Consider the following 230,686-nt stretch of genomic DNA (forward strand, 5'->3'; position numbering starts at 1 on the left):
CGACCAGGTGCCCGGCGGCAGTGGCCCCTTCGGCATAGTGCCGACCAACCCCGTACCCGTGGCCGGCATCGTATCGTCAGCGTTGTACCTGCGCCGTCTGCGCCTGCCCGATGGCCGCCCGGTAGAGTGGCGGCGCACCGGCTCCCGCACTGCGGCAGGCATCGATAATCCCGTGGACTGCTACCGGGTCACGGACGCCAATAATCAGTTGGTAGCGGAAGTGTTCATTTCGCCTTACCATCAGCGGATCTCCGGCCGCGCGCCGGCAGGCCTCGTGCTCAGCCCGCTCCGGCCGGAAAGCTGGTTTGAGTAGTGAAGGCTGCTGCCGGAGCTGCTCAGCGGCGCAGCAGCGGCTCTAGCTCGTGCAGGCAGTAGTAGGTATACAGGGCCAGCGGCGTGGTTTCCTCCAGCAGCACGGGGTCGAAGTCGCCGCAACAGTCGTAACGCTCATCCACCAGGGCCCAGCCTGTGGCGTAGTCCACCTCCACGCAGCCGTTGGCACAGAGCCAGGCCAGCTGCAGCAGCTCGGCGGCGGCCTCCCGGCCGGCCTCATCCAGCACAACGTACTGACCCAGGTGCTCGTAGCAAGCAGCGCGCACCGCCGGGAGAGCTCATCCTCGTCGTAGGGCACGTAGTCAGCGAAGTCCAGGTCGTCAACCATAAACAGTCCCCGGATGCCGGCCTGTTTCAGCACCGCATCCAGCGCCCGCTCGTGGTAGTCAGCCTCCTGCCATGCGTCCGGAGCAGCCGGCTGAACCGGTTGGACGGGGCTGTCGCTCTCTTTCTGTAGGCTTGCCAGCACCTGCTGGCAGCGGGCCTGCCACCGGAGCAGCTGCTCCGTATCGGGGGGCAGCAGCTCCGACTGCTGGTTGCGCCAGCTGAAACCGCCAGCCTCACCGGTACCGCACAGCACCAGCTGGTCAGCGTCCGCCTCAGGGTCTTCCCAGCTCCAGGTGCCGTTGGAGTGCAGCGCCAACTGGCGGGAGCGGACGGGCAGCAACAGGGATTCCCGGCCCGGACTGTTGAGTTCCCATAGGTCCGCCAGTGCCTGCTCAGCCCACCAGTCGGTGGGGTGGTAGGGAATGTCCTGGTGCAGCCGCAAGCCCGGAAAGTCGCGCTGCAGGTCGCGCGGGCCCCGCTGCGAGCCCTGGGAGGCGTAAGCCAGCTGCTGACCCATATCCAGCATTCGGTAGCCGGCAAAGCAGGCTGGTACGCACACCGGCAGCACTATACGGCCGTCGGGAGCCAGGATGCCGTAGCGACGCTCCTGGCGAAACCCGTAGAATCCGTGGCCTAAGGGCCAGACAGCGTCGTACTCGGGAGCCAGCAACTCCTGGCCGTTGCAGAGCAGGCCGAACCGGCCGTGTTGGGAAAACACAGTGAACTGAGCTGAAATCATCGGAGAAAGGAAAAAGGAGTGGAGAAGAAGGTAGAGCAAAAGCAGCGCGCCTGGCCAGGTTCCGCGGTGCTGTGGTGCTGTCCTAATATAGCCGGGGCCGGAGGGTTTTGTTACCACCTAGCAACGGGCATATACCAATATATTACCGGGCTCAGGAATTGTTACCCGTTCATGGTCTACTAAGGTAAGCCCGAGACCCCGGATTTGTTACCCAGGATGTGCTCTATGCTAAGGTAAGGTCACCAGGCCGTTATTGTTACCCTTCGCCCGACCTGGTCTTACCTGTTCTCCGCGTGAGTTGCTGATACAAAGGTTATTGCTGGCGTTATGCCTGCCATTGCCGATATTTGACCTTGATAGACTTTCTATTCCCGTATCGTTATGAGTTCCTATGTTAGACAGTGGATTCGGCAGCCTTCCGGGCAAATCGCGATCGAGTGGCTGTGTGGCGACTGCGGTGATTTTCGTCCGTTCAAGGTGCATGACGTGGACACGCGCGGTAGCTGGCTCAGCGTGGGTTGTATGACCTGCACGCACTGCGGTGCGCTCGATATGCTCTCCAAGGTTGGGCTGGCCAAGCCGCCTTCCGGATACGCGCTGTATAAAGTAGAGTGGCGGGCGACATGCTTTTGCCCGGCCACAGTCCTCGATGAGCCGGCGTATCTGCGGCGCACTGACGTGAAATTCCCACCCCGGGCCGTGCACGTAGTGGCCGCATCCCGAAGTCAGGCCCACCGGGAGGCTTGGGCTCACCGGCTCGACGATCTGAGCGGCTTCGAGTGCCTGATCGATGGGAAGCCATATTTGCCCGAAGCCTGAAACTGGCTCTTCCCCGGTATTCATCCTGCTGCCTGATGCTGCCCACCTTCCGCCCCCTCTTGCTCACTTTCCTGCTGGCCTTGTTGCCGCTGCTGCTGGGCTTTGCCGTTAACTCTGCCGCCCCGCACCCGCCCACGGCGGCCCGGGTAGCCGGCCGCTGCACTCGCTACTGCCACGACCACGCTTGCCCGCACGCCTTGCCAGCCAACAGCCCGGCCTACTTCCGGCTGCGCCCACTCTACGGGCTTACTATCCGGGTGCTGTCAGCCGGCGGGGGCGGCCCGATGTACGTGCTGGCCAACCTGCTCGTGTTCCTGGTGGGCATCCCGCTGCTGTTGCTGCACCTGACCTACGCCGTACTGCGCGACGCCCGCGCCATCCGCCGCCAGCAGCAAACTACGCGCTCATGATCGGTTCCATCTTTTCCCTGCTGCTGCGTCTGGGCCGGCTGGCCTACTGGTACTGCGTCGACTTCATGGTGAACCTGGCGGGTCTTACCGGCACGAGCTACCCCGAGGCCAATACCTGGATTCTACTGCTCCTGATTCCGGGGCTGCTGACTTTCCTGCTAGCCGTGCGACTCTGGCAGCGCCGCCGGCTAAGGCTGTGGAAGCCGGCCGCCGAATAGCCGAACAGTCGTGCGGCGAAAGGCTACCAAGGCCAATCCGGCAAACCGTGACCGTGATTTACTTTTTACTTTACTTCTGATAAGGTTTACTTATCGGAACTAAACAGTATCTTCGTTCATCTTCCCACAAAGTCCGGCCACTTGCCTGCCGTAGCTCCAAGTAGACGCCTATGAAATCCGTTGCGCTCACCGTTCCGTCCGCTCCCTTGTCGGCACTCTCCGAGCAGACGGCCCGTTACGTCGAAGCTGGGTTGCAGGGCGCCCCCAATACGGCCCGGGCCTACGCCTCCGATCTGCGCCATTTCGCCCACTGGTGCAACGCCAACCAAGTGGAGCCGCTGCCCGCAACCGTTAGCACGCTGGCCGGCTACGTGACGTATCTGGCCGACGCCGGAAAAAAGATGGCCACGATCCAGCGTCATCTGGCCGCCATCAAGAAAGCGCACGTGCTCCGGAACCTGGATGCGCCTACCGGGGAAAAGCAATTTAAAATACTGCTCGATGGCATTAGCCGCGTGCACGGCGTGCGGCAAAAGCAAGCGCCGGCCTTTTCACTGGTGCAGCTTAAGCGCCTAGTGCGCGAAATTGACGTTACGACCGCTAGCGGCCTGCGCGACCGCGCCATCCTGCTACTGGGCTTTACCGGGGCCTTCCGCCGCTCGGAGCTGACGGCACTGAATATTGAAAATCTTGAGTTCTCTGAGGAAGGGCTCGTTATTCGACTCGAGCGCAGCAAAACCAACCAGCTAGGCCAGCACGAGGAAAAGGCAGTCTTCTACTCCCCCGAAGCCAAGGTTTGCCCCATCCGCTCACTGCAAGCCTGGCTGCGAGTGCTTGAGCGTGAAACCGGCCCGCTTTTCGTTCGGCTACGGATGGGCCAGCGCTTGACGCAAGACCGGCTCTCGGACAAAACCATTAACGCGGTGGTGCAGCGCTACCTGGGTGACAAGTATTCTGCCCACTCTTTGCGCGCGTCTTTCGTTACAGTCGCTAAGCTAGCGGGCGCCGATGATTCGGAGATCATGAATCAAACCAAGCACAAGACGAGTGCGATGATTCGTCGCTACACTCGTATAGATGATGTTAGGCAGCACAATGCTGCGCAGAAGCTTGGTTTATAAACTATTCGTGAGCTCACAATTTATAGATAGATAATTATGAATAAAACAATCATTAGCATAGCTATACAAACCACTATAAAACTAATTTTCTTTATTATTTTGCTTACTTTGTTGGAATAGGTTTTCAATCGAGGACTTAACTCGTGGACTTTTTAGCATGATTGCTACTGTTTCCAAAAAGTCAATTTTATTCACCCCCTTGGCTTCGCGACCATCTATAACGCAATAAATATCAACTGGAAATCGACCTTCTGATTCACCTTCAACTACATTTAGAATCTTTCTTCTAAAATTTCCCAATTTAGGAGCAACAACATAGAGAGTATATATAGCCACAATTTTTACCGGATCACCCTCTTTATATGAGTCAATAGCATCTACATCCATTTTTAATTCCCCACCAGTTGCTTTTAGCAACTGATCTGATTGCGATATTAGTAGATTGTATGCAGACTCATCTGCTGACTTAGAGAAGTCAAAGTTTTTCCAAATGTTTTCCTGATTCATGTTCATTAGAATTTTAATTTTAAAATCACAGGCAGATGATCAGAGTAAACCTCTCTATCTGGTCGATTAAAAACTTTTGTGATATCCTCTCCACCTATATTTTTTATGATCTTCAAAAATGGATCATCAAGATACGATTTTAATCTAGGTCGCATTATTATTTGATCGTATATATTCCATTCATGTGAAATATGTCCAGGAGTCCGATAGTAGTATGTGCCATATTGTCTATTGATATCACCAAAGAAGCTCCACATTGGGTTATAGAAAAATTCATAGAAAGTCCCATCTATATCTCTCCCTTTCGGAGTTTTAATAGCATACTCCAAATCCGATAAAGCATTCAAACCATTTGCAGCAACTAATCCATTTTCAAATGGATTCATATTAAAATCGCCTATTAAAATAGTATTTTTACATTTAGTTTGTTCCTCAACAACAAGTATGTCTCTAGCGAAATTTACACATTCAAGGGCCAAACTAGCTTCAGACCAAGAGGTTTTTGAATGAAAATGAACAGCAAATAAGTTTAACTCGATAAGAGAATCTATAGTTAGCTTATGCGCGGTCCATCGAGTTGATTTATATAAATGACTTTTATCTTCAAATGAAGTATTTGAATATCTAGAAATAACGGTTAGTTTATCTTTAGAGCACTTAATTATTGAATAACTATCCCTTACTATCGTATTTAGCTTAGTTATAAATGAAAGATTGATATCATCTCTAGTTTCAGCAAGACAAATAATATCTAATTGACGTTCTATGGTAAGCATAACCATATAGTCACTAAGATCTTTTAAAAAGATCTTATTATTCTTTTTTTTAGGCTTAGATTCTATATTCCAAAAACCAATATTCATATTATCATAAATTAAATTACAAATAACGCAATGATGTTCACAAAACAAATTACTATATAAGAATCTGTGCTTGAAACCTTGAATATTAACTAAGCAGACAACTCATAACTTTCTCGAGAGAGAGTTATGAGTTGTACATGCATCAGTAAATATAACGACAATAGAATCATTTAAAAATTTATTCAACGTCAAGACTTAGTCCAAGCTGACGGGCAGACTCCTTTATCACCTTGTACTCAGGGCTGTTTTCGGTCAATGGATTTGATGCGGTGGAGCGGCCTTTGATTATAATCTCTATCTCCACGTTGTTCTTGGCCAACGGAAGAATAAAGCTGGTAAAAAGCTGATTGTAGTTCTCCAAAGGCACTTTCCCGGAAACAGTTACCGACCGATAGACCGAACTACCATTCGGCGACGGATTAGGGTCAGGCTGCTGTCCTGGTGTGGGAGGAACTCCGCCTGGCTGATATCCCGGATCAGGGGTTGGTCCTGACTGAAGAGTGGGCGTATCCGCCGGCTTTAACGATTTATCGACGAGCCAATAAGTTTGATCGGTCACGTCAAACATTGGAACTAACTCCCCTAAGTAGATCTTCGAAAATGTGATGCCATCCCCAGCGGCAATGGCAAGCTGTCCCTGCTGACAGTAACGCAGTAGACTGTCCTGCACTGCAGCTACCTTAGTAATCATAGGCTTGTCATCAAAGCGCAAAAAGGCTTCGTAGACCTCTCGGGTTCTTAAGGGCTGTTCGGGAGTCGGAAGCAAGTTGTGGCGGCCGAGTGTCTGATAGCCTACGCTGTCGAGAAGCCACTCTTCCTCCTTTAACAGAGCTGGCAAATTCTGGTTGAGCTGGTTATCTAGAGCAGAACTGAATTCTTTAAAGGACAAATGCTCCGCTCCGCCTTTGATTGAATATTTAACAACGACGGAGTATGCTTTGACTAGCGAGGATTCAATCTCACGAGCACAGTCATCAGAGCGACGTTTAAGCTCTTCTTTCTGCTCTTTTTCGAGTTGGCTACTATATTCTGAAATAGTATTTTGACATGCCAAGTAATCCCGCACATCAGCGCGGAGTTTGGTGGCACCCATGGTATTGCAAAGCAAGAACAGTAGAGTATTGCGGAATATTCGCTCACTGTTGCCTCGCTTGGTAGCCATGGCTTGAATGTGCTTCACGGTATCCTTATCAGGACTACCTCCAGTAGCAACTGAATAGTCTGGGTGGAGCACTATCAAAGTAGGACGCTGCTGTTCAGGCACATCGTCAAGGGGATTAGGTAGTAGGTTGAAAACCTGAACCAACCTCCTCTTCTCCTCTATGCGACGCAGAATATCAGCATTGACGGCCGGGTCTTTGATCTCATTCTTAGCCTGATTGATCAGGATGTTAATGTTGGGCTTGGTATGGAACCAGTAGCGCCTAGAACTACCACTTTGGGTGTAGTAAAGGTAATGGGCATGTTCTTCGAGCTCATCAAGAGCACTGTTAACCGTGTTTGGATTATAGGCAGCTGGTTTTAAGACATTGAGCTTAATTTCAGGAATGCTCAACCCCTTATTCGAATTGTCACGACCAAAGGAGTTTAGCAGCACTGTGGCGGCAATGCCTTGGGTGAGTTCCCACTGGCGGTATTCGGGGCGAGCCTGGTCAATTTTAAAGGCATTTGACGAGGAGCCAGCTACGTCGGCGGTAATGACTGCGTCGTAACCGCTGCCGTAGAGTTCCTTAATTTTACCAGTAATCGGATCAAGGTTTTGTAGCCGTGCGTCGGAGGTGTGGATGATTAAGTTTTGGCCAGGCAGTGACTGGTGGCGCTTCCACAAGTCGCTGAGAATGGCGGCCAGTAGGCGCAAAGCACCGCGGGTGCGCTGGAAGTTGTGGTGACTGGCCCAACGTAGGCGGAATACATCAATTAGTTCGGGGTGGAACGGGTAGGCCTTGTGCATGAGTGCACGGTACTCCGATGAGTTAGCGTGGCGGGGTAAGTCAGCGGCGGACTGCTGGTAGAGCGACTCGTATTGATCAAGGGCAGCTTGGTGTAGGGAGGTGCTACCTAGTTCATCAAACAGGCGTCTACGGATAACCTCAAAAATTTCTTCGTCGGCAACGGGTTGGGTATCGGAGCCAACGCGGCTGACCCGCTTCTGCAGAGACTCTAATATCTGCTGAGCTTGAGGCGTATTGCCAACTTCTTGGGGGCTAACGGGCAGGGTGATGACAGCAACGCAGTGGTTAGTACCAGCAACTGCTTCGGTTAATTCCTGTACGAAGCTGATAGTTTGGTCGGAGAGAGTACTCCCCCCCACTATACGGGCTGAAGCCTTAACGCAATAATCAGCCAACTCATCAATTAGAATTAGCGAGGGCCCTTTGCTCCGGTAAGCCAACGCTAGCACTTGCGTGAATAGGCCTGCCGGAGCAATAAGCTGTTCGTCATTGGGTCGAACAAGCTCATAGCCATCACGACCAGCCAGCTGATAAGCAAGTTCCCCCCAGATGGTTTGAAGATGGATGCCGTCTTCAGGGTTGCGGCCTCTGGCAGGGTCGTTGGTAGCGTTAGTAAAAACTGCAATACTAGCCTGTTGGAAGTTAGGAGTTCCAGTTGCGGCCACCAGTTCGGCAGTATCGGCGGAGGTAGCAGCTCTACTGCCTAGGCGGCAAAGGTGTAGCAGGGAAATCAGGGTATGCGTTTTACCGCCTCCAAAGCCGGTTTGAAGAGACATGACGCGGTTCTCGGCATCAGCGGCACCATTAAGGCCTTGTATTACACGTCGGGCGACAGATTTGAGCCCCTGAGTGAAGTAGGTTTTGGAGAAGAACAGGCCCGAGTTAGTATACATGGCCCGGCCGGTACCTAGTGCTACTTCAGTGAGGTTGGCCGCGAAGACACTCTCGTCCAGACGGCCTTCTCGGATATCAAGATGGGGCGTGACGACGTGAAACCAAGCCCGAGGTCCACTAGGAGCGGCGACAACGGGAGTAGCTACGGCAGCAGTAGCTGGTGTTAGGGTTTGGAGCTTCTGCAATTCTACCTCCAGCTCGCTCATGCCTAGCTGCTTGGCAATAGCCTTCATATGAATCCAAGCCTTGGATGCATCGTCTTCGTCAATAGGCTGGAAATGGGCAATCTTGTGGCGAACATCGGTGATTTCGCCGAGCCAAGTGGGCAGTTTATTGACAGTGCGCTGAAAATCGTTACGAAGTATTTCCTTTAGTTGAAGGGAAAACGACGGCAGGTACTGAAAATCAAGCAGGTTCTCAGGTAAGGTACCTGCGCGCTGTCCGTCATTCCAGGATTTGCGCTGCCCTTCGGATAAACCTCGAACAAAGTCACCTGGCCACGTCTCGCCGTAGTGCCGCTGGAGCACCGATACGGCATAAGGGCGGAAACCGTCGATGAACAGACCAAGGCTTTTATACAGGTTGTCCTGCTGAAATTGGGAGATGGGCATAACCTAAATTAGAGTGCGAGTTGACCTTGGACAGTGACGGGGCGCTGCTGCTGGAGTAGGATAGCTTCGCGCAGCACGCTTTCCTTGTCGGCGAGTAGGCCGAGAGCTTGAGTCTGGTCGTCTGAGCCAGCAGGCAATACCTCGACTAGTGCCGTGAGCACACGCCAGAAAGGCTGCTCGGCAGTGGAGGCCACGCGTAACACGTATTGGAGTAGCTGCTGACGGTTACCTGCCTTATAAAGCGCTAAGGCTCGATGGACTTCATCAATGAGAATGCTGTTTTTGGTTTCACCCAGATTGCGTGCAATAGCCATTCGCTCAGCGAAGCCAGCAAGGGTGAGCTTCTTGCCCTTCATGAGGAACAGATGTTTGGCTTCAAGCTCAGACACGTTTATGGTGAGGCCCACGCGGCTGAACTTGGCTGCGTCGTCAAAATCAGCTTCGCCAAAGCCGTAGAGCTGTAGCCAGGCTATGTAGAATTTGGTAAAATCATCACCATTAAAGCCTTTGAGCAAAGCAAGAAAGGCACTCTCACGTGCTAATTGCAGCAGTTCTGCAACCGATACTTCACTTCCGTCGGCTTTCTCCACGCGTTCATACTTGCCAAAAACACTAACAGCTTGACCGAAACATGCTGTCAACAAATCAGCTCCTCTGAAACCCATTCGGTACAGCTCTTCTACTTCATGCTGCACAGTGGTTTCAATTTCGCGCTTCACCTCTTTGAAATTACCATAGCCCGACCGAACAACTGGGCGACAGGAAACAGTCACTGAGGAGGACAAGAAAGCCTTATCTGTCTTTAAGGCACTTGTCATCTCCGTATCATTCGCCCAACTGCCAGTAATGTTCATGTTAGCCCCTAGGATGGAATTACAAAGGGTAGTCCATGCCTCAGTACTCTGATGGGCAAACATTATACTGACCACATCAGACGTTTGCTTTTCTATAGCGTCAAAAATCTGCTTTAGCTTTTCCGCAAAATGCAAATCAGCTGCCTTTGCGCTATTACCATGATGGTATTTCAAAGCAGTACATTCATCGACTTTAGGAGTCTGAGGGAAAGCAAAATTTAAGGGAAAGATATCCCCTAAAGTTCGTTTGAGCCAGACGTAGAAAAAGTCTGATAAGTCAGCATAAGCAATAACATCGTAGTAGGGAGGGTCTGTAACTACAGCTGTTAAGTACTTAGCAGGGAACTGGGAAGCGTCACCGCTTGAAGCGTTATTGCAAATGGTTGGGAATGGCGATTTGCTTTCACTCTCAATGTACCGAGTTATCCAATCCAGTTGGTTGAGGGCGCTTCCTGTACTGTCACAAAAAGGGTTAGACTCAGGGTAATCAAAAACCATAGCGAAGGCCTGTCTACCCATTGGCCTTTCTAACTTCTCGCCCCCTGTATGCCAAATGCCAAACGCTGTATTAACGATTGCAATTCTATCAATAAGAATCGCAAGGTATGTTGCCAAAGCCTTGCCATAATCATCCTCACCTGCTTTAACTTCTGATTTAATTTCATTTAACGATTTCAGAAGGTTCTCCAGCATGAACAACTGCCGCTTAGAGAATACTTGGCCGTACTCTAAGTAGCCCCAAGGGCATATGTCGAATTGCTTTGTATTGCCTTTGGCTAGCTTTTCAGTAATTACCAATGACGAGGTCGGAACACTACTTGCAGCCGTAATATCTGCTTTAGTAGGTAGACGGTAAGACTTACCATCTCCATTACTTTCGATAACAGCAAGCAATCGTTCCTTGATACTTCCGTTCAAGAACTGGTTTTTTAACTCCTTATTTGAAGTTGTATTGCCACAGCAAGGACATTTCAGGTTCTTTCTATTTAGAACCCAAGCTTCCACATTGCATTGACCTTGCTTTATTTCAAATGAAATATCAGTACCGTCGACAATAGGGTTTAGATAGATTTGTTTGCTGTTATTCTTGCCTACGATATTACATAAGTAAAAGCTTCTCAGAAGCGGTATCTCAGCACGACAAGATGGGTTAACGCAATCAGCTGTCCGCGCCCAATAATACACAACTGGCTTTTGGCCCTTATCATTGACAGGGTAATATAGCCCACACTTGTTTTCTGTGAGCTTTATTAGTTTTCTCGCATAGAAGCTAACATCAAAAGCAAGTCGGTTAGGCAACGCAACTATCTCCTTATGTTGACCAAGGAAGTTATTATCAGCTTCATACCTGCGCAACTCTTCAATTCCGTATTTTTCAACAAACTCTTCACGGCTAAATGAAATAGGTTTGCCAAAACGCTGGGGAAACTCTAGGCTACCGCGCTGAATAACATGGGCCACCGGATTGATATCATTACCAAAGGACCGGCACCCTAAACGGGCTGCTTCCAAAGGTATAGCACCTCCCCCAGCGAATGGATCAAATACGCGAGGCATTCTATCAAGGAAATCCTCGATTGCCTTGTTCAACACCGCTTCTTTACGCGTCACATCTTCGGCTTCCAAGTGCCTGTCAACTGTACTATACAGGGACTTTTCAGCATCTACAATAGCCTGATTAGCAGCATCAAATTCCTTTAAAAGCTCTTTTGCATTAAGTTCATTGGATGCGTTATTAGCAACCCATATCAATTTGCGGGCACGTGTAATAATTGCGTCATCATTTTTACTCTCCCAACGTATGAGACTGTTCGGATTTAAAAGTTTTTTAGGAACTGTACTGCGGCCTTTTTCCTGATTCTGAATAAAATCATCAGAGAACTTGCCTATAAACATAAGCAACCTGTTGCGAGCAGTATCCGGCAGTGAATCAGCCGCCGAGGTATAAGGAATATCATCGTAAGGCTTGTATGGATCGATTGAGATACCCGAAGCTGGGCTCAGCAATAACTCCACTGCTTCCCGAAAAGCAGCAGGGCAGTTAGGATCATCTGGATCAGGAACAAGCGACGCAAATACTGATGCGCGACAAACAGGGAGTGGTCTTCTGGCCCACCACAAATGCAAATTAGAAATGTGTCCATGCCTGATGTAGTTGTCGCGCACACTTTCGGCGGACACCTCCTTAATGGGCATAGCTACCTCAATGAGCTTTTTATAGGCTGAAGCGGTGTTGGTCATATTATTCGTACCTCGGAGACTTCTTTCGAGAAGCCAGCAGCCGTTTTAGGCAAACAAGGTTTTAGGAGCTGAAAGTGTAGATTAAGCGAAAGTGGAGAGCCCGTTAGACCGGCGTTGAAGCTGGCATTGCCTGCAGATGCGTCTGCCAGACTTTCATGGGCAAGAAGTACTGGATGCCCTTGAACTTCTGCTCAAAGTTCAGGGTATTGGCGGGATTTTGAATGCGGAACAGCTCCGGCGAGCTTTTGCAGTTCACCACGATGTACAACCAGGCCGAATCACCCAGCTGGGCCAGCCGGTTCCGCTCATTTTCGGTGAGCATCACGCTGCCATCCGGACCGCTGCGGCCTTTAACTTCCAGGTAGCGCTTAAGCCCGTGGGGACCTACGCTGCGGATGTCATAGCCTTCGTTGTTGGCCGAAACATCGTGGGGCGTCCAGCCCTGGCTTTCCTCGTAGGCCATCACCGTCGCCATTGCAATGGCTTCGGCTTCGTCGTCTCGGCTCATGCCGTAGTGGCCGGTGTATTCCACTTGCGACAACGGAACAACCCAGGCGCAGCCCAGTACCTTTGGTGGCTTCGGAGCCAACTGCTGCATCTGGTGCAGCTCTCGGAGGCGCTTCTGCTTGCGCTCGGACAGCTCTCGGATGCGCTGTTGCTTGGCATCGAGCTTGTCCTGTCCCCGCGTGTCGCCGAAGAGCATCTTCTGCTGCAGCTCCTGAATTTGCCCCGTCAAGTCGAGGATTACCTGGGTAAATGCCGTTTCGAGGTATTCCCGGCGCTTATCGGCATCGGCCTGGACGCGCTCCTGCGTTTCCTGCAGCTGGGGCATTGTAATTTGCTCAAAGCTCCATTGCACGACCGAGTCCTCGCTGATGGAGGCCGGCGGCGCGATGGTTTTAGCAAACTGCGTCGGGGGGTGCAGGTCCAGGAACTTAGCCGGGGAGGTAATCTGAAAATCGCCGCCAGGCTTCTGGTGCACGAGTAGCAGCCGCTCGTCGGCAATACTGTCGCCCCGCCGGTGCGGCCGGTTATCGGTCAGCTGCGACTTGACAAAAAAGGCGAGGTACTCTTCACTGTCCTCGGGGGATATGAGCACCGTGCCCTTCAGCATGTCGCCGCGGTATTCGTTACGCACCACACTGACCAGGCTGTCAAAAATGGGGTTACCGGGGTTGATATAGTGAATCTTGCCCAGGATTTTGCCCACGTCGCCCAGGTTCTGGTAATCCAAAAACACCTGCTTGTCGAAGCAAAACTGCAGCTGCTGCACCGTGCTTACTACCAGATTATACTCCTGCTTCAGGCACAGCGCCAGCGACTCCGGAATGGTGACCACCCGGAAAATATGCGGCCGAATCTCCTGATAACTGCCTCCCAGTTGCTGCAGGGCCCGCTCGAAGAACAAGCGCACGTAGATGGGCTGCAGGCGCTTCTCGTCGGACTCCTCCTTTAGCTGGCGGGCCCGGGTGTAGTTGACGGTGCTGTGCGCGAGCCGGTCGCGCTGCTCCTGAATCTTCTCCTTAAAGCGCGTTTTGAGTGTATCCGTGTCCTGGGCCAGCAGATCATCCAGTGCCGTATGCTTGCCGTGCAGCACCGAGTCAATGATGGCGTCAAGGTTCACGTTCTCCAGCACGTCCTGAATCACGTCGTACACCCGGTCATCGCCCATGCTCTCACGAATCGTGTCGAGCTTGGTGAGCAAACGCTCCAGCACCTGACCCTCGCGGGTGTTGCCGGCCACCATGTTAAAGACCAGCACGTCCTGCTTCTGGCCGTAGCGGTGGATGCGGCCCATGCGCTGCTCCAGCCGGTTCGGATTCCACGGAATGTCCCAGTTGATGAGCAAACGGCAGAACTGCAGGTTGATGCCTTCGCCGGCGGCATCGGTACACATCAGAATCTGGGTCTCCGGCTTGGCGAAGTCCCACTGGGCCTGGCGCCGCTCGTCGACGGATTTGCCCCCGTGGATGGTGGCCACCTGGTAGCCGTTGTTTTTCAGTCGCCCCTCTAGGTAGTTGAGCGTATCCTTGTGTTCAGTGAAGATGACGAGCTTCTCGCCACCGATTACATTCTGGCTCTTAAGTAGTTCTTTCAGCTTCTGGAACTTGCGCTCCTCCTGGTTGCTTTCGTAGAGATCATTGGCCAAGTTGTAGAGTCGCTTCACTTCCTTGGCCTCGTCCTGCAGTTCCTGCAGGCTCTTGGCCGTAGTGAATAGCTTGAATTTGCGCGGATCAGCCAGAATGGTTTCCAACGCTTCCCGCTCGTCGTCCTCCAGCTCGTCGTAGTCCGTGATGTCGTCCACGTCGATGCCTTCCAGCTTGTGGCGCTGCTGCCAGAGCGTAGGATTCTTGGCTATATCGTCCACGACGCCTTGTAGGGCGTTCATGCGGTGCGACAGCGTCCGCCGGATGGCGTAAATCGAGCTGACCAGACGGCGCTGCATCACGGTTAAGGCCAATGACACATGGATGTTGCGGGCTTGGGCCGCGTCTTCCTTGTGGCGGGTCAAGTAAGCTGTTACTTCATCGTAGAGGTGCTTCTCTTCCGGCGTGAGGTCATACGCAACAGTCCGAGTGAAGCGATCCTTGAACAAGGCATGCCCATTCCAGTCCTTCATGTCCTCCTTGAGGCGACGAATGAAGAACTTATTCAGCCCGCCTTTCTCATACTCCTTAACCCGAGAAGATGCCGTCTCTTCGGTGGCAAAAATATCCTCGTCCAGCAGCTGCAGCAGCTTTTTGAACGTATCCTTGCGGCCCCGGTGGGGCGTTGCCGTGAGCAGCAGCAGGTGCTCGGTTTGCTCGGCAAGCTTGGCCGCCGCTTCGTAGCGCTTGGAGCGGTACACCCGGGTAGCGTACTCGTAAGCCGAGAGCTTGTGGGCTTCGTCAATGACAACCATGTCCCAGTGGGTGTTACCCACCACATTAAGCACGTCCTCGCGGGAGATGAAGTCAATGGACGCCACAACGCGCTGGGCAGTGCTGAAGATATTTGGGTCGGCTGTGAACAGGCTGCGGTTGACCAGGGTGAAGGGGATGTTGAACTTCACCGCCATCTCGTCCTCCTGCCACTGCTTGGTCAACCCGCCGGGGGTAATAATCAGAATACGCTCAACCAATCCGCGGGACATCAACTCCTTAAGCAGCAGGCCAGTCATGATGGTTTTGCCCGCCCCCGTGTCGTCAGCCAGCAGGAAGCGAATCTTAGGCATGGGCAGCAGAAACTTGTAGACCGCCTCCACTTGGTGAGGCAAGGGGTCCACAATGCTGCAGTTCACCGCGAAAAGCGGATCAAAAAGGTGGGCGGAGTGAATCCGTTCGGCTTCCGCGAAGAGTGCAAACCGCACGGGGTCGCCACCAAAATCAAACGAGCCTTCGTCCGCGATTACTTCCAGCGCTTCAAACTCAGCCTGGGTAATTACGCGCGTATTCGCTAGTTGGCTGTTGACACCGGTGTACGACAAGGAGACCATACCACCCATGGGCAACACCTTGTTGATAATAACCGATTCACTGTGAATAAGATTGGCAACAATCTGCCCTTGCTGGATAGCCATAGGTAAGGAAAAAGGCTCCTAATATAGCTTAAAAAAAGCCTTATAGGTGCAGTTTACAGGATGGTTTGACATTTCGAGATAGGCCAAAGTACCGGCTCGGTAAATATACCCAGCCGGTACTTTGGTCTCAAGAATTCAGCTGGCACCAGGCGCACTCCGGCTTCCCACACCCCTGCGTGAACTCCCGGTTGCGAATGGCTCCGTGCACCGCTTCAATCTGCGCCAGCACCGCGGCTTCGTCCGCCGGCGTCACGCGCACGTACTCGCGCTTGTGCTCCGCCGGCTGGCCAAGCTCCGGTACCGGCTCCACGTACTCAAAAGCCACGGAGGCCGGCGTGAAGCGCCGTTCAGTGTCGTGCTGGAGCAGCAGGTAATAGAAGACGGCCTGGCGCCAGTAATCCCCACCCCGAGCTTTTTCATCGGCCCGCCAGTCCGCCAGCGTGCCCGCCGCAAATCGCGCGGGCAGCCGTTTGGGCTCATATTTCTTCCACTTGCTGGTTTTGTAATCCAACACGTCATGGCCGCGCCCATCGGGGCGAACGTCAATGCGATCGAGCTTGCCCGTAAGCTGAATACCGCTGCCGGGTAGCGTAGCCCGGTGCACCGTATGCTCCACCACCGAACTCGTGGCCCACGCCGCCGCGTGGCGGGCGTGGTAGGCTTGCACCAGCGCCAGGCCATGCTCACGGGAGCGCTCGTAGGTGGCCTCCGGCAACTCGTGGCGCACGCGACGGAAGTGGTCTTCAAAACAGTCTGCCATTGCCTGAGCCGAAGGGAAGCCCGGGCTGCCGACGGCCTGGGCCTGCCGAAAGCAGTGCTCCAGCGCGTAGTGGATGCTGTTGCCAAAGAACAGGTACTCCGAGCGGGGCGAAGGGACCCGCAGCACGTGCTCGTAGTAGAAGCTCACCGGGCAGCGTAAGTAGGCGTTCAGGTGAGTGCTGCTCAAAGCGTAATCGCGCAGCAGCTCATCCAGCAAGGCTGCGTCCGGGAGCGTAGCCGCGCCGACGGGCGGGGGCAACAACTGCTGCTGGGCTGCCTGCAGCTCTTCCGGCGTGAGCTTAATGGCCGTGCGCGTTAAGCCGGCAGCCTGCACCAGCTCGTGCAGAAACTGGCATTCCGCCAGGGGCTTGCCATCTTCGGCTTGACCGCTGGTGCACAGCACTAGGTGCTCCTGGGCGCGGGTGATGCCCACAAAAAACAGGCGCCGGGCCTCCTCTACGGCGGTTTCGCTGGCCAGGCGCAAGGAAAGCGTGTCGGGTATTTTATACGTGGCCCCCGTGAAATTTTTCACCCAGACTTGCTGCTGGCAGCCAATCAGCCAGACCCGCTCGAACTCCAATCCCTTAGCCCCGTGGGCCGTGAGCAGCTGCACACCGGCATTGGCCGAGCCACTCAACTGTTCCAACACCAGGCCTTCGCGCATGCTGGCCAGCATATCCCAGACGAGCAAAAACTGGGCGAGCCGCTGGCGGGGATTACGCCGCTCTTCGGTCCGCACGAACTGCAATAGCGTGTGCATCACGTCAAGCAAGTGGCGGGGTTGGGCATGCACGGCCAGTTGATAAGGCTGCAGCTTCTCCAGGCAGATGCGTTCAACCAGCACGGCCACCGGCAGGCTAGCGGCCGCCGAAATCCAGCGCTCCAGCTGCTGCACGGCCTGGGTCAGGTACAATTGAGTTTCCGCTCCCAGCTGGAGCTGCGCGGCCAGCTCGGGGCTGTCCACGACCCGGAGCAGCCATTCGCGCCAGCTCAGGGCCAGCTCACCGCCCAGGTTGCGGTTGTGCTGTCTCAGGCCGGCGGCCAGACGCACGCACGCAATGGGCGCAAGCTTAAAGCAATCCAGGTGCAGCAGCGAGAACAGTTGGCCCTCCCCCGCGTGGGGTCGCTCAGTTTCGGCGGCGACGTAGGCCAGAATCAACCGCAAGGCATGCGCCACGGGCTCTTCCGTGAGCACATTCACCCGGCGCTTGCGGGCAAAAGGCACGCCCCGGGCGGCGAGTAGGCGGGCCAGGCAATCCACCTGGCCGTGGTCTCGGCTGATGACCGCGCACTGGTGCAGGGGGAAACCCGCTTGCTGCAGGGCCTGCAGTTCCGCCGCGATGTGCGCTGCTTCGTGCAGGGGGGTGGTGTAGCGCCGCAGCTGGGGCTGAACATCACTGGCGGCAAACTGCGCATGGCGCGGCATCAACTCCTTGGTCAGGCCGGGAATCTGCCTTACCAGTCGCTCCTGGTTGTAAGCGATGAGAGTGGAGGCCAGCTGCAGAATGGGCGCGGAGGAGCGGTAGTTTTCCTCCAGTACGACTACCGCCGCGTCCGGGTAGCGCCGCGTAAAGTCGAGCACGTTGGCCACGCTCGCTCCCTGAAAGCGAAAGATGCTCTGGTCGTCGTCGCCCACGGCGAAGAGGTTGGGATTTGGCCAGTACGCCGCCAGGTGGTGCAAGATACGATTTTGCGCCCCGTTCGTATCCTGGTACTCGTCCACCAGAATGTGTTGGTAGCGCTCCTGGTAGCGCTGCAGTAAGCCCGGCTGCTCAGCAAACGCCTGCAGGGTCCAGCCCAGCATGTCGTCGTAGTCGTACCGGCTGCGGGCCTTCAAGGCCGCGCAGAAGGGGTCAAACAGCTCCGCGGCACTTGAGAGCACTCCCATCCGGTCAATTTCTTCCGCTACCAGCTCTGGCTTCATGTCGCCCGCGGCAATGCCCCGGGTCGCATTGGCCTGCTGGTACTGAAAGGCCGGCCGATTGGGAATGTCTTCGATGTAGGCCGCGATAGCTGCCTGGACCTCCGCCGGGCTCCAGCCCTCGTGCTTCATGGCCGAGAACAGCTGGCGCAGGCGCGGCACCTCGTAGTAGGCCGCCGCCCCAACCCGCCGCAGCCGGTGGCCGGCCGGCAGACCGTCCACCAGTGCCCGCAGGATTTCATCAGTTTCCAGCTCCGATACCGGCGCCAGGTCGTGGTAGCCGAAGTAGTCGGCGTTGTCCTGGATAAGCTGGTGACTGAAGCTGTGAAAGGTGTGAATGGCTACGTGGTTGGCCTCCGGGCCGATAAAGCGCAGCAGACGCTCCCGCATGTTGTGGGCCGCCGCCTCAGTATAGGTCAGGCACAAGATTTCCCGCGGCTGCACCTGCAGGTCAGGGTGCTGCAACAGCCAGCCCACCCGGGCGGCGAGCAACTGCGTTTTGCCGGTGCCGGGGCCAGCGACGACCAGTACGGGGCCATCCGGATGTTCGACGGCGGTACGCTGGGCTTCGTTCAGGCGGGCCAGTTCAGCGGCAAACGCCTTGGTAGTGTAAATGGAGCGGGGAGCGGGGGTAGCACTAAACATATTGAAAAAGGAATTGGTGAAAAGCCTAACCAGTGCTGATGAGCAGGAGCGCTGCAGTAGCTGCTGGGTACCGTTACCCTTTTCGATAATCACGCCATCCAATACCTGCATCCTATTTCAAACGACTAAAAATATTGCAACGCATTTATTTTCAATATTTTACCAACAAAATCATTTCACTATTAGGGTGTTTAACCAGAATACGCTCTTAAATTTTTACCGCAATTTATGCGGTAACACCTCCAAAGATGCGGTACTCATTGAGCCTTAAACCAGCAATACTCGCTTTATTTGCAGTAGGCGACTAGTGCATGCAGCCAAGATGTCGCGCCCGCTTTTTGCACTTCTGTTATCCAGTCACTCGACTTCCTTAACTCAGCTGCTAGCTCTTATAAGGTCGTTTTTCTGCTTTTTGATCCCCTCGCTGTATCCCCCATGAAGCATTACTTCATTTCCTGGCTCGCGCGCAACAATGACTTTGTCGACCAGCAGGGCCAGCGGCAACTCAACCCCCAAGGTCCCACCCTACAGTTTCACGAGCACTTCTTTACGCGCGGCCATTACTCAGCTCACTTGCTGCTCTACTCCTCTGCGGATCAGAAAAAGGATGCACTGCAATTAGCGGACGAAATCGTCGCCCGCTTCGGGCATAAAGTGACGCCGACGCTGCTGGAGCTATCCGACGTTATCGACGTGAATGCCATCCGCAGCCGGGTGGAGACCTGGCTGCAGCAATTTGCTGAGCATGAACTGACGCTCTACTTCTCGCCCGGCACCTCGGCCATGCAGCTGGCCTGGTACCTGGTACACCAGCAAGGGGTGTTGCGCACCCACCTAGTGCAGACCCGGGCCGGCAAGTTCAGCGCCAACGGCAAGCCCGAAATCCTGACCATTGAGGTAGAGCGCACGGCCACGCCTGTGACCGCGATTCTGCGCCAGCAGCAGCTTCAGCTCACAAGCGCGGTCCCAGAAACCCAGGCCACCGATTACTTCATTGGGGAAGCCCTGCAGCCCGTGTACAATCGGGCGCGGAAGGTGGCTCAAACCGACAAGGTCACCGTGCTCATCCGGGGCGAAAGTGGTACTGGCAAGGAGCACTTAGCCCGGTATGTGCACCAGCAGTCGGGGCGGGCGGGCAAGCCTTTTCTGCCCATCAACTGTTCCGCCCTGACGGACTCGACGCTGGAGTCGCGTTTGTTTGGCTATTGCAAAGGCGCTTTCACCGGCGCGGAGAAAAACACCAAGGGCCTGTTTGAAGAAGCGCACGGCGGCACCCTATTCCTGGACGAGATTGGCGACATCTCCCCGCCCTGCAGCTGACTCTACTGCGGGTGCTGCAATCCGGCGAAATTCAGCCCTTGGGCGGCACGCCGCGCACCGTTGACGTGAGAGTCATTGCGGCTACCAATGCGGCGCTGGAGGAGCGCTGCCGCGCCGGCCACTTCCGCTGGGATTTATTCTACCGCCTGGCCGTGGCGGAATTGGAACTACCGGCGCTGCGTGACCGGCCGCGCCCTGATCGCGAGCAGCTGCTGGCCTGGCTAGTAGCTTTCAAAAGCCGACAATTGCAGCATGAGCCACTGCGCCTGGCCGCCGGCGCGCGGCGCCAGCTCCTGGATTACTCTTTTCCGGGGAATGTGCGGGAACTGGAAAGCGTCGTGGAACACCTGCTGGTTTTCAGTGAGCCCGGCGCTACCGTCGAGCTTGAGGACTTACCGACCCGAATTCGCACGACAACTGCCCAGGGCGACTCCAGCAGCCTGTTACTGGAAGACGTTATCGGGCAACATATCTGCAAGGTGCTCACGCACTGCGGAGGCATTAAAAGTCGCGCCGCTCTGCTGCTAGGAGTAGAAGAACGTAAGGTGCGCAAATACCAGCTGCTGATGGAGGGCACCCCACCTTCTTCCCGTCCAAACGAAAAGGCCCGCCGCTCCACCAAATCGTAATTCCCAGAGCCACTTTGGCGATGCCAACGCGTCAGGATACTTCTAACTTCAAAGGCCCCCCATTACAGCCCCCAAGCGATTTGTCGGCCACGCTCACCCCGCTGATGGGTTAGTTGGCACCAGGTGGTCTTATCTCTACTCCAGGTATATACTTCCAAGCCCCCTAACGGAAAGGCGTGCCATTGCTACTGTGCTGCGCAAGGAGCGCTTAACTTAGAGCTTATTTTCTAGCTCCTGACTGGTCTGGTCGGGAGCCACCCGTTTCTTCGGCGATGCTTTCGCTGCCTTATCTCGCGTTTCTTTCATGAGTTACTATTATGAGAGCGAATATGCCGTCTACCGGCACCTACTGAATCGCACTCAGGTTTCCCCCAACGATGTCTTTCATCTGTCCCGCACCAAGTTGCTAAAAGATGATAGCAGCCCGACGCATTTAACGGAGGGGCAGATGGAGTTTACTTTCTGGGACTTTAATTACCAGGATTCTCCCAGAACGCGCATTTTCTATCGGGTCAAAGTGCGCTCCGATGGCTCTTATAGCCTGTCGCTTAACTGCATCTTTGGCCTCATTGCCGATTCCACCAAAGCCAACCCAGCAACGGGTCTAGCAACCCAGATTAATAAACAGCTCCTGTACCCCTGGCACCGGGCTCATCCCGAATCAGGGGGGATTTACTTGTCTTATCAACCAGCGGAGCATATAGACAACGCCGTTGATTTACTGCACGCTATCACGCAGTTGCTTGACGAGAGCATTCCCTTGATTGACGCAGCAATTGCGCAGATGCGCCAATCATTTCCTAGCAAGCCGGCGCCCCGTCTTCCGCAGGCTCCCTTTGCCAGATACCAAGTCAATTCCGAGGCCTTGTATGACCGCATACTAGGAACTGCAACCAAGAGATCCCTTCCTCGCAAGCGACTGATCACCAATCGGTGGAGCGTAAAAGTGGATCTTGCCCGGCAAGATTGGAATACCTTTCGAGACCAACAATACATCACCATTCCAGTGCCTGACTCACTGGGTGATTTGCGCACCTATTCTTCCCGAACGGCACTGTATCAGGCCTTGGATGAAAGTAACCGGGATGAAGTACTCAATACCCTGGACGCCTTTCGCCAAGTTAAACCCGGGGATATCGTGGTTGCTTTCACCAATGCGCAGGTAAGCTTGGGCATTGGAATTGTAACTGGACGGTACACGTACACGCCAAACGCGGCGCAACACAAACACACGTACGCTGTTTTCTGGGCCTTAACCGAATCCCTCACGCTGGCGCCCCAGCCGTTTACGGACACGGAAAGCTTCGTGCGGACTACTCGCTGGGACGAGATTGAGCAAAGCAGCAAAGCGCAAGTGCCCCAGCTTACGCCAATACTGCATGCGGTGGCGGCCAATACCTTCTTCCAGCAATTTCCGCAGCTGGCTCAAGGTACCCCCGCATCCGCCCCTGCATTACCGGCTTCCTCACCTCCGGTTACGGTGATTGTACCGGCCCCGGCGCCCACGCCTGAGCCTCAAGAAGCGCCGCGGCCGCGAACCGACATCTGGTACTGGTGGCTGGCGATGTACGCGACGCAGCGGCGCCTTGCTGATTTCAGCGTCGGTCAGCTCTACCATCTTCCAACGCACACCCCAGCTGGCAGAAAACGCCGTGACTACGAACTGCTACGACAGTTACAACCGGGTGATCAGGTGCTGGCCTGTGAGGCCTTACCCAGTCAACGACTTAAAGCGGAGCTGCAAGTCACGCAGCAACTTCACGAGGACGATGGGGGCATGGAAGTTATCACGCTACGCGTAGTGCGCTTTTTTCCCCGGGAAGTCCTGTTTGCGGAGCTGCAAGAAGTACCGGAGCTAGCCGAGCATCACCTCTGGCAGTCAGGGCATGAAATGCTCCTCTCCCTGACCAGGTCGCAGTACCAGGCCCTGCAACTGGCCGCATTAGACACGGATAACTTGGACGTCAAGCGCTACCAGATGGGCAAAGCCCTCCAGGAGCTTTTGATGAGCGCTCCTACCCTGGAACAGCTGCTGGCTGCCCTAAAGCGCAAAAAGAATATCATCATCCAGGGCCCCCCGGGCGTGGGCAAAACATTCGTGGCCCGGCGTTTAGCCTGGCTGCAAATGGGCAGTCAGGATAATGAGCGGGTACAAATGGTGCAGTTTCACCAGAGCTACAGCTATGAAGATTTTATTCGGGGTTGGCGCCCCCAGGCTGATGGCAACGGCGGCTTTGAGCTGGCTAATGGTGTATTCGTCGACTTTGTGCGGCGAGCCCAGCATGATCCTACCCGCGACTACTTCTTTATCATTGACGAGATAAACCGCGGTAACCTCAGCAAAATCTTTGGAGAGCTGCTGCTGCTGCTGGAGCCCGATAAGCGCGGACCCGAGTATGCCGTGCCGCTAACGTATCGGCGGGCAGGAGAGGACCCTTTCTTTCTACCCAGTAACCTGCACGTGATCGGCACGATGAACACGGCGGATCGTTCGCTGGCCATGGTAGACTACGCCTTGCGTCGGCGTTTTAATTTCCTGGAGCTGAAGCCTGTGCTGGATGATAAGTTAGTAGCCCATCTGGAATCGCTGCGTATTCCGGCTGAGTTTAGCCAGCGAGTGCTGCAGCGTGTTCAACGGCTTAACCAAACAATCCTGACGGATAAAAATCTCGGTAGTGGCTTTCTCATTGGTCACAGTTACTTCTGCACGCCAGCCTTGGGCTCTCCGGGCGATTGGTGGCGCGACATCGTCGAGCACGAGCTACGCCCTACCCTGCGGGAGTACTGGTTTGAAGACGAGCGTCGAGCGGAAAATGAGGCCGACGCCCTGCTGCAAGAATGAGCATACCGGTTAAGAACATTTACCATCTGCTTACCTACGCCTGGCACCACCTAGCGGAGGCCGAGCACGTCAGCCTGACTGCCGAAGAGGCGGATTTGCCCCTGCTACACTTGCTTGCGCGCGTACTGCAGCGCGGAGTTACGCACGTGGTCAAACGCGGCTTGGCCCGCGACTACGTGTTTCAGGAACAAGTCACGGCCCGATTACGGGGCAAGCTCTTGCTTGGTGAATCGGTGCGCCAGCGGACGTTGCAGCAGGCACAAGCCGTTTGTGCTTTCGACGAGCTCAGCGTGGATATTTTGCCCAATCAGCTGATTAAGGCCACCCTGCATCGCCTGCTTACCGTGGATCAACTTCCCTCCGCTATTCACACTGGCCTGCGCAGTCTGTACCTGCGCTTTGCGGAGGTCTCCTTGGTGCCAATTCGCGATGAACGGGTCTTTGAACAGGTGCGTCTGCATCGCCATACCGCCTACTACGGGTTTCTGCTCAGTATTTGTCACTTCATCTACGCGCAAGCGCTGGCCACCCAGGAGAGCGGGGAGCGACTATTTCAGGACTTTCACCGCAATGAGCGGCAAATGAGCCAGTTGTTTGAGGGCTTCGTGCGCGGCTTTTATCGTCACCACTTTCCGCACTACGCCGTTAGTGGACGCCGGCTGAAGTGGCAGCTAGAAGCCGAAAGTGACCACGCACAGCGTCTACTTCCTACCATGCTTACGGATCTTGTTTTGGAGGGTGCGAACCGCACCATTCTCATTGATTGTAAGTATTACCAGGAGGCGTTAGTGCAGCACCATAACCAGCAACGGCTGATCTCGGCCCACCTTTATCAACTCTTTGCCTACCAGCATCATTTGCAACACGAGCAGGTCGACAAGCCCGTTGAGAGCATGCTGCTTTATCCCGTGGTAGATCAAAGCTTACGTGTCAGCTACCGTCAGCCCGGTACGCAAAGCCGCGTCCACGTTGTTACCGTCAATCTAAACCAGTCGTGGCCCGCGGTAGAAGCCGAGCTACTTACGCTCTTAAACGACCAGTCGGAATCTATTTAACCAAGGGCGAGAAAAGTGAAAATGTCCGCCTATGATATGCAGTGCAGGCCAGCTGGTGATCCGCCCGTCACTGGCCCTTATTCTCCACCGTGCTCCGACAACTTGTTGTAAGTAACGGTAACCCGCAATCGAGCGCGCAATTCTTCAATCGACAGGCCGGCTTTCGTGCGGTGGAGCATAGCGTGGCAGTTTGGGCAGACGGGTCGTAAGTCTGTGATGGGATCAATGCTATACGCCTGCCCGATATGGGCTAATTGATTGAGGTGGTGAACGTGAATAAACTCCTTTCCCAGCGAGCCATACGCCTTTTCAAAATTGAATTGGCACACGGCGCAAGCATAGCCGTACTGCTGTAAGCATACTTTTCGCGCGTAAGGGTTACGCTCGTATCTGGTCAAAGTAATCTGGCTAGGGGAACCCTCCATGAAGGAGTTAGCCGGCTGAGGACCTTGGGCAAAGAATCCCGCCGGACTGCGTTTGGTTGTAGAAAGGAAATCATACCAGACGGCTTCCAGTTCATCAACTACGTTCGGCTTGATGGCTACTCCCGACGACTGCGGTGTCCACCGTTGCGCCGCTAAGTTGCCCGTGGAAAGAATATCCAGCCCCAGAATCGCTTCGGTCGCCGGATCAAATAAGCAATCCAGTTCCGCTTCAACAAACAACGTCTGCTGCTGGGGGTCTTTCCAGTGAGCCGCGTAAAATGGCGCTTTCGTAATGAAGCCCGAAGCGACCAGCCCTTTGGGGTAGCTACCGAGCTTAACCAGAAACATCCGATCCCCAGGGGCAATGACTTTAGTGTTGCCGCAACTCCACCTAATAGTTGCTTTTCCTTCTTCGGCCAGCTGCGTCGCCGCCTCTTGGTACGTTGACCAAGGAAATAGCTTCTGGTTCCAGGCAAACAGGTACGTTTTCAAATGCTGCTACCTAGTTATGTTATTATACATACGGGCCAGATAATCCCGCACGCTGGTATGGTTGCGCTCACGAATCATTTGCATTGCAAAGTTCTCATGACTGGGCAGTGCCTCCGTTGAGTTTAATAGCACCGTACACCGATGCTCTTCCATATTTCTGATGTTAGCCAGCGTATTGTAAATGGAATAGTGCATCCCATATATCTCCTGATTATAGGCCTTTATTTTGACGTACGTGCGGATCTGATCGATCGACTTAATACTCTTTACATCATCACCAAACCCTTTGACGTCCACCCTTAGCTGCTTAAAATCGGCTATTAGCGTTGGTATATCATGGCCATACCGGAGAAAGTAATAGTAGTTTAGCATTTCCTCGACTTGGAAGGCCGCAAAGGTGCAAAAACGCCGAAAAGCCTGCTCCTCGTGGAAGTCAGGCAGAAATTCTACTCGTCGTAAGGCGCCCTCCATGCGCATGTTATCGGCCAGCAGCTGGCGCCGAACGCGCGGGTCTTCTATTTTCTCGTACAGCAGGGATGCCGGCTGTTCTTCCACCCCCGCAAGCTGAGCTAGCTGCTCTCCCATCCGCCCGCTCAGTTGCTCAAAATACTCTTTAATTTGGGTTCCTAGCGCCTGCAGATCCGTGGTGGATGGGTCACTTGTTGCAGCCAGCATCTCTTTCTGTTGATCGGGCGCGGTAACCATCGGTTGGCGTTTTACTTTAATTGCCGTCAGCCGATTTTGCAGCTCCGTTACCAGCTGCGATGTTCCTACGGGCAGCTTAAATTGATTGATGTGGTCTTGAATTGATTTGATCTCGTCATCACTCATAAAAACTCTTCTGTTCTGCGCAGAAGCTCCAGCAGCACCGATGTTTGCTTATACTCTTCGTTGACTAATAATGCCATGCGGTGAGCAAATTGAAGATACATCGGGTCCTCTTTTCCTCTCACCATTCCCAAGTAAGCGATTTTCCCGGCCACCACGTGCTCTAACTTGGGTATGCGCCCCTGGTGGCGGCCGTAGGCTTTACTTTCCCCGTAGCCTTCGCGAAGCTTTGTCGTAGCTGCTTCGTAGCCATAAGTAGCCCAGTTATGGAGCATGGCCCTGAGCTGACGGACGTACTCGCGCGGCGCATTTGGCTTGTCATTCACAATCACCCCCGTCACTTCCTGCCGCATCGCTGGCGTCTGCAGCCGCTGCTTTTTCTGGTTTTGCTTGTACCCCTCCCTGGCCAGGATAGCGTTCAGGGTGGTGTGAAACTTCTTACTAAAGACGTGACGATCGCTGGAGAAGGTCAGATCATCCGCGTACCGGGTATAGTGACAGCGAAACTGCTTAGCCAGTTGGCCCAGCCGGCGATCCAGTCGTTGACACACAACATTTGTCAAGAGGGGGGAAGTAGGCGCTCCCTGCGGTAAAGCTCCTTGGTCACAACATAAGTTAGCTACTAGATGAGCGCCATCCTTGCTCAGTCCAAAAGGGGGCAGCTGCAACACGGCAACTACCCGTCCGAAGTGAGTACTGGCAAAGAAGTCCTGCAAGTCCAGGTTTAATACGAAGCGACGGCCGGTATGGGGCGTGGCATTGGTTAGGACGCTGCGGCCCGCAACGAAACCATGGGCCGCGTCATCTACCCAGCCAAAAACGGTCGTCAGGCACAGCAGCAGCAGGCGTTGCACCCGTAGCAAACCGTCTTTGGGGGCTTTGATTTCGCGCTTCTCCCCCTTTGCCCGCTTCGCAATCTGAAAGGTGCGGTAGCGCCTCCCTTCCTGCTTGTAGGCGTAATAATTAAGCGCTTTGGCACTAATCGGTTTCGTGATCGCGGAGGGATGTTGCTTGCTATGCCAGGGCATAGCGGCGTTCAAAACCCACGCGAGCGTCTTCGCGTCCCGAACTTGCCGGAAGGGTTCGACAAGATCAGCGAGTGCGTTTATCTGCCAGGTAGCTTGCGGGAGTTCATCCGGAGAAGTGATCAGCTGGCTTACATCCTGCAGGAAGAAATCATCTAGCTCGGGGAAGAGATCATCTATCATAGAATAATCCGGCTCTAACGCAATGTCGGCTTCATCAAACGCCGCTAAATAATCTTCCAGTGCTTCAGCCTGCGGCCTCTCATCTGTTGACTGCTCCGCATTAGCGGGTTCACTGTTTGGTAGTGCTTCTTTGCTTGTCTCACTCTTCTGCAGCCCGGATACTTCTCGCTTAGAGCCAGGTACAGAACTATCATCAGCAGGTGTGGATGCCATTATGTAAATAGATAAAGCGTTAAGAAAGTGCCTGCTGGATGTTTTCCAGTCTTATATCTTGCTGTTTCAAGTCAAGACATGATCTCACTGTGTTCAGCAGATGAGCAGACTTACAGCCATGATTTTCTCATTTCCTTGATCTAAGCAGCCAGTTAGACGCCGTTAGATGGGGGGTGAGTAGGTTGATCATCGCTGCCGTTGGCTTAACTGGCTCGTTACCGAACCAGTCAACTACGAGCACGGCGCAACGCCGCACGAGGTCAAAAGTCTTTCCGCAGGCACTTTCAAAACGCTACTACATGCCGAAGCTCGACATATATTCTCTAGTTTATCACCGCAAGTAATGCAGCGGAAACGGTTTTCTTATCATGTTTAACAGGTCATCTTACATGCCCTGTTAAAATCAATTAGAATTCATTTCTACTTACCTCATTCCTTTCGCTCTCCAGATCAGGATAAAGCTCCCGGATCAGCTCTAGCTTGTTTGCAGCTCTGGCCTCGGCTATTAGCTCTGCCCGCAGCTCATCGTGCAAGAAGGCGGCATTTTGCTCCTGCCTTGCTTGCCGGATAGCTAATTTCATCTCTTCGCGTAAGGATAATTCGACTGTTCCCGTGCCTTTGCAGCGAAAGCACACGCCTTTTTGCACATAAGAGTATTTGGAAATGGTGCCTTTGCCATTACACCGGGGGCAGTTACCGGGGGGATTTACCATGTTTTGATGCAAAGTGAGTTGAAAAGATTAAAAAAACTGGCAGCTAACTGATTATACTTAAAAGCTGTGTTCGGACGGGTGTACGGGATCAGTTACGCTTTTTTGCAATCGCGCTAGCAAGGAAGCTAAAGCGGCACTACCTTCCAAAGTAGGGGGCTCACCCGTGTATTTCATCGCATGCCGGCACCGGATCATTTCCTGTACTGCAGCAGTCGAGTCCAAAAATGCACAAACCCGAGCCAGAACTTGGTGTGGCTGCCTGTTGCTCAGCTCATATCCCCGCTTCCCGAGCCATAGATTCACATAGCGAAACAATAAATCGTAGTTCTGCAGGTAGGTTCGGTTCGGCAGGCGCTCGAGCCGCTCCTTGCTGCTTTGCTCCCGCTCTTGCGAGTGCCTCGTGGGGCCGGGCAATAAATGACCTGATTGCACTAGCTGATGCAGGAAAGGGAAACACATCGCAAAAAAGATGACCGTTATCGAATCGGTTTTAAGAACACTACAGAGCTAGCAAGCGGGTGCTTTCCCAATTTTGGTACAGCTGCAGGATGCGCAGCCGAGTTTTGCCCGCTGGAATCTGCACCTCGACTTCCGCGCCGGGCAGCAGCTCGTACAGCGCTGCTCCGATGGGGGAAGTGTAGCTGATCAGGTTGCGCCCCAAATCAGATTCGCCGTGGCCCCCAATCTCGTAAATCACTTCCCGCGGCACCCGGTCCCGAGCCCCTTGCATGGCTAAGCGCACGATGGAGCCAATCTGAATCTGTTCGGTGTTGCGGTCCGTTCGCAGCCACAGGGTTGAGGTAGCCAGCAGTTTCTCGAGGTTTTTCAGCTCCGTGATAGCCCGCTCCTCCAGCTGAATGAGCTGGTTGTAGCCCGGATTATCGTGCCAGCCGTCGCCGCTGGCGCTGTAGGCGATGTTCTTTTCAGCTTGGATATTGCGGATTTTCAGGCCTTGGGCCGTGATTTTGGATTCGAGCGCCTGCTTGCCGGCCTCGGTGATGTAGTACTTCATGGTGTGGAATTCAGGTTGAGTTCGGTATGGAAAAGAGCGTCAGGAGTCAGCCGGCGCATCAAGGCCCACCATTGCTGCAGCAGGGCCGCCGGCGGCTGATTACCATCCAGCACGTGCCACTGGGTATGCTGCAGGCGGGGCACGGGAAAGGCCGCGATTTCCTCGTATGCGGCCCGTGTCGCCCGTAAGCGCGGCAAGGTTTCGTCATGCAGTCCGTAGCAACGCCCCCGTGCCCGGGCCCTTTCCCAGGCCAGTTCCGGTTCGACGTCCAGCAACACGACGTGGTCCGGCGCCGGCACCCGGGCCTCCAGCCGGTCTACCCGACGAATGCACTCGTGCGGGCTGCCCCATTTGCGCCACCGCGTGGCGTAGCTAGTTACCACGCTGCGGTCACCCAGCACCAGCGGCTGCTGCCAGCAAGCGGTTGCCGCCGCGTAACGGGCCCGGTGCGCGTACAGCCATTCGTTCCAGGCATCTAGGCGGCGTAGACACGGTAGCTGCGCGCTTAAGCGCTCCGGCCAGCTGCTCTCCGCCGGTACGGGCCGCGTGGGCTCCACCAGCGCGAACTCAATTTGGCGCGTAGTCAGTAGCTGCTGCGTTGCGGTGAGCAGGCTGGATTTACCGCTGCCCTTTAACCCTTCTAAACAGATATACATGGCTGTACTTGTTAGGCGGCAAGGGCGGGCTGGTAGCAAGTCTGCCCCAACAATCCAATTAGCTCCTGCCGGATGGCCGACAAGCTGAAGGGCATGTTGATCTTGTCGGCCTCCGGAATGGAATGCTCGGCGTAGAGCTTGCATTCCTCCAGTACTGGCGTAGCCGTCAGCATGAGCGTGCGGGTGGCGCCTTCACCCGGATCCGTCACCTGGTGCAAGGTGCTCGCCGGCATGTAGTAGATATCGCCCTCCTGCAGCGTGTGCGTCCGTTGCGGGCGCAGCCGCACTCGGCCGTTTTCGCGCACGCCGTAGACGCTACCTTCCCTGGCCGGCGTGTAGGTGCAATCCAGTCGCACTTCTGGTCCTTGGGCGTCTTCCTCCCAGATCACGGTCTGAAAGCGGCCCGCCAGCAAGGCCGAAGCAAAGTTCCAGCGGTGATCGTGAATGTTCTCGTGGTGGCGCTCGCTGCGCGCCTCCCACAAGTGCAGGCGCAATTTGAAGGCCGCGTTTTGCAACAGCACCAGCTTACGAAAGCCATTGTGGTGGTAGTAAGAGTGCTCCTGCACCCGGGTCAGGGCCGGACCATCGCACAACAGCTGCGAGAGCAGCAGCCGCAGCGAATCCGGGCGGCTTAACTCGGCGATGATGCTACCCAGCGTCTGGCAGTCGCCTTGCCCTGCACGCTGGTGCTGGAGAAGTTCGCCCACGGTTTGCTCTAGCGCGCTGATGCCCTGCGTAAGCGCGCAGTGGATGCGCTGCTGCACGCTGGCACTGAAGTCGCGGCTGGAACAGATATGCAGCGTTGAGGGAGCGGTCGCGGTGGAGTGGTACAGGTGCATAGCAGACAGTTTCTAGTGGAAGAGCGAGGCAAAGGTGAGCGCGCTGATTGCAGCCTATTTGCGGTGGCCGCGCCGCTGAAAAATATTTTTTCAGGACGGCGACCAGGCAGCTATTTGGCGCGATAGCGTGCGGCAGAAGCCCTTTTTGCGTATCGTTGCGACAAACTTCCCCTCCCCTATTGCAGCCTATCTGCAGTGAGCAAAAAACTTTATCTTTTTTATGCCGGTCTCCAAAAATGCCCCCCTGCGCTATCGCCTAATCGACGAATGCCTGTGCCGGGATAAGGTGCGTTGGACCCGGGCCCGACTGCTAGAGGAGGTGACGGAAAAGTTTTTAGAGATCACGGGCCAGCCCCTGAGCCAGCGGCAGCTGGACATGGATCTGCAAGCCATGAAGCTGGGGGGCTCCTCCGGCCTGGATGCGCCCATTGAGTTTGATCGCAAAGCGGGAGTATATCGCTACACGGAACCGGGATACTCCATCCACCAGAGTCCGCTGCTGGTAGACGACGCCGACGTATTGCGCCAGGCACTTTCCGTGCTGCAGCAGTTCCAGGGCCTAGGTCTGAGTCAGGAGCTGGATGCGCTCGTGAGCCGCGTGGAAAAACAAGTCAACCTGCACGGCCGGCCGGCCGGTCCCGTTGCGTTGCACTTCGAACAGGTAGCGGACTACACCGGCGCTGACAAGCTGCGGCCCCTCTACGAGGCCATTCGCACGCGCCGCGTCCTGCAAATAGCCTACCAGCCGTTCGGAGCCGCGGGCGCCTCCCCGGTAACAGTCCACCCCTACCTGCTCAAGGAATTCAACCATCGGTGGTTTTTGCTGGCCTACAATCAGGATCAGCAGTGCCTGTCTAACTATGCGTTGGATCGAATTACTCAGGTTGAAGGTACCGCCGGCACTTACTGGCCTGACCATTGTCCGGATGCACCTACTTACTTCCAGCACGTTATCGGCCCTTCCGTGGCGGCCAACAAGCCAGTGGAAGAGATTCGACTTTGTTTTACTAAGGTTCGGGCGCCGTACGTCCTCACCAAGCCCTTGCACGGCAGCCAGCGATCCACTCCCTTAGCCGACGGATCCGTGGAAGTTAGGCTGCAGTTGATTCCCAACCGTGAGCTGGTTTCGCTATTACTCAGTTTTGGCAGCGATGTAACGGTGCTCGCCCCAGCTGCGCTTCGCAAGCAAATGATCGAAGTGCATCAAGGGGCGCTGGCCAGGTACGTCTCCGTAAACGAGTCTCTTCCGGCGGAAAACATCTGACTACCTAAGCCCTCTGGCCCGCTGTAATCCGTGCAGTGCTATCCTTTTACATTCCGCTACATGTCATTAGCGCAGACTCCATTATCCAATACTACCCGCTGGGCCGTGTGGACCATAGTGCTGGGAGCTCTTCTATCCTTGGTGCTTCCTTGGGCGTTGACCCACTTCCACTCCGGCATCAGCTTCGCTGAAACCGGCCCAATCGGGGATACCATCGGTGGCATTACTGGGCCCGTGCTCAACTTCACCGGCCTGCTGGTAGTGTATTTTTCCCTGCGGGAACAGTTTCTGTCCAATCAGATTCAAATCCAGCATTTTGCGGAGGAGCAACAGCGCAGCGCCAATGAAAACACGATTAGTACGGCTTTCAAGATTATCGACGACCTAAGAACGGAAGCCCAACGCATCAAAGATCGATTGCCGCTGCAGGGTGAAGGGCCGGCGGACCTGACTCAGCATCTTGATTTACCGGAGTTTATAAAACCCAATTACTTACCTGAGCCTACGCTCATACAAGCTCGGTACTCATTAGAGGATATCGTAACCACCGAGGGCTACGCGTTTCAACGGCTGGTCTATGATTATTTCCAACGAGTTGACAGCGAAACCAAAGTACTCCGCGCCACGCTGAGTATGCTCTTGTACCTGCTAGTCAACAGCCCGCTGCCGCTAGCCCAGCGCATGCACCTCTACCGAATTGTGTTGGCCTTCTACGAACCCTTAGTTATTGACCTGTTGGGGGGGCTAGAGGTGTTTAGCCAGGCCCGCCAGCCCATACAGGAGCTAGTCAATGGGGTTACCACCCTGCAGGGCGATCTAAGCAACGCGAACGAAGCTTTCCTGGACCTGTCAATCCATGATCCAGACGGTAAGTGGTAAATTCTGCTTCGCTGATTACAGTACCTTTGTCTTCTGCCGCAATTAGCCGGGGCCCTTTACATGATTATTCAACATCCACTCAACGACTTTCTTTACAGCCTTTTTCCGGACGCCCAGGTTTTCGGCCAAAACCCGGAGCTGCTCGTTGAGCACCTCACCGACTTCTACACCTTTGGTCCCTACCGCCCCACCGTTACCATCAAGGGGGCCATGGTGGAAGTAAAGATTGACACCAAAGCCATTACTAGCCAGAAAGCGGAATACGACAAGGTTCTCCGCCTCTGCGAGGCTGGCCAGTTCCGTCAGGCATTGCCGCGCCTACGGCAGCTCATCAGTCAGAACCCGACCGTCTCCGAGTACCACCGCGTGCTGGGCCAGGTACTCTCCGAGCTGGGCCAGCCCGACGAGGCGCTGAACGCGTTGATTGACGCCTTGCGCTGGGATCCGCGCAACGGCTACGCCCTGATCATGGCCGGCAACATCTACGCCCGCCAAAAGCAGGACCTCAAGTCGGCCAAGACCTTCTACGACCAGGCTTTGGCTCTTAACCCCCGTGATTTCATTGCCATCAACAATATTGGCGGTAATCTCATGCAGATGGGCCGGGCCCAGGAAGCGGAGCGCTACTTTGAAATTGCCCACGAGATCGAGCCCGACTACCCCAACACGCTCTACGCCCTGGCCATGGTGCGCCAGCAGCGCCGTGATTACGAGGGAGCGTTCGACTTTGCCACCCGCGCCCTGCGCAACGCCCGCCCCGGCGACCCCATCCTGCGGGCTAGCTTGGCCCTGGCCACCGAGACGGCCACCAAGTACCTGCACAGCACCAACACCTTCGCCATCGCCAACGAATACCAGGAAGTCGTTCAGAACCGGGCGGGACTGGAGATCCGCGTCGACGAGGACCCGCTCATTCCCACGGCCGCCAAGCTCGAAATTGCCGAAAACTACGGCCGCCGCTACCACCAAGTGCTCTTCAAGCCCAACTACCCAGCCGTCGAGCACCTGATCATGCACGAAATCGTCCACCTCGACTTCGTGCTCCAGGCCCGCGAGAGCGGCGGCAACCTACTGTTCACGACCTCAAGCCGGGGCAAAGAGAAGTTCATCCGGGCTGCCGAGCCCCAGCTCAAGAAGCTGCAAAAGGCCGGCTTCAAGGAGCAGAACATTACCGGCTTCATCGACGGGCTGTTCGAGGGCATGATGCGCCAAATCTACAACCAGCCCATCGACCTGTTCATCGAGGATTTTCTCTACCAAGAATACCCCGAAGCCCGGCCCCTCCAGTTCCTGTCCCTGCTGAAGCTGCTGCAGGAATCGATCGAGGCCATCCGCAACAAACAGGCCGCCGAGTACTCGCCCCCGGCCGTGCACAAGGCCAGCACCGTCCTCAACCTGGTCATGGCCCTGCAGTTTCGCGACTTGTTCGGCTACAACGCCGTGCCCGACTTTAAGGCCCCCGCGCTGCAGGTAAAAGAGGCCGAGCGCCTCTGGGCCGAGTATCTGGAGTACCGCACCGACCGCCAGCCCGGCGAGGAGTATGAGCTGCTTCAGCACTGGGGCGAAGACCTCGGTATGGGCGCCTACTTCGAGCTGCAGGACGAGCAAACCCTGCGTCAGCAGCAGGCCGCTGGCCAGTCCAGCGCCCGCCCCGAGGCGGCTCCCGTTTCGGTGCCCACCGAAGAGCCCGCCGGCCAGGCGTCGCCCGAAGACCTGCTGGCCCGCATCGAGCGCGACCCGCTGGGGCTCGATGAGCCTGAGCCCGCTGACGCCCACCAGGGCCGTATGTCCTTCGCCGACAGCCCCGCCGGCGGCATGGCCGTCATGTTCTACTGCCTGGACTGGCTCCAGCACTTCGACGGTAAGTCACGCCAGCAGGTGCAGGATATCACCTTCGAGATTGCCATGCTGGGCCGTTCCGGCCTGGACCCCAAGGACTCCACCCAGAAGTATAACCTGGCCTCGGTACCTGGCAAAAAGTATTCAGCTCTACACTTGCTCACGGGCATGTATACTGGCTTCCAGCAGCTGGATCCGAGCCTGGACACGGGATTAGACTTTGGTAAGGAACTCGAAATGGCCCGGGCCATGCACAAGGGCAAGGATGAGTAACCCGATCGACGAGTTGCTGGAGCAATTGCGCGAGTTTCGTGATGAGCGGGACTGGGCGCAGTTTCACAACGCCAAGGACCTGGCACTGGCCCTGAGCATCGAGGCCGCCGAGCTCAACGAACAGTTCCTCTGGAAGACGGCCGAGCAGGCCAGCCCCGACAAAGTCCGGGAAGAGCTTGCCGACGTGCTGCTCTACGCTTTTCAACTGGCCGATAAATACGGTTGGGACATCGCCGAGCTGATGCGCGAGAAGCTGGCCCGCAATGCAGAGAAGTATCCATCCCATAAAGCCAAGGGAAGGGCTACTAAGTACGACGAACTGTAGAAGAGCTTTATAAGTAGAAGGTTATCAATTATCTGTATACGGTGTTAAGGAAAAAGCTTTGAACTAATCTCATGAAAAGGTTGGCTTGGTAGTACCGTGAACGAATAAGTCTCGTCTAGCCTGCTGTTTGATTGCTTCCAACTTAGCAACGACTAGATACTTGTGGTGATCCTCATGATTGTACGCTAACCTAAACTTCTGCTTCACCTCCTCGACCAGAGTTGGTAGGCGCGCTTCATCAGCAGCACGATAATCCCGATTATAGTCATCCTCCATCGAATAACACGAATAAAAACCGTGGTCGCTGTAAGACACTTCACTATAACGAGGCATAATATTGTCGATGTAAGCGTCCTCTGTCTTTGCTGCTCCTACTCCTACCGAAGCGCTAAAACTATCATCGTCACCAGGCTTCTTCCGTCGGGATGTGTAGATACATCCAGTAATACTACCAATTACTGTATCTAAGTCAAATGAACGTACTTGTTGCTCTACTTCCGAATTGACTTGCTGCGTGATGCCATCGTCAAAGTGTGCGGTGAGTATTTCATCAATAAGCACTGGCAGTGTTTGGAACAGCATTTTGCGCTGCGCTTCTGGCAGTGATTGGAAACTCTGTTTTAGGAATTCCTTTTCCTCATTCAAGGTTGCCACACTAACAGCGGTATACTTCCCTACATGTTTGCGAGAAGGTTCGTAGGAACAGACAACCCAGTCCCCTTCTTTAAGCCTTAGCTGTTTAGAAACAGACTGATGTATAAAGACATCTATACCTTCACAGGTAATGAACCCGAACCCTTTATCTTCAGCAAAGAACTTAACCTTCCCTATTTGCTTCATTGACCACTTGTGATATTGGCTGCCTAATGTAATGGCGCTAAGCGCGTAGATTATCCAAGAAAGCCACTACTTCATGTGGAGTATTGAAAGTGAATTCTGGACGCGCTGCTGCCAGGGCTGCAGGGTCGTTGCTACCCCATAGGCACGCTGCACTATGTACACCTGCTGCATTGGAGGCAGTAATGTCCGTAGCCATGTCACCAAACGAGTAAACTTGGTCGGGTGGGGGGTTGCCTAGACGCTGTAAGGCCAGCTGAATTGGAGCCGGGTGGGGTTTGCGTAAGGCCGTATCATGAAAGCATACCGTCACAGGGACAGGCCATTTGTGATGCTGAATAACACGACTGCAGTACGTGCCAGGCGATGATGTAACAATGGCGACTTTCGTGTCGGACTGGCGAATGTGCGCGAAGATTTCTTCAATGCCGTCATACACTTCCATCTGGGGGATTAATGGATATACATTCCCCCACTGCCGGTTTTTGCGATGTACTTCTGCGATACTTGAATCAAGTAGGGTTTGGTCGAGGTCAAAAATCAGATACATCTTAAAAAATCTTGAACTGGGTGCCTGGTGCCGGATGATACTCGTACTCGCCCCCAGCGCGAGCTGCAGGGAGCTGTGAGGGATTTGAACTTGCAGATACTTTAGTAGACGTAGTGTCGTTGCCAACTGCCGGTATTGCATTGGATTCCTCGTAACGACCATGCATTAGGAGGTTTCTAAATCGACTGATTTCTTCGCTACTGCCTAATGGGAATGCTTTCTTTTCTTCGATAAGCATGTTGTTACCCTGCGCCTTGTTGTGGTTGCGGTATTGGGCCGGGTGTGAGAGGCACGCTAAATAACGGTCTTGCTGCTGAGAAAACTTAACCGTGTGCATGGTACCGCCTTTGATATCAGTTTCAATAACGATAACTGCATCGCTGAGACCACTTTGCAAACGGTCACGATCGACAAAAAAGACGGGTTGGGGTTTCGTCCCGACCTCGTATTCAGAAATTAAACACCCATTAGTTTCAAGGATCTCTTGGGCTAATCTCCTGTTTTCTTTGGGATAAATGTAATCTACTCCACTTGCGAGCACAGCCACGGTTTGTCCACCGGCGTCTAAACAGGCCCGGTGAGCAATGGTATCACACCCAGTGGCCAGGCCACTGATAACCGTAAAGTTTTGCTCAGCAAACAGCTGAGCTAGCCGGTAGCCAGCTTTGTTGCCAAAAGCACTGGGCTCCCTGGTTCCAATGATGGCAACTGAATGCTCCGCGTTTAGCGACTGTACATTGCCTTTGGCGTAGACCAATAAAGGCCTATCCGGCATATTACGGTACCGGCTTGGATAATGCTTGTCATCCACTGAGAGCACTTCCACGCCATACTGGTCGCACTTACTCAGCACTGTTAATGCCTTCTCGTGGGCTATGTGTAAGTCCTCAAGAGTAGGGATTGGAATACTTGGCTTTTGCTTGCGAGCAGCGTGAAAACAGTCTAACAGTTCTGCAATACGATAAGGATTATCAGGGCAACTGGCTAGGATTGACTCCGCTGTTTTACGGCCGATTCTAGGCGTTTTAAGTAGGGTTAAGATATATTCAGTTTTCATGGCGTAGGATTCTCATTGGGTTTGAGCCAGAGCATATGCCTGCACAGACGCAGCCCCTGCATTCAGGAGTAGGGTGCGGCAAGCTATGAGCGAGTTATGAGTGGTGGTCACATCATCTAGTAGTAATACCGCTCGTCCCTCGATTAGTTCAGGTTGCTGTACTTGAATGGAGTCTAAGTGCTTTTGTACGCTGCGGTTGCCGCCAGTGGCCAGCTTTTCAACTTTAACCACACGCCGCAAACAGTCCACCGCGTCAATTCGCGTTGTATTATTCACCAGAGCTTTAGCTAGGATTTTCATGCCTGAAGTGGTCTTGGCTGGATCGTGTGAAGGAACCACCGCAATAGCAATGTCAGTCCGGAAAAGCGGAGCTAGTTGGTCTAGGAAATGAATCAGACCCTCTGAATTCTGGTTTTTCAAGCTTAATATAAGGCTGCTAAACTTATCAAACGCTGGATTGCTCCCACCGCGGTATGGGTGATAAACGCCTAAAGCAATGATGTCAGAGGGTGGGTTTGGGGGGGTAATAAAGACCATGGATTGAGAAGGTAAAAGTGTTTCGTAGGTAGTGTGCTGTTAATTGGGTTAACAAGATATGTACTTACAGTCTTTCGTGAGATGCATTTTTTTATTGGTGTGGTCAGATAGTGTGAAAGCTAGGAGCATTTCTACAATCAATAAAGCCTAGACCCATTCGGTAATGGTTAACAAGGAGATTCTTTGCCTAACTTAAACGCCCATTCTCTTGCATTACAGTTGACGTGATATTTACTATTGATACTTTCTGCGACCGCGTAGAGTCCGACATGAATGGGTTGATTGACGAGCTCATGTATACTACGGGCCGCGACACGCCTGCCGAACGGCAAGCCTGGCAAAAGTCCTTACCTCGCATGTCCGTGGTGCTGGCTCAAGCCCAACAGCTCAATCAAAAAATTAAAGGCGCCCACCTGTATTTGGGTAGCGTTACGCTGGAATACAAGCTGCCCGCGGCTTCGGCCTGGTGCGACGTCGTGCTGCTCGGGCGCAATGCCCAGGGCCAGGCACAAGTCGTCATCGTCGAGCTCAAGGACTGGGACACCAAGGATGACGAGCCGGGCGCCAGTGAGGCCCTGATTCGCCACCACGGCCAGGATCGCCTGCACCCCTCCGATCAGGTGCGCGGCTATACCCTCTACTGCCAGCGCTTCCACTCGGCCGTGCACGCCTACCAGGCCCAGGTAAATGGCTGCGTGTACTTCACGACCACCACTAGCGTGGCGGCCTACACCCAGCCGCCCCACACCACCCTGACCAGCACCTACCCAGTATTCAGTGCCGGCAAGGACGTGGGCACGCTCGCTGGCCACCTGGCGGGCCTGCTGCAGGCAGCCGACGAGCAGTTTGCCCTCGACTTCGAGCGCGGCACCTACAAGCAGGACCGCAACATGCTGCGGCAGGTCGCCAGCTCTTTGCGCAATACATCTTCCCGGCCCTTTGAGCTGCTGGACAAGCAGCGCCTGGGCTACGAGTTGGCCCTTCAAACCATCGAGCAGGCCAGCCAGCAGCCGGAGCAGAAGCACGTGGTGCTGGTGCTGGGTCCGCCCGGTTCGGGCAAGTCGGCCCTGGCCACCAACCTGTGGGTGGAGGCCGCCCTGCGCCACAACGCGCGCGGCAACGTGGCCTTTGTGACCACCTCTAGCTCGCAGAAAACGAACATGAAGCACGTGTTCGACGCCGCCAGCAACATCACCGGGGCCCAGTACCACGTGCTGCCCGCCAACCAGTTCAACCCCGGCCTCTACGGTAAGCTAGTTAAGCAGCTGCAAGGGGAAGGCTACACGATGAAGCCGGCTTCGTGGCGGCAGAATCTGGAAGTGCTCGCGCAACAGATCGGGGACTTCAAGACACCCGATAACATGAACTTCCTCTCGGTGGTCGACGAAGCGCACGCCCTCATCAACCCCGAGGGGCACGACATCGGCTTCTCCGCCGGCTGGTGTTTGCAAGCCGGCCCCCAGGCCTGGCACATCATGCGCTGCTCCCAAGTCAGCGTGTTCCTGCTGGATGCCAAGCAGAGCTACCGCGACAACGAAACCACCACCCCAGCCGACCTGGAGCGCTTTGCCCAAGACTTCGGGGCGCAGGTGCACACCGTGGATTTAAGTGGGGCCCAGTACCGCTGCGGCGGCTCCACCGAGTACGTGGCGTGGATGGAAGGCTTGTTCGGTATTCACGACGAACCGACTACCCTGGACTGGCGCAAGACACCCACCAGGCCGGATGCACCCTTCGGACTGCAGTTGATCGATACCCCCCATGAACTAGATCAGGTACTAACTGCTCATCACCAGCAGGGCCATTTGGTGCGGCTACTATCTAGCTACTCAGTGGAGTGGAAAACCAAAAAGGCCGCGGATGTGCATACCCTGTCGAAATTCAGCCAAGACTTTCGCTTACTATACAGGGATAAAACGGGAAAAGGTCACCTCTGGACCCGCCCGTGGAACTACGCCCCCGCCGAAGACTATACGCTGTACGTGCAGGCCCCAGAAGGCTCCAAAATGCACGAAAACCCGCTCGCGGAAGTGGGCTGCCCGTACGTGGTACGGGGCTTTGATTTCGACTACATCGGCCTGCTTTGGCTAAAAGACCTAGTGTGGCGACAGGATCGCTGGATGGTTGATCCGGAGCACGTGCACGAAACGGCATTTGCCAGCACCAAGTCCAAGAAAGCGTTGAAGCAAGCCGATGGCCTAGACAAGTTGCTACTGGCCGTGCTCAAAGGCTACCGCATTCTACTGACCCGCGCCACCAAGGGCGTCTACCTGTACGTGCAGGACGAGCCCACCCGCGCTCACCTGCAGCAGCTACTCTCCGATGCAGACCACTGAGCTACTAACTTATCTGGAGCGGGAAAAGGCGTTGGTGGAGGCTGATATTCGGCAAATCGACGCCCTGGGCCTTCCCGAGCGGGTGCAGCGCGGCCTGGCCGTCGTGAACCTGCGGGTGCTGCGCCAGGAGGGCGTGGAGGTATTGCTGGCCTGCGAGGAAAACCTCACGCGCTGGAAGCCCGGCGACTGGGTGGAAATCAGCCTAGACGGGCACTGGAGTACGGCCACCATTGCCGAAAACGGCTTCAGCGAGATCCTGGTGCTACTGCACACCTACTTCGACGTGCGGCCGGATACGCAGATCGTGCTGCAGTCCAACAAGAGCCAGCTGCTGGATCCCATCATTCAGGCGGTGCGCCGGCTGGAACCGGGCGCGCCCGGCGCGGCTTTTTTGGATCTGCTCTGGGGCGTTCGTAAGATCAACCCCCAGCAGTTCGGGGGCTTGGAGCTCAGTGAGGCGCAACTGGCGGCCGTGGCCGGCCAGCTCAACGAGTCGCAGCGAGGGGTAGTACGTCGGGGCGTGCGCCGGCCCTCCCTGCTGGCCGTGCAGGGTCCGCCCGGCACGGGTAAAACCCACGTGCTGGCACTCACGGCCCAACAGCTGGCCCGCAAAAAGCAGCGCATCGTAGTGCTGGCCCACACCCACCAGGCCGTCAACAACTGCCTGAACGCCATCCGCGCCCTGGATTCGCAGCTGAGTGTATTCAAAATTGGCGAAGTGCTCAAAGCCGAAGGCCTGGACGAGTCCATTCCCAGCTTGCCGTACGCCGAGTTTCAGCGGCTCTACAAGCAAAAGAAGCGCCCGGAGTTCTGCGTGATTGGCATGTCCTACTACGCCGCCCTGGTGCATCTGGGGCTGCGGGCGACGGGCTTTGCGCCCACGGTCGTGCTCGTGGACGAGGCCGGCCAGATTCCGCTTACCTACGGGCTGGCAGTGGGCTCACTCGGGGCGGGCTCGGTCCTGCTCTTCGGGGATGACGCCCAGATGCCGCCCATCTACCACCCCGACCTAGTCAGCGACCCACTGTCCCGCTCCCTGTTTGAGCAGGTCCGGCAGCTGCAGCCCGAAGCGGTAGTAGCCCTCGACACCACCTATCGGCTGAATGCGCCGCTGAGCAGCCTTATCGGGACGCTCTACTACCGGAACGCCGACACGCCGACCTCCTTTCTTAAATCGGCGCCCGCCGCCCAGGGCCACCGGCTGCGTTTGGCGCTGCCAGCGACAACTCCCGCCCCCATCGTTCGGGTACTCCGCCCGGATGCCTCCCTGGTCTGGGTAAACAATGCCACCGAGGAAGCTTGTGCGCAGGAAAACCTACCCGAAGCGCAGGCCGTTGCGGAATTAGTGGCCACCAGCCTGGCGGCCGGACTGCCGGCCCGGGAGATCGCGGTGGTGGCGCCCTTCCGCCGGCAGGTCCTGGCTATCCGGCAAGCGTTGCGCCTACGCCTGGACACTGTACCCAAAGAGCTCATTGTCGATACCGTCGAGCGGGTGCAGGGAGCCAGTGTAGAGCTGATTCTGGTTTCCTTCGCCGCCAACAGCCCCGAGTACCTGCGCCTGGTCCGCCGCTTTCTGCTGCTGCCCAACCGCCTGAACGTGGCTTTGAGCCGGGCCCGCGCCAAATCAGTCTTTTTCGTCAGCGATGCGCTGCTGGAGCTGCCGCCCGCCGACGCGCTGCGCAGCCAGCTGGCCTACCTACGGGAGTCGAGCGATGAGTACCTGCCCCTTTCTGAATTACACAACCTACCCGATCCTACCTAATGCGACTGTACGCCGGCAGCTCCGCCGATTTTATCACGGCCACCGCCCACCAGGCTATCGTGGGCCTGCTCAAGCAGGCCTACTTTGAGCAGTACCGCGACCAGGCCCGAGAAGGTGAGATCCTGTCCTGGCAGAACAGCCTGCAGGCCGTCAGTGAGGTATTCCAGCAGGCCGGCCTGCTAGACCACGGCGTGCTGCTAGAATACCAGCTGCCCCTGACCTCCAAGCGACTGGATTGCCTGATCTGCGGCACGGACAGCCGCCAGGAGCCGCGGGCCGTTATCATTGAGCTCAAACAGTGGTCGCGCACGGAGCCGTCGGCGGGCCAGCACGAGGTGGTTACCTGGCTGGACGGCGCCAAAAAGGATGTGCTGCACCCCTCGGCGCAGGTGGGCCAGTACCGCAGCTACCTGCGCGAAGTGCACACGGCCTTCAACGGCGAGTCCGACCGCATCAAGCTGCACGCCTGCTCCTACCTGCACAACTACCACTTCGGAGCCGCTGACGCGGTGCTGGCGCCTAAGTTTGATCGCCTGCTGGAATCTTTCCCGGTGTTTGGCCAGCAGCAGCGCGCCGAGCTGGGCAACTTTTTGCAGCGGCGCTTGGGCGGTGGGCAGGGCCTGGAGCCCCTGCGGCGCATTGAGCAGGGACGCTACGCACCCAGCAAGAAGCTGCTGGATCACGTGGTCAGCCTCATCGATACGGACGCGACCTACGTGCTCCTGGATGAGCAGATGCTCGTCTACGACCAGGTGTTTGCCGCCGTGCTGGCCGCGCGCGAGTCGGGCCAGAAAACGGCCATCCTGGTCAAGGGTGGCCCCGGTACGGGCAAGTCGGTCGTGGCCCTCAACCTGCTGGCCGATCTGATGAGTCAGGGCTACAAAGCCCATTATGCTACCGGTTCTAAGGCCTTTACTGAGACGCTGCGCGACAAATTCGGCTGGCGGGGTCGCTCCTTCTTCACCTACTTTAATGCCTACGCCACCGCCCCGGAGAACGCGCTGGACGTACTGCTCTGCGACGAGGCCCACCGCATCCGCTCCACCAGCGTGGACCGGTATACGGCGACGGATAAGCGCAGCGGGCTGAGCCAAGTGCAGGAGCTGCTGCGCGCGACCCTGGTCACGGTGTTTTTTCTCGACGACTTCCAGCGGGTGCGCCCCGGCGAGATCGGCTCCTACGCCATGCTGCGCCAGCAAGCCGAGCAAGCGGGGGCCGTGGTGAAGGAGCACGAGTTGGAGGCTCAGTTTCGCTGCAGTGGCTCCTCGGGCTTTATCAACTGGCTCGATAACACGTTGGGCATCAAGCGGACCGCCAACGTACTCTGGGGCACGGGTGAGGGCTATGATTTCCGGATCCTGCCCACGCCCATGGCGGTGGAGGAGTTGCTGCAGGTGCAGCTGCAGCAGGGACACACGGCGCGCATGGTCGCTGGCTTCTGCTGGCCTTGGTCCGAGCCAACTGATGAAGGCTACCTGGTGGAGGATGTGGTAATTGAGCAGCCGGGCATCAGCTACCGACGACCGTGGAATGCCAAGTCAACCAAGAAGCGCCTGGCTCCCGGAATTCCCAAATCCTCACTTTGGGCCACCGAGCCGGGCGGCTTTGAGCAGGTGGGGTGCGTCTTTACCGCTCAGGGCTTCGAGTTTGACTACGTGGGCGTCATCGTGGGCCGTGACCTGACCTACCGGTTTGCCCAGCAGTCCTGGGTAGCCAACAGCCAGGCGACGCACGACAGCTCGCTGAAACAGAGCCGGCTCACCGATCAGGAGCGGGTGGAGTTCTTCCGCAATACCTACAAGGTATTGATGACCCGCGGTATGAAAGGATGCTACGTGTACTTTGAAGATGAAGAGACGAGCCAGTTCTTTCGCAGCCGCATGGAGTCTTGAGCGAGGTTTTCGGAGTTCGACTTTCTAGGACCATTCGCCGCAGTCAACGCGCAGATACTACTCGCTGCGTTCTTGCGCCAGGTCTTGTCCGTTTACCCACCGGAACACTGTCCTGAACGCGAATTGCAATGCCGCTTACGGTGGACTACATCCGACCTATTGCGCTATCCTTTTTTCATATTTTGTTTATAGATTTTCTTGACCTAAACGTGTATTCTATCCAGCACTCGGGTAGTGGGGGCTTTAGGGCAGCCCTTATGCATGGCAAGAGTTGGGGCACGCTTTTGCGCATTTGCAGCTCCCCCGTACCCCTCAAGCCATCGATACTTTATTGGCGGACTTGTACACAAATCTGGTCGGGGAAGCTCCCGTGGCCGGGCGCTGTCCCAACATTAGCCGCTACGCCGGTGGGGAGGAATGAGCAGCGGCATTATCCGTTGCGTGACCTGGACACCACAGCAATTCGGCAGCTGCTAATTTGGTTACAGCATACGCGCTCACTCTCGCAGCCAGCTGCACTCTCTCATAAGCTTTGCCTGTATGCTTGACATTAAAATTAAACGGGATCGATGCTGAGGTTTATCTCCGCTAACCATAGCTGACAAAAATTCCCTATGGCTGCCTATTATGAGCCCAGGGTGCAATAGCTTTGCAAGGATAGCCTCGATGCAATGGGCTTTGTTCGATCCCATTTGAGTGATACGTGAATTTAGGGTTTTACATACGCACAATCAATTTTGCACAGAGCAGCTAAGTGGCTTTTAGGCGTTCTATGCCTGTTCAGCTCAAGACTAGTAACGGCACAGAGTGTCTGTGCTCTCAACTCGCAGGAGACTGACATAACGGACTGCCTGCAGGGCTATACGCACTACGAGAATAATATCAACGCCAATATGGTCGTGCAGCATATGCTCGCCCGGGTAAAGGCGCCTACCCGTCAGTTCGTAGTGAAGACCTGTTACGGCTTGAACAATGCTATTGCTTTAAAGCAAGCGGGCGTGCCTTACGTCTTACTCGATGTTGAGTGGATTGAAAGCATGAAAGTTGGTAGCAGTGACTGGCTTCATCTCTTAGTAATTGCTCATGAAGTAGGGCATCATTTATTGGGCCACACCAACGGCCCTGCCCGACAGCCAGCAGAGCAGCGTGAGGTCGAGTTAGCAGCCGATCGATTTGCTGGCTATGTGCTGGGCACCTACGGGCTGGCCAGTGCGCAAGTAGAAGCAGTTTTACGCGACTTTCCGGACGATAAGGATCCTAATTCTACCCATCCTAAAAAGGTCCAACGCATCAAAGCCGTTTGCTCCGGGGTAGAGTCTTCCAAAAATGATGAAGGAAATCAGCTTTTAGAGAATCTAACAAAAGACGTTAAGCTGAATTTGACCAGCGTGCCTTACCTCGTTTCAATGGCACGCAGTAAGTTTGATCGCTTTCTTGTCACCCATGACAAGCGAGAGCTAGATCAAGCCGTTAGCTTTTATCAACAAGCCATCCGATTTTCATCTGACTCTATGCTGGCGTACGAGTTGGGAGCTATGTTCCTGGCCGACGGATACGGAGACAGATATGCTCAGGCAATTGAGTACGCATATTCGCTCACCAAAGACATTGCCTACGTATTAGAGCTTGCCAACTACTATAGCTCGTCGAGAAATCCTACGGCTGCCAGCATCATGCATAAGTACCAGCATAGGCTGATGCAGCCGGAGTTGGTTGGGTCACTGGATGATCAAAGCGCGCTTGCTTTCGCTAAGTATCATTTAGCTCGGCTGGAGGCAGTTCCCAATGAAGAAGCAATATGGCTGCCGCCACTCAAGCAAACACTAGAAGCTATCCTGACTCGAGCAACTTCCCTTCCCCGAACGGACACGCGTGCCCGGTTAATTGCTGAGACCCAAAACACACTCGGACTGTTGGCCTTGCGGGTAAATGACTTTCAACGCGCCAAACAGCACTTCTTATCGGCTTCCGAGTACTTCGAGCAGCCGATCGTACCCACTGATTTTCATGAGCTTCTCTACAGCAATAGAACCCTTAACTACTTGACTTCGCTCACCAATTTAACTCTGGTCAGCATTCGCCTGACCAGCTGGGATGAAGGGCTGACTTACGTGAATAAGCTTGATAATGCTTATGCAAGCTATCAGACAACTACCGCCAAAACAGGCCAATTGGCATTCAATTATTCACAAATCGCCTACTTCAAAGGACGTGTATACCAAGGTCTTAAAAACTATGCGCAGGCCATTAAGCACTATAACGAAGCTATCCAATCGTCGCCGGATGCCTACCTCTACTTTTACCGAGGCACTTGTCAGCTTAGCCTTGGTAGCGAGGTGGAGGCCTATGCTGATTTCAACAAAGCCTGTTCAATGGATGGTCACACAGCCTGTGACCGAGTTAAAATACTGTGCCGCTAACCGATGAAAAAAATTGTACTGCTGCTTTGTCTGCTGCTGGCTTGCGGTCAAACACATGCCCAGAGCTCCTCGTCATCTGATAAAGCTTTGATTGAGGAGTTTGAAGTGTTTTGTCCGATATATATTCTGGAAAACTACTGCAATCCTAAGGGCTTCCTAGCCATTCGTAATCAGCTGTTGGCAGATGAGCGCGCATCAAACCTCAGATACCTTCCAGATCCAGTCTCAGGAGTTTCTGGGGATAGTATTCTCTGGTTTAATTACAACAAGATGTATATCGGCCTAGAATTTAATCCTCGGGTTAAGCACTTGACCAACTTCTATGTTTTCTCGTCCTCCAAGATCGAGATCACAAGCTTTGGAATGCTATACGCTTTCTTAATGGGCTACATACCCGAGAAATCGGCGAACGCTGATGTAGATCGCTACTATGCTGAGCAAAGCAGCATGAACGCTGTCATAGTCAATCTTAAGCCAGAGAACTTAGGCAAGCCGCCATTTCAGTATCGTGCAATTTGCTTTGTTATGCAAGGCCTCAATTTTTGCCAGTAAGTTTCTTCCTGGTTCAATCAATATGCCTTCTTCGTCCCTACTCAACCGATTCAGTGTTGTCCGCAAACGAAGCTATGCGCGCCACCTCGACCTGTTTCTTACCGCGAGTTTCTTACGGAGCACGGATGGCTGTTTGGAGCACATTAGCCAAGACGAATATCGTCACTTTCTGCCGACTGCTGGGTCAGGAACCGCTTACGTACGATCCTATCAGGTGCGCACCCTCAGCCAGCCGCTTGCTAACGGTCAATCCGTGCAGAGCCTGGACACGGCCATCCGGCAATGGCGAGCGTAACACGCTCAATCAGCGAAGTCCATTCCACCGGCAAGAAGTTCTAGGGCTTCAGGCCCGCTTGAAGGCCCGCCTCTAACCAACGGTGCTGCGTGGATCGCACCCGGTCCTTTTTGCGGCGCTTGAGCTCAGCAAATAGGAGGTCTACTCCGTTCCAGCCGACCACATCCCAGCAGCCGGCATAGCTATTTGCATTCGCCGCAGCTATGCTCCCCAACGTATCAATGACCCACGGCTGGGTGATTGGATCGTGCTGTTGCATTCCCACCTGCTCATCCGCCCACGCTGTGCAGTGGTGTGGCTTCACGGCCGGGGCTCCGTACGTTTACACCCACTGGGCCTCCCAGCCGGATAGCCGCAGCAACTCGTAGACGCACAGTTCCGCGAAGAGGAGCCAGCCGGCAAAGTCGATAAGCGCCTTGCCGCCAAACGTGCTAGCTACCGGTGCTCCAGCCCAGCGGCGCAAGGCCAGCTCAACTTTAGGAACTGCTAGTGGTCCGCTGGACAAGGTAAAGTTCTCCTGTGATGTCGGTCGCAACAGGCTGGGATAGTTCATCTGGACTTTAAACGATAGTAAAAGGTCATTTCAAGCACGTAAACCCATGCCAAAGTACTATGATCAGCGGGAGATAGCATCTCTGCCCAGCCGGGACCTGTTGCGGGATTTGCTGCGCGCCCCGCTGGCCCTAGTGGGCTTGAAGGGGCACCCGCAACCGTATGACTCGTTGCTGGCCGCGCTCCTAACTTGGGAAAATCCCGATCAACCTCCTACTATTGCGCTGCTGCAGCAGCGAGCCCACCTCAAGCCGGCTCGCTTCCGGCCAACCCTGGAACTGCTGTATCAGGCTTTTCTGGATGCTTTAGCGGCCGAGAAAACGGTTATCCGCTGCCCAGAAGTCACGCACTGCTTTATCATCCCGGGTCAGCACCAGAACCAGCTGGTCTGGTGTCAGCTGGCCCGCGTTCCACAGGTGGGCGAGAATGTGGAACTTGATTTTCTCTGGGCTGTCACCGGGCGCGACACCTACTTCGTGGAGAACATTACCTCCGAATACCAGGAAGGAAAGATTACCGTGTACCTGCAGCTGGCCGCCGGCCGATACGATCCCTACTACCAGCTACTGCTAGCCCGGGCCCGCTTCGAGAACAAGCTCACCCACTCCCTGGAGCGGCAGTTGGACGAGGAGTCGCTGCGTGCCTGGTTGCATTCCGCCTACGGAGTAACCAAAGCGTCCGCGCCAGTTCCGGATGTAGCGGCCCGCCGTTCTCGCAAGAATAGATAATTATCCGGCTGATCCTCGTAATCCGCGCTCATGCCGCGATGTAAACCGATTGTACTGAAAATCAGGCTAGGGCTGGCCAGAAGACCTTTGAGCCTACGATATAATTTCTATGCTGACGAAAATTGGACGAAAAAGCGCCCTAACTTGGCTCTCTTTGGCACTACGCGCATTTCTACCCGGTCAATCTTATTATGCAGCTTGCAAAAGTCTATCAGTACTATAAAATCAGCCCCAAGCAGCTGGAAGATATTCTGGGCAAGCACGGAATAAAAGCGCAGCTAAAGTTTGTCAAGACGGCTCCGCCGGCCTGGCTAACCCTATTGAGTGATGAGCTCGGCATTTCCCATCCGGATACTAGTACCCTACCGGATAATGCCATCGTGACGGAGCTGACCTCAAATGAGTCTCCCGCTCCTTCCAGCAAGCTCACGATCAACTTGGAGCTGCTTGCCGAGACGCAAAGCCTGTTAAGTCCCACACCGGCGGCCGGCGAAAAAGAGGTCACCCAGACCGCCCACACCACCCAGGCCACCCAACCACTTAAAGCAGCAAGTCAGAATCGTGGTACTAAACCGAAGAATGCCGCGGCCAAGCAACCGGCGGATGATGAGCTGTATCTGGGGCAGGTAGTTGACGTGATCGAAGAGCGGGGCTTTGGTTTTCTGCGAAGAAACGGAGCGAGCGAAAAGCTGTTTTGGCATTTCTCCGCCTTCGGCACCCTGCCCACGGAAAAGGAGTGGGTGCTGTATGCGGAAGGCCCCAGCCGAAAGAAGCCGGGCACCCTGGAAGTTCGTTGGGCGCGTCCCCTCAGCCATAACCTGGCGTTGCTGCACCGGGTGCAGCAGCACGTGGACGTGGATACTCTTCTCACGCTGCTACGCGTGCTGCCCGAAGAGGCCCGGGCCGAAACTGTGCTGGAGCTGCTAAGCCGCATTCGCCCGGTCACGGATATTGAATCGTGGGATCCGGCCATCCAGGCACTGACCGAAATCGGCCAGCAGCTGCCGGCCTTACTTGCCCAGGCGGTGCAAACGATTCTGCATCGAGCGACGCCAGTATATGCCTGGCAACTCTGGCTGTACTACCAGTCGCCCTTGGCTAACCACCTGGCCGTAGCAACTCCCTTAGCTGACCTGCTGGCCGCGTCCGAAGCCGCTGCAACGTGGTGGACCAGTACGTCGCACCACACCCTGGTCGGGCTATGCTTGGCCTGTCTGCCCCAGCAGGACGGGGAAAAGCTGGCCGCCGACCTGGCCAAGCTTAAGGATCTCCTGTCCAACACGCACCCTGAGATATACAACGAAGTCATCGCCCAGTGGCTGCAACGAGCCGGTACCACCACCGACGTGGAGGTATTCCATCAGCGTCGCCGCATGGCTCGCACGGCCACGGGGGAGACTGCCTCGGAGCTCGAGCAACAGCTTTTTGCGGCGCTTCCCGCCTCCGCGCATTTGGCCGTGTGGTTGGAAGAGCAACAATATTGTCCGTTTCCGCGGGCGGCCGCCCTTGCGCAGTTCAACGTGCTGCCGCCACCGGCTCAGGATATGGTAGCGGCCCAACTCACGGACGAAGAGCTGCTGACGGTAAGTCAGTGGCTAACGCCGGCCAACAGCCCGCTGCTGCTCAATAGAGTACGGGCCGGTCGGGACGAGCAACTGCTCACGGCTTTCTCCGCGTTGGGCCTTGATCTGGAGAGCGACCGGGAAGTCATCCACGAAATTGCCTGGGGCCGGCCGGGTGCGTGGCACACGGGCCGGGGAGATGCCGCCGTGGAAGAACAAGTGCAGCAGCTGCGCACCCGAGTGGCCGACAGCGCTCCGTACCTGCTCGTCGGCCATAACCTTGCTGATTTCGACGCCCCCGTACTGGCGGAGCACGACGTGGAGCTGCAAGCAGACTACCTGTGGGACACGCTCATCGTCGAGCTGGCGCTGAACGTGGACTGGCAGGTGCTGGCTCTGCGCACTGCTCACCAGGCGCAAGCGGACGCGGAAATTGCCCTGAAGCTTTTCCTAACCCAGGTAAGACGGGTGCTGTTGCTTTCCCCAGCAGAATGGGAGGAGCTATCCCCCCTATTCAGCGCGGTAGTAATGAGTACCCTGACTCAGTTGCGGCAACTGCCGCAGGAAGCGTGGCAATCCCCGGCTGATTTGCGGGAGGAAGCGGCGAGCTACTTGCGACCACAGCCACAGCCCTCCACGCGACAGCGGTTGCTGCAGGAGCAGTTACAACAAAATCCCTCCCCCCGCACACTCGTGCTGGCTCCCACCGCGCTTTGGCACGAGGTGCGAACCGAGCCCAGCATGCACTTTTGGGAGTCAGACGCCACACCAGCTTCTTATCGGCCGGTGATGCAGGAGTTAGTCACCGCACAGCTGGTGCACCACCCCGCTGAGCGCGTTATTGCGGAACGCTTCTTCCGGCATTGTCGGCAAGCCCAGATCCCCCCCCGGCCGGCTAATATGGCGCCGGCCCTCCGGCACCGCCTGCAGGCAATCGTGGACTTTAACCAGTGTTATCACGCCCCGGCAACACCGTTGTGGCAGGATGGCCTGCGAATCTGCCTGAGTGCCGAACAGCTGCTGGCGCACCTGCCCGAGCTACAGAGTCAGTCAGACCTGGCAGTGATCGTCCTGGAGCCTGACCTTATCACGCTGGGCCGCAAGCGATTGTTGCGGGAGCTGGCCACCGCCGATGTGCTGGCCAGCCCGGCCACCCGGCCGGCATGGATTAAATTTTCCGGGGGCCAGAGCTTCGTAGCCCTGCGCCCTGATCAGGCGGCGGAGCTTGGGGCGCAGGTCCCTGATGCCTACACCAATCTGTGGCTGGAAAAGCACCTGTACGGCCAGTTTCGTATCTGGGGCAGCTTTGACTGGGAAGCGCTCCTTTCTTCCCTGGCCCCGTCGCGCAGGCACGTAGTGAGCGGAGCGGAGCGCTTATTTGCTCGTCAGCAGGTAACGTGGCTGGGGCTGGCCCAGCTGCCGCTGCAGCGACGGCTAGGCATTACGCCCTTCAACCCGGAAACCATCTACCGTTCTCGCTATTGGCTACTCCAAGCCATTCTGGTGAAGGAAGTCCTGGAGCGCAGCAGCTTCTCCCCCCTGATCTTGCTGCTGCAACGGGCCGAGGAAGTAGAGCCCTTGGAGGCGTATTTCCGCGGGCAAGGATTTTTTATCCCGCGGCGGGAAGCCGCGCTGGGTCGTCGCCTGGAGCTGCTGCACCAGTACGGCTCGGGCCGGCGGCTCCTGATTGTGCCGGTCAACCAGGCAGCAGCCGTGGTGGAAGCTAATTACCTGGGACCGGTTCAGCTTGTACTAGAAAGCTTCAACCTACTTGAAAACTATTTTCTGGCCCGGGGGTCCCAATTGTTCGACCGAGCACGGCTGCAATCCCGGGACGTGGAGACAAGCGAATCCGCTGGCTCTTCGGAGCACAGTTCCGCAGGAAGCAGTTCCGCAGAAAGCAGCGGCGTGGAGGATGTACTCGAGCGGGACCTGTTTTTCCTGTTGAAGCTGCAGCAGCCCCTAGTGCAGCAGCTGCGCTCCCAGCTCCTGGACAACCACGCGGACAACCACCTCTGGCTGCTGGACCCTCGCCTCGGTGACTTTCCCGCCCTGGAGCAGTCCTGGCAGATGCAGAAGTACTTCACGGACGCTCCCTGGGCCACCGAGGAGGAATACCTCGCTGCCGCGCAGACGATCGACCAGGTACTGCTGAGTGCTCGGCCGGAACAGGAGTTTTCGCTGGATCTGGAAGCTGCCAAAACCTTGTTGAGTAACGTCTTTTTAAATGGTCATTCCTGGTATGATCATCAGCAGCCCTATCTCAATAAAATCCTGCCCGCCCAGACGGACTTACTGGTCTCCCTGCCCACGGGCGGGGGCAAGTCCCTGCTGTTCCAGGCCCCGGCCCTGTACCGCAGCGCCTTTACCAACCGGTTGACCATTGTTGTCACGCCCCTTAAGGCCTTGATGGAAGACCAGGTAAATGCTTTGTGGAAGCTTGGCTTTTACAGCAGCGTAGAGTACATCAACCAGGATAAGCGGGATGAGCTGCCGCAGATTTATCGCCGGCTGGCGGGCGGGGAGATTTCCCTGTTGTTTATCACTCCGGAGCGCTTCCGCAGCGGAGCGTTCACCAAAGCCTTCCTGCAGCGCTTTAACAACGATCAAGGCTTGGAGTACGCCGTGTACGATGAAGCCCATTGCATTTCGCAATGGGGGCACGAGTTCCGGCCTGACTACCTGTATTCCGGGAAGGCTGTTCAGCGCTTCCGGGAAGCAAGCCCCCGCCGATTTCCGGTGCTCTTGTTTTCGGCCACCGTCTCAGAAAAAATCTATCAGGAGTTTACGCAGCTATTTGTATGATAGAGCGCCCAGGAGAATTAGCCTACAATCCGGTGCGGGAGCACATCCGCATGAGCTTTGAGCGGGTCAAGGAAGAAGCTCAGCAGGCGGAAACCGTCGTGCGGAACTTGCAGGAGCAGTCCTTCGATCCAAGCGTGAGCCGGGTACTTATTTTCGTGCGGACCCGGCGCCGGGCCGAAGAAGCAGTTCAGCAGCTTAGCGAACTAGCCGCCGCCGCAAAGCTGCCCTGGGCCGAACAGATTGACTATTTCCACGCCGGGCTGGATGGCTTCGATCGGGAGCGTAAGTATGCTGCCTATCAGACGGGTGAAACGGTGGTGTTGGTGGCAACCAAGGCCTTCGGTATGGGCATGGATATCCGCAACATCCATTACGTCTATCACCTGGGTCCCTCTTCCGCCTTTGAGGACTTCCTGCAGGAGGTAGGCCGGGCGGGCCGTAACCGGGCGGCGCTAGAGGCAGCCGGATTCTCCGAAGCTCATCCGATTCAGGCCGTTTGCGTCATGGCCAGCCGGGATTTTCAGGTGCTGCGCGACCTGCAGCACAAATCCGCCCTGAGCTGGGAGTACGTGCTCAAGTCGCAACAGCTGATTCACCAGTATGCGCAGAAGTACCGGGAGCTGACTACCCTGGTGCACGAGCCCTTGGCGCTGCCGCTGGATTTGTGGCAGCGGGATGCCGGGGAAAAAGAAGAAGACGATGTTCGGTTCCGCCTAGCGCTACACTGGCTGGAACTGCTGGGCCGGATTCGTCTTGGCCTCTATACCCCGTCGTTTCTACCACTGCTTTTGCTGGAGAAGCCCAACTACCTGAAAATAAAAGATGAATCGGAGCGGGCGCAGATGCGGCAATTTATTGCCCAGCTGCATGCCTCGACGTACCGGGAAGCCACCGCGGTGAGTATGCCCATGGAAGAGCTCAAAGCGTTATCGGGTAAAAGCCGGCATTCCGAGCTGTTCCGGTTTTTGTTTCTGGCCCAGAAAATCAAGGCCATATCCATTGACCGGAAACTGCATTTGGAGCTGACGCAGCTGCGGGAAGCGGAGCTCAAAGCTTGGCAGGAATCCCGCTGGAACCAGCGGGATTTGCCACTGGTCGAGGCAGTATTTCTGCTGGCGGAGCGTCTGTTGGCCCCCATCGCCCCGCAAACGCAGCGCCGCTTGGACGGCAATGAGCTGGACCGGCTAGTGGCAGAAGTAGCGACTGAGCATCTTCAGCCGAAGCACGTCTACTGGACCCCACTCAAAAAAGGCAAACCGGTTGACAAGAAGACAACCGCCCTGGATCTGGCCGCGGACTGGCAGGAAAAGCGGGCTAAGTTCGCCCTGAAGCTAGTGCGGCTGCTGCCCAATACCCGGCTGCAATCCGTCATGAACGGGCGTGAGCGCAGCGAACCGGGCGTGACGCAGCTGATTTATAACGGTAATCGCCACGACTCCTTCTGGCGTAAACCCCTGGCCGACTTAAAAAAACACCTCCTGGCACTGTTGCAATACGTGACCGCTCAGGCGCTCACGGGAGAGCACACCTTCAATTACGCCGACCTGGTGGTGGCCCTAGAGCTGGAAGAAGCGGGGGTAGAGTATTTGGACAACCTACTGTTTCTGGCGCGGGCGCTGGGCTACCTTAAAGGAAGCGGCAGCTTTATTCCCATGGGTATTGAGTTGTACCTGCTGGATCAAGCCGTCCCGGACTATGAAGATCAGTCCTCGCGGGACTATCAGATCCATCAGCAGTTTTTGGAAGGAGCGGAACTGAAGAAGCTCCGGCTGCTGGCTTTGGAATGCCTGGCCGCAATGCCCCACCAGAAACAGGACGCCTTTATCAAGCAGTACTTTGCCTGTGAGGGTAGTGCCGACCTGGTAGGGTTGCTGGCAGATCACCTCGGCGCTGACCATGCCATGCTCCGAGCCTTTCGGCAGGAGGCACTCAAGGAGGCAGAAGAAAAGCTTAGCGCGGAGCAGCGGCAGGTCTATGATGCCCCACTCAGCGATAACCTGCAAGTTATTGCTGGGCCCGGCAGCGGCAAGACCCACACCCTGACGCTACGCGTCGCTCGCCTGATCCAGAAGAATAATATCCCGCCGGATCAGATCTTGGTCCTGGCCTACAACCGGGCCGTGGTGGTTGAGCTCAAAGACCGGTTGAGCACGCTGTTTCGGGCGTTGGGGTACGGGCAGCTGATTAAGCGCTTGCACGTGTACACTTTCCATGGATTGTGCCGCCGTTGCCTGCAGGGGGAGTTGGAGGGAGTCGAGTTCAAGCAGTGGGTACCCCAGTTGGCCCAGGCACTGGCTCACAATCCGCGCCTGATCCGCCAGCAGCTAGGGCCGATTGAATACGTGTTCGTGGACGAGTTTCAGGACATCACGGGCGAGCGCCTGGCCATGCTTAAAACCATTGCTCCCGCTGACTCGGCCAAGCTCTGCGTTATTGGCGATCCCAACCAAAGCATTTATGGGTACGAGCGCGTAGCGGAAGGCGGAGAGGTGGACCCGTATCCTTATTACGCGGAATTTGAGGAGCTGTACCATCCCCAAAAGCATTACTTAAGTAATAACTACCGCTCCTATCCCGGCATCCTGCAGGCGGCGGCCCGGCTGCTGGCCAATAACCCGGACCGGTTTTCAATTCCGCCCCTGCAGCCCATTCGAAAGCCCACGCGTGAGACGACCTATTGCGAGCTGCTGTCCTTCCGGGAAACCAAAGCCGACTGGAAGAAGAAACTCGACGAGTTACTATTGGAACCCGAGTATGAGCCGGGTAAGCGCTACCAACAGGTGGCCATCATGCTGCGCTCCAACGATGAAGTGTTCCGCGCTTTCAACGAGCTGCAGTCCCGAACGCTTCCGCCCGATGTGGCCCTGCGCATCCAAGGCGCGTCCAGTTCACCGGTTACCTCGCGCGAGTTCCAGCACTTGCTACTACCCTACCAGCAAAACCCGCAAGCGCCCCTGAGCCCAAACTACCTGCAGGAGTTTGCCCGCGCTAAACAAGACACGTTGCAAAGCTTTGCCGGCGCGTGGGACGAGTACCTGATTCATTTGGTGCATTGCTTGGTGCGGGAGTTTCGGGTGGAGCAGGAAGATGACGCTACCAACCAAGATCTGTTGGACTTCATTGATGGTATGGCCCGAAGCGATGATGGCCATTTTATGAAGCTCTACGAGAAGCACATGCCGGAGCTGGTGCCGGGCTACTCGCGGCGGGAAGTAGTGCTCACGACCATGCACAAGGTGAAAGGCTTGGAGTTTGACGCTGTCCTCATTCCCCCATCCTTTCACGATTTCGCCACCAATTTGGACGGTAGTCCAGTACCTAACCTGCGCCAAGTGGTGGAGGAAGAGCGGCGGCTGCTGTACGTGGCCTATACCCGGGCCCGGTACCGCCTAGCCGTCATTCAATACGACCGGGAAGCGGCCGTGCTGGAAGGACGGGCCTACCAACTGGCCAATAAAGAGCAACGCTTGGGCCGGATTGTCAAGCCCGGCCTGGACAAGCTCTTTATCTCCTGGGGTGCTCGGGAAGATCGAACGTATGAGTTCATTCGTCACAAGATCAAGATTGGCGACCCCGTCAAGCTGGTCAAGATTCAGAAGGCCTACGCCGGAAAATCCTGGGCGGAATGGCAGCTATGGTGCAACGGTTGGCAAGTTGGACAATTACGAACGGGGGCATTCAAGCAGGAGCCGCGGGTAGACGAGCTGCTGGGGCTGGCGGTCGCCGGCGTTAGCTATTACACCTACCAGGATTCGCAACAGTATGATGAGAAACACAACACCGATTACACGCTGAAGAATTGGCGGCAGAATGCCGCTACCCGAGGGCATATCTATCTGGTTGACTTCGCGGGTTACTACAAGGAGTAAAGCAAAGCGGAATTACCTGGCGACCTGCTACTTTACCCTCTAGTAACTCTGCTTTACCATGCCTAAATTCTATCAGGCGGTAGAAACGCCTCCGATGAAGTCGGAAGAGATGATGCGTGACTTGCTAGCAGTACCCAAGGTGCTGCGCCGTCTTGCTGAGCAACAGACGGAGTGGCAGCCCCTGGCGGAAATACTGCTCAGTCTTGAGGGTGACGCAAAGATTCCCACGGGCAAAAAATTACAGCAAGACCTTGGCCTTTCCCCTGCCAAGTACCGCCGCTGGCTGGACGCATTCTATTCAGCCTACCTGCACCTGCTGGAAAGCGATGCGGATACCATAGTCTTGCAACAGGTAGAACATCAACTCATTTTGACTGGTCGGCGGGCCTCGCAGACCCTCAGCTGCCGCCTGCCCATCACACCTCGAATCGGGGAACAGCTGCAGCTGGACTTTCTGCGAGCCGTGACTGGAGAGTCTATGTTCTATGTGGAGAACATCATTCATGATTTCAGTGACGGCCGCTACTTAGTGCTCGTTTACCTTAAGCCCGGGTATTATAATGCGTATCAGCATTCCCTTAAAGCGCGCGCCCGTTTTGATGATACCATTGGTTTGGACGTCTTTTTTCATGCGCCGGACTATTTGCTGGACGACTTGTTACGCGAGCGCTATCCACCGCCTTCTGAGTCGTCCAAGGCAGAGGAGGCGCTTGACAAGGCAGAAGCTCGCTACGGGATAAGTTCCTTATTTGGAAGAAGGAGAAGGCGGTGAAACAGGGACCACTTCCTGGACTAAGGGTAAGAAGACTTACAGTCGTAAAAGTGCCGCTAGACTACCCGCTGATTCGTGTTATTCCTTCCTAACAAGGCTGACTTGTTGAGAGACTTTTCTCCAATATTTCAACTAATGTAACTAACAGTCAAGCAGTACAGATTATTAGAAAGCGCAGGCAATCGCTATTAAATTGAAAATATTAGTTTGCACTATTCTCTTACTATCTATATCAGTCAAACTTATCTGTATGATAGCCGTCTTTGCATCCTTCCTCATCTTGGTTGGAGTCGTGAGACTATTCCGCTATAAAGGCTTAAGCAATGATGCGGTCCCGACCCTTGGCGCATTTTTCGGTATTACACTTATTGCTTTCTGGTCCGCATATTTTCTCCTCCGCAAATGGAAGCCGGCCAAACTATGAGAAGTTTCTTTTTCGCCCCGCTGGCTTTGCTACTGCTTACTTCCGGCCTGCTCCGTGGTCAGACGCCTTATCAAAGCAGCCGATACCGATACGGTGTGGAACTGCCAGCCGGCTTTACTAAGGTAGGAGCAACCTTCCAGACCGTTGATATCAAGGCGGTAGACAAGCTGGGTAATTCCGTGCTGGTCAACATCAAGGTCTTACCGGCGGGTAGCACGCCGGCCTCTTTAGCCCGCGAGATGAATAGTATGTCCAACGAGGACATTGAACAGTCCTTTGCTGAGTCCTCCGGTACTGCGCGCCTGCTTAAACGCGGCGTAAGCACAACGCTGCCGGGTACGCCCTACTATATTCACTATATCGGCACAGGCTTGTACGACAACGTCGCCCTGTATCATATGATGTACGTCTACGTGAGTCATGACCGCTTGTATTTACTGCATGCTAGTTGTCCGCCCAAAGACATTGACTTACTAGGGTCGAAGTTCATGCGATTCTTTAAGTCGTTCCGCTACTTGGGCTGATGCAGCATTCCAGCACTTACTGCTCAGATGTCCAAGCGTAGGATTAGCAGCTGTCGCTCCGCGTCAATAACGGGTTTGACTAAACTTCTCAATACTAGCCCTCCTCTGTGCTCTTCTACTTCGCAGCCTGATTTATTGTAAGCCTCAGGTTACCGCCGTGCTCGACGACTACAACGGCTGTTTTCTCAACGGCTGCCCTTCCATTTAACCCCTACCTCTTCCATTATGAGCATTGGAGATACCCACCGGGATTTGTTACGCTCAATGCGTTCCCTTGATCGAGGAATGATTGATCTGGGCTTTGGCAAACCGTGTTTGGTGTGCAAAGAGTTGTATATGCCCAGAACCAGTGAAATGTGGCCCGAGTATTTTGGCTTTTGTTCCACTACCTGCATCAACATTTACCGTCGCAACCAAGGTCTACCCGACTTCGACCCGTACGCTACTAGTCGCTCCTCCACAAGTGCGCCGCTGCCCGAGGAGCAGGACGAGGATCCGGACTTTGAGGCAGCTTGGCAAGAAGAGCACCCTGCTCAGGCCCCAGCGCCCTTGCCGGCGGCTCCCAGTGCTTACGTGGAGCCAGCCCCAACGGTACCTCCAGCTAAATACCAGGCCACTAAAATTGCGCTGGTGCTTGTCACTGCTCTAGCCGGGTATTTACTGTTTACCAAGCTAACCGGCGAAAAGACGGAGGCCAGCGCTAGTAGCGAGGCTTACGTGACGGAAATGGCCGCCCCAATTACCAGCACTGAACTGCCATCTCAACCAGTAAACGAAACGTTCGAAGTAAGTAGCCGGCGTGCGTTTTTTTACACCACGCCCCAGAGTACAACCCCTCGGAGCGAGTACTTGGTGAAAGGCGATCAGCTCTTGGCAACCCAGGCAGCGGGTGATTTCGTGTTCACGCAGTTCACAAACCCCAGCGGTCAGACCACCGCCGGCTGGTTACGTCGCAGCGATCTGCGTCCCTCGGAACAGCCGTCGCCTGGGGTGCAGGCCGAGGGTGATGATTCAGTGCCAATGGCCGAAACTGCAGTTACTACCGAGGAGACCACCCCGGACGAAACTCAGGCTCAGCCATCCGTTTTGCGCGGTAACGTCGGTCAGGCGCCGGCGACTTTCAGTCTCCGCTGGCAAAGTGATGGAACAGTACAAGGATCTTACTTTTATACCAATCACCCGGACCAAGTCTACAGCCTGACGGGTCGTGAAACCGCCGAGGGTGAGCTTGAGTTGACCGAGTATACTGGGGAGCAAGAAAGCGCCACCTGCCACCTCACGCTTGCCGATGACTGCTATTCCGGCACCATGGACAATACCGACGGTCGTACGCTGCCAATGAAGCTATGCAAATAGCCTTCTGCTGCTAATAGTGCCTGCTTCTTGGCCGCTAAAGCCTCCGCTTTTGAAAACGCAGTTTCGATTTATTGCGGCTTTGTTAGTGCCTGCGGGGAAGTGCCGGGCCTATTGCTTCAGCACTTCCCCGCAGGCATTTCTTTGATTATAACATAATTAGAAATACTACTCTGGCATTACGCTGCATCCCTACTTCAGTGAAGAATAATTCTATTTGGGTATTTGCCAAACTGCATGTAAGTTTGGTTGGCGCAGCTTGATTTACCGCGCGATTCATCCCAACGCTTAGTATATTGACCACTTCTATTCTACGCACGAACGGTGCCTTATTCGTTTCTGGGGTATTGTTCCTAGCCTCGAGTTGCGGGGACCTCGCGCCGAGCCAACCGACAGCCACCACTGAGCAAAAACCGCGGGCCACGAAGGCCGTTACGGCCGACAAGATTCGCCACGTAAATGTGCTGGTTGACCTCTCCGGAGGGATGGCCGGATTCGTGCATCCCAACGCTCCCGGTGAGTCGGGTAGCGATTTCCAGCAAACCATTACGGCTCTGCTCTCGGACGTGCAGGCCCAAACGCCTTCCGCTTACTACTTCGTTGAGCAGGCCAAAACAGCGGGTGGCAATGTACTGCGCCAAACCACCTATGCTGACCTGAGTAAGGTGGTAAGCCAGGGGGCGCCGCAATATGCCGCCGGCACCGAGATGCCGGAGATGTTGCGCCAGGCCGTCAAGATGCAGGCCGCCGCGCCGGGCACCGTGAATATCATCGTGTCGGATTTCATTTACGGTCCGCAGGACCAGCAACAGGTTTGGCGCGTGCGCACTGACGTCAAGGAGGCGCTAACCTCGTCGGCTCCCCTGGCCTTATCGGTATACGCTGGTACCTCTGAATTTCGCGGTAACTTCTACCCGGGAACCCGCCACAAAGCGCAGGCGCTGCGCGGCAGCAAGATCCCCTACTACGTGTGGGTTTTGGGTGAGCCAGCGCTAGTAGCGCAGGCTAACGCGCAGCTACTAGCCTCGTTGGCCGACCGGCCGCAAGTTCACTTTAATCACGCCGCCCAGACTCCACCGCACGGGGTGCTCACCAATTACGAGGCGCAGGGCAGCTGGTTTGTGGAACCCAACACAAGCCCCGGCACACCTGGTGTGGTCTTCTCGGACCTATCCAAGCAGGAGCCAGCTCGCTTCGTGGTTGGCTTGGATTTGCACGCGCTGCCTAAAGCCGTCCGCGAGCAATTCACGGCCACCGCTCTCGAGCTGGACCCCGCCACCACCAATGCCCAACTGCAGCGCACCTGGGAAGCAGGCGAGGCAGGCGCACCGAAGCTGCCGGCGGCGGCCAGCCGCCAGGGCTACACGCACTTTGCGCAAGTTAGCGTCTCCAAAGTACCCAGCAGCGAGGCTGCCGCCATCATCACCCTGCGGCTGCCTAACACTGGCACCGCTCTCCCTGGCTGGGTGGCTGCCTATTCGACCCTTAACGACGATAATATTGCGCAGCAGGGTGGCAAAACCTTCCGGTTAACGGAGGTGCTACAAGGTGCTCAAGATGCCTTCACCCGAAAAACTAATGCCACCGCGCCCGTGTGGCAGGCGCCAGTCGCACTGCGTTTGGACTAGAGTCCGTACGCGCAACAATGCGTCGTGTTCTATTTTTCCCCTTTCTTCCTATGTTTCAAAAGTTCTTCACCTCGCTTTACGAAGCCATTCTGGGTAGTGCTACGCCCGCTTCGCTTATTCCAACTTACCGCCAAGGTGTTTTTCCGAGTGTAGGTCTATTTACCGCGTTTGTGGCTGGTCTGGGCCTTGCCCTGCTGTTCTATCTAGTATTGAATCGGCTGCTGGTCACCTCTTTCTTTAAAACCAAACACTGGCTGCTCGTCATGGGACTAGCCGCCGTAGCGTCCAGTGTGTTTGCCTACACGCAAGCTAAATCGGTCGTATTTCAGGCCATGAGCGAGCAAGACTTAATTCTCAGCAGCTTGGATCAGGCCGCTTACAATCGTTACGGCTGGGGCTTCGTGTTTGTCAATGCCCTAGTAGGCGCTTTTTTCTTTGTGTTGTGGTCGTTCGCCATTAAATGGGCGTCCGTGAGCGCGCGCACAACGCCTGTACGCTGGCTTAGCTAATACGCCCGTTTGCTGTTGACTACTTCCTGTGGTTAAGCCCCTGGCTGGGGCTTAACTGCTATTCTATCGCCTACTCAGTTTGTAGATGGCTACTCTGTACTTATTTGGAATTGGCGGCTCCGGCTCGCGCATTATTCGTTCCTTGACCATGCTGCTGGCGGCCGGCGTCAAGCTCGGCCACGGGTTTAACAAGGTGGTCCCGTTCGTGATCGATCCGGACGCGGCTAATGCCGACAAACGGCGCACGATCCGTCTGCTGGAAACCTACCAGGCAATTCGGCGCGAAATCGCCGAGAAAAGCACGGAACAAAAAGGCCCAGGCGAAGGGCAGTTCTTCGGCACCGAAATCGTCACGTTGGGCGTGAATGCCGATGGTCAGCCCAACCCGGCCATCAACAACTCCTACGAATTTGCCTTCACGGACATGGAGTTGCAGCTGCGCGACTGGCTTGGGCAGAATACGCTCCCCGCCGAGAGCCGGGCCTTGGTGGATCTGTTGTTTGACCCGGCTAGCTTGTCGGAGTCGTTAGAAGTCGGCTTCAAAGGCAGTCCAAACGTGGGCAGCATTGTGCTGAATCAGCTCAAGAACGCCCCGGAGCTGCAGCACTTTGCCGCCCGTTTTCAGCCCGGTGACCGCATCTTCTTTGCCACGTCCATTTTCGGGGGCACGGGAGCTGCCGGTTTCCCTATTCTGCTCAAGAACATGCGCACGAGTCCCAGCGTGTTCGCCGGGGCCGGCGAACGCTTGACCCAGGCCAAGATCGGTGCACTGACGCTCCTGCCTTACTTTAAGCTAGAGCCCAGCGAGGAAAGTGCCATTGACTCGTCCTTGTTCAACACCAAGACGAAAGCGGCCCTCTCCTACTACGAGCAAGGCCTAAAGAGTCCCAATGGACAGCACCAGCTCAACGCGTTGTACTACCTGGGCGACCGCAGCACTCACCTCACCCGCAACAGTGAGGGCGGAGCTACGCAGCGCAACGACGCCCACTTCGTCGAGCTCATTGGCGCCCTGGCCGTTGTCAATTTTACCCAGCTCACCGAGGAGGAACTGCAACGCAACGACAACTTCTTTGAATTCAGTGCCGAGGACGAGGCTCAGATGACCTTTAGCTCGTTGGATGCCTCCCAGACCCTTTCGCAGGTTGGCGGTCCGCTGGCCCGGTTTCAGTTTCTGTCCATGTGGTTGGCCCATCACTTTGAGGATACCCAATCGGCCGATTACGCCAAGTTCACGGGTGCATCCCGGGCGTGGAACCAGAGCGTCTTCTTTAAAGAGCTGCGGCGCTTTTTGTACGATTTTGACCTGGATCGACCCGGTAACGTGGGTGAACGCCCGCAGGATGGCGGCTTTGTTGCCTGGCTGCGGGAGCTGGCCCGCAACAGCCGCAGCTTCTCGCCCTTCAACATCGACCAGAATGACTTTGATAAGTTCATCACCGGCCACGAACTGAAGAAGGGTTTTCTCAACACGGATCAAATCGGGCGCAAGCACGTGCGGGCCAAACTAGACGCGGCCATCCGCCAGCAAGTGGCTGACAACGACGGGCCGCGCGTGTTCCTGAAAGCATTTCATGACACTTCCCAGGAGTTGCTAAGCAAAGAACATAGCCGGGCCCTGCCCTGGCTTAACTAACGGCCTCGTCCAGCCTCATCCCCTTCTTGATCTTCACGTGGCGGCCTGCGCTCCTCCCTTTCTTACTGTATGCCTAGAACTATATTAACTGTCGTTAACCGTCAACGCGACGAATTTACTGGCTGGCGCCGCACGGGTGAAATCAACTCTGTCCAGTTGGAAAATGGTCTGCCGGAAGATATCCAAGGTGCTCCTAAGCGCTCCTCCACGGCCATTCCGACGCCTTTTGGCCGACTACACTTGCTGGAAGCTGCTTTCCGATTCGTCAAGAACAATCCGGAGGGCAATACGCACTCGCACGCGCTAGTTTCCCAGTGCTGGGACCTGTTACAGCTGCTGTTCTTCAGCCGCCCCACTGATGCCTACCGCATTGACTTCACTTCGTGGCGCCGGGACGAACAGCTCACCGCGCTCACCGATAAGGGACTCAATGCCCGCTCCCGTCTGTTGGGGGATACCCTGGGATTATTTCTGCAAGACAGTCAGTTTGCGGATCTGCGAACGATTTACCTTATCTGGGCCGTCAATACGGCCACCAACGAGCGCTTGCTGCTGGGGGCTACCTCCCCGCTGACGCTCGTGTTCGTGCAGCCAGACGTAGCGAAGCTGCGCACCCTGCAAGTGCAGCGGCGCAGCTCAGGAGGCAACCAGGGCTTCTACTTTGACGCGGAGATTATCTCGCTTAGCCGCCGCCCGCAAGCTTTTCAGGAATACATTTATTGGCTCTTTATCCGCAACGCGTCCCTGCGTACCCGTTGCAAAGCCATGTACGACTCGCTGAACCAGCAGGTCTACAACGATCTGGAAAACGACACGGACAAACTCAATCACCTGGAAAACCAGTTCAAGGAACTGGAAGACACGGCGGCCTCCCGGGTCGAAGCCGTAACCGGCGTGTTCCTGCAGCGGCTCGCGGATCAGCGCGATACCAGTGACTGGTTTTTGGTGGCGAATCCCTCCCTGCCGCAGACGGGGCGCCCCCCGCTCGTGCTCAAGCCAGGGCACGATGAGTTGCGCACCACCAACTACTTTAACGGTACATCGGCGGACGACCGCACCAAAATTGCCTGGGGTTACGCCCAGGATAATCTGGAGGAGCGCGTACTGGAGACGATTGGTACAAAGTATCCATTCCTGACAGTTAACGACTTCCTGGAAGAGTATTTGGTTGAATTGCCGTACGAGGCTGACACCGAGCGCTTCTACTACGGCAAGGTGCAGTGGGCCGGCGGCGCAACGCCCGAGCAGCACCCGTTCCGGTTCTTGTTACCACTTCGCAAGCGCTGGTTTACGTACTTTTTGCCCGCGGACCTCGATCAGTACCTGAGCTTTACTATCTACCCTACCCGGGTAGTAGTGACCCTCTCGATTCCCGTGGGCCGCAACCCGCGGCAGCGCGACCGGCTCACGACCTACACCCGCGAGTATACCGTCCGCTCCGCCAGCGCCCCAAGATTGCGCGATCTGCAGCCGGCCATTGCCGTGGGTCCGGGCGAGAAAGAGGATAAAGGGGGTAAAGTATATGCCGAGCTAGGCGCGGCCCTGTTTCCCTTCCTGCGTTTCACCGGCGAGGACGACCGCAGCCTGAATAACCTGTATTTTGTGCAGGTGGCGGATAATGCCCCGCACGAGCCGGCTCGCTTATCCTTCTATAACGGTACTACGCCCGTGGAAGACCGGGGCGCGGCGCTAGCGGAGCCCAGCGAGGAGCCCGGATACTGGCGTCAGCTGCGGACGCGCCGCGTGGAACCGTCCAATTCCACTACGTCTTCCGATCCGGCCAAGCAAACCGAGGCTCTGCCCACGACGGTGTATTACCAGATCGAAAACACCGCTTTCGATTATATTCAGTTGGAGCACGCCCCGGTGCGCCCCGAGGCCCCGGCCGCCACCTCACTGCTCGTGCCCCGGTGGCAGGGGTACGCCAAGGCAGATGGAACACCTACGACCCTGGGCGGTGGGCGTGAATTTACGTTCGGTGTGGATTTCGGTACGACCAGCACGCACGTAGCCTACGTCACCGACCAGGACCGTGTACCAGTGCCGTTGCGGGTGGAGGAAACCGACCGGCAGAGCGTCACGCTCAGCAAATCCCTGCGCGAGATAACGCCCGAGGGCGAAGAAGCTTCTACCAAGACTGCCGTTGCCGCTTTCTTGGCCGCGCTGCAAACCGTGCTGCACCGGGAGTTTGTTCCGGGGCTGATTAATTCCAAAGGAGCCATCGCCTCCTTTCCGCTGCGGACGGTCAGCTGCGAAGCTCCGTCCTTCCTGGACGGGGGCGATTGGATGCTATTTGGTGACATCAACGTCGGTTTCTACCACGCCTATGACCAGGAAACCGACCAAAACCAGGCTATCCGCACCTATAAGACGAATCTTAAATGGGAGACTAGCGGGGCAAGTTCGCTGGGCAACAAACGGCTGCGCGCCTTTTTCCGCGAGCTACTAATGCTAATTAAGCATGAGGTGGCCTTGAACCGTGGTGACGTGCACAAAACGCGCTTGGTATGGTCGCGGCCGCTGAGCTTAATGGACGAAGCCGCCTTCAACGGGATCTGGCTAGAAGAATTTAGCCGCGTATTCGCCTCGAGCCCTTATGAAGCGGCAACCCGGATACGCTCGTTGAGCGAGTCCTGGGCACCGTTCGAGTACCTCAGCTCAGAGTACGCGAATCTACCCGGTGATGATAAGCGCATCGTGCCCTCGGACACCAAAAACGTGGTAACCGTTGATATTGGCGGCGGCACCACCGACATCCTGCTGCTGGAGGGCACGGCGCCCGGTAAGAGTCCGGTAACGAAGGCTGCGCTTTCCTTCCAGTTTGCCGGCGACGTGCTGTGGGGCGACAAAACCACGGGGGCCGGGCAGCTCGAAAATGGCTTCCTGCGCTATTACATGAAGCAGGTATTGGGGCAGCGATTTGGTCGGCAGGAAGCCACTAAGGCGGCCTGGGCTGTCATTGAGTCGGCGGCTTCGCGCTCGAATACGACCTCGCCCGTCCCGTCCACGGAAATCATCAGCTTGCTGTTCACGTACGATAAGCTGAAGTTTACCGAAACCATCGCCGGCGCCCACAACCTGCGCATCGTGCTGCTGCTGCACTACGCGGCTATTATCTACTATATCGGCCAGGCCTGCAAGGTCTATAACCTAGCCCTACCGCGTTACCTGGCCTTTAGCGGTAAGGGTAGCTTATACCTGCGCATGCTTGACCCAGATGTTCGCCTGCAGCAGCTCACCCAGCTCACGCGGCGCATCCTGGAATTCTCCTCGGGCGCCAAGATGCCGGAAACTAGCAACCCGTACGAATTGCTCAAGCTGGCTCCCGAACCAAAGGAAATCACGGCCTACGGGGCGGCCTTGTGGATGGCGGAGAACAAGCCTGACCCTGCCGATCAGCAGGAAGGCGGGTACTTTGCTGGCTATCGTCCGCAGGACGGCAAAGAGCTGCCCAAGCGTACCCTGCTCAGTGAGGCGACAAGCCTGCGCCAGGGCGTGCTCGATAACGTGCACACGTTCCTGCAGTTTATGCTGCGTAACGAAGAGGTTACGGATATCATCGAAAAGATGCGAATCCAGTACGACCCCGTCGTGGTGTATGATTTTATGCACCAGCGTCTGGAGGACAGTTTCGATGCGGGCATTGAACGCCTGGCGAAGGATTTGGCTGGCAAAAGTGAGAATCAACGCAAACTCACGCAGCCCCTGTTCTTTCTCCCCATCCGAGATGCGCTGACGCAGCTCTGCACCAATTTAACCAAGTAAGAGCTGGTGCGGAAGAGCGCCTTGAACTGACTTTGTTGTGAAAACGCACTACGACCTACTCGGGGTAGCTCGCTCAGCCACCCGGGAGCAAATTCATGAAGCGTACCAGCAGATCGCGGCTTCGCAGGCGAATCCATTGGCATTTCGCTTGCCCGATGAGGTGGAAGAAGCGTACGACGTGCTGCTAGATCCAACTCGGCGAGCGCAATACGACGCCTCGCTGGAACCCACTCCCGCCCCACCGCGGCCAGCTCCACCACGCCCGGCCCCCGTTTCCCGCCCGGCTCCCCCGCCCGCCCGGCCAGTCCCTCCGCCCACTCCTCGTCCAGCCGCGCCGCGGGCTACCGCGCCCGCCGCCGTACCGCCCCCCGCAAAAACAACCCCAACTGCCCGGCCGGCAGCCACCAGCAAGCCAGCGGCTGTAGCGAGCCGACCGGCAGCCCCCGTCACCGCGCGGCCGGCGGCGCCGAAAGCGCCCGTGCGGCCGCCGCAATCCCCCCCCGGCTCAGCATTCCGACTCGGTTACTTTGTCGCCCGATTCAAGCGCCCGCTGAAATGGCTGGCGGTACTGGGCGTGCTATGGTGGGGCGGTAGCTACGTGTTCGGGGCAATGGCTGCTTGGATAGCCCTGCATTCCCGGCCCACCCTCTACTCCGTGCGCGTCACTTCTAAAACCGGGCTAAACATGCGTGAAGAGCCGGCTACTTCGGCGGAGGTAGCGGCCAAGATTCCCTACTTTGAGACCATTAAGGTTATAACTGACAGTACCGTACAAACGGATGCTGGTCCAATGGAGCGCTGGTACGAAGTAAACTACGATGGCTCCTTCGGTTGGGTCTCAGCCAAGCATGTAAAGAAGCTGTAGGCACTCGACCCATTACTCTAGGGTTTCTTCCAGCAGTTGCTCGGGCTTGAGCAGGATCAGGTGAAATTGAGCATCCATGGTAGCCCGGATACTGGTGCGCGTGCGTTGGTAGCGGCGCCCGTGCACCAAGTACGCCCGACTCACCTCGACGTACTGCAGGTGGCGGGACCCATCGCGTACTGGCTCAGAAACTCGCAGCGAACCCGGTTCAACTTGCAAAACGGCATCGCGGCGTTCCGAGAAATGTCCTTCCTGCAAGTAAACGTGGATGGCGGCGGGCGTGGTGTTGGTTAAATTCTTGTACCGCTGCACCTGCGACGCGAAATGGTTCTCGGCCGCGAAAGGCGGGGCCTGCAGGTCGGCGTACAAGGCGGCCAGTACCTGCCGCACTTTCTGCTTAGCGGGTGAATCGCCGGGCTCCGGAGCCGCGACTACTACTGCAGAAAGTTGCAGTGGCTGCGGCCCATCCCCGCCGGGTCGCGCCGCGGGGCTAGCAGCTGCGTTAGCCGCCCTAGACGCTACTACCGGCCGGCGCACTGTTTCTACCCGTGCCCGACTAGGGACCGGACGCGATGGCAAACTGGTTGCAACGGTATCTTGCTGCGCCGCGGGCTGCGTGGCCAGCACCTGTGCTGCACTGTCCTGAACTACTGGGGCAGCCGACAGAGTGTCTTCCACGATAGACACGGGCGTACGCTGGCGCACTGGTTCGGCTGCTGTCGCTGATGCGGTCGTGGATGGACGCGTACCGACTGCTACGACTGCCATCGCAGCCGGCTGGCTGGTGAATACACTTTTAACCATTCGGTATCCACCCCACGCTACTCCCAGAATCAAAACTAGGCCCAGACCCAGCAGCACAAATCCCATTCGGATGTTCGGCTCTGGCTGCGCAGCAATAGGTTGCTCAGTTACTGTCTTAGATGGTCGTTGGGCCGCCTGCGATGGAGAATCAGCAGATTGGGAATACGCCGGCGATGCGGTTAGTGTCGGAATGACAGCAGCAGCAGCAGGTAAAACAGACGGAGCGACCGTCGGCTCAGAACTACCGGCTGGGGAATCAATCTGACTGTATACGGGGTTAGCTTCAGCCGCGGCAAGTGGCAGCAACTGACTGAGGTAGTGCGCAAGCGCACCAGGGGTCATAAGTACCTGGCGAATACCGGTCGTAGCCGCAGGCGAGATAACTTGTGCAAACTCTAGCTGCGCTAAAATCCGTCGAGCGCGGGGATCGCCAACGCGTAACTGCTGCCGAAGCAGCGTGGGGGACGCCTTGCCTGCAGCTACGACGAGCTGCACAGCTTCGCCGTACAATGGATCTCGTGTGGGGGGGACAACAAATCCGGTTGGCGGCCTTTCCTCGTTCGCACGAGCCTGCCGGGACTCTGTCGTTGCTACCGGGTGGAAGTACGCCAATAACTCGCGCACCGAGAAATCATCCGCTGTAGCATCTGGTGCATCCCGGTTCTTCCTAGCGGCGTGAGGAGTGGCCAGCAACTGTTCTAATTCGGCTTCGCTGCTTACCAAGACGTGCTGCGCTCCAAGTGAGTTTGGCGCCCCAATGATTCCTGCATTCTCTAGCGCCTGCATTAGTAAGGCGGCTTCCTGACGCGAAATACCCAACTCCCACTCCAGCAGCGTAGTTACAGCCTGTTTCTTGGCCAGCACTAATCGGGCAGCGCGTTGTAAAGCAAAATCAAGCTCAAATAGAGGGTTATCTGGCATCAGGAAAGACTAACAGTAACAGCTAGAGGAAGCAGGCAAGTAGAACGCTAGAATATGTCACAAGTTAGCGTGCACCTCGATAACTGCAGCCTATTGCACAGGTTTTAGAATGAAGCTCAGTAAATCAGATATTCGACCCGAGAATGAGTTACTTATTCTCTCTATATAAAACTACCCCATTAAGTATTTTTTTAGCTCCCAAGTCATTTAAACATATCCACAAATATCGCAATTCGCTTGATTTATCACAATAATAACTGTTTTTTCAAACACTATGTTACTGAGTAGATAGATAAAAACATGCTTTATCAGCAAATACCAGCCTAATAATAGTCAATTTAATAATCAAACATGAAGTTCAATCACCAATGAATGATTGGACTGTTTTGACATATATCTGATATTTAATTATCGAATCTGATTACAAAAATAGCCCCATAAAATAAATTATCATCTCATTTGTCAATGTATTAAAGATAAAAAAATATACATGTCTTTAGTGATTATCTGTAAGGTTTAGCAACTATCTTTACCAATATGAAAACATTACTCAAGACCACTATTTCATTTGTTGTCTTTGCTTTCCTCATTGATGGCTGCTCCAATGATAGCTCGTCCTCCACGTCGACATCTACGGAAGAATCAGCTCCTGAAGGTTATGAAAGGGGATTAACCTGCTCAACCTGCGAAGGAACAGGCCGCTACTTGCGCGATTTAGCTCTTATTCCTAATACTAAAGGAAACCCCTGTGCTTCGTGTAGCGGAAAAGGATTCAACTGGAGGAGGAAATCAGATTATTCTTACTCATCAAGCAACAACTATGAATCTAATACAGCTGATAACTCTTACGTATCAGAGCCATCGACATCTAGTACAATGACTGCTGATATTCCACTTTCTGATCCTTCTCAGAACCGAAATGCAGATGACACCTTAGAATATACTGAAGATAAAGAAATTGCGTTAACCACTAGATATACAGGCAACGTTGGCAAACTTACTACTGCTTATGACATTAAAATAAGCAATAACGAAATCTCTGGCTCTTACTTTTACCTTAGTCGCCCATCTAAAGTATATCGTTTAGAAGGGCAACTGGAGCAGGATGGTACAATGAGGCTTATTGAGTACACGGATGGGGAGCAAACGGCATCCTGTGTCTTGACTAAGGCAGCAGCAGAAAAGTGCTACTTAGGTAAAATGAACAACACCGACGGACGATCATTCAGAATGTCCCTATGCGAGCAATAGTTTTCTAATTAAGAACAGATATTCTGTTGGCTAGGGGCTCGTTGGCCTGGAACAGGGCACTAGTAGCAGCTGGCTTGCAGCTTACCTCCCACTAATCTAAAGTATGGAATTCTTTACGGAATCAGACCTTGAATTATTACATTCCTATGCGGATAAGGAGTACAAAGGTTCTCAACGGGACAAGCAGATTGAGAGTGAGCTAAAGGATACCGTTTGGGCCAAAACCAAGCACTGGGGAGAGTTGCTGGCTACCGACGAGTTAAAAATGATCAGCCGGCGCTCCGTAACCAAACAGGCCGGGAAGACTAAACGTGGAGCCGATGGCCGCCAGCGAATGCGGAAGGTCTATCGCTTCTACACGTGGGCACGCCTGCTACGTCCTGACCACGACCAGTACGGCGTGTTCTTTACCGTTGGCGTGGATGGGCATTCGAAAGAGCTAGGCTGGAAGCTGGATTGTCGACGAGCTGGCACTGGCGCCCTAAACGAGGAACAGATTGCTCGCTTTGATGACTACCAGCAGAAACTTGCGCCCCAATCTAAATGGGTTGGCGTAACGATGGCGGATCTAGAGGAGTGGGACTGGAAGCGGCTAGTTAAGGCGACTAAACAATTCATGGCAAAACATGCCGCTACTTACGAGCAGGCAATTGCCCATGTATGGCACGGGCAGGAGCCGGGTAAAAACAAGCTCGCCCGCGTATGCTGGAACACGTTGGGCTGGCAGCGTCCTTCCGGACCGGTTGGCAAAAGTACCACCGCTACCAGTCACGAAAGTGGCCATGTTGCGGGGTTTGGCGCGGAGGAATGGCTATTTGATTACGAACGGCTGATTGATGGCTATCACTACGGATTCCTACAAGCCTTAAATAGCGTCAACGAAGAAGCTACGCATGCAGGACGAAGCTTCAATATTCGCTTGTTCACCAGAAACGATGCAACGAAAGAGTATTACTATGTAGGACGCCTCATGAATGCTCATGTCCTTACAAAGCAGGAGCGAGAGAAGGCGGAGAGAGTCTATCTCCGGAACGGGTGGCGGGATGATATGCAGCAGGAGATTGTCGAGGCCGGTGGGACTGGCAATATTGAAATGGGCAGCTATGCACCGGGGCCATTCAATGTAAGGTTTCGGCCAGAAGATGTAGAGCGCCCGGACACCGCCGATGGATTGGAGCTGATTGATGATATCAGTGAATGGACCGCCAGTGTCCGCTACAAATTGTTCAACGATTACAGGAAGCCGCCTGTCAAATCGAAATCAAAAGAAGAAAAAGGCGCACACGTCATTTTCAAGGATAAACCTGAAAAGCGGAAGGCTACCCGCCAACGCCAGACTCAAGGAAAACAGATAGAGTTGGCCGGCCTGCACGATAAAGTGCAGGATCAACTATTTACGTGGCTTAAACAAAAATATGCAGGACAGACTATCAGCAGTGAAGCCTTTATCGAACCATATGGCACTCGGATTGATGTCGTGCGAAAGCGCCCAGACGGGAGTTTGGTTTTTTACGAGGTGAAGGTGTATCCACACATCAAAGCATGCGTTCGGGAAGCACTAGGTCAACTTTTGGAATATGCCCATTGGACGTCAAATGACCTGTCGCGTGAATTAGTAATCGTTTCCTTTCACCCCACTACCCCAGAAGTAGAAGAGTATCTGAAGAAGTTAGAAGTTACGTACAAACTGCCCCTTAGCTATCTGCAGATCCCGCTTACGTAACGTCTGCAACTGAACAGTCTTTTACTTCGCTTCAGGGCTTAGCCTGGTATTATAGCCCACTCGTAGTGAAAATGAAAGAATGAGGCATGTTGACTTCAACGGGGCAAGCACGTAGGCCACCAGCCCAGTTCTGGTGCACGTGAGCGGGTGTATGTAAAGGTCTTCTCAGGAGTTAGCTCCCTACGTAGCGCAGGGGGGGGGCCGAGGCAAGTGCGCGGCAGGTGCTGATAGCAGCCCGGCAACTCTAGTTAGAGAAGTCGAGTTATTGATTTACGCCCACATTAGCTGGGGTGAAGGGAATCATTTCTCCTGAAATATTAGGAGACCGCCATTCCGCTTGAAATAGTTCGACCGTAGGAAGGTGGGCTGGGGCGACCGGAGCAGCTTTCTTTTTGCTCGAAGGTACAATCGCGTGGTTTGATCCAAGTACTGCCGCGCTTAGCACACCGACTCCGATTGCCCCAACACTGGGCCGGACAGGAGCGACAACGGGGCGCTGCGGTGACGGCTCGGCAATGATGCTGCCGGTCAAGTCCGCGCCTAGGAAGTCATCCCGTAAGCTTTTCACCTGAATTGGGTTCACGCAGGCGCAGGAAGCACAGTTTAGTTGATAGGTAACTCCATCCGTTGACTGTACTTGCGTTGCTCGTTCATCATCAGCTTTTAGATCCTTGAGGCAGCGCATGGCAGCTGGTGAAAAGCCGAACAAGAGAACACCTTTTGTGACCGTCCAGGTATTATTGACTATCGCCGCTTCAGTTGGCTGAAAGATGGGGGTAGAATGAAATATTTGCCCGGGCTGATTTGTGCCAGCTAACGCGCCTCTTAACTTCTTTGCCGTTTCTACCGACATATCAATACGGATGGTATCGTTCAATCCACTGCGCGGCGCGTAGTCAGATTGCTCCAGCAACACAATGAACTGTTGCTTATCCGCGTCGTAGCGGCTCAGGTTGGCGGTAGTTCCCTGGTAACGGGTTAGATACCGCGTTTTTGCCGCCGCCGTGAGCGAGGTCACGAGATTGGCGAACTCCGCTTCCCCCTTTTGTTGCACCCGCACCCGCACCTGATCACTCGTTTCGAATTCCTGTTTCTCTGCCCACTGCTTGTACGCATCCCGAATACTGGAACCGAGCTGACCGTAATCAGTTGCTAATAGTAGCTCACGTTGCCGATTTTGGGCATCTACCGAGTCCTTCCGCGCTTGCTGCCGACTTTCCAACGCACTTTCCGCCGCTAGTTGCCCGCTAGCCTGTTCTTCTTGCTGCTGGTCCGCGTCTAGAGTTGCCTGCGTCGGTTGGGCCCTGCGAAGCGAAGCTGCTTGGCTGGAACGCTGCTCATCGACAACTAAGCGCCGTAATGGCAGGCGGATAGGCAGCGTGCCCTGCATAACTTCATTGGCTAGGGAAGCCTCTACCACATTGCCGGCCCCAAACCATCCCCGCAGTGCTTTCGCTACTGGTCCACCGGTATGATGAGGATCTAGCTCTTCAACTCGGTAGTACTTCTCATCCACCAGGACACCGCTCGAATCAGCCGGAAGCTTTTGCAAGAACGCTGCCGCTAGCTTGCTCTCGTCCTGCACTACCGTGGTCTCACCAGTGGATGTATTTCTGGTAACGACACGCGTGAGAATGCCCTGGTCAAATACGTACGTAGTCTGAAAAGCAATCCCCTTTTCCGTATACCCGTACAGCCAGGAGCCATGGCAATATCCCTGAGTAGAGAAATGGCCCGTTAGCGTTGTATGGTCCTGCGGGCGAGTGTCCGAGAACGTGCCCGTAAACTGATTGTGAGTGAATTCGGCTTTAGTATTGTGCGTGAAGGTGCGCTGCTTTCCGCTGAGTGAAACCGGCTTGCTTCCAGTAAGCAGGGACGCATTGTTTACCTGCGCTTGCACCTGACGACTATAGATATTATCGGCGGCACTGGCGGTTATGGTTCGGGTAATGCTCCAAGGACCCGTCAGTTGTCCCTTCAGAAAGGAGCCCGTTGCAACGCATGAAATCCGGTAATCCACGACCATTGACGCCACCGGTTGATTAACGAGTTGAATGCGCCAAGGGCCTGACTTGACATTGCTGGCGAAGCCTCCGGTGATCGTGGATTGCTTATCAGCCGCCGTAAAGCGGAAAGGCCCCTGAAACGTGCGGGACCCATCCGCCGCCGGGACGTAGGAGTAGGTTGCCGTACCCATTAGATGCTTGGTTCTAAAGGCACCTTGATACGTTTTTACTCCTTGAGCTGAGACAGGTTGCTGTAGCAATAGGCACAAGCCCGTTATGCTTGCGCAGATACGCAGGGAAGTGAATGATGCGGACACTGAATGGATGGTTTGGGATAAGCAGGCTTTACTGGTATAACGTCCCTTAGCCAATGACAATAGAGGGCTGCCGGTCTTGACAAAGCTGTTCTTCAATAAAGTCGTAGCTGACCAGCTCAAAATCCAACGCGCCGGTATTCTTATCAAATCGATACAAGTACCATTGCAGCTCGGCCTGCTGGGCCTTGGTCATCCCGTGCAGCGCTTTGGCCGTATCCACGTCCCGAATCCCAGTAACCAGAATACCACGGGCGCAGCAGTCCCGGTTGGCCTGCTTAAGCATGCCGATATAACGCAGTACTTGCTCCACTGCTGATTTTCCGCCGCCAGCGTGCTTGAGTTCCAGCACTACGGGATTACCCTGCCCATCCTGACATAGGTAATCAAACCGGTCGTGGGTAAAGGCGGGGCTAAACTGCCGTTGCGGCTTGCTGAGCCCGAGTTTCCCAAATAGATTCTGCTGCTCGATGTAGGATTCCAGTCCCCGTTCCAACTGTTTACGGGCAGAAGTGGGGGCAGCTTCTCCCTCGTCGAACAAGTCGCCTAGGCATTCCACCGGAAAGCAGTAGAGCCGGACACTCTGACTGAGTTTGAGCGACATGCTCAAGGCCGGATAGACCGTCAGATTGCGAGCAGCCAGCGTTTCGGTGATGAGGCGCAGATTCGCCTCGCTGCGTTTCTGGTAGCCGAAATATCCCAGCAAGCTAGCTACTTTCAATCCCTTGTACCCGTTCTGGTGAGCGGACTTGGCTAGCTCATCAAGCACGGCGGACCGCTTGGCGGCGGGCGTTACTTTTACGGAGCGTTTGGGCTTAGCAGGACGGGCAGCAGGAGGCGACGGGGTAGACGTATCGGCCATAAAATGAATAGTTGTGGGTAAATAGGGCACCACCAAATACCAGTGCAGGGTGGTTGCGCAAGAGTTAGTGGGTCTGTAAGGTAAAACCTACTGCTAGAATTAGCCAAATCTTCGTCAAATCTTCGGCTCAAGCGTCCGACCGGGAATCGGCAGGCAATATCTCGAGTAGCTTAAGGCGCTGAGTAAATCCCCCGCGTTCCTGGTGCCGCTGCTGGCGCATTGCTTCTACCGTCGTGAGCGCAAGACCGTGCGTAGCTGCCAGGGCCTGCACCACTTCGAGCACGTCGGCTAGTTCCTGCAGCAATTCCTCAGGGCGGGCCGCTTGCACTTCCAGGGCTTCCTCTACCAGTTTAGCGCGCAGGGCTTGGTTGTACTCATCTGCCGGCATCGTTGCGGTGCGGCATTGCCGGCCGGACTGAGTAATAATGGCCGGGATATGATCGCGGATGAGCTTGTTGTAGAACATGGGTTAAAAGCGCTGGACATAGCGAGCGGCGGCTATGTCGTTGATAAACCGGGTGGTACGGGTGGCTAGCTGAGTAGCAAACGTGGGGCCGGGCAGCAGTCCCGTGAAGCGCAGAGTGGCATCCTCGTGCATGACCCGGTGGAGCGTAGCCGACTGTTGATACTGGGCGTACGCTTGCGCCAGTAAAGGTTCGGCCGCGGCTAGGCGCTGGGCGTCCGGCACCCGGTCGCGCTTGACGTGCTGGTTGAAGTGGCGGTCTACGGGCAGCAAATTCCAGAGCTCGTTGACGGGGTAAACGGTAAGGGGCAGCAAGTGGTCCAGGTCGTATTGCTCGGGCTGCGTGAGGGGCTTTTGCGTCCAAGGGCAGACAAAGTGGACCTTTTCGTGGAGGAGGATATCCACTTGGTTACGCTCCCAGGTGAGCGGGCGGCGGTTGTCGGGGCGAGCGGTGAGCAGGGTGTATACTTGACCGCGGGTGACGAGTTGACCAGCATCCTGCGTAACAGTTTCGGTAAACAGGCTCCACTCGTGCAGGCAAAGGGCCTCCACGTAGAGCGAGAGGCGGTGGAAGGCCTCCCACAACCCGGCAGGAACAACAAGACAAGTATCCTGGGGACGGGTGCCGGGTAGAGCCGGCGTTGACGGGGGCAGCTGGTCGAGGCGGGCGGGCTTATCAAACATCGTCCACTCTCCGGGGCCGGCGTAGCGGATGGGCATTAGCAGGGCCTTGGCGGCCGCCGCTACGGCTTGGGCGTACGCCTGCTGCAGGGCCGAATCATACCCCGCGCGACGGCGCGGGGTGCGCATCTCCGTGAGCAGGAAGAAACCATCGGCGACTTGCGCGGGCAGCTGCACCGTCGCCTGCCACTGCTGCCGCAACTGGGTAAGGGCGGGCCGAAAGGACACGTCGTTGCGCAGCCGGCCGTCAACAACCGCACGGGCCCCTTGGTAGATGGGCTGGGCATCGTCAGCGAAAGGCCAGTAATAAGCTGTCCAGAGTTCCGCTAAGCGCGACAAGGGCACGGCCACCGGCTGGTTGGCGCGGGCTAGATCCGGGTAAAGGAGCGCAAGGTCGTTGATGGCCCGCAGCAGGGCTATTTTATAGCTGTTGGTTTTTTTATCGTGCTTGAGAATAGTGGCGATGGCTTGCTCACCGGGAATAGCGGACATAAAACGATTGCTGAAAAGAATTAAGCAGCACGCCTGGACAACAGGTTGACTATTACGTGAGTAAGCTGGCAATCAGTAGCACCAACGCCTATTCGCTGGTCTGAGGAGCAGTAAGGTAGGTGTAGATACTTTCCTCCACTGGCTGCACCATTGTAAAGCGCATCTTGACGACCGGTTTTAGCTCGCCGGCATCATTTCGCATTTCCGTTTCAGCAACCGAATCAAGCTGAGGAATTACCTCCCCCATGTAATAATGATCATCTCCTTCGCCGTCGTGCTTTTTAATGAATAAGGGGAGCCGTAGGCCCGCCTGGTATTGCAAAATAGCCTGGACATCTGGGCTGGTTGCGCGACGATTAGACTTCGACATCCACTTGAATTCTAGGTTGCTGAGAAAACTATCATCGTAGTTCGTGCTCATCGCAATCCCATCGGCCTTGTGATAGTTGACGAAAAGCGGGCACGTTCCATCCTTGACCTTATAGCCATACACCGTGGCACTTTCGTCTTTCTCCCAATTCAAGATGCGGCAGACATCGCGCCGTGAATACTTCTGGTAGAGGAAGAACCCCTCCACAAATAAGCTTTGCTCGCAGTATTGGGCGTATCGCGTCTGGGCAAACTGCAGCGTATCGACTAAGAATGTTTTAAAAACTGGATTAGCGAGTAGCGCCTCAAACGCCGGGGTAAACTGGAGGCGGCCCGCATTTTCAAATACCACGTCCTCGTGCTTGCGGCGGAAATTAAAATTCAGGTTGCTCAGGCACGAGGCTAAAGTGGCCGTGCTGGTAGTGGGACTGAACTGGTGCGCTACGTATTGGCGCACTTGGTCGTAAGTTACGGACGGCTGCTCCAGTAATAAGTGTAGAATCACGACCTCCTCAATCCGCTTGGCGTTGGCCAGATTTTCGGAAATCATTTCCAACAACCGCACGCCATCCGCCTGAATAGCCCCTTGCAAAGAACCTTCCTGTAAGGCCGCGCAGTTAAAGAAGGAACCAAAGCGTGAGACGTACTGGAAGGGATCACGGGCCCCTTGAGCTAGGAAGTCCATCATCCTGGGTGGACGACCTAACCGAAACTTCAGCAGGTCGTAATCCTTGAGCAAATCCCGACGGCCATTGATGCTCGCCGAGTCGATGGCATCGTAGATTTTCTGCCTGGCAATGGGGTCGAAGTTTACGGTGGACTCGCCGGGCACCATGCTGCTGCCGGCAGCCATGAGTTTGCGAAGCGTGTCACGGTTATAAGAAGTATCCCCGAATAGGGCGATGGGCACTAGATAGTTGTTGCGGTAATTGCCGATGAAGTCAATGACCGTGAGATATTCCTTGCCTTCAGCTTTGCGCAGGCCACGGCCCAGCTGCTGCACGAATACAATGGCCGACTGCGTGGGCCGCAGCATAATGACCTGATTGAGCCGGGGAATGTCAATTCCTTCATTGAAGATATCGACGGTGAAGATGTAATCTAACCGGGTGGATTCCTCGTCGCTTTCAAGCCGCGTAATGGCCGCCGCGCGATCGTCTTCGCTACTGGCGCCGCTTAGAAAGACAGTGCGTAAGCCTCGCTGGTTGAATGCTTCGGACAAAAATTCACATTCGTTGACCGTTCGGCAAAAGACCAGTCCCCGTGTGCACCCGGAGTCACTACCATAGTGGGCCGCTCTGTCCACGATATGATTCACCCGCTCATCTGCTACGAGCAGCGAAAAGGCCGCATCCTCCTCAATTAGTTGGTTATCGACCGAAACATCCGTGACGCCAAAGTAATGAAATGGACAAAGCATGCGTTCTTCTAGCGCGCGCTGCAAGCGGATTTCGTAGGCAATGTTGTAGTCAAACTGCTGGAAAATATCAAAGCCATCCGTTCGCTCGGGCGTGGCCGTCATGCCCAAGAGGAACTTTGGCTTGAAGTGGTCCAGAATGGTTTGGTAGCTTGCCGCACCGGAACGATGCGTTTCGTCGATGACGATGTACTCAAAATGATCCGACGCGAATTCTGCCAAGTCCTGCGCCTGCGCCATAGTTTGTACGGTGCAGAACAGGAAATCCGCTTCCCGTTCTCGGGTAGCTCCCGAGTAGAGGCCCATGGTCCGAGCGTTACCAAATACCTGTTGAAAGGTCTTCATGGCCGCCTTGGCGATGTTGGTCCGGTGGACGACAAATAAGAACTTGGCCGGATTTACTTTCCGTACATCGAAAGCGGAGAGATAGGTTTTGCCCGTGCCAGTAGCTGAAATCAGCAGGGCCTTTTCCTTACCCTGGTCACGGAGGGCCGCCAGGTTAGCCAGGGCTTCCTGTTGCATGGTATTGGGCACCACGGCCGGGCCAGCCAATAAGGCTATTTTTTTGGTGAGCTTCTTCCGTAGTGTTGCTTGCGCTCGGTAAATCTGCTCATAGCTGGTAATGAATGCTTCGTCCACAACGGTGGCCGTATCGAAAGCCTGCTGAAACGTTTCGAGAACGTCCGCCATCAGATGGCTACTAGCAGTGGCCGACACCTTCAAATTCCACTCCTTATTGAGCTGAAGAGCACTGGAGGTAAGGTTACTACTGCCAATTAGTAGATTATAGCCAAACGGTTTTTTGAATAGGTAGCCTTTGGCGTGAAAATTACCAGTAGTCGCTATTCTTAGGCAAATATTTTCAAACTGCAACAGCTTCCGCAGGGCTTCGGGTTGCGTGAAATCGTTGTACTGGGAAACCAGAACGCGACCGCGAACACCTTTTTGCTGGAGAGCATCTAAGGTGTTTAAAATAACGGTGACCCCGCTGGACGTGGCGAAGGCGACCGAAAACCAGAATTCATCACATTGATTGAGCTGCTGGTCCACCGTGCTCAGCACCGTCCTACCCCGAGCTTTATCGTTTACCAGCAGTTGGGGAAGATGGTCATCAAGTGCGGTGGCTGTCCCGTCAACGAAGCCCTTAGTTAGACTAGCTAGTAATTCGGTGGAGAAGGCCGAAAAATCAGCGGATGACGCAGCGAGCATACTACTGGGCAACGAGTTTAGACACGAAGGGAATATCGGCCGCCGCCCAATCTAAGCTTGGCAGTTGGTGAGCGGGCAACCATTGGTAGGCAACGTGCTCGTGCAGGGTAAGCTGGGTTTGCCCTGCGCGGCACAAAAAACCGTGCATGGTAATTTTAAAGTCCGGGTACTCGTGCTCGACTGTCAGAAACAACTCCTGCACTTGAATATCGAGTTCCAGCTCTTCCTTAATCTCACGAACCAAAGCCTCTTCGCGGGTTTCCCCAGCTTCTACTTTGCCCCCTGGGAACTCGTACTTGTGGGAGATGTAATCATACTTACTGGGCCCGCGCTGCAGGCAGAGGATTTCCGTACCATTGATGATGATAGCGGCGACAACTTCGTGATGTTTCATGGAATCGGGTATGAATGCGCCACTGGGGTAGAAGGGTGGGCAGTTCGAATCTTTTTGCAAAGAAGTATCGGATATGCATACCAACATACCCTTATTGGGTTCTTATTGCAACGGGGCGGATTTATACGGAAAGGGGCAAAATCCTCATTTTGGCTGTACCAGCGCTGATTATGCAAAATATCTATCAAGTAGGAAATCCTTTTTGATAGGCTGGTCATACCCAGTGTACACTTTGGAATCGATCTTTTTCGGGCTGTTTTTCGGTTACCCGTTCTGATAATCGGGTTGAGCGTGTAAATCCGCCCCTTTGTAATAAGCCCCCCTACATAGCAGGCGTCTTTCGTTTTATTCCTGGTGATCTCCTTACGGCTGCACAAGCAGGCGCAGCACGCTGGTATTGCCCTCGTGCTGCACCCGCACCAGGTACACCCCGGCCGGCAACGTGCTGGTCGGCACCGGCAGCGTCTGCGGGCCGGCGCTCTGCCGCTGCCGGGAGGTCAGCACGGTGACCGTGCGCCCGGCCAGATCCAGTACCTCGGCAGTTACCGAAGCGGCCGTGGGCAGGTAATAGGAAAGCGTGGCCGAGCCCGAGGCCGGGTTGGGGAACAGCTCCAAGGCCAGCTCCGGCCGGGCCGCATGGGTCGGCGTCGCCGTGGTGCGGGTGTACCAGATCGGGGAAGTCACGATCCGGTCCCCATCCTGCTCCAGGATAACGGCGTAATAGTAGGCCGTACTGCCCACGGCCAGGCCGGCATCGGTAAAGCTCAGGGCCGTGGGGCCCGAAACGGTGGCCACGCTCTGGGCCAGCTGCCCGCTGCCGGGCGTGCCCCGCAGCAGGGTGACGGAGCGGATAGCCTCCCCGTCCAAGTCAGTAACCGCGAGCGTCACGGCCGGAGAGCTCGCCCCGGACAAAATGCTGCCCATCGGCTGCTGGTTCAGGGAAAACGTGACTTCCGCGTTCCAGTCGTCGGAGGCGTAGAAGCTGCGCTGGCGCATAGCCGTGAGCAGGTCCGCCCTGGTCAGGCTGGGGGCCACGATGACCAGGCGGCCGGGGGTGGTGCGGTTAAAGGTCGTATTGTGGTTGTCGTGGTCGTAGCTGATGCCCACGTGGTAGCCCTTGCTCAGCAGGGTGGTGTAGGTGCTCTCGTAGCTGCCGGTGGAGGGGTTGGAGTAGGTCACGTTCGTGGACGTGGCCGGACCGGAACGCAGCACCGAGCCTACCACGGCCGAGTCGGCCCGGGTATTGAAGCTGCCCGAGGCCAGCCCGTTGTAGTCCCCGCTCTGGGGGTGGGCCAGGGTGGCAAAGGCTCCGGGGCGCTTGTTGATCTGCCGGAACAGGGCCTGGTAGTCGCTTTTGGGCACGTACACGTCGTAGTTGCCCGATTCCCAGCCCAGCAGCTGGTTGACCCCGTACACGAGCACGTGGCCCCCGCCCGAAATCACGCCCCACTCCATCCCGTAGAGGGCCACGAACTGGCTGTTGGTGGCCTGGTCGGCCTGCTGCAGGCCCCGGGCGTAGTTGGCGAGGCTCATGCCCGCCTGGGCGTGGTTGTGCTCGGAAATGCCCAGAAAATCCGAGTGCAGACTCGCATCGGCAAAGGTGAAATCCTGCAAAGGCGTGGAGGCCCCGGAGGAGCCGGCATCCTGGTTGCCGTCGGAGTAGGCCGAGTGGGCGTGCAGGTTGCCGAAGTAGAAGTTGCGGGTCCCGGCCGGGGGCGTGGGCACTGCGAGGCTGGCCGTGGCCGGGCCGCTGGTGCGGTAGGCCGTCGCGCAGCCCGTGCCGTTAAACTCGTACACGGCCGCGTACAGGGTCTGCCCGGTGGGCAGGCCCGTAACGGTAACTGAATTGCCGCTGCCGGCCGAGACCACGTACTCGCCCGGGCCCAGGGCGGCTCCGCTGCCGAAGGAGGCGCTGGCGGCGTAGCTCGTGCCGCTGACCGGCAGGGCGGTCGGGGCCTGGCCCATGCGCACGACGACCAGCCGGCCCGTGCCGCTGCCCGGCTGCCAGCTCAGGACGGCCCCGTTGGTGCCGCTAAGCGTGGCCGTCGCGGCCGTTGCCGGGGTGGCGGGCGCGGTGGCCAGCTGGCAGGGGTCGGTTTGCAGGGCCCCGGCCATACTCACGCTCTGCAGGTAGTTGATGGTGCAGCCCCTACCCTGGTACTCGAAGAGTTCGTAGAGGTAGCGGGTATTGGGCTGCAAGCCGGTCACCGTGGCCGTCGCGGCGGGACCAGCGTACACGCTGTAGCCGGCCGGGCTGAGCGCCGCCCCCGTCCCGTAGACGCTGTTGGCCGGATACTCCGTCCCGTCGACCGGGCGTGAGGGTCCCGTCGTGCTGGCCGGGCGCAGCACTAGCAGATGGCCGCTGCCGTTGCCGGGGGTGATGGTGAACGTGGCGCCCGTGCTGGTGGTCGTCACCCCGGTGACCACGGCGTTGGTGGTCGGTTCCGGACCGGGCGCGCAGGGCGTGGAGGTGTAGATGTTGTCGAAAACGGCGTACTCGGTTTCCGTGGTTACGTGGTTCCAGAGCCCGCCCAGGTAGGGCAAGGGCGTCTTCGTGTACACGGAGTCCGAGCGGGTGCCCACCCGCACGAAGGAAGCGGTGGCCGGGTCATCAAAGCTCTGGTTGTTCTGGGTCTGCTCCAGGGTCCAGGTGCTTTCCTCCGGGGAGTAGGTGACCCGCACCGTGAAGTACGGCCCGGTGGAGGGCAACGGGGCCACGGCCACGGCGGCCAGGGTTTTGAGCACGGTCGAGCCGGAGAGCCCGTTCTGGAAGCGCACCAGGCGCAGGCTGTCGCTGGCCCCGCTGTTGCCGTACACGACGGCGTAGCCCGTACCCGTGAGCAGGTCCGGGGAGCTGCCGGCGATGACAAAGCCCACGGCGTAGTTGTTGTTCAAAAAGCCCGAAGGGTTGGGTCGTGACTGCTGCATGTTCCAGGACCAGCTCAGCGCGCCCGCGTTGCTCTGCAGGGTGGTGGTGTAGCGCCCGCTCATGTCGCGCACGGCAAAGTCGCGGCCCAGAAAGCGGCTGCTCAGCCGCAGCTGGTTACCGGTGACCGAGACACTGGTGGGGGCGGCCGTCTCGGTTTCCACCCAGCCGCTGCCGACGGTGGCGTTGTCCGGGCGGTTGAAGTCATCGAGCAGGGCCGGGGTCTGGGCCAGGGCCGCGGTGGTGAGCAGGCTCAGGGGCAGCGCCAGGCTCAGGCGCCCGAAGCGGGTAGAAAGCAGCATGCAGAGAGGCAAAAAGGGAAAACGTGGGGGAAGGCAACTGCTAAAGATAGCGCCTGCGCGTCGGGCTTGCTATTGGTCGGCCCCGGCTATTCGGCGCTCCGGCGGCCCGCTTGCGTTTGCCCGGGCCAGGAGCTACCTTCAGGGCCGCCCCCTGGCCATGTAGTTACCGCTGCCCACCTGCTTATTCGCCCGGTTATTTGCCCGGTTTCCCACTCTATTAGTCCGATGATGACGCTTAGCCTGCCGGAGTTTATGGCCCTGCCCCCGCAGCAACAGAGCGAATATATTCTGGAGTACGGACAGTATTTGACCTCGCGGCGGCAGGCGGGCTACGGCATCAACCTGTACTGGCTGCACTCCTTTTTCTGCGAGCTCCGGGTGCAGCAGGACACGCTGGAACTAAGCCCGGGCCGGCCCTTTACCAGTGCCGGGGAGCTGACTGCCTACCTACCCTATCTGCCGTTGCCGGAGGGGTAAGCTGGGTAACCCCCTAAGCTTACATGTTCTTTCCCCCACCGTTCTATGTTGCAAAGTCCCGCGTTTGCTTCCTCCCGGCCAGTGGTGCTGCTGCCCTACCAGCCGCGCTGGGCCGAGGAGTTTACGGCCCTGGCCGGGCGGCTGCACGCGCTGGCGGAACCCTGGTTTCAGCGCCTGGATCACATCGGCTCGACCGCTGTGCCGGGCCTGGCCGCCAAGGACGTCCTGGACGTGCAGCTTACGGTCGCCGACCTGACGCAGATTCCCCCCCTGCTGCAGGCCTTGACCGGGGCCGGCTACCAGCTCCGGCCCGGGTTTCAGTACGATGAGTTTGCCGACCTGCCCGCGGACTCCCTGGACTTGCGCAAGGTCTACCTGCGCGAGCCCGCCGGGCAGCGACGCCTGCACCTGCACGTGCGAGAGGCCGGGCGTTTTAACACCCGCTTTGCCCTGTTGCTGCGGGACTACCTGCGCGCCGAGCCCGCAGCAAGTCGGGTCTACGCCCAGCTGAAAGAGCGGGCGGCCGCGCTGTTTCCGGCCAGCATCGCGGGATATCTTTACCTGAAGGAGCCCGGGTTTTATCTGCTCTATCAGGCCGCGACCCGCTGGGCGGAGCAGACGGGCTGGGAGCTGCCGGGGGATGCCCGATAAGGCGGACCTCCAGATAAACACAGGTGTTGCCAGAGCTGGGGCTTAAGTGCCTTACGGATCTTATGACTGTAACCATATTCAGGATAATATCCATACGGGTTGTCGGAGTAGCGAGGGCCCGTAGCTTAGATCCGCGCCAGAAAGCCAGTAATACTGCCATGGCGGTGGGTCCGCTAGGGGCCAGCCAATTCTACTCAGCTCAGCAACGCTATCTGGTACACTGCCCTATCCTTTCGTTGGTATACTCTAGGACCCCGTCAGTCGATTATTGCTAGCGTGCTCGGTCGAAATCCACTACTCTTTACTCGCCCAATTACCTTGCCGGCAGTGGGTTGTGGATTTATCTCAGAATTACACTCCTCTTTTTAAGACCGTATGGAGCACGCTTTACTCTCATCCCCCCCGACTACCTACCTGGCCCGGGAGCGGGCTGAGCTGGAACACATTGTTTCGCAGTGGGCCGGGCAGGAGGCGTCCGGGCTGGTCCGGCAGCAGCTGTCGGCCGCCGGGTCCGGGTTGCTTTCCCTGCTTCTGGATCTAACCAGCCGGACGATAAGTACCAACCTGCAAGCCTACCATGTGCGGGAGCTGCTGGGCGGGGCGCGGGCGCTACGCGGGGGGCAGGTGCAGGCCACGGCTGACGACTGGCAGCATCAAGCCGCCACCCAGCTCTGGTCGGGAACCTGGACGCTGGGTGCAGCGCAGGGCCTGCGGCCGGGCCGGGTGCTGGTGGGCATTGTCCAGCAGGCCGATGCGCTGGTGCAACTGCAGGAGCTGGAACAGCTGCTGGCTATGATCGGTGCCCAGTGCGGGGTAGAGGAGTCAGTCATAGCCCTGGGCTGGGGCTATACCGACGCTCCGGGCACGGGGGTACGGGTTTTGCTACTGGCCGGACTCCAATAAGCTAAACTACAAGCCCGCAGCCCCCAGAACCACCAGGCAGCTTGGCTAAGCCACGGTGATGATTACCACTTGCAGCTGAAAAGTCCTCACCACCCGAGTAAGGTCCCGAGCTTTAACCGGCAGTACCGGTGCATGCTTGACTGGTCGCTCTGCCAAGAGTCGGCTTCAGGCGGAAACTCACCCCGCGTACAAGCTTTCGGTGCAGGGGCCGGGCAGGTCTTGGAACAATGTGAGGTCAGGGTCTTATAGTACCGGGACGTACTGCTATGCTAAGCGGTAGCCACGCATCAGGGCATAGCACAGTCCGGCGCACATCACCGACCCAGCCCCAGGGCGCGGCCGGGGTGGAATGCTGCTCGTAATACTGCAGGACGGCTCCTTGCAAGGCAATGAATTCGGTCTGATTGGCCAACCCAAGCCAGCGCGTAATGACGCAGGGCACGGATGGGTCGGCCAAGGCCATACCGTAAGTAGTCGCTATAATAGTCTGTTCGCACAGAGTAGTTAGCTCGACCATACGGGAGCGTCGCTGCAGGGTTATCCACCAGGCAAGGGGCAAGGAATAGTTGACATAGCCCCGACTGACGGCCGGGGCTATGTCGCTTAACAGATGCAGCTGTGTCTGAAGAACTGACTTTAAAATGCTGGCAATCGACAATGCTTCTAATTTGTCAGCCTGCAATGGAGTGCTCCCACCCTGCTCCCCTTACTAGCGGTAAAAGCGAGCTATGTAGACGTGGCCTTGTGTCAGCAAACGGACGCTGTACCATCCCGTTGCCAGAGTTGGCAGCATCACGCGGTCAATGGTCGACCGTATGGGAAGTGGGCTTACGACCAGTTGTCCCATGGCGTTGTAGATGCTAAGGGTAGCATCAGCCGTCAGCCTGCCCGTGAATTGATAGTGAAACTCGTTGTCAGTTAACTCAGTGGGGTACACAAAGAATGCTGGTGCCGGCTGGTGCTTACCGCTGGGCTGGAGAGCCAGTATTGTACTTGTCCTACCTAGCGTCCATACCCCGTTGAGTTGGGTGAGACCGGTACTGATAACTTTATTCACCGTTGAGTCATTCATGCTGGCCAGGGGCCGCCAGGGACCAGTGGTAGTTTCAGCGCTAAATGCTCCCAACCGGGATTTGTGAAGCCCCGCCAGCTCATGATTCCAGTAGGTAGTCTCTAGCTTCATATAAAGGCCCGTAGAGTTGGCCGCTTGGATGCTGAAGTAGCGCTGGATGCTGGTGCCAGCCGGTAGGAGAACGGACTGACCCGTGATCCTTCGTACGGTTGTGCTGCCGGGCAAGCCAGACCCACTGGACGTAAGGACTAGCCCCAGATTGCCAAAAGGGTAGTTGGTGCCGGTAGCCTGTATGTCTGCCGTACTTGTTACGGTACCTTCCACATAACTGGTTTCCGTTTCACTAAGCGTGGCTCCACTGGTGATCAGCTCAGTTGCACCGGTCAGCAGCCGGCCAGAGCGCAGGCGAACTGCGCCGGTGACAGTAGCGGCCCGTTGCAAAGCCAGTACTCCAACTGGCTTGTCCACCTCGAGTGACGTAAAGCTGGGCATAGTTGAGCCCATTAGCAGTTGGGTGCCCGAGCCTGTAAACACAACGGTACCGGACAGCTGGCTGCTACCGTTGTGCTGCCAATCACCGCTTACGCGCAGGGTAGCGGTAGCCGGGAGCGTCAAGGTGGCTCCTGCCGCAACAGTGAGCGTGCTAACCGCCTGTGGACCAGGGCTGAGAATGGGGTACGTAGTTAAACCGGCCGGGATAGTTGCATCGACGGCAGCCGTCGGTACAAGGCCACTCTGCCAGTTTCCGGGTGTATTCCAATCACTCCCGGCGGCTCCAGTCCATACGTAACGGGCCGGCTTATTATACACGATAAGCGCGCCCTCATGGGCCATGCTGGTCGAGTTGGCCGTCACTAAATCCAGCGTGCGGTTACCATCAAGGTCGGCCAACACCAAGCTGGTGGGGCCACTACCAACCGGCACCGTGGTCGTAAGGACAAATCTACCCTGGCCTTGGTTAAGACAAATGGATGCGCTGGCGGAGGATTCATTCACGGTTATCGCATCTAGGTCCCCGTCCCCATCCACATCCCCCAGTTTCAGATCGAGGGGATGACCGCCGACTGCCACCGGCGTGCCCACCGTAAATGTGCCGGTCCCGCTGTTGGTCAGCAGCACTACTGAGCTTTGCCCTGCAGTCGGACCATAGTCGTACTGAGCCACGAGCAGGTCCGGAGCCCCGTCACCGGTTACGTCGCCGAAAGCGACGGCACTCGGGGTGTTGAGTACTGGTATCAGCACGGGCGTAGCCAAGTTGCCAGCACCATCGTTAAGGCGCACGGCGACATTGTTGCCCGTCGCATTAACGGTGATTACGTCCACATCACCGTCATTGTCCACATCCCCCGCGGTGAGTCCCATCACCCGGCCGGTAATGATCGAGGTGGCTACGCCGAAGGTACCATCCCCCCGACCCAGACAGCTGTAGGCCCCACCGTAATTACAGCTGATCAGCAGGTCCTGGTTACCATCCCCATTCAGGTCAGTCGCTACAGTCATGCGCGCATTGGGCGTGGCCACAGTACTATGAAGCTGAAACCCCGCCAAACCGTCGTTGCGCCACACCTCCAGGTTACCCAAGGGCAGTGTGGCTACCAAATCCAGGTCACCGTCATTGTCCACGTCGACGCTGGTCAGGTAGGTGGCTGCGCCCAGCATCGTACTGGAACTGCTGGCAAAATTAGCATTCGCGTCGCCGTAGTAGATCGTCAGGAAGGCCGTGGGACTGGTGCGGGCGCTGGAAGCAGCCACATCGGGGTAGCCATCGCGGTTAAAGTCCCCCACTGCAACCCCAAAAGTGCTACCCGTGGTGGGCAGATACTGATGCCCGGCCGCAAAAGTACCGGGGGCCGGACCAGTAGCCATCGTGAACTGGGTAACATTGGGCCGGTCCACCGGCGTATTATCGGCAGCAGCGGCGGCTGATCGAACAATCACCTGAACGGTTTCGCCGGCCCGCAGCGCCTTACTGGGGGTAAAGGAGATTGTATTCGTACCGCCACCACTATAGGAGCCCGGCAATACCCCGAAGGACTGGCTGCCAAACAGACGCAATCCCGCCGGGCCGGCTGTTGCCGCATTCACCGCCCGGGAGAAACTGGCGGTAATGCTGGTGCCGGGCAACACATTCAGGCTATTGCCAGTTGGCGTTACCTGCACCACAGTGGGCGATACGGCAAAGGCGAACGGGGCGCTTGAGCCAGCTGCCGTAGTTACCCGTAGTGCCCCACTGCTGGCTCCAGCCGGCACGACGGCCATTAGCTGGGTGGCTGACCCGAAGGTAAACGGGGCCGCTACCCCATTAAAGCTCACTTGGGTAGTACCGGCAAATGTGGTACCCGTGATTGTCACGGGCGTGCCCACAACCGCCGTGGCGGGTGTCACGGCTATGATAGCTGGGAGCACCGCGAAGGCGAGGTCATTGCTGCTGCCATGGGGGGCTGTAACAACCAGCGGGCCACCGGTTGCGCCGGCAGGTACGCCCACCGTCAGAAGTGTGCCTGCCGCGTTTACCGTGAACCCGGTAGCGGTGACGTTGCCGAACGTAAGCCCGGTAGTTCCTTGTAGATTCGTCCCAGCCAGCGTAATCGTGGCGCCCACCGGAGCGGCCGCGGGGGCTACACTCGTTAGCACCGGGGCCGGTATGGTGAAGTTAACAGCGCTGCTACCACTGCCATGCGCAGTTACAACTTGCACGGGTCCCGTGCTCGCGCCTACGGGAACGGTTGCCGTCAACTGGGTAGCTGAGCCTGCCACAAACGGGGCGGACACGCCGTTAAACAGCACCTGAGTAGGTTGGTGCAAGTCGGTGCCGGTAAGGGTTACGCTTGAGCCAATCAGCCCACTGGTGGGCGTAAAGGCAACAATGATCGGAGCCGCCGTGTAGAGCAACCCGTTGCTGACCGTACCGCCCGCCGTTACCACTACTGGCCCGGTGGTAACCCCGGCTGGGGCTGCCACCGTCAAAGCGGTGCCTGCCGTATTCACCGTGAAGCCAGGAGCTGCTGTCCCGTTAAAACTGACCTGGGTAGTACCGGTAAAATTGCTGCCCGTGAGCGTAACCAGGGTACCTGGCCCCCCGAACGCCGGAGACACATTCGTAAGCGTAGGGCCAACCGTAAACGTCAGGCCGTTGCTCACCCCGTTAGGAGTCGTTACTACTACCGGGCCGGTCGTAGCGGCAGCGGGCACTGTCACGGTCAGCACTGTACCGGTACCGTTCACCGTAAACCCGGTAGCGGGAGCGCCATTGAATGTTACCTGACGCGCATCGTGCAGGTTGCGGCCGGCAATAGCCACCGAACTACCGAGGGGGCCGGCATCAGGGCTTAGCGTCGTAAGCACCGGGCCCGGGATAGTTAGGCTGGCGGAACTGCTGGCTGTGCCGGCAGGAGTGGTTACTCGCACCAAGCCGCTGGTCGCACCCGCAGGTACCACAAAGGTGAGTTGTGTTGCGGAGTTGACCGTGTAGTTGGTCGCTGCTGTGGCATTCACCGTTACCCGGGTAGCTCCCATAAGGTCAGTGCCCGTTACGACAACGCTGCTGCCAACTGGGCTGCTGCTGGGGTTTACGCTGGTAATAGTCGGGGGCAGGGTAAAGACCAGTCCATTGCCGGCCCCGTAACTGTTCGTAGCTACTACCGGGCCAGTGGTTAAGCCCGCTGGGGCGGTTACGGTGAGTTGCGTACCCGCCGCGTTTACGACAAAGCCCGCCGCTACCGCACCATTAAATGTTACTTGGGTGGTACCTGTCAGGCCCGTACCCGTGAGCGTTACCGCCGTGCCGGCAGGCCCGAATGCCGGGCTAATTGCCGTCAAGCTGGGGGCGCTGCTAAAGAGCAGCCCATTACTGCGACCTGAGCCCGTGCTCGCCACAACCGGTCCGTTTGTAACTCCTACGGGAGCCGTTACGGTTATCTGGGTTCCGGTGGCGTCAACTATGCCATCAGGAGCTGCCAGCCCGTTAAATGTCACGCCCGTCAGGCCCAGCAGGTTACTGCCCGTCAGCGTTACGACAGTGCCAGCCGGTCCGGCAGCGGGGGCAATCGCGGTCAGAACCGGAGCCGGGACGGTGAAGTAGGTGCTGCTGGCGGCAGTGCCTCCTGGCGTAGTCACGCGGACCAGGCCGGTGCTGGCTCCAACCGGTACGGTAACCGTCAGTTGGGTGGCTGATACGACGGTGTAGTTAATGGCCACCACCCCATTAAAGGTAACCTGCGTAGCTCCAGTCAAGTTTTGTCCGGTCAGGGTTACTACCGTGCCGGGACTGCCACTAAGTGGGCTAAAGCTGCTCAGCACTGGAGCCGCCGTAAAGAGCAGTCCATTGCTGGGCCCACCCGGCGTGGTCACCACTACGGGGCCGGTTGTTACTCCCGTTGGCGAATAAACCGAGAGGGAAGTAGCTGAGTTGGCGAAGAAGTAGCTGGCGGCTTTGCCGTTAAACGTTACACTTGTCGCGTCGTTCAGGTCTGTCCCGGTAATGGTGACGATGGTGTTTGCGGGGCCGCTGGTGGGACTCAGGGCCGTGAGTACCGGGGACGGGATAGTGTAGGGTGTGGTACTGACGGCCGTACCGGCAGTTGTCCGAACCCGAATGGGGCCGCTGCCTGCCCCGCTGGGCACCGTGACCGAGAACTGGGTAGCTGAATTACCGGTAATTGCCGAGGTGGTAGCTGTGCCGAACGTCACCTGATTGGTACCCGTCAAATTAAGGCCCTGCACCGTCACCCGGGTGCCCGCTGGTCCCGATGCCGGCGAAAACGAGGTGATAACGGGTGCCCCCGTAAATGTCAAGCCGTTACTCACCCCGTAGGGAGTGGTCACGTGAGGTGGTCTAGCTAAGCTGGACAGAGTTGGGACGTTGTTTGAAGGTGGAGTTCGAAATGGTTGGGAGCTTGGTAGCCGAGGGCGGAATGGCGTCGTTCGGCGTTGTAGTAGGCGATGTGGTGGCTGATTTCGAGCTTGGCTTCGGCCAGGCCGGGGAAACTGCCGCCGTCGAGCAGTTCGGCTTTGAAGCGGCTCCAAAAGGACTCGGCGTGGGCGTTATCGTAGCAATTGCCGCGCCGGCTCATGCTTTGCACGGCCCCGTGGCGGGCCAGTAAGTCCTTGAAGCGGGTGGCCGTGTACTGGCTGCCCTGGTCGGAGTGCACGACCAGCCCGGCCGGGGGGCGGCGCACGACCAGGGCGCGACGGAGCGCCTCGCTGACTAGGTCCTCCGGCATGGTGTCGCGTACGTCCCAGCCCACGATTTTGCGCGAGCAGCGGTCGAGCCAGACGGCCAGGTAGAGCCAGCCGCCGCCCTGGCGGGGCAGGTAGGTGATGTCGCCCACCCAGACCCGGTTCGGGGCGGTGGGGGCCGGCTGGCCGAGCAAGCGGTTAGGCGCCGCGCGCACGGCCGGGTCCGAGTCGGTGGTGCGGGGCACAAACGAGCGCGGCTGCTGGGCCCACAAGCCGTGCGCCTTTAGCACGCGGCGGATGCGCCAGCGGCCCACCGCGTGGCCTTGCGCCTGTACCTCCGCCCGCAGCCGGCGGGTGCCGTAGCGTTGGTTGTGGTGCGCAAATACCTCGCGCACGGCCAGTTGCCAGGCCGGCTCGACCACCGGCTGCTGCCGGCGGCGCTGCCACGCATAGTAGGCGGCCGGGGCCACGCGCAGCACCTGGCAAAGCTGGCGCACGGGTACGTGGGCCCGGCGTTGGGCGATGTGCTGGTAGGTGCTCACCGGGTCGGCTGGCCGAAGATGACCAAGGCTTTTTTTAAAATGTCGAGCTCCTGCTCGGCCCGTTTCAGTCGGGCCCGCAGGGCGCGCACTTCCGGGTCGCGCGCCACTTCCTCACTGCCCACTTCGGCCACGAGCTGCGCCTGCTGCCAGCGGTAGAGCAGCTTGGGGCTGATGCCCAACTGCCGCGCCGCCGCTTGGGTGCTGCGGCTCTCGCTGGCCAGGCGCAGGGCCTCGGTCTTAAACGCCTCGTCGTATTTACGCCGTTTGTCGGGCGACGCCCCGTTCTTTTTGGCTGTCATCACAGAAGAAATATACGTCCTTCTTCTGTCCGTCTTGCCTAGACCACCTCACGTATACCAACCCCGAAAGTACCCCGGCGGGAGCACTCACCTGCAGGCTGGTGCCACCCGCATCCACCGTAAAGCCCGGTGCCACTACTCCACCAAATGTGACGGCACTAGCATTTTGCAATCCTGCCCCAGTCAGCGTCACAATTGTTCCGGCTGGGCCGAAAGCTGGGGAGATCGTAGTGAGCGTTGGCGCCCCGGTAAACGGGATTCCATTGCTGGTACCATTGGGCGTTGTAACCAACACCAGGCCGGTGCTCACTCCAGCCGGAGCCGCCACCGTCAGTTGCGTGCCAGCAGCGTTCACCGAAAATCCCGGAGCGGCTGTGCCAGCAAACGTTACCTGCGTAGCTTCCAGAAACCCGGTACCCGTTACCGTGACGACCGTCCCCGCCAGCCCCTCGGTTGGGCTAACACTGGTTATGACGGGGGCAGGAACTATAAATCGGGTGGCACTGGTAGCTTGCATGCCCGGCATTGTGGTGACTTCGATGGGCCCGCTGATTGTTCCCGCCGGCACCATCGCCGTTACTGTTGTAGCCGAGTTCACCGTGAAGCTGGTGGCTGGCCTACCAGCAAAGCTCACCTGTGTAGTAGCGGCCAGATTGGTACCCGTCAGCGTGACGCTGCTGCCAATAGGGCCGCTGCCAGGCGCGAAGCTGGTAAGCGTTGGTGTGGCCCCGTTTAGATACACATTGATGCTACTGGTGCTGCCGGTAGGTGAAGGATTGGATCCGCCTATCAGGTCCAGGGTGCCGTCGTTGTTTACGTCGGCCAGGGCTACGTAGTACGCTCCGGATGAAATAAGCTGGCCGGGGCTGAATGTTCCACTGCCATTGTTGAGTCGTATATCACGGGTATTGCCGCTAACTGCCAGATCCAGATCTCCATCCCCATCCACGTCGCCCAGCTTCACATCCGTGGGAACATTACCGGTATTGAGGGTAGTGGCAGCCTGGAAAGTGCCAGTACCCGCGTTCGTATTCAGCAACACGGACACGTTGCTACTGTTCTGGTTAGCCGTCACCACATCCAGTGCTCCGTCACCGTTCAGGTCGCCGAGAGCAATACTGTTCGGCTGAAATCCGACGGTCAGTGTTGCCCCAGCCGTAAAGGTGCCGGTTCCGTCATTTAGGCGCATGAAGGCCCGGTTGCTCTGGGCCCCGGCGGTCACGTAGTCCAAGTCTCCATCCCCATCGATATCTCCCACTGCCACGCCTACCGGGGCACTTATATTGAAGTAGTTACCCCTTGTGGTGCTGAAGGTCCCATCGCCCTGACCAAAATGGACAAATACGCTACCGGATGCGGTGCAGGCCACTACCATATCCAGGTTGCCGTCCCCATCCAGGTCAGCCGGCGCAATTGTGCGTACGTCGTCGCCAGTCCGAAAAGGGCGCAAGGTTGTGAATACGCCGTTCCCGTTATTTTGCATTACGACCACTTGTCCCCCATTGCCTACCAGCAAATCCAGGTCACCATCGTTGTCCAAGTCAGCGGAGGTCAGGAAATACGCCGGCCCCATCGCGTAATCGACTGGGCTGCCGAACGTACCGTCGCCCAGCCCGAAGCGCACCTGCACCTTCGAGGTGGTATACTGGCTGCAACTGGCCAGATCTAGGTTTCCGTCCCCGTTAAAGTCGGCGGCCGTCACTCCGTAGGTGTCTCGTGTAGCTGTCAGGACTTGGCCTGGTAACCCAAACGTGCCGGGGGATGGTGTGGTGGCAACGGTGAATTGAGTTAACGAAGCCAGTGGTAATGCCTGCCCTGTTGCACTCAATGTACCTTTTAAAACATCAACCTGCACTGTTTCACCAGGCTTAAGGTGCTGGGCTGGCTGAAAGGTGGCAGTAGTGGTGCCGGCTCCACTGTAGGTGCCAGGCAGCAAACCGCCACGCTGGCTGCTGAAGACCCGCAGGCCGGTAGTGGAAGCCGCGGCAGCCTGCATGGGCTGGGAGAACGTAACCCTTACGTTCGAGTTCACCCCGGCCGCGATGGTATTGCGGCCGGGTGCCACCGTTACAACCTGTGGTGCCTGCGCCCAGGCCCGCTGCCCAGTTACTACCAGCACCAGAGCGGTAATGCAGTATGAAATTCGAAATAAACTCCGGTGTAAAGGTGACCGATGGTGGCTGGAGTCCCTTGGTAACTTGACCTTACCAGAAGGTTGGGTGTAGAGATGCTTCATTCACTTGGGAATAGATATCAGCTAGCAATGGAATGATCGACTAGCAATGGATTGTCTGTGCAAAATTCAGCTGTCTTTACTAATTGAGCAAGCCTGAAAAATTTTAATAACCAAGAATATACAGCTTGAGAACGGCGGATCAAGCACCTCTGCCTTGCAGGCATGGTAGTCGATCTCTTGGCGTAAGGGGGCTTTTGTTGAAAGTTTGGAAAAACCACCAGGAGAATGATCGGTCTACACATTCGGGCCTACGTTAAAAGCAGGGTCCTTGTACTCTGCTCAGCTGAAAGCTAGTAGCAGCGGCTGAGCTACCTCCCCCCTTCGTAAGAAGTAGCTGGTTAAAACACGAAAAAAGGCCACCTGATTGGATGGCCTTTTTTCGTGTTTTAACCAGCTACTTCCCTACCGGGTTAGTACCAGGCGGGCGTGCAGAGGTGCGACGCCGGCACCGCTCAGCCGCAACACGTACGTCCCGGCGGGCAACCCCGCCGGCAGGCGCAGACCTAGCTGCTCCACCTCCGCGCCGGGGCGCAGGGGCTGGGTGTAGAGCTGCCGGCCGGTGTTATCAAGTACCTGCAGCGTCAGGGCCTGCCCGGCCCGGCCCGCTACGGTAAGCGTCAGCGCCTGCACCGCCCCGGCCGGGTTCGGAGCCAGGGTGAGGGAAGCGGCCAATGCTGCACCATTTTGCGGACCCACCGCGACTACGCTGCTGTAGTGCAGGGTGCCGTCCTGGTCCTGCTGCTCCAGGCGGTAGTAGAGCTGGCCGGCCGGGGCCGTCGCGTCCAGCGCCTGGTACTGGCGGGCCTGGCTAGTAGTGCCCGCCGCCGCCTGGCTGGCGACCGAGGTGAAGGTGCGACCATCCAGGCTGCGCTGCACCCGGAAGCTCTGGGCCCCGATCTCCTGCGCCGTGGCCCAGCTCACTTGGACCAGCCCACTGGCGTGGCGCTGGGCCGAAAAGCGGGTAAGCGTGACCGGCAGCGGGGTGGAAAAGGCGCGGGCGGCCGAGTAGCTGTTGGCTACGCGCAATCCGTCGAGCAGCAGCGGGGAGGTATTGGAGCCCTGACGCAGGGCGACCGCGCCGATGCTGCTGGGAGCCGACGTGGCGGATTCCGTGCTGGTGGCCCCGGCCACGGCCGGCTCGCTCTGCCCCGGATTCACGTACAGCTTCGTTTCCGCCCCGGAGGGCCCGAAGGTGTAGCGCATCACCAGCAGGTAGGTGGTATTCAACTCGTAGAGCGTAGGGTCGTACTGGGTCGTAGTGCCGCTGCCCGATACGCCGAACTGGATTTTCCCCCCGCTGGCTGAGCGCACGAACAGGCGGGCCCGGAAGGTGCTCACGACCGGGTCGGTGCTCAGGTGCAGGAAGTAGTCGGCCGTGCTGGCCGAGCTGACGCTTACCAGAGCCGAGGCGTACACGGCCGTGCCGGCGGCCTGAGCCGGGAAGGTGCGGCTTACGTCCTCCCCCGAGGCCGTCAGGGCAGCGGCGGCATTCACAGCAGCCGGGCGGTTGAAGCCCGCTGCATCGTAGCCGCTGTAGGCCAAGCCCGGGGCGCTGAGCAGGATGGCATTGGTGCCGGGGAAGCTGTGGGCCGTCCAGCCGTGGTCGGTGAGCCGGTCCCCGGCCGGGTAGTCGAAGTTCTCGGCCAGCAGCAGGCCCGCCGGCAGCGGGGGCGTGGACAGGGTCAGCTCCCCGTGGGGGGTGAGCAGGTAGTTCTCGGCCCCGCTGGTATTGTCGTCGTTGTAGTCGAAGACGGCGAAGGTGTACTCGGTGTCGGCTGTCAGTCCGGTGACAGTAACGCTGGCGGCGCTGCCGGCCAGTACCACGTAGGTGCCGGGCGTGGGCTGGTCACCCTGCCCGAAGGCGCTGTTGCCGGCGTAGGTTGTGCCGTCCGTGGGCTGGAACCCGAGGGCCGGGCCGGGAGTGGCCAGCAGCAGCTGCTTGGCCCCATCGCCCCCGCTGATGGTAAGCGTTACGCTCGTGGGCGAAACGGTGGTGGCCGTGAGGGTGCTGCCCTGGGTGGGCTCGGCGGCCAGGGTCACGGCCGGGGTAGTGAAGCTGACCTGCTCCCCGTAGCTGGTGCCCTGCGCATTGGTGGCGTAGGCCCGCACGTAGTACGTGGTGTTGGGCACAAGGCCGATCAGCTGGCTGGTAAACGTGCCGAGGCCGGTGCCGTCCTGGGTGAAATCATCCTGGGTAGTCGGGGCCGGGGTGGTAGCGTAGGCCACGCCCCGGGCCGTGACGGGGCTCCCCCCATCCTCCTGCACTTCCCCCCCGCTGGTGGCTGCCGAGCTGGTGACGGCGGAGGGGAGCAGGGTGCGGACGCTGGGCGGGTACACCGGGCTGGTGCCGGCGCCGGAAACGGCAATGCCGGGCAGGGAGCCGGCTCCGGGCGAGGAGACGCTGATACTGCCGCTGTAGGCCTGATCCAGGGCGGGCAGGAAGCGCACCTCCACCGTGGCCGACAAATTACCCCCGGCGGGGGTGAGCGTGAGAGCGGCGCAGCTAAAGGCGCCGGTGCCGGTGCGCAGCTGGAAGCCGGCGGGCGGGGTTAGGGTAACATCCCCGGACAGGTTGCTGCCGGTCAGGGTAACGGGTTTGGCGATGGAGGCGGAACCCGTGGCCACGCTGCCGAAGTCGGGCACCGGGTTGGGGCTGGCCGTGACCGTGGGCTGGGGGGCACTCACGCTAATTGTCACCGGGGCGCTGGTCGCCGACACGCTGCCGCAGGTGCTGCTGGCCTGGGCGACCAAGTAGTAGGTACCGGCCACGCCGCCGAAGTCGGCGCCCTTCGGCGTGTACGAGGCCGCAGTGGCCCCGCTGATGGCCGTGGTGAACGGGCCCAGGCTGCTGGTGCCGTAGGTCCAGGCGAAGGTAGAGGGTGCCGTCGCCGAGGCGGTAAGGGGCGAGCCGGTGCCGGTGGTGGTGATGCTCTGCCCCGCGGTGGAGTTGAGGGTGACGCTGTTGCTAACCGGGGGATTCGTGACGGTCAGGTCGGCCGTGTTGGCGCTGCCGATGGTGCCGGAGGCGGCGTGCACCACCCGGATGCGGTAGCCGCTGCCGGCCGGGGTGCCCGCGGGCAGAGTAGCAGCAATCGGCGTAGCGGAGCCGGTGCCGATCAGGTTCTGGGGCAGGTCCGCGGCAAAGGAGCCGCTGGCGTCGGAGAGCTGGGCGGCAAAGGTGCCTGACAGGCCACCGGTTACGGCATAGGGTACCGACACAGCCGTGCCCGCTGAGCCGGTTACGCAGAAGGGGCTGCCCGCAATGGTACCGGTCGTGATTTTAGGCGTAACGGGGCCGGCGGCAGTTGCCGTTACAGCCAGGTTGTCGAGGCTGATTTTCGGACGGGAACCGGTCGGGTTCGTGCCCCCGGCGGTGGGCACGATGTAGAAGCGGATTTTAGCCGTGGCGCTGTTATCAAAAGCGGCCGGCAGGGCCAGGGCGCTGAGCTGCCCGGAGGAAGCCGCGTTGTTGGTCAGCACCACGCTGGAGCCAGGCAGATCCACCCAGGCTCCATTGGTGCCGGTATTGGTTTGCAGCTTGAAGGTGCTCTGGCGGTTACCGGTGGAATTATTCACCTCGGCCCAGGTCAGGGAAATCGTGCCGGCCGTGGTGCCGGTAAAGTCCAGGTTCAGGTCGAAGGCGGCGGCGTTGGCGTTGTCGCTGCCGGTGGCCAGCAGCACAATGGCCTGGGTACCCTTCTGCACGCCCCCGCTGGTACCGCTATTAAAGACTTGGTTCTGGTTGGGCAGCGTGGGGCTGGGCGCGGCCGCAGAAAAGGGGGCGGCCCCGGTTCCGGAGGCGAAGTTATCGGCCCAACCACTGATCTGGCTGAAGTTTTCGGCGTAGTTGCCGGTGCTCAGGGCGTAGGGCGTCTGGGCCTGGGCCCCGAGGCTGAGCAGCAGGGCGGGCAGCAGGGCCGGCAGCAGGCGCGCCAGGAGTCGCCCTGCCAGGACGCGCGCGGGGTATGAGGTAGAAAAAGTCATGGGATAAGTCGGGAAGGAAAACGGGAGAAGGCGGGCACAGACGCTCCCGGCCTAGTTAGTGGGGCCGTTGTCGACCTGGGCCTCCACGACCTGCTGCACGCTCACCGGCAGGGCCGAGAGCAGGTCCAGGCCGGTGGCCGCCTCGATGGCATCCACGGTGGTGCGGTACTGGCCCCAGTTGGAGGTCATCCCGTTGTCGTTGGGCGTATCGATGGCGATGATGCGGGTGCTGGCATTCACCCGGCTGATATCATTGGTGCCCTGGGGCAGCACGACGATCACTTTCCAGATGCGCTTGGGCACCTGGATGCGGCCCTGGTCGATGGTCTCGGCATACACCGGGCGGTCGGGCTGCCCATTGGCGCGGATCACCCCGTTGCCGCCCTTGCCGTAGGAGCCCATGATGATGTAGAGCTCGTTGCCGGCGTCAATCAGGGTGCGGCCGTAGTTTTCCAGCGTCGCCCAGGTCTGCTGGTTGTTGGTAGGCGACTGGGGAATCATGTTGGTCATCAGGAAGGTGGCCGAGTTGTCGGCCACGGTGCTGGTGCGGTCGGCCGAGGGACAGTTGTGGCCCCGGTCAAAGCCCGACCCGGAGTAGCTACCGTTGCTGACCTGGTACCAGCCGGCGGGCAGGGTGTTGTCGGCCCGAAAGTCGTTCTGGCGGGCCGCTGAGCCCACCCACTTCGGGGCCAGGTACCAGCTTACCCAGTTGGGCTTCCCCTGGTCGCGGTGGTAGCTCAGCGCGTACTGGGGCTTTTCCATCAGGTAATTGGTGGGCTGGTTCACATCGGCCACCGCCCCGCTGGGGTTGCCCATGGTCAGGTGCTGGTCGTCCCCGACTGTGGAAGGAGGCGGGGTGGCCGAGTAGGCCGCCACCGTGAAGTTGTCCAGATTCAGGCGGGCCGCTCCCCCACTGACCTTACGCAGCTGAAAGCGCAGGGCGCCGGGTACGCCAACGGGGAAAGAGGCCGTCTGCAGGGCGTAGCCGGTGGCCACCACCGGCTGGCCCACCCGGACCCAGTCGGCGCAGCCCTGGGTCTGGTACCAGAGCTCGAAGGCGGCGGTCGGGTCCGTACCGTAGGCGGCATGCTGCACGGTGACGGTGCTGGCTCCATCCGGCAGAAAGAAGTCCATGGTGAGCGTGCCGCGCTGCTGCAGGCGCACGGCCTGAGCGCCTGCCTTGTGGTCCTGGGCATCGGCCCCGAGCAGGGCGTCGTCCAGGGTCCAGGAGCCGGTACCCAGCGTCACGGACGCGGCCGGATAGGTGGTCTTGGTTCCGGAGTCAAAGGATTCCGTAGTGGTCGTCTGGGCCCGGGCGGTGGGGCTCAGCCATCCGGTCAGGGCTAGCAGCAGGGGGATGCCCAGGGCCCGAGGGAAGGTAGAGGTGTACATCAACTAGACTGGAAAGAAAGAACTTAGCGGCTGACAAGATTTCCGCAGCCTTAAAGCTACTAGCTTTTCCCGGTCGAGCTGGAATCGGAGCCCGGATGGTAACAATAAGGAAATACCGACTGCCCCAGCGGGCGGCGGCATGGCCGATCCAGGCCTTCACATCCCGCTACCACGCCCTCCCGGTCAGCCGCTCCCCGGCAGTGCTTTAGCGGCTTCCGTGGTTTTCCCGGTCCGCCTCTGAAACCGCGGGGGCCGGATCAGTTGTGCCGCCCAGGCCAGGGCGTAGCGCACGCAGAAGCGCACTAGGCCCGGCCCTACCCGCGCCCGTTCTTCCGGAAACTCCAGCAGGTAGCGCTCCACCACGTAGTCCACTGCCTGCGAGGGCCCCAGCAGCTGCCAGGCGTGGCGGGAGATAATAATGCAGGCCGGGGCGGCATCGGCCTGATCCCGGTGAAAGGCAAATACCAGTGGGTCGGCAGTAGCCTCCAGCAGGTGCACGCCCAGCAGGGGGCGGGAGGAAGGAGAACGGGGTGGAGACACGCACAAAAGGGCGCGCCCGTCGCTGCCTGCGTGGAAGTCCACAGGGCCTGCCGCTACGCCACCAGCAAGCTAAATTATTTAGTTTAGATTACCTAATTTTATTAGCAGTGCGTATACTTGCGAATCTGCCCCGCTTTGCCTCCTATGCGCAACCTTGACTTATTACCCGTCCCGGACTCTTCCCTAGCCTTTTTACTGCCCCTGTTCAGCTGCCTGGTCCCGGCCGGCTTTCCCTCCCCGGCCTCCGATTACACCGACGAGGTGTTTGATTTAAACCGCCTGCTGCTGCGCCATCCGGACGCCACTTACCTGGTACGGGTCAGCGGGGAAAGCATGAAAAATGCTGAAATTCACGAGGGCGACCTGCTGGCCGTGGATAAACAGCTGGAAGCCGATCACAACCATATCGTGGTGGCCGTCGTGGACGGGGAATGCACTGTCAAGCGCCTGGTCTGCGAGGACGGAGCCTGGTGGCTCAAGCCGGAAAACCCCGACTATCAGCCCTGGGAGATTCGCGACGCGGGGGACGTGCGCATCTGGGGCGTGGTCACCCACGTGCTCCACGAGCTTGTGCCGGGCAAACTCACGGCCCTGCTGCGCACCCGCGATTAGCTATGTACGCCTTAGTGGACTGTAACAACTTCTACGTCAGTTGCGAGCGGGTTTTTCAGCCCCGGCTGGAGGGCCGGCCGGTCGTGGTGCTTTCCAACAACGACGGGTGCCTGATCTCGCGTAGCCCGGAGGCCAAGGCCCTGGGCCTGCGGATGGGCGACCCGTACTTCCAGGTCAAGCCCCTGCTCGAGCAGCACCAGGTAGCCGTCTTTTCCAGCAACTACGCCCTCTACGGGGATATGTCCCGCCGGGTGATGTGGTATCTGAGCCAGGTCGTACCGGCCGTGGAGGTGTACTCCATCGACGAGGCCTTTCTCGATCTGCACGGGATGGAGCGCTTCGTGGCCCCGAGCCTGGAGGAGCTGGCCCGCACCATCCGAGCCAATGTGCTGGCGCGCACGGGTATACCGACCTGCGTCGGCATCGCCCCCACCAAGACCCTGGCCAAGCTGGCCAACCGCCTGGCCAAGCAGAATCCGGCCCTGGGCGGCGTTTGTTACCTCGATACGGCAGAGCGCCGCCGCGGGGCCCTGGAGCAGGTAGCGGTGGAGGATGTCTGGGGCATTGGGCACCAGTACGCCCAGAAGCTCTACGCGGCCGGCATCCGCACGGCCGGGGAGCTGGCCAGCTGCTCGGAAGCGTATGCCCGCAAGCACCTGGGGGGCGTGGTAGGGGCCCGGCTGGTTCGGGAGCTCAACGGCTATCCCTGCCAGGGGCTGGCCCCGAGTGAGGACGGAACCCGGGCCCGACGCAGCCTGTGCGTATCGCGCACGTTTGGCCGGCCATTAACCGGCTTTTCGGATATTGTGGGAGCGGTGAGCGCGTTCGCCTGCCGGGCGGGAGAAAAGCTGCGGCGGCAGGGCGACGCGGCCCACCTGCTGACCGTGTTCCTGAGCAAGAGCCGCTACGGGCTGGAGCCTCCGCCCTACTCCTGCTCCGTGGTGCTCACGCTGCCGGTGGCCACCAGCGACACGGTAGAGCTGGTCCGCTTTGCCCGGGCCGCGCTCAAGCGCCTCTGGCAGCCGGGCAACCGGTATACCAAGGCCGGCGTCATGCTGGACGGACTGGAGCCGGCGGGGCAAACCCAGCTCTCGCTGTTTGAGGCTCCCCCCGTATCGGAGAAGCGAACCAAGCTCATGGCCGAGCTGGACGCGCTGAACCGCCGCTTTGGCAAAGGCACCGTGCAGCTGGCTTCGCTGGTGCTGCCCCCGGGCCAGTCCCGGGCCCCCTGGGAAGGGCAGGCCCAGTGGCGCACGCCGCAGTACACCACCCGGCTGGAGGATTTTCTGCTCGTGGGCTAGCCGGCAGCCAGGATTTGCTAGCGTCTTGGTACTGGCCGCTTCGGGACTGGTTTAGGAGCCGAGCGCTGGTGCTGGATGGCAGCTGCCTGGATGGGCGGGGCCAAGTGCACCAGCTGCTGCACGCTTTCCGCCAGCCACCCGGCGTGCTGCAGGAGTGGGCCTTCCTGCCGCAGCACCGGGTGCTTGGCTACTTCCAGCGCCGCCTGCTGTATACTCCGGCAGTACTGCCCGGCCGTGGTCGGCTCGAGCAGCACCAGCGTCATTTGTTGCAGTAGCCGGTTGCCCCTGGTGGTATCGCCCCGGTCAATATCGCGCAAGGCCTCCCCGATAATGTAGGCGCTGGCCTGCAGTACCCGCTGGGCTTCCATGCGCTGCATATCGGGCGTAGGATCCGCTACTGGCCGGGCCTGGCTTGCCTCGCGCAGCCGGGCGGCCTCCGCGCCGGCGATCGGCGTGCTGGCCGCCCGCAGCAGCAAGACCAGGGGCTCCAGGTTCTTCTCCGGCTGGACTGGCCCGTAGGGCCGGATGATGGCCAGGTCGCGGGCATTGTTGAGGTGAATGGCGGCTTCCGGGCTTAGTTCGACCTGGTAGCCGGCCTGCCGGCCCAGTAAGGTCATCACGCTCTGGATGGTGCGCCCGTTGCCTTCCCGAAAAGCGTGCGCGTGGTTGTACTGGTCAAAATAATAGGCCGCCCGCCGGGCAAACTGCTCCGGTGTCAGGCCGCGCAGGTTGTTTTCCAGCTGCAGCTGGGCGCCGATAGCATCCAGGCGCTGGTCCAGCTGCTGGTAGGGCGCGTAGCGCATCATATCCCCCTGAGCATTGAGCACGTAGGCCAGCTTTTGCCCCTGAAACGGGCCGTTTGGACCCTGGGCACGGGTTTGCCCCGCCCACTGGTACACGTCCTGAAACAGCTCCCGGTGAATGCGCTTCAGGTGCGCAGCGTCAAACTGCCCCGGTAGGTCCACAGCCCCCACCACGATGCGCAGCAGTGCGGGAATGGACAAGGCTCCTTCCGCTTCGCGCAACTGGTCCTGGTTGGTGATGCCCAACCGGTTGTAGATGACCTGGTGGGCTGGGTCGTAAAATCCATCCTGAATTGCCACGGCAAGAAGGTTGGTGATAAAAAACCCGTCCGACCGAAGACCAGACGGGCTGTATGGAGCGGGAGCGTTAGTCCAGCAGCGGTTGCTCCGGGCGCATGGCTGTTGCGTCTTTAAGAGCCTCGGTGTGGCCCGCATAGAAGCTTTTCAGCTCGTCGGTGACGCCCTGCAGCGTTAACTCGCCCGCCACGTACCGGGCGTACACCGCCTCAGCGGCCGGGCCGGGTACGGCCCCCTGGGCGACACTCCAGGCGCGGGCTTTATCGATGAGTTCCTGCCGCTGGGCGGGGGTCGCCTCCCGCTCGGAAAAGGTGATGGACTGAGTCATCGGTCAAGGCTAATGGTTCAGGTAATACAACGCATTTACCCCCTGAAAGGCTCCTTAAACTGGCAGAAAGCGCATTTCGGTGGTGGTATCGGCCACAAAAGGGAAAAAGATCAGGGTGGCTTTACTGCTGAGCGGTCAGGAAATTGAGCTGGTCGCGGAACGTGGCCGGCACCCCGGCATCCGGGGAACCGGGTGGCTACCACGAAATTATCTGCAGATGAACAGCGCCGGTCGAAAAAAGGACGAATGGTAAAAAGGTAGCCGTGAAATGCATTCTGCCTACGCGAACGGTTCCCCGCGCGTCCGCCGGCAGTGTCGCCAAGCGCCAGGTCGCGCCTTAGTGCTGTTGCTTGGGGCGTCCCAGTTGCGGCGCCGGGACGGCCACGGGATGCTGCATCTGGTAGTACGCCAGCTCGAATACGGTGGGCAGGTCGAGCCGGGCGAGCACGGCCAGGCGCTGCAGCTCTTCCAGAGTAGCGGTTTCGGGCCGCTGCATCCGCAGGGCCAGGGTGCGGGGCACTACTTTCCAGGCCTCGGCCACCTCCTTGCGGGTGCCCAGCGAGTGAATCAGCTCGGCCAGGGTGCTGCAGGCAATGGGAACAACGGGCAGCTGCTCGCGCTCCAGCGGCAGCACGGGAACGCGGGGTGGAGTTGCTTTCGGAGCTTTCATGCCGTAAAGGAAGCGTACTAAACCGGTAATAGTACGCAGGCCCGTTGCTTACGGCTAGTGTGGTCTTGGGGAAGCCTGTTGCAGTTGGCGGATAATGTTTGACTCTTCCGCATCTGAATAGATTTTCAGCCTTTCCGGAGATAGGTGGTTAGTCGTTGAAAGCAATTGGAACAATGAAGGCAAGTACACATTGCTCCACCTAAAACGGCGGTTTTGCCCTTCCTTCGTCACACTTTCATCTATGCTAAACCCATCATCTGAAAACATATCGTCCGTTTGCCGCACAAGTGAGTCAAGATTGACTTGCTTGAATGAGGCGAATAAACGGGCGGCAGTGCGTTTATCATGTTGTTGACGAAACGCCACTTCAGGCCTAGCGTCAGGCCCCTGGGGCGTTGTGTAGATTACCAGTTCCTGCGTATTCAGGCGATACACTATTGGGTAAGATCCAACTACGTAACGCATGGGTCTTGAAAATTTCACTGAATCGCGGTCATAGTATTTCCACCCATAATCATAGTGGCGGGTAGCAAAAGTTATTTCATATGGCCCGTCCACAGGCTGATGGCTGGACTGCTTGATCACGCAAGCCTGCATCAGGTAAAGTCCCCAAAAAGCAACTTCTTTATTCATTGATGTAAGCTTACTCATGCAAACCCTGGAACTGTGCTTTGGCTACCTTCTGGGTTAAACCCAGGCCGAATAGTTTGCCGCATAGCAAGGCGCTTGTGCTAATTTACCATGTTCATGACCCGCTCGTTTAGCTATCATCTAATGGTAGCGTTGCCGTCCCAGTTACCAGGTAGACATCAGTTAGCGAAAGGATAGATTTTGTAAGTCAGCACCCGGGCTTTTATGTACACGAGGGGAAGGTGCCCAAAGTGGTTTCAACGGCAAGGATCAGCGCACAATTAGGCTTAACCAGCTTTTACTTGCTGGCTTACAGTAGTTTATTCACCACCAATGGGGCAAAGAGGAATGGGAAACCGGCCAAAGGATAGATTTTGTAAGCCAACTCCGGCAGCGCCGAGACCGTACCGCATCCACGATACGCTCTAAAACAGCTCCCAGAGGCTGTAATCGCTTACCATTTCTATCCTTTAGGCGCCACCCCGGTGCGGGTGACTTACCATTTCTATCCTTTCACGCGAAGTGACCGGGCCCACTTATAATTTCTATCCTTTTGGCTTTTCTTCGCTCCGGCTCACTGGGAAGGCAGAAAAGTTGCTGATGAAACAGTCGCAACTGGGGGGTAATAGATTGAGAGCAGGACGGTACTAAAATAACGCAGTATGAGCTACTTTTGGGATAGTATAAAAATGGGCACAGGGCCCGGCAAGGGCATATAAAGTAAATAAAAGCACATATTTTCTTGGTAAAGTACAAACCATTTTGTGCTGCTTTATACTCTCTTCTTTTGTTGCTTTTCTTGTCCCGTTCCGACGTTTTGTACCCTTCTAAAAGCTGTCCGGTTTCGAACATCAACAAATTTGTGAGTTTTTTTTATTTGTCAAGTATTTACTCTATTTGCAGGGGCCATAAGATATTGATTCATCGATTTTTAGGCCACTCCCAGGATAGAAATGGTAAGCGAAAGGATAGGGTTGGTAAGCGGAAAGGATAGTTTTGGTACGTGAAAGGATAGAATCGGTACGTGAAAGGATAGGGATGGTAAGTGCAAGGGATAGAGATGGTAAGCCAAAGGATAGAAGCTGAAGGAAGACTTACCTTAATTTCTACAACTATCGTATCTTTGGCTATACGTGCTACTTATCCCCTCCCCTATGAGCACTCCCGCTCCCACTACCGGCACTCCCACCACCGGCATCGAGATCCGGCAGCACAATGCCATTACCACCGCCCGCTATGAGATGAGCGCGGTCGAGATGGACATTGTCTTCTCGCTGCTCTCGGTACTGCGCAAAGAGGATAAGCCGGGCACTATCTATCGCATCCGGGTAAAGGAGCTGGAGCAGATGACGGGACGCTCCTGGAACTACCAGCGCCTGCTGGAAGCCACCTCCAATCTGCGCAGCCGCGAGTACGTGATTGAGGATAACAAGCACGTGCTGCAGGTGGGCCTGCTGGCCTCGGCGCTGTACGTGAAGGGGGAAGGCATCATTGAACTGGAAATCTCGGAGCGCATGCGGCGCTACCTGATTGACCTGAAAAACAACTTCACTTCCTACCGCCTGCAGTCGGTTTTCAGTTTATCGAGCAAGTACGCCAAGCGCATCTACCAGATTGCCTCGCAGTGGAAAGACATCGGGGAAACGAAAACCTTCACCCTGGACGAGTTTAAAGTTATGCTCTCGCTCAAGGACCCTAAGGGCCACGAGCCGGAGCAGTACGAGAAGATTTCGGCCCTGCAGAAGTACGTGCTCGACGTGGCTACCACCCAAATCAACGAGCACACCGACCTGCGCATCAACTACGAGTTGATTAAGAAGGGGCGCTCCTTCCACAGTATCCGCTTCTTCGTCAACGGCCAGGTGCCCCAGCAGCTGCCCATTCCCTTCGAGGATGGGGCTGAGGAAGAAAAGCAGCGCCGGGCCCTGCAGAACCTGGAAGAGCTGGAAATCCGGGACCCTAAGCTGGTCAGCCAGATTCTCGGGGACGCCAAGAAGCTAAATGCTCTCTTTTCCTTCTGCTACAAGCACAAAACCGGCAAAGTGAAGGCCGATAAGAACCCGGGCGGGCTGTTTCTCAAGATGGTGGGCCTACGTTAAGTGGCTTGGGCCACGCGCTGGCTCGTCGCAATGGCAACAAAAGGGAAAAAGCCATGCCCCTGGCCCGGAGCGTCTGGTCGGTGCCGCCCGAGGGCGGCACTTAGCCCCAGCCTACTCTTCATCCTGCGGCGGATAGTCGGGTATCCAGTCTTCGGGGCTGCCGACGACCGGCGCCGGCGCGGGCTGGTAGGGCTCCAACTCCCGGCCGAAGCAGTGGCCCAGCGTGACGCCGGGGCACTGCCGCTGAAACCAGGCAGGTAGTACCTCGGGGGCACACACCACGCCCAGAAAGCCTTCAGCGTGAAAGTAGGCTTTCACCTCGGCTGGCCCGAAGCCGTTCAGGTAGATGGATACGCGGGCACCGATGGCCGGCACCTGGCCGCGGCCGGACCACTGCAGCCCGGCCGGGAAGCCCGCCAGGCTGGGAAACCCTACCCACGCCGGGCAGGCTTGCGGCTCCCCTGTCCAGGCGGTAGGGCTAAGGGTAGGCTGACGGGCGGCGGAGGCAGAAGAACTTGACATAATGAGGCAGTAAGTGGTGACTGATGAAACGGCGGAGCTTGGGGCCGCTGGCTCCGGGCCGGGTATTTTCCTTTTGTTAGCGCGCCGGGGCACCGGCTGACGGTTGCCAGCCGGTACCCTCTCCCCCGCTATGCTGCTTCGGGCAGGGCTTCGGCGCTGTCGGCCTCGTAGCTGGGCACAATGCCCAGAATGTGGTTAGCAGCCTTCTGAGCCTGGCTGGCGGCGGAAATAATCAGGCGCTTATCATTGCGCAGGGCCTGCAGCCAGTTGGCCAGGTAGGCGGCGGTGCTGGGTTCGGTCACGGCCAGGTTCAGGCCGGCGGCGTTGCTGAGGAAGGCGGCGCCCAACTCGGCCACTAGTTCTTCCTTGGCGTAGGTTTCGCTACCGAAAGCGGCCTTTTCCGTGAGCGTGGCCCGGTCGAGACGCTTGGCGTGGCCGGTGGAATGGGCCAGCTCGTGAAACAGAGTAGTATAAAAATCCTCGGGCGTGTGGAAGTTCGCCGGCTCGGGCACAGTCACGGTGTCGGTGCTGGTGCGGTAGTGGGGCTCACTGCCAGCGTAACAGATGCGGGGGCCACCGGCGTAGCCGGCCACAATCTGCTCGGCAGCCTGCTGGGGGGTATGCTCGCGCTGCACCGGCTCGGGCAGCTTCCACTCCACGCCGTCAATCTGGGCAATGTTGAACACGGTGGAATACTGCAGGATGGCCACTTTTTTCTCCTTCCCCTGGGCGTCCTCTTTCTTCGATACCTTGAAGAATACCACGGGCATTCCTTTTTCGCCCTTGCGCACCTGGCCGCCCAGCTCGCGGGCCTGGTTGTAGGTTAGGTAATAGGGCTGCTCGTGCTGGAGCATGGCCAGCAGCAGGGCGTTGATGCCCTGATACACGTGCTTGCTGCGGTAGTTGCGGGGCGCGCCGTGGGCAGCGTTCCACGACTGTTTCCACGGGGCTACGCCGCTTTCTAAAGCCAGGATAATCCGGTTGGTGATGATATCATACACATCGGCGCGGGGGGCGGCAGCGGGGGCATTTTTCATAAACCAAAGGCGGGGTAAGTGGTGAGAAAAGCGTTAGTAGAGGTAATCAGGATGAGCAGCCGGGCCTAGCTCCTCGGCCTCGCGGGCCAGCTGAGCATCTTCCCATGCCTCGCTTTCCTGCAGGGCCAGCAGCTTCCAGCGCAGCAACTGGGCCGCATCGGTGCAGGCACTGAGCAGCGGCTCGGCCTTCTGGCGGCGCTCCTGGCTAAAGGCTGGATGGTTAAGCACTTCGCGCAGATTCCGGCGGGCTGAGGAAACCAGGAGCGCACAAGCAGGGGAAGGGGGCGATGACACCATGATTACCAAGCTGTTTTAGGTGCGTTGCTTATACTTATTAAACGCAAATGCACCTCTTATAGTTGCTTTTTTAGCTTATTTATCAATGCTTTTTTAGCTTATTTATGGCACGGTGATTGGTTTTTTCCCTTTTGTTACTATTGCATTCGTAACCCACGCCGATGACTTACCTTACCCGCGCCGTTTGGCTGCTCTCGCTCATCAGCCTCTTCACCGATCTGGCCAGTGAGATGCTCTACCCGGTGATGCCGCTGTATCTGCAATCCATTGGCTTCTCCGTATTTTTCATCGGTCTGCTTGAAGGACTGGCCGAAGCCGTGGCCGGCCTGAGCAAGGGCTACTTCGGCCAGTGGAGCGACCGGCTGGGCCGCCGCGTGCCCTTCGTACAGTGGGGTTACGGGTTGAGTGCCTTCTCCAAGCCGATGTTGGCGGTGTTGGCCACGCCCCTTTGGGTATTGCTGGCCCGCACCCTCGACCGCCTGGGCAAGGGCTTGCGCACGGGCGCACGGGACGCGCTGCTCTCCGACGAAACCACGCCTGCCGACCGGGGTAAGGTCTTCGGGTTCCACCGCTCAATGGATACGCTCGGGGCCGTATTCGGTCCCCTGGCCGCGCTGGCCTGGCTGGCCGCGCATCCCGGTCAGTACCGCCCGCTGTTTTTGTGGGCTTTTCTGCCAGGCGCGCTGGCCGTTGGTATCACCTTCGCGCTTCGGGAACGGCGGGCCGTGCCTTCCGGCCGGCCGGTGATGCCCTTTTGGGCCTCGTTTCGCTACTGGCGACAGGCCCCGCCCGCCTACCGCAAGGTGGTAGGGGCCCTGCTTGTGTTTGCCCTCTTCAACAGCGCCGATGCCTTCCTGCTGCTGTTGGCCCGCCAGCGTGGGGTATCGGCTACCGGCGTCATCGGCCTCTACGTACTCTATAACTTTACCTACGTGCTCAGCGCCTGGCCCCTGGGGCACCTGGCCGACCGCCTCGGCCCGCGCCGCCTGCTGGTGGGGGGCCTACTAATCTTCGCGGTGGTATATGGCGGGGTAGCCCTGGCGCAAGGACCTTGGGTCTTTGCCGGGTTCTTTGCCCTCTACGGCCTCTATGCGGCCGCCACTGAGGGCGTGAGCAAGGCCTGGGTCAGCACACTCTGCGCGCCGGCTGATACCGGCGCTGCCCTGGGTACACTGGGGGGTCTGAGCAGCCTGGCCGCACTGGGCGCCAGCACCAGCGCCGGCCTGCTCTGGCAGTGGGGTGGCCCGGCGTTGCCGTTTGGGCTGGCGGCGGCCGTAGCATTGGGCGTGGCCGCATTTCTGGCTCGTCGCTGATTTAGTAGCTGCGAAGGCCGGCTTGTGGGAGCCGGTAGCACTACTGCACAACCTGGGTTATAGCTGCCACCGCACCTCGGCCGTATAACCAGTTGAGCAGTATTCCAACGTATTAACCTATTCCCTAAACACCCTTACTGCATGCGCCACGACGAAAATCACCGCACCCACCGCATTGGCTGGCTTCGCGCCGCCGTGCTCGGGGCCAACGACGGCATCATCTCCACCGCTAGCTTGGTGGTGGGCGTCGCGGCCGCCAACGCTTCGCGCGAGGCCGTGTTAGTAGCGGGCGTGGCCGGGCTGGTAGCGGGAGCCATGTCGATGGCCACGGGCGAGTACGTATCCGTCAGCTCCCAGGCCGATACCGAACAGGCCGACATGGCGCGGGAAAAGGCCGAACTGGCCGCTGACCCAGCGGCGGAGCACCGCGAGTTGGCCGCCATCTACGTGGAGCGGGGCCTGACCCAATCCTTGGCGGACGAAGTGGCCAAGCAGCTCATGGCCCGCGACGCGCTCGGCACCCATGCCCGCGATGAGCTGGGCATCACCGAAACGGCCGCCGCGAACCCCGTGCAGGCCGCGCTGGCCTCGGCCGGCACGTTCACGGTAGGGGCGGCCCTGCCGCTACTGGTCATCCTGGTGTCGCCGGTGCAGCAGCTGACCTGGACAGTGTCCATTACTTCACTGGCATTTCTAGCGGCCCTAGGCGGGCTGGCGGCCTACGTGGGCGGCTCCAGCGTACTGAAAGCCGCCGCTCGTGTCACGTTCTGGGGCGTACTGGCCATGGGGCTTACTGCCGTGGTCGGCCATTTCTTCAACGTCACGCCCGCGTAAACATCCAACCTGCATCTGCTCCCCTCCTTTTCTCCCAAACCTCTGTTATGAATGGTGCCCACCTTCACCTCCTGCTGAATCACACCCCCATCCTCGGCAGTTTGTTCGGCCTATTGCTGCTGCTGGTGGCTGTCGTACGACGGCAGGAAACGCTGATCAACGCCGGCCTGGTCGCGCTGGTCGTCGCGGCCCTGCTCACCATTCCCACCCAGCTCACAGGAGAAGGCGCGGAGGAAGTGGTGGAAGACCGCCCCGGCGTAACGCACGCCCTGATTCACGAGCACGAAGAAGCCGCCGAGTTGAGCCTCTGGGTAATGGAAGCCACCGGCGCGCTGGCCCTAGTCAGCCTACTGGCTCGGCGCCGCACAACCGCCCGCGCCCCGCTGTTTACCTACCTCACGCTGGCCGGAGCAGTAGTCAGCTTCGGCTTGCTGGCTCGCACCGGTAACCTGGGCGGCCAGATCATGCACCCCGAAGCCCGCCCCGGCTTCGTGCAGCCCGCCGAAGCCGAACACGACGAAGATTAGGTGCCGGCCCAGGGCCCGCTGGGCCGGCACCTAGGATTGCTTACTTGTGGCTGCCGGCGGCTAGGTTATCCAGCGCAGCCTTGAACTCGGGCGTGTCGTACTCGGCCATGCCGTCGTGGCGAGCGGCTACTTGGCCGTCCGGGTCCAGGATGACGGTGGAAGGAATCGAGTTAGAATCAAATGGCGGTACGAGGGGGCCGGCGGGAAAGTACACCGGGAAGGTGTAGCCCTGGCGCTTGAGCATGGCCTGGGCCTTAGCCGGGTTTTCGTCGAGCGAAATCATCACGAAAGCCACCTTCTTGGGGTCCATCTTCTTATAGAGGGCGTGAATGCCGGGCATCTCAGCCACGCAGGGCGGACACCAACTGGCCCACAGGTTCACGAACACAACTTTGCCCTTCAGGTCGCTCAGGTTAGCATGTTTGCCGTCGAGGGTGAGTAGCGGCAGGTTGCGCGGGTACGCAGCGCCACCCGTCGGCACAATGGGCGCGTCGGCCGGGGCCGGAGTCGCTACTGGCACATCCGGTTTCCACAGGCCCGTGGCCAGAAGGCCGCGCTGCAGGGCACCCAATACTGGCGTGCGCAACGGAGTGAACAGAACGAGGGCAAACAAAGCCAGTGGCAGCCACTGGAGCAGATTTTTACGATTCATGGTCGAAGGATTTAAACGTGCAACAACAAACAAATGAAAAAACGTTCATATATTAAACCCCGGCGGGCTTGGTCTTGGCTATCCTGACGTTCTGGCCGTCGGGCACCTGCTCGCTGGCTTCGCGAACCAACTCGTCGCCGGGCGCCAGTGGCCCGAACACCACCACCGTGTCACGACTCAGCAGTTGGCCTTTGCGCACGGGTACCCACTGGGCTCGCCCTTGCTGCACGCGCACTACCTGGGCCTGCTTGGGTGCGTCCGGGGTGGCAAATACGGCCGAGGTTGGCACGGCAACGGCTTTCGCAGCGGTGGGCAGCGCCACCAATACTTGGGCGTACATACCCGCTTTCAGGCGGCCGTCGGGGTTGGGCACGTCCATCTCCACTAGCTCCGAGCGCACCGTCTGGCTCAGGCGGCTGGCGTTGCGGCGGAACACGCCGGTGAAAGTCTGGCCGGGAAAGGCCGGCACCGTGAAGGGCACCGCAGCGCCGGGCTGCAGCCACTGGCCGGCCGCGGCCTCGGGCACGGCCACTTCCAGGCGCAGGGTGCGGCTGTTTTCCAGCGAGAACATGGGTGCCGACGGCTGGCCCCCGCCCGGTCCCACCAGGGCCCCGGCCGACACGTTGCGGGCCGTGATGGTGCCGCTAAACGGGGCGCGCACTACCAGGTAGTTGCTGAGCTCCCGGCTAGCCTGCAACTCAGACTGCGCAGCCTGCACATTGGCTTGGTCGGCCTGCATCTCGGCGCGGGCGCGCTCCAGGTCATTAGGCGAGATGGTGCCCGGCTCCTGGCTGGTGCGCAGCAGGCGCTCGTAGCTGGCCCGGGTGCCGGAAAGCTTGGCCTGCGCGGCCTGCCAGCGCGAGCGGGCCCGGGAGAGTTGGGCGGCCAGTTCCGGGGCTTCGAGCACAGCCAGGGTCTGACCTTTGGCCACCCGTGAGCCGCGGTCCACCAGCACCCGCTGCACGAAAGCGCCCACGCGGGGGAAAAGGTCGACCTGCTCAAATGGTTTGAGCTCGGCGGGCAACCGCAGCCGGCGCACGGCCGGGGCGTTGGTCAGCCGAAAGGTAGTTACGGTGGCCGGCGCGGCCGGCGTGGGTTTTTCGGCCGCGGGTTCCGAAGCGCCGGACGAGCAGCTGCCCAGCACGCCGCTCAGCAGCAGAGCCGCCGCCAGCAGGGAAGTATATCGGGGTGAAGGGGCAATCAATTTCAGGAAGGCATTCATAGAGACTCAGTAGGGAAAGAAGGAGAAGATTAGGCAGCCTGCCTGGTGCGGGCGGGGAGCAGGGAGCTGGACTCGTAGCCCACCCGGCGCATGGCCCAGCCGAACACGTGGGGCAGCACCAGCAGCGAAGCCAGCGTGGAGGCAATCAGCCCGCCGATGACGGCCTGGCCCAGCGGGGCAATCTGGTCGCCGCCCTCGCCCAGGCCCGAAGCCATGGGCAACATGCCGGCAATCATGGCAATGCTGGTCATCAGGATGGGCCGGATGCGGGTATCGGCGGCCAAAAGGGCGGCCAGGGGCACGTCCCGGTGCTCGTGGCGCAAGTGGTCGGCGCTGGTGATGAGTAGGATGGCATTGGCCACCGACACGCCCACGCTCATAATCATGCCCATGTAGGACTGCAGGTTGAGCGTGGCGCCCGTGGCCAGCAGCATGAGCAAGGAGCCCGCCACCACGGCCGGCACCACCGAGAGCACCACCAGGGAGAGGCGGAAGCTTTGGAAATTGGCGGCCAGCAGCAGGAAAATCACCACGATAGCCATGCCCAGCCCGGTCTGCAGGCTGCTCATGGTGTCTTCCAGCAGCTGGGGCTGGCCCACCAGGTTGGCTACTACCCCGCGCGGGGGTTCGCCGACTTGCTTGAGCGCCTTACGCACAGCTTGCGCGGCGGTGCCCAGGTCCCGGTCCTGCACGTTAGCCGTGATGCTCACCAGGCGGTAAGGCCCCTGGCGGTCAATCTGGCCGGGCATCATGCGCGCCGACACCGTGGCCACCTCCCCGATGGTGGGGCGGGCCTGCCCGGCCTTGACGGGCAGCGCCTCCAGATCCTGCAGCTGGGTGAGTTGGTCTTCGGGCAGCTGCACCTGCACCTGGTAGCCCAGGCCGGATTTGGGGTCGAGCCAGAGGTTTTTGCTCGTAAAGCGCGAGGACGAGGTAGCGGCTACCACCGACTGGGTGATTTCCTGGCTGGTCAGGCCGAACTGAGCGGCCCGCTCCCGGTCCACGTCGATGCGCAGGGCCGGGTACTGCAGGGGCTGGGCAATCTGCACGTCGCGCAGGTAAGAAATCTGCCGGAGCTGCGCCAGCACCTTGCGGGCGTGGCCGGCGGCTTCCTTCAGGTTTTTGCCCCCCACGTTTACCTGAATGGGCGTGGGCGCCCCGTCGCTCATCACCTTTTCCACCAGCTCAATCGGCTCGAAGCTTAGTTGTAAGCCTGGCTGCGCGTCGTGGATACACTGGCGCAGCCGCTCCTTAAGTTGGCTCAGGTTCACGTGCACGCCCTCCTTCAGGGCCACCTGCATCAGCGCCTCGTGGGGGCCGGTGGTGAAGACGAAAACCGAGTTGACGGCGAAGCTGGCCGGCTGGGTGCCCACGAAGGTGGAGGTGATTTCCACGTTGTCGGGGCCGACTTCCTTATTGATGATGGCCTGCACCGCCGCCACCGTCTGCTCGGTTTTCTCCAGGCGGGTACCCACCTTCTCGCGCAGCCGCAGCTGGAACTGTCCGCTGTTAGCCTGCGGAAAGATGTCGGTGCCGATGAAGGCAAACCCCACTCCTACCACGACCAGTGATAAAACCAGGTAGCCCAGCACCACGCCGCGCTGGCGGCCCTGGGCCCGCGTGAGCAGGCGCTGGTAGCCGGCCTGGAAGCGGGCGAAGAACCCGGTATGCTCAGCTGGCTCGTCGTGACCGTGGCCGGCGGCCGGGGCGTGGTCGCGCATTAGCCAGTTAGCCATGACGGGCACCAGCGTCTGCGAGAGCAGAAACGAGGCCACCATGGCAAAGCCCACGGCCAGCGACAGGGGCAGGAACATGGCCCGCGGCACGCCTTCCATGATGAGGGCGGGCGCAAAGACGGCCAGGATGCAGAGCAGAATCAGCAGCTTGGGTAGGGCAATTTCGCGGGCCGCGTCCCAGATGGCCTGGGCCTTGGGCTTGCCCCGCTCCAGGTGCTGGTGAATGTTCTCGATAGTCACCGTGGCCTCGTCCACCAGCACGCCGATGGCTAGGGCCAGCCCCGAGAGGGTCATGATGTTGAGCGTCTGACCGAAAAGCTTGAGCAGAATCACTGCCGACAGGACCGACAGCGGAATGGTCGTCACCACAATCACCACGCTGCGCCAGTCGCGCATGAACAAGAGCACCATCAAGCCCGTGAGCACCGCGCCCAGAATGCCCTCCGTCACCAGACTTTTCAGCGAGTTGGCCACGTAGGTGCTTTGATCAAAAGCGTAGCTGAGCTTTACGTCCTCGGGCAGCAGGGCCCGCAGGGTAGGCAGCTTATCCTTCACCTGCTGCACCACTTTCAGGGTGGAGGCGTCGGCCTTTTTGATGACCGGCATATAGATGGCCCGCTTGCCGTTGATGGGGTCATCTCAGAAAACGGAATAAATAGCACGTTAAGACCTGGAAAGGGGACGTAGAGGCTGAAATTTGCCGGGTGCACGCTTGGTACGCCACGAATAGTCGCCCGTCAGGTTGATGTGCTCCCAACCCAGCGGTGATAAGTAGGGCAACAGCGCTTCGTCCACGTTATGGCCGTGGGCGCGCAGGGCCTGCACGGCACGCTGCAGGTACACCGTATTCCACAACACGATGGCAGCCGTGAGCAGATTCAGGCCGCTGGCCCGGTAGCGTTGCTGCTCGAAGCCCCGGTCCCGGATTTCGCCCAGCCGGTGGAAGAACACGGCCCGGGCCAGTGCGTTGCGGGCTTCGCCTTTGTTGAGCCCCACCTGCACGCGGCGGCGCAAGTCGACGCTTTGCAGCCAGTCCAGAATGAACAGGCTCCGCTCGATGCGGCCCAGTTCGCGCAGGGCCACGGCCAGCCCGTTCTGGCGCGGGTAGCTGCCGAGCTTGCGCAGCATGAGCGAGGCCGTCACGGTGCCCTGCTTAATGGACGTGGCCAGACGTAAGATTTCTTCCCAATGGGCCAGGACGTGGCGCACGTTGAGCGTCCCGCCCAGCAGGGGCTGCAAGGCCTCGTATGCCGGGGAGCCCGGCGGCATATACAGCTTCGTGTCGCTTAGGTCGCGGATGCGGGGGGCAAACCGGTAGCTCAGCAGCGGCATCACGGCAAACAGGTGGTCGGTAAAGCCGGCCGTGTCGGTGTAGTGCTCGGCGATGCGCAGGTCGGATTCGTGGTAGAGCAACCCGTCGAGCACATACGTGGCATCGCGCACGCCGACGTTGATGACCTGACTGCTAAAGGGGGCGTACTGGTCCGAGACGTGGGTATAAAACAGCCGGCCCGGCTCGGCCCCGTATTTGGGATTAATGTGCCCGGTGCTCTCGGCGCGTCCCCCGGCCCGGAACCGCTGCCCGTCCGACGAAGAGGTCGTGCCGTCGCCCCAGTGGGCCGCGAAGGGGTGGCGCAGCTGCGCGTTGACCAGCTCGGCCAGGGCCAGCGAATAGGTATCATCGCGGATGTACCAGGCTTGCAGCCAGGAAAGTTTGGCGTGGGTGCTGCCGGGGCAGGATGCCGCCATTTTAGTCAGGCCCAAGTTCAGGCCATCGGCTAGCAGGGTGGTGAGCAGCAAGGCCGGGTCTCTGGTCGGGGCCCCGGTTCTCAGGTGCGTGAAGTGGCGGCTGAACCCGGTCCACTCGTCGACTTCCAGCAGCAGGTCCGTAATCTTGACGTGGGGAAGCTGGCGGGCTGCCTGCTCAATCAGGGCCTGGGCCGCGTCCGGCACGGCCGCATCGAGGGGCATGATTTTCAGGCCGGCCGCCGTCAGGCTGGCATCCGGCAACTCACCCGCTGCGGCCAGGCGGTTAACTGTTTCCAATTGTTGGGTCAGGTGCGCGAGGCGCTGCTGCAGGTACCGTTCCCCGTTCGGTTCCACGGCCAAGGGTAGCTCACCGGCCTGAAGTAGGGCGGCAAACGGTTCCGTCGGCACCAAGTACTCCTCGAAGTCCTTAAACTGGCGCGAGCCCAGCACCCACATATCGCCCGAGCGCAACGCGTTTTTGAGTTCAGCCAGGGCACATAGCTCGTAGTAGCGGCGGTCCAGCCCTTGGTCCGTCAGCACCAGCTTCTGCCAGCGCTTGCTGATGAAGGCCGTCGGCGCATCGGCCGGCAGCTTGCGGGCGCCCGTCGTGTTCAGCTCGCGCAACACGTCCAGCGCGGCCAGCAGACGTTTCGCGGCCGGGGCCGCCCGCAGCGGCAGGGCGGCTAGAAACGCGGGGGCGTAGCGGCGCAGCGTGGCGTAGTGCTCGCCTACCCGGTGCAGGAAATCAAAATCAGCCGGTTGAGCCAGTTGCTGCGCTTCGCCCACGCTGGCGGTGAATTCCTCCCACGGCAGCACCGATTCGATGGCCGCGAACGGGTCCGTGCCCGTGGCGCGGGCCGTGAGCAGGGCCTGCCCAATGCGCCCGAACAGGCGCACCTGCTGGTTGATGGCCTTGCCCGAGGCCTGAAACTGCTGCTGGTGCTTGTGTTTGGCCGCGTTGAACACCTTCCCCACGATGCGGTCGTGCAAGTCGAGCAGTTCGTCCAGCACCGTGGCCGTGCCTTCCAGGGCCAGGGCGACCAGCGTGGCCAGGCGACGCACCGGCTCGAATTTGGCCAAGTCGGCCGGAGTCATCTGGCCTCCTTCCCGGGCGATTTTGCGCAGCCGGTTTTGGTGGACCCGCCGTGCCAGGTCCGCCGGCAGCCCCAGCTGTTGCCACGCCGCCAAGCGGGCCAGGTGTTCCAGCATCTGCCGCGAAGTGGGGGCGGCGGGGGCTTGCCGCAGCCACGCCAACCAGGTCAGGGTACTGCCCTCGCGGCGGGTGAGCAGGTTTTCCAACGCCTGCCGGGTTTCCGAGGTCAGGTCCTCGGTCAGCGTCTGGTAAAGCCAGCGATTAGCCCGGGTTAAGGCCTCCGCGCTGAGACGTTCGAGAACGGTGACCGCGGGCAACAGGACACCCTGGTGGCGTAAGTGCCCTATCAAGGCTTGCACCAGCACCACGCCTTTGTCAGTTTGCCGGGCAACTTCGGCCAGCCACGGCACGGCGGCCCGGTAGTGCGGTAAGCCAAACGTCTGAATCGAAAAAGCCGCTTGCAGTTCCAGCAAGTGTTCGCGCCGGGTTTGCTCGCGCTGGCCATACACGGCCCACTCTGTTACCGAAATCTTCAGTTGGGTGGCCACAAAAGCCAGCAGCGACGAAGCCGGCAATTGCTCCACTGCCAATGATACCCCCGGAAACCGCAGGTAGCAAAGTTGCACAGCAAAGCCCAGGCGGTTAGCCACACCACGGTGTTGGTGAATCAGCGACAGGTCGGCTTCACTAAAGGTGTATTGCCGGATGAACTCCTCCGGGCTTTCGGGCAGCGCCAGGAGTTGCTCCCGTTCCGCTGCCGATAATATGGAACGACGAGGCATGGGGGTAGAGCAATTGGTAGCTAAAGATGATGATTCCGTTCCATCGCGCCGATACCAGCCTAATTAGCAGCCATCTACACAGCCCTTTCTGTTCACTTAGTGCGTGTTTGTGAATTTAAAAAAACACATTCTGCTCATCTGGCGTTCGCTTGTCGAGGCAATTCTCCCACTTCGTCATGTCGATTGATTGACAACGCCAGATGAGCAGGACGGTTTAAAGTGATTAAGAAAAATCCAAACACGCTCTTAATGTCACTGCTCGCACAACGCCCATGCCCCGACGCGGAGAAGTTTGAGAGCCACTGCATGAGGCACAGACGGACCAATCACTGACAAAAGCTGCAACACTCCAGGTCAGGGCGATGGACCGCCATTGCGCACGCTTGACGATAATCATGGCCTGGTCTGATGAAACTCATGGGCCAAGCAGCACCTACCCCGGAACTTTGACCCATTCATCCCAGCTAGCGCTCCTGCTCTTTTGCGGCAGGAATCCGGCAATCCGGTACCGCGCCAGGGTGGGTGTGTTTATGCTTTTCTGGTTGCCGTTTCCTATGACTAACTCCTTCAAGGCCCTCAGCCTTACCTATAAAAAGGCGCCATTAGCCATCCGTGAGCTGTTGGCGCTGAATGAGTTGGAATGTGAGCAAGTACAGCGCAGCCTTCAACAGGAGTTGGGCCTTTCCGACCTGCTGGTGCTGAGCACCTGCAACCGCACGGAAGTGTACTATACGGCCGAGGACGACCAACAGATAGCCATCATTGACGCGCTGGGTCACACCAAAGGCTGCGCCAGCAGCCGGGGCTACGCTTCGTACTTTGAGCACTTTACAACGGCCGGGGCCGCCGCGCAACATCTCTTCGAGGTAGCCTTGGGGCTGGATGCTCAGGTTGTCGGCGACCTGCAGGTTATCAACCAAGTGAAGCTGGCCTACCGCCGTTCGGTGGCGGCGGCGGCGGCAGGGCCGTTTCTGCACCGGCTGCTCCACGCGGTGCTCGCGGCCAACAAGCGGGTGCAGCAGGAAACGGCTTTTCGCGACGGCGCAGCCTCCACTTCCTCCGCCACCCTGGAACTGGTGGAGGCGCTGACGGCCGACCTGCCCTCGCCGCGGGTGCTGGTTGTGGGGCTGGGCGAAATTGGCGCCGATGTGGCCCGCCACTTCGCCAAAAGCCGGCGCTTTACGCACGTCACGCTCTGCAACCGGACCCGCGTCAGGGCCGAGGCGCTGGCCGCGGTGCGCGGCCTGAAGGTCCTTGAGTTTGCGGACCTGGCCGACGGCGTGCGGCAGGCCGATGTTATTATTTCCTCAGTTTCCGCGCCGGTGCCCCTGTTCACCCGGGAGCTGGTGGCCGGCCTAGAGGTGCTGAGTCCTAAGTTCTTCATCGACCTTTCGGTGCCGCGCAGCGTGGACCCCGCCGCCGAGCACGTGCCGGGGGTGCTGGTTTACAACATCGACGCCATCCAGCATCAAGCCTCGGCGGCCCTGAGCCGGCGCCTGGCGGCCGTGCCCCAGGTGTGGGCCATCATTGCTGAAAGCGTAGCCGGCCTGCGGGAACGGAGCCGGGAGCTGCATGTGTCGCCGGCCATTCAGCAGTTGAAAAATACCCTGGAGCAGCTGCGGCAACAGGAGCTGGCCCGATTTCAGAAAAAGGCCAGCCCCGCCGAAGCCCGGCGGCTCGACCAAGCCACCCAGGCCCTGACCCAGAAGTTTCTCAAGCTACCCGTGCTGCAACTTAAAGCCGCCTGCCAGCGCGGCGAGGCCGACGAGCTGGTTGCCGCGCTCACCGAATTATTTGTGTTGAAAGCCTAACGGAGCGGATAGCCGGCCCGGTACCGCATAGGCTGCAAGCGCCACCGTCTGTGCCGCTTCGAGCCTATTGTGCGGGAGGCAAGCAGTCCCAGCGCGGGCGCACGGGGCTGAGCCGGTTTCTGCAAGCCAGCTCAGACAGCCTCCGTCGGGCCTGCTAACGCTTGAAAACGGCCCGACAGGCGCTATATCGGGCCGGTGAGCTGGTAGCCCGGCGGCCCAGCGCTTCCTTTACCGGCACTTTCCGCGCAGGTCGAGGAACACCAACCGCCAGCGGCCACCCACGCCGGCCGATTTCGAGAAGTGGAACTGGTAGCCGGTGCGGGTTTGCAGCACCCCGCGCACGCAGCGGCCCTGGGCGGCCTGGGCCTGGTTGCGGTTGCCCCCTTTGATGGCCGCGGTTTTCCAGAAATCCAGCGCCCGAAACGGCGCGGATGGCCCTACGAAGCAGCCCTCTTCGGCAAAGGTGCCGGCGGGGCAGGCCGCAGCGGGCAGCTTGGCCACCGGCTTGGGCGCCGCGCAGGTCATGAGTTGTTTGTCCAGGGCGAAAAGCGGCTGTTGGTGCTGGTCGCGGAAGCGGCGCACGTCGGCCACCCGCGTCACGAGTGGCACGCCGCCGGCCTGCTCCAGTACCCACAGGCCGTATTCGGGGTCGAGCAGTTGATTGAGGGTGGCCGCGTCGTGTCCCCGCAGGCTGCCGTCGAGGATAAGCCAGGCGCCGGTCACGGAGGTATCGGCAGGCATGACCGGATTTTCGGTTTTGGCGGCGGCCGAGTCGGGCTTGGGTGTGCTGGCGGCCGTGAGTACCTGCGGCTGGCCCTGGCCGGTGGGCTTGGCGGGCATGCCATTGGGATTTTTAACGTCGCCGCAGGAGGTTACCAGCAAGGCCAGGACGGACAAAAGTTGTTGAAGACGCATGTGAGGTGATAATTGAGCTGTTGGCCAGACTGGATGAGGCGGCCGATGGAGAAAGTGTGGCCGAGCTCGGTCGAGGGGCTGGCGCTGTCGGAGCGGGGAGTGGGTGAAGGGTCAGGAAGCCAGCCAGTCGATGCCTTTGCGCAGCCAGGCTTGGGTGTCGGCCTCCGCCGAGCCGGGCTCCGGGGTGAGGTTGTAGTGCCACTCGGCCTGGGGCGGCAGGCTCATCAGGATGCTTTCCGTGCGCCCCCCGGTTTCCAGACCGAAGCGGGTGCCCCGGTCGATGGCGAGGTTAAACTCGGCGTAGCGGCCGCGACGCACCTGCTGCCAGTGCTTTTCGCGGGCGCCGTGGGGCAGGTCGCGGTTCTGGCGCATCAGGGCGCAGTAGGTGCGGCCGTATACCTCGCCCACGGCTTTCATGAAGGCAAACAGCTCGTCAAAAGTGCCGTCCGGCCCCACTGTAAGTCGGTCGAAGAAGATGCCGCCCACGCCCCGGGTTTCCTGGCGATGGGGCAGGTAGAAATACTCATCGGCCCATTCCTTGAAGCGGGCGTAGTAGGCCGGGTGGTGCTGGTCACACACCTGCTTGATTTCCCGGTGAAACCAGCGCGCTTGCGCCTCATTCACGTAAATCGGGGTTAGGTCCAGCCCGCCGCCGAACCAGGCTTCGCCGTTGCCGGCCTCAAAGTAGCGCACGTTCATGTGCGAGATGGGCACCATCGGGCTGCGCGGGTGCTGCACCACCGAAACGCCGGTGGCGAAGTAAGTGGGGTCGGGCATGAGCAGCTGGCGCGCGGCGGCCTCGCTCAGGCGGCCCCACACCGCCGAGAAGTTAACCCCGCCTTTTTCCAGCACTGCTCCCGGACCGATAACCCGGGTGCGTCCACCACCCCCGCCTTCGTGCGACCACGCATCCTCGCGGAAGGTGGCGCCGCCATCGGCGGCTTCCAGCTGCTGGCACAGCCAGTCCTGAAACTGGCGCATCCACGCCTCCACGGTGGCGCGGGCGGATGCAGGGAAGGTTTGGGGGGGCAAGGGCAGGGAAATAGTCATTTGATAAAGTGGGTTGTCAGGGTGGCGCGCACTCAGCTTGCCGATGCTTTTTCAAGGTGCGGCCCAGCTATCAGCCGGGCTTCGGCTGCTTTGCGCAGGCTGCATTGGGCGCAGCAGCTTGCCGTGGGCTCGGTGCTGGTGCCCAGCACAAGCACCGGAATGCGCAAGTGGTAGGCGTTGGTTTTGGCATAGTGCGGATTGAAGAAGCGCCGCACCAGGCAGCCGTCGGCCGTAGCTACCACCAGCAGTTGCGCCGCCTGTTGCTCGCAGAATTCGCTGAGGTCTTCCAACTCGTCCTCGGCAGGCAGCAGGTGCACCGCGGCCGCAGCAAAGCGGCTGCGCGCAGCAAGCACGCCTTTTTTTAGGGGCGCGAGGCCCGCGCTGCCGGCCCCGTAGAACTGCACCAGGTCGAAGTGCGCCCCGGATGGGCGCACTAAGCCCGGAAGCGGGCTCAGGTGCCGACTGGCCAGCCGGGTAAAGTCGCCCGACACGACCACGCGGGCGGGCAGCTCATGTCGGCCGGGCGGTACCAGCAGCACGGGGCAACTCACTAGCTCGGGCAACAGGGCGCGGGGTGCGCCAGCGGCCTGCGCTTCGGCGCAATCGGCCAGAGCCAGGCCGGCCACCACCAAGTCGGCGTTGAAACCGGCCACCAGCACTTGCAGGCCTTCGGCCGAGAGCCCATCTCCCGCGTGGTAATAGTAGTTGATGCGCCGGCCGCTCTGCCGGGTTAGCTGCCGGTAGCGCAGGCGTTCGGCTAAGGCCTCCAGCCGGTGAAGCAGGTCCGCCCGCCGTTCGGGCGTGAGGGGGCCGTCGGCGGCGCTGTGCACCAGCACAATTTCGGCGGGCAGGCGCAAAGCCAGCTTGTTGGCGTACACCAGCGCGTGTTCGGACGACGCCGTGAAATCAATAGGCACGAGAATGGTTTGCATGGCGAAGAGCTGGTGGGCGCGGGTTGAAAACGGTAGGACAATGCGAGAATAACTATTTGGACTGCTCAGTTGGAGCGGCCGCGGCGGGGCCGTGACAGTAATGCACCGTAGCCGGCTGGCCTGCGGCAACGCGTTCGGAGCCACCTAGTTGCGGACTCACGTAGGGAATGCCCAGTCCCAGCCCCCGCAGAATGAACAGCCCCGCCATAACGGTGGCCAGCACGGGCACGGCCCGCCGCAGCCGCCCCCGCCACGCCAGTGGCACCAGCTGCCCAGTGAGCGACAAGGCCAGCATCAGCGGCAGCGTGCCCAGACCAAACAGGGCCATGTAGCCCGCTGCCCCGGCCACGCCCGGCACGCTCAGGGCCCCGGCCAGCGCCAAATACACTAAGCCGCAGGGCAGCAACCCATTGAGCAGACCCGTGGCATAAAGCGCCCCCAGCGAGGGCTGCTGGTAGTAATACGCCAGCCGGCTTTTAACTTTAGCCAGCACCACATCCAAATCAACAAAGGCAGCGGCCCGGCCCAGCCACCGCTCGGGTGTGGCCACGAGCAGCAGAATCAGCGCGCCCGAAAGCACCGACAAGCCCTGCTGCCAGCCCGCCAGCCGCAGACCCTGGCCCACCGCACCAGCTGCAGCGCCCAGCGCGGCGTAGGTACTCACGCGGCCCAGGTTGTAGAGCACCCGCCCAGCCACGTAACGCCTGCGCGAGCCACCCGCGCCCGGCAGCGCCAGCGCAATGGCCCCGCACATGCCCACGCAGTGGAAGCTGCCCAGCAACCCAAATAGAAAGCCTGCCCAAAGCATCATACCGCGTATTATTAAGATACAAAGACGCCGGCGCGAACGCCCTGGCCAAGAGTTAGATGGATAACTCCTTTTCCACAAAATACTGGTGGCCGCCGGCCGTAAAATCCAGCCGCAGCCGCCAGTAGCCCGCCAGCAGCCGGCTGGTGTTCAGCTCTTGCCGCGCCGAGTCCCCGGTCGGCGAAAAGGGCAGCCGGAAATCCAGCTTCTGGTCGGAGGGCCGGAAGAAGTACAGCGTGCCCCGCACCGCCTGCCCGGCCAAGGCGGGCGGCAGTTGGAGGGTAAGGCGCTGAGAAGCTCGTTCGTAGGCCACACGCACCGGGGCGGGCAGCGCGGCCGTGCGCGCCACCGATTCCATGCGCTGCTGGTAGGCCAGCTCCTGCTGGTAGTAGTCGGCGCTCACCAGGTCCACGTTGGTGCGCATGGCCCGCTGCACCATGTAGCCGATGTAGGCAGCAAAGAGCACGAAAGTGGCAATGATGGCGTAGGGCCAAAGGTTGCGGCGGGTAGTGGTCATGGGGTTGAATTGTAGCGCGGACGCTGCGAGTCCGCGCCTGGGCGGATTTCGTTCGGGTGTGGTGCGGGCGCGGACTCGCGGCGTCCGCGCTACTTTTCACTGCACCGGCCCGAGGAACTTGGTTTTGGTTTCGGTAATCAACTGGCCCCCGCTGAACACACCGATGCGGATTTTCTGGTTGGTGGTGTGCAGCGCCGACTTGGGCAACTCAGCGAAGAACACGCCCTCGGTGATGCCTTGGGCTGGTAGTTTCAGCCCGTCGTTGCCGACCAGCGCAATGGTGCCGCCGGCGGGCTCCAGCATCTTCAGGGTGATGGGGTACGGGTGATTGGTTTTGTTGATAACCGAGATGTTGTAGAGGTTGGTGATGGTGCCGTGGGCGGTTTTCTGAAACAGCTGGCCCGGCGTGCGCAGCACCGTGGCTTCCACGTTGGAGCGCGACACCAACAGGAAGGTGAGGCCCAGCAGCACCGCCACCAGGGCCCCCGATAGCGCTTTCATGCGGCCCGTGAGGCGAAAGCGCGTGCCCTGAGCAATGTCGTTGACCGAGGCGTGGCGGATGAGGCCCAGCGGCAGGTTCACCATTTCCATGATGTGGTTGCAGGCGTCGACGCAGGCCGTGCAGTTGGTGCATTCCAGCTGCTGCGCCCCGTTGCGGATGTCGATGCCCGTGGGGCACACCTGCACGCACTGGTGGCAGTCGATGCAGTCCCCAGCCAGGCGCACTTGGTTTTTGCGCAGCTTCTCGCGCGGCTCGCCCCGCTTGTAATCGTAGGCCACCACCAGGCTGTCTTTATCCAGCAACACGCCTTGCAGACGGCCGTAGGGGCAGGCGATGGTGCACACCTGCTCGCGAAAGCGAGCAAAAACGGCGTAGAACACGCCCGTGAACACGACCATTGACGCCAGTCCGCCCAGGTGAGCCGCGGGCGGGTCCGTAATAATCTTCACCAGCTCGTCCGAGCCCACGATGTAGGCCAGGAAGGTGTTGGCAATCAGAAAGGAAAGCAGCAGAAACAGCGTGTGCTTGCTGGTTTTGCGCCAGATTTTGTTCCAGGTCCAGTCGGCCCGGTCCAGGGCTTTTTGCTGGGGGCCGTCGCCTTCGAGCCAGTACTCGATGCGGCGGAACACCATCTCCAGAAAGATGGTCTGCGGGCACACCCAGCCGCAGAACAGGCGGCCGTAGACGATGGTGAACAGGATGATGAACAGCACAAACGCCAGCGCCCCTACCAACAGAATGAAAAAATCCTGGGGCCAGAAAATCTGGCCGAAGATGATGAACTTCCGGGCCGGCAGGTTCAGCATGAGCACCGGCAGCTCGTGAATGCGCAGCCAGGGGCCGGCAAAGAGCAAGGCCAGCAGGCCGTAGCTAATCCACTTGCGGGCGCGGTAGAGCCGGCCGCTGGGCTTCTTGGGATACAGCCAGATGCGCTTGCCTTCGCCATCCACCGTCGCAATGTGGGTGCGAAAGTCGTCGTCGGGCTGATAGTTGATAGCGGCCATTGGGGTGGTAAATTAGTGGTGTGCTCCGGTGCGCCGGCGCCAACCGGCCGGCCGGGGTCGGTCAACTCGTCAACAGCCGGTTTGCGGTGCCGGGCCTTACTTGCTGGCCAGGGGCTTGCCGCCGGCTTCCTTCTCGCCCTGCGGCTCTTTGGCGCCCGCCGGCTTCGAGCCTTGCAGCGACTGGATGTAGGAGGCCACTTGCAGAATCTGCTTGCCGGCCAGCTTGCCCTTCCAAGCCACCATGCCCTTGCTGGTCACGCCGTACTTAATGGTTTTGTAGACGTGGTTGATTTCGCCGCCGTGCAGCCAGTACTCGTCGGTGAGGTTGGGCCCCACTTTGCCCTCGGCGCTGGCCCCGTGGCAGGGGGCGCAGTTGGTGGCGAAAATGCTTTTGCCGGCGGCCAGGTCGGCCGGGGCGGTGAGGGCCGTGTAGGTCGTAAGCTTGTTGGGGTCGTCGGCCTCGGCCGACACCAGCAGGGTAGCCTGGCGCATCTCGGTTTCGTACTCGGCCAGCTGCAGCTGCCCGGCGTTGGCCACGTGGTAGTAGCCCATGTAGCCCACGGCAAACACGATGGTGAAGTAAAAGCCGTACTTCCACCACGGCGGCAAGTCGTTGTCGTACTCCGAGATGCCGTCGTACTCGTGGCCCATCAGCTCGTCCTTGCGTTCCCCGTTCACCAGGCGGGTGTCACCGACCAGCAGGCCCACCACCTTGCCGCTCCAGGTGTCGTGCACCGTGGGCAACTCGTAGAGTTTGCGCAGCTGTGGCTTGAGCTTGACGACTATCATCGTAAAGAGCAAGGCAAACACCAGCAGCACCAGCACCAGCGTGCTGAGCAAAAACCAAAACAGCATTTCCTGGGTGTCGGGGCCACCCGTCTTGGCCGGCGCGGCGGCCGGCTCCTGGGCTACGGCGGCGCCTGCCTGTAGTAGGCCGGCGAGGAGCAGCGGCCCGGTCTTTCGGGTCAAATGGGTTAACATGCGGCGGCTTCTGGCTTCGTGGAGGTAGAAGAGGACGGGTGGGTGGCCACTTCCGGCGCGGCGCGCTGCTGCTGCCAGTAGGGGCTGCTGGTGGCCGAGGCCACGGAGGTGCCGACGACTACAACCAGCAGCGCCACGAGGCCCAGTACGCCCACCAGCACCCAAAACAGTGCATCCGAGCCCGAGGGCGCGGGCGCGGTGGCCGGAGTTTGGCCAGCGGCCAGGTAACTCGTGAGCAGGCCCGTGGCCGTCATCAGGAGGGAGCGTCTGGCTAGCATAGCACGTCGGGGCCGAGGGCCGGTTGCGGGGTTTCGTCGTCGGCGCGCAGGGGCATTTCGCTCATCTCGCGCAGGTGCTGGCGGTTGGCCCGCACCACGTACACGAGCAGGCCCAGGAAAAACAGGAAGAAGATAGCCAGCGAGATGAGCGGGTATATCTCGACCCCGGCAATAGATTGCAATACTTTCTTGTCCATGGTCTGGCACTGAAAAGGGGTTACTGGGCGGCCGCGGCGGCCTGCTCGGGCTTCACTTTGATGTCGGTGCCCAAGCGCTGGAGGTAGGCAATCAGGGCCACAATCTCTTTGTCCGACTTCACCTCGATGTCCTCCTTTTTCAGGTCGCGCACGATGCCGTCGGCCTGGGCGCGGGCATCGGCCTCGGCCTGCTGGTCGAAGCCCGCCGGGTAAGGTGTGCCCAACTGTTGCAGCACCCGAATTTTGGTAGGCAGGGTACTGTAGTCAATGGTGTTGTCATACAGCCAGGGGTAGGGCGGCATGATGGAGCCGGGCGACATGCTGGTGGGGTCCAGCATGTGGTTGTAGTGCCAGGAGTGCGGGTATTTGCCACCCAGGCGGTGCAAATCGGGCCCGGTGCGCTTGCTGCCCCACAAAAAGGGCCGGTCGTACACAAACTCGCCGGCTTTGCTGTACTCGCCGTAGCGCTCGGTTTCCGAGCGGAACGGGCGCACCATCTGGGTGTGGCAGTTCGAGCAGCCTTCTTTAATGTAGAGGTCGCGGCCTTCCAGCTCCAGGGGCCGGTAGGGCTTGACGGAGGCGATGGTGGGCACGTTGCTTTTGACCAGAAAGGTGGGCACCATCTCGATAATGCCGCCAATGGCAATGGCCACGGTGGCCCAGAACGCCAGCTGAAACGGGCGGCGCTCAATCCAGCGGTGCCAGTGGCCGGCGTCGGCGTGCGGGTCTTCGGCGGCGGGCAGCAGCGCGGGGGCCGTGGCTTTCTCCTCGGCCAGCAGCGCGCCGGCCTGGGCCGTCTTGAACAGGTTGTAGGTCATCAGCAGCGCGCCGGCCAGGTAGAGCACCCCGCCGATGCCGCGCAGGTAGTACATGGGCACGATTTGCAGCACCGTTTCCAGGAAGTTGGGGTACTGCAGCATGCCCTCGGCGTTGAACTGCTTCCACATGAGCCCCTGCGTGAAGCCGGCCCAGTACAGGGGCAGCGCGTACACCAGAATGCCGATGGTGCCAATCAAAAAGTGGATGTTGGCCAGCTTCTTGGAGTACAGTTCGGTGCGGTAGAGGCGCGGCCACAGCCAGTAGAGCATGGCAAAGGTCAGGAAGCCGTTCCAGCCCAGGGCCCCCACGTGCACGTGGGCCACAATCCAGTCGGTGAAGTGGGCAATGGCGTTCACGTTCTTAAGGCTCAGCATGGGGCCTTCAAAGGTGGCCATGCCGTAGGCCGTGATGGCCACCACCAGAAACTTGAGCACCGGCTCCTCGCGCACTTTGTCCCAGGCGCCGCGCAGCGTCAGCAGCCCGTTAATCATACCGCCCCAGCTGGGCGCAATCAGCATAATGCTGAACGCCACACCCAGGCTCTGGGCCCAGTCGGGCAAGGACGTATACAGCAAGTGGTGCGGCCCGGCCCAGATGTAGATAAAAATCAAGGACCAGAAGTGGATGATGCTCAGGCGGTAGGAGTACACCGGCCGCCCGGCCGCCTTGGGCAGGAAGTAGTACATCAGCCCCAGGTAGGGCGTGGTCAGGAAGAAAGCCACCGCGTTGTGCCCGTACCACCACTGCACCAGCGCGTCCTGCACACCGGCGTACATGGAGTAGCTTTTCATAAAGCTCACCGGCAGCTCCATGGAGTTGACGATGTGCAGCACGGCGATGGTGATGAACGTGGCGATGTAGAACCAGATGCCCACGTACAGGTGCCGCTCGCGCCGCCGCGCAATGGTGCCGAACATGTTCCAGCCGAACACCACCCAAATCACCGTAATGGCAATGTCAATGGGCCATTCCAGCTCGGCGTACTCCTTGCTCGTGGTGAAGCCCAGGGGCAAGGAAATCAGGGCGCTGAGGATGATGAGCTGCCAGCCCCAGAAGTGAATCTTGCTCAGGGCCTTGGAGTACATCGGCGTTTTGCACAGGCGCTGCAGCGAGTAGTACACGCCCATGAAGATGCCGTTGCCGACGAAGGCGAAAATCACCGCGTTAGTGTGCAGCGGCCGGATGCGGCCGAAGGTGGTGACGGCCGTGTTCATGTTCACGGCGGGCTGCGCCAGCTCGAAGGCGGCCAGGATGCCCACCAGCATGCCGGCAATGCCCCAGAATACGGTGGCCAGGCCGAAATTGCGGACAATCTGGTTGTCGTAGAAAAACGTGTCGACCGCCTGGCTGAGCCGGCTCGGAACCTGCGGCTCGTCGGCGGAAAGAGGCGGCATGGGGGTGGCTTGCATGAGCAAAAAGAAGCTAGTGGTTTACTCCTCCAAAGGTCCTGCAAGCCCCTTTCGGGCGGCATGACGGCGGTCAAGCCCGCACTTGATTAATCTCAACCAAGCGGCTTTTCGCCGCTCCTTGGTTCGTCCGGGTCGGCCGGTTCGTCGGGCACGTCATCGAACAGCATCCGCACCGAGGGCGTGTAAGCATCGTCGTACTGCCCGCTGCGCACGGCCCAGAGAAAGCCACCCAGAAACAGCAGGGCCACGAGCAGGCTGATACCAATCAGCGGAAAAATAATGGTCATAAAAAGCCGGTTTATAGCCGATGGCGCCGGGCCGCCCAGCCCACCAGCAGGGTCGCTGCTACCATCACGCTCAGCGAGCTGATGGGCATGAGAATGGCCGATACAATGGGCGTGAACCGGCCCTGCACCGCCAGCGCCAGCCCGAAGCCGTTGTAGCAGAATGACAACCCAAACGTGACCAGCACCACCCGCAGGCAGGCCCGCGAAAAGCTCAGAAACGCGGCCAACTGCCCAAACGCCCCGGCATCGAGGATGGCATCGCAGGCGGGCGAGAAGTTGGTGAGCTGGTCGGTGAGGGCCAGGCCGGCGTCGGCGGCCCGCAGCGCGCCCGCGTCGTTGAGGCCGTCGCCCACCATCACCACGGTGTGGCCCTGGGCGCGCTCAGCGGCGATGTAGGCCAGCTTATCGGCCGGCGACTGCCGGAAATGCAGCGCCGCGTCCGCGCCAAACAGTGCCCGCAGGCGGGGGCCTTCGGCTTCGGTATCGCCGGAAAGCACCGCCAGCCGGTAGCGGCGGCCCAGTTGGGTTAGCAGCGCCGGCAGGGCCGGACGGTACACGTTGTGAAAGGTAAAGTAGCCAGCCAGCTCGTCGTTCAGGGCCACGTACACCCGCGTTTCGGGCGCCAGGGTCGAAGCCGGCTGTTCCGGTTCTTTTGGTCCGACGGCTTTTTCAGCCGTCCGGTCGGAGGGGGTGACATTGACGAACTCCTGGCCCCCCAGACGCACCGTGCCGCCGGCCGCGTCCGTAGCGGCCACGCCCTGGCCGGGCACTTCGCGGCAGGTGGCCAGCACCAGGGAGGTGGCCGGCAGCTCGTGCGCCAGGCGCTGGCTCAGCGGGTGCGTGGACTGAGCGGCAGCGGTGGCAATCAGCTGCTTTTCGGGGGCCGAGAGGGGCCGGCCGTGGTAGTGCACTTCGGCCTGTGCCGTGTCGGTGAGGGTGCCGGTTTTGTCGAAAATCAGCGTATCGGCGCGGCCCAGCGTTTCGATGACGGCGGCGTTTTTCAGATACAGCTGGTGGCGGCCCAGCACCCGCAGCGCGGCCCCCAGGGCGAAGGGCGTGGCCAGCGACAAGGCGCAGGGGCAGGCAATGACCAGCACCGAGGTGAAGGCCCGCCACATCAGGGCCGTATCGCGCGGGGCCCAATAGGCCAGTGTGCCGGCCGCCAGCAGCAGCGTGAGGGCCACGAAGTAGCGGCCCACGCGGTTGGCGTAGGTTTCCAGGGTGCGGTGAGTTGCCTCCTTGGCGAAGGCCGGGTTGTTCCAGAGCTGGGTGAGGTAGCCCTGGCTGACTTCGCGCACCACTTCCAGCTCAATGGCTTCGCCCAGCTGCCGGCCGCCGGCGTACACCAGCTCGCCCGAGGCGCGGGCCACCGGCGTGCTCTCGCCCGACACGAAGGAGTAGTCCACTTGGCCCGCGCCGCGCAGCAGCACGGCATCGGCGGGCACCACTTCCTGGTGCCGCACCCGGATGCGGTGGCCCTGCTTCAGCTCGTTCACCGAGATGGATTGCTCGCCGGCGGGCGTGAGCAGAGTAACGGCTACCGGGAAGTAAGAAGTGAAGTCGCGGTCGAAGCGCAGGGCGTCGTAGGTGTGCTGCTGCACCCACTTACCAATCAGCATGAAAAACACCAGGCCCGTGAACGAGTCGAAGTACCCCGGTCCGCGCCCCGTGAGCACCTCAAACGTGCTCACGCAGAACAACGACAACAGCCCTAGGCTGATGGGGAAATCGAGGTTGATGTAGCGCTGCCGCAGCCCCTGCCCCGCCGAGTGCCAGAACGGCCGGGCACTGTACAGCAGCACCGGCAACGCCAGGACCATGCTCAGCAGGCCAAAAAAGTATCCGAACCCGGCCTGCAATTCCTCCACAAACGAGAAGTACTCGGGTAGGGCCAGCAGCATCACGTTGCCGAAGGCGAAGGCGGCCAGGCCCAGCTGGTAGTAGAGCGTGCGACCGGCGCGGTGGGGCTGCGCGCCCAGCTCGGCCAGCGTAATCTGCGGCTCGTAGCCCACCGAGGCCAGCAGCTGCACCACGGCCTTGAGGCTGGTTTCGGCCGGGAGGTAAGTAATGGTGATTTCCTTGCGCAGAAACTGCACCCGCGCCTCCACGATGCCGGGGTTGAGCCGGGGCAGGTGCTCGAGCAGCCAGATGCAGGACGTACAGTGCATCTGCGGGATGGCCAGCGTGAGGCGGGCCCGCTCCGGCGAGCGAAACGCGAGTAGCTGCGCCTGCACGGCTTCCGAGTCGAGGTAGTCGAAGCGGCCGGACAGCTCCACGGCCTTCACTTTCAGGCCGGGCTGCGCGTCGAGGCGGTAGTAGGTGCAGAGGTTATGGGCGTCGAGCAGCTCGTACACGGTGCGGCAGCCGGCGCAGCAGAAGGGCTTTTCGGCCAGCAGCGGCTCCGGCGGGCACGCTTCGCCGCAGTGGGCGCAGGCCAGGCGGGTAGCAGGCAGTTCAAGTACGGTAGCGGACACGGTGGACTTGGCAGGTGCAGCCACAAAGCTCCGGGCCGGCCCTTTCGGAAACCTTGACGAGTATCAACCCCCCGCTTGATTGTTGTCAGGGCGGGTCCGGCGGGGGCTGTTCACCTTTGTGCTGCTGGCCGCCTACCGCTGCCAGGGCGGAACCACTCACGCCTTCCGCCAACTTCTCCCCGTTGCACGCCATGATGCGTCCGCCTTTTGCCCTCGTGCTGGTGGCCACCCTGTTTCTATGGGCCGGCCTGATAATTGGCATCTCCTTTCTGGAAGCGCCGCTCAAATTTACGGCCCCACACATCACCCTGGCCCTGGGCGTGGGCATCGGCCGGGTGGTGTTCCACGCCCTGAACAAGGTGGAAATCGGGCTCTATGCCGGGGCCGCCGTTTGCGCCATTTACCTGCGCGTGCCGGGGCGGGTCGGCGGGGCGCTGGTTCTGCTGGCGGCGGTGCTGCTGCTCCAAACCTTTTGGCTGCTGCCGGCCCTGGATGTGCGGGCCGAGGCCCTACTCCATGGCCACCCCCCGCCGGCCAGCTCCCTGCACCTGCTTTACATCGGCGTGGAGGCGGTCAAGCTCTGCTTGGTGCTCGGCACGGGCACGCTGGCTTACCTGGCGCTGCACCGCCCGCCGCCCCGCCTGGCTTCCCCAACCGGCTTTTGACGCCCGCGCTACCCCGGCCTGCCGGGAGCCCGACAGGCCAGTTGGCTCTTTTTCTTTCGCTATGCCCGATTCCCGCCCCGATATTCAAACCGAAGCCGACGTGAAAACGCTGGTGGACACCTTCTACGACAAAGTGAATGCCGACCCGCTGCTGGCGCCCGTGTTCAACGAGTTTGCCCGCGTCGACTGGGCCGCCCACCTGCCCCGGATGTACGACTTCTGGAGTGGCCTGCTCCTGCACACCGCGCGCTACCGGGGCCAGCCGTTTCGCAAGCATATCCCGCTGCCTATCGGCGGCGCGCACTTTGAGCGGTGGCTGGCCCTTTTTCACCGGACCGTGGACGAGCTGTTTGCCGGCCCGGTGGCGGCCGAAGCCAAGCTCCGCGCTCAAAGCATTGCCCACGTGTTCGAAACGCGCCTGCAGCCCGGCCGGTTGTCGGTGCTCTGAATACCCCAGCAAACCGAAGCAGCCAGCCGCTTCCTTTCATCCCCCATTCATCCCCTACCCTTATGGAATTCAGCAACGGCAGCCTGCTCGCGGGCACCCACCCGCGCGCCACTGAAACGCCCACCCAGGTGCTGCTCCAGCGCGACGGCCACCGCGTGCTGCGCAAAAGCTTCGAGCCCGGCCAGGGCATGGCCCCGCACCACGCCCCGCACGACGTGTTTGTGGTGGTGCTCTCCGGCGAAATGGTCATCACCGTTGGCGGCCAGCCGCAAACCTACGTGGCCGGCGACTACGTCATCTTCCCCGCCGGGGCCGAGCACGGGCTGCGCTGCCAGCAGGCCGCGCATGTTCTCATCTACCTCTAATAAGCCCGTGTTTTCCCCGACAGTCCGTTTTATCGCCTGCCATTTTCCAGCGGGCCGCCAACGGGCAGCCGGGATTTAGGTCGTCCCGGCGGCTTCCAGCAGGTGCGTTACCTGGGCTTCGTCTTCGGGCAGGCCCTCGTGTCGCCACAGCTCCACGCCCTGCCGCACCAGCACGCAGGCCGGCAGCGCGGGTGTACCGAAGCTGCGCACCACGGCCGGGTGGCTGGCTTCGTCTACCTTCAGCACCCGGATGGCCGGGCCCAGCCGGCTTTGCAGCGCCCGCAGGGCGGCGCTGGTGAGGGCCGTGGGCAAGGCGTCGCCCAGTGCGGCCGGCGGCAGCAGAATCAGCAGCACGGCCGGAGCGGGTGGCGGAGCGGGCAAGGAGGAAACAGGCGCCATTAGCGGATACGTGTAGTGAGTTGCCGTAAAATTACTTTTCGCGACCAGCGGCTCCCATGAGCCTCCTCAAGTTCGGGCTTGACCTTTATCATCGCCGCCGCTGGCGGGCCTGGCTAGGCATAAACAGGTCGCCGGGCAGGCAATTAGCAAACCCTTCGGAGTGGGCTAATCGTTTGACCAGGTACTTTAGAGGCTCAGAGGGTCCTTTCGCCCAGTGGCTGCTCTATGACTTTTACCGCCGCTTGCGGCCTTTGCCATGCCCCACGACCCGTTTGCCCGCGCCCTGATTGATGTTTTCCTGAATCAGGCTTCGGAATTTGTGGGCGTGTACGAGGCCCGCGAAGGGCGCTTCACACGGGTGAACCCCGCCGGCGTGCAGCTGCTGGGCTATGCCTCGGAGGCGGCCCTGCTGGCCGAACCGGGCCGGGCCCTCCGCACCCCGGCCTTTTCCGACGCCGACTGGGTGCGGCTCTGCGAGCAGGCCCAGACCCAGGGCCGGCAGGAAGTGGAAACCGAAGTCGGGCCGCCCGACGGCCCGGCCTTTCTGGCGCGCATCGAGCTGACGCCTTTTGCAGTGGAAGGGAGCCCGTATTTCCTGGTGCGCCTCAGCGAGCTTAGCCGCCTGCGGCAGGTGGAGCGCGAGCTGGCCGAAAGTCACCGCCGTTTCGAGGCCGTGGTGGCCAACGCCACCATCGGCATCCTCGTGTGCGACCGCGCCGGCATCATCGTGTCGGCCAACCGGATGGCCCACCAGCAGTTCGACTACGCGGAAGGCGAGCTGGAAGGGTCAGGCATCGACCGGCTGGTGCCGCCCCTGCCGAGCCGCAGCCACGAGCAGCTGCGCGCCTCCTACAATGCCAACCCCCAAGTGCGGGCGCTGAGTGCCCACCGCGGCGAGCTGCACGGCCGGCGCCGCGACGGGTCGGTGTTTCCGGCCGAAATCAGCCTGAGCTATTTCCACCTCGATGAAGCGTTGTTCGTGGTGTCCTACGTTATCGATATCACCGACAAAAAGACCGCCCAACAAGCCTTGGTGGCCGAGCGCCAGCGCGTGGAGCGCCTCAACGCCGACCTGGAGCAAAAAGTGGCCGACCGCACCCACGCCCTGATGACCACCCTCGAGCAGCTGGAGCAGCGCAAGGAAGAACTGGCCCAGGCCCTGGCCGCCGAGCAGGAACTGGGCGAGTTGAAATCGCGCTTCGTGAGCATGGCCTCGCACGAGTTTCGCACCCCGCTCACAGCCGTGCTCACCTCGGCCGCGCTGATTGAGAAATACCCGGCCACCGAGCAGCAGGACAAGCGCCGGCGCCACTTGGAGCGCATCAGGCAGTCGGTGAACCACCTGAACGACATCCTGGAAGAGTTTCTCTCGGTGGGGCGCATCGAGGAAGGCAAGGTGCAGGCCCGGCCGGCCCGCCTCGATTTGCCTGCGCTGCTGCACGACACCATCGCCGATGTGGAGGGCCTGCGCAAGCCCGGTCAGGTTATCCGGCCGGAGGTGAGCTGCCCGACCCCGCTGTGGCTCGACCCCTCGCTGCTGCGCAAAATCCTGGTCAATCTGCTGTCTAACGGGCTGAAATACTCCGGCGAAAACGCGGTGGTGACGGTGCGTGCCGTCTGCGCCGCCGGCCAGCTCGTGCTCACGGTGCAGGACCAGGGCGTGGGCATTTCGGCCGAAGACCAGGAGCACTTGTTTGAGCGGTTTTTCCGGGCCCGCAACGCCGCTAACCTGCCCGGCACCGGCCTGGGCCTCTACATCGTGGCCCGCTACCTGGAGCTGATGCGTGGCACCATTGCCTTGCAAAGCGCGCTGGAAGTGGGCACCACCGTCATCATTACCATTCCCTATGAAGACCATTCTGCTGATTGAGGACAACGACTTTATCCGCGAAAACACCGCCGAAATCCTGGAAATGACCGGCTACCAGGTGCTCACGGCCGAAAACGGCAAGATGGGCGTGGAAAAAGCCCTGGCGACGAAGCCGGATTTGGTGGTCTGCGACATCATGATGCCCGTGCTCGACGGCTACGGCGTGCTGCACATCTTCAACCAAAACCCGCAGCTGGCGGGCGTCCCGTTCATTTTCCTCACCGCCAAAACCGAGCGTACCGACCTGCGCCGCGGCATGGAGCTGGGCGCCGACGACTACCTCACCAAGCCCTTCGACGACTCGGAGCTGCTCAGCGCCATTGCCGGCCGCCTGGCCCGGTTCCAGCACCTCAAGCCGGAGTACGCGCCTACGCCCACCGGCTTGGATTCCTTTCTGCGCGATGCGCAGCAGGCCGGCGGCCTGGCAGCCCTGACCGCCGAGCGCCGCCCCCATGCCGTGCCCCGCAAGCAGCTCGTTTACGCCGAAGGCGACGAGGCTACCCGCCTCTACTTCGTGCAGCGCGGGCGGGTGAAAACCAGCAAAACCACGGCCACGGGCAAGGAGCTGATTACGGCAATTCACGAAGAAGGCGCGTTTTTTGGCTACCAGGCCCTGCTGGCCGGCACGCCCCATCACGATACGGCAGTGGCCGTGGAAGACACCACCCTGCTCTACATTCCGGCGGCCGACTTCACGCTGCTGCTGCTGCGCAACCCCGAGGTGAGCCACCAGTTTGTGCGCCTGCTCGTGGGCCGGGTGCAGCAGCAGGACGAACAACTCCTGGACCTGGCCTACAACTCGCTGCGCAAGCGCGTGGCCGACGCGCTACTGCACCTGCACGCCCAGCAATCCGCTTTCACTCCGGCCGACCCCCTCATTCAACTCACCCGCGACGACCTGGCCGCCCTCATCGGCACCGCCCCGGAGTCGCTGAGCCGCATTTTGAGCGAGTTCCGCCAGGAAGGCATTATCGAGCTCACCAACAAGTTCATCCGCGTGCTGCACTCCGACAAGCTGCGCGGCAGCAATTGGTAGGATGGGTTTTCACATTTATATCCCCGTTTCAGTAAACAAGCCAGCAACTTGTCTAGGCAGTTATGAATTCTTTGAAAAACCGGCAAAATCAGTTCGAAAATTTCTTCAGCTAGCAGTGGTCAGAAAAAGGCTTCGCACCATCAGTAAGCTGTACGACTCGGCGCTGTTGAAATGGACGAACACCCAGAAACACTCGAGCCAACACCTGCCCTTTCAGTAATCCTGATATGGCCTGGTCATCCAAGCCAGGGCATTCTCTTTCCGGTAGAAAAACCCGGTGCAACCATTCATCATCCGACGGGCACGATGGTATCTACAGTAGAATCAGCGAAAAAAAGACAAGCTAACATTTTTTAAACGAGCGTTTGGAAAACGTTAACTTTGCCGGAAACGCCGGTTTTTGCTCCTTCTATATGCGTACTTCGTCTTCACCAGCCCGTCACTACTTTGCCTACTACCGGGTCTCAACGCAGAAGCAGGGTGCGTCGGGCTTGGGCTTAGAGGCTCAACGGGCAGCGGCTCGCGCCTTCGTGGCGGACCCGACTGCCTTGCGCGGTGAGTACGTCGAAATCGAGAGCGGCAAGAAGAACCACCGGCCTCAGCTGCTGGCCGCCATCGCGGCGGCCCGACAGGCGGGCGGGGTACTGCTCATCGCCAAGCTGGACCGGCTCTCGCGCAACGCCGGTTTCATCTTCACCCTACGCGACGCGGGGGTGGAATTTATTTGCTGCGACATGCCCGACGCGAATACGCTTACCGTGGGCTTGTTCGCGGTGCTGGCCCAGCACGAGCGGGAGACCATCTCCAAGCGGACTAAGGACGCGCTCACCGCCAAGAAGGCACGGGGGGCCACGTTGGGCACGCCGGCCAACCTGACGGCCGCGGCCCGGCAACGGGGCTTAGCCGTGCGCCAGCAGAACGCCCGGGACAACCAAGCCAACAAACAGGCCAGCCGTGTAGCAACGCTGCTGCAGCTGCAAGGCCACAACCTGACCCAGATTACCCGCGAACTCAACGAGGCCGGCTACCGCACCCGCCGGGGCAAGGCCTTTCACTTGGCCACGGTTCGTCGGCTCCTGGTCCGGGTCGCCACAAAACCAACGTAACCAGCAGCCCATCTGCTTGCCGACCCCGACGTGTAGGGAGGGCGTTTCAGCCGCAGCAAAAACCCACGCGTGTGATACCACCGATGACAGACGTGAAATTCCTTAACGTGCTATTTATTCCGTTTTCTGTGAGGACCCCTTGATGACGGCGTAGCCCGTCGTCACGTCGGCGGCGTCTTCCACCGTGGCCACGTCGCGCAGGTACACGCCCGGGCCGGAACCAGTGCGCAGGGGCACGTCCAGGAAGTCGGCGGGGTGTTCAATCAGCGAGTTCACCGGGGCCATGTAGGCCACGTCGCCCATCTTCACATTGCCGGCCGCCGAGGGCTGGTTGCTGCTGACGATGGCCTTCACCACGTCGTCGGGCGTGAGCTGGTAACCGCGCAGCTTGGCCGGGTCGGCCTTTACCACGATGGTGCGGATGTTGCCGCCGAACGGGGCCGTGGACGTGACGCCCGGAATGGTGGTAAACATGGGCCGGATGCGGCTGGCGGCCAGATCCTGGAGCTGGGTCAGGGAGCTTTTCTCGCTTTCCAGCACGAGCTGGCCCACCGGCAGCGAGCTGGCATCGAAGCGCACCACCTGCGGGGGCAAGGTACCGAGCGGCATAAACGCCGTGGCCCGCGACACCTGGGTGGCCACCTCGGCGGCGGCCTGGGCCATGTCGGTGCCGGGGTAAAAGGAGAGCTTGATGAGCGTCAGGCCCTGAATGCTCTTGGTTTCAATCTTCTTGACCCCGGACACGAACAGGAAGTTGTTCTGAAACTGGTTGGCCATGAAGCCGTCGAGCTGCTCGGGCGAGAGGCCGCCGTAGGGCTCGGCTACGTAGATGGCCGGCACGTCCATGCTGGGGAAGATGTCCACGGCAATGTCGCGCACGGCGGCGAAGGCGAAAAAGAGGATGGCCAGCATGGCCACCACCACGGTGAGAGGCCGCTGCAGGGCCGACCGGATAAGTTCGTACATGCGGCTAGGGCGTTACGGGGGTGAAAAAGAAGGAGAAGTCGCCGGCGGCGGCGGTTTGCAGCAGCACGGCCTGCCAGGCGGCGTTGGCCGTGAGCACCTGGTCCTGCTCGGCCTGCTGCAGCCCGTAGAGGGCCTGCGTCACGTCGACCACGGTGGCGAGGCCCGAGTTGTAGAGAGCCAGCTTCTGGCGGTACGCCTGGCGGGCAGCGGCGAGCTGCAGCGGGGCTTGGCGGGCGCGCTCGGCGGCCAACTGCAGGCGCTGCTCAGCCAGGGTAGCCTGGTTGCTAAGTTCCAGCTGCTGCTGGCGATATTCCGCTTGCAGGCCCTGGGTGCGCAGGTTTTCGGCCTGGGCCTGGGCCTGCAAGCGGGGCCAGTCAAGCAGGTCGAACACCACGCCCACACCCACGGCGTAGTTCAAGCGGGTGGGTGCGGCCCCGCCCAGCCCGTAGTCGGTGGTGCCGTTGTAGCTTAGCCCGGAGCCCCGGCCCCAGGTGGCACCCAGCAGGGAAAGCCGGGGGCGGTACTGACGGCGAATCACCGTTTCGCGGGCTTTGCCCAGGTCCACAGCCCGCTGCTGCAGGTCCAGCGTGGGGTGCGTGGCCGTGGGCGGCACCAGCGCGGGCGGCAGGGTTCGGTTGTAGAGCGTATCGGGCTGCCAGGTAGCACCGGGCTGGCCCAGCAGGGTGGAAAGCCGGGCCTGGCGGTCGGCTTCCTGTTCCTGGGCACTTACCAGCGCCAGCTTCGACTGGGCTTCGGCCGCGCGGGCCAGGGTGCTGTCCACGCCGGGGCGCAGACCATGCAGCGCCAGCCGGGTAATGGTCTTTTTGAGTATGGATACCCGGTGCACATCCTGCTCGCGCACCTGGCGCAGGCTTTGCGTAGCCAGCAAGTCGAGGTAGGTCTGGGCCACGCGCAGCTGCTGGGTGAACAGCTCGTTGTCGGCGTCGGCCTGGGCGTAGTCGCGGGCCGCTTCGGCGCGGGCCCGCTGGGCCGGGTACTGCCCAAAGGTGACCGGGCTCCACTCCATGAGGGCCGTACCCATGCTACCGAACACGACGTTGTAGGAGTTGACCCCGCTTAGCGAGCCGCTGCTGGGAATGATAGTGCCCACGGGTAGCATGGTGCCGGCCACGGCGTTGGTGGAGCCGTAGCTCACCTGCCCGCTCAAGCGCACGGAGGGCAGGCGCTGGGTTTTGGTCTGGGCAATATCGGCCTCGGCGGCCTGCACCTGGTAGGCTTTGGCCTGCAGGTGCGGGGCCTGGGTGCGGGCCAGATCCAGGGCTTCGTTCAGGGAAAGCGGCCGGCCGGCGGCCGGATGAACCGGGCGCTGTTGTGCCTGGCTGACTGGACCCGTCAACAGCAGGGCGACGAGTAGCCAGGCACTACCTGCCGGCAGCCGCCGGACAGGAGGTACGAAAGGGAAAAACATGGGCTGAGAGAAGTCAGGACAGAAATCCGGGCCGGGCGCACAGGGGCGTAGCCAGCCAGTTACTAGGCAGATTTGCTGGGGCTCTCAGGAAAAGGCGGGATTACCCGATAACCAGGGTTAAGGCGGCCGCACAAGGCGGCGGGCTGGTCGGGGCATAAAAAACCCGGTTATCGCCCCCACAAAAGGGGCAATTAACCGGGTACATACCCGGCTCCACTACGCGTTTTCCTAAGAAAAGCGAACGGGCGGAGCCTTGTTGGGGTGGTTGGCAAACGAGTGCTCGGGGCCGGCATTCGGGCCACGGGCGGGATTCAGGGTCGGCTCGTCGGCCGGGAACAGCAGCCCGAAATACAGGGCCGGGAAATCACCACTCAGCGCCAGATCCAGCGGCAGCAGCTTGGCTTTTACTACTGGTGCGTGGTCGGCCTGCGGATCGGCCTGCACCGTCTGCAGCTTCTTTTTGCACAGGCCAGTTTGGGACTGTTCCTGCGGACTACCCAGCCCAGTGGTCGTTGCGGGGACCCGGGCAGGCAGCGGCTGGCAATGCAGGTAAACACCCGCATAGAGCAGCAACAGCAAATGGGTCAGCAAACGAGACATAGACAACGGTAGCAGGTGCAAAGGTGCGTAGAAATTCTCAGCAGCGGGCACTTGCTGAACTTCAAAGGCACGGCTAAGCCCGCGTAGTTGCACCAGCTAATCTGCTCAAGAAGTTACCAAGGGCGGGGCCAGGCAGGTAGTGGCGATAAGCAGCGACATGCTGCCAGAACCGTACCACAGCCCGGCAGCGGCACAACTACTAGGACCTGCCCTTCGTTGGCTGGCTAAACTGACGGTACTGTCCCTACCTGTCGGTGTAGGCTATTCACCCTCTGTCTTCCAATGCTTATGGAATCCTCTACCATGCCCGCTCAAGGCCACTACCGCAAGTTTTTGCTCACGCTGGCCGTGTCCTTTGTCGTGATGTATGTGGTCATGTACCTCAACACCTACGAGCTCGACCACGTGTATTTCAGCCTCACCCGCTTCTACATGACTGAGGTGGTCTAGCTAAGCTGGACAGAGTTGGGACGTTGTTTGAAGGTGGAGTTCGAAATGGTTGGGAGCTTGGTAGCCGAGGGCGGAATGGCGTCGTTCGGCGTTGTAGTAGGCGATGTGGTGGCTGATTTCGAGCTTGGCTTCGGCCAGGCCGGGGAAACTGCCGCCGTCGAGCAGTTCGGCTTTGAAGCGGCTCCAAAAGGACTCGGCGTGGGCGTTATCGTAGCAATTGCCGCGCCGGCTCATGCTTTGCACGGCCCCGTGGCGGGCCAGTAAGTCCTTGAAGCGGGTGGCCGTGTACTGGCTGCCCTGGTCGGAGTGCACGACCAGCCCGGCCGGGGGGCGGCGCACGACCAGGGCGCGACGGAGCGCCTCGCTGACTAGGTCCTCCGGCATGGTGTCGCGTACGTCCCAGCCCACGATTTTGCGCGAGCAGCGGTCGAGCCAGACGGCCAGGTAGAGCCAGCCGCCGCCCTGGCGGGGCAGGTAGGTGATGTCGCCCACCCAGACCCGGTTCGGGGCGGTGGGGCCGGCTGGCCGAGCAAGCGGTTAGGCGCCGCGCGCACGGCCGGGTCCGAGTCGGTGGTGCGGGGCACAAACGAGCGCGGCTGCTGGGCCCACAAGCCGTGCGCCTTTAGCACGCGGCGGATGCGCCAGCGGCCCACCGCGTGGCCTTGCGCCTGTACCTCCGCCCGCAGCCGGCGGGTGCCGTAGCGTTGGTTGTGGTGCGCAAATACCTCGCGCACGGCCAGTTGCCAGGCCGGCTCGACCACCGGCTGCTGCCGGCGGCGCTGCCACGCATAGTAGGCGGCCGGGGCCACGCGCAGCACCTGGCAAAGCTGGCGCACGGGTACGTGGGCCCGGCGTTGGGCGATGTGCTGGTAGGTGCTCACCGGGTCGGCTGGCCGAAGATGACCAAGGCTTTTTTTAAAATGTCGAGCTCCTGCTCGGCCCGTTTCAGTCGGGCCCGCAGGGCGCGCACTTCCGGGTCGCGCGCCACTTCCTCACTGCCCACTTCGGCCACGAGCTGCGCCTGCTGCCAGCGGTAGAGCAGCTTGGGGCTGATGCCCAACTGCCGCGCCGCCGCTTGGGTGCTGCGGCTCTCGCTGGCCAGGCGCAGGGCCTCGGTCTTAAACGCCTCGTCGTATTTACGCCGTTTGTCGGGCGACGCCCCGTTCTTTTTGGCTGTCATCACAGAAGAAATATACGTCCTTCTTCTGTCCGTCTTGCCTAGACCACCTCATGACAGTGCTCATGGTAACGGCCATGGCCGTGGTGATGCTACTCATGATGCCCATGATGTACCCCAACAAGACGCGCAACGGGCTTATCATGGGCGTCAACCTGACGCTGTTTGTCGGCGCACTGGTGCTGGTGCGCACACAGACCTTCGTAGACGACACCCGCTGGATGAAAGCCATGATTCCGCATCACTCTATTGCCATCCTCACCAGCGAGCGGGCCACTATTAAAGACCCGGAAGTGCGCAAGCTGGCCGATGGTATCATCACCACCCAAAAGCGGGAAATTGCGGAGATGAAGGCCATGATCAAGCGCCTAGACCAGCAGCCGTAACAAAGGCCAGCCGGCCGTGTATCACTACATCAGCCAGAAATAATTATTTGTTGTGAACTTATAGCGACACCTACTTGTATACATGAACAAATGATCATACATTTGCAGCACCTTATGACACCGACCACCACCTCCGCCGATCTGAACCTGACCACCGAGAAGATGGAGAAGGTGGCCTTCATTCTCAAGACCACGGCCCATCCCACTCGCATTGCCATCGTGCAGCTGCTGGCCAGTCAGGAAAGCCTTTCCGTCACGGACATCAGCGAAAAGCTGAATGTGGAGCAGTCGCTGCTTTCCCACCACCTGACGGGCATGAAGCTGAAAGGTATTCTGAGCAGCCACCGCGACGGCAAAAACATCTTCTACGCACTGAAGATGCGCGAAGTGGTCGACGTGATTCAGTGCTTGGCTGGCTGCACGTTCCTGTAAGGGGACCGGCCTTTTTTTTGCCAAAACGCATGAACAACTTTTCATAAATACATACGTTCACCCGTTCATCCATGTTGCACATTGTCGGCTACTTCGCGGCTATATTCATCGGTCTTTCCCTGGGCATTATGGGCGGGGGCGGCTCCATCCTCACCGTGCCGGTACTGGTGTACCTGATGGGCGTGAGCCCGGTGCTGAGCACGGCTTACTCGCTCTTCGTAGTAGGCTCCACCTCCGTAGTGGGCGCCTCGGGCTATTTCCGCAAGGGACTCGTGTCATTGAAGACGGCCATCGTCTTTTTGATTCCCTCGCTGCTGGCCGTGTTTGCCGTGCGCAAGCTGCTGATGCCCGCCATCCCGCACGAGCTCTTTACCCTGGGCAGCATTGTCTTCACCAAGGACCTGCTGGTGCTGGTGGCCTTTGCCGTGCTCATGGTCGTGGCCGCTACGTCGATGATCCGCAGCAAGCAGGCCGAGGAAGTGCTCGACGAAGAGCTGCACCACAAGCACGCCTTTAATTACCCGCTGATTCTGGGCATTGGCCTGGTGGTGGGCACGCTCACGGGCTTCGTGGGGGCCGGCGGCGGTTTCCTAATTATTCCGGCCCTGGTGCTGGGCGCCCGCCTACCGATGAAGCTGGCCGTGGGCACCTCGCTGGCCATCATTGCCCTGAACTCACTCATCGGCTTTACGGGGGATTTGAGCGCCGGCACTCCCATTGCCTGGACGTTCCTGCTCGGCTTCCTGGCCTTTGCCTTAGCGGGCATCGTGCTGGGCACCTACCTGGCCCGCTTTATCCCGGGGGCTAAGCTCAAGCCGGCCTTCGGCTGGTTTACCCTGGCTATGGGCACGTTCATTCTGCTGCGCGAACTGGTGTTTTCGCACTAATCATCTGACCCTTAACCAGCTACTTCCCGTTTGCTGCTTCAGCGCGTTTCCCCCATCCACTCACCTGCTAACCGCTTCCAACCATGAAAATCGAACAGTTTGAAGACAAGGGCCTGGCCCATTTCTCCTACGCCATTCTCAGCGAGTGCGCCCGCGAAATCGTGCTCATCGACCCCGCCCGCGACCCGCAGCCCTACTACGACTACGCCGAGGCCCACGACGCGAAAATCGTCAGCGTCATCGAAACCCACCCCCATGCTGACTTTGTGAGCAGCCACCTGGAAATAGCCCAGACCACCGGAGCCACCATCCGCGTGAGCAAGCTGCTGGGAGCTGATTATACCCACGAAGCTTTCGATGAAGGCCAGTCCTTCACGGTGGGCAAACTGACCTTCCGCGCCCTGAACACGCCGGGCCACTCGCCCGACTCCATCAGCATCGTAGTGAGCCGCGAGGGCCAGGACGAAGCCGTGTTTACCGGCGACACGCTGTTCATTGGGGACGTGGGCCGGCCTGACCTGCGCGAGAAAGCCGGCAACATGACGGCCAAGCGCGAGGAACTGGCCCGGCAGATGTACCACTCCCTGCGCGACAAGCTGATGCCCCTGGCCGGTGAGGTGCTGGTCTATCCCGCCCACGGCGCGGGCAGCCTCTGCGGCAAGGCCCTGAGCGGCGCCAACAGCAGCACCATCGCCGACGAGAAATTCGGCAACCCCATGCTGCGGGAGATGAGTGAAGAGGAGTTCGTGAAAGAGCTGCTCGCTGACCAGCCCTTCATCCCGAAATACTTCGGCTACGACGTGGCCCTGAACAAAGCCGGTGCGCCCGATTACAAGCCGAGCGTGCAGAAAGTGAACCGCCTGGCTGCCGGCACGGCTCTGGAAGCCGGTACCATCCTAGTTGATACCCGACCCGAAGCAGAGTTCAAGCAGGGCCACATGGACGGCGCCATTAATATCCAGCAGGGCGGCAAGTTCGAAACCTGGCTGGGTTCCATCGTGGGGCCGGAAGAGCCGTTCTACCTGGTGGCCGCCGACGAGGCGACCCTGGAAGACCTGATCCGGAAAACGGCCAAAATCGGCTACGAGGCCCTGATCAAGGGGGCATTGGTCGGCTCGCCATCTTCTGAGGCGACGCTACCAAAGCTGGATGTGGAGCAGTTCCGCCAGCATCCCGAGCAGTACACTATTGTGGACATCCGCAATGCCACCGAGCACCGCGACGAGCCCATTTTTGCGGACGCGCTCAACATTCCGCTGCCCGAGCTGCGGGAGCGGGCCCAGGAAATCCCCACCGATAAGCCCGTGGTAGTGCACTGCGCCGGCGGCTACCGCTCGGCCGCGGGCTCCAGCATCGTGGCCGATGCCCTGCCCGGTACGGAAGTGCTCGACCTGAGCGAGGCCGTCAAGTCTTTCCAGTCCGCCTCCGCCCAGCACTAATTCCTAACGGCCGACCGGGGAGCCGCCCTGCAGGCGGGCTCTCCGGTTGCCTGACGGCCTTATCCTATGCCTTCGCTCACTTTGCTTCTTTCCCTCTTGGCCATGCTGAATTTCTTTCAAGGCGCTGCCCCCGCCTATAAAAACCTCACCCCTGCTCAATTCTCCGCGGCCCTGCGCCAGCCCGGCGCGGTGCTGCTGGACGTACGCCGCCCCGACGAGTTTGCCGGTGGCCACCTGCCCGGGGCCGTGAACATCGACGTCACCGCGCCCGACTTCGCCCAGCGCGTGGCGGCGCTGGATAAAACCAAGCCCACCTACGTGTACTGCCGCAGCGGCGCCCGCTCGGCTAACGCCGCCGGGCAGCTGACCAAAAGCGGCTTTGCGCACGTGTCGAACCTGCTGGGTGGCGTGCTGGACTGGCCCGAAAAGCTGGTTCGCTAACCCGCATCCATTTTCCCTTCCTGTTTAGCAAGAATTCCGGCCGGCCGCTGCGGCGGGCGGGCCGGATGTCTATACTCCTGACCTTCTGACTTCATGCTTGAATTACTTCGCCAGCCCTGGCCCTGGTACGTGGCCGGCCCGCTCATCGGGCTGACGGTACCCGCCCTGCTGCTTATCGGCAACAAAGCCCTGGGCATCAGCTCCTCGCTGCGCCACGTGTGTGCCGCCTGCGTGCCCGCCGGCATTCCCTTCCTGACCTACAACTGGCGGGCCGAACTCTGGAACATATTTTTTGTGCTGGGCATCGGCGTCGGCGGCTTTATCGGCTACCAGCTCATGGGCCACGCCGATACGATTGCCATTTCCCCGGAAACCGTGCGCGACCTGAAAGCGCAGATGCACCTGACCGACTTTTCAGGGCTGCTACCCAAGGAGCTGTTTGCTCTGGAGAACCTCGCGAACTGGAAAGGTTGGGTATTCCTCGTGCTGGGCGGTTTCCTGGTCGGTTTCGGCACCCGCTACGCCGGGGGCTGCACCTCGGGCCACGCCATTTCGGGCCTGTCCAACCTGCAGTGGGTGTCGCTGGTGGCCGTCATTGGCTTCTTCGTGGGCGGTTTGCTCATGACGTGGGTGTTTTACCCAATGATGTTTTAGCCCAGTACTGCTACCCCACCCGCCATGAACGCTGCTTCCCAATCCGCGGCCGCCGAGTACTGGGATGCCCGCTACGAAAGCGAGGCATATGCCTACGGCACCGAGCCCAATACGTACTTCCGCCAGCAGCTGGATAAGCTGCCGCCTGGCCGCCTGCTGCTACTGGCCGAAGGCGAAGGCCGCAACGCCGTGTACGCCGCCCGGCGCGGGTGGCAGGTAACGGCGATGGACTTCAGCGACGAGGCCCGGGCCAAGGCCCAACGCCTGGCCGTAGCCCAGGGTGTGCACCTGGACTACCAGGTGGCCGATGTGACCAGCCTGCGCTGGCAGCAGCCCGGCGGCTACGATGCCATCGGCCTGATCTATGCCCATCTACCGCCCGTGGCCCGCTGGGCCGTGCACGCGGCCGCGGCCCAAAGCCTGGCATCCGGAGGGCACCTGATTCTGGAAGCCTTCAGTCCCCGCCAGTTGGGCTTGCCCTCCGGCGGCCCCCAATCGGCCGAACTGCTCTACGACCCCGACACCCTGGCCGCCGATTTCGCTGGGCTCACGGTACGGGAAAACCACGAGCTGGGCGTCGTTCTGCACGAGGGCAGCTTCCACTCCGGGCCGGCCAATATTGTGCGCATGCTGGCCACGCGCTCCTAATTCCCTCTTCTATTACCTGACATGAAAAACCTGAAATACCTGGTGCTGGGCGTACTGTTCGGCATTATCCTCACGAAAAGCGAAGTGGTGAGCTGGTGGCGCATCCAGGAGATGTTCCGCTTCCAGAGCTTCCACATGTACGGCATCATCGGCTCAGCCATTGTAGTCGGCCTGATTTCCATTCAGCTCATCAAGCGCAACCGCCTCAAGACCATCAACGGCGAGGAAATCACCCTGGCCGACAAGAAGTACAACCACGGCACCTGGATTGGGGGCACCATTTTCGGCCTGGGCTGGGCCCTAACCGGCGCCTGCCCCGGCCCGATGTTCGCCCAGTTGGGCAGCGGCGTGGCCGGCGCGGCCGTGCTGATACTCGCGGCCCTGGCCGGCACCTGGACCTACAGCGCCCTGCGCGAAAAGCTGCCTCACTAACTACCGGGCACCGGTGCCCGCCTTCGCTACGCTGCCATGGAAACCCCGTCTGATTCCGTTGCCCGGCTGTCCCGGCTGGTGCGCATCCTGCTGCTGCTGACGTCTGCGCTGGTGTTGGTCGTGGTGGTGGTACTGACCCAGCTGTACGGCCCGGCCAGCCCGCCCCCACCGGCCCCGGTGGCCGAAGCCAACGAGGGGCCGCCCCCTTCCGGCAGCTACCATCGCCCGGCCACGGCCGCCCCCGACACGGCGACCCTTCCGCGCACGGCCGCCGGCCGGCATATCCGCTACGGCCGCGACCTGATTGCCCACACCGCCCGCTACCTGGGGCCGCAGGGCTCGGTGGCGCACCTGACCAACGGCCTGAACTGCCAGAACTGTCATCTGGATGCGGGCACCAAGGGCTTTGCCAACAACTACCTGGCCGTGGCCGCCACTTACCCGAAGATGCGGGCCCGCTCGGGCACGCTGGTCACGACTGAAATGCGGGTAAACGACTGTCTGGAGCGCAGCCTCAACGGCCGGGCCCTGGCCGACAGCAGCCGGGAGATGCGCGCCATCGTGGCCTACATCAACTGGCTGGGCCATGACATTCCCAAAGGGAAAAAGGTGTACGGCACCGGCTTCACGAAGCTGGCCTACCTGCCGCGCTCCGCCGACCCAATAGTGGGCAAGGCGGTATTTGCCGCCAAATGCCAGAGCTGCCACGGCCCCAACGGGGAAGGCAAGCCGCTGGCCGACGGGCGCGAGTACCAGTACCCGCCGCTCTGGGGCAAGCACAGCTACAACGATGGCGCGGGCCTGTACCGCGTCACCAATCTGGCCAAGTACGTGAAGGCCGCCATGCCCTTCGGGGCCGCTTTCGACCACCCCCAGCTCACCGACGCGCAGGCCTGGGACGTAGCCGCCTTCGTCAACTCCCAGCCCCGGCCGCACCTGAATACACCCCGGGACTGGCCCGACATCAGCCAAAAGCCCGTCGACCATCCATTCGGGCCCTATACCGACTCCTTTTCGGAGCGCCAGCACAAATACGGGCCCTACCAGCCCATCGAAGATGCTCACCCGCAACTGGCCAAGGCCAAGTAAGTCTGCCATGCCACGTATCCTTCGTCTGCTGGTGGCCAGCCTGCTGCTGCCAGCGGCGGCCTGGGCGCAACACGCCGAGCCGGCCCTAACCCGGCCGGTAACGGGGCGCACGCAGTTGCCGCCCTACCCGGCCCCGGCAGCGCCGGATACGGTGCGGGCCCGCTCCCTGCCGGAGGCTTTCCGCCGGGGGCGCTGGCACGGGCGGGTGCGTAGCTACTCGATGGCCACCCTGAACCAGGGCTCTTACCCCGATTACTACGCCAGTGGCCTGGGGGCCGGGGCCCGCTTTGAAACGGTCTCTTTCCACGGGTTGCAAGTCGGCATAGGCGGCTTTTTCTGGGCCAATCTGGCCTCCAGTGACCTGGCGACGCCGGATTCGCTGACGGGCGCCGTGAGCCGCTACGAGGTGGGGTTGTTTGACGTGACGAACCCCGGCCGGCGCCGGCTCACCGGGCGGGCGGAGGAGCTGTTTCTGCGCTACCGCTGGCGGCAGTCCACCCTCACGTTAGGCCGGCAGTTGCTCACTACCCCGCTGCTCAACCCCCAGGACGGCCGCCTGAGCCCGAACTACGCCGAGGGGCTGTGGCTAGAAGTGAAAGAACTGCCCCGCACCACCCTCTCCGCGGGCTGGCTGACCGGGCTGGCCGTGCGCTCCACCACCGACTGGACCTCAGTAGGCGGCTCCGTGGGCCTGTACCCGGCGGGCGTGACGGAGGCCGGCCAGCGGGCTCTGTACGCGGGCAACCTGCGCAGCCGGGGGGTGGGGATTGCGGGCGTCAGCCGGCAGCTCGGGGCGCGCACCACGGCCCAAGCCTGGAACTACTACGCCGATAACCTGTTCAACGCCAGCTTTGCGGAGCTGACCGCCGGCCGGGCCCTGGGCACGGGCCAGCTCACGCTGGGCGCGCAGTATCATTACCAGCGCACGGTGGGCTCTGGCGGCAACCCGAATCCGCAGCTGGCCTACAGCGCCCCGGGCCGGCAGGCCCACGCCCTGAGCACCCGCCTGGGCTACCAGCGCGGGGCCTGGAGCATGAGCGGCAACTACACCCGCATCACCCGCACCGGTCGCTTCCTGTTTCCGCGGGAGTGGGGGCGCGAGCCGTTCTACACGTTTCTGCCCCGCGAGCGGGAAGAAGGCTTCGGGGGCGTGGACGCGGCGGCCGTGCTGGGAGGCTACTCCTTTGCCCGGGTGCCGGGCCTGAAAGCGGAAGCTGGCTACGGCCACTACTACCTGCCGGACGTAAAAAACACCCCCCTCAACAAGTACGGCATGCCCTCGTATCGCCAGCTGAACGCTTCCCTGACCTATGCTTTCCCGGGCTGGGCCAAGGGACTGCGCGGGCAGCTGCTCTACGTGTACAAGGGCCGCCTGGGCAACACCTACGGCGAGGCCCGCTACGAAGTCAACAAGGTAGACATGCACCTGGTGAATCTGATTCTCAACTACGATTTTTAACCCTTTCCCCTTCGCCATGAATGCTCCTCTCCGCTTTCTTGCGGCCTCTGCCCTGCTGCTGGCCAGCCTTACCACCACCCAGGCCCAGACCCCGGCCGCCGGTAAACCAGCCGCCGAATTCACAGGTGCTGTGGCGGACAAAGCGGAGTACAAAGTGGTGTACCAGCTGGACAGTGACGACCCCAAGCTCATCAAGCAGACCCTGCGCAACATGAAAAACGCGCTGGAAGATCCGCGCCTCAAGGGCAAGCTGCAGATGGAGTTGGTGGCCTACGGCGGCGGTACGGACGTGTTCCGCAAAGCCCAGCCCTACGAGGCGGATCTAAAAGCCCTCCAACAGCAGGGCGTGTTGCTGGCCCAGTGCCTGAACACGATGAAAGAGCGCAAGATCAGCAAGGACGAGCTGTTTCACTTTATCAGCTACGTGCCCACCGGCAACGGCGAGCTGATCATTCGCCAGGCCCAGGGCTGGGCTATCGTGCACCCCTAAACAACTACGTTTCCTATACTTCCTCCCCCATTAGCTACTAGCCATGACTACTCCGCGTCTGGGTCTGCGTGAAAACTGGCACCAGTTCAGCCTGCTGGTCCTGGTGAATGCCTTTGTGGGGGGCATGGTGGGGCTGGAGCGCACGATTCTGCCCCGGCTGGCGGAGCAGGAATTCCACTTAGAAGCCCGCTCGGCCATTCTCTCCTTCATCGTGGTGTTTGGGCTTAAGAAAGCCGTGGCCAACTACTACGCCGGGGCCTGGGCCAATACGGTGGGGCGCCGAAACCTGCTGGTTATTGGTTGGCTCATTGGCCTGCCCGTGCCTCTGCTGCTACTCTGGGCCCCTTCCTGGGGCTGGGTGATTTTCGCCAACGTGTTGCTGGGCCTGAATCAGGGCCTGGCCTGGTCGAGCACCGTGGTGATGAAGATTGACCTGGTGGGCTCCAAGCAGCGCGGGCTGGCCATGGGCCTGAACGAGTCGGCCGGCTATCTGGCCGTGGCCGCTACGGCGTTTGCCTCGGGCTGGCTGGCCACCGAGTACGGCCTGCGGCCTTATCCCTTTTATCTGGGCATCGTCCTGGCTGTGCTGGGCTTGCTGGGCTCCCTGCTGGTACGCGATACGCGCCACCACGTGGCCCTGGAAGCGGCTCAGGCTCCGGCCGGCAGCTCAGCTGGGCCGCCCCTCTCTTTCTGGGATGTAACGTGGCGCCACCCCAACCTGGGCTCCGTCACGCAGGCCGGGCTGGTCAACAACCTCAACGACGGCATGGTCTGGGGTTTGCTGCCACTGCTACTAGCCAGCAAAGGCTTTACCCTCACCCAGATTGGTACCGTGGCCGCCGTGTACCCGGCCGTGTGGGGGCTGGGCCAGCTGGTGACCGGCCCGTTGGCCGACCGGCTCTGCAAAAAAGACCTGCTCTTCTGGGGCATGCTGCTGCAGGGGGCAGTGCTGCTGGCTATGCTGTTTACTTCTTCTTACCCGGTGTTTCTACTGCTGGCAGGCCTGCTAGGGGCCGGTACGGCCTTGGTATATCCCACCTTTCTGGCAGCTATTGCCGAGTATGCCCCCCTGGCCCAGCGGGCCCACAGCGTAGGCATCTTCCGCCTCTGGCGGGACGTGGGCTACGCCATCGGCGCCTTGCTTACGGGCATACTGGCCGATACGCTGGGCCTGGGGGCCGCCCTGGCTGCCATCGGAGGGCTAACAGTACTTTCCTCTCTCGTCATTCGCCGCCGCATGTACTGCCTGCCCGCGCCGGATAGCGTAGACGCCTTCACCGGCAGTTGCGCCCGGCCCGCTTCAACCTTTCACCTGAGTAGTACGCGTCTGGTTCGGCCGCTAAGCTCCTACCTGTTCCGGCCCTTACTACGCTGCGCGTGAAAACGGCCCCGGTTCCCGTCTACTGCATCGACTCCTACCTGGAAGGCCACGGGCATGATGCCTTTCACGCCCAGCGGCTGGAAGATGTAATTGCCGGGTTTTCGGGTACCTTCTGGCCGGCAAAGCGTAATCTTTCTGGTTGCTGCCTATAACCGCATAGAGCCAGGTTGTTGCCTGAACGTGCCCACGGCAGAGCCGTATGGCCTAGTTAACTCTAATCAGGCTAACACTGGCCTTGCTACACCTACCTTATGAAAGGTTACCACTACCGCTTTGCCATTCGGGGCTACTCGCATCCACTACTCTTTGACTTATCTGCACACAACCCTAGTCCAGATCTGGCATTTATGAACGAGGAGTACGACAGCGGTGCTCCTCAGTTCTTTTTCACATCTGCTCATCTGGACGAATTAAGTGAGCCAGCGCAGGTTTGGGGAAGGGCCCGGCAGTTGCTTGATATGTTCCATGGCATTTACGTACTGGCCTCTTTATCTCCCAATTCACCTTTTGGGTCAGCACGTCCGGTGCTTTATAATCTGTATGATTTATGGGCTGATAAAGGGCTCGACTCCGAAACGCCGGATGAGCCAAGTAAGCATCCTTACACGGCCACTGTGCTGGCTGAGCCAGTGCATCCGGTTTACAGCAGCGGCCCGATGAGCCAAGCCTTGCTGCTTGCCCGCACGGAGCCCGATGTGCTTACGCTATTGACCCAACTGGGCCAGGAACTGGACTTACGCACGCTCTACGCCATTGTGGATACGCTGCGCCATTATGAAAGTGACTTTGACGGTCTTCTACAGACGGCGGGCATTTCCAACGCCAAGTACAAACTGTTCACCCGCACAGCGGACAACTTCGGCGCTTCGGGCTTGCTAGCGCGTCACGGCCCTAGCAACAACCAACCGCCTGCCAATCCGATGCCATTATCCGAAGCGCAGTACTTGGTTAAGTTGTTGAGCCGGCAATATCTAACTGACCACCACGGAATCCAGTTTCCAGAGCCCATCGTGTACGAGGATGCAGGCGGCATGCTGGAAGATTTTTAGCCTTGCAATTCACTATGGGCACCACCCTCTCCTTCTTCCAGCTTAACGACGTGCATGGCTACCTGAACCTGCACCAAGAGCTGTTTTACGGGCCCACCGGCCCCGAGTACCGTCCTTGTGGGGGCTACGCCCGCATTGCCACCCTGCTGCAGCAGTGGCGCCAGCAATACCCAGAAAATCTGCTTTTCGACGGGGGCGACACGTTTCACGGCACCCGGCCGGTGGTGGATACCCAGGGCGAGATTCTGGTGCCCATCCTCAACGAGTTGAGCGTGGCCGGTATGACGGCCCACTGGGATTTTGCCTATGGACCAAACCGGCTGCGCCAGTTGGTTAAGCAGCTGAATTACCCCCTGCTGGCCGCCAATGTGTATGAGAAAGCCTCGGGCGAATTGGTGTATCCGCAGTATCAGGTCTACGAAACGGCTGGCCTGCGCGTGGGCGTCATCGGCCTGGCCTGCCCCATCGTCGACAAAACCATGCCGGCCCATTTCGGTGAGGGCCTGCGCTTCACCGATGGCACGGCGGAGCTGCCCCGCTACGTGGCCGAACTGCGCGGCCCAGAGCGCGCCGACCTGGTAGTATTGCTTTCCCACTGCGGCTTCCCGCAGGACGTAGCCCTGCTGCAGGCGCACCCCGGCGTGGACGTGTGCCTGAGCAGCCACACCCACAACCGCCTCTACGAACCCTTCCGCGCGGGCGACTGTCTGGTTATGCAGTCCGGGGCCCACGGCTCCTTTGTCGGCCGCCTCACGCTCACCGTGGAAAACGGTCGCGTCACCGCCCACGACCATGAGTTGCGGGAAGTCAGCGCGGACCTGACGCCCGACCCGGCTCTGTAGGCGCGCATCGACGCGGCCCTGCTGCCCTATGCCAGCCTGCGCGAGGTGGTGGGCGTCACCGCTACCGGGCTGCACCGGGGCACGTCGGTGGAATGCCCGGCCGACGATTTTCTGTTGGCCAGCATCCGGGCGCTGGTGCCCGCCGACCTGTACTTCTCCAACGGCTGGCGCTACGGGGCGCCCATACCTCCCGGCCCGGTGCAGCTCAACGACCTCTACGATCTGGTGCCGATGGACTCGGAGATTGAAACGGTCGAGCTCACCGGCGCGGAGTTGCGCCAGATGCTGGAGAAGAACCTGGAGAGCACCTATAGCCAGGACCCGCTGCACCAGATGGGCGGCTACGTGAAGCGGGCGCTGGGCCTGAAAGCGTACTTCAAAGCCGAGAACCCCAAGGGCAGCCGCTTGCAAACGGTGTTTATCAAAGACCAGCCCCTGGACCCGGAACGGACTTATACGGCCGCGTATATCACCTCCCAGGGCGTACCGCATCAGGTTGGCCGTAACCGCCGCAAAACCGGGCAGCACGTGGTAGCCGTTATGCGGGCCTATCTAACCCAGCACCGGCCCATGGTCGTTCATCCGCACGCGACGTTCGTAGTGGTGTAATGCCCGGGGTAGCCCGGGCTTTCGCTATACTGCTCCCGCATGCCTGAACTTTCCCCGTTACCACCCAATTACGACCAGCAGGGCCTGGCCGCGGCCCGCACCCGCATGGCCAACGAGCGCACGTTTCTCACTTATGTACGTACCAGCCTGGCTATGCTGGGCTTCGGTCTGGCCTTGATTCAACTCCATCCGGTGCGCGCGGGTTCGTTGGGCTACTGGGCGGTTGGGGCTGCCGGCGTTGTGCTGCTCACCGGGTGGCTACGCTTCCGGATGCGGCAGCGGGAAATTGAAGATTGCCGGATAGCAGTCAATGCTTCTGATACTAGCCTCCCTCATTAGCTAGTAAACTTCTCGACGCATGGCACCTGGCAACCCCTACCACCGGGGGCTGGTCCGGGGACGGTTTTCCGGAGTTGGGGGCTTGGACGCTTGCAGCAGCTGCGCCGCTTGGCGCAACTGCAATACGGCGGGGCTGGTTTTCAGCGTGCCCAGCGTATCCACCACTGCCAGAACCCTTGCGACATTCTCTTGGTTAATACCCGTCAGCGCCGGCCGGGTCAGCAACTGCTTGCTGACTTCCTGCAGTCGGGCGGCCTCCAAGCCGGCGGCGCACACGCGCAGCTCGCGGACTAGCTGCCGCGCCGCCTCGATAAAGTCCTGACGGGCTTGGTCACGGGCGGGGGAGTCACTGGGCCGCAATGGCGGGCCAGCTTGGCGCTCCTGCTCCCGGGCGGCGGCTAGCTGCCGACGCTCCACCGCGTCCTGCCCGGATTCTACCACCGTGACCCGTGGATTCTGCCGGAGCGCATCCACTGCGTCGCTGATGGCCGGCAACTGGGGTGATTGGACGGGGTAGCGCAAGGTCAGTTCCGTTAGTATTTCGCGGGCTACGCCGGACGGCTGCCGGATGGCGTGGTCGATGTGCAGGCCGATGCGCTCCAGATTCTCGCGCAGGGTGGGTAGCAGCGCCGTTTCGTCCCGGCTTTCGCGCAGCTCTACCACTAGCAGCCGCTCCCCTTGGGTCCGGGCCTCGGCCTGGGCTTGGTGCAGCTGGGCAATATTCCCGCTGCCGCTTATTTCCGGGTTGTCCCAGTGCTGCTGGCCGAAGCCGTACTGGTCCTCGTCCACGTCACCCAGCTCGCGCCGCACCACCTGCTGCAACTGGTCCTGCTTTAGATCCTGGTTCCAGTCCTTGCCCTGGCTTTTCACGAGTTCCACCCGGTGCTCGAAGGCCAGCGTCTGGCTGGCCGCCTGATTGAAGGCGTGCAGCGCCCCCGGGCTCATGGGCAGGTGAAACTGGTAGGTGTGGGCGCCCAGCTTCTGGGAGTGTATCAGCTCATCGCGCAGGGTCGGGCTCGTGGCCGGCGTACCGGGGGCTCCATTAGCCTGGCTGAACTGCTGACTCGTCTGCTCGTTGTACGCCTGCAACCGGCGGCTCAATGCCTGCACGCCGGCCGGCTGGGGCGCCATGATTTCGACGGTCAGCTGGTGCTCATGCTCGCGCACCACTTTCATCGGATTCTGGTCGCTGGCCAGGCCCGCCAAGAGCCGCGTGTCGAAATGGTGCCCCTGGGTGTCATTATCAAAGGCAGCCCGGATGGCCGGAATCTGCTCCTCGCGCAGCAGCCGCTGCAGCTCGAAAATCTTATTCTGGGTGAGCGTGCCGGCGGTGGAAGCGTAGAGGGCGCTTTCCTGGGGGTGCAGCTGCGCGTAGGACAGCGTATCCAGAGCCGACTCGCTGACTATAAGCACCGCCGCCGGCCGGCCCTCGGGCAGCCGGCTCAGCCACAATGAGCGGGAAAACTGGCTTTCCGGCGCCTGCCCCTTGAAGCCTTCGCCTTTCAGCTCCAGCCCTACCACCCGCCCTTCGTGGTAGGCCGGGAAGGCCGTGTTGACGAAGGTCTTGGGCGGCAGACCAGCCCGCTGCACGGTGTGCCGGTGGTTGAGTATGCGCCCGACGAACTGCGGGTGCCGCAGCGTAGCCTGACTGATGCCCCGCCCTTCGAGGTAGGTGGTGTCTTCCAGCGGCCGGCAGTCCTTGGTGAAGATGCTGTGGAACTTCTCGCCGGGCGCGGTTTCGGCGATGGGCGGCAAATCGAGCCGGGGCCGCTGCGGCTCGGGCAGGCTCAGGTAGGCGCGGAAGTGGTCGTTGACTGCCTGCCACAGAGTACGACCCGGCGCCTGGGTAATGCCGGCAATACGTCCCGAGCTTACCCGGTTCTTCATCCAGTCGATGATGCTGCCCTTGTCGCGGTCATCCTGGGCGTTGAAATACATCCAGTCGCCGCCCCGGCCCTTAAACACGACCAGGGTATCGTCGCCCTCGAATACATGCCACTTGCCCCGCCCCAGGTGCTCGCCTTTTTTCAGGGTGTAGCCAAAATGACTCAGCAGTTCGGGCAACTCCACCTGCTCCTTGATTTTTTGAAAAGTCAGCTCGTGTTCCATGGCTTGGGGATGGGTTAGACCGGGGGCAGCCCAGAAAAAAGAAGCCCGGAAAAGAGCTTCCGGGCTTGGGGTGAATAGATGATGGCGTGGAAGCAGTTGGCCCGCTTAGTGGCGCGGACCCCGGGTTTTCACCTGCGTCGTTTGCTCCTTGGCCGGCGTGGCCACCACCATCTTGGTAGCACCCGGTACCGTTTGCTGCACCTGCGGCGCCTGGCGCTGGATTAGCTCGTGCGAGGCGGGGCGCACCTCGATGCAGGCCTTAGCAGCATTTACCTGCACGGTGCCGTCGAATTGCCGGCCACCGTCGCCGCTGGCCATGCCGGCCAGGGCCACGACTTTGCCCTCGCGCAGGTCGTGGCTCTGCTCGGGCGTGAGCTTGACGCCGGCAATAGTATCGTGCAGCGTCACCTTGTCCTCGGGCAGAATCACCACCTTGTTCATGGCCTTGTCCACGGCTACGTAACCGTTGTAGGTGCGGCCCTGCTCGTCCTTGAGGCCGCGCAGCAGGCCGGCGTTGCCCTCGGCTTCCAGTCGTTGCCGCTGCTCGGGCGTGAAGGGCATTCCTCCAATCTCATTGGGAATCACCAGCCGGGCCTGAGGCAACTCCATTTTCAGGGTAGCCGTGCCGTCGGCTTCGCGGTGCAGCACCATCTTCCCCGCAAACCCAATGGGGTCCTGGTCCGGCCGGCCCGTCACCTGCATGGCCAGCAAGTCAGTTTGCCGCCCGCTCAGCAGCTTTTCCAGCTGCCCGCTCTGCTCCAGCATTTGCAGGGTCAGGCCCAGCGAAGCCAGCACCTGCTGCGGCACGTCGCTGGCCTGGAATGGCGGGGCACTGGGGGCCGGCGGGGCTACCACCTCGGCCGGAGCCGGCTTGCCGGCGTCGGCGACGGCCACTGCGTGGGCACCTAGGGCAGCTGGCGCCTGGTCGGGCATCACTTCCGCCTGGGCAGTCCCTGCCTTACGAAGCAGGCGCGCCTGCAAATCCTGGCGGGTTTGCTCATAGTCCACTTCCAGGTGCTGCCGGGTTTTGGGGCCGCCATTCAGATGGGCATAGAAGTTCTTCAGAAAGGCTGACGCCGGGTTGCCGCTGGTGTCAATGTCAAAAATGCTTTTCCCGTCGCGCAGCACCTGCTCGGTGGTTTTGCCCTGCTGCTGGGCCAGCTGCTGCACGCGCTGCTCGGCTGCGGCCTGCTGCCCCTGCTCCGGAACGGTTAGCGCGTGCTTGGGCACGGCCGCGAGCTGGGCGCTCAGTGCGTCCCACTGCCCGGCGCCGAAGGCCTGCCGCACCTGCTTGCTGCGCGGGGGCTCGTAGCCGTCATCGTAGCCCGCCTCCTGCCGGCGGGCGGCCGCCTGCTCCGGCTTTTCCACCACGCCCACGCCATTCCCTATCTGCCGGAAGCCCTGTAATGTCGCCTCCAGCTGACCCAGCTTGTTGGATTCGGGGTCGTAGCTGACCGCAAAGCCCCCCGTGAGTTTGCCCGCCGGGTTACGCTCGAACTGCAGCGCTCCCACGGCCACGCCGGCTTCCCGCAGTTGGTCGAGGTAAGCGCGCATTTCCAGCAACGGGGCTACCTCATCGCCCTTCTGCTGCCAGGTGATGCGCAATTCGCCCACGGGCGCTGTAGCCATTGCATCGGTAGCAGGGTCGGCAGTGGGGGCCTCCTGCCCCTCCCATACCGCTGTGGTCTGCGCCTGCGGGGCCTTGCTCGGCTGCTCATCGGGTGTCAACGCCGCAGGAGCTTTATCCCCGGCCGGCGCAACGCCTGGAGGTAGGGCCACCTCCTCGGCCTGGGGTACGGGTTGCGGCGGGGTTTGCGCCTGCCCCGTAGTCAAAGATTCGTTTGCGTCGCCGGACTTTATCTGGGGCACCGACGCTGGGGTCATCTCGTCATCTTGCTCAGCCATTGGAAAGTGGAATAGAGGAAGGAAAAAGCCACCCTGACCGCTTAGCACGGGGCCGGGCAGCCCGGAATTCGACTTGTGCAAACCTATCAGCCACCACTAGGCGCGGAGCAGAAACTTGACGAGTGGTCGGAATTGGGGGGTAAGGTGCCGGCTGGGTACACGAACGGCATCCTCAGGCAGGCCCACCACCGCACTATGAATGATCCTACTGCTCGGCCTTTTCCTTAATCAGATGGCGCAATGCTGGGTCCTGCTTGATGCGGGTCAGTTCGCGGGCGCATAGCTCTTTCACGTCCGTTTTCACCCGGTTGAAGTTGGCCTTAATCATCTCCTCGGCCTCGTCCTTGCCCGTAGTCGGATTGATGAAGCTGGTAATATCAGGGATGGGCTGGTAGCCGCTGGCTTCCGCCGCTACGGCCTTCACGTCTACCTGGATGCGGGCGTGAAACACCTTCTGGTCGATTTCCTCGCCGAAGTTGTCGGCTACCGCTCCCACGAAATTACCCTGGGTGAGGTTGGCAATGGTACTAGCTGGAATCATGCTGTCCATCTGCGTGGAAAGGCTGGTGCTCGTCTCACGCATATTGATGCTCAGGCTCTGGCGCCGCTGCAGAATCTTGCCGAACCGCTCGCTTAGCCATTTCCCGCTATTACCCGACACCTGCCCACTGAACACGTTGCCCACCGTGTTCTTGATGACCTCGGCCTCCTTCTGCCCGTAGTCGCGCTCCAGCTGCGAGAAGTCCTGGAAGCCCAGGCAGGTGCTCACCTTATTGCTGCGGGCCGTGGCAATGAGGTTATCCAGCCCCTTGAAGTAGATGGTGGGCAGCTCGTCGATGATTAGCGAGGATTTGCGCTTGCCCTTCTGGTTGACCAGCTTCACCAGCCGGGCGTTGTAGAGGCCTAGCGCGGCGCCGTAGATGGCCTGCCGCTCGGGGTTGTTGCCCACGCACAACACCTTGGGCTCCTCGTTGCTGTTGATATCGAGCGTAAAGTCGTTGCCCGACATCACCCAGTAGAGCTGGGGCGACGCCAGCCGGCTCAGCGGAATCCGGGCCGAGGCAATCTGTCCTTCCAGCTGCTCGATGGCGTCCTTCTGAAACGCCGACACGAACGGCTTGACCAGGTTCTCAATTTCCGGGTAGGAGGCCAGCACCGGGAAAATCTCCTCGTAGTCGCGGCTCAGAAACTCGATGACGTGGGGGAAGGTGCAGTACTTGCCCTTCTCGAACAGCTTCAAAAACCAGATGATGGCCGCCACGAAGTTGATGGGCGATTCTACGAAAAAGTCGCCCTGCTTCTGAATCCAGCTCTTGTTCAGGTTCAGCATGATAGTCGACGCGCTTTCGTAGGCGTCCACGATGTCGGTCATCAACTCGGGCAGCAGCGGGTTGCAGCGGTGGCTTTTGCGCGGGTTATCGAAGTTAATGACGTAGAAGCCCACCGGCCGGTCAAACTTGTCCTGGTGGCGCAGCAGCGTGTTGTAGCAGATGCGGCTCAGGTCGTCAAACTTGTAGTCGTAGATGTACATGCAGAAGCCCTTGGCTAAGTGCTGCCGGATAAACTCGTTGATGATGGCAAAGCTCTTGCCCGAGCCGGGCGTGCCCAGTACCATCGTGGCCCGGAACGGATTCACCACGTTCAGCCAGCCGCGGTGCTTCTTGCCGCGCAGCCAGTACTCGGTGCGCAGATTCACCGAGTAGTCGTTTTCCATCAGCCGCTCCTCCTGCGGGAAGCTCTCGTTTTCCTTGTTGAAGATGTCCTTCAGCAAGTCGTTGTTGAACAGCCGGCTCAGCCACGCCCCGGCGCTCAACAAGAGCAGAAAGCCAACCGTCAGCAGTCCGGCGTAAAGCACCGTCGTCATCCCCGCCCCCAGCGTCAGCCCGCGCACCATATCCGACCCGAATAGCAGCAGGAGCCCCAGCGCGGCGGAACCGGCTACCGTCCGGCCTTTGAGTTCCTGACTAGCCCGCCCCCGCGTGCCAAGGCAGCTGAGCAGCAGCAGTACCACGGCCAGGCTCTTGCTCACCCAGCTGGCTTTGAACAGAAATGTATTGCGCGTAAAGCTTTCCAGCAGGTGCTCCACCACGCCCGTCGTCCAGCCCAGAGCGCGGAAGTAGCCGAAGCAGTAGTAGTAGATGTTTACGGCCACTAGGCCGATGGCCAGCAGGCGCATAAACTCCATGATTTTCCGTAATCCTTTTTCGTCTTCCATCGCTTGAACCACTTGGTGAATCAAGCAACTTACTTTCCTGCCTGACCTCTGGCGCGGATTACTTGACGAGCGGCCGAAAGTCAGCGGTGAGGTGCACGCTCACCACACGAATGTTGACACCCCTTGCCCTGCCTACTACCTATGCCCCTTCCGGCGGGCTTGCTTCGTCCGTTCAGGCGGCGCCGGCTGAGGCAACGTGGTTGATACCTCGGGGCGGGCCTTCCGCTCAACCGCCGGCTCCATGGCCGGCTTCACGGGCGCGGCCAGGGCCTCCCGCAGCTGCGCGCCTTTGTAACCTACTTCCTGGCCCCGCAGGGCCACGCCTTCCGTTGCAAAGCTGACGCCGCGCAGCACCCCGCCCTTGTCGTGGGTGTAGCGAATTTCAATGGCCAGCTGGTGCAATTGCAACGCCAGCCATTGCTCCCCTCCCCTATCCGGCTGCTGCAGCAGCTGCGCCAGCACCTGGCTTACCCGCTGCCGCGCCGCTTCTTTGGTGGGGTCTAGTGCCTTCAAACTACGCCGCCTTTCGGGCAACGGATCCATGCCCAGCTCCTGGCTTATCTGCCGCGTGACAGCTGGCTGACGATAGAAATTATTATCCGTGCGCAACGCCGGGCCGCCGTCAATCGGCACCCGGTTCAGGTAGATGTGCACGTGAGCGTGTTGCTTATCCCGGTGCTCGTACACCACCACCTGGTGCCGGTCAATCGGGGCTCCCATCAGCTCGCAGTAGCGCTTGGCCGCCGCTACCTTTTGCGCCTGGCTCACGATCTCGCCGGCCTTCCACGACAGCACCGTATGCCACACGGGCTTCTGCACGCGCTTACTCCGCGCCGCCACGGCCTGCATATCCTGCGCCATCTCTTTCGGGCTCCCGGGAATCACATTGGATACCACTAAAAGGATCGCGTCTCCTGGCTCCTTACTCCTCCCCTGCCGCTGCCCAGCCCCGTACGTTAGCGCACCCTCAAAGTCGCTACCCGCGATGGTTTTCGCAATCATACCAAGTACCCTCTGATAATTTTAAGCGCCTCTACCAGCTGCGCCTCGTGGTTGCTAAACGACTTTCCGGCCTGGGCCAGGCGGGCAATCTGATTAAGATTAGTACCAATGCTAACCAACTGCCGCCGTAAGTCCGGCGGCACACTTTCCTTTATCTCTGCGCCCCGTCCAACATCACGCAAATACGCTGATACCTTTTTGTAACCGGCTGCCTGCGCTTGCTCTTGCAGTTCCTTTTTCTCATCCGGACTCACCCGTACATCAATGCGCAGCGTGCGCGCGGCCTCGGTAGTTGTTTCGTCTGGCTTTTCTTCTTCCATGAGCTGTTTACTACACTTGATGATGAATAGGCTACCAAAAATCAGCTGCAAACCTATTACGTAAATCTAAGCAGCTAAAGTTAGCAAGCCAAGCCCTGTGAGCCTGCGAATATGGCGGTGTCATTGAAACGGGCAAGCGCATTTTGTCCGGACAATGACATGGCTTGCTTATCGATGAACGACTGGATTGAACGAGAACGTTGGTCGGGGCTAGGATTAAGGTTTTGATGCTTCTTAGCTTCATTGTTTCAGTGCTTCAACGAAGCATAAAAGAGTGTAGCAAAGTGCAGTATCGGCGGGCTCAAGCCCATGAACACATCTTAAGTACTATATGCCGTGATAACACTTCAAGGAAGCAGCGCTTCAATGCTTCAGAGCATCAAACAGGTGCCAGCGTATAATTTAATTAATCATGATTATTGCTTCTATGCTTCAGCGCTTCAATACTTCGTAAATAAATAGTTATTTTTTTTGCTTCAATGCTTCATTATATCTATGCTTCATATAGCATGTGCTTTTATGCTTCAGTGCATCAACAATTCATTGATTATATGCTTCAATGAGTCTATGCTTCTGATAGTGTATGCTTCAATGCTTCATCAAGACATTGAAGCAATGTTACAATGAAATCTCGTTTCTGCACTTCGGTAATTCAATGAAGCTGTATATCTTTGAGGCAGCGCTTCTTTGTTTCAAGAACTCATTTATTTGACAAAGCAGTGAATCATCGATACATTGCTTCATCGCTTCGCAACTTCAACGCTTCATGTATTTTTAGGAGGCGATGACGTATTGAAGCAAAGAAGCATCGCTTCATAGATATAGTGAAGCATCTCTAACGCCTACCAACTTTTTAAACCCCTTCACCCAATGATGAATACTCGGGTAATTGCCTTTGCCACTCAGAAGGGTGGAGCTGGCAAATCCACCATCGGCACGCATGTCGCCTCGGCGCTATGCTACCTTTACGGTTACAAAGTGGCGATGCTTGACTGCGACTATCCGCAGAACACCCTGCACGCCTACCGCAACCACGAGCAGCAGCTTCTGCAATCCGACGTGGCTTTTCAGGAGCGGCTCATCAAGCAAGGGGTAACGCCGTACCCGATTGCCATCTCGAGCGTGGAAAAGGCCGTAGAGGCGATTGACACCCTGGCCGAGAAAGAGTTCGATTTTATCCTGGTGGATACACCCGGTACGGTCAACGTCGTGGGGTTGAGCGAGCTGCTGGAGCGGGTGGACTACATCTTCCTGCCTATGGAGCCGGACATGGGCACCATTGCCTCCACGATGTCCTACATGCACATCCTGGGCAACTTCACCCATGAGCAGCGCCCGGAATCCAACCTGGCAGGCTTTTACGCCTTCTGGAACAAATTCCTCAAGGCGGAGAAACGGACGGTTTACACGAAGACCGCCGAGCTGTTTCGTGAAAAGGGCTACCCGCTGCTCAACAGCCGGGTAGAGTCGCTGGTCAGCATCAAGGACAAGCGCTCCACCATGTTTCCAATGCCGGAAAAGGAGCTGGGCAAACTCGGCCTGGGCAGCCTCATTACCGAGATTCTGGAGTTAGTGCTCGGCAAGGGCGCGGTTACCCCCTCGGGCAAAACCATCAACTTCACGCCCACGGAATTTGAGCAGCCCGCCCCCGCTGCCCTTGAAACCCTCGACGACAACGCTAACTAACGCCCGCTCCCATGGCCAAGAAAACACCCGAATCCAAAGAAGCCGCGGCCGAGCGGCGCCAGCGTGAATTAGCGGCCCTGACCTCGGGCGTCGCCGCGTTCAGCCTGATGGGCGACGCGCCCCGGCCAGAGGCACTCGCGCCAGCTCCTGCCCAAGCACCCACCCCTGCAGCTCCGGAAACTCTTGCGGCGCCGGCTACTCCTCCTGTTGCCGTAACCCTACGGCCAGCTGCAGCAAAGGAACCCGCGGGAAAAAAGGCGGCACCTGCCCCAGAGGTGGCGGCCGTACCTGCGGCCCCCGTTCAGGCAATAGAACCCGCAGCAACGGTTCCGGTAGGGGAGAAGCCCCGCGCGGCCGTCCCCGCACCAGTGCCTTCCCCAGCTCCGGCTAGGGCCCCGGAAGAGGATGACGAAGCAGAAACCGATGATGAGCTACCCACCCCTGCGCCGGTCATGGCAGGGGGAGGGGAGCTTGACCTGGCGCAGCTGTTTGTGCCGTCGGCGGAAAAGAAGACGACTACCCTGCGCATCACGGCCGACCACCAGCAGTATTTCACCCAGCTCGGCTTTATCCTGGGCGGGGGAGCGTCGGCTCCGGATATCATTCATAACATTCTGAATCGCTTTCGTCAGGAGCACGAGGCCCAGCTGCAGAAAGCAATGAAAAAGCAGATTCGCCAGATGATGGCACCCAAAAAATAGGGCGTACTGGTATCCCAGGACGTTTGCACACGTATAGCGGCCGGCTCACCTTCTCTGGTTGAGCTGGCCGTTCCGTTTCCCGCTCTGGCCTTTTCCCAATACTCCACTTAGCGGTGGGGTAGGGGAGGGGGCTCAACTACCAACCCGCTATGTCTACACAACTGTTCTCTCCATTAAGACCTTACCCGAAATCCGTTACCGCGTGAAGGGCGGTGCTATCGGGGCCGTGCTCGGCCTGCTACTGGTCAGCCCCGGCGCCTGGGCCAATACCCGGACACCATCTTCCAATAGGGCACCCAAGACGCCGCAAACTATCGACTCGCTGCGGGCCTTGGTGCGCCACGCCCCGCTGCCGGACTCCGTGCGCTTGCAGGCGCTGCTGGCTTTAAGCGACAGGCTATTTGCCCAGGATGTGGCCGAAGCTCGCCGGGTAGGAGAGCAGGCCGTAACCTTTGCCCGGCGCCGGCGAGACTGGTCAGGGGCAACTGACGCCCTGTACCAGCTGGTGGTAAACTGCGAGCGGGCGGCTGACTATGCGGCGGCCATGCGCTACAGTCAGCAGGGCGTCGAGCTGACCCGCGCCCATCTTCCCGGCGAGCAGTGGCGCTTTATCCAGACCATGGGGCTGGTGGCCGTAGCCACCAAGGACGGGGCCGCCGGCCTGCGCTACCTGCGTCAGGCCTACCGGCAGCAGGCCGCCACGGCGGCCGTAGCAGCCGGGGAGCGGGGCAATTTGCTGCTCCACCTGGCGGACACCCACCTAGCACTCCGCCAGCCCGACTCTACCCTGTACTACGCGTCACGGGCACTGCCGCAGTTGCGCCACGCCGCGGACGGCCAGGGGCTGGGGCGGGTCTATCAGCTGCGCGGGGCCATCTACGCCGAACGCCAGCCGGTCTCGCGCCGCAGTCTGCAGGCGGCCGCCGTGGAGCTACAACGTGCCCTGAGCGTGTTTCAGCGCTATGACCAGGAGGCCGATGCTGCCCGCGCGGCCCTGGCCCTGGCGCGGGTTCGCCGGCTGCAGGGCCGCCCCAGGACGGCTCAGCAAATGGCCGAGCGGGCATTGCGCCTGGCCCGGGCGGGTAGGATGCCCGATGACGAGGCCGACGCCCTATCCAGTCTGGCCCGGGCCTACGCCGACCAGAAACGCCCCCGCCGGGCCGACGAGTTCGACGCCCGGTCCCAAACTCTGCGGGACTCCCTTTTCAATGAGAACAAGGCCCGGGAACTGGCCCAGCTGCAGGTGCGCTACGACGTGCAGCTGCTCACCGAGCAGAAGAAGGCGGCCGAGTTCGAGCAGCGTAGCCAGCGGGCCCAGCTGCACTCGCTCTGGCTGCTGCTGGGTGGCCTGGCCACGACCATCGGCGTGGGCGGCGGCCTCTACTGGCGGCTGCGGCGGCAGAAAGCCCTGCTGGCCCTGGCCAATGAGGCCAACAGCCAAGCCGTGGTCGAGAAGGAGGTGCTGCTGCAGGAAATCCACCACCGCGTCAAAAACAACCTGCAGCTGGTCAGCAGCCTGCTGGCCTGGCAGGGTAGTGTTTTGCCAAATCCCGTGTTGCAGCAGGCCCTGGCCAGCTCCCGGGCCCGTATCCAGAGCATGGCCCTGGTGCACGAGTTCCTGTACCGGGCCGACAATCTCTCGCAGGTGCGCATGGACGAGTACCTGAGCGAGTTGCTGGATTCCCTGCACCGCTCGCTTACCACGCCCCGGCAGCGCATTCAGGTGAGCAGCCGCCTGGCGCCGCTGGTGATGGATCCCAAGGAGGCCAGTGCCCTGGGACTGGTCGTCAACGAGTTGGTGACCAACGCGTACAAGCACGCCTTTCAGGGCCGCGACCAGGGTGAACTGGCCGTTATCCTGGAAAAAAGTGAGGCCGGCTTTCGGCTTGCGGTTCAGGACGATGGGGCAGGAGCGAGCGTAGACGAGGCGGCGGCGACCAGCACCCAGGAAACTCATTCGCTGGGGCTGGAGTTGGTTAACACGCTGGCTCGACAGTTAAAAGCCAGCGTATCGACTGTTCCTAATCTACCCACGGGCACCCGGGTAGTGGTGGCCAGCACCTAGGTTGGCCGCTCACCGGGCCCTAAACCGATGCTATGGCCACTATCCTCATCGTGGAAGACGAACTGCTGATTGCCGCCGAGATTGAGCGCACCCTACTCCGGCTGGGCCACGTGCCCCTGCCGCCCGTGGAAAGCAGCGACGAGGCGCTGCAGGTGCTGGCCACCCAGCCCGTGGAGCTGGTGCTGATGGACATCAACATTGCCGGGGACTGCGACGGCATCGCGGCCGCGCTGCTCGTGCGGCGGCAGTTTGCCGTGCCGGTGGTGTTTCTGACGGCCCGCTCCGACTCGGCTACCCTGAACCGGGCCAAGCTGGCCCAGCCCTACGGCTTTCTGGTTAAGCCCTTCACCGATGACTCGCTGCGGGTGCAGATTGAGCTGGCCCTGTTCAACGCCTACCAGGCCGGGCCGGTAGGACCGGTGCTGGACCCGGCCGATGCCGGCACAGAGGTGCTGGGCCCCGCCGAGCGCTGCCCCAAGTTCAAGGACTACCTGTTCGTGCGCAAGGGCTCGGGCCACGTGAAGGTGCTGCTCGGCGACATTCTCTACTTCGAGGCCCTGCAGAACTACGTGCGCCTGCACACGGTGCGGGAGCGATTCGTGTTTGACTCCACCCTCAAGGAGCTGGAGCAAAAGCTGCCCGACCAGTTCCTGAAGACCCACCGCTCCCACATCGTCAACCTGGACCACGTGCAGGCCTACGAGGAAAGCAGCGTGCTGCTGGGCACGGAGTACGTGCCCGTAAGCCGGTCCTGCAAGGATGAACTCAAGAACCGCATTCACTTGCTGGGGTAACGGTTGGATTGGTGCGTCGATGTCCCGGCAGGCCATGCACCACCCTGCCTCAAGCCGCAAACTGGGCGCGGGCCCGCTGCCGAAACGCCACGGGGGAGTAGCCGGTTTTTTGCCTGAACAGCCGGCTGAAGTATGATGGGCTCTCAAAACCCAGGGCAAAGGCTATTTCGCGGACGCTGAGCCGCGTGCTCAGCAGCAGGCCCCGTGCTTTTTCGAGCAGCGCCTGATGCAGGTATTGCTGCGCATTCTGCCCCGTATGCACGCGCATCACGTCGCCCAGGTAAGCTGGCGATACGTGCAGGGCTTCCGCGAACTGCTGCACGGTCGGTAGCGGCTGCTCACCCAGGTTTTCCAGATACCGGGTCAGCAGCGCCTCAAAGCGGCTGAGCAGGTCAGGGCCGCCGGCTGGCGGAACCGGAAACTGGCGGTGGTAGAATCGACTGGCGTATTGCAGCACCACGCCCAACTGCGCCTGCAACAGCGGCGTGCTAAACGCGTCGGTGGGCTGCTCCGTTTCCTGACGAAGCCCCTGCACAGCGTACAGCAGCTGGGCTTCCTCACTGGTCGTGAGCGAGAGCGCCTGCTGCACACGATACGCGAAAAACGGGTAACTGCCCATGCCCACTGGCGACCGGGGTAGCAGATCGGGGTGAAACACTACCAACCAGCCCTGCGGGGGCGCAGCCGCCTCGGCGGGGCACAGCTGCACGGGCTGGCCGGGCGCATAAAACCCCAGCACGCCCCGCTGGTAGTCGTAGGCCTGTTGCCCGTAGGGAAGCTGGCCGTGAAAGTGGCGCTTCAGTAGCATCAGGTAGAGATGCCGCAGAGCCGGCCTGGCGGGAAACTGGGTGAGCGGATACTGCGCCAAATCGATAACAGCCATCTGAGGATGGGCGGGCGTGGCAAAGCCGTAGTGCCGGGTGAAGTCGGCAACAGTGGCAAGCTCGGTAAACGGGTCAGCGGCGGAAATCTTCATCAGACGTGGGTACAGGACGTAAGCAGCCCGTGTGTTGACTTAACTACCACCTCCGGAACTAGGTTTATGTTCCTGCGGCGCGCTGAAATAACCCCGGAATTACCGGAGCGTATCCAACTCGTGCATATCCTGCGCAGTCAGGTGTAGGCCCGTGGCCCGCAGGTTATCGCGCAGATGCACTAGGCTGGTCGTACCCGGAATGGGTATAATGTTCGGGGCGTGGTGCAGTAGCCAGCTCAGCGCCACCTGCCGCACCGTCACCTGATGCCGGGCGGCTACCTGCTCCGCGACGCCCGTGGAAGGCATTTGTCCCCCGCCAATGGGAAAGTAGGGAATAAAGGCAATGCCCTGGGCCCGGCAATATTCCAGTACGGGTTCCGACGAGCGGTCGAACAGGCTGTAGCGGTTCTGCACCGACGCCACCGGAAAATGTTGCTGGGCCAGTTGGATATCCTCTACGGAAACTTCCGACAAGCCAACGTGCCGTATCAGTCCCTGCCGACGGGCCTCAGCCAGAAAGCTGAACGTGCGCTCCGCCGGCACCCGGGGGTCGAGGCGGTGGAGCTGGTACAAGTCGAGGCGTTCCAGCCGCAGCCGACGCAGACTGCCGGTCAGGGCCTCGTGCAGGTGCTGGGGAGTACCATCAAGCAGGGTACCCTCTCGGCCGGGCATGAAGGTGACCACGCCGCCCTTGGTACCGATAACCAACCCGGGCGGGTAGGGGTGCAGGGCCTCCGCAATCAACTCCTCCGACACAAAAGGCCCGTACATATCGGCCGTGTCAATGAAGTTGACACCTAGTTCCACTACCTGGCGCAGCAGGGCCAGCACGGCAGCCCGGTCGACAGGCGGACCCCAGAGACCGGGTCCGGTGATGCGCATGGCTCCGTAGCCAAGACGGTTGAGGGGAAGGTCGCCACCCAGCAGAAATGTGGGGGCGGGCAGTTGATGGGTTGTCATAAAAAATCAAAGAGAGAAAAGAAAAAATCCACCGGTGCTATCCGGCATCGGCCTGCGCCAACGGAATGGCAGTTGGGGCCGCATCAGGGGGGGGCATTGGCCCCTGAGCCCATTCCGCCTTATCGGCAGTCTACCCGGCCCAGCGGCTCGGCTTCTGCGTGCAGGGCGGCGCAGGCCCGTGGCCAGGCCGGGTCTTCGGGGTATAGGGCGCTGCGCAGGTAGGCCCCGGTCAGGTGCTGCAGCAGGGCTACCCGGGCCGGGTGCTCATCGGTTGTCTCCCGCGACTCATAGCCCGGAATGCCGCCCAGGGAGTGTTCGGCCCCGAATAGCGTAAGCAGGCAGCCGGGCCCGCTACTCAGGGCATACGCATCGGCCCGCCAGTCGTAGCCCCGCGTGGTCATGCGCGACACGTCCCGGTCGCCTACTACCACCAGAGTGGGGGTCGTCATGGGGGCAAAGTCAGGATGCAAAAAAGGAAATTGTGCCGCCGTGGCGGGAGTCAGGTCGGCCCCACCACGGCCGGGGGCCGCCAGCAGAACACCGGCCCGAATGCGGGCGTCAGCCAGGTTCACCGTCTGCCCGCTCACGGGGTCGGGCAGTTGCGCGCCCAGCAGCATGCCAGCCGTCTGCGCCCCCCAGGAATGCCCTGCCACGGCAATGCGCTGCGGATCGAGCCGCCCCTGCAGATGCGGTACGGCCGCCATCACCTGGTCGAGCTGGTCGAGAATGCCCAGCAGGTCTTCTGCCCGCAACCGCCAGAGCAGGGACCGGCGCGGGTCGGTGGAGGCCAGGCCGAGTGTCCGTGAATCCAGGTGGGTGGGCTGAATCACGACAAAACCCTGCGCGGCCCAGCCGTGCACGAGCGGACCGTAAGCGTCGGCCGAGGAACCATTGCCGTGGGAAAACAGGATAACGGGCAAGTTACTACCGGTGGCGGGGATGACACCCGAACCGTTAGCTGTTGGCCCCGCCCTGGGGCAGCCAGCCTGATTGGGCTGATGGACACCACGGCCTGGTTTACACTTGCGGCCGGTGGCTCGAAAGCGTTGACTTGTTCATTCATTCGGTTACTTTCTGTACGAGGATAATCTGCCTGTTCGCTGGCAGGCGGTAGTATGCAAAGGTCGATAGGGGGGTATCGGCAGGCGTTGCCCATATTCCGGTTAGTCTAGCACAAATTGTAGCCCATAGGTCCGCCCAAGACCCGGTTCCGGGAATGGTCAGGTTCTCAGGAAGCAGCCGGAGGAAGGCTATTCGGCGCGAAAACGGCCAGGAAAGGTCATCCACTCGTGTAGAGTCGGTGCACCTCACCATCCGATTTTAACCGTTCGTCAACTTTCTACTAATCGGGTTTCGGGGCCGGATAGGTTTGCACAAGTCAAACCTGCGGGTTTGGCACGTCCACGCTCGGGTCGGCCGACCCGGGGTGCCACGCTTATTTGCTGCCGATGCTCAGCGCTTATTCCTGGAGCCAGTTTGGCCTGTTTATGCTGGTCGTGGTTCTGCTCTACTATCTGGTGGTCGGACTGCTCTACTACCGCACCGAACTTGCCTCACTGCTTACGAACAGTAAGCTCGGCGCGAGCCGCCCCCTGGCCACCGTAGCGGCTCCGCCCGCCCTGGTGCGACCGACATCGGCCTTTGCGCCGACCCAGCCGGCGGCAACCGCAGCAGCTCCGCAAGCCCCGGCCGCGGAGGAAGGTGCCGCTGAGAACCTACCCCCCGCCACCGAATCGGTAATGGAAGGCCAGTTGCCGGCCTCCACCGCCACGGCCACCGGCCAGGACCAGAGCGCCGACGACAGCACGCCGCTGGATGCTGCTGTGGCCTCAGCCGAAGAACAGGCCGCGGCGCAGGACCAGACCCGGACTGAAGCTCCCGACCAGGCCGATGAGCGCCTGGCCGAGCTGGTGCGGCGCGAGGCCAATGCCGAGGTGAACCCACCGGCAGCCGCTGACCACCAACCTGACGAACTCCTTGACGCCGAGCCTGCACTTCAGCAGCGGCTGCCGGAGGGCTACGAGCCGCTGGCTTCATTCGAGGAGCCGGTCGCATCCCCGCTGGACATCCTCACCGCCGGGCCCGCGCCGCAGCTGGTGGCCGCCGAATCAGTCAGCGAGTACATCGCCCTGCTGCAGGCGGGGCAGAACCCGCCCGCTCCGGCCGGCCTGCAGGGCAGCTGCCTAGCCGGGCAAATGGCCCAGCACCTGGAAGAGTATCAAGCCGAGCTGGCGGCCCTCTTCGGCGCCGACGAGTTGTAGTGCCCGGCCCGCCCATCCCTTACGTCTCATTCTTTCCCCTTCGTATGAACCAGAAGCGTTTTAGTACCTCGCTGGCCATCCTGGCCCTGCTCCTTAGCTCGCACCTGCTCTATGCCCAGACCGGGGGCGGCAACGGCACGGCCGGTATCCAGGATGCTACTACCCAGGTCACCAGTTACTTCGACCCGCTCACCAAGCTCATGTACGCCATTGGGGCGGTGCTGGGCCTGGTCGGCGCCATCAAGGTGTACAGCAAATGGAACTCCGGCGACCAGGACACCCAGAAAACGGCCGTGTCGTGGTTTGGCTCGATGATTTTCTTGGTCATCGTGGCCACGGTGGTGCGCTCCTTCTTCCTGTAAGCCCCTAGGACATGCCCGTCTACGACCTGAACCGGGGCATCAACAAACCCGTCGAATTCAAGGGGCTGGTGGGCAGCAACATCTACTTTTTGGTGGCCGGCACCGGGCTGGTGTTTGCCCTGTTCGTGACCTGCTACCTGGCGGGCGTGCCGCTGGTACCCACCGTGCTGCTCACCTTTTTGGCCGGGGGCGGCATGTGGGCCGGGGTTTTCGCCCTAAACCGCCGCTTCGGCGAGCATGGGCTGATGAAAGCTGCCGCCCGCCGCGCCGCGCCCCGCTACATCACCAACCGGCACAGCCGCCTTTTCCAACGCCTCAACCAGGACCCGCCCGGCCGCGCGTAGCGGCCGGTGCGAGTGCTTTTCCCCCTGCCCATGAGCAATAAGGTTCTGCCCTCCGTTTCCCTGGAATCCAAGCAGCCCATCTACAAGGTGGAAAAGGACTGCCTCGTCTCGAAAAACGCGGACGTGACGGTGGCGTTCCGCCTGGAGCTGCCGGAAATCTTCACCCTCTCGCGCGAGGACTACGCCCAGCTGCAGGCGGCTTTTGTGAAGGCTGTGCGCCTGCTGCCCGACCACTGCGTGGTGCACAAGCAGGACTGGTACGTGGAAGACAAGTACGCCCCGGGCTTCGAGGCCGAGCGCACGCTGCTTTCCGCTGCCTACGAGCGGCACTTCAACGAGCGTCCGTTCCTGAACCACTTCTGCTACCTCTACATCACCAAAACCTCGTCGGAGCGGCCCAACTGGGGCAGCACCTCGGGGCTGCTGGCCCGCCGCCACATCGTGCCCAAGGACATGCTCGACACGAAGGTGCTGGAAAGCTTCCTGGACAGCGTGGGCCAGTTCGTGCGCACGCTGGAAGGGGTGGGGCCTACCAACGCCCCCTTTATCCGCTCGCACCGGCTTACCTCCGATGAGCTGGCCGGCACCCAGGAAAAGGCCGGGCTGCTGGAAAAGTACCTCTCGCTGGACCTCTCCGACCAGGCCCTGCAGGTGGACCTGGATTTGACCAATGGGCTGAAGGTAGGGCAGGAGTTCTGCCAGATGTTCTCGGTGGCCAACCTCGATGACCTGCCCACCGCGGTGGAAACCGACATCCGCTACGAGGCCTACAGCACCGAGTACTCGGATTTTCCCATCTCGTTTGCCGCACCGCTGGGGCTGCTGCTGGGTACCAGTCACATCCTGAACCAGTACGTGTTTCTGGATAACACCCAGAAAACGGTGAAAACCTTCGAGCAGAAGAAGGACCGGCTCACCTCCCTCTCGCTCTACTCCCGGCAGAACGCCATCAACGTGGAGTACTACCACGCCTTTCTCAACGAGCTACTAACCCACAAGCGCCGCCCGGTGCGGGTGCATTGCAACGTGCTGACCTGGGGTAGGAGCGAGGAGGAACTGACGGAGGTGCGCAAGCTGGTCAATGCTGCCTTCAACCAGATGAACTGCAAGCCCCGGCAGAACACCGTGGACATTGCCGCGCTCTACTGGGGCGGCATTCCGGGCAATGCCGGCGACTTTCCCGCGGAGGAAACCTTCTACACTTTCATTGAGCAAGCCGTCTGCTTCTGGGCTTCGGAAACCAACTACCGCTCCACCGGCGCCACCAAGGGCATCAAGCTCTCCGACCGCCTCACCGGCAAGCCCGTGCTGGTGGACATCTCCGACGAGCCGATGAAGCGGCAGGTCATCTTCAACCGCAACAAGTTTGTGCTGGGTCCCTCGGGCTCGGGCAAGTCGTTTTTCACCAACCACATGGTGCGCCAGTACTACGAGCAGGGCGCCCACGTGCTGCTGGTGGATACCGGCAACTCCTACAAAGGCCTCTGCGAGCTGGTGGGCGGGGTGTACTTCACCTACGAGGAGGATGCCCCCATTGCCTTCAACCCCTTCCTGATTTCGGGCAAGCTCGACGTGGAGAAGAAGGAAAGCATCAAAACGCTGCTGCAGGCGCTCTGGAAGAAAGACGACGAAGCGGTCAGTCAGTCCGAGTACGTGTCGCTCTCCACGGCCGTGAGCCTGTATTACGTGATGCTTGAAGCCAACCCGGCTATTCAGCCCAGCTTCAACACGTTCTACGAGTTTGTGAAGGGCACCTACCGCAGGGTGCTGGAGGAGGAGAAGGTGCGCGAGAAGGACTTCGACATCGACAACTTCCTCTACGTGCTCGGGCCCTACTACCGGGGCGGCGAGTACGATTACCTGCTCAACTCCGATAAGGAGCTGGACCTGGTGCAGGCCCCGTTCATCGTCTTCGAGCTCGATAACATCAAGGACCACCCCATCCTGTTTCCGGTGGTCACGCTCATTATCATGGAAACCTTCATCTCCAAGATGCGCAAGCTCAAGGGGGTACGGAAGATGATTCTGATTGAGGAGGCCTGGAAGGCGCTAACCACGCCCGGCATGGCCGCCTACATCAAGTACCTCTTTAAGACGGTGCGCAAGTTCTTCGGCGAGGCCATCGTGGTCACGCAGGAAATCGACGACATCATCGGCAACGAGATTGTCAAGGACGCCATCATCAACAACTCGGACTGCAAGATTCTGCTCGACCAGCGCAAGTTCATCAACCGCTTCGAGGAGATTCAGGCCCTGCTCTCGCTCACGCCCAAGGAAAAAGACCTGGTGCTGAGCATCAACCGCGACAACCAGCCCGCGCGCGGCCGCTACACCGAGGTGTTCATCTCGCTGGGCGGGGTCGTGTCGAAGGTGTACGCCATCGAGGTGTCGAAGGAAGAATACGTGACCTACACCACCGAGGAAACCGAGAAAGTGCGGCTGTTCGAGAAGCTGCGCCAGACCGGCGACATGCCCACGGCCATCAAGCTCTTCGCGGCCGAGCTGCGCGAAGGGTAGGGGGCTTCACCATCAACAAAAGGGAAAAAACGATGAAAGCGAAAGTCACCATCCTGGGCCTAGCCATCCTCTCTTTCGGTGCCACAAAGGCCTCTGCTCAACTCGTGGTAACGGCCCCGGTGCTGGAAGTACAGTCCGGCGTCCAGACCGGCCTGCAAAATACCATGAAGGGACTGTCCAAAGCCGCTAACGTACTGGTAAAGGCCGGCGTGAAGGAGCAGGAGCTAACCAAGGTATTCTCGGAGAAAAACCTGCAGCTGGCCAAGACCTGGTACGACGGCCTGCAGCAGGTCAGCACGACTGTGCGCACGTATCGGCGCGTGCAGTCCGTGTTTGAGAAGCAGGGCCAAATCATCCAGACCTATGCTACGGCCATTGAAACCCTGCGGCAGTCACCCTTTGTGCAGCCGGAGCAGCTTTCCACTATGACCAGCGTGTACTCGAAAATGCTGACGGAGGGCGCCAACACCGTTTCGGACCTGCAAACCATCGTCAGCCCGGCCATGCTCAAGATGACGGATGCCGAACGGATGCGCTTCATCGACAAGCTGGACGCGAAGATTTCCGACCAGTTGAGCCTCATCAACTACTACACGCAGCGCAACTACGTGCAGATGCACTTAGCCGAGCAGAAGGCTCAGGATACGCAGGCCCTCAACGCGCTGATGAGCGCCCGCTAACCGCCGACTCACCCCTGACTTGCTCCTCTATGAAAGCAATTTCCAAAATGCTCACCCTGGTCCTGACCCTGCTGGCGGGCCCAGCCTGCGCGCAGGCCGTTATATCGGCTCCAGTAGCCGAGCAAAGCTCACGCAAGCAGATTTTCCACCAGGGCGTGTCTACTACCCTGATGGGGCAGGGCAAGAAGCTGGCCGGCGACATGAAAGCTGTGAGCGGCCAGATTAAAGGCATCGTCGACAAGACCCAGCAGCTGCACGACCAATGGTACAGCAGCCTGCTCCAAATCAGCGCTGGGGTCCGCAACTATCGCCGGGTACGGGAGATTTATACGCACCAGGGCGAAATGATTAACCAGTTCGCCGGTGCCATTCCGGAGCTGCGGGCCCAGCGGCTCACGCCCGCGCAGCTCAGCGAAGCCTCTACAGTCTACCAAACCATCCTGCAGGAAAACGTGGCCCTGCTTGGGGAGCTGGCCGGGGTGCTCAGCGCGAACAAGGCGAAGATGACCGACCCGGAGCGCATTGAGTTTATCGACAACATCGCCGACCGCATCAGCAAGCAGCACGATTTGATGAATTACTTCAGCAACAAGTGTCGGGCCATCGCGCAGCACCAGGCGCAGCAGGTGCGGGACCGGGAAGCGGTAAATGCTTTTATGACTGCCCGCTAGGGGGTACACTTTCCTTTCACTTCCACTTTCGATCCGATGAAAAGCAAGCTAAATCAATTGCTCACAGCAGTTGCCGCCCTGACAATGGTGCTGCTCACCTCGTGTTCCTCCAACAGCGAAACAGCCCAGTTTCTGGGTGAATGGCAATCATTAGATAGCCCCGAGCGGCCGCATATGACTATCCAGGAGCGCGGAGATAATCTGACGCTGCTGGAAGGTAAAAAAGAATACCCGCTCACCTATGACAAGGACAATCACAAGCTCACCGTCAACACCGGATTCGGAGCTATGGACATCATCTACCTGGGTGAGAAAAACCACCTCCTGATTTCCGGGGAAGGGGAATATGCCCAAGTAGCTAAGTAAATCTCTCGCTCCGCTTCTAACACTGCCCGCATGGACCCGACCGCAATTGATTTGAACATGGCCGTGTACGAGCAGAAGCTCGACGCCATTTACACCGAAATGCTCTCGTTCACCTCCCTGTTCATCAACCTGGGACGGGCCATCGGGGGCATCGGAGCCCTGTTATACATCAGCAGCAAGGTGTGGGGCAACATTGCCCGGGCCGAGCCTATCGACCTGTTTCCGCTGCTGCGGCCGTTTGCTATCGGTCTGGCCATCCTGCTGTTCGTGCCCCTGTGCGGTGCATTGCGCGGCATCACCATGTCCGTAGCCCATGGCACCGATGCTATCCGGATGGGGCAATTGGCGGAAGTAAACCGGCTCACGGCAGAGCGCGACCGTCTGGCCGCCGATGCGAAAGCCAAAGCCGACATGCAAATCAACGAAGACTACGAAAAGGAGCTGGGCAAGCTTGGGGCGCTGGACGTGGGCCGCAAGGCCAGTCTGGCGTTCAATCAGGTCCAGTACAGCGTGGGCCAGAATTTCCGGGAGTGGACTAAATCTATTCTTGAGTTGGGGGCACTGGCCGCCAAGCTAGCCATTAGCCTCATTTCCACTTTCCTGTTGGTGTTGCTCAGCGTCGCCGGTCCGCTAGCCTTTGGCATTGCTATCATTCCGGGCTTTGGCGGGGGACTCCTGAAGTGGTTCGGCTATTTCCTCACGATTTCGCTCTGGGTGCCGGTAGCCAACATTTATGCGGCGGTACTGGCCCACGTCCAAGTAACAATGCTCAATGAGAACATCCGCCAGCTCAGCGCCGGCGGAAGTGTGGAGTCGGCTGACATTGCCTACCTGTGTATGCTCGTGCTGGCCATCGTCGGGTACATCTGCGTCCCCAAGGCGGCGGATATGCTGATTGACGGCTCGGGTGTGGGTGGAGCGGCCACTTCGTTTATCACTACCACCACGGCCACCACCGCCGCCATAGCGGGCGCAGCCAGCGGGGCCGGCCTTCGGACCAGCGCGGGCGTGGCTCAGGGCGCAGCCGGCTGGGCCACCACCCAAAACATGTCGCGCAGTGAGGAGCTCGGCCACCGGGCCGGCATGGCCTTGCGCGAACGATTCAGCCGCAAAAGCTGAGTGACCCGCTCCCTATCCTCTCACTAGCCCTCCCTAGTCATGTTCGCATCCCTGAAAACTATTGATTCCGCCTTCCAGCAGGTCAAGACTCTGGCCTTGCTCTTCATTGTGGCGGTGCTGGTGCTGGCCGGCACCATTGCCTACTTCGCGTTTCAGACCACCACCGCGGCCGCCAATCGCATCTACGTGCTGGAAGGCGGGCAGCTGCTCACGGCCGGCGCCCGGGATGCGCGGGCCAACCGGCCGGTGGAGGCCCGCGCCCACGTCACGCGCTTCCACGAGCTGTTTTTCACCCTGGACCCCGACCAGAAGGCCATTGACAGCAACGTGAACAAGGCGCTGTACCTGGCCGATAACTCCGCGAAGCGGCAGTACGAGAACTTCAAGGAGAAGGGCTTCTACAACGACCTGATTGCCGCCAACATCAGCCTGGAAATGAGCGTGGACAGCGTGGTGATAACCAACGCGCGCCCCCTGGTGGCGCGGTGCTACGGGCACCAGCGGGTCATCCGGGCCACTTCGGTGACCACCCGCAACTTCCTCTCGGAATGCTCCCTGCGCGACGTGACGCGCTCGGAGAACAACCCGCACGGCTTCCTGATGGAGAACTGGCGGGTTTTGCGCAACGAAGACCTCAGCACCCAGCCCCGCTAAGCCCTACCCGATGGAAACCAAACCGCATGACGCGCACTTTCTGCGCACCCGCAAGATGGCCACCTTCCTGCCGGTGGTGGGCGTCCCCTTCCTGGCCGTTATGTTCTACCTGGGCGGCGGCGGGCAGGGCGCGCCCGCCGAGGCCCAGAACGTACCGTCCGGCTTTAACACCACCCTGCCCACGGCCGAAAAAGGCTCCATCACCGCCAGCAAGCTCGAAGCCTACGCCAGCCCGGTGGATACCCTGCGCAACCGGGGCCTGGTCGACGCCCGCCTCGATACGGCGGCCGGCTCGGGCCTGTCCTACTCCATCGGTGCCGACGGCAAGCCCGGGCCCAACGGGTCGGTGGACAAGTCCGTGGTGGCAGCCCAGCAGCAGCTCATTGCCGCCCAGCAGGCCCAGTTGAACGGTGGGACTGCGCCCGGCACTGCAGCAGCCCCGACGGCAGCGCCCGGCGCCCTCACGCCCCAGGAGCAGCTGGAGCTGATGCGCAGCCAGCACGAGCGGGAGCTGGCCGAGAAGGATGCTCAGCTGCAGATGGCCCAGCTGCTGGCGCAAAGCAACAGCGGTGGGGGAGGGGTAGCCCGCCCGGCCGCGCCGGTGGTGGCCAAAGCCAGGAAAAAAGCCCGCACCCGGGCTAACGTGGTCGATGAGGATGCCGTCGTTTCCCGGTTGGGTGGGGGCGGCGCGGGCAGACGGCGCACGGCCTCGTTTACCGGTTTGGATGACGGCCATGCGGCTACCGAAGATGCCAACACCCTGCCGGCCGTCATTCACGAATCGCAGGAAGTGGTCAGCGGCTCACTGGTGAAAATGCGCCTGACGGAATCGGCCGTGGTCAATGGTCGCACCCTATCGGCCAACACCTTCATCTACGGCAAGTGCAGCCTGGCCGGGGAGCGGCTGAACATCAGCATCGAAACGCTGAAAACCGGTAACCGGGTCTTTCCGGTGGCCCTCGAAGTCTACGACGTGGACGGGCTGGAAGGCCTGCACATTCCGGGCGCCATCACCCGGGACGCGGCCAAGCAGGCCGGCGCCGATGGCCTGAACGCCGCCGACGCCATGACCATGAGCGCCGATCCCACCCTGGCCGCGGCCGGCGTCGCGGTTACTGCCGTCAAGGGCCTCGGCCAGAAGAAAATCCGCCTGGTCAAAGTGCGCCTGAAAGCCGGCTACCAGGTCATGTTGAAGATTGATAAATAAGCTACTATGAGAATCGCCCTTGCCCTCTGCACCCTGCCCCTCAGCCTGGCCGTGGCGCCCACCCTCGCTCAATCCACGACGCTGGCCAGCACCCGGCCCGTAGCGCCGGCGCCGGCGAAGCTCGCGACGTATCCGCTGTTCGTGTCGGAGCAAAAAACCACCCACCTGGTTTTCCCGTCCCCGGTCACGTATGTTGATTTGGGCAGTTCCGGATTGATTGCGGCCAAGGCCACGGGCTCGGAAAACATCGTGCGGGTTAAGGCGGCTGGCAGCGGCTTCAGCGAAACCAACATGACCGTGCTCACGGCCAGCGGCAAGCTTTACTCCTTCGTGGTGGGCTACCAGCGCAACCCGCGTCAGTTGGGGCTGGACCTGGGCGCGCCCAGCGCGGGCCCGGCCAGGCTGCCCGTACTCCCCCTCTACGTCTCGGACCAGAAAACCACGCACCTCGTGTTTCCCTACCCGGTCACCTACGTCGATCTGGGTAACTCGGGCATTCTGGCCGCCAAGGCCACGGGTGCCGACAACATCGTGCGCGTGAAAGCGGCCAGCAACCGCCTGACCGAAACCAACATGACCGTGCTGACCTCCGGTGGCAAGCTGTACATGTTCGTTGTCAACTACCAGCACGACCCCAAGGTGCTGAGCCTGGACCTGAGCACGATGACCAGCGCCACTGCCCGGGCCAGCAGTGGCAGCGAGGCCATCCTGTCGAACACGCCCATTCCGCAGGGCAACCTGGATGCCTATTCCAAGCAGGCGCTGGCACGCGGCGGCTCGGCGGCCAGCGACACGAAAGACCAGCTCAGCGTGCGCGCGGGCAGCGTGGGCTACCAGCAGGAAACCCTGTTTTTCCCGCTGCACCTGCGCAATCGCTCCAATGTGACGTATGACGTGGATTTCGTCAAGTTCTACATCCAGGATAAGAAGGTGGCCAAGCGCACGGCCGAGCAGGCCATTGAACTGACGCCCACCTACGTCTATAACGGTAACCTGAAAAAGATTGAAGCCGCCGGCAAGCTCCAGCAGGTATTCGTGTTCAGGAAGTTCACCATTCCTGACCAGAAAAACCTGGTTATCGAGGTGTACGAAAAGGGGGGCGGACGTAATGTTAAGCTCAAGCTGTCCAACCGCGACCTGCTCCGCGCCCGCGGCTTCCGGTAGCCTTAACAGGACCGCTACGCCCCTCACAACCATTAGCATCTCCACGCCGTGTGGCACTTCGCAAACACCCTCCCGTTGTCTTTAACAAGGTAGCAGGCGGGTGTTTCGGTTTTTTGCGTAGTACTACCTGAGTCTGCTACTCACCGGAATACAACGTGTGCTTTGTAATGTTTTGCAGTAAAAAACTTTACAATTAGTATATCTTTATCAGCCCCATGCAGATGGAAAAAGTGACCAAATCCACGACCGCCCGCCAGAAAATCATCAACCGCTTGCAACAGCTGGAGCCGGGTGCCCTCGTGCGCTACCAGGACTTTGCCAGCCTGGACATCGCGCCGGGCACGGTGGCCGTGAACCTGAGCCGGCTGCGCCAGGAAGGCGTGGTGCAGCAGGTCACCAAAGGCACGTACCGCCTCCCCCTGCAGAGCCGGTTCGGCCCGGTACCGGTTTCCGAGCAGCAGGTGTTGCAGGTGCTGCTGCAAACCTCCAGCAAAAAGCTGCGGGGCTACCCCACCGGCGTAGCGGCCTTCAACCGTCTGAGGCTGACCACGCAGGTGCCCCAGGAAATTCTGATTGCCACCTCCCGGCCGGGGCGGCCGAAGAAAGTCGGCAACGTGCGCGTGCGCTTCGTGCGCAGCCGGGCCGATGTGCAGCCAGAGGAGGTTCCGCTCTGCCAATTGCTCGACGCCCTGCGGCAGATTAAGCGCCTGCCCGATACCTCGCCGGCCGCGGCCCTGCTCCGCCTGCGCGAGCAGATAAAGCAACTGCCATCACTTGAGCAGGCCGCCTTGGTTCGCCTGGCACAGGACTACAACCCGGCCACACGCGCTCTGCTGGGAGCTCTGCTGGAAGGGATGGGTGAAGTCACGCTGGCTACCAAGCTGAAAGCCAGCCTGAATCCCTTATCCACTTATAAGCTTGGTTTATCCGAGCAGGCCTTACCTAACCGCGCGCAATGGCACATCCAATGACTCTGCACACCCACGAGCAGGACTAACTATATGCCGAGGAACATTCCCTCAGGTTCATTTACTTGTTCACTACTGCCCAACGGAGGTCAGGGTCTGAAGCCGCCGCTCGATAATAAACTTTCGTTCGTCACCAGACCCGTACGGTAGTTGACAATCGATAGCTTCGCGCAATTCCGGATGCAGCAGCAGTCGGCTGACTTCCGCAGCGATGTAGGCGCGTACGGCAGGCGATGCGGCTGCTACCTCTGCACCCAGTGCCGGGCGATTATCCAGCACGTACACGATGTCCTCCAGATCACTGCTCAGGCGGATGTCGCTCATGCCGCGGCTGCGCAGTGCCGCCAGCTTCGTGGCGATAAAATACACCGCTGGCATAATCTGGATCGTGGTTTCGTCGGGCAGCACGTAAGGAATAGCGTGGGCAAAGCCTTCGGGATACCACGGATTCGAGAACCCCAGGATATTGTCTTCCCCGACCGGCATTACATCGACCACCAGCCCCGCGACCCGCCAGCGGCAAATGACATTTGACTCCTGGTCATGCCGAAACCCGAGGGCCCGTAGCTCTTCCTCCAGCACGTAGTAGGCCATGCGGGGCATGACCTCAATAATACAATCCACATCCATGGTCGGGCGGGACTCGGCGGCGCGGGCGGCAGTGCTGTACAGACCGGCGGTGCTGCCGCCGACGAAAACGACCCGTTCCCGCAAGGGGCCCAGCGCCCGGGCCACGGCCTGCAGCGCGGCCAGGTTGGCCGTATTAGACATGAGCCGGCAACAGAAAGGCTTTCAATAAATTCCCAGCCAGTTTTCGCTCCCGGGGGCGGCCCACCCGCACCGCGTCAACCAACGCCAGCAGCTCATAGAGGCGCGTATCGGCTTTGGCCGCTTGCGGCACGCGCGGGTACAAGGGCTCGATGGCGCTACCCCAGCAGTCGCTTTCTGCGTCGGGCCACACGTACAGCTGCTCGGCTACCAGCTGCTCCCGCAACGGGGCGGCGCTGTGGGCAGTGGGGAGGCCCCGTACCTGGGCGCCCGGCTGCGTGGGAAACACCACCGGTAAACCGTAGAGTAGAAACTCCAGAAAGGTTCGCCGAGCCACGCGCCGGTCAGCGCCCTCCAGCAGCCGGGCGTATTGGCACCGCTTCAGGCTAAACGATATTTCGGTGGGGCTTAAGAACAAGGCAGTGGCCAAGTCCTTGCCTTGCCAGATGGTATCCTCCAGCAACAGCACCTTCAGCAGAACGACTACATCCTGCGGGCGCATGCCATTATGTTGTCGCATTACGGTCAGCTGATTTTTGGTTTGCAATTTGCAAATTGATAATCAACATTCCTATTCGATAGCTGCTTCTATCGTCACCCTATCGAGACCAATAAGGACTGCTCATACTTACTTGTCAGTCCTGGCCACAGGTTCCGATAACTAACAAATGGGGACGTTAGGCGAGGGAGCCTACAAAGAGCGCGGGGCGCTGCTGAATGGGCAGCGGCTGCCGGTGCACCCCGCCCAGCCGGTTGGTAGGGCTGGGTGCTAACCGGAGGCGACGATGCAAATCGGTAAGTTTTAAGGCCTGCATGCGCTACGGCGATAACTGCTTAGGGCGGCAAAGCTAGCCAATAAGAGCAATACCGGTAGCACTCTTGCATTGAGCCAACAATCCTTCCGGTGATCAAACCCCGGCCCTACTGGTACTTGTAGGGCTGTTCACGCTCGTAAGTAAGTCTATTGTTGAACTCTGCTACTTGGTCGTATCAAACCTTAGGTAGATGAAACGCTACCGCATGAGCCAATAATGAGCCAATTCAGTTGCTCAAAAAATAACGAATCTGGCTTGAATTCAAGGATTACGACCACGTGCCGGTAGGGGGTGAGCCCATAAATCGGTACTACTTTTTAGCCTTAGGGGCCCAGCCTACTACCGACGACTCTCTTGGCGCAGCAGAGTGTCATCACTAAGTTGTAGAATAGGCAAGTACTGGAGAGCTCCCGTTTGTTTTTACAGCTTCTTCCTACTCACAGCAAACCAGCTCCGAGAGTTCTTTATGAGCCTATTGCGAGCCCATTTGCGGAGGGGTACCCAGCAGAGTTGACTGGGATACGCCCGAAATCTCTCTAGTTCCAGTGTTCTGGCCACAGCTTCGCTACCTGCACTCCTTGACATGGCTTCCCAACCATTCCCTTGTCAGAAGACAGGTACTTCCTCTTCTAATCTGACTCCTGTACAATCGTATGTGTTTTCGACCGACATTTCATGCATTAAGTCTATATTTAATCTTTGTTGCATGATTTATCAATCATTATTACAATACATCACTAATAAATATATCTTGCATGATAAGCCATCCAAAAACTACCCCTTTCCGGCTCTTATGACTGATATATCCTACAATAAATGGTCAGCCATGAGTGATGATGCTTTGGCAGCACACATTGGGGCCTTTGTGAAGCACCACCGACTGGCCCGCAACAAATCGCAAGAGGCCATTGCTCACGCTGCCGGTATCAGTCGATCAACCCTGAGTTTATTGGAGCGGGGACAAACGGTCACCGTTGCCACTCTGATTCAGGTACTGCGGGTGCTCGATTTGCTCTATACCATGGAGGCGTTCACGGTCCCCACACTAATCAGCCCGCTAGCCATTGCCAAGCTAGAACAAACCAAGCGCATTAGAGCAAGGCCAAGCGACACAGGCAGTAAAGCGCCGCAGGGCAAGAAACGCAACACCGATTGGTAACGATGCAAGCAGCTAGAATCCATATTTGGGGAGAGTTCGTGGGGGCCGTTATCTGGGACGAAGCGACCGGTCTCGCCACCTTTGAGTACGATCCAACCTTTAAAAGACGAGGGGTGGATCTGGCGCCGCTCAAGATGCCCATTACCTCGTCGCAGACCATTTTCTCCTTCCCTGAACTACGCCAGAAACCTGATAGCGGACTTGATGCCTTTAAGGGCTTACCCGGGCTGCTCGCTGATGTGCTGCCCGACCGCTACGGCCATGAGCTCATCAATCTGTGGCTAGCACAGCAGGGCCGCCCAACGGATAGCATGAATCCGGTGGAGATGCTCTGCTTTATCGGCCAACGGGGCATGGGGGCACTGGAATTTGAGCCTACCTCGCTAAAGGAAAACAAGAATACGTTTTCCGTCGAAATCGACAGCTTGGTAACGGTGGCGCAAAAGATGCTTGCCGCTAAACAGGAGTTTCTGGCCCACATGAATCAGGGCGAGGAAAAGGCCTTGATGGAAATCCTGAAAATCGGTACTTCCGCCGGGGGCGCTCGGCCCAAAGCGGTGATTGCCTACAACGAAAAAACGGGCGAGGTAAAGTCCGGGCAAACCAAAGCGCCCCAGGGTTTTGAACACTGGCTGCTCAAACTCGACGGCGTGAGTGATGTGCAGCTGGGAGCTACCCACGGCTACGGGCGGGTGGAGATGGCCTACTACAACATGGCCCGCGCCTGTGGCATTGAGATGATGCCCTCCCGCCTGCTGGAAGAGAATGGCCGGGCGCATTTTATGACCAAGCGCTTCGACCGGGAAGGCGGCAGCACCAAGCACCACGTGCAGACCCTGTGCGCCACCAAGCACTTCGACTACAATGCCGTGACTAGCTTTAGCTACGAGCAGTTGTTTCAAACGATGCGGGAGCTTACGCTTACCTATCCCGAAGCGGAGCAGATGTTCCGGCGGATGGTCTTTAATGTGATGGCGCGCAACTGTGACGATCACACGAAGAACTTCGCCTTTCGGCTGAGACAAGGCCACGCGTGGGAATTAGCCCCTGCCTACGACGTGTGCCACGCCTACCGCCCCGGTAGCCCCTGGGTAAGCCAGCACGCGTTGAGTGTAAACGGCAAGCGGCAGGGTATTTCCCGCGATGACTTGCTCACTATCGGACGCTCCATTCGGTCGAGAAGCGCAGGCGATAAAGCCCAAAGTATCATTACGCAAATCAGCGAGACCGTTAACCAGTGGCCCACCTTCGCCGAAGAAGTAAACGTGGACCCGAAGCTTCGCGACGCCATTACTGCAACCTTATTACGCTTGTGAACCACCATTGATGCATAAAAAGATCAGTAATCTGCAGACACTCCTTTTTTCCCAGGAGCGGTTAAGAATTCCTCCCTATCAACGCCCGTATAAATGGTCGACCAGACAAGTAAATCAGCTTATCGATGATATCCTTTACCACCGCGAGCGCGACAAGAGTGCATACCGCCTAGGAACTGTGGTGGTGCACTACGACCGAGGGCACTCTAACCAAGCGCGCGACGTCGTAGATGGCCAACAGCGACTGTATACCCTCAGCCTATTGGCGGCAGCATTACTACGCAGGCACCCGGCAGCTACTCCAGCAGGTAAGCAAGCCGCTGATCTCTGCCTGGCCCAATCCTGCATCAGTAATCCAATCAGCCAGGCCAATCTGCGCCGCAACGCGCAGCTGATCCAACAACGCGTGGAGGAATTTCAGCGCGAGGATGCTGACTTCTTCTTTCAACGCTGTGAGCTGGTTTATCTCGAATTGGAGCACATTGCCGAGGCCTTTCAGTTCTTTGATTCCCAGAACACGCGTGGCAAAGATCTAGCGCCCCACGACCTACTCAAAGCCTACCATCTTCGTGAGATGGAGAGTAACACGGAGGCCGAGCGCATTGCCAGTGCCGGGCAGTGGGAGCAGCTAACGGAGGACTTGCCCCGGTACTTCAGTAGCTACCTGTTTAAGATTCGGGCTTGGTCCAAGGGCCGATCCGGGCTACACTTCACTAAGGAACGCATCGATACATTCAAGGGTCTCACGATTGGTTCTGCACCAGTCTTGCCTTTTGCCGAGGCGGCCCGCATGTGCCACTTAACCGTTCAGGGCTACAACCAGGATCACGCCCGGGTGCTTGACCGGCAGCGTATGCCCTATCCCTGCCAATTGGATCAGGTAATACTCAACGGCGCGCGCTTTTTTGAGTACGTTGGGCAGTACGCAGCTCGCATTCGTGAGCTGGAAGCCAGGGTGGGAGATCCCAGGAGCAGCGTGCCGGCGTGGCAGGGTGGGGGAATGGCCAAGCGGATCTTGCACGAGCTGGCGCACTACTGGGGCCGCGGCCGGCAAGGTGACCAGTACGTGCGTAATCTGTTTGATTGCTGCCTACTCTACTACTGGGATAAATTTGGTGACCATAAGGAAGAAGAGGCCGTCGTCCGAATTTTTCTCTGGGCATATGCTCTACGGCTCGAAAACAAAGCAGTTCGGGCAGTTACTGTCGACAACTACGCTAAAGCCCAGGATGGGCTGATCCGCCTGATCCGGGAGGCCACGGACCCGCGGGAGTTCTTTGCCAAGTCGCTGACCCCGGTAAACCACAAAGGAAGTGAAGGTACGGTCGCTCACCTAGACGGGATTATGCAGCTATTCCGCGACCTGAAAGCAATCGAGTAACCGTGACCATGGAACTACTAGAAGAACTATCCATCGAGCAGCTGTTCAGCCGCTACAACTACACCGTGCCACTCTATCAACGTAGCTATGCCTGGGACGAGGCGCAGGTAACACAACTGGTCCGGGACATTTGGGAAGTGACCGGCGCAACAACCACGTACTATATCGGCAACCTGATTGTGCACCACCGGCCTGCTGCCGGACAAGATGAACTGGCCGTTATTGATGGCCAGCAGCGACTCACCACGCTCAACATCCTATTAAGTGTGTTGCAGAATGAGTTCGGACTTTCCGTACCCGAAGCGCACGCCTCCCGACTGCGCTTCGACAGCCGGCCTAATTCATCAGCCACGCTTCACCGGCTGGCGGATCGCGACCCTAGCGTGCGAAGCACGGCAAAGGACCGACGCATGCAGCAGGCGTATCTGGATATGACCCGGGAGCTGAAACAGCTCCAGCAGAGACATGCGGGAAGCGACGCCAACCACAGTCCGGATCAATTCCATACCTGCTTGCTTAAGCGGGTGAAGATTCTGCAGGTACAGGTGCCCGCCGATACCGACCTCAATCATTACTTTGAAATTATGAACAGCCGGGGTGAGCAGCTCGAAAAACACGAGGTGCTTAAGGCCCAGCTACTTGGTCACCTGCAAGGGGAGTCCGCGAGCCTGCAGGCTGGTGCCCGGATCTGGGATGCCTGCTCCATCATGGACCAGCACATGGTTAAAGCCTTTGATTCGCAGCTACGGACACAACTGTTTACCAGCAGTTCCGGGGCTCTGGATCGCGTGCCGGACTCTTTTGACCACATCAGGGAGGTAGTAGTGGGCTCGGTGGCGGATAACACGCCGCAGACATCGGGGGCCAAGTTGCTCGACCTGCTCGACAGCCCGGAACAGGTAGGCGCCTCGAACAGTGAGGCAGAAACAAGCGAGCCGCGCCTGGGCTCGGTAGTGAGCTTTCCGAACTTTCTGCTGCTCACGCTCAAGGTCTATACTGCCCGTGACCTTGCACTGGATGACAACCAGTTGATTGATTCATTTGGAAAAGTACTCCAGAACACTCCTGACAAAGCTGCTTTCGTGAAGGGGTTTCTGCATTGCCTGTTGAAATGCCGACTGCTGCTGGATCGATACGTCATCAAGCGTGAGTATACTCACGATCAGTATAAGTGGCGCTTACGGAGCCTTAAGCCAGAATCATCCTCCGACAGCGAGCGTTTTGGCAACACCTTTGAGAGCGAGGCCGACACCCGGCAAGCAGTGATGTTGTTGGCCATGTTTCACGTTTCCTTCCCCCAAGCAACGTACAAGCACTGGCTGGCCGGAGTACTGCGCTTTTTGCACGCCACGGGGCCCGGGTTGGTCGCCAAAGACTATATCCGGTATTTGGAGCAACTCTCCGATGCCTTTTATTACGACCGGTTCGCGACGACTCCCCTTAGTTATCACACCATCATCTTTACAAACGAAGCGGTACCGGTCAACCACACCGTGAACGAAGATGTGCTGCACCAGGGTACGCACGTCCCGAACTTCATCTTTAACCGGCTGGACTACCTGATCTGGAAAACATCACGGGTTGAGTTGCGCAAGGATTACCAGATTCCTCGCATCGAGGAGTTTGAGTTCACGTTCCGTAGCTCAGTAGAGCATTTTTACCCGCAGAATCCCAAAGGCGAGATCAGCAATCCGCTAGATCAGAAAATCCTCAATTCATTCGGCAACCTGTGTTTGATCAGCGCCAGCAAAAACTCGGAGCTAAGCAACTATTCGCCAAAAGCCAAGGCGGAGCATTATAACAAGTCTTCCGCAATAGAAAGCCTGAAGCAACAACTCATGATGCAGCAGTGCAACACGTGGGATCTTACAGCTATTGAAGCGCACCAGCAGGAAATGATCGGTCTGCTCGCCACGCGCTCTACCTTGCCATGACATCTAATCATAACTAGCAATTTGGCTGTAAGCCAAGAGCAGGTAAAGGTTATGTAAGAACCCTGGACAGGCGTGCTCGATACCCGTATCCTGCATCCGGGCTACGCTGTTACCTTGAGGCGGCGTGCGCCCCTATTATCTACCCGTTAATTTCTTTTTCTGATGTCAAAATCCAAGCCTCCCGTAGCGCTGGCTCAGTGGTACAGCTTCCCGGCTGACCCACTTACTCGGGCGTTCATCACGCCGCATATCACCCGCTTGCGCTTGGTCGCGGAACCGGAAAATGTTACGATTATTACCCGCTGTACCAGTTATGTACAATCCGGTGGAGAGCACCGCTACTCATTTCCTGCGGCCGAACCCGTCTGCCACGCCATTGGGATGCAACGTGCCAATGGCAGCCACCTACTATTGCAGGAGGGAGCGATCCTGCAGTTTGCGGAAGGCGTACTCGCCCGCCTCGATGCCATCAATAACCCGTATTGGCGGCGGTTGACTACGCCCCTGATCAGTGCTGGCCCCAGTCCGGAAGCGAGAAGTATGTTGCTCAGCTACCTCCAGCTTACGTTTCTGGAGCCAGACCAGCTGGCCGACTACGAGCAGCAGGCCAACGTCCACGTGCTACATCCCGTCGATACGCTGTTTGATTAATCAGCCTTTCTATCTGTCATGCCGAAATTTCCGGAGCCTGTTCAAACCCTGTACGAAACCGCACTGCAGCACGAGCAGATGCAGAACTGGGGCGCGGCGGCGGCCTGCTACGAGCAGGCCGTGGTGCTGGTGACCGACTCCGCCGAGCTGTGGGCCCGCTACGGCCTGCTGCTGAACAGGAAAGGAGTCAGCAACACGGACGGGCACATCGACCTCTCGGCCGGCAGCCAGGCAACCCGCAGCCCAGCCACCACGGCCGACGAGCTGTACTGGCGTGGAATCGGGGCCATGCTGAGCGACGGCGACGGCGACGCCCGGCACGACCTGGCCGCCTCCCTGGCGCTCGACCCCAGCCGGGCTGACGCCTGGTATCGCTACGCCGAGGCCCTAGCTTTTCCGGCCGCCTATTACGGCTACAACGACTACGCTGTTTCCCGCGAGGGGCAGGCCCAGCGGCTGCAGGCCTACGACCAGGCCTTGGTGCTGGAACCGGCCAACGCGCGGTACCTAGCTGGCCGGGGTGAATTTCACTTGGCCCACGACCGACTCGACAAGGCCCTGGCCGATCTAGACGCTGCCCTGGCACTCGACCCGGCGCTGCTGTGGGCGGCAGGAAGCCGCGCCGTTATCCGTTTCCTGGCGCACGATTTTCGGGGAGCTCTGCAGGATCTAAAGGCCGGTACATCGTTGCGGGGTAACTGGCGGGCTACGCGGGTAGAGCAATATATTCTATTTCCCAACCCGGATCTGGAGCCACCAGCCGAGCGCTGGATTTCCGCGCTAGCGTTGTTCGAGCGGTCTGGCCTCAGGGAGCCGGACACTGCGGAGTACTTAGCTGAACGGGCAGACTATTATCTGGCTCACGGCCTGCCGGAAAAGGCCCTGGCGGATGCTTTGGTAATAGTAGCCCGACAATCCCTGCATGCCCCTTACCGGGAGCTGCTCGTGCGGTGCCTGCTGGCACAGGGGAAGCTAGATTTTAACGCCCTGCTGGCTGAGTACGAACGGCTGGCTGCCCGTTCGCTACCCCGGGTATCGACCAAACGAGACGGTCCGGTTGAAAAGGAGCTGTACCTGGCACAGTTCAAATGGAACCAGACCCGCTGGCGGCATCACGCGGCCTGGGCGGCCTACCGGCTGCGCCGGCCCGAGGCGGCACAAACGCACTTCGGGGAAGCCTGCGGGTTCTTCTTCACCGAGCAGCCCTATCAGGTGAAGCGGGATGCCTTCTTTCGGCTGTACTCGTCCGACGACCTGCAGGAGCAGGAGCAGAGCGCTTGGGTGCCTTTCCGAATGGTGGAGGTCACGGTAGACGAGCGGCCATATCCGCTGGGTGACGTGGCCAATCTTCTGCCGCCGCTGCCGGATCCGGAGTATCTGCGCTGGCAGTTCACGCAACAGTTGCAGCAGGAGCCGGCCGGCCTGGGCACGCAGCGGGCCGCCGCGCAGTGGCTAAGCCAGGCGGCCTGGCAGCTGGCTGGCCCGGCCCTGGGGGAGGCTTGCGAAGCCTGTCTGGAACTGCTGCTACCGGCCGGCTACCATTTTATCCAGCCCCAGGAAACTGCGGTGTTTGAGGCTGCCCGGGAGCTATGCCGGGCCGGGTTGGCACAGTGCCCGGCCTACGCGGCGGAGTTCGGGCTGTTGCGTCGTGCCCTGCTGCGGGCAGAGCTACGCGCTGCCCAGAACCAACAGGATGCTACCCCCGCCGCCATCCAAGCCGCTTTGGATGCCTACGACGCCGGCCTGGCTGCATTGGCGGCGGAGTAGCAAAACGAGTGTCTTTCCCTGTTCAATCTGATAACCCTATACCACGTGACTTGGATTCCCAACAAACTAACCGAGAGCCAACTCCCTTACATACCGCAAGTCACTGTCAACACCGTAGGGGAGTTGTACGATACGTTCATCAAACCGCAGTTGCCATCCGCCGACGTAGTGCGGCACTGGCATCGTTTGCTGCTAAATTACGTGACCCAACCTGACGCCATCTTGTTTGTGCGTCGCTACGCTTCCGCCGACAAGACGGAGTATCATCGGTTGCGCCGTGGGTTTCTCACGCTTGATCCGACCGGTTTTGGCTATGCCTACTGCGACAATTACTTACCGCAACTAATATTCGCACAGGTACTAGCCGGCAACAAGCCAACATTGGCTGAGTTGCAAGAAGCGGTTGCAAATAGGCGGTTTCCGGTTTCTGTCCGTCTAGCAAAACCGGAAAGGGCTCAATCGGCGTTCGGATGGACTACAGCGCCTCCTTTTGGGGAACGGGGCTGGAAGTTGTCCCATCTGCATCACGTCAATGCGCACTACTCGTTTGACTATCGCCGTACAGTGGATGAATTGTTTCCCCGGGGAGAGTACAACTGGTGGGGTAACCCGGACAAGGTTTATCGGCTAACCCAGGCTGTGAGTTCTGACCACCGCCAAAAGATGGTGGCACATTTCCTGCGCGCCGTGCATCCGGCAAACTACTTCCTGAGCCCGGCCAAAAAGTGGCAGGCATCGGGTGGGCAGGATGTTGGGGAAAACCTTCTGCTGCTGACCTACGTGCAACAGCGTTTTCAGGAAATATACGGGGATGTGCTGCTGGAACTGGAGCCATTGCTGTTGGCAACGGAGTTGCAGGGCGAATGGACAGCTCCCGAAACCCCGCTGGAGCTGGTGGTGCGGCGGCCGGTGAAAGGCAAGAAAACAGGGGTGATTAAGCCAGAAAACTCTGAAAGTGCAAAGACCCGGCGGACGGTGAGAATGAAACCATACCCCATCACATATTCTATCGGTGACGGGCCGGAAGTTGATGAACAGGCGTTTCTGCAGCAAGTTTTGGTGACTAAATATGCTACCATCACCCGCCACTTTCATGACGGGACAGCCAGTATCGAACTGCCCTGGAATGCACGTGACCTAACGCCCTCCTCAAACCTGACAAATAATCTGCGCGGCCGTTTCCGCACGGTGGCACAGAAGGCAAACATTGCTCGGCTCCACGTAGCAGTACGGGCAGTGGACTGAAATTGTCCTGCGGCCGTACTCTCCCCAATTTTCTCCGCGCAAACAGGCTGCTGCCTAGTGAGTCACTTCCCTCTTCTACCCATGAGCGACCCCATTAGCCCCGACCAAATTCAGCTGCCCGATACACCTGCCGAGAAGCGGGCGGCCCTGCAGCAGCTGCTGGTTCTCTTCCCCGACACACTACCGGATCATGAGATGGAGGAGTTGATACGACGGGCGGTGTCCGTGATTCAGCCCGGCTGCCGCTCGGCAGCGGAGCTCAACTCCCGGGCCACGGTGCTGAGTGAGGAATTCGGCTACGTCCTCACCCCAGCCCAACTGACCACGGCTCTGCTGAGCTTGCTGTTCGCCCGCGTGCCCGTTTCGGTTGAGGATGAGCAGCAACTCACTGCACTGCTGGTCAAGGAATCGGGAGGAGTGGTTGGCTATGATGCCGACCAGGTGCCCGGCGGCAGTGGCCCCTTCGGCATAGTGCCGACCAACCCCGTACCCGTGGCCGGCATCGTATCGTCAGCGTTGTACCTGCGCCGTCTGCGCCTGCCCGATGGCCGCCCGGTAGAGTGGCGGCGCACCGGCTCCCGCACTGCGGCAGGCATCGATAATCCCGTGGACTGCTACCGGGTCACGGACGCCAATAATCAGTTGGTAGCGGAAGTGTTCATTTCGCCTTACCATCAGCGGATCTCCGGCCGCGCGCCGGCAGGCCTCGTGCTCAGCCCGCTCCGGCCGGAAAGCTGGTTTGAGTAGTGAAGGCTGCTGCCGGAGCTGCTCAGCGGCGCAGCAGCGGCTCTAGCTCGTGCAGGCAGTAGTAGGTATACAGGGCCAGCGGCGTGGTTTCCTCCAGCAGCACGGGGTCGAAGTCGCCGCAACAGTCGTAACGCTCATCCACCAGGGCCCAGCCTGTGGCGTAGTCCACCTCCACGCAGCCGTTGGCACAGAGCCAGGCCAGCTGCAGCAGCTCGGCGGCGGCCTCCCGGCCGGCCTCATCCAGCACAACGTACTGACCCAGGTGCTCGTAGCAAGCAGCGCGCACCGCCGGGGAGAGCTCATCCTCGTCGTAGGGCACGTAGTCAGCGAAGTCCAGGTCGTCAACCATAAACAGTCCCCGGATGCCGGCCTGTTTCAGCACCGCATCCAGCGCCCGCTCGTGGTAGTCAGCCTCCTGCCATGCGTCCGGAGCAGCCGGCTGAACCGGTTGGACGGGGCTGTCGCTCTCTTTCTGTAGGCTTGCCAGCACCTGCTGGCAGCGGGCCTGCCACCGGAGCAGCTGCTCCGTATCGGGGGGCAGCAGCTCCGACTGCTGGTTGCGCCAGCTGAAACCGCCAGCCTCACCGGTACCGCACAGCACCAGCTGGTCAGCGTCCGCCTCAGGGTCTTCCCAGCTCCAGGTGCCGTTGGAGTGCAGCGCCAACTGGCGGGAGCGGACGGGCAGCAACAGGGATTCCCGGCCCGGACTGTTGAGTTCCCATAGGTCCGCCAGTGCCTGCTCAGCCCACCAGTCGGTGGGGTGGTAGGGAATGTCCTGGTGCAGCCGCAAGCCCGGAAAGTCGCGCTGCAGGTCGCGCGGGCCCCGCTGCGAGCCCTGGGAGGCGTAAGCCAGCTGCTGACCCATATCCAGCATTCGGTAGCCGGCAAAGCAGGCTGGTACGCACACCGGCAGCACTATACGGCCGTCGGGAGCCAGGATGCCGTAGCGACGCTCCTGGCGAAACCCGTAGAATCCGTGGCCTAAGGGCCAGACAGCGTCGTACTCGGGAGCCAGCAACTCCTGGCCGTTGCAGAGCAGGCCGAACCGGCCGTGTTGGGAAAACACAGTGAACTGAGCTGAAATCATCGGAGAAAGGAAAAAGGAGTGGAGAAGAAGGTAGAGCAAAAGCAGCGCGCCTGGCCAGGTTCCGCGGTGCTGTGGTGCTGTCCTAATATAGCCGGGGCCGGAGGGTTTTGTTACCACCTAGCAACGGGCATATACCAATATATTACCGGGCTCAGGAATTGTTACCCGTTCATGGTCTACTAAGGTAAGCCCGAGACCCCGGATTTGTTACCCAGGATGTGCTCTATGCTAAGGTAAGGTCACCAGGCCGTTATTGTTACCCTTCGCCCGACCTGGTCTTACCTGTTCTCCGCGTGAGTTGCTGATACAAAGGTTATTGCTGGCGTTATGCCTGCCATTGCCGATATTTGACCTTGATAGACTTTCTATTCCCGTATCGTTATGAGTTCCTATGTTAGACAGTGGATTCGGCAGCCTTCCGGGCAAATCGCGATCGAGTGGCTGTGTGGCGACTGCGGTGATTTTCGTCCGTTCAAGGTGCATGACGTGGACACGCGCGGTAGCTGGCTCAGCGTGGGTTGTATGACCTGCACGCACTGCGGTGCGCTCGATATGCTCTCCAAGGTTGGGCTGGCCAAGCCGCCTTCCGGATACGCGCTGTATAAAGTAGAGTGGCGGGCGACATGCTTTTGCCCGGCCACAGTCCTCGATGAGCCGGCGTATCTGCGGCGCACTGACGTGAAATTCCCACCCCGGGCCGTGCACGTAGTGGCCGCATCCCGAAGTCAGGCCCACCGGGAGGCTTGGGCTCACCGGCTCGACGATCTGAGCGGCTTCGAGTGCCTGATCGATGGGAAGCCATATTTGCCCGAAGCCTGAAACTGGCTCTTCCCCGGTATTCATCCTGCTGCCTGATGCTGCCCACCTTCCGCCCCCTCTTGCTCACTTTCCTGCTGGCCTTGTTGCCGCTGCTGCTGGGCTTTGCCGTTAACTCTGCCGCCCCGCACCCGCCCACGGCGGCCCGGGTAGCCGGCCGCTGCACTCGCTACTGCCACGACCACGCTTGCCCGCACGCCTTGCCAGCCAACAGCCCGGCCTACTTCCGGCTGCGCCCACTCTACGGGCTTACTATCCGGGTGCTGTCAGCCGGCGGGGGCGGCCCGATGTACGTGCTGGCCAACCTGCTCGTGTTCCTGGTGGGCATCCCGCTGCTGTTGCTGCACCTGACCTACGCCGTACTGCGCGACGCCCGCGCCATCCGCCGCCAGCAGCAAACTACGCGCTCATGATCGGTTCCATCTTTTCCCTGCTGCTGCGTCTGGGCCGGCTGGCCTACTGGTACTGCGTCGACTTCATGGTGAACCTGGCGGGTCTTACCGGCACGAGCTACCCCGAGGCCAATACCTGGATTCTACTGCTCCTGATTCCGGGGCTGCTGACTTTCCTGCTAGCCGTGCGACTCTGGCAGCGCCGCCGGCTAAGGCTGTGGAAGCCGGCCGCCGAATAGCCGAACAGTCGTGCGGCGAAAGGCTACCAAGGCCAATCCGGCAAACCGTGACCGTGATTTACTTTTTACTTTACTTCTGATAAGGTTTACTTATCGGAACTAAACAGTATCTTCGTTCATCTTCCCACAAAGTCCGGCCACTTGCCTGCCGTAGCTCCAAGTAGACGCCTATGAAATCCGTTGCGCTCACCGTTCCGTCCGCTCCCTTGTCGGCACTCTCCGAGCAGACGGCCCGTTACGTCGAAGCTGGGTTGCAGGGCGCCCCCAATACGGCCCGGGCCTACGCCTCCGATCTGCGCCATTTCGCCCACTGGTGCAACGCCAACCAAGTGGAGCCGCTGCCCGCAACCGTTAGCACGCTGGCCGGCTACGTGACGTATCTGGCCGACGCCGGAAAAAAGATGGCCACGATCCAGCGTCATCTGGCCGCCATCAAGAAAGCGCACGTGCTCCGGAACCTGGATGCGCCTACCGGGGAAAAGCAATTTAAAATACTGCTCGATGGCATTAGCCGCGTGCACGGCGTGCGGCAAAAGCAAGCGCCGGCCTTTTCACTGGTGCAGCTTAAGCGCCTAGTGCGCGAAATTGACGTTACGACCGCTAGCGGCCTGCGCGACCGCGCCATCCTGCTACTGGGCTTTACCGGGGCCTTCCGCCGCTCGGAGCTGACGGCACTGAATATTGAAAATCTTGAGTTCTCTGAGGAAGGGCTCGTTATTCGACTCGAGCGCAGCAAAACCAACCAGCTAGGCCAGCACGAGGAAAAGGCAGTCTTCTACTCCCCCGAAGCCAAGGTTTGCCCCATCCGCTCACTGCAAGCCTGGCTGCGAGTGCTTGAGCGTGAAACCGGCCCGCTTTTCGTTCGGCTACGGATGGGCCAGCGCTTGACGCAAGACCGGCTCTCGGACAAAACCATTAACGCGGTGGTGCAGCGCTACCTGGGTGACAAGTATTCTGCCCACTCTTTGCGCGCGTCTTTCGTTACAGTCGCTAAGCTAGCGGGCGCCGATGATTCGGAGATCATGAATCAAACCAAGCACAAGACGAGTGCGATGATTCGTCGCTACACTCGTATAGATGATGTTAGGCAGCACAATGCTGCGCAGAAGCTTGGTTTATAAACTATTCGTGAGCTCACAATTTATAGATAGATAATTATGAATAAAACAATCATTAGCATAGCTATACAAACCACTATAAAACTAATTTTCTTTATTATTTTGCTTACTTTGTTGGAATAGGTTTTCAATCGAGGACTTAACTCGTGGACTTTTTAGCATGATTGCTACTGTTTCCAAAAAGTCAATTTTATTCACCCCCTTGGCTTCGCGACCATCTATAACGCAATAAATATCAACTGGAAATCGACCTTCTGATTCACCTTCAACTACATTTAGAATCTTTCTTCTAAAATTTCCCAATTTAGGAGCAACAACATAGAGAGTATATATAGCCACAATTTTTACCGGATCACCCTCTTTATATGAGTCAATAGCATCTACATCCATTTTTAATTCCCCACCAGTTGCTTTTAGCAACTGATCTGATTGCGATATTAGTAGATTGTATGCAGACTCATCTGCTGACTTAGAGAAGTCAAAGTTTTTCCAAATGTTTTCCTGATTCATGTTCATTAGAATTTTAATTTTAAAATCACAGGCAGATGATCAGAGTAAACCTCTCTATCTGGTCGATTAAAAACTTTTGTGATATCCTCTCCACCTATATTTTTTATGATCTTCAAAAATGGATCATCAAGATACGATTTTAATCTAGGTCGCATTATTATTTGATCGTATATATTCCATTCATGTGAAATATGTCCAGGAGTCCGATAGTAGTATGTGCCATATTGTCTATTGATATCACCAAAGAAGCTCCACATTGGGTTATAGAAAAATTCATAGAAAGTCCCATCTATATCTCTCCCTTTCGGAGTTTTAATAGCATACTCCAAATCCGATAAAGCATTCAAACCATTTGCAGCAACTAATCCATTTTCAAATGGATTCATATTAAAATCGCCTATTAAAATAGTATTTTTACATTTAGTTTGTTCCTCAACAACAAGTATGTCTCTAGCGAAATTTACACATTCAAGGGCCAAACTAGCTTCAGACCAAGAGGTTTTTGAATGAAAATGAACAGCAAATAAGTTTAACTCGATAAGAGAATCTATAGTTAGCTTATGCGCGGTCCATCGAGTTGATTTATATAAATGACTTTTATCTTCAAATGAAGTATTTGAATATCTAGAAATAACGGTTAGTTTATCTTTAGAGCACTTAATTATTGAATAACTATCCCTTACTATCGTATTTAGCTTAGTTATAAATGAAAGATTGATATCATCTCTAGTTTCAGCAAGACAAATAATATCTAATTGACGTTCTATGGTAAGCATAACCATATAGTCACTAAGATCTTTTAAAAAGATCTTATTATTCTTTTTTTTAGGCTTAGATTCTATATTCCAAAAACCAATATTCATATTATCATAAATTAAATTACAAATAACGCAATGATGTTCACAAAACAAATTACTATATAAGAATCTGTGCTTGAAACCTTGAATATTAACTAAGCAGACAACTCATAACTTTCTCGAGAGAGAGTTATGAGTTGTACATGCATCAGTAAATATAACGACAATAGAATCATTTAAAAATTTATTCAACGTCAAGACTTAGTCCAAGCTGACGGGCAGACTCCTTTATCACCTTGTACTCAGGGCTGTTTTCGGTCAATGGATTTGATGCGGTGGAGCGGCCTTTGATTATAATCTCTATCTCCACGTTGTTCTTGGCCAACGGAAGAATAAAGCTGGTAAAAAGCTGATTGTAGTTCTCCAAAGGCACTTTCCCGGAAACAGTTACCGACCGATAGACCGAACTACCATTCGGCGACGGATTAGGGTCAGGCTGCTGTCCTGGTGTGGGAGGAACTCCGCCTGGCTGATATCCCGGATCAGGGGTTGGTCCTGACTGAAGAGTGGGCGTATCCGCCGGCTTTAACGATTTATCGACGAGCCAATAAGTTTGATCGGTCACGTCAAACATTGGAACTAACTCCCCTAAGTAGATCTTCGAAAATGTGATGCCATCCCCAGCGGCAATGGCAAGCTGTCCCTGCTGACAGTAACGCAGTAGACTGTCCTGCACTGCAGCTACCTTAGTAATCATAGGCTTGTCATCAAAGCGCAAAAAGGCTTCGTAGACCTCTCGGGTTCTTAAGGGCTGTTCGGGAGTCGGAAGCAAGTTGTGGCGGCCGAGTGTCTGATAGCCTACGCTGTCGAGAAGCCACTCTTCCTCCTTTAACAGAGCTGGCAAATTCTGGTTGAGCTGGTTATCTAGAGCAGAACTGAATTCTTTAAAGGACAAATGCTCCGCTCCGCCTTTGATTGAATATTTAACAACGACGGAGTATGCTTTGACTAGCGAGGATTCAATCTCACGAGCACAGTCATCAGAGCGACGTTTAAGCTCTTCTTTCTGCTCTTTTTCGAGTTGGCTACTATATTCTGAAATAGTATTTTGACATGCCAAGTAATCCCGCACATCAGCGCGGAGTTTGGTGGCACCCATGGTATTGCAAAGCAAGAACAGTAGAGTATTGCGGAATATTCGCTCACTGTTGCCTCGCTTGGTAGCCATGGCTTGAATGTGCTTCACGGTATCCTTATCAGGACTACCTCCAGTAGCAACTGAATAGTCTGGGTGGAGCACTATCAAAGTAGGACGCTGCTGTTCAGGCACATCGTCAAGGGGATTAGGTAGTAGGTTGAAAACCTGAACCAACCTCCTCTTCTCCTCTATGCGACGCAGAATATCAGCATTGACGGCCGGGTCTTTGATCTCATTCTTAGCCTGATTGATCAGGATGTTAATGTTGGGCTTGGTATGGAACCAGTAGCGCCTAGAACTACCACTTTGGGTGTAGTAAAGGTAATGGGCATGTTCTTCGAGCTCATCAAGAGCACTGTTAACCGTGTTTGGATTATAGGCAGCTGGTTTTAAGACATTGAGCTTAATTTCAGGAATGCTCAACCCCTTATTCGAATTGTCACGACCAAAGGAGTTTAGCAGCACTGTGGCGGCAATGCCTTGGGTGAGTTCCCACTGGCGGTATTCGGGGCGAGCCTGGTCAATTTTAAAGGCATTTGACGAGGAGCCAGCTACGTCGGCGGTAATGACTGCGTCGTAACCGCTGCCGTAGAGTTCCTTAATTTTACCAGTAATCGGATCAAGGTTTTGTAGCCGTGCGTCGGAGGTGTGGATGATTAAGTTTTGGCCAGGCAGTGACTGGTGGCGCTTCCACAAGTCGCTGAGAATGGCGGCCAGTAGGCGCAAAGCACCGCGGGTGCGCTGGAAGTTGTGGTGACTGGCCCAACGTAGGCGGAATACATCAATTAGTTCGGGGTGGAACGGGTAGGCCTTGTGCATGAGTGCACGGTACTCCGATGAGTTAGCGTGGCGGGGTAAGTCAGCGGCGGACTGCTGGTAGAGCGACTCGTATTGATCAAGGGCAGCTTGGTGTAGGGAGGTGCTACCTAGTTCATCAAACAGGCGTCTACGGATAACCTCAAAAATTTCTTCGTCGGCAACGGGTTGGGTATCGGAGCCAACGCGGCTGACCCGCTTCTGCAGAGACTCTAATATCTGCTGAGCTTGAGGCGTATTGCCAACTTCTTGGGGGCTAACGGGCAGGGTGATGACAGCAACGCAGTGGTTAGTACCAGCAACTGCTTCGGTTAATTCCTGTACGAAGCTGATAGTTTGGTCGGAGAGAGTACTCCCCCCCACTATACGGGCTGAAGCCTTAACGCAATAATCAGCCAACTCATCAATTAGAATTAGCGAGGGCCCTTTGCTCCGGTAAGCCAACGCTAGCACTTGCGTGAATAGGCCTGCCGGAGCAATAAGCTGTTCGTCATTGGGTCGAACAAGCTCATAGCCATCACGACCAGCCAGCTGATAAGCAAGTTCCCCCCAGATGGTTTGAAGATGGATGCCGTCTTCAGGGTTGCGGCCTCTGGCAGGGTCGTTGGTAGCGTTAGTAAAAACTGCAATACTAGCCTGTTGGAAGTTAGGAGTTCCAGTTGCGGCCACCAGTTCGGCAGTATCGGCGGAGGTAGCAGCTCTACTGCCTAGGCGGCAAAGGTGTAGCAGGGAAATCAGGGTATGCGTTTTACCGCCTCCAAAGCCGGTTTGAAGAGACATGACGCGGTTCTCGGCATCAGCGGCACCATTAAGGCCTTGTATTACACGTCGGGCGACAGATTTGAGCCCCTGAGTGAAGTAGGTTTTGGAGAAGAACAGGCCCGAGTTAGTATACATGGCCCGGCCGGTACCTAGTGCTACTTCAGTGAGGTTGGCCGCGAAGACACTCTCGTCCAGACGGCCTTCTCGGATATCAAGATGGGGCGTGACGACGTGAAACCAAGCCCGAGGTCCACTAGGAGCGGCGACAACGGGAGTAGCTACGGCAGCAGTAGCTGGTGTTAGGGTTTGGAGCTTCTGCAATTCTACCTCCAGCTCGCTCATGCCTAGCTGCTTGGCAATAGCCTTCATATGAATCCAAGCCTTGGATGCATCGTCTTCGTCAATAGGCTGGAAATGGGCAATCTTGTGGCGAACATCGGTGATTTCGCCGAGCCAAGTGGGCAGTTTATTGACAGTGCGCTGAAAATCGTTACGAAGTATTTCCTTTAGTTGAAGGGAAAACGACGGCAGGTACTGAAAATCAAGCAGGTTCTCAGGTAAGGTACCTGCGCGCTGTCCGTCATTCCAGGATTTGCGCTGCCCTTCGGATAAACCTCGAACAAAGTCACCTGGCCACGTCTCGCCGTAGTGCCGCTGGAGCACCGATACGGCATAAGGGCGGAAACCGTCGATGAACAGACCAAGGCTTTTATACAGGTTGTCCTGCTGAAATTGGGAGATGGGCATAACCTAAATTAGAGTGCGAGTTGACCTTGGACAGTGACGGGGCGCTGCTGCTGGAGTAGGATAGCTTCGCGCAGCACGCTTTCCTTGTCGGCGAGTAGGCCGAGAGCTTGAGTCTGGTCGTCTGAGCCAGCAGGCAATACCTCGACTAGTGCCGTGAGCACACGCCAGAAAGGCTGCTCGGCAGTGGAGGCCACGCGTAACACGTATTGGAGTAGCTGCTGACGGTTACCTGCCTTATAAAGCGCTAAGGCTCGATGGACTTCATCAATGAGAATGCTGTTTTTGGTTTCACCCAGATTGCGTGCAATAGCCATTCGCTCAGCGAAGCCAGCAAGGGTGAGCTTCTTGCCCTTCATGAGGAACAGATGTTTGGCTTCAAGCTCAGACACGTTTATGGTGAGGCCCACGCGGCTGAACTTGGCTGCGTCGTCAAAATCAGCTTCGCCAAAGCCGTAGAGCTGTAGCCAGGCTATGTAGAATTTGGTAAAATCATCACCATTAAAGCCTTTGAGCAAAGCAAGAAAGGCACTCTCACGTGCTAATTGCAGCAGTTCTGCAACCGATACTTCACTTCCGTCGGCTTTCTCCACGCGTTCATACTTGCCAAAAACACTAACAGCTTGACCGAAACATGCTGTCAACAAATCAGCTCCTCTGAAACCCATTCGGTACAGCTCTTCTACTTCATGCTGCACAGTGGTTTCAATTTCGCGCTTCACCTCTTTGAAATTACCATAGCCCGACCGAACAACTGGGCGACAGGAAACAGTCACTGAGGAGGACAAGAAAGCCTTATCTGTCTTTAAGGCACTTGTCATCTCCGTATCATTCGCCCAACTGCCAGTAATGTTCATGTTAGCCCCTAGGATGGAATTACAAAGGGTAGTCCATGCCTCAGTACTCTGATGGGCAAACATTATACTGACCACATCAGACGTTTGCTTTTCTATAGCGTCAAAAATCTGCTTTAGCTTTTCCGCAAAATGCAAATCAGCTGCCTTTGCGCTATTACCATGATGGTATTTCAAAGCAGTACATTCATCGACTTTAGGAGTCTGAGGGAAAGCAAAATTTAAGGGAAAGATATCCCCTAAAGTTCGTTTGAGCCAGACGTAGAAAAAGTCTGATAAGTCAGCATAAGCAATAACATCGTAGTAGGGAGGGTCTGTAACTACAGCTGTTAAGTACTTAGCAGGGAACTGGGAAGCGTCACCGCTTGAAGCGTTATTGCAAATGGTTGGGAATGGCGATTTGCTTTCACTCTCAATGTACCGAGTTATCCAATCCAGTTGGTTGAGGGCGCTTCCTGTACTGTCACAAAAAGGGTTAGACTCAGGGTAATCAAAAACCATAGCGAAGGCCTGTCTACCCATTGGCCTTTCTAACTTCTCGCCCCCTGTATGCCAAATGCCAAACGCTGTATTAACGATTGCAATTCTATCAATAAGAATCGCAAGGTATGTTGCCAAAGCCTTGCCATAATCATCCTCACCTGCTTTAACTTCTGATTTAATTTCATTTAACGATTTCAGAAGGTTCTCCAGCATGAACAACTGCCGCTTAGAGAATACTTGGCCGTACTCTAAGTAGCCCCAAGGGCATATGTCGAATTGCTTTGTATTGCCTTTGGCTAGCTTTTCAGTAATTACCAATGACGAGGTCGGAACACTACTTGCAGCCGTAATATCTGCTTTAGTAGGTAGACGGTAAGACTTACCATCTCCATTACTTTCGATAACAGCAAGCAATCGTTCCTTGATACTTCCGTTCAAGAACTGGTTTTTTAACTCCTTATTTGAAGTTGTATTGCCACAGCAAGGACATTTCAGGTTCTTTCTATTTAGAACCCAAGCTTCCACATTGCATTGACCTTGCTTTATTTCAAATGAAATATCAGTACCGTCGACAATAGGGTTTAGATAGATTTGTTTGCTGTTATTCTTGCCTACGATATTACATAAGTAAAAGCTTCTCAGAAGCGGTATCTCAGCACGACAAGATGGGTTAACGCAATCAGCTGTCCGCGCCCAATAATACACAACTGGCTTTTGGCCCTTATCATTGACAGGGTAATATAGCCCACACTTGTTTTCTGTGAGCTTTATTAGTTTTCTCGCATAGAAGCTAACATCAAAAGCAAGTCGGTTAGGCAACGCAACTATCTCCTTATGTTGACCAAGGAAGTTATTATCAGCTTCATACCTGCGCAACTCTTCAATTCCGTATTTTTCAACAAACTCTTCACGGCTAAATGAAATAGGTTTGCCAAAACGCTGGGGAAACTCTAGGCTACCGCGCTGAATAACATGGGCCACCGGATTGATATCATTACCAAAGGACCGGCACCCTAAACGGGCTGCTTCCAAAGGTATAGCACCTCCCCCAGCGAATGGATCAAATACGCGAGGCATTCTATCAAGGAAATCCTCGATTGCCTTGTTCAACACCGCTTCTTTACGCGTCACATCTTCGGCTTCCAAGTGCCTGTCAACTGTACTATACAGGGACTTTTCAGCATCTACAATAGCCTGATTAGCAGCATCAAATTCCTTTAAAAGCTCTTTTGCATTAAGTTCATTGGATGCGTTATTAGCAACCCATATCAATTTGCGGGCACGTGTAATAATTGCGTCATCATTTTTACTCTCCCAACGTATGAGACTGTTCGGATTTAAAAGTTTTTTAGGAACTGTACTGCGGCCTTTTTCCTGATTCTGAATAAAATCATCAGAGAACTTGCCTATAAACATAAGCAACCTGTTGCGAGCAGTATCCGGCAGTGAATCAGCCGCCGAGGTATAAGGAATATCATCGTAAGGCTTGTATGGATCGATTGAGATACCCGAAGCTGGGCTCAGCAATAACTCCACTGCTTCCCGAAAAGCAGCAGGGCAGTTAGGATCATCTGGATCAGGAACAAGCGACGCAAATACTGATGCGCGACAAACAGGGAGTGGTCTTCTGGCCCACCACAAATGCAAATTAGAAATGTGTCCATGCCTGATGTAGTTGTCGCGCACACTTTCGGCGGACACCTCCTTAATGGGCATAGCTACCTCAATGAGCTTTTTATAGGCTGAAGCGGTGTTGGTCATATTATTCGTACCTCGGAGACTTCTTTCGAGAAGCCAGCAGCCGTTTTAGGCAAACAAGGTTTTAGGAGCTGAAAGTGTAGATTAAGCGAAAGTGGAGAGCCCGTTAGACCGGCGTTGAAGCTGGCATTGCCTGCAGATGCGTCTGCCAGACTTTCATGGGCAAGAAGTACTGGATGCCCTTGAACTTCTGCTCAAAGTTCAGGGTATTGGCGGGATTTTGAATGCGGAACAGCTCCGGCGAGCTTTTGCAGTTCACCACGATGTACAACCAGGCCGAATCACCCAGCTGGGCCAGCCGGTTCCGCTCATTTTCGGTGAGCATCACGCTGCCATCCGGACCGCTGCGGCCTTTAACTTCCAGGTAGCGCTTAAGCCCGTGGGGACCTACGCTGCGGATGTCATAGCCTTCGTTGTTGGCCGAAACATCGTGGGGCGTCCAGCCCTGGCTTTCCTCGTAGGCCATCACCGTCGCCATTGCAATGGCTTCGGCTTCGTCGTCTCGGCTCATGCCGTAGTGGCCGGTGTATTCCACTTGCGACAACGGAACAACCCAGGCGCAGCCCAGTACCTTTGGTGGCTTCGGAGCCAACTGCTGCATCTGGTGCAGCTCTCGGAGGCGCTTCTGCTTGCGCTCGGACAGCTCTCGGATGCGCTGTTGCTTGGCATCGAGCTTGTCCTGTCCCCGCGTGTCGCCGAAGAGCATCTTCTGCTGCAGCTCCTGAATTTGCCCCGTCAAGTCGAGGATTACCTGGGTAAATGCCGTTTCGAGGTATTCCCGGCGCTTATCGGCATCGGCCTGGACGCGCTCCTGCGTTTCCTGCAGCTGGGGCATTGTAATTTGCTCAAAGCTCCATTGCACGACCGAGTCCTCGCTGATGGAGGCCGGCGGCGCGATGGTTTTAGCAAACTGCGTCGGGGGGTGCAGGTCCAGGAACTTAGCCGGGGAGGTAATCTGAAAATCGCCGCCAGGCTTCTGGTGCACGAGTAGCAGCCGCTCGTCGGCAATACTGTCGCCCGCCGGTGCGGCCGGTTATCGGTCAGCTGCGACTTGACAAAAAAGGCGAGGTACTCTTCACTGTCCTCGGGGGATATGAGCACCGTGCCCTTCAGCATGTCGCCGCGGTATTCGTTACGCACCACACTGACCAGGCTGTCAAAAATGGGGTTACCGGGGTTGATATAGTGAATCTTGCCCAGGATTTTGCCCACGTCGCCCAGGTTCTGGTAATCCAAAAACACCTGCTTGTCGAAGCAAAACTGCAGCTGCTGCACCGTGCTTACTACCAGATTATACTCCTGCTTCAGGCACAGCGCCAGCGACTCCGGAATGGTGACCACCCGGAAAATATGCGGCCGAATCTCCTGATAACTGCCTCCCAGTTGCTGCAGGGCCCGCTCGAAGAACAAGCGCACGTAGATGGGCTGCAGGCGCTTCTCGTCGGACTCCTCCTTTAGCTGGCGGGCCCGGGTGTAGTTGACGGTGCTGTGCGCGAGCCGGTCGCGCTGCTCCTGAATCTTCTCCTTAAAGCGCGTTTTGAGTGTATCCGTGTCCTGGGCCAGCAGATCATCCAGTGCCGTATGCTTGCCGTGCAGCACCGAGTCAATGATGGCGTCAAGGTTCACGTTCTCCAGCACGTCCTGAATCACGTCGTACACCCGGTCATCGCCCATGCTCTCACGAATCGTGTCGAGCTTGGTGAGCAAACGCTCCAGCACCTGACCCTCGCGGGTGTTGCCGGCCACCATGTTAAAGACCAGCACGTCCTGCTTCTGGCCGTAGCGGTGGATGCGGCCCATGCGCTGCTCCAGCCGGTTCGGATTCCACGGAATGTCCCAGTTGATGAGCAAACGGCAGAACTGCAGGTTGATGCCTTCGCCGGCGGCATCGGTACACATCAGAATCTGGGTCTCCGGCTTGGCGAAGTCCCACTGGGCCTGGCGCCGCTCGTCGACGGATTTGCCCCCGTGGATGGTGGCCACCTGGTAGCCGTTGTTTTTCAGTCGCCCCTCTAGGTAGTTGAGCGTATCCTTGTGTTCAGTGAAGATGACGAGCTTCTCGCCACCGATTACATTCTGGCTCTTAAGTAGTTCTTTCAGCTTCTGGAACTTGCGCTCCTCCTGGTTGCTTTCGTAGAGATCATTGGCCAAGTTGTAGAGTCGCTTCACTTCCTTGGCCTCGTCCTGCAGTTCCTGCAGGCTCTTGGCCGTAGTGAATAGCTTGAATTTGCGCGGATCAGCCAGAATGGTTTCCAACGCTTCCCGCTCGTCGTCCTCCAGCTCGTCGTAGTCCGTGATGTCGTCCACGTCGATGCCTTCCAGCTTGTGGCGCTGCTGCCAGAGCGTAGGATTCTTGGCTATATCGTCCACGACGCCTTGTAGGGCGTTCATGCGGTGCGACAGCGTCCGCCGGATGGCGTAAATCGAGCTGACCAGACGGCGCTGCATCACGGTTAAGGCCAATGACACATGGATGTTGCGGGCTTGGGCCGCGTCTTCCTTGTGGCGGGTCAAGTAAGCTGTTACTTCATCGTAGAGGTGCTTCTCTTCCGGCGTGAGGTCATACGCAACAGTCCGAGTGAAGCGATCCTTGAACAAGGCATGCCCATTCCAGTCCTTCATGTCCTCCTTGAGGCGACGAATGAAGAACTTATTCAGCCCGCCTTTCTCATACTCCTTAACCCGAGAAGATGCCGTCTCTTCGGTGGCAAAAATATCCTCGTCCAGCAGCTGCAGCAGCTTTTTGAACGTATCCTTGCGGCCCCGGTGGGGCGTTGCCGTGAGCAGCAGCAGGTGCTCGGTTTGCTCGGCAAGCTTGGCCGCCGCTTCGTAGCGCTTGGAGCGGTACACCCGGGTAGCGTACTCGTAAGCCGAGAGCTTGTGGGCTTCGTCAATGACAACCATGTCCCAGTGGGTGTTACCCACCACATTAAGCACGTCCTCGCGGGAGATGAAGTCAATGGACGCCACAACGCGCTGGGCAGTGCTGAAGATATTTGGGTCGGCTGTGAACAGGCTGCGGTTGACCAGGGTGAAGGGGATGTTGAACTTCACCGCCATCTCGTCCTCCTGCCACTGCTTGGTCAACCCGCCGGGGGTAATAATCAGAATACGCTCAACCAATCCGCGGGACATCAACTCCTTAAGCAGCAGGCCAGTCATGATGGTTTTGCCCGCCCCGTGTCGTCAGCCAGCAGGAAGCGAATCTTAGGCATGGGCAGCAGAAACTTGTAGACCGCCTCCACTTGGTGAGGCAAGGGGTCCACAATGCTGCAGTTCACCGCGAAAAGCGGATCAAAAAGGTGGGCGGAGTGAATCCGTTCGGCTTCCGCGAAGAGTGCAAACCGCACGGGGTCGCCACCAAAATCAAACGAGCCTTCGTCCGCGATTACTTCCAGCGCTTCAAACTCAGCCTGGGTAATTACGCGCGTATTCGCTAGTTGGCTGTTGACACCGGTGTACGACAAGGAGACCATACCACCCATGGGCAACACCTTGTTGATAATAACCGATTCACTGTGAATAAGATTGGCAACAATCTGCCCTTGCTGGATAGCCATAGGTAAGGAAAAAGGCTCCTAATATAGCTTAAAAAAAGCCTTATAGGTGCAGTTTACAGGATGGTTTGACATTTCGAGATAGGCCAAAGTACCGGCTCGGTAAATATACCCAGCCGGTACTTTGGTCTCAAGAATTCAGCTGGCACCAGGCGCACTCCGGCTTCCCACACCCCTGCGTGAACTCCCGGTTGCGAATGGCTCCGTGCACCGCTTCAATCTGCGCCAGCACCGCGGCTTCGTCCGCCGGCGTCACGCGCACGTACTCGCGCTTGTGCTCCGCCGGCTGGCCAAGCTCCGGTACCGGCTCCACGTACTCAAAAGCCACGGAGGCCGGCGTGAAGCGCCGTTCAGTGTCGTGCTGGAGCAGCAGGTAATAGAAGACGGCCTGGCGCCAGTAATCCCCACCCCGAGCTTTTTCATCGGCCCGCCAGTCCGCCAGCGTGCCCGCCGCAAATCGCGCGGGCAGCCGTTTGGGCTCATATTTCTTCCACTTGCTGGTTTTGTAATCCAACACGTCATGGCCGCGCCCATCGGGGCGAACGTCAATGCGATCGAGCTTGCCCGTAAGCTGAATACCGCTGCCGGGTAGCGTAGCCCGGTGCACCGTATGCTCCACCACCGAACTCGTGGCCCACGCCGCCGCGTGGCGGGCGTGGTAGGCTTGCACCAGCGCCAGGCCATGCTCACGGGAGCGCTCGTAGGTGGCCTCCGGCAACTCGTGGCGCACGCGACGGAAGTGGTCTTCAAAACAGTCTGCCATTGCCTGAGCCGAAGGGAAGCCCGGGCTGCCGACGGCCTGGGCCTGCCGAAAGCAGTGCTCCAGCGCGTAGTGGATGCTGTTGCCAAAGAACAGGTACTCCGAGCGGGGCGAAGGGACCCGCAGCACGTGCTCGTAGTAGAAGCTCACCGGGCAGCGTAAGTAGGCGTTCAGGTGAGTGCTGCTCAAAGCGTAATCGCGCAGCAGCTCATCCAGCAAGGCTGCGTCCGGGAGCGTAGCCGCGCCGACGGGCGGGGCAACAACTGCTGCTGGGCTGCCTGCAGCTCTTCCGGCGTGAGCTTAATGGCCGTGCGCGTTAAGCCGGCAGCCTGCACCAGCTCGTGCAGAAACTGGCATTCCGCCAGGGGCTTGCCATCTTCGGCTTGACCGCTGGTGCACAGCACTAGGTGCTCCTGGGCGCGGGTGATGCCCACAAAAAACAGGCGCCGGGCCTCCTCTACGGCGGTTTCGCTGGCCAGGCGCAAGGAAAGCGTGTCGGGTATTTTATACGTGGCCCCCGTGAAATTTTTCACCCAGACTTGCTGCTGGCAGCCAATCAGCCAGACCCGCTCGAACTCCAATCCCTTAGCCCCGTGGGCCGTGAGCAGCTGCACACCGGCATTGGCCGAGCCACTCAACTGTTCCAACACCAGGCCTTCGCGCATGCTGGCCAGCATATCCCAGACGAGCAAAAACTGGGCGAGCCGCTGGCGGGGATTACGCCGCTCTTCGGTCCGCACGAACTGCAATAGCGTGTGCATCACGTCAAGCAAGTGGCGGGGTTGGGCATGCACGGCCAGTTGATAAGGCTGCAGCTTCTCCAGGCAGATGCGTTCAACCAGCACGGCCACCGGCAGGCTAGCGGCCGCCGAAATCCAGCGCTCCAGCTGCTGCACGGCCTGGGTCAGGTACAATTGAGTTTCCGCTCCCAGCTGGAGCTGCGCGGCCAGCTCGGGGCTGTCCACGACCCGGAGCAGCCATTCGCGCCAGCTCAGGGCCAGCTCACCGCCCAGGTTGCGGTTGTGCTGTCTCAGGCCGGCGGCCAGACGCACGCACGCAATGGGCGCAAGCTTAAAGCAATCCAGGTGCAGCAGCGAGAACAGTTGGCCCTCCCCGCGTGGGGTCGCTCAGTTTCGGCGGCGACGTAGGCCAGAATCAACCGCAAGGCATGCGCCACGGGCTCTTCCGTGAGCACATTCACCCGGCGCTTGCGGGCAAAAGGCACGCCCCGGGCGGCGAGTAGGCGGGCCAGGCAATCCACCTGGCCGTGGTCTCGGCTGATGACCGCGCACTGGTGCAGGGGGAAACCCGCTTGCTGCAGGGCCTGCAGTTCCGCCGCGATGTGCGCTGCTTCGTGCAGGGGGGTGGTGTAGCGCCGCAGCTGGGGCTGAACATCACTGGCGGCAAACTGCGCATGGCGCGGCATCAACTCCTTGGTCAGGCCGGGAATCTGCCTTACCAGTCGCTCCTGGTTGTAAGCGATGAGAGTGGAGGCCAGCTGCAGAATGGGCGCGGAGGAGCGGTAGTTTTCCTCCAGTACGACTACCGCCGCGTCCGGGTAGCGCCGCGTAAAGTCGAGCACGTTGGCCACGCTCGCTCCCTGAAAGCGAAAGATGCTCTGGTCGTCGTCGCCCACGGCGAAGAGGTTGGGATTTGGCCAGTACGCCGCCAGGTGGTGCAAGATACGATTTTGCGCCCCGTTCGTATCCTGGTACTCGTCCACCAGAATGTGTTGGTAGCGCTCCTGGTAGCGCTGCAGTAAGCCCGGCTGCTCAGCAAACGCCTGCAGGGTCCAGCCCAGCATGTCGTCGTAGTCGTACCGGCTGCGGGCCTTCAAGGCCGCGCAGAAGGGGTCAAACAGCTCCGCGGCACTTGAGAGCACTCCCATCCGGTCAATTTCTTCCGCTACCAGCTCTGGCTTCATGTCGCCCGCGGCAATGCCCCGGGTCGCATTGGCCTGCTGGTACTGAAAGGCCGGCCGATTGGGAATGTCTTCGATGTAGGCCGCGATAGCTGCCTGGACCTCCGCCGGGCTCCAGCCCTCGTGCTTCATGGCCGAGAACAGCTGGCGCAGGCGCGGCACCTCGTAGTAGGCCGCCGCCCCAACCCGCCGCAGCCGGTGGCCGGCCGGCAGACCGTCCACCAGTGCCCGCAGGATTTCATCAGTTTCCAGCTCCGATACCGGCGCCAGGTCGTGGTAGCCGAAGTAGTCGGCGTTGTCCTGGATAAGCTGGTGACTGAAGCTGTGAAAGGTGTGAATGGCTACGTGGTTGGCCTCCGGGCCGATAAAGCGCAGCAGACGCTCCCGCATGTTGTGGGCCGCCGCCTCAGTATAGGTCAGGCACAAGATTTCCCGCGGCTGCACCTGCAGGTCAGGGTGCTGCAACAGCCAGCCCACCCGGGCGGCGAGCAACTGCGTTTTGCCGGTGCCGGGGCCAGCGACGACCAGTACGGGGCCATCCGGATGTTCGACGGCGGTACGCTGGGCTTCGTTCAGGCGGGCCAGTTCAGCGGCAAACGCCTTGGTAGTGTAAATGGAGCGGGGAGCGGGGTAGCACTAAACATATTGAAAAAGGAATTGGTGAAAAGCCTAACCAGTGCTGATGAGCAGGAGCGCTGCAGTAGCTGCTGGGTACCGTTACCCTTTTCGATAATCACGCCATCCAATACCTGCATCCTATTTCAAACGACTAAAAATATTGCAACGCATTTATTTTCAATATTTTACCAACAAAATCATTTCACTATTAGGGTGTTTAACCAGAATACGCTCTTAAATTTTTACCGCAATTTATGCGGTAACACCTCCAAAGATGCGGTACTCATTGAGCCTTAAACCAGCAATACTCGCTTTATTTGCAGTAGGCGACTAGTGCATGCAGCCAAGATGTCGCGCCCGCTTTTTGCACTTCTGTTATCCAGTCACTCGACTTCCTTAACTCAGCTGCTAGCTCTTATAAGGTCGTTTTTCTGCTTTTTGATCCCCTCGCTGTATCCCCCATGAAGCATTACTTCATTTCCTGGCTCGCGCGCAACAATGACTTTGTCGACCAGCAGGGCCAGCGGCAACTCAACCCCCAAGGTCCCACCCTACAGTTTCACGAGCACTTCTTTACGCGCGGCCATTACTCAGCTCACTTGCTGCTCTACTCCTCTGCGGATCAGAAAAAGGATGCACTGCAATTAGCGGACGAAATCGTCGCCCGCTTCGGGCATAAAGTGACGCCGACGCTGCTGGAGCTATCCGACGTTATCGACGTGAATGCCATCCGCAGCCGGGTGGAGACCTGGCTGCAGCAATTTGCTGAGCATGAACTGACGCTCTACTTCTCGCCCGGCACCTCGGCCATGCAGCTGGCCTGGTACCTGGTACACCAGCAAGGGTGTTGCGCACCCACCTAGTGCAGACCCGGGCCGGCAAGTTCAGCGCCAACGGCAAGCCCGAAATCCTGACCATTGAGGTAGAGCGCACGGCCACGCCTGTGACCGCGATTCTGCGCCAGCAGCAGCTTCAGCTCACAAGCGCGGTCCCAGAAACCCAGGCCACCGATTACTTCATTGGGGAAGCCCTGCAGCCCGTGTACAATCGGGCGCGGAAGGTGGCTCAAACCGACAAGGTCACCGTGCTCATCCGGGGCGAAAGTGGTACTGGCAAGGAGCACTTAGCCCGGTATGTGCACCAGCAGTCGGGGCGGGCGGGCAAGCCTTTTCTGCCCATCAACTGTTCCGCCCTGACGGACTCGACGCTGGAGTCGCGTTTGTTTGGCTATTGCAAAGGCGCTTTCACCGGCGCGGAGAAAAACACCAAGGGCCTGTTTGAAGAAGCGCACGGCGGCACCCTATTCCTGGACGAGATTGGCGACATCTCCCCCGCCCTGCAGCTGACTCTACTGCGGGTGCTGCAATCCGGCGAAATTCAGCCCTTGGGCGGCACGCCGCGCACCGTTGACGTGAGAGTCATTGCGGCTACCAATGCGGCGCTGGAGGAGCGCTGCCGCGCCGGCCACTTCCGCTGGGATTTATTCTACCGCCTGGCCGTGGCGGAATTGGAACTACCGGCGCTGCGTGACCGGCCGCGCCCTGATCGCGAGCAGCTGCTGGCCTGGCTAGTAGCTTTCAAAAGCCGACAATTGCAGCATGAGCCACTGCGCCTGGCCGCCGGCGCGCGGCGCCAGCTCCTGGATTACTCTTTTCCGGGGAATGTGCGGGAACTGGAAAGCGTCGTGGAACACCTGCTGGTTTTCAGTGAGCCCGGCGCTACCGTCGAGCTTGAGGACTTACCGACCCGAATTCGCACGACAACTGCCCAGGGCGACTCCAGCAGCCTGTTACTGGAAGACGTTATCGGGCAACATATCTGCAAGGTGCTCACGCACTGCGGAGGCATTAAAAGTCGCGCCGCTCTGCTGCTAGGAGTAGAAGAACGTAAGGTGCGCAAATACCAGCTGCTGATGGAGGGCACCCCACCTTCTTCCCGTCCAAACGAAAAGGCCCGCCGCTCCACCAAATCGTAATTCCCAGAGCCACTTTGGCGATGCCAACGCGTCAGGATACTTCTAACTTCAAAGGCCCCCCATTACAGCCCCCAAGCGATTTGTCGGCCACGCTCACCCCGCTGATGGGTTAGTTGGCACCAGGTGGTCTTATCTCTACTCCAGGTATATACTTCCAAGCCCCCTAACGGAAAGGCGTGCCATTGCTACTGTGCTGCGCAAGGAGCGCTTAACTTAGAGCTTATTTTCTAGCTCCTGACTGGTCTGGTCGGGAGCCACCCGTTTCTTCGGCGATGCTTTCGCTGCCTTATCTCGCGTTTCTTTCATGAGTTACTATTATGAGAGCGAATATGCCGTCTACCGGCACCTACTGAATCGCACTCAGGTTTCCCCCAACGATGTCTTTCATCTGTCCCGCACCAAGTTGCTAAAAGATGATAGCAGCCCGACGCATTTAACGGAGGGGCAGATGGAGTTTACTTTCTGGGACTTTAATTACCAGGATTCTCCCAGAACGCGCATTTTCTATCGGGTCAAAGTGCGCTCCGATGGCTCTTATAGCCTGTCGCTTAACTGCATCTTTGGCCTCATTGCCGATTCCACCAAAGCCAACCCAGCAACGGGTCTAGCAACCCAGATTAATAAACAGCTCCTGTACCCCTGGCACCGGGCTCATCCCGAATCAGGGGGGATTTACTTGTCTTATCAACCAGCGGAGCATATAGACAACGCCGTTGATTTACTGCACGCTATCACGCAGTTGCTTGACGAGAGCATTCCCTTGATTGACGCAGCAATTGCGCAGATGCGCCAATCATTTCCTAGCAAGCCGGCGCCCCGTCTTCCGCAGGCTCCTTTGCCAGATACCAAGTCAATTCCGAGGCCTTGTATGACCGCATACTAGGAACTGCAACCAAGAGATCCCTTCCTCGCAAGCGACTGATCACCAATCGGTGGAGCGTAAAAGTGGATCTTGCCCGGCAAGATTGGAATACCTTTCGAGACCAACAATACATCACCATTCCAGTGCCTGACTCACTGGGTGATTTGCGCACCTATTCTTCCCGAACGGCACTGTATCAGGCCTTGGATGAAAGTAACCGGGATGAAGTACTCAATACCCTGGACGCCTTTCGCCAAGTTAAACCCGGGGATATCGTGGTTGCTTTCACCAATGCGCAGGTAAGCTTGGGCATTGGAATTGTAACTGGACGGTACACGTACACGCCAAACGCGGCGCAACACAAACACACGTACGCTGTTTTCTGGGCCTTAACCGAATCCCTCACGCTGGCGCCCCAGCCGTTTACGGACACGGAAAGCTTCGTGCGGACTACTCGCTGGGACGAGATTGAGCAAAGCAGCAAAGCGCAAGTGCCCCAGCTTACGCCAATACTGCATGCGGTGGCGGCCAATACCTTCTTCCAGCAATTTCCGCAGCTGGCTCAAGGTACCCCCGCATCCGCCCCTGCATTACCGGCTTCCTCACCTCCGGTTACGGTGATTGTACCGGCCCCGGCGCCCACGCCTGAGCCTCAAGAAGCGCCGCGGCCGCGAACCGACATCTGGTACTGGTGGCTGGCGATGTACGCGACGCAGCGGCGCCTTGCTGATTTCAGCGTCGGTCAGCTCTACCATCTTCCAACGCACACCCCAGCTGGCAGAAAACGCCGTGACTACGAACTGCTACGACAGTTACAACCGGGTGATCAGGTGCTGGCCTGTGAGGCCTTACCCAGTCAACGACTTAAAGCGGAGCTGCAAGTCACGCAGCAACTTCACGAGGACGATGGGGGCATGGAAGTTATCACGCTACGCGTAGTGCGCTTTTTTCCCCGGGAAGTCCTGTTTGCGGAGCTGCAAGAAGTACCGGAGCTAGCCGAGCATCACCTCTGGCAGTCAGGGCATGAAATGCTCCTCTCCCTGACCAGGTCGCAGTACCAGGCCCTGCAACTGGCCGCATTAGACACGGATAACTTGGACGTCAAGCGCTACCAGATGGGCAAAGCCCTCCAGGAGCTTTTGATGAGCGCTCCTACCCTGGAACAGCTGCTGGCTGCCCTAAAGCGCAAAAAGAATATCATCATCCAGGGCCCCCCGGGCGTGGGCAAAACATTCGTGGCCCGGCGTTTAGCCTGGCTGCAAATGGGCAGTCAGGATAATGAGCGGGTACAAATGGTGCAGTTTCACCAGAGCTACAGCTATGAAGATTTTATTCGGGGTTGGCGCCCCCAGGCTGATGGCAACGGCGGCTTTGAGCTGGCTAATGGTGTATTCGTCGACTTTGTGCGGCGAGCCCAGCATGATCCTACCCGCGACTACTTCTTTATCATTGACGAGATAAACCGCGGTAACCTCAGCAAAATCTTTGGAGAGCTGCTGCTGCTGCTGGAGCCCGATAAGCGCGGACCCGAGTATGCCGTGCCGCTAACGTATCGGCGGGCAGGAGAGGACCCTTTCTTTCTACCCAGTAACCTGCACGTGATCGGCACGATGAACACGGCGGATCGTTCGCTGGCCATGGTAGACTACGCCTTGCGTCGGCGTTTTAATTTCCTGGAGCTGAAGCCTGTGCTGGATGATAAGTTAGTAGCCCATCTGGAATCGCTGCGTATTCCGGCTGAGTTTAGCCAGCGAGTGCTGCAGCGTGTTCAACGGCTTAACCAAACAATCCTGACGGATAAAAATCTCGGTAGTGGCTTTCTCATTGGTCACAGTTACTTCTGCACGCCAGCCTTGGGCTCTCCGGGCGATTGGTGGCGCGACATCGTCGAGCACGAGCTACGCCCTACCCTGCGGGAGTACTGGTTTGAAGACGAGCGTCGAGCGGAAAATGAGGCCGACGCCCTGCTGCAAGAATGAGCATACCGGTTAAGAACATTTACCATCTGCTTACCTACGCCTGGCACCACCTAGCGGAGGCCGAGCACGTCAGCCTGACTGCCGAAGAGGCGGATTTGCCCCTGCTACACTTGCTTGCGCGCGTACTGCAGCGCGGAGTTACGCACGTGGTCAAACGCGGCTTGGCCCGCGACTACGTGTTTCAGGAACAAGTCACGGCCCGATTACGGGGCAAGCTCTTGCTTGGTGAATCGGTGCGCCAGCGGACGTTGCAGCAGGCACAAGCCGTTTGTGCTTTCGACGAGCTCAGCGTGGATATTTTGCCCAATCAGCTGATTAAGGCCACCCTGCATCGCCTGCTTACCGTGGATCAACTTCCCTCCGCTATTCACACTGGCCTGCGCAGTCTGTACCTGCGCTTTGCGGAGGTCTCCTTGGTGCCAATTCGCGATGAACGGGTCTTTGAACAGGTGCGTCTGCATCGCCATACCGCCTACTACGGGTTTCTGCTCAGTATTTGTCACTTCATCTACGCGCAAGCGCTGGCCACCCAGGAGAGCGGGGAGCGACTATTTCAGGACTTTCACCGCAATGAGCGGCAAATGAGCCAGTTGTTTGAGGGCTTCGTGCGCGGCTTTTATCGTCACCACTTTCCGCACTACGCCGTTAGTGGACGCCGGCTGAAGTGGCAGCTAGAAGCCGAAAGTGACCACGCACAGCGTCTACTTCCTACCATGCTTACGGATCTTGTTTTGGAGGGTGCGAACCGCACCATTCTCATTGATTGTAAGTATTACCAGGAGGCGTTAGTGCAGCACCATAACCAGCAACGGCTGATCTCGGCCCACCTTTATCAACTCTTTGCCTACCAGCATCATTTGCAACACGAGCAGGTCGACAAGCCCGTTGAGAGCATGCTGCTTTATCCCGTGGTAGATCAAAGCTTACGTGTCAGCTACCGTCAGCCCGGTACGCAAAGCCGCGTCCACGTTGTTACCGTCAATCTAAACCAGTCGTGGCCCGCGGTAGAAGCCGAGCTACTTACGCTCTTAAACGACCAGTCGGAATCTATTTAACCAAGGGCGAGAAAAGTGAAAATGTCCGCCTATGATATGCAGTGCAGGCCAGCTGGTGATCCGCCCGTCACTGGCCCTTATTCTCCACCGTGCTCCGACAACTTGTTGTAAGTAACGGTAACCCGCAATCGAGCGCGCAATTCTTCAATCGACAGGCCGGCTTTCGTGCGGTGGAGCATAGCGTGGCAGTTTGGGCAGACGGGTCGTAAGTCTGTGATGGGATCAATGCTATACGCCTGCCCGATATGGGCTAATTGATTGAGGTGGTGAACGTGAATAAACTCCTTTCCCAGCGAGCCATACGCCTTTTCAAAATTGAATTGGCACACGGCGCAAGCATAGCCGTACTGCTGTAAGCATACTTTTCGCGCGTAAGGGTTACGCTCGTATCTGGTCAAAGTAATCTGGCTAGGGGAACCCTCCATGAAGGAGTTAGCCGGCTGAGGACCTTGGGCAAAGAATCCCGCCGGACTGCGTTTGGTTGTAGAAAGGAAATCATACCAGACGGCTTCCAGTTCATCAACTACGTTCGGCTTGATGGCTACTCCCGACGACTGCGGTGTCCACCGTTGCGCCGCTAAGTTGCCCGTGGAAAGAATATCCAGCCCCAGAATCGCTTCGGTCGCCGGATCAAATAAGCAATCCAGTTCCGCTTCAACAAACAACGTCTGCTGCTGGGGGTCTTTCCAGTGAGCCGCGTAAAATGGCGCTTTCGTAATGAAGCCCGAAGCGACCAGCCCTTTGGGGTAGCTACCGAGCTTAACCAGAAACATCCGATCCCCAGGGGCAATGACTTTAGTGTTGCCGCAACTCCACCTAATAGTTGCTTTTCCTTCTTCGGCCAGCTGCGTCGCCGCCTCTTGGTACGTTGACCAAGGAAATAGCTTCTGGTTCCAGGCAAACAGGTACGTTTTCAAATGCTGCTACCTAGTTATGTTATTATACATACGGGCCAGATAATCCCGCACGCTGGTATGGTTGCGCTCACGAATCATTTGCATTGCAAAGTTCTCATGACTGGGCAGTGCCTCCGTTGAGTTTAATAGCACCGTACACCGATGCTCTTCCATATTTCTGATGTTAGCCAGCGTATTGTAAATGGAATAGTGCATCCCATATATCTCCTGATTATAGGCCTTTATTTTGACGTACGTGCGGATCTGATCGATCGACTTAATACTCTTTACATCATCACCAAACCCTTTGACGTCCACCCTTAGCTGCTTAAAATCGGCTATTAGCGTTGGTATATCATGGCCATACCGGAGAAAGTAATAGTAGTTTAGCATTTCCTCGACTTGGAAGGCCGCAAAGGTGCAAAAACGCCGAAAAGCCTGCTCCTCGTGGAAGTCAGGCAGAAATTCTACTCGTCGTAAGGCGCCCTCCATGCGCATGTTATCGGCCAGCAGCTGGCGCCGAACGCGCGGGTCTTCTATTTTCTCGTACAGCAGGGATGCCGGCTGTTCTTCCACCCCCGCAAGCTGAGCTAGCTGCTCTCCCATCCGCCCGCTCAGTTGCTCAAAATACTCTTTAATTTGGGTTCCTAGCGCCTGCAGATCCGTGGTGGATGGGTCACTTGTTGCAGCCAGCATCTCTTTCTGTTGATCGGGCGCGGTAACCATCGGTTGGCGTTTTACTTTAATTGCCGTCAGCCGATTTTGCAGCTCCGTTACCAGCTGCGATGTTCCTACGGGCAGCTTAAATTGATTGATGTGGTCTTGAATTGATTTGATCTCGTCATCACTCATAAAAACTCTTCTGTTCTGCGCAGAAGCTCCAGCAGCACCGATGTTTGCTTATACTCTTCGTTGACTAATAATGCCATGCGGTGAGCAAATTGAAGATACATCGGGTCCTCTTTTCCTCTCACCATTCCCAAGTAAGCGATTTTCCCGGCCACCACGTGCTCTAACTTGGGTATGCGCCCCTGGTGGCGGCCGTAGGCTTTACTTTCCCCGTAGCCTTCGCGAAGCTTTGTCGTAGCTGCTTCGTAGCCATAAGTAGCCCAGTTATGGAGCATGGCCCTGAGCTGACGGACGTACTCGCGCGGCGCATTTGGCTTGTCATTCACAATCACCCCCGTCACTTCCTGCCGCATCGCTGGCGTCTGCAGCCGCTGCTTTTTCTGGTTTTGCTTGTACCCCTCCCTGGCCAGGATAGCGTTCAGGGTGGTGTGAAACTTCTTACTAAAGACGTGACGATCGCTGGAGAAGGTCAGATCATCCGCGTACCGGGTATAGTGACAGCGAAACTGCTTAGCCAGTTGGCCCAGCCGGCGATCCAGTCGTTGACACACAACATTTGTCAAGAGGGGGGAAGTAGGCGCTCCCTGCGGTAAAGCTCCTTGGTCACAACATAAGTTAGCTACTAGATGAGCGCCATCCTTGCTCAGTCCAAAAGGGGGCAGCTGCAACACGGCAACTACCCGTCCGAAGTGAGTACTGGCAAAGAAGTCCTGCAAGTCCAGGTTTAATACGAAGCGACGGCCGGTATGGGGCGTGGCATTGGTTAGGACGCTGCGGCCCGCAACGAAACCATGGGCCGCGTCATCTACCCAGCCAAAAACGGTCGTCAGGCACAGCAGCAGCAGGCGTTGCACCCGTAGCAAACCGTCTTTGGGGGCTTTGATTTCGCGCTTCTCCCCCTTTGCCCGCTTCGCAATCTGAAAGGTGCGGTAGCGCCTCCCTTCCTGCTTGTAGGCGTAATAATTAAGCGCTTTGGCACTAATCGGTTTCGTGATCGCGGAGGGATGTTGCTTGCTATGCCAGGGCATAGCGGCGTTCAAAACCCACGCGAGCGTCTTCGCGTCCCGAACTTGCCGGAAGGGTTCGACAAGATCAGCGAGTGCGTTTATCTGCCAGGTAGCTTGCGGGAGTTCATCCGGAGAAGTGATCAGCTGGCTTACATCCTGCAGGAAGAAATCATCTAGCTCGGGGAAGAGATCATCTATCATAGAATAATCCGGCTCTAACGCAATGTCGGCTTCATCAAACGCCGCTAAATAATCTTCCAGTGCTTCAGCCTGCGGCCTCTCATCTGTTGACTGCTCCGCATTAGCGGGTTCACTGTTTGGTAGTGCTTCTTTGCTTGTCTCACTCTTCTGCAGCCCGGATACTTCTCGCTTAGAGCCAGGTACAGAACTATCATCAGCAGGTGTGGATGCCATTATGTAAATAGATAAAGCGTTAAGAAAGTGCCTGCTGGATGTTTTCCAGTCTTATATCTTGCTGTTTCAAGTCAAGACATGATCTCACTGTGTTCAGCAGATGAGCAGACTTACAGCCATGATTTTCTCATTTCCTTGATCTAAGCAGCCAGTTAGACGCCGTTAGATGGGGGGTGAGTAGGTTGATCATCGCTGCCGTTGGCTTAACTGGCTCGTTACCGAACCAGTCAACTACGAGCACGGCGCAACGCCGCACGAGGTCAAAAGTCTTTCCGCAGGCACTTTCAAAACGCTACTACATGCCGAAGCTCGACATATATTCTCTAGTTTATCACCGCAAGTAATGCAGCGGAAACGGTTTTCTTATCATGTTTAACAGGTCATCTTACATGCCCTGTTAAAATCAATTAGAATTCATTTCTACTTACCTCATTCCTTTCGCTCTCCAGATCAGGATAAAGCTCCCGGATCAGCTCTAGCTTGTTTGCAGCTCTGGCCTCGGCTATTAGCTCTGCCCGCAGCTCATCGTGCAAGAAGGCGGCATTTTGCTCCTGCCTTGCTTGCCGGATAGCTAATTTCATCTCTTCGCGTAAGGATAATTCGACTGTTCCCGTGCCTTTGCAGCGAAAGCACACGCCTTTTTGCACATAAGAGTATTTGGAAATGGTGCCTTTGCCATTACACCGGGGGCAGTTACCGGGGGGATTTACCATGTTTTGATGCAAAGTGAGTTGAAAAGATTAAAAAAACTGGCAGCTAACTGATTATACTTAAAAGCTGTGTTCGGACGGGTGTACGGGATCAGTTACGCTTTTTGCAATCGCGCTAGCAAGGAAGCTAAAGCGGCACTACCTTCCAAAGTAGGGGGCTCACCCGTGTATTTCATCGCATGCCGGCACCGGATCATTTCCTGTACTGCAGCAGTCGAGTCCAAAAATGCACAAACCCGAGCCAGAACTTGGTGTGGCTGCCTGTTGCTCAGCTCATATCCCCGCTTCCCGAGCCATAGATTCACATAGCGAAACAATAAATCGTAGTTCTGCAGGTAGGTTCGGTTCGGCAGGCGCTCGAGCCGCTCCTTGCTGCTTTGCTCCCGCTCTTGCGAGTGCCTCGTGGGGCCGGGCAATAAATGACCTGATTGCACTAGCTGATGCAGGAAAGGGAAACACATCGCAAAAAAGATGACCGTTATCGAATCGGTTTTAAGAACACTACAGAGCTAGCAAGCGGGTGCTTTCCCAATTTTGGTACAGCTGCAGGATGCGCAGCCGAGTTTTGCCCGCTGGAATCTGCACCTCGACTTCCGCGCCGGGCAGCAGCTCGTACAGCGCTGCTCCGATGGGGGAAGTGTAGCTGATCAGGTTGCGCCCCAAATCAGATTCGCCGTGGCCCCCAATCTCGTAAATCACTTCCCGCGGCACCCGGTCCCGAGCCCCTTGCATGGCTAAGCGCACGATGGAGCCAATCTGAATCTGTTCGGTGTTGCGGTCCGTTCGCAGCCACAGGGTTGAGGTAGCCAGCAGTTTCTCGAGGTTTTTCAGCTCCGTGATAGCCCGCTCCTCCAGCTGAATGAGCTGGTTGTAGCCCGGATTATCGTGCCAGCCGTCGCCGCTGGCGCTGTAGGCGATGTTCTTTTCAGCTTGGATATTGCGGATTTTCAGGCCTTGGGCCGTGATTTTGGATTCGAGCGCCTGCTTGCCGGCCTCGGTGATGTAGTACTTCATGGTGTGGAATTCAGGTTGAGTTCGGTATGGAAAAGAGCGTCAGGAGTCAGCCGGCGCATCAAGGCCCACCATTGCTGCAGCAGGGCCGCCGGCGGCTGATTACCATCCAGCACGTGCCACTGGGTATGCTGCAGGCGGGGCACGGGAAAGGCCGCGATTTCCTCGTATGCGGCCCGTGTCGCCCGTAAGCGCGGCAAGGTTTCGTCATGCAGTCCGTAGCAACGCCCCCGTGCCCGGGCCCTTTCCCAGGCCAGTTCCGGTTCGACGTCCAGCAACACGACGTGGTCCGGCGCCGGCACCCGGGCCTCCAGCCGGTCTACCCGACGAATGCACTCGTGCGGGCTGCCCCATTTGCGCCACCGCGTGGCGTAGCTAGTTACCACGCTGCGGTCACCCAGCACCAGCGGCTGCTGCCAGCAAGCGGTTGCCGCCGCGTAACGGGCCCGGTGCGCGTACAGCCATTCGTTCCAGGCATCTAGGCGGCGTAGACACGGTAGCTGCGCGCTTAAGCGCTCCGGCCAGCTGCTCTCCGCCGGTACGGGCCGCGTGGGCTCCACCAGCGCGAACTCAATTTGGCGCGTAGTCAGTAGCTGCTGCGTTGCGGTGAGCAGGCTGGATTTACCGCTGCCCTTTAACCCTTCTAAACAGATATACATGGCTGTACTTGTTAGGCGGCAAGGGCGGGCTGGTAGCAAGTCTGCCCCAACAATCCAATTAGCTCCTGCCGGATGGCCGACAAGCTGAAGGGCATGTTGATCTTGTCGGCCTCCGGAATGGAATGCTCGGCGTAGAGCTTGCATTCCTCCAGTACTGGCGTAGCCGTCAGCATGAGCGTGCGGGTGGCGCCTTCACCCGGATCCGTCACCTGGTGCAAGGTGCTCGCCGGCATGTAGTAGATATCGCCCTCCTGCAGCGTGTGCGTCCGTTGCGGGCGCAGCCGCACTCGGCCGTTTTCGCGCACGCCGTAGACGCTACCTTCCCTGGCCGGCGTGTAGGTGCAATCCAGTCGCACTTCTGGTCCTTGGGCGTCTTCCTCCCAGATCACGGTCTGAAAGCGGCCCGCCAGCAAGGCCGAAGCAAAGTTCCAGCGGTGATCGTGAATGTTCTCGTGGTGGCGCTCGCTGCGCGCCTCCCACAAGTGCAGGCGCAATTTGAAGGCCGCGTTTTGCAACAGCACCAGCTTACGAAAGCCATTGTGGTGGTAGTAAGAGTGCTCCTGCACCCGGGTCAGGGCCGGACCATCGCACAACAGCTGCGAGAGCAGCAGCCGCAGCGAATCCGGGCGGCTTAACTCGGCGATGATGCTACCCAGCGTCTGGCAGTCGCCTTGCCCTGCACGCTGGTGCTGGAGAAGTTCGCCCACGGTTTGCTCTAGCGCGCTGATGCCCTGCGTAAGCGCGCAGTGGATGCGCTGCTGCACGCTGGCACTGAAGTCGCGGCTGGAACAGATATGCAGCGTTGAGGGAGCGGTCGCGGTGGAGTGGTACAGGTGCATAGCAGACAGTTTCTAGTGGAAGAGCGAGGCAAAGGTGAGCGCGCTGATTGCAGCCTATTTGCGGTGGCCGCGCCGCTGAAAAATATTTTTTCAGGACGGCGACCAGGCAGCTATTTGGCGCGATAGCGTGCGGCAGAAGCCCTTTTGCGTATCGTTGCGACAAACTTCCCCTCCCCTATTGCAGCCTATCTGCAGTGAGCAAAAAACTTTATCTTTTTTATGCCGGTCTCCAAAAATGCCCCCCTGCGCTATCGCCTAATCGACGAATGCCTGTGCCGGGATAAGGTGCGTTGGACCCGGGCCCGACTGCTAGAGGAGGTGACGGAAAAGTTTTTAGAGATCACGGGCCAGCCCCTGAGCCAGCGGCAGCTGGACATGGATCTGCAAGCCATGAAGCTGGGGGGCTCCTCCGGCCTGGATGCGCCCATTGAGTTTGATCGCAAAGCGGGAGTATATCGCTACACGGAACCGGGATACTCCATCCACCAGAGTCCGCTGCTGGTAGACGACGCCGACGTATTGCGCCAGGCACTTTCCGTGCTGCAGCAGTTCCAGGGCCTAGGTCTGAGTCAGGAGCTGGATGCGCTCGTGAGCCGCGTGGAAAAACAAGTCAACCTGCGGCCGGCCGGCCGGTCCCGTTGCGTTGCACTTCGAACAGGTAGCGGACTACACCGGCGCTGACAAGCTGCGGCCCCTCTACGAGGCCATTCGCACGCGCCGCGTCCTGCAAATAGCCTACCAGCCGTTCGGGCCGCGGGCGCCTCCCCGGTAACAGTCCACCCCTACCTGCTCAAGGAATTCAACCATCGGTGGTTTTTGCTGGCCTACAATCAGGATCAGCAGTGCCTGTCTAACTATGCGTTGGATCGAATTACTCAGGTTGAAGGTACCGCCGGCACTTACTGGCCTGACCATTGTCCGGATGCACCTACTTACTTCCAGCACGTTATCGGCCCTTCCGTGGCGGCCAACAAGCCAGTGGAAGAGATTCGACTTTGTTTTACTAAGGTTCGGGCGCCGTACGTCCTCACCAAGCCCTTGCACGGCAGCCAGCGATCCACTCCCTTAGCCGACGGATCCGTGGAAGTTAGGCTGCAGTTGATTCCCAACCGTGAGCTGGTTTCGCTATTACTCAGTTTTGGCAGCGATGTAACGGTGCTCGCCCCAGCTGCGCTTCGCAAGCAAATGATCGAAGTGCATCAAGGGGCGCTGGCCAGGTACGTCTCCGTAAACGAGTCTCTTCCGGCGGAAAACATCTGACTACCTAAGCCCTCTGGCCCGCTGTAATCCGTGCAGTGCTATCCTTTTACATTCCGCTACATGTCATTAGCGCAGACTCCATTATCAATACTACCCGCTGGGCCGTGTGGACCATAGTGCTGGGAGCTCTTCTATCCTTGGTGCTTCCTTGGGCGTTGACCCACTTCCACTCCGGCATCAGCTTCGCTGAAACCGGCCCAATCGGGGATACCATCGGTGGCATTACTGGGCCCGTGCTCAACTTCACCGGCCTGCTGGTAGTGTATTTTTCCCTGCGGGAACAGTTTCTGTCCAATCAGATTCAAATCCAGCATTTTGCGGAGGAGCAGGGCGGTAGCGGCAACGTCTGGATAAAGGGCACGCTGGCAGTGGTAAGTCGGTACTGCTGGTACACGGGCTTCGTGACAAGCTAGTTGAAAACAAAAATCTAAAAGTGGGCGTTGTGCTGTTCACGCGGGCATTGGTGGATTTGATACGAACCGGCCTTGATGAGTTGGGAGTGGAGAAGGAGTTTGGCGTTCGGGTGCCTGTGATGACGTACTATGAATTGCAAAGACCAGTCAGCAATTTGACTTGCTGTTTTGCGATGAAGTACAGGATTTGCCCTCCAGTATGATAACGCTGCTGCGCAATAAGGCGAAACGAGTTATTGTAGCGGGCGATTCGCAGCAGTCAATTTTTACGCATGACCCACAGACTCGTGAGCCGGTAGTAAGACCAGAGGAAATTGGCGCTTTGCTGGGCGGGCAGTCCCACGAGCTGCCGACGATTTATCGGTTAACACGGTCCATTATTAAGATGGTCAGCAGCCTGATTGGCGGCACCATTCTCGGAGCACGTCGCGATGCTACCAAGCTCGATGTGCAGGTACGCCTAGGCTACACCAATGATGTATCAAGGGAAATTAAGTATGTGTGGCGTGAAGCCAGTAAGCGGGCTCAAGCAAGCGAGTCAACGGTTATCCTGTTGCCTTTCCGGGAAAACATCGCGGCTTTTTGTAACGCCGTATTAACGATCAATGGCAAACCCGCTTGGACTGTTGTTCCTGACCGGTGGGGCAAAAACGAGGATTTTGCAGCCATGAACCGGCATTTAGAAGCACAAGGCATCAAGCTCGAATACATTGGTAATGGGGTTGGTACACTCGATGGGGCTTATACCAACCATCGGGTCGCGGTCATGACTTATCACAGCTCGAAAGGATTGGACTACGAAAACGTGTATTTGCCATGGGTATCAGCAGGACTGCACTTGAACGGTGGTGGCAAAGACAAGACCCTATTCATGGTTGCCATGACTCGCAGCCGCAAAAACCTGGTTCTAACCTATTGTGGTACTCGCAGCAGCATGGTGGACACGCTGGCCGGCGACTGCACCTTGTTTGAAATCACAGATGCCACAACAGCCTCGGCTCAACCACAGGCTACTACTTACGACTTCTAATTTATGGCTGCTCAACGTGCCTTGCTGCCTATTTATAGGCTTCGGTTCAATCTGTTGTATCAATTTGGTTTCATTGAGGTTAATCCGGATGAGTGGGTCCTTTATGAAAAGGACACGCCTGCAGGGCACCCTGATGTATCAGAGGCAAGCTTACTCGCTAAAATTCCTGCCTTCAGCACAGCTGACGAGGTAATTCTGTTGGATATTGAATTGCCAGAGCAAAGCAAAGCTGCTTTACAAGCTGCTAGTGCATCTATAGGGATACACTATCCACAACTCAGCATAGAGGCCCAAGCAGCTTTTGATACCCTAGCCGCAGAATTGAGTAAGCCGCATTCTATTAGCGAGAAATCTCGGTTAAACATTGTGCAGGTGCGGCGTCTGTATCCGCTCACTACACAAGCCGGACAATTATTAGCTTCTCGTTTAGACCCGCGTATTAAGCGGCAGCCAGCGGTGTTTGAAGCTGTAGCAGAGCAGGCTGACCACCGGTTATTGGCGTCGGAAACCCGATTAGGCAGCGAAGCACTTCTGGAAATAGCTGGGGTCCCTAGTAAACATCTTGACGAAGGGTTATTGCAAGATGTGGAAAAGGCTGTGGCAGTACGCCTAGAGCGACGTGAAATTCAAACGAGCGATTCTTTCTGGGTGCATTTAATCGTTTATGGA

193 protein-coding genes and 4 pseudogenes (2 of these 197 only partly in view) are annotated in these 230,686 nt (G+C 58.7%); 103 read left to right on the forward strand and 94 right to left on the reverse strand.

What is annotated here, in order from left to right; all coding sequences use genetic code 11:
* Positions 1-313, forward strand: the 3' portion of a protein-coding gene (locus ACN19L_RS20140) for a hypothetical protein (protein WP_426491240.1). It extends 353 nt beyond the left edge of the window; 313 of the gene's 666 nt are visible here — the last part of the coding sequence; its start codon lies beyond the left edge, outside the window; it ends in the stop codon at positions 311-313.
* Positions 314-355: 42 nt separating this feature from the next.
* Here the strand turns inward: ACN19L_RS20140 and ACN19L_RS20145 are convergent, their stop codons facing one another.
* Positions 356-1,399 carry a hypothetical protein gene (locus tag ACN19L_RS20145; RefSeq protein ID WP_426491241.1) on the reverse strand — a complete coding sequence of 348 codons (1,044 nt, stop codon included), beginning with the start codon at positions 1,397-1,399 and terminating at the stop codon, positions 356-358.
* Between the two features lie 552 nt (positions 1,400-1,951).
* Here ACN19L_RS20145 and ACN19L_RS20150 point away from each other — a divergent pair.
* The 4 genes from ACN19L_RS20150 (at position 1,952) to ACN19L_RS20165 (ending at position 3,967) form a co-directional block, all read left to right on the forward strand.
* Complete coding sequence (locus ACN19L_RS20150; RefSeq protein ID WP_426491242.1) at positions 1,952-2,218, forward strand: hypothetical protein; 267 nt, start codon at positions 1,952-1,954, stop codon at positions 2,216-2,218.
* Positions 2,219-2,253: 35 nt separating this feature from the next.
* Positions 2,254-2,628, forward strand: coding sequence for a hypothetical protein (locus tag ACN19L_RS20155; RefSeq protein WP_426491243.1), 375 nt, complete (start codon positions 2,254-2,256; stop codon positions 2,626-2,628).
* A complete protein-coding gene (locus tag ACN19L_RS20160) occupies positions 2,625-2,846 on the forward strand; it encodes a hypothetical protein (protein ID WP_426491244.1) in 222 nt (73 codons plus the stop codon). Before ACN19L_RS20155 ends, ACN19L_RS20160 begins: the two co-directional genes overlap by 4 nt.
* A gap of 206 nt (positions 2,847-3,052) precedes the next feature.
* Positions 3,053-3,967: a site-specific integrase gene (locus tag ACN19L_RS20165; protein WP_426491245.1), complete on the forward strand. Its 915-nt coding sequence runs from the start codon at positions 3,053-3,055 to the stop codon at positions 3,965-3,967.
* An 81-nt stretch (positions 3,968-4,048) separates the two neighbouring features.
* On the opposite strand, the gene ACN19L_RS20170 is transcribed toward ACN19L_RS20165, so the two are convergent.
* From ACN19L_RS20170 to ACN19L_RS20195, 6 genes are all read right to left on the reverse strand, one after another.
* The gene (locus tag ACN19L_RS20170) at positions 4,049-4,474 is read right to left on the reverse strand and encodes a hypothetical protein (protein ID WP_426491246.1); all 426 of its coding nucleotides are present in this window, start codon (positions 4,472-4,474) and stop codon (positions 4,049-4,051) included.
* A gap of 5 nt (positions 4,475-4,479) precedes the next feature.
* A complete protein-coding gene (locus ACN19L_RS20175) occupies positions 4,480-5,337 on the reverse strand; it encodes an endonuclease/exonuclease/phosphatase family protein (protein ID WP_426491247.1) in 858 nt (285 codons plus the stop codon).
* A gap of 178 nt (positions 5,338-5,515) precedes the next feature.
* Entirely contained in the window at positions 5,516-8,794 is a 3,279-nt protein-coding gene (locus tag ACN19L_RS20180) for a DUF499 domain-containing protein (protein WP_426491248.1), read from the reverse strand.
* A gap of 8 nt (positions 8,795-8,802) precedes the next feature.
* Positions 8,803-11,889 carry a DUF1156 domain-containing protein gene (locus tag ACN19L_RS20185; RefSeq protein WP_426491249.1) on the reverse strand — a complete coding sequence of 1,029 codons (3,087 nt, stop codon included), beginning with the start codon at positions 11,887-11,889 and terminating at the stop codon, positions 8,803-8,805.
* A gap of 103 nt (positions 11,890-11,992) precedes the next feature.
* Positions 11,993-15,448 carry a helicase-related protein gene (locus ACN19L_RS20190; RefSeq protein ID WP_426491250.1) on the reverse strand — a complete coding sequence of 1,152 codons (3,456 nt, stop codon included), beginning with the start codon at positions 15,446-15,448 and terminating at the stop codon, positions 11,993-11,995.
* Between the two features lie 127 nt (positions 15,449-15,575).
* Complete coding sequence (locus ACN19L_RS20195) at positions 15,576-18,773, reverse strand: ATP-dependent helicase (protein WP_426491251.1); 3,198 nt, start codon at positions 18,771-18,773, stop codon at positions 15,576-15,578.
* A gap of 783 nt (positions 18,774-19,556) precedes the next feature.
* On the opposite strand from ACN19L_RS20195, the pseudogene ACN19L_RS20200 reads away from it, so the two are divergent.
* From ACN19L_RS20200 to ACN19L_RS20210, 3 genes and pseudogenes are all read left to right on the forward strand, one after another.
* Positions 19,557-20,722 (forward strand): annotated as a pseudogene (locus ACN19L_RS20200) (sigma 54-interacting transcriptional regulator).
* Between the two features lie 304 nt (positions 20,723-21,026).
* Positions 21,027-23,564 carry an AAA family ATPase gene (locus ACN19L_RS20205; RefSeq protein ID WP_426491252.1) on the forward strand — a complete coding sequence of 846 codons (2,538 nt, stop codon included), beginning with the start codon at positions 21,027-21,029 and terminating at the stop codon, positions 23,562-23,564.
* Entirely contained in the window at positions 23,561-24,619 is a 1,059-nt protein-coding gene (locus ACN19L_RS20210; RefSeq protein WP_426491253.1) for a 5-methylcytosine restriction system specificity protein McrC, read from the forward strand. The genes ACN19L_RS20205 and ACN19L_RS20210 overlap by 4 nt, the downstream gene beginning before the upstream one ends.
* 77 nt (positions 24,620-24,696) lie before the next feature.
* On the opposite strand, the gene ACN19L_RS20215 is transcribed toward ACN19L_RS20210, so the two are convergent.
* From ACN19L_RS20215 to ACN19L_RS20245, 7 genes are all read right to left on the reverse strand, one after another.
* Positions 24,697-25,536, reverse strand: a complete 840-nt coding sequence (locus ACN19L_RS20215; RefSeq protein WP_426491254.1) for an HNH endonuclease — start codon at positions 25,534-25,536, stop codon at positions 24,697-24,699.
* Between the two features lie 6 nt (positions 25,537-25,542).
* On the reverse strand, positions 25,543-26,367 hold the full coding sequence (locus tag ACN19L_RS20220) for a hypothetical protein (RefSeq protein ID WP_426491255.1): 825 nt from the start codon (positions 26,365-26,367) through the stop codon (positions 25,543-25,545).
* Entirely contained in the window at positions 26,364-27,785 is a 1,422-nt protein-coding gene (locus ACN19L_RS20225) for a reverse transcriptase domain-containing protein (RefSeq protein ID WP_426491256.1), read from the reverse strand. The genes ACN19L_RS20220 and ACN19L_RS20225 overlap by 4 nt, the downstream gene beginning before the upstream one ends.
* Positions 27,786-28,192: 407 nt before the next feature.
* The gene (locus ACN19L_RS20230; protein ID WP_426491257.1) at positions 28,193-28,498 is read right to left on the reverse strand and encodes a hypothetical protein; all 306 of its coding nucleotides are present in this window, start codon (positions 28,496-28,498) and stop codon (positions 28,193-28,195) included.
* Positions 28,499-28,997: 499 nt separating this feature from the next.
* A complete protein-coding gene (locus ACN19L_RS20235; RefSeq protein WP_426491258.1) occupies positions 28,998-29,510 on the reverse strand; it encodes a GreA/GreB family elongation factor in 513 nt (170 codons plus the stop codon).
* The gene (locus tag ACN19L_RS20240) at positions 29,507-30,166 is read right to left on the reverse strand and encodes a hypothetical protein (protein ID WP_426491259.1); all 660 of its coding nucleotides are present in this window, start codon (positions 30,164-30,166) and stop codon (positions 29,507-29,509) included. The genes ACN19L_RS20235 and ACN19L_RS20240 overlap by 4 nt, the downstream gene beginning before the upstream one ends.
* A gap of 11 nt (positions 30,167-30,177) precedes the next feature.
* Positions 30,178-31,005 (reverse strand): cupin domain-containing protein, encoded by an 828-nt coding sequence (locus ACN19L_RS20245; protein WP_426491260.1) that lies wholly within the window; start codon positions 31,003-31,005, stop codon positions 30,178-30,180.
* 220 nt (positions 31,006-31,225) lie between these two features.
* Here ACN19L_RS20245 and ACN19L_RS20250 point away from each other — a divergent pair, with 220 nt between their 5' ends.
* Genes ACN19L_RS20250 through ACN19L_RS20265 form a run of 4 tightly spaced genes read left to right on the forward strand, consistent with a single transcriptional unit; the run spans position 31,226 to position 35,585 of the window.
* A complete protein-coding gene (locus ACN19L_RS20250) occupies positions 31,226-32,269 on the forward strand; it encodes a helix-turn-helix transcriptional regulator (RefSeq protein WP_426491261.1) in 1,044 nt (347 codons plus the stop codon).
* 60 nt (positions 32,270-32,329) lie between these two features.
* Positions 32,330-33,148, forward strand: a complete 819-nt coding sequence (locus ACN19L_RS20255; protein WP_426491262.1) for a hypothetical protein — start codon at positions 32,330-32,332, stop codon at positions 33,146-33,148.
* A 60-nt stretch (positions 33,149-33,208) separates the two neighbouring features.
* Positions 33,209-35,260 carry a tetratricopeptide repeat protein gene (locus ACN19L_RS20260; RefSeq protein ID WP_426491263.1) on the forward strand — a complete coding sequence of 684 codons (2,052 nt, stop codon included), beginning with the start codon at positions 33,209-33,211 and terminating at the stop codon, positions 35,258-35,260.
* On the forward strand, positions 35,253-35,585 hold the full coding sequence (locus ACN19L_RS20265) for a nucleotide pyrophosphohydrolase (protein WP_426491264.1): 333 nt from the start codon (positions 35,253-35,255) through the stop codon (positions 35,583-35,585). Before ACN19L_RS20260 ends, ACN19L_RS20265 begins: the two co-directional genes overlap by 8 nt.
* Before the next feature lie 69 nt (positions 35,586-35,654).
* Here the strand turns inward: ACN19L_RS20265 and ACN19L_RS20270 are convergent, their stop codons facing one another.
* The 4 genes from ACN19L_RS20270 to ACN19L_RS20285 are packed head-to-tail and all read right to left on the reverse strand — an operon-like array spanning position 35,655 to position 38,566.
* A complete protein-coding gene (locus ACN19L_RS20270; RefSeq protein ID WP_426491265.1) occupies positions 35,655-36,425 on the reverse strand; it encodes a cold shock domain-containing protein in 771 nt (256 codons plus the stop codon).
* 37 nt (positions 36,426-36,462) lie between these two features.
* On the reverse strand, positions 36,463-36,972 hold the full coding sequence (locus tag ACN19L_RS20275; RefSeq protein WP_426491266.1) for an HAD family hydrolase: 510 nt from the start codon (positions 36,970-36,972) through the stop codon (positions 36,463-36,465).
* A gap of 1 nt (position 36,973) precedes the next feature.
* A complete protein-coding gene (locus ACN19L_RS20280; RefSeq protein ID WP_426491267.1) occupies positions 36,974-38,029 on the reverse strand; it encodes a DNA-processing protein DprA in 1,056 nt (351 codons plus the stop codon).
* 12 nt (positions 38,030-38,041) lie between these two features.
* A complete protein-coding gene (locus ACN19L_RS20285) occupies positions 38,042-38,566 on the reverse strand; it encodes a ComF family protein (protein WP_426491268.1) in 525 nt (174 codons plus the stop codon).
* 224 nt (positions 38,567-38,790) lie between these two features.
* On the opposite strand from ACN19L_RS20285, the gene ACN19L_RS20290 reads away from it, so the two are divergent.
* From ACN19L_RS20290 to ACN19L_RS20310, 5 genes are all read left to right on the forward strand, one after another.
* Positions 38,791-40,902: a DNA/RNA helicase domain-containing protein gene (locus ACN19L_RS20290; protein ID WP_426491269.1), complete on the forward strand. Its 2,112-nt coding sequence runs from the start codon at positions 38,791-38,793 to the stop codon at positions 40,900-40,902.
* On the forward strand, positions 40,889-42,664 hold the full coding sequence (locus tag ACN19L_RS20295; RefSeq protein ID WP_426491270.1) for a DEAD/DEAH box helicase: 1,776 nt from the start codon (positions 40,889-40,891) through the stop codon (positions 42,662-42,664). Before ACN19L_RS20290 ends, ACN19L_RS20295 begins: the two co-directional genes overlap by 14 nt.
* Positions 42,664-44,556: a DUF2075 domain-containing protein gene (locus ACN19L_RS20300; RefSeq protein WP_426491271.1), complete on the forward strand. Its 1,893-nt coding sequence runs from the start codon at positions 42,664-42,666 to the stop codon at positions 44,554-44,556. Before ACN19L_RS20295 ends, ACN19L_RS20300 begins: the two co-directional genes overlap by 1 nt.
* A 965-nt stretch (positions 44,557-45,521) precedes the next feature.
* The gene (locus tag ACN19L_RS20305; RefSeq protein WP_426491272.1) at positions 45,522-46,976 is read left to right on the forward strand and encodes a tetratricopeptide repeat protein; all 1,455 of its coding nucleotides are present in this window, start codon (positions 45,522-45,524) and stop codon (positions 46,974-46,976) included.
* Between the two features lie 3 nt (positions 46,977-46,979).
* Positions 46,980-47,528: a hypothetical protein gene (locus tag ACN19L_RS20310; RefSeq protein ID WP_426491273.1), complete on the forward strand. Its 549-nt coding sequence runs from the start codon at positions 46,980-46,982 to the stop codon at positions 47,526-47,528.
* Positions 47,529-48,145: 617 nt separating this feature from the next.
* On the opposite strand, the gene ACN19L_RS20315 is transcribed toward ACN19L_RS20310, so the two are convergent.
* A complete protein-coding gene (locus ACN19L_RS20315) occupies positions 48,146-48,376 on the reverse strand; it encodes a hypothetical protein (RefSeq protein ID WP_426491274.1) in 231 nt (76 codons plus the stop codon).
* 46 nt (positions 48,377-48,422) lie between these two features.
* On the opposite strand from ACN19L_RS20315, the gene ACN19L_RS20320 reads away from it, so the two are divergent.
* The 12 genes and pseudogenes from ACN19L_RS20320 (at position 48,423) to ACN19L_RS20375 (ending at position 68,815) form a co-directional block, all read left to right on the forward strand.
* Positions 48,423-49,103: a hypothetical protein gene (locus tag ACN19L_RS20320; protein ID WP_426491275.1), complete on the forward strand. Its 681-nt coding sequence runs from the start codon at positions 48,423-48,425 to the stop codon at positions 49,101-49,103.
* A gap of 191 nt (positions 49,104-49,294) precedes the next feature.
* Positions 49,295-53,470, forward strand: coding sequence for a DEAD/DEAH box helicase (locus tag ACN19L_RS20325; RefSeq protein ID WP_426491276.1), 4,176 nt, complete (start codon positions 49,295-49,297; stop codon positions 53,468-53,470).
* The gene (locus tag ACN19L_RS20330; RefSeq protein ID WP_426491277.1) at positions 53,467-57,339 is read left to right on the forward strand and encodes a UvrD-helicase domain-containing protein; all 3,873 of its coding nucleotides are present in this window, start codon (positions 53,467-53,469) and stop codon (positions 57,337-57,339) included. Before ACN19L_RS20325 ends, ACN19L_RS20330 begins: the two co-directional genes overlap by 4 nt.
* A 58-nt stretch (positions 57,340-57,397) precedes the next feature.
* Positions 57,398-58,111 carry a hypothetical protein gene (locus tag ACN19L_RS20335; RefSeq protein WP_426491278.1) on the forward strand — a complete coding sequence of 238 codons (714 nt, stop codon included), beginning with the start codon at positions 57,398-57,400 and terminating at the stop codon, positions 58,109-58,111.
* Positions 58,112-58,513: 402 nt separating this feature from the next.
* Positions 58,514-59,059 carry a PsbP-related protein gene (locus tag ACN19L_RS20340; protein WP_426491279.1) on the forward strand — a complete coding sequence of 182 codons (546 nt, stop codon included), beginning with the start codon at positions 58,514-58,516 and terminating at the stop codon, positions 59,057-59,059.
* A gap of 225 nt (positions 59,060-59,284) precedes the next feature.
* Positions 59,285-60,415 (forward strand): hypothetical protein, encoded by a 1,131-nt coding sequence (locus ACN19L_RS20345; protein ID WP_426491280.1) that lies wholly within the window; start codon positions 59,285-59,287, stop codon positions 60,413-60,415.
* 344 nt (positions 60,416-60,759) lie between these two features.
* Entirely contained in the window at positions 60,760-62,040 is a 1,281-nt protein-coding gene (locus ACN19L_RS20350) for a hypothetical protein (protein WP_426491281.1), read from the forward strand.
* 50 nt (positions 62,041-62,090) lie between these two features.
* Positions 62,091-62,549 carry a hypothetical protein gene (locus tag ACN19L_RS20355; protein WP_426491282.1) on the forward strand — a complete coding sequence of 153 codons (459 nt, stop codon included), beginning with the start codon at positions 62,091-62,093 and terminating at the stop codon, positions 62,547-62,549.
* An 85-nt stretch (positions 62,550-62,634) separates the two neighbouring features.
* On the forward strand, positions 62,635-64,185 hold the full coding sequence (locus ACN19L_RS20360) for a hypothetical protein (RefSeq protein WP_426491283.1): 1,551 nt from the start codon (positions 62,635-62,637) through the stop codon (positions 64,183-64,185).
* Positions 64,186-64,254: 69 nt separating this feature from the next.
* Positions 64,255-67,950 (forward strand): hypothetical protein, encoded by a 3,696-nt coding sequence (locus ACN19L_RS20365; protein ID WP_426491284.1) that lies wholly within the window; start codon positions 64,255-64,257, stop codon positions 67,948-67,950.
* A 37-nt stretch (positions 67,951-67,987) separates the two neighbouring features.
* Positions 67,988-68,152: pseudogene (locus ACN19L_RS20370) on the forward strand (DnaJ domain-containing protein); the annotation flags it as partial.
* Between the two features lie 408 nt (positions 68,153-68,560).
* Positions 68,561-68,815 carry an SH3 domain-containing protein gene (locus tag ACN19L_RS20375; protein WP_426493609.1) on the forward strand — a complete coding sequence of 85 codons (255 nt, stop codon included), beginning with the start codon at positions 68,561-68,563 and terminating at the stop codon, positions 68,813-68,815.
* Positions 68,816-68,827: 12 nt separating this feature from the next.
* Here ACN19L_RS20375 and ACN19L_RS20380 read toward each other — a convergent pair whose 3' ends face one another.
* Positions 68,828-69,205, reverse strand: a complete 378-nt coding sequence (locus tag ACN19L_RS20380; RefSeq protein WP_426493622.1) for a hypothetical protein — start codon at positions 69,203-69,205, stop codon at positions 68,828-68,830.
* Between the two features lie 762 nt (positions 69,206-69,967).
* Positions 69,968-70,540: pseudogene (locus tag ACN19L_RS20385) on the reverse strand (DNA translocase FtsK); the annotation flags it as partial.
* A gap of 537 nt (positions 70,541-71,077) precedes the next feature.
* Here ACN19L_RS20385 and ACN19L_RS20390 point away from each other — a divergent pair.
* Together ACN19L_RS20390 and ACN19L_RS20395 are read left to right on the forward strand one after the other, a co-directional pair.
* Entirely contained in the window at positions 71,078-71,791 is a 714-nt protein-coding gene (locus tag ACN19L_RS20390) for a hypothetical protein (protein WP_426491285.1), read from the forward strand.
* 103 nt (positions 71,792-71,894) lie between these two features.
* Complete coding sequence (locus ACN19L_RS20395) at positions 71,895-73,514, forward strand: hypothetical protein (protein WP_426491286.1); 1,620 nt, start codon at positions 71,895-71,897, stop codon at positions 73,512-73,514.
* Positions 73,515-73,776: 262 nt separating this feature from the next.
* On the opposite strand, the gene ACN19L_RS20400 is transcribed toward ACN19L_RS20395, so the two are convergent.
* The 7 genes from ACN19L_RS20400 to ACN19L_RS20430 form a co-directional block, all read right to left on the reverse strand.
* On the reverse strand, positions 73,777-75,837 hold the full coding sequence (locus ACN19L_RS20400) for a hypothetical protein (RefSeq protein ID WP_426491287.1): 2,061 nt from the start codon (positions 75,835-75,837) through the stop codon (positions 73,777-73,779).
* Positions 75,838-75,883: 46 nt separating this feature from the next.
* Complete coding sequence (locus tag ACN19L_RS20405) at positions 75,884-76,696, reverse strand: endonuclease NucS domain-containing protein (RefSeq protein ID WP_426491288.1); 813 nt, start codon at positions 76,694-76,696, stop codon at positions 75,884-75,886.
* Positions 76,697-76,823: 127 nt separating this feature from the next.
* Positions 76,824-77,162 carry a nucleoside triphosphate pyrophosphohydrolase gene (locus ACN19L_RS20410; protein ID WP_426491289.1) on the reverse strand — a complete coding sequence of 113 codons (339 nt, stop codon included), beginning with the start codon at positions 77,160-77,162 and terminating at the stop codon, positions 76,824-76,826.
* Between the two features lie 3 nt (positions 77,163-77,165).
* Positions 77,166-78,332 carry an HNH endonuclease domain-containing protein gene (locus tag ACN19L_RS20415; RefSeq protein ID WP_426491290.1) on the reverse strand — a complete coding sequence of 389 codons (1,167 nt, stop codon included), beginning with the start codon at positions 78,330-78,332 and terminating at the stop codon, positions 77,166-77,168.
* A gap of 88 nt (positions 78,333-78,420) precedes the next feature.
* Positions 78,421-81,327: a DUF3427 domain-containing protein gene (locus tag ACN19L_RS20420; RefSeq protein ID WP_426491291.1), complete on the reverse strand. Its 2,907-nt coding sequence runs from the start codon at positions 81,325-81,327 to the stop codon at positions 78,421-78,423.
* A 1-nt stretch (position 81,328) separates the two neighbouring features.
* Positions 81,329-81,721: a (deoxy)nucleoside triphosphate pyrophosphohydrolase gene (locus tag ACN19L_RS20425; RefSeq protein WP_426491292.1), complete on the reverse strand. Its 393-nt coding sequence runs from the start codon at positions 81,719-81,721 to the stop codon at positions 81,329-81,331.
* A gap of 363 nt (positions 81,722-82,084) precedes the next feature.
* Positions 82,085-84,949 carry a T9SS type A sorting domain-containing protein gene (locus ACN19L_RS20430; protein ID WP_426491293.1) on the reverse strand — a complete coding sequence of 955 codons (2,865 nt, stop codon included), beginning with the start codon at positions 84,947-84,949 and terminating at the stop codon, positions 82,085-82,087.
* Between the two features lie 225 nt (positions 84,950-85,174).
* Between ACN19L_RS20430 and ACN19L_RS20435 the strand changes: the two genes are divergently transcribed.
* The 3 genes from ACN19L_RS20435 (at position 85,175) to ACN19L_RS20445 (ending at position 86,980) form a co-directional block, all read left to right on the forward strand.
* Positions 85,175-85,426 carry a hypothetical protein gene (locus ACN19L_RS20435; RefSeq protein ID WP_426491294.1) on the forward strand — a complete coding sequence of 84 codons (252 nt, stop codon included), beginning with the start codon at positions 85,175-85,177 and terminating at the stop codon, positions 85,424-85,426.
* Positions 85,427-85,471: 45 nt separating this feature from the next.
* On the forward strand, positions 85,472-86,077 hold the full coding sequence (locus ACN19L_RS20440) for a GrpB family protein (protein ID WP_426491295.1): 606 nt from the start codon (positions 85,472-85,474) through the stop codon (positions 86,075-86,077).
* A 375-nt stretch (positions 86,078-86,452) separates the two neighbouring features.
* The gene (locus ACN19L_RS20445; RefSeq protein ID WP_426491296.1) at positions 86,453-86,980 is read left to right on the forward strand and encodes a hypothetical protein; all 528 of its coding nucleotides are present in this window, start codon (positions 86,453-86,455) and stop codon (positions 86,978-86,980) included.
* Between the two features lie 709 nt (positions 86,981-87,689).
* Here ACN19L_RS20445 and ACN19L_RS20450 read toward each other — a convergent pair.
* The 7 genes from ACN19L_RS20450 to ACN19L_RS20480 all read right to left on the reverse strand — a co-directional run bounded on the left by ACN19L_RS20450 (position 87,690) and on the right by ACN19L_RS20480 (position 102,223).
* On the reverse strand, positions 87,690-92,876 hold the full coding sequence (locus tag ACN19L_RS20450) for a beta strand repeat-containing protein (RefSeq protein ID WP_426491297.1): 5,187 nt from the start codon (positions 92,874-92,876) through the stop codon (positions 87,690-87,692).
* Between the two features lie 14 nt (positions 92,877-92,890).
* Entirely contained in the window at positions 92,891-93,772 is an 882-nt protein-coding gene (locus tag ACN19L_RS20455) for an IS3 family transposase (RefSeq protein ID WP_426491298.1), read from the reverse strand.
* Positions 93,769-94,071 (reverse strand): transposase, encoded by a 303-nt coding sequence (locus ACN19L_RS20460; protein WP_223831499.1) that lies wholly within the window; start codon positions 94,069-94,071, stop codon positions 93,769-93,771. The genes ACN19L_RS20455 and ACN19L_RS20460 overlap by 4 nt, the downstream gene beginning before the upstream one ends.
* A complete protein-coding gene (locus ACN19L_RS20465) occupies positions 94,028-96,190 on the reverse strand; it encodes an FG-GAP-like repeat-containing protein (RefSeq protein WP_426491299.1) in 2,163 nt (720 codons plus the stop codon). Before ACN19L_RS20465 ends, ACN19L_RS20460 begins: the two co-directional genes overlap by 44 nt.
* A 519-nt stretch (positions 96,191-96,709) precedes the next feature.
* Positions 96,710-100,291, reverse strand: coding sequence for a beta strand repeat-containing protein (locus tag ACN19L_RS20470; protein ID WP_426491300.1), 3,582 nt, complete (start codon positions 100,289-100,291; stop codon positions 96,710-96,712).
* Positions 100,292-100,342: 51 nt separating this feature from the next.
* On the reverse strand, positions 100,343-101,683 hold the full coding sequence (locus ACN19L_RS20475; RefSeq protein ID WP_426491301.1) for a DNA/RNA non-specific endonuclease: 1,341 nt from the start codon (positions 101,681-101,683) through the stop codon (positions 100,343-100,345).
* A gap of 183 nt (positions 101,684-101,866) precedes the next feature.
* Entirely contained in the window at positions 101,867-102,223 is a 357-nt protein-coding gene (locus tag ACN19L_RS20480; RefSeq protein WP_426491302.1) for a hypothetical protein, read from the reverse strand.
* A 144-nt stretch (positions 102,224-102,367) separates the two neighbouring features.
* Here ACN19L_RS20480 and ACN19L_RS20485 point away from each other — a divergent pair, with 144 nt between their 5' ends.
* Together ACN19L_RS20485 and ACN19L_RS20490 are read left to right on the forward strand one after the other, a co-directional pair.
* A complete protein-coding gene (locus ACN19L_RS20485; RefSeq protein ID WP_426491303.1) occupies positions 102,368-102,835 on the forward strand; it encodes a LexA family protein in 468 nt (155 codons plus the stop codon).
* A 2-nt stretch (positions 102,836-102,837) separates the two neighbouring features.
* Complete coding sequence (locus ACN19L_RS20490) at positions 102,838-104,136, forward strand: Y-family DNA polymerase (RefSeq protein ID WP_426491304.1); 1,299 nt, start codon at positions 102,838-102,840, stop codon at positions 104,134-104,136.
* A gap of 17 nt (positions 104,137-104,153) precedes the next feature.
* Here ACN19L_RS20490 and ACN19L_RS20495 read toward each other — a convergent pair whose 3' ends face one another.
* From ACN19L_RS20495 to ACN19L_RS20510, 4 genes are all read right to left on the reverse strand, one after another.
* On the reverse strand, positions 104,154-105,239 hold the full coding sequence (locus ACN19L_RS20495; protein ID WP_426491305.1) for a Fic/DOC family protein: 1,086 nt from the start codon (positions 105,237-105,239) through the stop codon (positions 104,154-104,156).
* A 67-nt stretch (positions 105,240-105,306) separates the two neighbouring features.
* The gene (locus ACN19L_RS20500) at positions 105,307-105,564 is read right to left on the reverse strand and encodes an antitoxin VbhA family protein (RefSeq protein ID WP_426491306.1); all 258 of its coding nucleotides are present in this window, start codon (positions 105,562-105,564) and stop codon (positions 105,307-105,309) included.
* Positions 105,565-105,901: 337 nt separating this feature from the next.
* On the reverse strand, positions 105,902-106,234 hold the full coding sequence (locus ACN19L_RS20505) for a hypothetical protein (protein WP_426491307.1): 333 nt from the start codon (positions 106,232-106,234) through the stop codon (positions 105,902-105,904).
* 54 nt (positions 106,235-106,288) lie between these two features.
* Positions 106,289-106,867: a hypothetical protein gene (locus ACN19L_RS20510; protein WP_426491308.1), complete on the reverse strand. Its 579-nt coding sequence runs from the start codon at positions 106,865-106,867 to the stop codon at positions 106,289-106,291.
* Positions 106,868-108,018: 1,151 nt separating this feature from the next.
* Here ACN19L_RS20510 and ACN19L_RS20515 point away from each other — a divergent pair.
* Positions 108,019-108,963 carry a replication initiation protein gene (locus ACN19L_RS20515; RefSeq protein WP_426491309.1) on the forward strand — a complete coding sequence of 315 codons (945 nt, stop codon included), beginning with the start codon at positions 108,019-108,021 and terminating at the stop codon, positions 108,961-108,963.
* A 111-nt stretch (positions 108,964-109,074) separates the two neighbouring features.
* Here the strand turns inward: ACN19L_RS20515 and ACN19L_RS20520 are convergent, their stop codons facing one another.
* The 3 genes from ACN19L_RS20520 to ACN19L_RS20530 all read right to left on the reverse strand — a co-directional run bounded on the left by ACN19L_RS20520 (position 109,075) and on the right by ACN19L_RS20530 (position 110,750).
* Complete coding sequence (locus ACN19L_RS20520; RefSeq protein ID WP_426491310.1) at positions 109,075-109,485, reverse strand: hypothetical protein; 411 nt, start codon at positions 109,483-109,485, stop codon at positions 109,075-109,077.
* A gap of 128 nt (positions 109,486-109,613) precedes the next feature.
* Entirely contained in the window at positions 109,614-110,522 is a 909-nt protein-coding gene (locus ACN19L_RS20525) for an ArdC family protein (RefSeq protein WP_426491311.1), read from the reverse strand.
* A gap of 33 nt (positions 110,523-110,555) precedes the next feature.
* A complete protein-coding gene (locus ACN19L_RS20530; RefSeq protein ID WP_426491312.1) occupies positions 110,556-110,750 on the reverse strand; it encodes a hypothetical protein in 195 nt (64 codons plus the stop codon).
* A gap of 230 nt (positions 110,751-110,980) precedes the next feature.
* On the opposite strand from ACN19L_RS20530, the gene ACN19L_RS20535 reads away from it, so the two are divergent.
* The 3 genes from ACN19L_RS20535 (at position 110,981) to ACN19L_RS20545 (ending at position 113,493) form a co-directional block, all read left to right on the forward strand.
* Positions 110,981-112,132: an MFS transporter gene (locus ACN19L_RS20535; protein ID WP_426491313.1), complete on the forward strand. Its 1,152-nt coding sequence runs from the start codon at positions 110,981-110,983 to the stop codon at positions 112,130-112,132.
* A gap of 141 nt (positions 112,133-112,273) precedes the next feature.
* Positions 112,274-112,966, forward strand: a complete 693-nt coding sequence (locus tag ACN19L_RS20540; RefSeq protein WP_183405526.1) for a VIT1/CCC1 transporter family protein — start codon at positions 112,274-112,276, stop codon at positions 112,964-112,966.
* 47 nt (positions 112,967-113,013) lie between these two features.
* Positions 113,014-113,493 carry a hypothetical protein gene (locus ACN19L_RS20545; RefSeq protein WP_183405527.1) on the forward strand — a complete coding sequence of 160 codons (480 nt, stop codon included), beginning with the start codon at positions 113,014-113,016 and terminating at the stop codon, positions 113,491-113,493.
* Between the two features lie 40 nt (positions 113,494-113,533).
* Here the strand turns inward: ACN19L_RS20545 and ACN19L_RS20550 are convergent, their stop codons facing one another.
* Genes ACN19L_RS20550 through ACN19L_RS20565 form a run of 4 tightly spaced genes read right to left on the reverse strand, consistent with a single transcriptional unit; the run spans position 113,534 to position 120,727 of the window.
* A complete protein-coding gene (locus ACN19L_RS20550; RefSeq protein WP_426491314.1) occupies positions 113,534-114,145 on the reverse strand; it encodes a TlpA family protein disulfide reductase in 612 nt (203 codons plus the stop codon).
* A 52-nt stretch (positions 114,146-114,197) separates the two neighbouring features.
* On the reverse strand, positions 114,198-115,367 hold the full coding sequence (locus tag ACN19L_RS20555) for an efflux RND transporter periplasmic adaptor subunit (protein ID WP_426491315.1): 1,170 nt from the start codon (positions 115,365-115,367) through the stop codon (positions 114,198-114,200).
* A gap of 29 nt (positions 115,368-115,396) precedes the next feature.
* Positions 115,397-117,733, reverse strand: coding sequence for an efflux RND transporter permease subunit (locus tag ACN19L_RS20560; protein ID WP_426493610.1), 2,337 nt, complete (start codon positions 117,731-117,733; stop codon positions 115,397-115,399).
* 33 nt (positions 117,734-117,766) lie between these two features.
* Positions 117,767-120,727 carry a Tn3 family transposase gene (locus ACN19L_RS20565; RefSeq protein ID WP_315999489.1) on the reverse strand — a complete coding sequence of 987 codons (2,961 nt, stop codon included), beginning with the start codon at positions 120,725-120,727 and terminating at the stop codon, positions 117,767-117,769.
* 554 nt (positions 120,728-121,281) lie between these two features.
* Here ACN19L_RS20565 and hemA point away from each other — a divergent pair.
* Positions 121,282-122,538: a glutamyl-tRNA reductase gene (gene hemA, locus ACN19L_RS20570; protein ID WP_315999490.1), complete on the forward strand. Its 1,257-nt coding sequence runs from the start codon at positions 121,282-121,284 to the stop codon at positions 122,536-122,538.
* A 228-nt stretch (positions 122,539-122,766) separates the two neighbouring features.
* Here hemA and ACN19L_RS20575 read toward each other — a convergent pair whose 3' ends face one another.
* The 12 genes from ACN19L_RS20575 to ACN19L_RS20630 all read right to left on the reverse strand — a co-directional run bounded on the left by ACN19L_RS20575 (position 122,767) and on the right by ACN19L_RS20630 (position 134,711).
* Positions 122,767-123,453: a hypothetical protein gene (locus ACN19L_RS20575; RefSeq protein ID WP_315999491.1), complete on the reverse strand. Its 687-nt coding sequence runs from the start codon at positions 123,451-123,453 to the stop codon at positions 122,767-122,769.
* 111 nt (positions 123,454-123,564) lie between these two features.
* The gene (gene hemF / locus ACN19L_RS20580; RefSeq protein WP_315999492.1) at positions 123,565-124,503 is read right to left on the reverse strand and encodes an oxygen-dependent coproporphyrinogen oxidase; all 939 of its coding nucleotides are present in this window, start codon (positions 124,501-124,503) and stop codon (positions 123,565-123,567) included.
* A gap of 32 nt (positions 124,504-124,535) precedes the next feature.
* The gene (locus ACN19L_RS20585; protein ID WP_315999493.1) at positions 124,536-125,435 is read right to left on the reverse strand and encodes a universal stress protein; all 900 of its coding nucleotides are present in this window, start codon (positions 125,433-125,435) and stop codon (positions 124,536-124,538) included.
* A gap of 52 nt (positions 125,436-125,487) precedes the next feature.
* Entirely contained in the window at positions 125,488-126,246 is a 759-nt protein-coding gene (locus tag ACN19L_RS20590) for a sulfite exporter TauE/SafE family protein (protein WP_315999494.1), read from the reverse strand.
* Positions 126,247-126,298: 52 nt separating this feature from the next.
* Entirely contained in the window at positions 126,299-126,760 is a 462-nt protein-coding gene (locus tag ACN19L_RS20595; protein WP_315999495.1) for a FixH family protein, read from the reverse strand.
* A 96-nt stretch (positions 126,761-126,856) separates the two neighbouring features.
* Positions 126,857-128,266 (reverse strand): cytochrome c oxidase accessory protein CcoG, encoded by a 1,410-nt coding sequence (gene ccoG, locus ACN19L_RS20600; RefSeq protein ID WP_315999496.1) that lies wholly within the window; start codon positions 128,264-128,266, stop codon positions 126,857-126,859.
* Between the two features lie 96 nt (positions 128,267-128,362).
* On the reverse strand, positions 128,363-129,235 hold the full coding sequence (locus tag ACN19L_RS20605) for a cbb3-type cytochrome c oxidase N-terminal domain-containing protein (protein ID WP_315999497.1): 873 nt from the start codon (positions 129,233-129,235) through the stop codon (positions 128,363-128,365).
* A gap of 5 nt (positions 129,236-129,240) precedes the next feature.
* The gene (locus ACN19L_RS20610; RefSeq protein ID WP_315999498.1) at positions 129,241-129,525 is read right to left on the reverse strand and encodes a hypothetical protein; all 285 of its coding nucleotides are present in this window, start codon (positions 129,523-129,525) and stop codon (positions 129,241-129,243) included.
* The gene (locus ACN19L_RS20615; protein WP_315999499.1) at positions 129,519-129,722 is read right to left on the reverse strand and encodes a hypothetical protein; all 204 of its coding nucleotides are present in this window, start codon (positions 129,720-129,722) and stop codon (positions 129,519-129,521) included. The genes ACN19L_RS20610 and ACN19L_RS20615 overlap by 7 nt, the downstream gene beginning before the upstream one ends.
* A gap of 20 nt (positions 129,723-129,742) precedes the next feature.
* A complete protein-coding gene (gene ccoN, locus ACN19L_RS20620) occupies positions 129,743-131,935 on the reverse strand; it encodes a cytochrome-c oxidase, cbb3-type subunit I (protein ID WP_426493611.1) in 2,193 nt (730 codons plus the stop codon).
* A gap of 107 nt (positions 131,936-132,042) precedes the next feature.
* Complete coding sequence (gene ccoS / locus ACN19L_RS20625) at positions 132,043-132,237, reverse strand: cbb3-type cytochrome oxidase assembly protein CcoS (RefSeq protein ID WP_315999500.1); 195 nt, start codon at positions 132,235-132,237, stop codon at positions 132,043-132,045.
* A gap of 11 nt (positions 132,238-132,248) precedes the next feature.
* On the reverse strand, positions 132,249-134,711 hold the full coding sequence (locus ACN19L_RS20630) for a heavy metal translocating P-type ATPase (protein WP_315999501.1): 2,463 nt from the start codon (positions 134,709-134,711) through the stop codon (positions 132,249-132,251).
* Between the two features lie 191 nt (positions 134,712-134,902).
* Between ACN19L_RS20630 and ACN19L_RS20635 the strand changes: the two genes are divergently transcribed.
* From ACN19L_RS20635 to ACN19L_RS20645, 3 genes are all read left to right on the forward strand, one after another.
* A complete protein-coding gene (locus ACN19L_RS20635; RefSeq protein WP_426491316.1) occupies positions 134,903-135,376 on the forward strand; it encodes a hypothetical protein in 474 nt (157 codons plus the stop codon).
* A 61-nt stretch (positions 135,377-135,437) separates the two neighbouring features.
* Positions 135,438-135,824 (forward strand): group III truncated hemoglobin, encoded by a 387-nt coding sequence (locus ACN19L_RS20640; protein ID WP_315999503.1) that lies wholly within the window; start codon positions 135,438-135,440, stop codon positions 135,822-135,824.
* Positions 135,825-135,886: 62 nt separating this feature from the next.
* The gene (locus ACN19L_RS20645; protein WP_315999504.1) at positions 135,887-136,189 is read left to right on the forward strand and encodes a cupin domain-containing protein; all 303 of its coding nucleotides are present in this window, start codon (positions 135,887-135,889) and stop codon (positions 136,187-136,189) included.
* A gap of 75 nt (positions 136,190-136,264) precedes the next feature.
* On the opposite strand, the gene ACN19L_RS20650 is transcribed toward ACN19L_RS20645, so the two are convergent.
* Positions 136,265-136,588, reverse strand: coding sequence for a thioredoxin (locus ACN19L_RS20650; RefSeq protein WP_315999505.1), 324 nt, complete (start codon positions 136,586-136,588; stop codon positions 136,265-136,267).
* A gap of 256 nt (positions 136,589-136,844) precedes the next feature.
* Here ACN19L_RS20650 and ACN19L_RS20655 point away from each other — a divergent pair, with 256 nt between their 5' ends.
* The 3 genes from ACN19L_RS20655 to ACN19L_RS20665 all read left to right on the forward strand — a co-directional run bounded on the left by ACN19L_RS20655 (position 136,845) and on the right by ACN19L_RS20665 (position 140,600).
* Positions 136,845-138,458 (forward strand): PAS domain-containing sensor histidine kinase, encoded by a 1,614-nt coding sequence (locus ACN19L_RS20655; RefSeq protein ID WP_315999506.1) that lies wholly within the window; start codon positions 136,845-136,847, stop codon positions 138,456-138,458.
* Positions 138,436-139,494 (forward strand): response regulator, encoded by a 1,059-nt coding sequence (locus ACN19L_RS20660; protein WP_315999507.1) that lies wholly within the window; start codon positions 138,436-138,438, stop codon positions 139,492-139,494. The genes ACN19L_RS20655 and ACN19L_RS20660 overlap by 23 nt, the downstream gene beginning before the upstream one ends.
* A gap of 413 nt (positions 139,495-139,907) precedes the next feature.
* Positions 139,908-140,600 carry a recombinase family protein gene (locus tag ACN19L_RS20665; protein ID WP_315999508.1) on the forward strand — a complete coding sequence of 231 codons (693 nt, stop codon included), beginning with the start codon at positions 139,908-139,910 and terminating at the stop codon, positions 140,598-140,600.
* 114 nt (positions 140,601-140,714) lie between these two features.
* Here ACN19L_RS20665 and ACN19L_RS20670 read toward each other — a convergent pair whose 3' ends face one another.
* The 3 genes from ACN19L_RS20670 to ACN19L_RS20680 all read right to left on the reverse strand — a co-directional run bounded on the left by ACN19L_RS20670 (position 140,715) and on the right by ACN19L_RS20680 (position 143,595).
* Positions 140,715-141,566 carry an efflux RND transporter permease subunit gene (locus tag ACN19L_RS20670; RefSeq protein WP_426491317.1) on the reverse strand — a complete coding sequence of 284 codons (852 nt, stop codon included), beginning with the start codon at positions 141,564-141,566 and terminating at the stop codon, positions 140,715-140,717.
* A 4-nt stretch (positions 141,567-141,570) separates the two neighbouring features.
* Positions 141,571-142,995, reverse strand: a complete 1,425-nt coding sequence (locus ACN19L_RS20675; protein WP_426491318.1) for a TolC family protein — start codon at positions 142,993-142,995, stop codon at positions 141,571-141,573.
* A 228-nt stretch (positions 142,996-143,223) separates the two neighbouring features.
* Positions 143,224-143,595: a hypothetical protein gene (locus tag ACN19L_RS20680; protein WP_426491319.1), complete on the reverse strand. Its 372-nt coding sequence runs from the start codon at positions 143,593-143,595 to the stop codon at positions 143,224-143,226.
* Between the two features lie 288 nt (positions 143,596-143,883).
* Between ACN19L_RS20680 and ACN19L_RS20685 the strand changes: the two genes are divergently transcribed.
* A complete protein-coding gene (locus ACN19L_RS20685; protein WP_426491320.1) occupies positions 143,884-144,045 on the forward strand; it encodes a hypothetical protein in 162 nt (53 codons plus the stop codon).
* Here the strand turns inward: ACN19L_RS20685 and ACN19L_RS20690 are convergent, their stop codons facing one another.
* From ACN19L_RS20690 to ACN19L_RS20700, 3 genes are read right to left on the reverse strand one after another with little or no spacing between them, the layout of a single operon-like run.
* On the reverse strand, positions 144,046-144,528 hold the full coding sequence (locus tag ACN19L_RS20690; protein ID WP_426493612.1) for an IS3 family transposase: 483 nt from the start codon (positions 144,526-144,528) through the stop codon (positions 144,046-144,048). It lies immediately after the preceding gene.
* A complete protein-coding gene (locus ACN19L_RS20695) occupies positions 144,414-144,926 on the reverse strand; it encodes an IS3 family transposase (RefSeq protein ID WP_426491321.1) in 513 nt (170 codons plus the stop codon). The genes ACN19L_RS20690 and ACN19L_RS20695 overlap by 115 nt, the downstream gene beginning before the upstream one ends.
* Entirely contained in the window at positions 144,923-145,225 is a 303-nt protein-coding gene (locus tag ACN19L_RS20700) for a transposase (protein ID WP_223831499.1), read from the reverse strand. Before ACN19L_RS20700 ends, ACN19L_RS20695 begins: the two co-directional genes overlap by 4 nt.
* A 50-nt stretch (positions 145,226-145,275) precedes the next feature.
* Between ACN19L_RS20700 and ACN19L_RS20705 the strand changes: the two genes are divergently transcribed.
* The 16 genes from ACN19L_RS20705 to ACN19L_RS20780 all read left to right on the forward strand — a co-directional run bounded on the left by ACN19L_RS20705 (position 145,276) and on the right by ACN19L_RS20780 (position 157,799).
* The gene (locus ACN19L_RS20705) at positions 145,276-145,608 is read left to right on the forward strand and encodes a DUF305 domain-containing protein (protein ID WP_426491322.1); all 333 of its coding nucleotides are present in this window, start codon (positions 145,276-145,278) and stop codon (positions 145,606-145,608) included.
* Positions 145,609-145,722: 114 nt separating this feature from the next.
* Positions 145,723-146,040: an ArsR/SmtB family transcription factor gene (locus ACN19L_RS20710; protein WP_426491323.1), complete on the forward strand. Its 318-nt coding sequence runs from the start codon at positions 145,723-145,725 to the stop codon at positions 146,038-146,040.
* Positions 146,041-146,111: 71 nt separating this feature from the next.
* Positions 146,112-146,927: a sulfite exporter TauE/SafE family protein gene (locus ACN19L_RS20715; RefSeq protein WP_426491324.1), complete on the forward strand. Its 816-nt coding sequence runs from the start codon at positions 146,112-146,114 to the stop codon at positions 146,925-146,927.
* A gap of 83 nt (positions 146,928-147,010) precedes the next feature.
* On the forward strand, positions 147,011-148,366 hold the full coding sequence (locus tag ACN19L_RS20720; protein ID WP_426491325.1) for an MBL fold metallo-hydrolase: 1,356 nt from the start codon (positions 147,011-147,013) through the stop codon (positions 148,364-148,366).
* Between the two features lie 102 nt (positions 148,367-148,468).
* A complete protein-coding gene (locus ACN19L_RS20725) occupies positions 148,469-148,807 on the forward strand; it encodes a rhodanese-like domain-containing protein (RefSeq protein WP_426491326.1) in 339 nt (112 codons plus the stop codon).
* 93 nt (positions 148,808-148,900) lie between these two features.
* On the forward strand, positions 148,901-149,461 hold the full coding sequence (locus ACN19L_RS20730) for a YeeE/YedE family protein (protein ID WP_426491327.1): 561 nt from the start codon (positions 148,901-148,903) through the stop codon (positions 149,459-149,461).
* 24 nt (positions 149,462-149,485) lie between these two features.
* Positions 149,486-150,109, forward strand: a complete 624-nt coding sequence (locus ACN19L_RS20735; RefSeq protein WP_426491328.1) for a class I SAM-dependent methyltransferase — start codon at positions 149,486-149,488, stop codon at positions 150,107-150,109.
* A 21-nt stretch (positions 150,110-150,130) separates the two neighbouring features.
* Positions 150,131-150,541: a DUF6691 family protein gene (locus ACN19L_RS20740; RefSeq protein WP_183405339.1), complete on the forward strand. Its 411-nt coding sequence runs from the start codon at positions 150,131-150,133 to the stop codon at positions 150,539-150,541.
* Positions 150,542-150,577: 36 nt separating this feature from the next.
* Positions 150,578-151,630, forward strand: coding sequence for a c-type cytochrome (locus ACN19L_RS20745; protein WP_426491329.1), 1,053 nt, complete (start codon positions 150,578-150,580; stop codon positions 151,628-151,630).
* Between the two features lie 7 nt (positions 151,631-151,637).
* Positions 151,638-153,089: an OprD family outer membrane porin gene (locus tag ACN19L_RS20750; RefSeq protein ID WP_426491330.1), complete on the forward strand. Its 1,452-nt coding sequence runs from the start codon at positions 151,638-151,640 to the stop codon at positions 153,087-153,089.
* A 16-nt stretch (positions 153,090-153,105) separates the two neighbouring features.
* The gene (locus ACN19L_RS20755; protein ID WP_426491331.1) at positions 153,106-153,579 is read left to right on the forward strand and encodes a DsrE family protein; all 474 of its coding nucleotides are present in this window, start codon (positions 153,106-153,108) and stop codon (positions 153,577-153,579) included.
* 43 nt (positions 153,580-153,622) lie between these two features.
* Positions 153,623-154,960, forward strand: a complete 1,338-nt coding sequence (locus ACN19L_RS20760; RefSeq protein WP_426491332.1) for an MFS transporter — start codon at positions 153,623-153,625, stop codon at positions 154,958-154,960.
* A gap of 251 nt (positions 154,961-155,211) precedes the next feature.
* Positions 155,212-156,009 carry a hypothetical protein gene (locus ACN19L_RS20765; RefSeq protein ID WP_135435236.1) on the forward strand — a complete coding sequence of 266 codons (798 nt, stop codon included), beginning with the start codon at positions 155,212-155,214 and terminating at the stop codon, positions 156,007-156,009.
* Positions 156,010-156,023: 14 nt separating this feature from the next.
* Entirely contained in the window at positions 156,024-156,851 is an 828-nt protein-coding gene (locus ACN19L_RS20770) for a metallophosphoesterase (protein ID WP_426491333.1), read from the forward strand.
* 48 nt (positions 156,852-156,899) lie between these two features.
* Complete coding sequence (locus ACN19L_RS20775; RefSeq protein WP_426491334.1) at positions 156,900-157,460, forward strand: 5'-nucleotidase C-terminal domain-containing protein; 561 nt, start codon at positions 156,900-156,902, stop codon at positions 157,458-157,460.
* Positions 157,461-157,499: 39 nt separating this feature from the next.
* On the forward strand, positions 157,500-157,799 hold the full coding sequence (locus ACN19L_RS20780; RefSeq protein ID WP_426491335.1) for a YidH family protein: 300 nt from the start codon (positions 157,500-157,502) through the stop codon (positions 157,797-157,799).
* Between the two features lie 36 nt (positions 157,800-157,835).
* On the opposite strand, the gene ACN19L_RS20785 is transcribed toward ACN19L_RS20780, so the two are convergent.
* From ACN19L_RS20785 to ACN19L_RS20805, 5 genes are all read right to left on the reverse strand, one after another.
* Positions 157,836-159,908 carry a toprim domain-containing protein gene (locus ACN19L_RS20785; RefSeq protein WP_426491336.1) on the reverse strand — a complete coding sequence of 691 codons (2,073 nt, stop codon included), beginning with the start codon at positions 159,906-159,908 and terminating at the stop codon, positions 157,836-157,838.
* A 105-nt stretch (positions 159,909-160,013) separates the two neighbouring features.
* A complete protein-coding gene (locus ACN19L_RS20790; protein WP_426491337.1) occupies positions 160,014-161,813 on the reverse strand; it encodes a DUF3945 domain-containing protein in 1,800 nt (599 codons plus the stop codon).
* 205 nt (positions 161,814-162,018) lie between these two features.
* Positions 162,019-164,028, reverse strand: coding sequence for a conjugal transfer protein MobC (gene mobC / locus ACN19L_RS20795; protein WP_426491338.1), 2,010 nt, complete (start codon positions 164,026-164,028; stop codon positions 162,019-162,021).
* Between the two features lie 135 nt (positions 164,029-164,163).
* On the reverse strand, positions 164,164-165,030 hold the full coding sequence (locus ACN19L_RS20800; protein ID WP_426491339.1) for a relaxase/mobilization nuclease domain-containing protein: 867 nt from the start codon (positions 165,028-165,030) through the stop codon (positions 164,164-164,166).
* A complete protein-coding gene (locus ACN19L_RS20805; protein ID WP_426491340.1) occupies positions 165,027-165,401 on the reverse strand; it encodes a plasmid mobilization protein in 375 nt (124 codons plus the stop codon). The genes ACN19L_RS20800 and ACN19L_RS20805 overlap by 4 nt, the downstream gene beginning before the upstream one ends.
* Positions 165,402-166,220: 819 nt before the next feature.
* Here ACN19L_RS20805 and ACN19L_RS20810 point away from each other — a divergent pair.
* From ACN19L_RS20810 to ACN19L_RS20825, 4 genes are all read left to right on the forward strand, one after another.
* The gene (locus ACN19L_RS20810; RefSeq protein ID WP_426491341.1) at positions 166,221-167,036 is read left to right on the forward strand and encodes a ParA family protein; all 816 of its coding nucleotides are present in this window, start codon (positions 166,221-166,223) and stop codon (positions 167,034-167,036) included.
* An 11-nt stretch (positions 167,037-167,047) separates the two neighbouring features.
* A complete protein-coding gene (locus tag ACN19L_RS20815; protein WP_426491342.1) occupies positions 167,048-167,737 on the forward strand; it encodes a hypothetical protein in 690 nt (229 codons plus the stop codon).
* 202 nt (positions 167,738-167,939) lie between these two features.
* A complete protein-coding gene (locus ACN19L_RS20820) occupies positions 167,940-169,802 on the forward strand; it encodes a sensor histidine kinase (RefSeq protein WP_426491343.1) in 1,863 nt (620 codons plus the stop codon).
* Between the two features lie 32 nt (positions 169,803-169,834).
* Entirely contained in the window at positions 169,835-170,596 is a 762-nt protein-coding gene (locus ACN19L_RS20825; protein WP_426491344.1) for a LytR/AlgR family response regulator transcription factor, read from the forward strand.
* Between the two features lie 49 nt (positions 170,597-170,645).
* On the opposite strand, the gene ACN19L_RS20830 is transcribed toward ACN19L_RS20825, so the two are convergent.
* From ACN19L_RS20830 to ACN19L_RS20840, 3 genes are all read right to left on the reverse strand, one after another.
* A complete protein-coding gene (locus tag ACN19L_RS20830) occupies positions 170,646-171,572 on the reverse strand; it encodes a helix-turn-helix domain-containing protein (protein WP_426491345.1) in 927 nt (308 codons plus the stop codon).
* Between the two features lie 99 nt (positions 171,573-171,671).
* Positions 171,672-172,532 (reverse strand): aldo/keto reductase, encoded by an 861-nt coding sequence (locus tag ACN19L_RS20835; RefSeq protein ID WP_426491346.1) that lies wholly within the window; start codon positions 172,530-172,532, stop codon positions 171,672-171,674.
* Between the two features lie 119 nt (positions 172,533-172,651).
* Positions 172,652-173,452 (reverse strand): alpha/beta hydrolase family protein, encoded by an 801-nt coding sequence (locus ACN19L_RS20840; protein WP_426491347.1) that lies wholly within the window; start codon positions 173,450-173,452, stop codon positions 172,652-172,654.
* A gap of 528 nt (positions 173,453-173,980) precedes the next feature.
* On the opposite strand from ACN19L_RS20840, the gene ACN19L_RS20845 reads away from it, so the two are divergent.
* From ACN19L_RS20845 to ACN19L_RS20900, 12 genes are all read left to right on the forward strand, one after another.
* Positions 173,981-174,793: a hypothetical protein gene (locus tag ACN19L_RS20845; protein ID WP_426491348.1), complete on the forward strand. Its 813-nt coding sequence runs from the start codon at positions 173,981-173,983 to the stop codon at positions 174,791-174,793.
* A 44-nt stretch (positions 174,794-174,837) separates the two neighbouring features.
* Positions 174,838-175,155 (forward strand): DUF4134 domain-containing protein, encoded by a 318-nt coding sequence (locus ACN19L_RS20850; protein ID WP_073285643.1) that lies wholly within the window; start codon positions 174,838-174,840, stop codon positions 175,153-175,155.
* A gap of 11 nt (positions 175,156-175,166) precedes the next feature.
* Positions 175,167-175,499, forward strand: coding sequence for a DUF4133 domain-containing protein (locus tag ACN19L_RS20855; RefSeq protein ID WP_426491349.1), 333 nt, complete (start codon positions 175,167-175,169; stop codon positions 175,497-175,499).
* Between the two features lie 30 nt (positions 175,500-175,529).
* Positions 175,530-178,016, forward strand: coding sequence for a TraG family conjugative transposon ATPase (locus ACN19L_RS20860; protein ID WP_426491350.1), 2,487 nt, complete (start codon positions 175,530-175,532; stop codon positions 178,014-178,016).
* A 32-nt stretch (positions 178,017-178,048) separates the two neighbouring features.
* Entirely contained in the window at positions 178,049-178,696 is a 648-nt protein-coding gene (locus ACN19L_RS20865; RefSeq protein ID WP_426491351.1) for a hypothetical protein, read from the forward strand.
* A 29-nt stretch (positions 178,697-178,725) separates the two neighbouring features.
* Complete coding sequence (locus ACN19L_RS20870; protein ID WP_426491222.1) at positions 178,726-179,367, forward strand: hypothetical protein; 642 nt, start codon at positions 178,726-178,728, stop codon at positions 179,365-179,367.
* Positions 179,368-179,403: 36 nt separating this feature from the next.
* Entirely contained in the window at positions 179,404-179,733 is a 330-nt protein-coding gene (locus ACN19L_RS20875) for a hypothetical protein (RefSeq protein ID WP_426491223.1), read from the forward strand.
* A 30-nt stretch (positions 179,734-179,763) separates the two neighbouring features.
* Positions 179,764-180,852 carry a hypothetical protein gene (locus ACN19L_RS20880; protein WP_426491224.1) on the forward strand — a complete coding sequence of 363 codons (1,089 nt, stop codon included), beginning with the start codon at positions 179,764-179,766 and terminating at the stop codon, positions 180,850-180,852.
* A 39-nt stretch (positions 180,853-180,891) separates the two neighbouring features.
* Complete coding sequence (gene traK / locus ACN19L_RS20885) at positions 180,892-181,506, forward strand: conjugative transposon protein TraK (protein ID WP_354580995.1); 615 nt, start codon at positions 180,892-180,894, stop codon at positions 181,504-181,506.
* A 10-nt stretch (positions 181,507-181,516) separates the two neighbouring features.
* Positions 181,517-182,713 (forward strand): conjugative transposon protein TraM, encoded by a 1,197-nt coding sequence (gene traM, locus ACN19L_RS20890; protein ID WP_426491225.1) that lies wholly within the window; start codon positions 181,517-181,519, stop codon positions 182,711-182,713.
* A 6-nt stretch (positions 182,714-182,719) separates the two neighbouring features.
* Positions 182,720-183,877: a conjugative transposon protein TraN gene (gene traN, locus ACN19L_RS20895; protein WP_426491352.1), complete on the forward strand. Its 1,158-nt coding sequence runs from the start codon at positions 182,720-182,722 to the stop codon at positions 183,875-183,877.
* A gap of 221 nt (positions 183,878-184,098) precedes the next feature.
* The gene (locus tag ACN19L_RS20900; RefSeq protein WP_426491228.1) at positions 184,099-184,848 is read left to right on the forward strand and encodes a type IV toxin-antitoxin system AbiEi family antitoxin domain-containing protein; all 750 of its coding nucleotides are present in this window, start codon (positions 184,099-184,101) and stop codon (positions 184,846-184,848) included.
* Between the two features lie 69 nt (positions 184,849-184,917).
* On the opposite strand, the gene ACN19L_RS20905 is transcribed toward ACN19L_RS20900, so the two are convergent.
* From ACN19L_RS20905 to ACN19L_RS20915, 3 genes are all read right to left on the reverse strand, one after another.
* Positions 184,918-185,616 (reverse strand): hypothetical protein, encoded by a 699-nt coding sequence (locus tag ACN19L_RS20905; RefSeq protein ID WP_426491353.1) that lies wholly within the window; start codon positions 185,614-185,616, stop codon positions 184,918-184,920.
* Positions 185,609-186,133, reverse strand: coding sequence for a hypothetical protein (locus tag ACN19L_RS20910; RefSeq protein ID WP_426491230.1), 525 nt, complete (start codon positions 186,131-186,133; stop codon positions 185,609-185,611). The genes ACN19L_RS20905 and ACN19L_RS20910 overlap by 8 nt, the downstream gene beginning before the upstream one ends.
* A gap of 157 nt (positions 186,134-186,290) precedes the next feature.
* The gene (locus tag ACN19L_RS20915) at positions 186,291-186,428 is read right to left on the reverse strand and encodes a hypothetical protein (protein WP_426491231.1); all 138 of its coding nucleotides are present in this window, start codon (positions 186,426-186,428) and stop codon (positions 186,291-186,293) included.
* A 706-nt stretch (positions 186,429-187,134) separates the two neighbouring features.
* On the opposite strand from ACN19L_RS20915, the gene ACN19L_RS20920 reads away from it, so the two are divergent.
* The 8 genes from ACN19L_RS20920 to ACN19L_RS20955 all read left to right on the forward strand — a co-directional run bounded on the left by ACN19L_RS20920 (position 187,135) and on the right by ACN19L_RS20955 (position 196,628).
* On the forward strand, positions 187,135-187,587 hold the full coding sequence (locus ACN19L_RS20920; RefSeq protein WP_426491232.1) for a helix-turn-helix domain-containing protein: 453 nt from the start codon (positions 187,135-187,137) through the stop codon (positions 187,585-187,587).
* Between the two features lie 2 nt (positions 187,588-187,589).
* On the forward strand, positions 187,590-188,903 hold the full coding sequence (locus ACN19L_RS20925; RefSeq protein WP_426491354.1) for a type II toxin-antitoxin system HipA family toxin: 1,314 nt from the start codon (positions 187,590-187,592) through the stop codon (positions 188,901-188,903).
* 10 nt (positions 188,904-188,913) lie between these two features.
* Positions 188,914-190,284: a DUF262 domain-containing protein gene (locus tag ACN19L_RS20930; protein WP_426491235.1), complete on the forward strand. Its 1,371-nt coding sequence runs from the start codon at positions 188,914-188,916 to the stop codon at positions 190,282-190,284.
* 8 nt (positions 190,285-190,292) lie between these two features.
* Positions 190,293-192,218 carry a DUF262 domain-containing protein gene (locus ACN19L_RS20935; RefSeq protein WP_426491236.1) on the forward strand — a complete coding sequence of 642 codons (1,926 nt, stop codon included), beginning with the start codon at positions 190,293-190,295 and terminating at the stop codon, positions 192,216-192,218.
* A gap of 381 nt (positions 192,219-192,599) precedes the next feature.
* Positions 192,600-192,869, forward strand: coding sequence for a hypothetical protein (locus ACN19L_RS20940; RefSeq protein ID WP_426491237.1), 270 nt, complete (start codon positions 192,600-192,602; stop codon positions 192,867-192,869).
* Between the two features lie 18 nt (positions 192,870-192,887).
* Positions 192,888-194,636 (forward strand): hypothetical protein, encoded by a 1,749-nt coding sequence (locus ACN19L_RS20945; protein WP_426491355.1) that lies wholly within the window; start codon positions 192,888-192,890, stop codon positions 194,634-194,636.
* 45 nt (positions 194,637-194,681) lie between these two features.
* Positions 194,682-195,881, forward strand: a complete 1,200-nt coding sequence (locus ACN19L_RS20950) for a hypothetical protein (protein WP_426491356.1) — start codon at positions 194,682-194,684, stop codon at positions 195,879-195,881.
* 81 nt (positions 195,882-195,962) lie between these two features.
* Positions 195,963-196,628 (forward strand): hypothetical protein, encoded by a 666-nt coding sequence (locus ACN19L_RS20955; RefSeq protein ID WP_426491240.1) that lies wholly within the window; start codon positions 195,963-195,965, stop codon positions 196,626-196,628.
* Positions 196,629-196,650: 22 nt separating this feature from the next.
* Here ACN19L_RS20955 and ACN19L_RS20960 read toward each other — a convergent pair whose 3' ends face one another.
* A complete protein-coding gene (locus tag ACN19L_RS20960) occupies positions 196,651-197,715 on the reverse strand; it encodes a hypothetical protein (RefSeq protein WP_426491357.1) in 1,065 nt (354 codons plus the stop codon).
* 552 nt (positions 197,716-198,267) lie between these two features.
* On the opposite strand from ACN19L_RS20960, the gene ACN19L_RS20965 reads away from it, so the two are divergent.
* The 4 genes from ACN19L_RS20965 (at position 198,268) to ACN19L_RS20980 (ending at position 200,283) form a co-directional block, all read left to right on the forward strand.
* On the forward strand, positions 198,268-198,534 hold the full coding sequence (locus ACN19L_RS20965; protein WP_426491242.1) for a hypothetical protein: 267 nt from the start codon (positions 198,268-198,270) through the stop codon (positions 198,532-198,534).
* A 35-nt stretch (positions 198,535-198,569) separates the two neighbouring features.
* Positions 198,570-198,944, forward strand: coding sequence for a hypothetical protein (locus ACN19L_RS20970; RefSeq protein ID WP_426491243.1), 375 nt, complete (start codon positions 198,570-198,572; stop codon positions 198,942-198,944).
* Entirely contained in the window at positions 198,941-199,162 is a 222-nt protein-coding gene (locus ACN19L_RS20975; protein ID WP_426491244.1) for a hypothetical protein, read from the forward strand. The genes ACN19L_RS20970 and ACN19L_RS20975 overlap by 4 nt, the downstream gene beginning before the upstream one ends.
* A 206-nt stretch (positions 199,163-199,368) precedes the next feature.
* Positions 199,369-200,283 (forward strand): site-specific integrase, encoded by a 915-nt coding sequence (locus tag ACN19L_RS20980; RefSeq protein WP_426491245.1) that lies wholly within the window; start codon positions 199,369-199,371, stop codon positions 200,281-200,283.
* An 81-nt stretch (positions 200,284-200,364) separates the two neighbouring features.
* On the opposite strand, the gene ACN19L_RS20985 is transcribed toward ACN19L_RS20980, so the two are convergent.
* The 10 genes from ACN19L_RS20985 to ACN19L_RS21030 all read right to left on the reverse strand — a co-directional run bounded on the left by ACN19L_RS20985 (position 200,365) and on the right by ACN19L_RS21030 (position 215,016).
* The gene (locus ACN19L_RS20985) at positions 200,365-200,790 is read right to left on the reverse strand and encodes a hypothetical protein (protein WP_426491246.1); all 426 of its coding nucleotides are present in this window, start codon (positions 200,788-200,790) and stop codon (positions 200,365-200,367) included.
* Positions 200,791-200,795: 5 nt separating this feature from the next.
* Positions 200,796-201,653, reverse strand: coding sequence for an endonuclease/exonuclease/phosphatase family protein (locus ACN19L_RS20990; RefSeq protein WP_426491247.1), 858 nt, complete (start codon positions 201,651-201,653; stop codon positions 200,796-200,798).
* 178 nt (positions 201,654-201,831) lie between these two features.
* Entirely contained in the window at positions 201,832-205,110 is a 3,279-nt protein-coding gene (locus tag ACN19L_RS20995) for a DUF499 domain-containing protein (protein ID WP_426491248.1), read from the reverse strand.
* An 8-nt stretch (positions 205,111-205,118) separates the two neighbouring features.
* On the reverse strand, positions 205,119-208,205 hold the full coding sequence (locus tag ACN19L_RS21000) for a DUF1156 domain-containing protein (RefSeq protein ID WP_426491249.1): 3,087 nt from the start codon (positions 208,203-208,205) through the stop codon (positions 205,119-205,121).
* Positions 208,206-208,308: 103 nt separating this feature from the next.
* Positions 208,309-209,037 carry a protein NO VEIN domain-containing protein gene (locus tag ACN19L_RS21005; RefSeq protein WP_426491358.1) on the reverse strand — a complete coding sequence of 243 codons (729 nt, stop codon included), beginning with the start codon at positions 209,035-209,037 and terminating at the stop codon, positions 208,309-208,311.
* Entirely contained in the window at positions 208,950-211,364 is a 2,415-nt protein-coding gene (locus ACN19L_RS21010; RefSeq protein ID WP_426491359.1) for a helicase-related protein, read from the reverse strand. The genes ACN19L_RS21005 and ACN19L_RS21010 overlap by 88 nt, the downstream gene beginning before the upstream one ends.
* Complete coding sequence (locus tag ACN19L_RS21015) at positions 211,361-211,762, reverse strand: hypothetical protein (RefSeq protein ID WP_426491360.1); 402 nt, start codon at positions 211,760-211,762, stop codon at positions 211,361-211,363. The genes ACN19L_RS21010 and ACN19L_RS21015 overlap by 4 nt, the downstream gene beginning before the upstream one ends.
* Before the next feature lie 127 nt (positions 211,763-211,889).
* Positions 211,890-212,708, reverse strand: coding sequence for a RecB family exonuclease (locus ACN19L_RS21020; protein ID WP_426491361.1), 819 nt, complete (start codon positions 212,706-212,708; stop codon positions 211,890-211,892).
* The gene (locus ACN19L_RS21025) at positions 212,705-213,571 is read right to left on the reverse strand and encodes a 3'-5' exonuclease (RefSeq protein ID WP_426491362.1); all 867 of its coding nucleotides are present in this window, start codon (positions 213,569-213,571) and stop codon (positions 212,705-212,707) included. The genes ACN19L_RS21020 and ACN19L_RS21025 overlap by 4 nt, the downstream gene beginning before the upstream one ends.
* Positions 213,550-215,016 (reverse strand): ATP-dependent helicase, encoded by a 1,467-nt coding sequence (locus tag ACN19L_RS21030; protein WP_426493613.1) that lies wholly within the window; start codon positions 215,014-215,016, stop codon positions 213,550-213,552. Before ACN19L_RS21030 ends, ACN19L_RS21025 begins: the two co-directional genes overlap by 22 nt.
* Between ACN19L_RS21030 and ACN19L_RS21035 the strand changes: the two genes are divergently transcribed.
* The 6 genes from ACN19L_RS21035 to ACN19L_RS21060 all read left to right on the forward strand — a co-directional run bounded on the left by ACN19L_RS21035 (position 214,897) and on the right by ACN19L_RS21060 (position 220,929).
* Positions 214,897-215,355 carry a hypothetical protein gene (locus tag ACN19L_RS21035; protein WP_426491363.1) on the forward strand — a complete coding sequence of 153 codons (459 nt, stop codon included), beginning with the start codon at positions 214,897-214,899 and terminating at the stop codon, positions 215,353-215,355. The genes ACN19L_RS21030 and ACN19L_RS21035 overlap by 120 nt on opposite strands.
* A gap of 164 nt (positions 215,356-215,519) precedes the next feature.
* Entirely contained in the window at positions 215,520-215,921 is a 402-nt protein-coding gene (locus ACN19L_RS21040; protein ID WP_426491364.1) for a hypothetical protein, read from the forward strand.
* Positions 215,906-217,033, forward strand: coding sequence for a sigma 54-interacting transcriptional regulator (locus ACN19L_RS21045; RefSeq protein ID WP_426491365.1), 1,128 nt, complete (start codon positions 215,906-215,908; stop codon positions 217,031-217,033). Before ACN19L_RS21040 ends, ACN19L_RS21045 begins: the two co-directional genes overlap by 16 nt.
* Before the next feature lie 304 nt (positions 217,034-217,337).
* Complete coding sequence (locus ACN19L_RS21050; protein WP_426491366.1) at positions 217,338-217,916, forward strand: hypothetical protein; 579 nt, start codon at positions 217,338-217,340, stop codon at positions 217,914-217,916.
* Positions 217,898-219,874 carry an AAA family ATPase gene (locus ACN19L_RS21055; protein WP_426491367.1) on the forward strand — a complete coding sequence of 659 codons (1,977 nt, stop codon included), beginning with the start codon at positions 217,898-217,900 and terminating at the stop codon, positions 219,872-219,874. The genes ACN19L_RS21050 and ACN19L_RS21055 overlap by 19 nt, the downstream gene beginning before the upstream one ends.
* The gene (locus tag ACN19L_RS21060) at positions 219,871-220,929 is read left to right on the forward strand and encodes a 5-methylcytosine restriction system specificity protein McrC (RefSeq protein WP_426491253.1); all 1,059 of its coding nucleotides are present in this window, start codon (positions 219,871-219,873) and stop codon (positions 220,927-220,929) included. The genes ACN19L_RS21055 and ACN19L_RS21060 overlap by 4 nt, the downstream gene beginning before the upstream one ends.
* A 77-nt stretch (positions 220,930-221,006) precedes the next feature.
* On the opposite strand, the gene ACN19L_RS21065 is transcribed toward ACN19L_RS21060, so the two are convergent.
* The 7 genes from ACN19L_RS21065 to ACN19L_RS21095 all read right to left on the reverse strand — a co-directional run bounded on the left by ACN19L_RS21065 (position 221,007) and on the right by ACN19L_RS21095 (position 227,314).
* Positions 221,007-221,846, reverse strand: coding sequence for an HNH endonuclease (locus ACN19L_RS21065; RefSeq protein WP_426491254.1), 840 nt, complete (start codon positions 221,844-221,846; stop codon positions 221,007-221,009).
* 6 nt (positions 221,847-221,852) lie between these two features.
* Positions 221,853-222,677 (reverse strand): hypothetical protein, encoded by an 825-nt coding sequence (locus ACN19L_RS21070; protein ID WP_426491255.1) that lies wholly within the window; start codon positions 222,675-222,677, stop codon positions 221,853-221,855.
* Positions 222,674-224,095, reverse strand: coding sequence for a reverse transcriptase domain-containing protein (locus ACN19L_RS21075; protein ID WP_426491256.1), 1,422 nt, complete (start codon positions 224,093-224,095; stop codon positions 222,674-222,676). The genes ACN19L_RS21070 and ACN19L_RS21075 overlap by 4 nt, the downstream gene beginning before the upstream one ends.
* A gap of 407 nt (positions 224,096-224,502) precedes the next feature.
* The gene (locus ACN19L_RS21080) at positions 224,503-224,808 is read right to left on the reverse strand and encodes a hypothetical protein (RefSeq protein ID WP_426491257.1); all 306 of its coding nucleotides are present in this window, start codon (positions 224,806-224,808) and stop codon (positions 224,503-224,505) included.
* Positions 224,809-225,306: 498 nt separating this feature from the next.
* Complete coding sequence (locus ACN19L_RS21085; RefSeq protein ID WP_426491258.1) at positions 225,307-225,819, reverse strand: GreA/GreB family elongation factor; 513 nt, start codon at positions 225,817-225,819, stop codon at positions 225,307-225,309.
* The gene (locus tag ACN19L_RS21090) at positions 225,816-226,475 is read right to left on the reverse strand and encodes a hypothetical protein (RefSeq protein WP_426491259.1); all 660 of its coding nucleotides are present in this window, start codon (positions 226,473-226,475) and stop codon (positions 225,816-225,818) included. Before ACN19L_RS21090 ends, ACN19L_RS21085 begins: the two co-directional genes overlap by 4 nt.
* 11 nt (positions 226,476-226,486) lie before the next feature.
* Entirely contained in the window at positions 226,487-227,314 is an 828-nt protein-coding gene (locus ACN19L_RS21095; protein ID WP_426491260.1) for a cupin domain-containing protein, read from the reverse strand.
* Between the two features lie 219 nt (positions 227,315-227,533).
* On the opposite strand from ACN19L_RS21095, the gene ACN19L_RS21100 reads away from it, so the two are divergent.
* The 5 genes and pseudogenes from ACN19L_RS21100 to ACN19L_RS21120 all read left to right on the forward strand — a co-directional run.
* Entirely contained in the window at positions 227,534-227,995 is a 462-nt protein-coding gene (locus ACN19L_RS21100; RefSeq protein WP_426491368.1) for a hypothetical protein, read from the forward strand.
* A 90-nt stretch (positions 227,996-228,085) separates the two neighbouring features.
* Positions 228,086-228,574: pseudogene (locus ACN19L_RS21105) on the forward strand (helix-turn-helix transcriptional regulator); the annotation flags it as partial.
* 35 nt (positions 228,575-228,609) lie between these two features.
* Positions 228,610-228,987, forward strand: a complete 378-nt coding sequence (locus tag ACN19L_RS21110) for a hypothetical protein (RefSeq protein ID WP_426491369.1) — start codon at positions 228,610-228,612, stop codon at positions 228,985-228,987.
* Between the two features lie 199 nt (positions 228,988-229,186).
* Positions 229,187-230,017: a 3'-5' exonuclease gene (locus ACN19L_RS21115; RefSeq protein WP_426491370.1), complete on the forward strand. Its 831-nt coding sequence runs from the start codon at positions 229,187-229,189 to the stop codon at positions 230,015-230,017.
* A 3-nt stretch (positions 230,018-230,020) separates the two neighbouring features.
* On the forward strand, positions 230,021-230,686 hold the 5' portion of the coding sequence (locus ACN19L_RS21120) for a hypothetical protein (RefSeq protein WP_426491371.1). It continues 888 nt past the right edge of the window; 666 of the gene's 1,554 nt are visible here — the first part of the coding sequence; it begins with the start codon at positions 230,021-230,023; the stop codon falls past the right edge of the window.

The organism is Hymenobacter sp. 102, from assembly GCF_049949205.1.
Lineage (GTDB): Bacteria > Bacteroidota > Bacteroidia > Cytophagales > Hymenobacteraceae > Hymenobacter.

Excerpts from the sequence above, each read along its gene's own strand:
- ACN19L_RS20475 (WP_426491301.1), bottom strand. The coding sequence starts at position 101,683 with ATGTACACCTCTACCTTCCCTCGGGCCCTGGGCATCCCCCTGCTGCTA.
- ACN19L_RS20390 (WP_426491285.1), top strand. The coding sequence starts at position 71,078 with ATGAAAACATTACTCAAGACCACTATTTCATTTGTTGTCTTTGCTTTC.
- ACN19L_RS20825 (WP_426491344.1), top strand. The coding sequence starts at position 169,835 with ATGGCCACTATCCTCATCGTGGAAGACGAACTGCTGATTGCCGCCGAG.
- ACN19L_RS20470 (WP_426491300.1), bottom strand. The coding sequence starts at position 100,291 with ATGACTTTTTCTACCTCATACCCCGCGCGCGTCCTGGCAGGGCGACTC.
- ACN19L_RS20985 (WP_426491246.1), bottom strand. The coding sequence starts at position 200,790 with ATGAATCAGGAAAACATTTGGAAAAACTTTGACTTCTCTAAGTCAGCA.
- ACN19L_RS20160 (WP_426491244.1), top strand. The coding sequence starts at position 2,625 with ATGATCGGTTCCATCTTTTCCCTGCTGCTGCGTCTGGGCCGGCTGGCC.
- ACN19L_RS20975 (WP_426491244.1), top strand. The coding sequence starts at position 198,941 with ATGATCGGTTCCATCTTTTCCCTGCTGCTGCGTCTGGGCCGGCTGGCC.
- ACN19L_RS20615 (WP_315999499.1), bottom strand. The coding sequence starts at position 129,722 with ATGGACAAGAAAGTATTGCAATCTATTGCCGGGGTCGAGATATACCCG.
- ACN19L_RS20315 (WP_426491274.1), bottom strand. The coding sequence starts at position 48,376 with ATGAACTATCCCAGCCTGTTGCGACCGACATCACAGGAGAACTTTACC.
- ACN19L_RS20925 (WP_426491354.1), top strand. The coding sequence starts at position 187,590 with ATGCAAGCAGCTAGAATCCATATTTGGGGAGAGTTCGTGGGGGCCGTT.
- ACN19L_RS20710 (WP_426491323.1), top strand. The coding sequence starts at position 145,723 with ATGACACCGACCACCACCTCCGCCGATCTGAACCTGACCACCGAGAAG.
- ACN19L_RS21060 (WP_426491253.1), top strand. The coding sequence starts at position 219,871 with ATGAGCATACCGGTTAAGAACATTTACCATCTGCTTACCTACGCCTGG.
- ACN19L_RS21085 (WP_426491258.1), bottom strand. The coding sequence starts at position 225,819 with ATGAAGTACTACATCACCGAGGCCGGCAAGCAGGCGCTCGAATCCAAA.
- ACN19L_RS20375 (WP_426493609.1), top strand. The coding sequence starts at position 68,561 with ATGGCTGCTTGGATAGCCCTGCATTCCCGGCCCACCCTCTACTCCGTG.
- ACN19L_RS20715 (WP_426491324.1), top strand. The coding sequence starts at position 146,112 with ATGTTGCACATTGTCGGCTACTTCGCGGCTATATTCATCGGTCTTTCC.
- ACN19L_RS20915 (WP_426491231.1), bottom strand. The coding sequence starts at position 186,428 with ATGCAGGCCTTAAAACTTACCGATTTGCATCGTCGCCTCCGGTTAGCA.
- ACN19L_RS20860 (WP_426491350.1), top strand. The coding sequence starts at position 175,530 with ATGAGCAATAAGGTTCTGCCCTCCGTTTCCCTGGAATCCAAGCAGCCC.
- ACN19L_RS20945 (WP_426491355.1), top strand. The coding sequence starts at position 192,888 with ATGCCGAAATTTCCGGAGCCTGTTCAAACCCTGTACGAAACCGCACTG.
- ACN19L_RS20265 (WP_426491264.1), top strand. The coding sequence starts at position 35,253 with ATGAGTAACCCGATCGACGAGTTGCTGGAGCAATTGCGCGAGTTTCGT.
- ACN19L_RS20645 (WP_315999504.1), top strand. The coding sequence starts at position 135,887 with ATGGAATTCAGCAACGGCAGCCTGCTCGCGGGCACCCACCCGCGCGCC.
- mobC (WP_426491338.1), bottom strand. The coding sequence starts at position 164,028 with ATGGAAGACGAAAAAGGATTACGGAAAATCATGGAGTTTATGCGCCTG.
- ACN19L_RS21095 (WP_426491260.1), bottom strand. The coding sequence starts at position 227,314 with ATGCACCTGTACCACTCCACCGCGACCGCTCCCTCAACGCTGCATATC.
- ACN19L_RS20205 (WP_426491252.1), top strand. The coding sequence starts at position 21,027 with ATGAGTTACTATTATGAGAGCGAATATGCCGTCTACCGGCACCTACTG.
- ACN19L_RS21100 (WP_426491368.1), top strand. The coding sequence starts at position 227,534 with ATGCCGGTCTCCAAAAATGCCCCCCTGCGCTATCGCCTAATCGACGAA.
- ACN19L_RS20310 (WP_426491273.1), top strand. The coding sequence starts at position 46,980 with ATGAAAAAAATTGTACTGCTGCTTTGTCTGCTGCTGGCTTGCGGTCAA.
- ACN19L_RS20705 (WP_426491322.1), top strand. The coding sequence starts at position 145,276 with ATGACAGTGCTCATGGTAACGGCCATGGCCGTGGTGATGCTACTCATG.
- ACN19L_RS20675 (WP_426491318.1), bottom strand. The coding sequence starts at position 142,995 with ATGTTTTTCCCTTTCGTACCTCCTGTCCGGCGGCTGCCGGCAGGTAGT.
- ACN19L_RS20295 (WP_426491270.1), top strand. The coding sequence starts at position 40,889 with ATGCAGACCACTGAGCTACTAACTTATCTGGAGCGGGAAAAGGCGTTG.
- ccoN (WP_426493611.1), bottom strand. The coding sequence starts at position 131,935 with ATGCCGCCTCTTTCCGCCGACGAGCCGCAGGTTCCGAGCCGGCTCAGC.
- ACN19L_RS20540 (WP_183405526.1), top strand. The coding sequence starts at position 112,274 with ATGCGCCACGACGAAAATCACCGCACCCACCGCATTGGCTGGCTTCGC.
- ACN19L_RS20935 (WP_426491236.1), top strand. The coding sequence starts at position 190,293 with ATGGAACTACTAGAAGAACTATCCATCGAGCAGCTGTTCAGCCGCTAC.
- ACN19L_RS20995 (WP_426491248.1), bottom strand. The coding sequence starts at position 205,110 with ATGCCCATCTCCCAATTTCAGCAGGACAACCTGTATAAAAGCCTTGGT.
- ACN19L_RS20930 (WP_426491235.1), top strand. The coding sequence starts at position 188,914 with ATGCATAAAAAGATCAGTAATCTGCAGACACTCCTTTTTTCCCAGGAG.
- ACN19L_RS20245 (WP_426491260.1), bottom strand. The coding sequence starts at position 31,005 with ATGCACCTGTACCACTCCACCGCGACCGCTCCCTCAACGCTGCATATC.
- ACN19L_RS20405 (WP_426491288.1), bottom strand. The coding sequence starts at position 76,696 with ATGGCCGATACGTCTACCCCGTCGCCTCCTGCTGCCCGTCCTGCTAAG.
- ACN19L_RS20410 (WP_426491289.1), bottom strand. The coding sequence starts at position 77,162 with ATGTTCTACAACAAGCTCATCCGCGATCATATCCCGGCCATTATTACT.
- ACN19L_RS20970 (WP_426491243.1), top strand. The coding sequence starts at position 198,570 with ATGCTGCCCACCTTCCGCCCCCTCTTGCTCACTTTCCTGCTGGCCTTG.
- ACN19L_RS20900 (WP_426491228.1), top strand. The coding sequence starts at position 184,099 with ATGGAAAAAGTGACCAAATCCACGACCGCCCGCCAGAAAATCATCAAC.
- ACN19L_RS20415 (WP_426491290.1), bottom strand. The coding sequence starts at position 78,332 with ATGTCCGCTATTCCCGGTGAGCAAGCCATCGCCACTATTCTCAAGCAC.
- ACN19L_RS20880 (WP_426491224.1), top strand. The coding sequence starts at position 179,764 with ATGGACCCGACCGCAATTGATTTGAACATGGCCGTGTACGAGCAGAAG.
- ACN19L_RS20800 (WP_426491339.1), bottom strand. The coding sequence starts at position 165,030 with ATGATTGCGAAAACCATCGCGGGTAGCGACTTTGAGGGTGCGCTAACG.
- ACN19L_RS20340 (WP_426491279.1), top strand. The coding sequence starts at position 58,514 with ATGGAAGCCGGCCAAACTATGAGAAGTTTCTTTTTCGCCCCGCTGGCT.
- ACN19L_RS21070 (WP_426491255.1), bottom strand. The coding sequence starts at position 222,677 with ATGAGTGATGACGAGATCAAATCAATTCAAGACCACATCAATCAATTT.
- traK (WP_354580995.1), top strand. The coding sequence starts at position 180,892 with ATGTTCGCATCCCTGAAAACTATTGATTCCGCCTTCCAGCAGGTCAAG.
- ACN19L_RS20250 (WP_426491261.1), top strand. The coding sequence starts at position 31,226 with ATGCCGGTCTCCAAAAATGCCCCCCTGCGCTATCGCCTAATCGACGAA.
- ACN19L_RS20960 (WP_426491357.1), bottom strand. The coding sequence starts at position 197,715 with ATGATTTCAGCTCAGTTCACTGTGTTTTCCCAACACGGCCGGTTCGGC.
- ACN19L_RS20785 (WP_426491336.1), bottom strand. The coding sequence starts at position 159,908 with ATGGAACACGAGCTGACTTTTCAAAAAATCAAGGAGCAGGTGGAGTTG.
- ACN19L_RS20565 (WP_315999489.1), bottom strand. The coding sequence starts at position 120,727 with ATGCCTCGTCGTTCCATATTATCGGCAGCGGAACGGGAGCAACTCCTG.
- ACN19L_RS20760 (WP_426491332.1), top strand. The coding sequence starts at position 153,623 with ATGACTACTCCGCGTCTGGGTCTGCGTGAAAACTGGCACCAGTTCAGC.
- ACN19L_RS20550 (WP_426491314.1), bottom strand. The coding sequence starts at position 114,145 with ATGAATCGTAAAAATCTGCTCCAGTGGCTGCCACTGGCTTTGTTTGCC.
- ACN19L_RS20850 (WP_073285643.1), top strand. The coding sequence starts at position 174,838 with ATGAACCAGAAGCGTTTTAGTACCTCGCTGGCCATCCTGGCCCTGCTC.
- ACN19L_RS20355 (WP_426491282.1), top strand. The coding sequence starts at position 62,091 with ATGTTTCAAAAGTTCTTCACCTCGCTTTACGAAGCCATTCTGGGTAGT.
- ACN19L_RS20700 (WP_223831499.1), bottom strand. The coding sequence starts at position 145,225 with ATGACAGCCAAAAAGAACGGGGCGTCGCCCGACAAACGGCGTAAATAC.
- ACN19L_RS20440 (WP_426491295.1), top strand. The coding sequence starts at position 85,472 with ATGTTGCAAAGTCCCGCGTTTGCTTCCTCCCGGCCAGTGGTGCTGCTG.
- ACN19L_RS21040 (WP_426491364.1), top strand. The coding sequence starts at position 215,520 with ATGAAGCATTACTTCATTTCCTGGCTCGCGCGCAACAATGACTTTGTC.
- ACN19L_RS20790 (WP_426491337.1), bottom strand. The coding sequence starts at position 161,813 with ATGGCTGAGCAAGATGACGAGATGACCCCAGCGTCGGTGCCCCAGATA.
- ACN19L_RS20325 (WP_426491276.1), top strand. The coding sequence starts at position 49,295 with ATGCAGCTTGCAAAAGTCTATCAGTACTATAAAATCAGCCCCAAGCAG.
- ACN19L_RS20330 (WP_426491277.1), top strand. The coding sequence starts at position 53,467 with ATGATAGAGCGCCCAGGAGAATTAGCCTACAATCCGGTGCGGGAGCAC.
- ACN19L_RS20650 (WP_315999505.1), bottom strand. The coding sequence starts at position 136,588 with ATGGCGCCTGTTTCCTCCTTGCCCGCTCCGCCACCCGCTCCGGCCGTG.
- ACN19L_RS20535 (WP_426491313.1), top strand. The coding sequence starts at position 110,981 with ATGACTTACCTTACCCGCGCCGTTTGGCTGCTCTCGCTCATCAGCCTC.
- ACN19L_RS20335 (WP_426491278.1), top strand. The coding sequence starts at position 57,398 with ATGCCTAAATTCTATCAGGCGGTAGAAACGCCTCCGATGAAGTCGGAA.
- ACN19L_RS20395 (WP_426491286.1), top strand. The coding sequence starts at position 71,895 with ATGGAATTCTTTACGGAATCAGACCTTGAATTATTACATTCCTATGCG.
- ACN19L_RS21015 (WP_426491360.1), bottom strand. The coding sequence starts at position 211,762 with ATGGCTATCCAGCAAGGGCAGATTGTTGCCAATCTTATTCACAGTGAA.
- ACN19L_RS20180 (WP_426491248.1), bottom strand. The coding sequence starts at position 8,794 with ATGCCCATCTCCCAATTTCAGCAGGACAACCTGTATAAAAGCCTTGGT.
- ACN19L_RS20755 (WP_426491331.1), top strand. The coding sequence starts at position 153,106 with ATGAATGCTCCTCTCCGCTTTCTTGCGGCCTCTGCCCTGCTGCTGGCC.
- ACN19L_RS20685 (WP_426491320.1), top strand. The coding sequence starts at position 143,884 with ATGGAATCCTCTACCATGCCCGCTCAAGGCCACTACCGCAAGTTTTTG.
- ACN19L_RS20905 (WP_426491353.1), bottom strand. The coding sequence starts at position 185,616 with ATGTCTAATACGGCCAACCTGGCCGCGCTGCAGGCCGTGGCCCGGGCG.
- ACN19L_RS20425 (WP_426491292.1), bottom strand. The coding sequence starts at position 81,721 with ATGAAACATCACGAAGTTGTCGCCGCTATCATCATCAATGGTACGGAA.
- ACN19L_RS20255 (WP_426491262.1), top strand. The coding sequence starts at position 32,330 with ATGTCATTAGCGCAGACTCCATTATCCAATACTACCCGCTGGGCCGTG.
- ACN19L_RS20525 (WP_426491311.1), bottom strand. The coding sequence starts at position 110,522 with ATGAAAAATGCCCCCGCTGCCGCCCCCCGCGCCGATGTGTATGATATC.
- ccoG (WP_315999496.1), bottom strand. The coding sequence starts at position 128,266 with ATGGCCGCTATCAACTATCAGCCCGACGACGACTTTCGCACCCACATT.
- ACN19L_RS20185 (WP_426491249.1), bottom strand. The coding sequence starts at position 11,889 with ATGACCAACACCGCTTCAGCCTATAAAAAGCTCATTGAGGTAGCTATG.
- ACN19L_RS20835 (WP_426491346.1), bottom strand. The coding sequence starts at position 172,532 with ATGACAACCCATCAACTGCCCGCCCCCACATTTCTGCTGGGTGGCGAC.
- ACN19L_RS20155 (WP_426491243.1), top strand. The coding sequence starts at position 2,254 with ATGCTGCCCACCTTCCGCCCCCTCTTGCTCACTTTCCTGCTGGCCTTG.
- ACN19L_RS20190 (WP_426491250.1), bottom strand. The coding sequence starts at position 15,448 with ATGGCTATCCAGCAAGGGCAGATTGTTGCCAATCTTATTCACAGTGAA.
- hemA (WP_315999490.1), top strand. The coding sequence starts at position 121,282 with ATGACTAACTCCTTCAAGGCCCTCAGCCTTACCTATAAAAAGGCGCCA.
- ACN19L_RS20670 (WP_426491317.1), bottom strand. The coding sequence starts at position 141,566 with ATGTACGAACTTATCCGGTCGGCCCTGCAGCGGCCTCTCACCGTGGTG.
- ACN19L_RS20150 (WP_426491242.1), top strand. The coding sequence starts at position 1,952 with ATGCTCTCCAAGGTTGGGCTGGCCAAGCCGCCTTCCGGATACGCGCTG.
- ACN19L_RS20175 (WP_426491247.1), bottom strand. The coding sequence starts at position 5,337 with ATGAATATTGGTTTTTGGAATATAGAATCTAAGCCTAAAAAAAAGAAT.
- ACN19L_RS20940 (WP_426491237.1), top strand. The coding sequence starts at position 192,600 with ATGCAACGTGCCAATGGCAGCCACCTACTATTGCAGGAGGGAGCGATC.
- ACN19L_RS20230 (WP_426491257.1), bottom strand. The coding sequence starts at position 28,498 with ATGGTAAATCCCCCCGGTAACTGCCCCCGGTGTAATGGCAAAGGCACC.
- ACN19L_RS20505 (WP_426491307.1), bottom strand. The coding sequence starts at position 106,234 with ATGAAAGCTCCGAAAGCAACTCCACCCCGCGTTCCCGTGCTGCCGCTG.
- ACN19L_RS20870 (WP_426491222.1), top strand. The coding sequence starts at position 178,726 with ATGAAAGCAATTTCCAAAATGCTCACCCTGGTCCTGACCCTGCTGGCG.
- ACN19L_RS20990 (WP_426491247.1), bottom strand. The coding sequence starts at position 201,653 with ATGAATATTGGTTTTTGGAATATAGAATCTAAGCCTAAAAAAAAGAAT.
- ACN19L_RS20545 (WP_183405527.1), top strand. The coding sequence starts at position 113,014 with ATGAATGGTGCCCACCTTCACCTCCTGCTGAATCACACCCCCATCCTC.
- ACN19L_RS21050 (WP_426491366.1), top strand. The coding sequence starts at position 217,338 with ATGAGTTACTATTATGAGAGCGAATATGCCGTCTACCGGCACCTACTG.
- ACN19L_RS20435 (WP_426491294.1), top strand. The coding sequence starts at position 85,175 with ATGATGACGCTTAGCCTGCCGGAGTTTATGGCCCTGCCCCCGCAGCAA.
- ACN19L_RS20875 (WP_426491223.1), top strand. The coding sequence starts at position 179,404 with ATGAAAAGCAAGCTAAATCAATTGCTCACAGCAGTTGCCGCCCTGACA.
- ACN19L_RS20445 (WP_426491296.1), top strand. The coding sequence starts at position 86,453 with ATGGAGCACGCTTTACTCTCATCCCCCCCGACTACCTACCTGGCCCGG.
- ACN19L_RS20590 (WP_315999494.1), bottom strand. The coding sequence starts at position 126,246 with ATGATGCTTTGGGCAGGCTTTCTATTTGGGTTGCTGGGCAGCTTCCAC.
- ACN19L_RS20830 (WP_426491345.1), bottom strand. The coding sequence starts at position 171,572 with ATGAAGATTTCCGCCGCTGACCCGTTTACCGAGCTTGCCACTGTTGCC.
- ACN19L_RS20910 (WP_426491230.1), bottom strand. The coding sequence starts at position 186,133 with ATGCGACAACATAATGGCATGCGCCCGCAGGATGTAGTCGTTCTGCTG.
- hemF (WP_315999492.1), bottom strand. The coding sequence starts at position 124,503 with ATGACTATTTCCCTGCCCTTGCCCCCCCAAACCTTCCCTGCATCCGCC.
- ACN19L_RS20280 (WP_426491267.1), bottom strand. The coding sequence starts at position 38,029 with ATGAAAACTGAATATATCTTAACCCTACTTAAAACGCCTAGAATCGGC.
- ACN19L_RS20745 (WP_426491329.1), top strand. The coding sequence starts at position 150,578 with ATGGAAACCCCGTCTGATTCCGTTGCCCGGCTGTCCCGGCTGGTGCGC.
- ACN19L_RS20365 (WP_426491284.1), top strand. The coding sequence starts at position 64,255 with ATGCCTAGAACTATATTAACTGTCGTTAACCGTCAACGCGACGAATTT.
- ACN19L_RS21080 (WP_426491257.1), bottom strand. The coding sequence starts at position 224,808 with ATGGTAAATCCCCCCGGTAACTGCCCCCGGTGTAATGGCAAAGGCACC.
- ACN19L_RS20270 (WP_426491265.1), bottom strand. The coding sequence starts at position 36,425 with ATGAAGCAAATAGGGAAGGTTAAGTTCTTTGCTGAAGATAAAGGGTTC.
- ACN19L_RS20285 (WP_426491268.1), bottom strand. The coding sequence starts at position 38,566 with ATGGTCTTTATTACCCCCCCAAACCCACCCTCTGACATCATTGCTTTA.
- traN (WP_426491352.1), top strand. The coding sequence starts at position 182,720 with ATGAGAATCGCCCTTGCCCTCTGCACCCTGCCCCTCAGCCTGGCCGTG.
- ACN19L_RS20965 (WP_426491242.1), top strand. The coding sequence starts at position 198,268 with ATGCTCTCCAAGGTTGGGCTGGCCAAGCCGCCTTCCGGATACGCGCTG.
- ACN19L_RS20490 (WP_426491304.1), top strand. The coding sequence starts at position 102,838 with ATGTACGCCTTAGTGGACTGTAACAACTTCTACGTCAGTTGCGAGCGG.
- ACN19L_RS21010 (WP_426491359.1), bottom strand. The coding sequence starts at position 211,364 with ATGACTGGCCTGCTGCTTAAGGAGTTGATGTCCCGCGGATTGGTTGAG.
- ACN19L_RS20780 (WP_426491335.1), top strand. The coding sequence starts at position 157,500 with ATGCCTGAACTTTCCCCGTTACCACCCAATTACGACCAGCAGGGCCTG.
- ACN19L_RS20320 (WP_426491275.1), top strand. The coding sequence starts at position 48,423 with ATGCCAAAGTACTATGATCAGCGGGAGATAGCATCTCTGCCCAGCCGG.
- ACN19L_RS20920 (WP_426491232.1), top strand. The coding sequence starts at position 187,135 with ATGATTTATCAATCATTATTACAATACATCACTAATAAATATATCTTG.
- traM (WP_426491225.1), top strand. The coding sequence starts at position 181,517 with ATGGAAACCAAACCGCATGACGCGCACTTTCTGCGCACCCGCAAGATG.
- ACN19L_RS20275 (WP_426491266.1), bottom strand. The coding sequence starts at position 36,972 with ATGTATCTGATTTTTGACCTCGACCAAACCCTACTTGATTCAAGTATC.
- ACN19L_RS20770 (WP_426491333.1), top strand. The coding sequence starts at position 156,024 with ATGGGCACCACCCTCTCCTTCTTCCAGCTTAACGACGTGCATGGCTAC.
- ACN19L_RS20585 (WP_315999493.1), bottom strand. The coding sequence starts at position 125,435 with ATGCAAACCATTCTCGTGCCTATTGATTTCACGGCGTCGTCCGAACAC.
- ACN19L_RS20500 (WP_426491306.1), bottom strand. The coding sequence starts at position 105,564 with ATGACTCAGTCCATCACCTTTTCCGAGCGGGAGGCGACCCCCGCCCAG.
- ACN19L_RS20680 (WP_426491319.1), bottom strand. The coding sequence starts at position 143,595 with ATGTCTCGTTTGCTGACCCATTTGCTGTTGCTGCTCTATGCGGGTGTT.
- ACN19L_RS20235 (WP_426491258.1), bottom strand. The coding sequence starts at position 29,510 with ATGAAGTACTACATCACCGAGGCCGGCAAGCAGGCGCTCGAATCCAAA.
- ACN19L_RS20555 (WP_426491315.1), bottom strand. The coding sequence starts at position 115,367 with ATGAATGCCTTCCTGAAATTGATTGCCCCTTCACCCCGATATACTTCC.
- ACN19L_RS20430 (WP_426491293.1), bottom strand. The coding sequence starts at position 84,949 with ATGCTGCTTTCTACCCGCTTCGGGCGCCTGAGCCTGGCGCTGCCCCTG.
- ACN19L_RS20810 (WP_426491341.1), top strand. The coding sequence starts at position 166,221 with ATGATGAATACTCGGGTAATTGCCTTTGCCACTCAGAAGGGTGGAGCT.
- ACN19L_RS20720 (WP_426491325.1), top strand. The coding sequence starts at position 147,011 with ATGAAAATCGAACAGTTTGAAGACAAGGGCCTGGCCCATTTCTCCTAC.
- ACN19L_RS20240 (WP_426491259.1), bottom strand. The coding sequence starts at position 30,166 with ATGTATATCTGTTTAGAAGGGTTAAAGGGCAGCGGTAAATCCAGCCTG.
- ACN19L_RS20855 (WP_426491349.1), top strand. The coding sequence starts at position 175,167 with ATGCCCGTCTACGACCTGAACCGGGGCATCAACAAACCCGTCGAATTC.
- ACN19L_RS20635 (WP_426491316.1), top strand. The coding sequence starts at position 134,903 with ATGATGCGTCCGCCTTTTGCCCTCGTGCTGGTGGCCACCCTGTTTCTA.
- ACN19L_RS20210 (WP_426491253.1), top strand. The coding sequence starts at position 23,561 with ATGAGCATACCGGTTAAGAACATTTACCATCTGCTTACCTACGCCTGG.
- ACN19L_RS21115 (WP_426491370.1), top strand. The coding sequence starts at position 229,187 with ATGATAACGCTGCTGCGCAATAAGGCGAAACGAGTTATTGTAGCGGGC.
- ACN19L_RS20750 (WP_426491330.1), top strand. The coding sequence starts at position 151,638 with ATGCCACGTATCCTTCGTCTGCTGGTGGCCAGCCTGCTGCTGCCAGCG.
- ACN19L_RS20845 (WP_426491348.1), top strand. The coding sequence starts at position 173,981 with ATGCTCAGCGCTTATTCCTGGAGCCAGTTTGGCCTGTTTATGCTGGTC.
- ACN19L_RS20220 (WP_426491255.1), bottom strand. The coding sequence starts at position 26,367 with ATGAGTGATGACGAGATCAAATCAATTCAAGACCACATCAATCAATTT.
- ACN19L_RS20640 (WP_315999503.1), top strand. The coding sequence starts at position 135,438 with ATGCCCGATTCCCGCCCCGATATTCAAACCGAAGCCGACGTGAAAACG.
- ccoS (WP_315999500.1), bottom strand. The coding sequence starts at position 132,237 with ATGACCATTATTTTTCCGCTGATTGGTATCAGCCTGCTCGTGGCCCTG.
- ACN19L_RS20515 (WP_426491309.1), top strand. The coding sequence starts at position 108,019 with ATGAGCACTCCCGCTCCCACTACCGGCACTCCCACCACCGGCATCGAG.
- ACN19L_RS20485 (WP_426491303.1), top strand. The coding sequence starts at position 102,368 with ATGCGCAACCTTGACTTATTACCCGTCCCGGACTCTTCCCTAGCCTTT.
- ACN19L_RS20170 (WP_426491246.1), bottom strand. The coding sequence starts at position 4,474 with ATGAATCAGGAAAACATTTGGAAAAACTTTGACTTCTCTAAGTCAGCA.
- ACN19L_RS20460 (WP_223831499.1), bottom strand. The coding sequence starts at position 94,071 with ATGACAGCCAAAAAGAACGGGGCGTCGCCCGACAAACGGCGTAAATAC.
- ACN19L_RS21075 (WP_426491256.1), bottom strand. The coding sequence starts at position 224,095 with ATGGCATCCACACCTGCTGATGATAGTTCTGTACCTGGCTCTAAGCGA.
- ACN19L_RS20510 (WP_426491308.1), bottom strand. The coding sequence starts at position 106,867 with ATGAATAAAGAAGTTGCTTTTTGGGGACTTTACCTGATGCAGGCTTGC.
- ACN19L_RS20575 (WP_315999491.1), bottom strand. The coding sequence starts at position 123,453 with ATGCGTCTTCAACAACTTTTGTCCGTCCTGGCCTTGCTGGTAACCTCC.
- ACN19L_RS20665 (WP_315999508.1), top strand. The coding sequence starts at position 139,908 with ATGCGTACTTCGTCTTCACCAGCCCGTCACTACTTTGCCTACTACCGG.
- ACN19L_RS20420 (WP_426491291.1), bottom strand. The coding sequence starts at position 81,327 with ATGCTCGCTGCGTCATCCGCTGATTTTTCGGCCTTCTCCACCGAATTA.
- ACN19L_RS20360 (WP_426491283.1), top strand. The coding sequence starts at position 62,635 with ATGGCTACTCTGTACTTATTTGGAATTGGCGGCTCCGGCTCGCGCATT.
- ACN19L_RS20740 (WP_183405339.1), top strand. The coding sequence starts at position 150,131 with ATGAAAAACCTGAAATACCTGGTGCTGGGCGTACTGTTCGGCATTATC.
- ACN19L_RS20660 (WP_315999507.1), top strand. The coding sequence starts at position 138,436 with ATGAAGACCATTCTGCTGATTGAGGACAACGACTTTATCCGCGAAAAC.
- ACN19L_RS21090 (WP_426491259.1), bottom strand. The coding sequence starts at position 226,475 with ATGTATATCTGTTTAGAAGGGTTAAAGGGCAGCGGTAAATCCAGCCTG.
- ACN19L_RS20735 (WP_426491328.1), top strand. The coding sequence starts at position 149,486 with ATGAACGCTGCTTCCCAATCCGCGGCCGCCGAGTACTGGGATGCCCGC.
- ACN19L_RS20260 (WP_426491263.1), top strand. The coding sequence starts at position 33,209 with ATGATTATTCAACATCCACTCAACGACTTTCTTTACAGCCTTTTTCCG.
- ACN19L_RS21005 (WP_426491358.1), bottom strand. The coding sequence starts at position 209,037 with ATGCCCCAGCTGCAGGAAACGCAGGAGCGCGTCCAGGCCGATGCCGAT.
- ACN19L_RS20610 (WP_315999498.1), bottom strand. The coding sequence starts at position 129,525 with ATGCTAGCCAGACGCTCCCTCCTGATGACGGCCACGGGCCTGCTCACG.
- ACN19L_RS20765 (WP_135435236.1), top strand. The coding sequence starts at position 155,212 with ATGAAAGGTTACCACTACCGCTTTGCCATTCGGGGCTACTCGCATCCA.
- ACN19L_RS20225 (WP_426491256.1), bottom strand. The coding sequence starts at position 27,785 with ATGGCATCCACACCTGCTGATGATAGTTCTGTACCTGGCTCTAAGCGA.
- ACN19L_RS20730 (WP_426491327.1), top strand. The coding sequence starts at position 148,901 with ATGCTTGAATTACTTCGCCAGCCCTGGCCCTGGTACGTGGCCGGCCCG.
- ACN19L_RS20655 (WP_315999506.1), top strand. The coding sequence starts at position 136,845 with ATGCCCCACGACCCGTTTGCCCGCGCCCTGATTGATGTTTTCCTGAAT.
- ACN19L_RS20955 (WP_426491240.1), top strand. The coding sequence starts at position 195,963 with ATGAGCGACCCCATTAGCCCCGACCAAATTCAGCTGCCCGATACACCT.
- ACN19L_RS20520 (WP_426491310.1), bottom strand. The coding sequence starts at position 109,485 with ATGTCAAGTTCTTCTGCCTCCGCCGCCCGTCAGCCTACCCTTAGCCCT.
- ACN19L_RS20195 (WP_426491251.1), bottom strand. The coding sequence starts at position 18,773 with ATGTTTAGTGCTACCCCCGCTCCCCGCTCCATTTACACTACCAAGGCG.
- ACN19L_RS20595 (WP_315999495.1), bottom strand. The coding sequence starts at position 126,760 with ATGACCACTACCCGCCGCAACCTTTGGCCCTACGCCATCATTGCCACT.
- ACN19L_RS20815 (WP_426491342.1), top strand. The coding sequence starts at position 167,048 with ATGGCCAAGAAAACACCCGAATCCAAAGAAGCCGCGGCCGAGCGGCGC.
- ACN19L_RS20345 (WP_426491280.1), top strand. The coding sequence starts at position 59,285 with ATGAGCATTGGAGATACCCACCGGGATTTGTTACGCTCAATGCGTTCC.
- ACN19L_RS20145 (WP_426491241.1), bottom strand. The coding sequence starts at position 1,399 with ATGATTTCAGCTCAGTTCACTGTGTTTTCCCAACACGGCCGGTTCGGC.
- ACN19L_RS20300 (WP_426491271.1), top strand. The coding sequence starts at position 42,664 with ATGCGACTGTACGCCGGCAGCTCCGCCGATTTTATCACGGCCACCGCC.
- ACN19L_RS21000 (WP_426491249.1), bottom strand. The coding sequence starts at position 208,205 with ATGACCAACACCGCTTCAGCCTATAAAAAGCTCATTGAGGTAGCTATG.
- ACN19L_RS20865 (WP_426491351.1), top strand. The coding sequence starts at position 178,049 with ATGAAAGCGAAAGTCACCATCCTGGGCCTAGCCATCCTCTCTTTCGGT.
- ACN19L_RS20725 (WP_426491326.1), top strand. The coding sequence starts at position 148,469 with ATGCTGAATTTCTTTCAAGGCGCTGCCCCCGCCTATAAAAACCTCACC.